Origin of the sequence: Microbacterium sp. M28 (assembly GCF_025836995.1) — a bacterium.
Taxonomy (GTDB): Bacteria; Actinomycetota; Actinomycetes; order Actinomycetales; family Microbacteriaceae; genus Microbacterium.
The window spans coordinates 1747800-1977610 of sequence record NZ_CP107546.1 but is presented as its reverse complement, the minus strand read 5'-3'; the positions used below and the strand labels follow the sequence as shown (position 1 = coordinate 1977610).

Here is a 229811-nt window from a genome sequence, read left to right as displayed (position 1 = left end):
TCTTTGGACAGCGTTGCGGTGCTCAATGACGCTCCCAGAAGCTCGGGCCGACGGGTTCGGTGAAGTCGCTCTTCGCGACGAGGTAGCCCTCGTCATCGACGGTGATCGGCAGCTGCGGCAGCGGGCGGGCTGCCGGGCCGAAGATGACCTTGGCGTGGTCGGTCACGTCGAACTGCGACTGGTGGCAGGGGCAGAGCAGGTGGTGCGTCTGCTGCTCGTACAGGGCGACGGGGCATCCGACGTGCGTGCAGACCTTGGAGTACGCGACGATGCCGTCGTACGACCAGTCCTTGCGGTCCTCGGCCTCGATGAGCTGCTCAGGCCGAAGGCGCATCATCAGCACGATGGCCTTCGCCTTCTCCTCGAGGTAGCCGTCGTGGTGCGACAGGGTGGCGAGATCCTCGGGGATGACGTGGAACGCCGAGCCGAGGGTCACGTCCGCTGCGCGGATCGGGGTGCCGTCGGGGTCGCGCACGAGGCGCTGGCCCTTGTCCCACATGGTGTGCTTGAGCAGCGCCACCGGGTCGCCCTTGGTGGGGTCCTCTGCGGTGCTGTGCGGTGCCAGCCCGCGGAACAGCGTGACACCGGGGATGATCGAGGCGACGAGCGCCGCGAACAGCGAGTTGCGGATCATCGCGCGTCGTCCGAAGCCGGACTCCTCGTTCGCGTCGGCGAACGCCTTGATGGATGCCTCGCGCGTCGAGTCCTTGCCACGGGTGGGGTGGCGGTACTCGGTGAACTCCTTGTCGCTCATCAGCGCCTTGGACCAGTGGATCGCTCCCAGACCAAGTGCGAGCAGGGCGAGACCGATGCCCAGACCGATGAACAGGTTGTTGTAACGGATCGAGACCAGCGACTGGTCCTCGATCGGGAACAGCATGTAGGCGGCGACCGCCCAGATGGAGCCGGCCAGCGACAGGTAGAAGAGCGTGTAGACCGTTCGGACCGCTCGCTTCTCGGCGCGCGGGTCCTTGTCGGTCATCCGCTCGCGGTGCGGCGGCAGCCCCGGGTTCTGCACGGGATCGCTGACTGCGACACCCAGCCCAGGAGAGGGCTGGTAGGCCCTGTCAAGAGCCTGCGAGTCGTCGTCGTGTGCCATGGTGCTCCTCGTACGTTCCTCTTCGATGAAAATGCGTCAGTTGGACTTCGCCGTGATCCACACGGTGATGGCGACAAGAGCGCCGATGCCGAAGATCCAGACGAACAGGCCCTCGGAGACGGGGCCAAGGGATCCGAGCGAGAACCCGCCCGGCTGCACGGACTCCTGCTGGAAGACCAGCGCCGCGATGATGTCGCGCTTGTCCTCGTCGGACAGGTTCATGTTGCCGAACACGGGCATGTTCTGCGGACCCGTGACCATGGCCGCGTAGATGTGCAGCGCGCTGGTCTCGGTCAGAGCCGGAGCGTACTTGCCCTCGGTGAGCGCTCCACCGGCGGCGGCGACGTTGTGGCACATCGCGCAGTTCACGCGGAACAGCTCGGCACCGTGCGAGACGCTCGCTTCGTCGTCGGCGTTGTCGGGGTTCGCCTCACCGGAGGTGATCCAGTCGGCGGGGTAGGTCGGGCCGGGGGCGACCTCCTGGACGTAGGACGAGATCGCCTGGATCTGATCCTCCGTGAACTGCACCGGCTTCTGCGGCGCCTGCGGTCCCTGCATCTGCAGGGGCATACGGCCGGTCGACAGCTGGAACTCGGTGGCGAGTTCTCCGACGCCGATGAGGCTCGGGCCGTTGTCGGTGCCCTGCATGTCGAGGCCGTGGCAGGTGGCGCAGTTCGCCTGGAACAGCTTCTCGCCGTCCTCAGCGGTCAGCGACGCAGATGCGACGGTCGGGGTTTCGGTCGCGGCGATCGCCGCGGATGCACCGGCGTACACGCCGCCGGTGATGAGGAGTCCTGCTCCGATCAGTGCCGCTGCCGCGAAGGGGCTGCGGCGACCGTTCGAACGGCGCTTCTTCTCTCGTGCCATCTCAGGGATCAGCTCCGCTCTTATTTCAGGAAGTAGATGACGAAGAACAGCACGATCCAGACGACGTCGACGAAGTGCCAGTAGTAGGACACAACGATCGAGGAGGTCGCCTCCTTGTGCGTGAAGTTCTTGACGGCGAACGCGCGGCCCATGACGAGCAGGAACGCGATGAGACCACCGGTGACGTGCAGGGCGTGGAAGCCCGTGGTGAGGTAGAACGCCGATGCGTAGGAGTCGGCCTGGATCGGCATCCCCTCGGCGACCAGCTGGGCGTACTCCCAGACCTGACCGGAGACGAACACCGCGCCGAGTGCGAAGGTGAGCCAGAACCACTCGACCATGCCCCAGCCGAACAGGCGGCGGCGGCCGGCCGGGTTCAGCTGGCCCTTGGCGATGCGGTACGGCTGCAGGTCCTCAGCGGCGAAGACACCCATCTGGCACGTCACGGAGGACAGCACCAGGATGGCGGTGTTGATCGCGGCGAAGGGAACGTTGAGCAGTTCCGTTCGGTCGGCCCACAGCTCCGGTGAGGTGCTGCGGAGGGTGAAGTAGATCGCGAACAGTCCCGCGAAGAACATCACCTCGCTGCCGAGCCACACGATGGTGCCGACAGCTACCGGATTGGGCCGCTTGATGGTTCGGGCTGCCGGGGCATACGTCGCTGAGGTCGTCACCCCTCCATTATGGCCGATCCGAGCGGGCGATTCTTGCATCACGGGGGTCCGATTCGCTGGTCCGTCACTTAGGGGAACCTAAGAAACGCCTGCGAATCCTCGGTGAATACAGGGGAAACGACGCTTGCCGGGGTTCATGTCGACGTCGAGATGAAATTCTGCGCGCCGATAGGATCGCACACATGGCTGAATCCCTGACCTGGTCCGATGTGCTCACCACGCTCCTGGAGCGGCGCGATCTGAGCGTGTGGGAATCGACGTGGGCCATGCGTCAGGTGATGCAGGGGAAGGTCTCCGACGCCCAGCTGGCCGGATTCCTCGTGGCCCTGCGTGCCAAAGGGGAGACGATCGACGAGATCGTCGGCTTCCGCGACGCCATCCTCGAGGCCGCGGTGCCGCTGCCGGTCTCGCCGGACGTGCTCGACATCGTCGGCACCGGCGGCGACCGCGTCGGCACGGTGAACATCTCGACGACAGCTGCGGTGATCATCGGCGCGACCGGGATCCCCGTGGTCAAGCACGGCAACCGCGCCGCGAGCTCGGCATCCGGAGCCTCCGACGTCCTGGGCGCGCTGGGTCTCGAGCTGTCGCTCTCGCCCGACCACGTGGCGTCGGTGCTGGACCGCACGGGCATCACCTTCGCGTGGGCGGCCGCGTTCCACCCGGGTTTCAAGCATGCCGGCGCCGCCAGGGCCGAACTCGGCATCCCGACCGTGTTCAACATGCTCGGTCCGCTCTGCAACCCGGCCCGCGCCGAGGCCAACGCGGTCGGAGTCGCCCAGCTCGAGCGCGTGCCGCTCATCACCGGCGTGTTCCGCACGCGCGGGGCGACGGCACTCGTCTTCCGCGGCGACGACGGCCTGGACGAGCTCACCACCACCGGTCACAGTCGGATCTGGGAGGTGTCGCGCGGTGACATCCACGAGCACGACCTCGATCCGCGCGATCTCGGCATCCCACTGGCGGATCTGTCCGATCTGATCGGCGGCTCTCCCGAGCACAACGCCGAGGTGCTGCGACGCACCCTGGCGGGGGAGCAGGGGCCGGTGCGAGACGTCGTCCTCCTCAACGCCGCCGCCGGCATCGTCGCGTTCGAGCTGTCGCAGGACGCGACGCAGGTGCAGCGCCCGATCCTGGATCGACTGCGCGAGGGCTTCGCCAAGGCAGCGGATGCCGTGGATGACGGCCGCGCGTCGGCCAAGCTCGACGAATGGGTGTCGGTGTCCCGCGAGCTGGCCAAGGCCTGACCATGGATCCGGCAGCCGCTCTCCTCGAGATCGCCGCGCTGCTGGAGCGCGAGCGTGCTTCTCGTTACCGCGCCAAGGCGTTCCGTCAGGCGGCGGCCACCTGGGAGTCGCTGCCGGAAGAGGTGCGCGCGGATCCCGTGCGGCTGCGGGCGTCCAAGGGGATCGGCGATTCGACGTTCGAGGTGATCACGCAGGCGCAGGCGGGTGAGACGCCTCGTTACCTCGTCGAGCTGCGCGGCGAGGTCGAGCCCGAACTGTCCTCGGAGCTGCGGGGGCTGCTCCGCGGCGACCTGCACGCGCATACGGAATGGTCGGACGGCACGACGTCGATACGGACCATGACGGACGCGGCGCGCGCTCTCGGTCACGACTACCTGGCCATCACCGATCATTCGCCGCGGCTGCGCGTGGCCCGTGGGCTGAGCGCCGAGCGCCTGCGCGAGCAGATCCCACTGGTGCGTGCCGAGTCGGATGCCGCCCTGCGCGTGCTCGCCGGGATCGAGGTGGACATCCTCGAGGACGGGGCGCTGGATCAGGAGCCGGAGCTTCTGGCCGAACTCGACATCGTGGTGGCATCGGTGCATTCCAAACTGCGTATGGATGCAGCGGCGATGACCGCGCGCATGCTCACGGCGGTGAGGTCGGGTCGAGTCGACGTGCTCGGTCACTGCACCGGCCGGCTCGTCGAGGGATCACGGGGGACTCGTCCGCCGTCCGAGTTCGACGCCCGCGCGGTGTTCGCCGCGTGCGCCGAGCACGGCGTCGCCGTCGAGATCAACTCCCGACCCGAGCGCCAGGATCCGCCCGATGCGCTGATCGCGATCGCACTCGAGGAGGGCTGCCTTTTCTCGATCGATTCGGATGCGCACGCGCCGGGCCAGCTGTCGCTGCTCGATCACGGCGCCGTGCGCGCGGAACGCGCCGGCGTACCTGCTGCCCGGATCATCACGACCTGGGGCATCGACCGACTGCTCGACTGGGCCGACTGATCGGGCTGGCCCGGTTGATCAACCGGGGAGTGCGGCGAGAGCCCTCGTCATCGATGTGCCGAGGTTCCACGTCTCGGCCAGTGCCGTCGCGGCATCCTTTGCGGCGTCGTCCAGGTGTCCGAGCGGTGTTGTCGGCACGGTGATGTCGAGGTCGCGGGCCACGAGCACGACGGTCGGGGCGACGTCCAGATAGTCCGAGGCAGCGAGGACCTTCGCACGGATGCCGGCGGACATGCCTTCTCCTGCGAGGGCGGCGGCGCGGATGCCGTCCAGGTCGCCGTGCGTCTGGAGCAGCGTCGCCGCGGTCTTCTCGCCCACGCCCGCCACGCCGGGGAGTCCGTCGGATGCGTCGCCGCGCATGGTGGCGAAGTCGGCGTACTGGGAGGGGAGTACGCCGTACCTGGCGACGACGCTCGCCTCGGTCAGGGTGTCGAGATTGCTCATGCCGCGCGCCGTGTAGATGACACGGACGTCGCGGGCGTCGTCGACGAGCTGGAACAGGTCGCGATCGCCTGTGACGATGTCGACCGGCATGGTCGCGACGGTTGCGAGAGTTCCGATGACGTCATCGGCCTCGTGCTGGGCGACGCCGATGATCGGGATGCCGAGTGCGCCGAGCTCGGCGCGGATCAGGGGGATCTGCGCTTCGAGCGGATCCGGCACCTCTTCGATGTCGGCCGCGTTCGGGACGAACTCGACGACGCGATGCGCCTTGTAGCTGGGGATGAGATCGACGCGCCACTGCGGACGCCAGTCGTCGTCCCAGCAGGCGACGAGATGCGTGGGCTGGTAGGTCGACACGAGCTTCGCGATCATGTCGAGCAGACCGCGGGCGGCGTTGATGGGGGAGCCGTCCGGCGCCTTCACCTTGTCCGGCACACCATAGAAGGCCCGGAAGTAGAGGCTCGCGGTGTCCAGCAGCATCAGCCTGTCGCTCATGGGATCAGCATGGCACAGCGGTCGGTCCTCGGCCGGGTCAGCACCCGGGCGAGGACGGCGCCTGTTCGCACGTGTGCGCGACGAGCGCGGTGTGCGCCTCGAAGATGCGGATCCGCTGGGCGGGGCCGGCGCTGGTGACTTCGCCGTCGACCGGGAACCAGCCGATTCCGAGGTCGATCTCGGCGGTGTATCGGACGTCTACGCTCGCGTCGTACTCGCCGCGTTCGCTGTACACGTGGCTCGTCGTGGTCGGGGTGAACTGTGCCTGCCCCAACGCGGACCAGCTCCGGCCGCCGTCGCTCGTCGTGGCCGCCGTGCCGTCGCCGTAGTCGAAATCGAACCCGGCGGGAGTGAAGCGGACCGTGATCGGATAGCCGAACAGCTCGCCGGAGACCGTATGCGCGGAGGCCGATGCGACGAAGTTGGTCGGCAGACCTGCGACGCCGACGTTGTCGGGCTCGCCCGCGACCACGGCGCCGGCCGGCGCGAACCGGGCGAGGTCCGTGATCGTGACCGCGGGGATCGCCGGCGCCGGCGCGGAAGGGGCCGCCGGGTCAGCGGGATCCGCGCGCTGGAAGCAGCCGATGTAGCGGTTCCAATCGTCGAGGCACTGCTCGAACTCCGACTTCACCGGAGGTTGTGGTGGGCCGGCGCTTGAGTGCCAACTGTCCTCGGTCTTGCGGCCGGGCGCTCCGTCTGAATGATCGTTCGCTCGGGAACCATCAACGACTATCTGGTTGCCGGTATTCGTCGCGTTGCATACACCCGCGAGCTGGAGCTCCTTCGGGCACGCTATTCCTGATTTCCAAGCCAGGGGCGTGGTGACAGGCACGCCGAGTAAAGCGATCAATGTCGGAATGGCGACAAGTGTTTGTGTCATCGACATTGACTCGAGTCCTCTGCCGACTCTGATGAGATGAGCAACCGACTTGGCGAGCCCGCGAACTCGACCAACTGTGCGATCGTGTCCTCGCGATCGCCCGGGGTGAGGTCAACCCCGTCAGCATCCACAACGCGTGCCTGTGAAGCGTCGAGACAGACGAGGGCGACTATTGAGCTGTCGGATTGACCGATCTGCGCGGCTTGTCCGGTGAAGGACAGAAGCCCGACCGAACCTTCGAGAGTTAGATTCTGGGCGTCCAATAGCTGTAGCGCTTCAATATCGCCTTCGAGTGCGGTGCCGGTCAGGAAGTCTTGTGGATTGGGTGTCGATTGTCCCGAGCGTCGAGCGTTCCCGGCGTCGTTGTACGCCCGGTAGACCTCTTCCGCTGCGGCGAAGGCTTCCTCCTCGGACGCGAAGGCGGCGGTCGGCGTGGGGGTGGGATCCGCCTCGGGGGCGCACGCGATCAGAGAACCCGCGGCCAGAGCGACGATGCCGATGGCCGAGAAGCAGAGGAGGTGACGAGGGCGCGAGATGATCACCCGATCACGGTAACGCCAACGGCTCGGCATCCGTCGGAGTTATCCACAGCAGACAGATGCCGCCGAACCTGGTAATCTGAAGTGTCACTTGTGGCGCGCTGGCGCGTGCCTTCGTGGCAGCAATCCAATCCATTCGCTTTCCAGCCTTCAGATACGTGTGCGCACGTCGGCCGGAAGCCCGAGCCCCCATTCAACAAGGACAACCCACTACATGACTACCGCAACGACCGCCCCGGCCACCAAGCAGGTCGCGATCAACGACATCGGATCTGCCGAGGACTTCCTGGCCGCGGTCGAGAAGACCCTGAAGTTCTTCAACGACGGCGACATCATCGAGGGCACGATCGTCAAGATCGACCGCGACGAGGTTCTGCTGGACGTCGGTTACAAGACCGAGGGCGTCATCCCCTCGCGCGAACTTTCCATCAAGCACGACGTCGACCCCAACGAGGTCGTCGCCGTCGGCGACCAGGTCGAGGCCCTCGTTCTCCAGAAGGAGGACAAGGAAGGCCGACTGATCCTCTCCAAGAAGCGTGCGCAGTACGAGCGCGCCTGGGGCGACGTCGAGAAGATCAAGGAGAACGACGGAGTCGTCACCGGCACCGTCATCGAGGTCGTCAAGGGTGGCCTCATCGTCGACATCGGCCTCCGTGGCTTCCTGCCGGCGTCGCTGATCGAGCTGCGCCGCGTCCGCGACCTGACGCCGTACCTCGGCCAGGAGATCGAGGCCAAGATCCTCGAGCTCGACAAGAACCGCAACAACGTGGTGCTCTCGCGCCGCGCTCTGCTGGAGCAGACGCAGTCCGAGTCGCGCACGACCTTCCTCAACAACCTGCACAAGGGTCAGGTCCGCAAGGGTGTCGTGTCCTCGATCGTCAACTTCGGTGCGTTCGTCGACCTGGGTGGCGTTGACGGCCTCGTGCACGTCTCCGAGCTGTCCTGGAAGCACATCGAGCACGCTTCCGAGGTCGTCGAGGTCGGCCAGGAGGTCACCGTCGAGATCCTCGAGGTGGACCTCGACCGCGAGCGCGTCTCCCTGTCGCTGAAGGCGACGCAGGAGGACCCGTGGCAGGTCTTCGCTCGCACCCACGCGATCGGCCAGATCGCACCGGGCAAGGTCACGAAGCTGGTTCCGTTCGGTGCGTTCGTGCGCGTCGCGGACGGCATCGAGGGCCTCGTGCACATCTCCGAGCTCTCCAGCAAGCACGTCGAGCTGGCTGAGCAGGTCGTGTCCGTCGGCGAAGAGGTCTTCGTCAAGGTCATCGACATCGACCTCGAGCGTCGTCGCATCTCGCTGTCGCTGAAGCAGGCCAACGAGTCGGTCGACCCCAACGGCACCGAGTTCGACCCGGCCCTGTACGGCATGCTCGCCGAGTACGACGAGAACGGCGAGTACAAGTACCCGGAGGGCTTCGACCCCGAGACCGGTGCGTGGAAGGAAGGCTTCGACGCAGCCCGCGAGGCATGGGAGCAGGAGTACGCTGCAGCCCAGACCCGCTGGGAGGCTCACAAGGTCGCCGTGGCCAAGGCCGCCGAGGCCGAGGCTGCTGCCGGCGACGACTTCGCCGCCGGTCAGTCCTTCACGAGCGACTCGGCCGGTGCCGGCACGCTCGCGGACGACGAGGCGCTCGCGGCTCTGCGCGAGAAGCTCTCGGGCGGCAACGCGTAAGCATCGCTTCAACGCAACGGGTCGTCACCTTCGGGTGGCGGCCCGTTCCGCGTATGCGGTGCACGCGCGGACTTGGTCGTGCGCCGGTCAGGACACCGAGCGCCGCACGGTGACCGCGTCGACGACGAATCGTGCGGCATCGCCGACCCGAGGCAACGGCCTCGCGTCGACCGTGCTCACCGGGGTCATCGCCGCCAGGCCGGAGCGATGCTCCAGCCGCAGCATGCCCGCCCGCGCCGACACCGCCGCCAACGGCGCGATGATGGCTCCCGCGTCCGTCGTCCCGCTTGAGAGCACGCGCACGGCCTGCGGGGCGATCACGGCGAATGCGGCATCCCCCGGATAGAGCTCGCCCTCCGGGTGTGCGGGGAGGAGGATGCCGTCGCCGATGTCGAGCGTCGACCCCGTCCAGCATCCTTCGACCACGGCGAAGCCGGCCAGGCGAGCCGTGAAAGGATGCTGCGGGCGCGCCGCCAGATCGGCAGGGGTGCCCTCCTCGACCACGCGGCCGTCGCGCAGCACCAGGCAGTGCCCTGCGAGCTGCCAGGCATCAGCCAGATCGTGTGTGACGAGCACGGCTGCGGTGCCGGTGCGCGTCAGCTCGTCCGAAAGCAGTCGTCTCACGAGGGGCGCGCTTTCGGCATCCAGCGCGGCGAACGGCTCGTCCAGCAGGAGGAGCGCGGGGTCAGCGGCGAACGCGCGGGCGATCGCGATCCGCTGCTGCTGACCGCCGGACAGCTCGTGCGGCATGGCGTCCGCGCGGTCGGAGAGTGCGAGCCTGTCCAGCCAGTTGCGCGCCGTGTCACGCGCGGTCGCGCGATCGACGCCGCGGGAGCGCGGGCCGAAGGCGATGTTCTGCACCACGCTCAGATGCGGGAACAGCCGCGGCTTCTGATCGAGGAGCCCGATGTGTCGCTCTTCGGGCCGCCGGTGCATCCGTCCCGCCTGCTCGAGGATGCGTCCGTCGAGCACCACCTCGCCCCGCGCGACCGGGATGAGCCCGGCCAGCGCGCTCAGCAGCGTCGATTTTCCCGAGCCGTTCGGACCCAGCAGGGCGAGCCGCCCGCCCGCGTCGAGCTCGATCGACGCGGATGCCGTGAAGCCGCCGCGATCCACGGCGATGTCGGCGCTCAGACGCCCTGTCGGCACGGCGGTCATCGCACGGCATCCTCTCGCCATGAGCGCAGCGCGCTGACGATCACTGCGGCGCTGACGAGCAGCAGCAGCGACAGCGCGACAGCCGAATCCTGCGTGACTCCGACGCCGTTGAACGCGGTGTAGATCGCCAGCGGCATCGTGCGTGTGATGCCTTCCGCGTTGCCGGCGAACAGCGCCGTCGCTCCGAACTCGCCGAGCGCCCGTGCGAAGCACAGGACGGTTCCCGCGACGAGGCCCGGAAGGACGAGCGGCAGCGTGATCCGGGTGAGCACTCGCCAACGTCCGGCGCCCAGCGTCGCGGCGACCTGCTCATGGCCGATTCCCGACGTGCGCAGCGCCCCCTCCAACGCGATCACGAGGAACGGCAGGGCGACGAACGCCTGCGCCACCACGACCGCCGCCGTCGTGTACGGGAGGCTGAACCCGGTGACCTCGAACAGGGGCTTGCCGACGAGTCCGCTGCGTCCGAGCAGCGCGAGCAGAGCGAGCCCACCGACCATCGGCGGCAGCACGAGCGGGACGAGCACGATCGTGCGCAGCACGGCTGCGGTGCGACGAGGCGCCCTCGCGATGACGATCGCGAGGGGCCCGCCCAGCAGCAGGCACAGCACGGTCGCGCAGGCGGCAGTGCCCAGCGACAGGCCGAGGGCGTTGAGCGCCGCCGGGGACAGCAGATCGTCGCCCAGTTGCTCCCAGCGCACCCGCGAGATCAGGCCGACGATGGGCAGGACGAGCAGGGCGATCGCGACGGTCGCCGCGACGTAGAGCCCGCGGGGGAGTGTCACGGTGCCTCGAATCCGTGCGCGGCGAGGATGGCCTGGCCCTGATCCGACAGGATGAAGTCGACGAAAGCCCGCGCGCCTCGCGGCGACGGCGCGTCCTCGGCGATGGCGATGGGATACCGGTTGACGACGTCTCCCGCCCCCGCCGGGCGGATGCCTTCCACCCGCTCCTCGGCGGCGATGTCGGTGGCGTACACGATCCCGGCATCCGCCTCGCCATCGGCTACACGGGTGAGGACCGCCGTGACGTTCGTCTCCTCGCTCACGGCTGTCACGGCTACACCGGCGGAGCTCAGGAGTTTACGGGTCGCCGATCCGCACGGCACCTCGGGTGCACACAGGACGACGGCGAGCGACGGGTCGGCGAGATCGTCCAGGTCTGCGATGCCACCCGGGTTCCCCGCCGGCACCGCGATCCGCAGCGTGTTCGTCGCGAAGATCTCCCCGTCGCCGCTGCGGCCGGCCTCGACCAGCGGCTGAAAAGTCTCCTCGTTCGCGAAGGCGACCACGTCGACGTCAGCGCCGTCGAGCGCCTGTGTCGACAGCGCCTGCGATCCGTCGTACCGGATCGGCGCGACGGAGTACGAGGGATGCTCGTCCGCGAAGGCCGTTGCGAGCTCGTCGAAGGATCCGTGCAGGGACGCCGCGGCGAACACGGTGACCGGCGGTTCGGTACCGGCCTCCCCGGCGGGTGCGGTGCAGCCCGTCAGCGCGAGCGCGAGCAGCAGCACGGGTCCGAGCACGCCGGTTGCGCGTCTCATCGCGACGCCTCGGAGGCTGGTGCCGTCTCCACGATCACGGTCGTCGCCTTCACCATCGCCGTGGCGAGGCTGCCGACCTCGAGCCCGAGCTCCCTGACGGCCTCGGTGGACATGAGTGAGACGATGCGATGCGGGCCGCTCTGCATCTCGACCTGCGACATGACCGTGTCCGAGACGACCTCGGTCACGATTCCGACGAACCGATTGCGCGCGCTGGAGGCGCGTTCGAGGGGATCCGCGTCCGCGCCGCGTGCCCGAGTGAGGTGGGCGGCGAGATCGGTGCCTGCGACGACGAGTCGACCTGCGGCATCCGTTCCGGCCGGCAGCTGCCCGCTGTCGATCCAGCGACGCACAGTGTCATCGCTGACGGACAGGAGGCGGGCGGCATCACGGATCCGGAAATCGGTCATGTTCGCCATCCTACGTTCGTGTCTGCGGATGCAGTGCGGATTCTCTTCCGCATCTGCGGATCGTAAGAACTGCGCTCTGGCGGTAACGCTGCGCGATACTCACGGGCAACCGAGCGGCCCCGGTCCGTGCAGAGCGGTACCGTTGGGGGCATGCGCTTCCCCCCGCTCGTCGCCCCGGCATCCGCGCTGCCCGACGGCGAGACCGAGCGGGCCGCACGCCAGATCCGGCTGCCGGAGATCGGCGCGGACGGCCAGCGCCGGTTGTTCGCCGCCAGGATCTGCGTGATCGGGGCCGGCGGCCTGGGTTCGCCGGTGCTTCTCTATCTGGCCTCCGCCGGCATCGGCACCATCTGCATCGTCGACGATGACGTCGTCGACACGTCGAACCTGCAACGCCAGGTGCTGTTCGGGGTCGCGGACGTCGGCCGCCCGAAGGCGCGCGTCGCCGCCGAGCGCATCCGTTCGCTGTCGCCGCACACGACGGTGATCCGGGCGCACGAGCGTCTCACGTCCGACAATGCGGAGCGGATGCTGGCGGGATACGACCTCGTGATCGACGGGAGCGACACGTTCGACACGCGATACGCAGTCGCGGACGCCTGCGATGCGCTGGGCGTTCCGCTGGTCTGGGGGTCGGTGCTGCGATTCGACGCGCAGGCGACGCTGTTCTGGTCGCGTCCGCCCGTAGGCGATCCCGTCCGTCTGCGTGACGTCTTCCCCTCCGCGCCCCCGGCCGAGGACGTGCCGTCCTGCGCGGACGCCGGCGTGCTCGGCGCCCTGTGCGGCCAGCTCGGTGCGCTCCTCGCGGCAGAGGCGGTCAAGCTCATCTGCGGTCTGGGGGACCCCATCCTGGGGCGGATGCTGGTGATCGACGCGCTCTCGGCTCGCACGCGCGAGGTCCCGCTGATACCGGCTCGCGGCGTGGCACCGACCCCTCCCGCTGCCGACCGCGTCCCCGCGAGCACGGGGGACCGGACCATCGCACCGGACGAGCTCGACGGCCTCGGTGACGTCCTGCTGCTCGACGTGCGCGAGGAGGACGAGTTCCGCGCCGGGAGCATCCCCGGCGCGCTCTCGGTCCCGCTGAGTCGGCTGCGAGAAGACCCGTCCATGATCGCGGGTGAGGGCACTGTCGTGGTGTTCTGCCAGGTCGGTCCTCGGGCCAGAGCCGCGGCGGCGTTCCTCCGCACGGCGGTTCCCGAGACCGAGATCGTCCTGCTCGACGGCGGCTACGAGGCGTGGTCCACGCGTGCGCGCGACGCGGCGGCGACGGCATGATCCCGATCGAGGAGCACCGCAGCCGCATCCTCGCGGTGGCCACCCCGTTGCCGCCCCGTGCACACGCACTCCTATCCGCGAACGGACTGGTGCTCGCGGACGCCGTCTCGACGCGCTGGCCCGTGCCGCTGTTCGACAATTCCGCCATGGACGGCTACGCGGTGCGCACTGCCGACGCGGTCGAGGGCGCGCGTCTGCGCGTCGTCGCCGACGTCCCGGCCGGCTCCGCCGACGATCCGCGCTTCGGGAGGGGCGAGGCCGTGCGGATCATGACGGGCGCCGCCGTTCCCACGGATGCCGATGCCATCGTCCCCGTCGAGCACACGGATCTCGGGGTGGTCACCGGTGCGGTCCCACCCGAGCACATCACGATCACGCGTGCGCCTCGAGAGGCCGCGCACATCCGGCGCCGCGGGGAGGATGCCGCGGCCGGCACCGTGGTCGTCGACGCGGGAACAGCGCTCGGGCCCTGGCAGCTGGCCACGATCGCTTCGGCGGGCCATGATCGCGTACGCGCGCACCCCGCGCCACGAGCCGCCGTGATCTCCACCGGCTCGGAGCTGGTGCCCGCCGGCGCCGAGCCGCGACGAGGGCAGATCCCCGAATCGAACTCGCTCCTCATCGCGGCGGCGCTGCAGGATGCCGGAGCCGTCGTCGTGCACGTCGGCACCGTGCCCGACGACGAGGCGGCCCTCCGCTCCGAGCTCGCGGCGGTCGACGCCGACCTCGTCGTGCTGTCCGGCGGGGCCAGCGTCGGCGCGTTCGACGTCGTGAAGGCGGTGCTGGACATTGCGGGTCCCGGCCGCGGAACCGTGCGCTTCGATGCGGTCGCCATGCAGCCAGGCAAGCCCCAGGGATTCGGCGTCGCGCCGGACGGGACGCTGCTGTTCTGCCTGCCGGGAAATCCGGTGAGCGTCGCCGTCTCGTTCGAGATGTTCGTGCGGCCCGCCGTGCGGTCGATGGCGGGGCGACAGGACCTCGATCGCCCGCGCACGAGCGCCACGGTGGGCCAGGGCTGGCGCTGCCCACCCGGGCGCGTGCAGGTGCTTCCCGTCGTCTTCCGGGACGGCCGGGTCGTCCCGGCATCCGCCGGCGGCAGCGGATCGCATCTGGTGGCGTCGCTCGCCCAGGCGACCGACTTCGCCATCGTTCCCGCCGAGACCGAGCGGGTGGAGACCGGCGACCTCGTCGACGTCATGCTGGTCGCGACAGAGAGGGAGATATCGTGAGCTTCACGCACCTGGATGAACGAGGACACGCCCGCATGGTCGATGTCACCGAGAAGCAGCCGACGGTCCGCAGCGCGACGGCCGCGGGCCTCGTGCGCTGCCCCGAGCACGTCATCGCAGCCCTCCGGGACGGATCCACTCCCAAAGGCGATGTCCTCGCGGTGGCCCGCATCGCCGGGATCCAAGGGGCCAAACGGACCGCCGAGCTGATCCCGCTCGCGCACATCATCGGAGTGCACGGAGCGACGGTCGACCTCGAGGTGGTCGACCGCGGCGTGGAGATCACCGCGACCGTGCGCACGGCGGACCGCACCGGCGTGGAGATGGAGGCGCTCACCGCGGTCAGCGTCGCGGCGCTCACGATCATCGACATGGTCAAAGGTCTCGACAAGGACGTCGAGATCGAGAACGTGCGCCTCGTGCGCAAGACCGGCGGGAAGAGCGGGGAGTGGGTGCGATGACCGCTGATCCGCGTCGTGCGGCGATCGTCCTCGCGGGCGGTCGTGCGACGCGGTTGGGCGGCGTGGACAAGGCCGAGGTCGAGGTCGACGGGCGGATGCTGATCGACGGCGTCCTGCAGGCGGTCGCCGCGTGCGAGCCGATCGTCCTGGTCGGCCCGGATCACCTCACCCGGCCCGGTGTACGCGTGGTGCGCGAGCGTCCGGCCTTCGGCGGACCCGTCGCCGCGCTCGAGGCGGCGTTGCACGATTTGTCGGATGCCGTAGCAGAGACGTGGGTCCTCGCGTGCGATCTGCCCCGTGCGGGGGGAATCGTCGACGCGCTGTCGGAGCACTCGATGACCGATGACGTGGACGCGCTGATGCTGCGCGATTCCGGCGGCCGCGCGCAGCCGCTCGCCGGGCGCTACCGCGTGGCCGCGTTGCGAGCAGCCATCGGCGCTCTGCCGACCGCGGAGGGCGCGGCGATGAGGCGGATCACGGGGGCCCTTCGCGTGCAGGAGATCGACGACGAACGCGGTGCGTCGATGGATCTGGACACCTGGGAAGACGTGTCCGCGTATCGTGCGGAACAGAGCGAAGGGCGACGCGATCGCCGCGTGCGACGAAGGGAGACGGCATGACCGATACACCGGATGGACTGAGGGACTGGACCAGCGACCTGGCCGCGGCGCTCGGCGTGCAGGAGGACGTCCCGATCACGGAACTGCTGAACGTGACGCGGGATGTCGCGCACGGGGTGACCCGGCCGGCGGGGCCTGTCACGACCTACCTGATCGGCCGTGCCGTGGCGCAGGGGCTGCCGCTCGAGCAGGCGATCGCCGTCGTGCAGGCCCGTATCGCGGAGCAGCCGTGAGAGTGCGCTTCTTCGCCGCCGCCGCGGAGGCCGCCGGGCGCGAGGAGCAGCAGATCACCACGGATCTCACGCTCGGCGACCTGCTGGCACAGCTGCGCGTGGAACACGGTGCCGAGTTCGCACGGGTGCTCGATCGCTGCGCCATCCGGGTGGACGGTGCGACGGTCGATCAGCGGCACCCGATCGCCGCGACCGCCACGGTCGACGTGTTGCCGCCGTTCGCCGGCGGGTGAGGCGCCGACGGCACGCCGGCCTCAGCCGCCGATCGCGGACATCGGACGCTGCGGCTGCAGGAATCCGGGGTCGTCGATGCCGTGACCGGCGCGTTTGCCCTCGATGTTCTGCCGCAGCATCCGCGCGATGGCCTCGTCATCAGCACCGCCGCGCAGCAGCGTCGTCAGGTCGGACTCCTCACGGGCGAAGAGACAGTTGCGGACCTGGCCGTCGGCGGTGATGCGCACGCGATCGCAGGAGCCGCAGAACGGCGCCGAGACCGAGGCGATCACGCCCACCGTCGTCGACCCGCCGGCGACCGCGTAGATCTCGGCCGGACTCGACCCGCGATCGCCCACCGGTGTCAGAGTGAACTCCGCGGCGAGCTTCTCCAGGATCTCCTCGGCGGGCACCATGGTCTGACGCGACCAGATGTGACCGGCATCCAGCGGCATCTGCTCGATGAAGCGCAGTTCCGCGTCGTGCTCCTGCGCGAAGTGCAGCAGCTCGCAGAACTCGTCGTCGTTGACCCCGCGCATCGCGACGGTGTTGAGCTTGAGCGGCGACAGCGGGCTGGCCTGAGCCGCGCGGATGCCCAGAAGGACGTCCTCGAACCTGTCCCGCCGCGTGAGCTCGGCGAACCGATCCGGCCGAACGGTGTCGATGCTGATGTTGAGCCGCTCGAGGCCCGCCTCGACCAGGTCGTCGATGACGCGCTCGAGTCGGATGCCGTTCGTCGTCATCGACACCTGCAGCGGCCCGTTCTCCCCTTCGATCAGGGCGAGGCGGCGGACCACGTCGACGAGGTCGGGACGCAGCAGCGGCTCGCCGCCCGTCAGCCGCACTTCGACGATGCCCAGGCGCGCGAGGATGCCTGCCACGCGCTCGATCTCGTCCGTGCTGAGGATGTTCTGTTTCGCCAGCCACGGCACGCCGTCGGCCGGCATGCAGTATGTGCAGCGCAGATTGCAGCGGTCGGTCAGCGAGATCCGCAGGTCGCGGTGCACGCGCCCGTACGAATCGACGAGGGGTCCGTCGAACGCCGTCACAGCCCGACCCAGTACGTCGAGCCGTCGACCGTGATCTGGCGCTTCCAGATCGGCACCTCGGCCTTCACCTTCTCGACCAGTGCGCGGGCGATGTCGAACGCCTCCGCCCGGTGCGCACTGGAGACCGCGCAGACGATCGCGATCTCGCCGACGCTGAGTGCTCCGATGCGATGCGTGATCGCGATGCGCAGGTCCTCGGCGTCGACCGCTGCGGCGAGATCGCGCAGAGTCTCAGCGGCATCCGGGTGCGCACTGTACTCGAGACGCGTGACTTCCCCGTCCGCGCCGGGGTCGTGGTCGCGGACGGTGCCGACGAAGAGCGCCGTCGCGCCAGCGGCGTCGTGGGCGACGGCGTCCAGATGAGTCGTGGCGTCGAGGTCTTCCTCGGTGATCGCGGTGAGCACGATCATGCGTGGTCGCCTCCTGCGCGCTGCGAGAGCACGTGATCGACGAGGCTCAGGATCACCGGGATGCCGTCCCGCACCGCGCCGGGCGAGCCGGCCAGGTTGACGACCAGAGCGCCCTCGTAGATGCCGGCGACCCCGCGCGAGAGGAGTGCGGTGGGGATCTTGACGGCGCCGACCCGGCGCAGCTCCTCCGCGATGCCGGGGAGGACGGGATCGAGCAGCGGGAGCGTCGCCTCGGGGGTGACGTCCCGCGGACCGACGCCGGTGCCACCGGTGGTGACGACGAGACGGGCGCCGTCGGCGACCGAGGAGCGGATCGCCGAACCGATGAGAGCGGCCTCGTCCGGGACGATCGAGGTCCGGGTGAGCCAGCCCGCTGCCGCCAGCAGGTCGGCGCCGGCCGGGCCGGACAGATCCTCCCTGACGCCCGAGGCCGCGCGGTCGGAGACGGTGATCACGTGTGCGGTTCTGCTCACTGGAGGCTCCTGTCGTCGCGCCGTCCGTGCGCTGGGGCCAGTCTAGGCCGGTGCATGTTACAGCCGGATCTCACAGCTTGCGCAACTTCTCGGGGTCCGGCGTCGACACCGGATCCCAGCCGCGCTTGGTCGCGCGCGAACCCCGGACGTCGTCGCGGGAGCGGTAGACGATGTAGGGGCGGAAGAGGTATCCCACCGGCGCCGAGAACACGTGCACGAGTCGCGTGAACGGCCACAGCGCGAACAGCAGGCTGGCGGTGATGACGTGCAGCTGGAACAGCAGCGGGATGTCGATCATGAGCTCCGGTTGCGGCTGCAGCAGGATGAGGCTGCGCAGCCAGGGCGACACGGTCTCGCGGTAGTGGAAGCCGCCGCCGAACACCTGGTGCACGACGGTCGCCAGCGTCCCGAACAGCAATGTCGCGCCCAGCATGACGTACATGAACTTGTCCATCCGGGTGGTCGCGAGGAACACCGGCCCGGTGACGCGGCGACGGTAGATGAGGATCGCCAGTCCCGCCAGGGTGAGTACGGCTGCGGCCGTCCCGAGCACCGTCGCGCCGATGTGGTACATCTCCTCGGTGATGCCGATCGCGTACAGCCACTCGCGGGGGATCAGCAGACCGACGGCGTGCCCGGCGATGACCATCAGGATCCCGAGGTGGAACATCGGCGACCCCCAGCGCAGCAGCCGACTCTCGTACACCTGGCTCGAGCGCGTGGTCCAGCCGAACTTGTCGTACCGATAGCGCCAGATGTGGCCGAGCACGAACACGGCGAAGCACACGTACGGCAACGCCACCCACACCAGAACGTCCATCGTGCTCATGACAGCTCCTTCGTGCGTGCGGCCGTCGTGGGGGAGAACGGGGCGAGGTTGCCCAGGAAGCTCAGCCCCACCGTCTCGACGGGCGGGCCCTCCGTGACGAGGTCGAGGACCCGCTCGCGGGTGGCCGCGGAGATCGGCGGCAGCGACAGCGTCACCGTGCGGACGACATCGGCCCATGGGCTGTCCATGCCCTCCAGAGCCGCGCGCAGCACCTCGATGCCCTCGATGTGCGCGGACAGCAGAGCCTCGGCGACTTCGGAGTCCGACCGTGCCGAGAACTCCAGAACGGCCGGCAGATAGTCCGGCAGATCCGCCGCGTTGAACTCCCATCCGGCGGCGCGGTACGCCTCCAGGAACGTGACGAGCGCCGTCCCGCGCTTGCGCGTGTCGCCGGTCGCGTAATAGCTCAGGTACAGGCTGCACTTGCGCTTCAGATCGAAGGTCTCGACGTAGGCGCGGGCGAAGGCATCCGGCCCCGCATCCTCGGCGGTCGCGATGAACCGCAGCAGCGGATCGCGCACAGCCGCGGGCAGCGCCGTGATGTGCGCCGGCAGCCGGTCGAGCCTGGCGAACCACACGGCATCCGGATAGTCCAGCAGAAGAGAGGCGAGCATGTGCGTGCTCACCCGCTGGGCACGGCTGAGCGCCACCGGCGCGAGGGCGTCCGGCAGTGCCTTGCGCGGCGTCACGCGGGCGTTCAGCAGGGAGGGCATCACTTCCCTCCGCCCATGGAGGGCGGGAACAGACCGGCCGGAGAGCCGTTGCCGTCCCAGTTGAGCAGGTTCACCCGGCCGGGCGATGACGGCTGATCGGCCGTCTGCCGGTTCTTCAGCGCGTGGAAGTTCTCCACGGCCACCGGGACGGGCTGTCCGCTCGACGAGCCGAAGGGACCTGCCCCGCCCATTCCGGGGCCGTCCTCGTAGTCCAACGAGCAGGCCATCTCCTCCAGCTCGTGCGCGCGTTCGGTGTGAGCCGCGGGGATGACGTAGCGCTCCTCGTACTTCGCGATCGCGAGCAGCCGGTACATCTCCTCGACCTCGGTGCCGGTCATCCCGACGGCGGTCGCGATGCGCTCGTCGCGTTCGTCGTCGAGGTTGATGCCGCGCATGTACGAGCGCATCGCCGCCAGCCGGCGCAGGGCGTGATCGACCGGACGCGGATCGCCCGCGGTGAACATCTCCGCGAGATAGCCGACGGGGATGCGCAGCTTGTCGATCGCGGCGAAAAGGGTGCGGGCGTCCTCGCCGTCGTTGCCCGACCCGGTGACGACGTCGACGACGGGGGAGAGCGGCGGGATGTACCAGACCATCGGCATGGTGCGGTACTCGGGGTGCAGCGGCAGTGCGACCTCGTACTGCTGGATGAGGCGCCAGATCGGGCTGCGGCGAGCCGCCTCGAGCCAATCCTCGGGGATGCCGTCCGCACGCGCCTGCTCGATGACGGCGGGGTCGTGCGGGTCGAGGATGATCGAGCGCTGAGCGGCGAGGAGCGCGTGCTCGTCCTCCACGGACGCAGCCTCGGCGACGCGATCGGCGTCGTACAGCACCAGCCCGAGGTACCGCAGCCGTCCGACGCACGTCTCGGAGCACACGGTGGGCAGACCCACCTCGATGCGCGGATAGCACATCGTGCACTTCTCCGCCTTGCCGGTCTTGTGGTTGAAGTACACCTTCTTGTACGGGCAGCCGCTCACGCACATGCGCCAGCCGCGGCAGGCGTCCTGGTCGACGAGCACGATGCCGTCCTCGGCGCGCTTGTACATCGCCCCGGACGGGCAGGAGGCCACGCAGGAGGGGTTGAGGCAGTGCTCGCAGATGCGGGGCAGGTAGAACATGAACGCCTTCTCGAACTCGGCCGAGACGTCCTCGCTCATCTTCTTCAGGATCGGATCCTGCTGCATGGTCTCCTGCGACCCGCCGAGGTCGTCGTCCCAGTTCGCCGACCACGAGATCTTCATGTCCTCACCGGTGAGCAGGCTCTTCGGCTTCGCGACGGGTGTGTGCGCTCCGGCGGGCGCGTTGATCAGCATGTCGTAGTCGTACGTCCACGGTTCGTAGTAGTCGTGGATCTCCGGCAGATTCGGATTCGAGAAGATCCGCATCAGTTTCGCCAGCCGCCCGCCGCTGCGCAGCTTCAGCCGGCCGCGGCGGTTGCGGACCCAGCCGCCCTGCCAGCGGTCCTGATCCTCGTATCCGCGCGGGTACCCGACGCCTGGCCGGGTCTCGACGTTGTTGAACCAGACGTACTCGACGCCGGTGCGGTTCGTCCAGGCCTGCTTGCATGTCACGGAGCAGGTGTGGCATCCGATGCACTTGTCGAGGTTCATCACCATCGACATCTGAGCCATGACCTTCATCGGTGCGCCCGCTCCGTCGGTCGGTCCGGGGCGGTGGTGGCGTTCTTCATCAGTACTCCACTTCCTGGTTGCGGCGGCGGATCGTGGTGATCTCGTCGCGCTGGTTTCCGGTCGGCCCCAGATAGTTGAACGCCCATGCCAGTTGCGCGTAGCCCCCGATGAGATGGCTGGGCTTGAGCAGGATGCGGGTCAGGGAGTTGTGGATGCCGCCGCGCAGCCCGCTCGTCTCGGCGATCGGCACATCCACGGTGCGGTCCTTCGCGTGGTACATGAACACGGTGCCCTCCGGCATCCGATGCGACACGATCGCCCTCGCGACGACGACGCCGTTGCGGTTGTACGACTCGATCCAGTCGTTGTCGCGGATGCCGGCTTTTGCGGCATCCTGCACGCTCATCCAGATCGTGGGGCCGCCCCGGGACAGCGCCAGCATGAAGAGGTTGTCCTGGTACTCGGAGTGGATCGACCACTTCGAGTGCGGTGTCAGGTAGCGCACCGAGACCTCGGTCCCGTGGCCCTCGTCGCGCACGTCGCCCACCGGACGGGAATCGAACAATCGGGCCATGTCGAGCGGCGGGCGGTAGATCGGCAGGTTCTCGCCGAGGTCCTCCATCCAGTCGTGATCCAGATAGAAGTGCTGCCGGCCGGTCAGCGTGTGCCAGGGCTTCAGATGTTCGATGTTGATCGCGAACGCGGTGTAGCGCCGGCCGCCGTGCTCGGATCCCGACCACTCCGGGGACGTGATGACGCTGCGCGGCTGCACCTGCACGTCGGCGAACGAGATGTGCGAACCCTCGTGCTCCTCCGCCAGGAACGCCATCCGCTGCCCGGTGTGCTCCTCGAGCTGGCGGAAGCCCTGCGTGGCGAGGCGGCCGTTCGACGTGCCGGACAGCGCGAGGATCATCTCGCACACGCGCTTGTCCGTGTCGAGGCGCACCGCACCGCGATACGGTCCGGACGGCACGGTGCCGTTCTCGCGTGCGAGCCGCTCGAGTTCCGGTTCGGGGCGATAGGTGATGCCCTTCGTGGTCATGCCGAGCTCGGCCGTGAGCGGGCCGAGCGAACGCCACTTCTCGGCCAGATTCGGGTAGTCGCGCTCGACGACGACGAGCTTGGGCATCGTCACGCCGGGCTTCAGCGGCAGATCCTCGACCCGCCCGTGCGGCGTGGCCATCACATCGGGGGTGTCGTGCTGGAGAGGCACGGCGACCAGATCCCTGCGCACGCCGAGATGCGCGCGGGCGAGCTCGGAGAACTTCTCCGCCAGCAGCCCGAACGTGTCGTAGTCGGTCTTCGTCTGCCACGGCGGTTGGATCGCGGGATTGAACGAGTGGATGAAGGGGTGCATGTCCGTCGAGGACAGGTCGTACTTCTCGTACCACGTCGCGGTCGGCAGCACGATGTCACTGAACAGGGTCGTGCTCGTCATCCGGAAATCGCTCGTGATCAGCAGGTCGAGCTTCCCCTCCGGAGCGTTCTCGTGCCAGCGCATGTCCCGGGGACGCGCGTCCGGCGCGCTCTCCTGTGCGCGCACGGCGGAGTCGGTGCCCAGCAGATGCTTGAGGAAGTACTCGTTGCCCTTGCCGGAGGAGCCGAGGATGTTCGCACGCCACACCAGGACGATGCGCGGGAAGTTCGCCGGGTCGTCCGGGTCCTCGACCGCGTACTCCAGCGACCCGTCCTCCAGCGAGTCGATGACGTGCTGCGCCGGTTCCTTGCCGACGGCCTCCGCCTCGTCGCAGAGATCGAGCGGGTTACGGGAGTACGTCGGGAAGGCCGGCATCCATCCGCGCTTGACGGACTCGACCATGCAGTCGGCCGTCGTCCGATCGGCGAAGACGCCGCGGGCGAGCGGCGAGGCGAGTTGGTCGGCCGGCAACCCGTCGTACCGCCACTGATCGGTGGCGAGGTACCAGAAGCCCGTTCCGATGGCGAGCCGTGGCGGACGGTTCCAGTCGGCGGCCGTCGCGTACTGCGAATACCCGGTGATCGGGCGCACCTTCTCCTGACCGACGTAGTGCGCCCAGCCTCCGCCGTTGACGCCCTGACATCCGGTCATGGTCGTCAGCGCCAGGAACGTGCGGTAGATCGTGTCCGAGTGGAACCAGTGGTTCGTGCCGGCGCCCATCAGGATCATCGACCGGCCGCCGCTGCGCTCGGCGTTGTCGGCGAACTCACGGCCGATGCGAGCGGCCTGCTCGGCGGGGACGGAGGTGAGCTCCTCCTGCCACGCCGGCGTGCCCGGGCTGGACGCATCGTCGTAGCCGGTCGGCCAGGTGCCCGGCAGACCGTCGCGGCCGACGCCGTACTGCGCCAGCATCAGGTCGAAGACCGTCGTCACGGTCTTGCCGGCGACCGTCATCACCGGAACGCCGCGCGCGACCGTCGCCGAGCCTCCCGCGTGCTCCTGGCCCTCGGCGGGAGCGACGTCGAAGCGCGGCAGGACGATCTCGGCCGCTGCGGCGTCCCATCCGTCGAGATCGGCGATCGAGAGCGGCGGGATGACATCGCCGAGATCGAGATTCCATCGGCCGCGGTCCTCGGGACTGAACCGGTGCCCGAGCGAGCCGTTGGGCACCACAGGAGTCCCGTCGGCATCGAGGAGGACGGGCTTGAAGTCGGCATGCGCTGCTGCCGAGGCATCCGTGTCCAGATCGCTCGCGGTGACGAACTTGCCGGGGACGAGCACGTCCCCGTTGCGCTCGAGGCTCACCAGGAAGGGCGCGTCGGTGTACCGGCGCATGTAGTCCTCGAACCGGGCGGTCCTGGTGCGCACGAAGTGCTCGGTGAGGATGACGTGACCCATGGCGAGGGCCAGCGCGGCGTCCGTGCCCGGATGCGGCGAGACCCATTCGTCCGCGAACTTCGTGTTGTCGGTGTAGTCCGGGGAGACGGTGATGACCTTCTGCCCCCGGTACCGCGCTTCGGTCATGAAATGCGCGTCGGGGGTGCGGGTGACGGGCACGTTCGAGCCCCACATGATCAGGTAGCCGGCGTTGAACCAGTCGGCCGACTCCGGCACGTCTGTCTGGTCGCCGAACACCTGCGGACTGGCCACCGGAAGATCGGCGTACCAGTCGTAGAACGACAGCATCGTGCCGCCGAGAAGATTGAGGAATCGCGAGCCGGCACCGTGCGACACCATGGACATGGCGGGGATCGGCGAGAAGCCGGCGATGCGATCAGGCCCGTATCTCTTGACCGTGTGCACGTGGGCGGCCGCCGCGATCTCCATCGCCTCGTCCCAGGAGGTGCGGATCAGTCCGCCCTTGCCTCGCGCACGCTTGTACTGCGCCGCGACGTCCGGGTCGTCGACGATGCTCGCCCACGCATCCACGGGATCGGGATGCCGCGACTTCGCGTCGCGGTACAGGGCGGCGAGCACGGAGCGGATGTAGGGGTAGCGGACGCGCGTGGGCGAGTACGTGTACCAGCTGAACGCCGCACCTCTGGGACACCCGCGCGGCTCGTACTCGGGGGAGTCGGGGCCGACGCTGGGATAGTCGGTCTGCTGCGCCTCCCACGTGATGATGCCGTCCTTGACGTACACCTTCCACGAGCACGAGCCCGTGCAGTTCACCCCGTGCGTCGACCGCACGACCTTGTCGTGCGACCAGCGATCGCGATAGAAGGAATCGCCGGACCGCCCGCCCTCGAGGAACAGTGATCGCAGGTCCTCGCTGGTCTCGCCGGGGCGGAGGAACCTGCCCATCGACAGCAGCGCATCGGCCAGCGGACCATCGGTCGCAGCCGTGCTGCGGGTGCGGATCTCGGGGGTCATGGGGGTGCCTCCTCGGTCGATAGTGCTTAGCATGCCGTCTCGGACATGGGATCGGCCACCCCTTCTGCCGTTTTTAATCCGGGCGCGCCAGAACCCGCACGAGGCAGGGCGAACGGATGATTAATGACGGCCGACCTGCTCTTCCCTGCAGGAGCTCGGGTGGCTACGCTCGCGGACATGACAACCGATGCCGGTACGGATACGCCCGCACTGCGCGGCCAGCTTCCGCAGGTGCTGCTGGCGACGCTGGCGTCGACCGTCGGCTTCTGGGCGTGGATGTGCATCGCGCCGCTGCAGGGGACGTATGCGGCGGAGATGGGCCTGGACGAGGGGCAGATCTCCCTCATGCTCGCCACGCCGGTACTCGTCGGCGCGCTCGGACGCATCGTCGTGGGCGCGATGACCGACCGCTTCGGCGGACGCGTGATGTTCACCATCGTGCTGCTGGGATCCGTCCCGGCTGTCCTGCTGGTGGCGCTCGCCGGAAGCATCCGGAGCTTCCCCCTGCTGCTCATCGCCGGCTTCTACCTCGGCGTCGCCGGCACGATCTTCGCAGCAGGCGTGCCGTTCTCGAGCGCCTGGTATCCGCCGAACCGCCGGGGCTACGCGAACGGCGTCTTCGGCATGGGCATGATCGGCACGGCGGTCTCGGCCTTTCTCACCCCGCGGCTGGTGGAGTGGATCGGCTACCTGCCGACGCACTTCGTGATCGCCGGGATCATGGTCCTGTTCGCCCTGCTCAGCTGGTTCTTCCTGCGCGATTCTCCGGCCTGGGCGCCCAGCCGCATGCCGTTGATCCCGAAGGTGATGGGCGCGCTGCGGCTCACGATCACCTGGAAGATGTCCTTCCTGTACGGCATCGTCTTCGGCGGCTTCGTCGCGTTCTCCACCTTCCTGCCGAAGTACCTCACGACGATCTATGCCGGCGATGTGGATGCTGTCGGGGCAGGCACGAGAGCCGCGATGTTCGCCGTCGCCGCCGTGATCGCGCGGCCGATCGGCGGCGTCCTCGCTGACCGGTTCGGTCCGAAGGTCGTGTCGCTGATCTCGTTGGCGGGGATTGTGACGCTGGCCTACATCGTCGGGCAGCAGCCACCGGAGGGCGTCCTCACCGGTGCGACGTTCCTGGGGATGGCGGCGGCCATGGGCCTCGGCATGGGGGCGGTGTTCGCCTGGATCGGACCGTCGACGCCGAAGGACAAGGTCGGTGCGGTCAGTGGCGTCGTCGCCGCCGCGGGTGGTCTGGGCGGCTACTTCCCGCCGCTCGTGATGGGTGCGACCTACAACGCCGAGACGAACTCGTACTGGCTCGGACTGTGGCTGCTCGTCCTGGTGGGCGCGGGTGCGCTCGTCGTCGCGGGCATGATGAAGGACGCCCCGCGATCGAGCTGACCCCTCCGAAGCGGGTCGCGCTCGGCATGCCAGGATGGGACGCATGCCCCTCATCGCGCTCACCGGCGGGATCGCCTCCGGCAAGTCGACGATCGCCGCGCGCCTCGCCGAGCACGGCGCCGTCGTCGTCGACGCGGATCGGATCGTCCGGGATGTCCAGGAGATCGGTTCGCCGGTCCTGCTCGAGATCGGACGCGAGTTCGGCGAGACGGTCATCGCGGAGGATGGGTCGCTGGATCGGGCGGGCCTCGGTGCGCGGGTCTTCGGCGACGCTGATGCTCTCGCGCGGCTCAACGCCATCGTGCACCCTGCCGTGCGTGCCGAATCCCAGCGCCGCTTCGATGCGGCGTTCGCCGTGGACCGGGACGCCGTGGTCGTGTACGACGTGCCCCTGCTCGTGGAGGCGCGCGTGGACGATCCGTGGGATCTGATCGTCGTCGCGCATGCGCCGGTCGACGTCCGTCTGCGGCGGCTGGTGGAGCTGCGCGGCATGACGGCTGACGCCGCTCAGGCGCGGATCGACGCGCAGGTGCCGGACGAACAACGGCTCGCGATCGCAGACGTCGTCATCGACACGGCGGGGACGCAGGAGCACACGCGCCGGCAGGTCGACGCGCTGTGGACTCGTCTGCGCTCGGCCTGACCGTCAGGATGCCGGAGCGGGCTGCGGTGCCGCATCCTTCGTGCGCCGTCTGCGCCGTCGGAAGAACAGCACGACCAGAACGACCAGACCGATCAGCAGCACAGCGGCGATGATCGGGACGAGGATCGCCAGCGCCGCCAGGGCGAAGGACGCACCGTCCTCCGCCGTGCTCAGCACCGGAGCGGCGAGTCCTCCCGTCATCGTGTTGGCCGCGATGCGTGCCGTCGCCTTCGTGACGTGCACGACGAGCGCGATCACGATTCCGGAGACGATCGGGATCCAGGTGTGCTCGTCGAAGAAGACCGAAGGGTCGTCCACGGCGACCGTCTGGGCGCTCGCACCCGCGCCGAACACGATGCCGCCGGATGCCGGGCGCAGCACGCTCTGGATCACATCGTTGATCGAGTCCAATGCGGGGATCTTGTCGGCGATGATCTCGAGGACCAGCAGTGCGCCGAGGATCCACAGCGTGATGTCGCCGGACAGCCAGGACCAGCTGGCGGGAAGCTCGACCGCCGGCAGGAACCGATCCGCCAGCCCCAGCAAGAACAGCGGCATCCAGGCGTTGAGTCCTGCCGATGCCGCGAGGCTGGTGCCGATCAGGAATTCGATCACGGCTCCACTCTAAGATGCGGTCCAGACATCAGCGGGGACTCGGATGCCCGCAGCCGCCCACGATGTCCGAGGGTCGTCCTACGCTGGAGACATGCAACCAACGCGCAGCGTCCGTCCGTTCGAGGTCGTCAGCGAATACGTGCCGGCCGGCGATCAGCCGCAGGCGATCGCCGAGCTCGCGGCGCGCATCAACGCCGGCGAGACGGACGTCGTGCTTCTCGGTGCGACCGGTACCGGAAAGTCGGCGACGACCGCGTGGCTCATCGAGCAGGTGCAGCGGCCCACCCTCGTCCTCGCGCACAACAAGACGCTCGCCGCTCAGCTGGCCAACGAGTTCCGCGACCTCATGCCGAATAACGCGGTCGAGTACTTCGTCTCGTACTACGACTATTACCAACCCGAGGCGTACGTTCCGCAGACGGATACCTTCATCGAGAAGGACTCGTCGATCAACGCCGAGGTCGAGCGACTCCGGCACTCCACGACGAACTCGCTGCTGTCGCGGCGCGACGTGGTCGTGGTGTCCACGGTCTCGTGCATCTACGGCCTCGGTGCACCGGAGGAGTACCTGCGGGCGATGGTCGCGCTCCAGGTGGGGGAGCGCTACGACCGAGACGCGCTGATCCGCCAGTTCATCGCGATGCAGTACAACCGCAACGACGTGGATTTCTCCCGCGGCAACTTCCGGGTGCGAGGCGACACGATCGAGATCATCCCGGTCTACGAGGAACATGCGATCCGCATCGAGCTCTTCGGCGACGAGATCGAGGCGCTCTACTCGTTGCATCCGCTCACCGGTGAGGTGATCGAACGGCTCGACTCGGTGCCGATCTTCCCCGCCTCCCATTACGTCGCCGGCACCGACGTCATCCAGCGCTCGATCGGCACGATCGAGAAGGAGCTGGAGGAGCGCCTGGTCGAGTTCGAGCGACAGGGCAAGCTTCTCGAGGCCCAGCGTCTGCGGATGCGTACGACGTTCGACCTGGAGATGCTCCAGCAGCTCGGGTTCTGCTCCGGCATCGAGAACTACTCCCGCCATATGGACGGCCGAGGGCCGGGCGAGCCGCCGCACACGCTGCTGGACTTCTTCCCCGACGACTTCCTCATGGTCATCGACGAGTCGCACGTCACGGTGCCGCAGATCGGCGCCATGTACGAGGGTGACGCCTCGCGCAAGCGCACTCTCGTCGAGCACGGGTTCCGCCTTCCCAGCGCGATGGACAACCGACCGCTGCGGTGGGACGAGTTCAAGAACCGCATCGGTCAGACGGTCTACCTCTCGGCGACCCCGGGAAAGTACGAGATGGGCATCGCCGACGGCATCGTCGAGCAGATCATCCGTCCGACCGGTCTCATCGACCCCGAGATCGTCGTGAAGCCGTCCAAGGGGCAGATCGACGACCTGCTCGAAGAGATCCGTCTGCGTGTCGAACGCGATGAGCGCGTGCTCGTCACGACGCTGACGAAGAAGATGGCGGAGGAGCTGACCGACTTCCTCGGCGAGCACGGCGTACGGGTGCGCTACCTGCATTCGGATGTCGACACCCTCCGACGCGTGGAACTCCTCAGCGAGCTGCGTTCGGGCGTGTACGACGTGCTCGTCGGCATCAACCTGCTCCGCGAGGGCCTCGACCTCCCCGAGGTCTCGCTGGTGGCGATCCTGGATGCCGACAAAGAAGGGTTCCTCCGTTCGGGGACCTCGCTCATCCAGACGATCGGTCGCGCCGCGCGAAACGTGTCCGGCCAGGTGCACATGTACGCCGACCGCATCACGGACTCGATGGCCAAGGCGATCGAGGAGACCGACCGCCGGCGTGAGAAGCAGATCGCATACAACACCGCGAACGGCATCGACCCTCAGCCGCTGCGCAAGCGCATCGCCGACATCACCGAAGTGCTCGCGCGCGAAGCGGCCGACACCGCTGACATGCGATCCGGTCGCGGCAAGGCGGGCAAGAGCGGCCGGGGCAAAGCACCGACCCCGAACCTCCGCCGCGAGGGCATCGCCGCCGAGGGCGCCGAGCAGCTCGAGGCGATGATCGAGGATCTCTCGAGCCAGATGCTGGCCGCTGCCGAAGAGCTGAAGTTCGAATTGGCTGCGCGGCTGCGTGACGAGGTGCAGGACCTGAAGAAGGAGCTGCGGGCCATGGAGAACGCCGGCCACGCCTGACACGCGGTGCGGACGTGGGGCGCGCTCCGCGTGCTACGGGCAGTGCACCAGAGGCTTCGGACCGGATCGATCGATCTCGTGCTGCGTCATGGGCGCGCCGCACAGCGGGCACGCGCGTTCGGCGCGTTCGGCCGCGGTCGGCGGCGGAGTGGACTCATAGGGACCGACGGACGCCGGGCCGGCGTAACGGATGAGGTTCGTGTTGACCCATGCGTAGAGTCCGCCGGCGTCGCGGATGCGCGTGCGCAGGGGGAGGCGTTCCGGATCCTTTGGCATAGTCATTAGTGTACTAACTATTAGCGCCCTCGTATAATCGAGGGATGACCGACGCGGATGACCTCCTCATGCTCGACAACCAGCTGTGCTTCGCGCTGGTCACCGCCGCACGCAACGTCGTCGCGATCTACCGTCCGATCCTCGAACCGCTCGGACTCACGCATCCGCAGTACCTCGTCATGCTGGCGCTCTGGGAACGCTCGCCGCGCGCCCTCAACGATCTGGCCACCGATCTGGCCCTGGACCCGGCGACGGCCTCACCCCTGGTCAAGCGGCTGGAGGCCGACGGGCTCGTCATCCGTCGCCGCAGCGCCGAGGATGAACGCCGCCTGGACATCGACCTCACCGAAGCGGGAAGCGCGCTGCGCGAGCAGGCGCTCGAGGTGCCGGCGCGGGTCATGGCTGCGGTGGGGATGGACGTCACGCGGGTGGCCGCCCTGCGCGACGCCCTCCAGCCGTTCGCCGGCAGGCGCGCCTGACGAAACGGCGACCGCCACGGCATCCGATCTGTCCACAGGCGCGTCCGCTGCCATCGAGTTCTCCTAGGGTGGAGGCATGCACCGCCGCCGTACGCACATCGATCGCGCATGAGGCGTCTGCTCGGAGTCGGCGCGGTGGTGGCACTGCTGCTCACCGTCATGGTCGTCGCATCGGTGCAGGGGCCAGCGCGATTCGAGCCGCCCGTGTTCGAAGCCTCGCCGGCTCCCATGCCGGTGCCCACCGACACGCAGGCGCCGATGCCCATGCCGACCCCGACGAAGCTTCCGACGAATGAGGCGGCGGCGACAGTCGTCTCGTTGATCCTCATGGTCATCAGCGCCGTCGTCGTCGCGATCCTGTTGTTCTTCCTGATCAGAGCGCTGCTTCGTGCCTGGGCGGCGAGGGTCCCTCGGCGCGAGGTCGACGAGGCCGGCGACGAGAGCTTCACCGTGTCAGCCGAGCCCGATCCGGAGACGGCCGCTCCGACCATCCGACGCGGGATCGCGGCCGCATTGCGCGTGATCGACGAGCATGACGTGCCCTCCGACGCCATCATCGCGGCGTGGGTCGGTCTGGAGGAGAGCGCCGCGGAGGCCGGCATCACGCGCGCCAGGACGGAGACGCCGGCGGAGTTCACGCTCCGGGTCATCGCGCATCGTTCCGACGTGGCAGGCGACGCCACGACCCTGCTGCGACTGTACGAACGCGTCCGTTTCGCGGGATACACGGCCGACGAGGCCGACCGCACCGCGGCGAGACGGACGCTCGAGGCGATCCAGAGGGGATGGCGATGACACTGCGACGAGGGATCGTGGCCGTGCTCGTGCTCGTCGCGGCCACGATCGCCCTGATGCTCTTCGGTCTGGAACCGATGTTCGCCTTGAGCGGCGGGGTGCTCGCCGGCGCCGTCGTGCTGCTGTCCGCTCTGCGCGGGGCGGAGGCGGTCGTCGAGGACGGCCCGCGCGACGAGGACGATCTGATCACCAGAGGCACCGAGATCTCGCGACTGGCGTGGGCGTTCAACCCGCGCACCGGAGTCGCGGGAGAGATCGTGAGCCGTCGGGTGCGCGCTCTGCTGCGCCGCCGCCTGACGCGGCTGAGGATCGATGTCGACGACCCGTCCCAGCTCGGGCGCATCGACGCTCTCCTCGGGGTGGGCCTCTGGCAGCGCCTGAACGGACGCCAGGTCGAGAACATCGACATCCGACGAGCACTGGATGCCGCCGACCGCCTGGTGGCGGAGCCGGCCGTATCCCACGAACCGACACCGACCACGAGGTCGGCCATCAGGAAGCAGGAGCGCGCATGACGAACACCACCGAGATCGCCGAGACCGGACGCCGCATCCTCGACGCTGTCCGTACGGTCGTCGTCGGGATGGACGACACGCTGGAGATCGCGCTCTCGACGATCCTCGCGGGCGGGCATGTGCTGTTCGAAGACGTTCCGGGTCTCGGGAAGACCCTCGCCGCGCGCAGTCTCGCGGCGGCGCTGGGGCTCGACTTCCGACGTCTGCAGTGCACACCGGACATGCTCCCCGGCGACGTGACCGGCTCCTACGTGTATGCGCCGGATTCCGGCGACTTCGTCTTCCGCCCCGGGCCGATCTTCACCGGTCTGCTGCTCGCCGACGAGATCAACCGCACGACGCCGAAGACGCAGTCCGCGATGCTCGAGGCCATGGCCGAGCGTCAGGTCACCGTCGAGGGCAACAGCTACCAACTGGACCGGCCGTTCCACGTCATCGCGACCGCGAATCCGATCGAGTACGAAGGCACCTACGCTCTGCCGGAGGCGCAGCTGGACCGCTTCATGGTGCGACTGTCGGTCGGCTACCCCGAGCCGGAGGGAGAGACCGAGATCCTGCTCGGTCGCGTGCGTCGCCAGCGCGAGGAGACGAGCGTGGATGCCGTGATCGATGCCGCTCGGCTGCGCGAGGTGCAGGCCGCCGTCGAAGCCATCCACGTGGATCCGGACGTCGCCCGGTACTGCGTCGACCTCGCCAGAGGCACACGGGCCGCCCAGAACGTGTCCGTCGGAGCCTCTCCGCGTGGATCGCAGTCGCTGCTGCTGCTCGGCCGCGCGCTCGCGGCGCTCGACGGTCGCGACTACGTGCGCCCCGACGACATCAAGCGCATCGCCGTCCCCGTGCTCGCCCACCGGCTGACGCTCACCCCGCAGGCCTGGGCGCAGGGCATCGACCCGGCTCGGATCGTGGCAGGGGTGCTCTCGGAGGTCGCCGTTCCCCCGACGGTCGGCGCCGCACGGTGACGTGGGAACGCAGCGCCTCGCGTCGCTGGAGTCGAACGCCGGCGCTCCTGATCGCGTTCGGCGCCGCGATCGTGCTCGCGGGACTCGGGCTGGCGCTGTCGCGCCCGGATGTCGTGGCTCTCGCCGCACCGCTCGCGATCTGGGCGCTGCTCGTCGTGGATGCCGAGCGCATCCGGCCCAGTGCCGTCGAGGATGCCGCGATCACCGTCGAGGCGGCGTCGGAGACGGCCGCCGGTGCACTGGACGACGTCATCTCGGTCGACACGGATGCGGAGATGGCGGAACTGCTGATCGTGCAGTCCGCGCGGCGGACGCGACGCGTGTTCGTGCCGGGACGCTCGACCGTTCGCGCGCACAGCAGGAGCCGGCATTCCGGCCCGATCGTGTCGGTGCGGATCAAGGGTCGCAGCCTGGGCGGTGACGCCGCTCTGACGGGCGAGCCGCTGGGTGTCTTCCTGCAGCGCAGGGCGGTGGCGCCGGCATCCGTCCACCTGCAGGCGCTCCCACTGGCGCCGCGGCTCACCGGCCTGCACGGCGCCCACGAGGGTTCGCGACCGGGGCAGGGCGGGGACTTCCGCGACATCCACCCGTTCGCGCCCGGCGATGAGCTGCGCCGCGTCGACTGGCGTGCGACGGCCCGCGCCGCCCGCAGACCCGGTGAGCTGTTCGTGCGCCGCACCAATTCGCTGAGCGATGCCTCCGTCGTGATCGCGGTGGACGCGGTCGACGACCTCGGAGAAGTGGTCGCGACGTGGGGGAGCGGCGACCTCGAGCGCAGCGGCACGACGTCCCTGGACAATGCGCGCGAGGCCGCGCGGTCGCTCGCCACCGCTGCGGTCGCCGCCGGCGACCGCGTGGCGTATCACGTGCTCGTGCAGAGCGGTCGCTCGCTGCGCGGCGGTACGGGCGCGCGTCACCTCGCCCGCGTCGTGGCGGCCATCGCAGCGACCGGCCAGGCCGGCGACGACAGCCGTTATCGGCGCACGCCGCCCGTGCCGCACGGCTCGGTCATCGCCGTGCTGTCGACGTTCTTCGATGGTGCCGCGGCCGAGCTGGCACTGATGTGGCGCGCATCGGGGCACCGGGTGATCGCACTGGACACCCTGCCGCAGCTGGACAGCTCGCGGTTGTCGGCGGAGCAGGGGCTGGCTCTGCGCATCGTGCTCGCCGAGCGCGACGACATGTTCCACGATCTCGCGGCCGCGGGCGTCGAGATCGTGCGGTGGGATGCCGCAGCGGCGGGCGCCATCGGCGCGCTCGCCCGATCAGGAGCCGGGGGCGCAAGGTGAGGGACGACGCGCTCGACATCGGAACCGCCCTACCGGGGGTGTTCATCCGGATCGCCCTGTTCGCGGTCGTCGGCGGAGGGGCATGGCTGCTGCACCCGGGGATCGGCTGGCAGGTCATCGCGGTCGCAGCCGTCGCCGGTGGTGCTGCCTGGCCGCAGACCGGGCTGGCGTGGTTCGCCACGATCGTCGTGCCGTTCGCGCTCATCACGCAGCCCGTCGACCTCGGGCGCACATGCCTCGCCGTGCTGGTGGTCCACCTCGGGCACGTGCTGGCGACGCTGAGCCTCACCGTGCCGATCCGATCGCGCATCGCGCTGAGAGCGCTGCGGCCGACGGCGTTGCGGTTGCTGCTCGTGCAGTCGATCGCGCAGATCGTCGCTGTCGTCGCGGTGCTGCTGCCCTCGGCGGAGGGCCGCGGGATCGCCTGGCTCGCGCCGATCGGTGCCCTGGCCGTGGTCGGGGTCGCCGTGGTCCTGCTGCGGCACGTACGGCGCTGACCGTTCGGCGAACCCCGGAGTCTGAGAGCGCTTTCGGGGCCGATGTCCGTGGCCCCTCGTAGACTTGTTCGGTGCCCATCGTCCCCGTCTCCGGTCCAGGAAAACTCAGTGTTCGCGGTGCCCGCGTGCACAATCTCAAGAACGTCGATCTCGACATCCCGCGCGACTCGCTCGTCGTCTTCACGGGGTTGTCCGGCTCCGGCAAGTCGAGCCTCGCGTTCGACACGATCTTCGCCGAGGGTCAGCGCCGCTACGTCGAGTCGCTGAGCGCGTACGCGCGCCAGTTCCTCGGTCAGGTCGACCGGCCGGACGTGGACTTCATCGAGGGGCTGAGCCCCGCGGTGTCGATCGATCAGAAGTCGACCAACCGAAACCCGCGCTCGACGGTCGGGACGATCACCGAGATCTACGACTACATGCGTCTGCTGTGGGCGCGCATCGGCATCCCGCACTGCCCCGAGTGCGGTGAGCGCATCCAGCGTCAGACCGTGCAGCAGATCGCCGATCAGCTCATGGAGCTCCCCGAGCGCACCCGCTACCAGATCGTGGCCCCGGTGGTGTCGCAGAAGAAAGGCGAGTTCGTCGACCTGTTCCGCGAGCTCGGCGCCAAGGGCTACTCCCGCGCGATCGTCGACGGCGAGCTCATCCAGCTCGCCGAGCCGCCGACGCTGAAGAAGAGCTACAAGCACGACATCGCCGTCGTGGTCGACCGTCTGGTCGCCTCCGACGACATCCTCGGACGCGTCACCGACTCGGTCGAGACCGCGCTGGGGCTGGCCGGCGGCGTGATGCAGATCAACTTCGTGGACGAGGAGGGCGATGCCGCGTGGCAGTCCTTCTCCGAGAAGCTCGCGTGCCCCAACGGCCATGCGATCACGCTCACCGAGATCGAACCCCGGACGTTCTCGTTCAATGCGCCGTTCGGCGCCTGCCCTTCGTGCTCCGGACTCGGCACGCGGATGTCCGTGGACGTCGATCTCATGCTCGGTGACGAGGACCTCTCGATCCGCGAGGGCGCGATCATCCCGTGGACGACGCAGGGCAAGGGGCTGTTCCAGTACTACGAGCGGCTTCTCGAAGGGCTCGCGCGCGACCTGAACTTCGACCTCGACACCCCGTGGCGCGACTTGCGCGTCGACGTGCAGGACGCGATCCTGCGCGGCGACAACTACAAGGTCACCGTGAAGTGGAAGAACCGCTACGGCCGCGAGATGCGCTACGCATCCGGCTTCGAGGGCGTCGTGCCGTACATCGAACGGCAGTACGCGCAGGCCGAGAGCGACACCCAGCGCGCACGCTGGGGCGAGTACCTGCGCGAGGTGCCGTGCCCGGTCTGCGACGGCAACCGGCTCAAGCCCGAAGTGCTCGCGGTCAAGGTGCACGGTCACTCGATCGCCGAGGTCTCGCACCTGAGCCTCGCCGACGCGCGCTCCTTCATGGAGAAGCTGACGCTGACCGACCGTGAGGCGAAGATCGCGGCACAGGTGCTGCGGGAGATCCGTCTCCGTCTGGACTTCCTGCTGCAGGTCGGCCTGGCGTACCTGAACCTGAGCCGGTCGGCCGGTTCGCTGTCCGGCGGCGAGGCGCAGCGCATCCGCCTGGCGACCCAGATCGGCTCCGGACTCACGGGCGTGCTGTACGTGCTCGACGAGCCGTCGATCGGACTGCATCAGCGCGACAACCGACGCCTCATCGACACCCTGCTCAAACTGCGCGACCTCGGGAACACGCTCATCGTCGTCGAGCACGACGAGGAGACGATCGAGGCGTCCGACTGGGTGGTCGACATCGGCCCAGGGGCGGGGGTGAACGGCGGCGACGTCGTGCACTCCGGTCCGTACACGGCGCTGCTCGGCGAGAAGAAGTCGCTCACCGGCGATTATCTCGCCGGTCGCCGCGAGATCCCGACTCCGCACAAGCGGCGCAAGCTCGACAAGCGACGCATGCTCAAGGTCGTCGGCGCGCGGGAGAACAACCTCAAGAACGTCGACGCCGAGTTCCCGCTCGGCGTGCTCACCGCCGTGACCGGTGTGAGCGGCTCCGGCAAGTCGTCGCTGGTCAACGACATCCTGTACCGGGTGCTGGCCTCGAAGCTCAACGGCGCACGCTCGCTCGCGGGCAAGCACACGCGCGTGACCGGACTGGACAACCTCGACAAGGTGATCCACGTCGATCAGGCACCGATCGGCCGTACACCGCGCTCGAACCCCGCCACCTACACGGGTGTCTTCGACCGCATTCGCACGCTCTTCAGTGAGACGCCCGAGGCGAAGGTTCGCGGCTACCAGCCCGGCCGGTTCAGCTTCAACGTCAAGGGCGGCCGGTGCGAGGCCTGTTCGGGTGACGGCACGATCAAGATCGAGATGAACTTCCTGCCCGACGTGTACGTCGACTGCGAGGTGTGCCACGGCAAGCGCTACAACCGCGACACGCTCGCCGTCCACTACAAGGGCAAGAACATCGCCGAGGTCCTCGAGATGCCGATCGAGGAGGCCGCGGAGTTCTTCGAGCCGATCCAGGCCATCCACCGCTACATGAAGACGCTCGTCGACGTGGGGCTCGGATACGTCCGGCTCGGTCAGTCCGCGACGACGCTCTCCGGCGGCGAGGCTCAGCGCGTCAAGCTCGCGACCGAACTCCAGCGCCGCAGCAACGGCCGCAGCATCTACGTGCTCGACGAGCCCACCACGGGTCTGCACTTCGAGGACGTGCGCAAGCTGCTCGAGGTGCTGAACGGCCTGGTCGACAAGGGCAACACCGTGATCGTCATCGAGCACAACCTCGACGTGATCAAGTCCGCGGATTGGGTGATCGACCTCGGACCGGAGGGCGGCTCCGGCGGTGGTGAGATCCTGGCGACAGGAACGCCGGAGCACATCGCCGCGATCGAGGACAGCCACACCGGCCAGTTCCTCGCCGAGATCCTCGGTGGAGGGCGCCAGGCGCGGAAGGCCGGCTGATGGCGGACGTGCTGCCGTACAAGCCGAAGCAGGGCGAGATCCCGACCGACCCCGGTGTGTATCGCTTCCGCGACGCTCAGGGCCGAGTGCTCTACGTCGGCAAGGCGAAGAACCTGCGCCAGCGGCTGTCGAACTACTTCGCGCCGCTGCGGACGCTGCACGAGCGCACGCGTCGGATGGTGACGACGGCATCGTCCGTCGAATGGACCGTGGTCCGCACGGATGTGGACTCGCTTCAGCTCGAGTACATGTGGATCAAGGAGTTCGATCCGCCGTTCAACGTGCGCTACAAGGACGACAAGTCCTACCCGTTCATGGCGATCACGCTGGCCGACGAGGCTCCGCGCGTCATCGTGACGCGCAACCGCAGGATTCCAGGAGCTCGGTACTTCGGTCCCTATCCCAAGGTGTGGGCGGTGCACGAGACCATCGACCTGATGGTGAAGGCTTTCCCGATCCGCACCTGCAGCGACGCCAGCTACAAGCGCGCGATGCAGACGGGGCGACCGTGCTTCCCCGGTCAGATCGGCAAGTGCGGCGGACCGTGCTCGATGACCTGCACGATCGAGGAGCACCGCGCCATGGTCGACGACTTCGTCGCCTTCATGGCGGGCGGCGATGAGCGCTTCCTGCGCGAGCTGACGCGTCGCATGCGGGAGGCGTCGGCGGCGATGGACTACGAGGCCGCGGCCAAGTACCGCGACAAGCTCTCCGCCATCGAGGCCGTTCTGGGCAAGAGCGCGCTCGTGCTCCCCGCCGACGAGGACGCCGACCTGTTCGGGATCGCCGAGGACGAGCTGTCCGCCGCTGTGCAGCAGTTCGTGATCCGCGGCGGGCGCGTCCGAGGTGTCCGAGCTTCGACGATCGAGAAGGAGATCGATGTCTCCTCCGGCGACCTCGTCGATCAGGTGCTGCAGCGCGTGTACGGGGAGGCCGCCGACGGTGAGATCCCGCGACGCATCCTCGTTCCGACGCTCCCGGACGACACCGCTGAGCTGGAGGAGTGGCTCCGAGGCCGACGAGGACGCAAGGTCGAGATCGCCGTCGCCCAACGAGGCCAGCGCGCCGAGCTCATGCGCACGGCGACGCTGAACGCGCAGCAGGCGCTCATCCGGCACAAGACGAAGCGCACTAGCGATTACGTCGCACGGACGCAGGCGCTCACCGATCTGCAGGAGGCCCTCGGCCTCGATGAGGCGCCGCTGCGCATCGAGTGCTTCGACATCTCGCATCTGCAGGGTACGAATGTCGTGGCCTCGATGGTCGTGTTCGAGGACGGCCTGCCGCGCAAGGATCAGTACCGATCGTTCAACATCGCCGAGACGACCGACGACACCGACTCGATGTATCAGGTGCTGCGGCGACGACTGGCGCACCTGGACGCGCCGGACGAGCAGGACGATGCGCCAGTGGATCCCCTCGCGGACGGCGAGGTCGCCACGACGCGTCGTCGGCCGCGCTTCTCCTACCCGCCCCAGCTGCTGCTCGTCGACGGCGGCCAGCCGCAGGTCGCGGCCGCCGCGCGTGCGCTTCAGGATGCCGGCCACACGGAGATCGCGCTGTGCGGAATCGCCAAGCGGCTGGAGGAGATCTGGCTTCCCGGCGACGACTTCCCGGTGATCCTGCCCCGCACGAGCGAGGCGCTGTACCTGCTGCAGCGCCTGCGTGACGAGGCGCACCGGTTCGCGATCTCGCATCAGCGCCGCAGGCGCAAGCGCGACATCTCGACGGTCCTCGCCGAGATCCCCGGCCTCGGCGCCGCGCGCATCAAGGTGCTTCTCAAGCACTTCGGCTCCGTGTCGCGTCTTCGCACCGCGACGCCGGCCGAGATCGAAGAGGTGCCGGGCATCGGACCCGCACTCGCCCAGGGGATCCATTCGCACCTCTCCAGTCGATAGGGTTGGACGACGGGAGGGAGAACCGATGACAGGCGAGGACGAAGGACAGTTCCTCATCGTCACCGGCATGTCCGGTGCCGGACGCACGACGGTCGGCAACGCGCTGGAGGACCTCGGCTGGTACGTCGTCGACAACCTGCCACCGCAGATGCTGCGCCCGTTGCTGGATCTGACGGATCTCGGTGGGGGAGCGCTGCCCAAGGTCGCCGCGGTCGTCGATGTGCGGGGTCGCAATCTCTTCGATGATCTTCCGGACGTGGCGCGGGCGCTGAGGTCACGCGGCTCGGTGCAGGTGCTCTTCCTCGATGCCTCGGACGACGTGCTCGTCCGCCGCTTCGAGGCCGTGCGTCGCCCGCATCCGCTGCAGGAGGACGGCACCCTGCTCGACGGCATCCGGCTGGAGCGGTCCCGACTGATGCTGGTGCGCGAGTCGGCCGACATCGTCATCGACACGTCGAACCTCAACATCCATCAGCTCGCCACGAAGACGACCGAGCTGTTCTCGGAGGAGGGGGCGGCACGCCACCGCCTCACCCTGCTGAGCTTCGGCTTCAAGTACGGACTGCCCACCGACGTCGACCTCGTCGCAGACATGCGATTCCTGCCCAACCCGTTCTGGAACGACGAGTTGCGCGGGTTGACGGGCAAGGACGAGGCCGTGCGCGATTACGTGCTCACGCGCGAGGGTGCGCAGGAGTTCCTGGACGCGTATGCCAAGGCGCTCGTCCCAGTGCTCGAGGGGTATCAGCGCGAGAACAAGAGCCACTCCACGGTGGCGATCGGCTGCACCGGGGGCAAGCATCGCTCCGTGGCGATGTCCGAGGAGCTCGCCAGGCGGCTCGCTCAGATGCCCGGCGTGGCCGTGAACGTACGACACCGGGACCTCGGCCGCGAGTAGACAGCGGCGGAGCCGAGTAGGCTAGTCCTTCGCGCCGCGATCCGGCGCGAGGAGCAAGAAGGAGTGTCGTGGCACTAACCACCGACGTCAAGGCTGAGCTGGTCAGCATCCGGAACGCACCGCCCACGGTGCGCGTCGCGGAGGTCACGGCGATCCTCCGGTTCGCCGGCGGACTGCACTCGATCGCGGGCCGCGTGGCCGTCGAGGCAGAGGTGGATGCCGAGCTGCTGGCGCGTCGCGTCGCTCGCGACCTCGCCGAGATCTACGGTGTGCGCCCCGAGATCGCCCAGGTGCAGTCGTCGAGCTCCAGCGACGGAGCGCGCTGGGCCGTCCGCGTCATCGGCGCGGGGGAGACCCTGGCGCGTCAGACCGGACTGCTGGACCAGCGCCGTCGCCCGGTCCGTGGCCTGCCCAATCGTCTCACCACCGGATCCCGCGAGGAGATCGCCGGCCTGTGGCGCGGGGCGTTCCTCGCCGCAGGGTCGCTGTCCGAGCCAGGACGCTCCGCGATGCTCGAAGTCGCCTGCCCGTCGTCGGAGGCCGCCATGGCGCTGGTCGGGGCCGCGCACCGTCTCGGCGTCGCCGCCAAGGCTCGCGAGGTCCGTGGGATGCCGCGTGTCGTCGTCCGCGAGGGCGAGGCCATCCGTTCGGTCCTGACCCAGATGGGCGCCGCCGGAACCGCCGCCGCCTGGGAGGAGATGCGCCAGCGCCGCGAGGTGCGCGCCGGCGTCAACCGCCTGGTCAACTTCGACGACGCCAACCTCCGCCGCTCGGCGCAGGCCGCCGTCGCCGCATGCGCTCGTGTGGAGCGTGCACTGGAGATCCTCGGCGAGGACGTCCCGGACCACCTGAAGGTCGCCGGCGAGCTGCGTCTGTCGCACCGCGACGCGAGCCTGGACGAACTCGGTCACCACGCGGACCCGCCGCTGACGAAGGATGCCGTCGCCGGACGCATCCGCCGGCTCCTCGCGATGGCCGACAAGCGCGCACAGGTCGAAGGCATCCCCGGCACCGAGGCAGCGGTCCCCGCGGGGCTGGACGTCTAGGAAATCTTCGTCATCTGCGGAAGGTTCCCCTGACGGCTCGCGTTGTCGTCAGTAGGATGGAAATCGTCTGCTTCGCGCCGCATCTCGGCGACGCGGAGGACCGGCAAGCGCCGCGGCGCGGCGCGGATTGGATGAAAATCGACATGGCGACCTACACGCTCCCCGACCTTCCGTACGACTTCGCGGCACTCGAGCCGCACATCAGCGGCAAGATCATGGAACTGCACCATGACAAGCACCACGCGACCTACGTCGCCGGCGCCAACGCCGCGCTGGACGGCCTCGCCGAGGCTCGCGAGACCGGCAACCTGGCCAACGTCAACAAGCTGGAGAAGGACCTCGCGTTCAACCTCGGCGGTCACGTCAACCACTCGATCTTCTGGACCAACCTGTCGCCGAACGGCGGAGGACAGCCCGAGGGCGAGCTCAAGGCGGCCATCGACGAGTTCTTCGGCTCGTTCGAGAAGTTCCAGGCGCACTTCACCGCCAACGCCCTCGGCATCCAGGGCTCCGGCTGGTCGGTGCTCAGCTGGGACTCGATCGGTCAGCGCCTGATCATCCAGCAGCTGTTCGACCAGCAGTCCAACACCGCTCAGGGCACCATCCCGCTGTTCCAGCTCGACATGTGGGAGCACGCGTTCTACCTCGACTACCTCAACGTCAAGGCGGACTACGTCAAGGCGGCCTGGAACATCGCCAACTGGGAGAACGTCGCGCAGCGCTTCGACGTCGCCCGCCAGCAGACGAACGGCCTGCTGGTACTGTCGTAAGCAAGACGGGTGTCCCGACGGACAATCTGCCCGTCGGGACGCCGCCGTCCACGAACTTCTCCATCAATACAGCGCGCGAGCGCACGAGAAACAGGGAGACCTGAGTGTCTGTCAAGATCGGCATCAACGGCTTCGGCCGTATCGGACGCAACTACTTCCGCGCGGCCCTCGCGCAGGGCGCAGACATCGAGATCGTCGCTGTCAACGACCTCACCGACAACAAGACTCTGGCGCACCTGCTGAAGTACGACTCCGTCGGAGGCGTCCTGGATGCAGACATCAGCTACGACGACGAGAGCATCACGGTCAACGGCAAGACCATCAAGGCCTTTGCCGAGCGCGACCCCGCCGGTCTCCCGTGGGGCGAGCTGGGCGTCGACATCGTCATCGAATCGACCGGCTTCTTCACCAAGGCCGACCTCGCCAAGAAGCACATCGAGGCGGGCGCCAAGAAGGTCCTCATCTCGGCACCGGGTGCGGGCGTCGACGGCACCTTCGTCATGGGCGTGAACGAGGACAGCTACGACCCGGCTGCGCACCACATCATCTCCAACGCCTCCTGCACCACCAACTGCCTCGCGCCGCTGGCGCAGGTCTTCAACGAGGCGTTCGGCATCGAGCGCGGTTTCATGATGACGGCGCACGCGTACACCGCCGACCAGAACCTGCAGGACGGCCCGCACGGCGACCTGCGTCGCGCACGCGCTGCGGCGATCAACATCACCCCCGCGTCCACCGGTGCCGCCAAGGCGATCGGCGAGGTCCTGCCGGAGCTCAACGGCAAGCTGTCCGGCTCGTCGTACCGCGTTCCGGTTCCCACCGGCTCGATCGTCGACCTGACGCTGATCACGACGCGTGAGGACCTCACCGTCGACGAGGTCAACGCCGCATACCAGAAGGCCGCGGCCGAGGGCCGCCTGAAGGGCTTCCTGCAGTACAACGAGGACCAGATCGTCTCGAGCGACATCGTGCACAACGCGCACTCGTCGATCTTCGACTCGACGCTGACCAACGTCAGCGGCAACCTGGTCAAGGTCTCGAGCTGGTACGACAACGAGTGGGGTTACTCCAACCGTCTCGTCGACCTGACCGAGTACGTCGCAGAGCGTCTCTGAGAACCGAACATGTCTCTGCGCACCCTGGAATCACTGGGGTCGCTCGAGGGCAAGCGCGTCATCGTCCGTTGTGACCTCAACGTCCCCCTTCGGGACGGTGTCATAACGGACGATGGCCGTGTTCGCGCCTCGTTGCCGACCTTGAACGCGCTGCTCAATGCCGGCGCCCGCGTGATCGTCTGCTCGCACCTCGGACGCCCCGAGGGTGCGCCGGACGAGAAGTACAGCCTGGCGCCCGTCGCCCAGCGGCTGTCCGAACTGCTCGGCAAGCCCGTCGCATTCGCCCGGGACACCGTCGGCGAGTCGGCGTCGGAAGCCGTCGCCGCGCTCGAGGACGGCGGGATCGCCGTGATCGAGAACCTGCGGTTCAACCCGGGGGAGACCTCGAAGGACGAGACCGAGCGTCAAGCGTTCGCGCAGCAGCTCGCCGGCCTCGGCGACGTGCTCGTCTCGGACGGCTTCGGTGTCGTGCACCGCAAGCAGGCCAGCGTCTACGAACTGGCGCAGATCCTCCCATCGGCGGCCGGACTGCTGATCGCCACCGAGCTCGGCGTCCTCGACCGGCTCACCGAGAACCCCGAGCGGCCGTACACGGTCGTCCTCGGCGGCTCCAAGGTGAGTGACAAGCTCGGTGTGATCTCGCACCTGCTTCCACGGGTCGATCGTCTGCTCATCGGCGGCGGCATGCTCTTCACCTTCCTGAGGGCGCAGGGCTATGCGGTCGGTTCGAGCCTCCTCGAAGAGGATCAGCTCGAGACCGTTCGCGGCTACATCGCCGAGGCCGCCGAGCGCGGTGTCGAGATCGTCCTGCCCACGGATGTCGTGGTGGCGGCGTCGTTCGCAGCGGATGCTGCGCACGAGACCGTCGCGATCGACGCGATCGAGAACACGGCCGCCGGTGCCTCCGGCTTGGGCCTCGACATCGGTCCCGACACGGCTGCGGTTTTCGCCGAGGCGATCCGCGGCTCGAAGACGGTGTTCTGGAACGGTCCGATGGGCGTGTTCGAGTTCCCCGCGTTCGCGAACGGCACGAAGGCGGTCGCACAGGCGCTCACCGATGTCGACGGCCTCGGTGTCGTCGGCGGTGGCGACTCGGCTGCGGCCGTCCGTCAGCTGGGCTTCGCGGATGACCAGTTCGGCCACATCTCCACCGGCGGTGGGGCCAGCCTCGAGTTCCTCGAGGGCAAGAAACTCCCCGGCCTGGAGGTGCTCGGATGGGCGTGAACATTCGTACCCCGCTGATCGCGGGCAACTGGAAGATGAACCTCGACCACCTGCAGGCGGTCGCGACGGTGCAGAAGCTGCACTGGACGCTGAAGGATGCCGGACACGAAGGCGACTCGGTCGAGGTGGCCGTGTTCCCGCCGTTCACCGACATCCGCAGCGTGCAGACGTTGATCGACGCCGACAAGATCCCGTTCGCCCTCGGCGCGCAGGACGTCTCGGCGCACGACGCCGGCGCGTACACCGGCGAGGTGTCCGGTGCGTTCCTCGCGAAGCTGGACGCCAAGTACGTCATCATCGGTCACTCCGAGCGGCGCGAGTACCACGCCGAGTCGGATGACGTCGTGGCGGCGAAGGTCACGGCGGCGGTCAAGCACGGGCTGGTCCCGGTGATCTGCGTGGGCGAGACCGCGGAGGACCTGGAGAAGTTCGGCGCGAGCGCCGTCCCGGCAGGCCAGCTCAAGGCGGCGCTCGATGGTGTTCCGGCATCCGCCGACATCGTCGTGGCGTACGAGCCGGTCTGGGCCATCGGTTCCGGTCAGGCCGCGACGCCGCAGCAGGCGCAGGACGTCTGCGCCGCGCTGCGCGGCGTGCTCGCCGAGGTGCTCGACGCGGATGCCGCGGCGCGCACGCGCATCCTCTACGGCGGATCGGTCAAGTCCTCCAACATCGCGAGCTTCATGCGTGAGCCCGATGTCGACGGCGCTCTCGTCGGAGGCGCGAGCCTCGTCGTCGACGAGTTCGCGGCGATCATCCGGTTCCAGAAGCACGTCGGCGTATGAGTGTGTGCGGCGGGGCTGCGGCCCCGCCGCACCGTATACTTGACCCTTACGCGGGCATTTCGGCCCGAGCGAAAGGCTTTTCACGTGCAAGTTCTTGAGTTCGTCCTGCAGGTCGTGCTGGGCATCACCAGCGTCCTGCTGACTCTCCTCATCCTTCTTCACAAGGGTCGTGGCGGCGGCCTGTCCGACATGTTCGGCGGCGGGATGTCGTCGGCTGTCGGCTCGTCCGGGCTCGCTGAACGAAACCTGAACCGCTTCACGGTGGTTCTCGCTCTGGCCTGGTTCGTCTCCATCGTCGCACTGGGCCTCATCACGAAGTTCGAGGTGATCTGATGGCTACCGGCGGCAATGCGATCCGCGGAACCCGAGTCGGTTCCGGCCCGATGGGCGAACAGGACCACGGTTACCACGCCGACCGCATCGCGGTGTCCTACTGGGACGGTCTCGGCAACGAGACGGTGCGGTACTTCGCCGCGGGTCTTCCCGAAGAGGAGATCCCCGACACGATCGACCACCCGCACTCCGGTCTGCCGGCGGGGCGCGACAGGCAGAACCCGCCTGCGCTCTCCAAGACGGAGCCGTACAAGACGCACCTCGCCTATGTGAAGGAGCGTCGTACCGACGACGAGGCCGAGCAGCTTCTCGAGGATGCTCTCACGCAGCTGCGGGAGCGCCGCGGGCAGTAACCTCGCAAAGACACCACGGACAGACCGTCGCGACTTCTCAGTCGCGGCGGTCTTTGCGTGTCAGGCGGCGCGCGTGCAGGTCGAGCCGAGGCCGAGCAGCACGACGTCCAGGTTGTATGTCACCGGAGCAGACCTCCACGAGGTTCCGGGGTATCCGTTGAAGATTCGGACCACGTATCTGCCCCCGAGAAGCGACGAAAGGTTGAGGAGTCCGAGCAGCCTTTCCTGCGTGACGACCGCACGGTATTGATAGGTCGTTCCCGTGCTCCCGGTCTGGGCGATGACGCTTCCCTGCGTGCCCTGGACATCGGTGCCCGTGTTGGCGCCTTGCGTGACCTGAATCATCTGAGCGCCAGGCTGAGTGGATGTCCAAGTGAGCGTGAAGTCCTGCAACCCGAGAACCAGGACGCTGCGCGGTGCGCAGGTCGATGCCGTCGGCACGGCGAGTGTCGCCGCCGTCACCGCAGCGCTGCTGGCCAGCTCTGCATCCACCCAAGCCGCCTCCGTGGGCGCAGCCTTCAACGAACCCGCCAGGATCAGCGCGCCGATGCCTATCGCGGCGACGCCGAGGCGGAAGCGCTGCCGGCGGCCGTTCATGAAGCCCTCCCGCGGTGGGCGCGGACACTCATGGCGACGCCGAGCCCGATGAGCACGGCGGCGGGCGCTGCGTAGATCGCCCAGGAAGTTCCACCGGTACCCGCCAGCGCATCTTCCCCGTTCAGCTCTGCCTCCACCGTCTCACCCGCCGCATGGGCCCTGACCGTGAGCGACGCTGACGCCGGTTCGGGCCCCGTCGTGGTCTCGGCAGCGGTGAGCGCGACGCGCAGGTGAACGCCGCTCGGCGTCGGAACCGCAAGGAGCTGCTCCCAGGTGCCGTCCAAGGCGACGGGTGATGCTGCTCGCAGCAGCTTCTCCCCGTGCGCGCACCCGGACCCTGTCCACGTGGATGCGCAGGAGCGGGCTTCCGCGATGATCTCGAAACCCGTTGTCGCATCCGCCCCGGAGAGCGCGATCGTCAGGGAGCCGTCGGCTGGCGCACCGGACGCGTCGACGTCGAGGTGCCAGTTCAGCGGGTCGACCGCGTGCAGGATGTGCGTACCGGACAGATCCGACGACAGGTGCAGCGTGCCGGCCGCGTGGGCCGGAGGCGGAGTCGCGAGCGGCGATCCCGCCACGGCGATGAATGCCGCGATCGCGAAGATCCCTGCGGCGCGACGCTCGCGCCGCGTCAGCGGCACAGCCGCGAGGTCTGCATCTTCGAGCGCGTTCTGGGCGCCGGCGTCGTCGTCCTTCTGCTGGCGTCGCTGCTTCGGCCAGAACGCCCAGGTGACGAGCGCGGCCGCGCCGACCGTGATCCCACCCAGGACGACGGGATTGCCGAACCAGACGATGACGTCGGCGAGGTGGGGAAGTGAACCGTGCACGATTCTCGCCTCCGTCACCGTGTACGGTGCAGGATCCTCGCTCTCGTTCGCGTCGCCCTTCATCGTGACGATCCGTTCGCCGACGTTCGCTCCCACGGACACGCCGGTGACGCGATGGGTCACCGGCAGGGCGCCCGGTCGGTCGATGGTCGCGATGTCTCCGAGTTCCAGTTCGGATGCCGGAACGCGTTGCACCAAGGCCACCGATCCGGCGGGGATCGTCGGCGACATCGACCCCGTCTTGAACATGATCAGCGTGTAGCCGCCCGCGAAAGCCAGCGCGGCGAGCGCGATGCACACGACTCCGCCGAGCGCGGCGACCGTGAGGAGCGCTTCCCTCAGAAACCTCCCCGCTCGTACGGCGACGGAATCCATCCGCGTCACCCGGTCGTCCCGGTGAACGTCCACGTCGGGATGGCGGATCCGCCCTGGGCGCCGCTCGGCGCCGTGCTCGGAAGTGTCAGCACCATGCAGTATCCGACCGTCGCTCCCGCCGCGACGGTGATCGGCGTCAGACTCGGGAGGCTCGCGAGGCCGGTCACCAAGGTTCCGCCCGCGGTGTTCGTCGTGCACGTGCTCATGTCGCCGGGCGCCGCGACGGGAACGTAACGGACCTGGATCGCTTCGCTGAGCGTCGTGCTCGCTGTACCTGAAGCGGCCACATTCACCGCGGTCAGGTTGACGGAGCCCGGCACTGAGCCCGTGTTCTGGATCTGTATCCAGGCGGATCGGATCTGACCCGGATACAGTCCGGTCGCGTTGAAGCTCATGGATGCGGTTCCCTCGGAACCGCCTCCATGCGAGAGGAACGGGTCGGACGTCGCCGTGCGGGAGGCGAGCGAGAACGTCCCTGCCGTCACCGCCGTCGACGCGAGCTCCTGGTCGGTCCAGGCTGCGAGGGTCGCTGAGCCTCCCACGCCCAGCACGAGCGCCCCAGCAAGCATCGCGCGGATCCGCAGCGACTGCAGACGACGACGCGCGGTACGCGTTCGGCGTCGGCTCTGCTCCATCCGACTTACTGCGAGACGGCGTTCCACTGCCATACGGCGGTGCCCGTCCCACCCTGCTCGATGTCGGGACCGGCGGTCACCTGGAGGCAGAGGTTGACGGTCTCGCCACCGGTGATCGTCGTAGGCACGGCCGTGCCCGCGGCGAAGGAGGTCGCATCGCAGCCGAAGGCCGTGGTCTCGACGGCTGCGAACGCCAGGTCCCCGCTGAGCGTGCCCGTCACCACGGGAGCGATCGACGTGAGATCCGCAGGGGTCGATGCTTCGAGTCGCAACGCGAACGGTGCGTAGACGACGTCGTCCGGGCTGAGGTTGTCGAAAGGCGCGGTGAACGTGAGCTCGGCGGCGCCCGCCTCGGACGCGTGGTCCGCGAACGTGGTGCCGTCGGTCGAACCTTGGAAGACGAAGGAGCCCGCTGCGAAATCGACGCTGGCGAACTCCGAATCGTTCCAGGCGGCGAGCGTCACGGCGGTGCCGACACCGAGGACGAGTCCTCCCGCCAGGACCGCGTAGATCTTCGTTCGCCGTGAATGGGCTGACCGGACAACGGTGGTGTTCATGAGTGACCCTCTCCGTCGGACGCCTGGGGCGCGCCCGTCCTCTTCCGCGCAAGCGTAATCCGCTTCGGGCGAATTGGATACCGGAATATCGCCAGTCAGCGGCAGCCGGCTGCCGCGTCGATCATCGCCTGAGACGGCGCGCCGTAGACGTCCGTGCCGTTCGCGCGATCGGTGAATCCCATGCTGATGGCCCAGGCGGTGGCCCACGCCTCGATCGTGTCCTGATCGGAGGAGTCGTACAGCGCCTCGCATTTGACGCTGATGGCGTGCCCGACCTCGTGCGCGACGAGTGCCTTCGCCCACTCAGCAGGCCACGACTCCGCGATGTAGTCCGACAGCGCGATCGTGGAGTAGCCGGGGTCGCCGTACCACCAGGTCGTCCAGCCGCCGTACGACGGTCCGTCATACCCGGGGACCGTCGGGGCCCAGTCGAAGTCGAGCAGCACGCCGGGTGCCAGGCTGCGAGCGAAGGCCTCGATCTCCACGCGGGCACCGTTGAGCGGGCCGGCCTTCTCTGCCAGTTCCGCCGCTTCGCTCTCGAGCAGGTCGGCGGCCGCGGATTCCAGCAGCGTGTAGCGCGCCGCCGCTTCGTCATCGAGCCGCTCGACGCCTGCGGCGTGCTCGGCCGCGCGGCGCAGGGCGACGATCTCGGGATTGCGTGCGTTGACGTGGGCGGCTTCGAGGTCGGGTGCCGCGTCCGCCGCTGCACGCACCGCCGCGAGGGCGGATTCCTCGACGGACGCGGAGGCGGCCGTCACGTCCTGATTGACGCTCGCGAAATCGTCCGCGCGACCCTCCAGAGTCGCCGTCTCCTCGTCCAGGCGTGCGCGTTCGGCGAACAGCTCCCACGGCCACGTCGGCTTCGACCCCGGGTCGGGGAAGCGCTCAGCGGATGCCGCGGCGACCTCATCCGTGACCGGCTGCACAGCCGCCAGCGATTCGTCCAGCTCCGCCCGTACGTCGGCGGCCATCAGCGTTCCGCTGTCGGAAGCGACGACGGTGTTCGCGGCATCCGCGTCGGCAGCGAGTTCGTCGGCGGCGACGGCGAGTTCGTCGCGCTGTTCCTCGGCGATGACCTCGGCATCCTCGAATGCATCGAGCGCGTCGTCGTACTGAAGGTTCGCCAGGATGTGGACTGCCGCGCACCCGGCGACGATCAGGACTCCGCCGAGGAGGCCCCACAGGACCCGTCGGCGCACACGAGAACGCGCCCGAACAGGCGGCGGTGGACTCGAGAACGTCGAGGGGAGCTCGTGGTCGCCATCGTGGGGCTGCCCGGTCACAGCTACCCCTAACGACGAGTGGAGGAGTGGAGGGGCTGACGAGAATCGAACTCGCGTCATCTGTTTGGAAGACAGAGGCTTTACCATTAAGCTACAGCCCCGGATCCGGCCCGGCTGGCGGGTCGTGAACCGACTCGTCAAGCATAGCGGACAGTTCGGACCGCTCTTGTCCGTTAGACTTCCTAGGGCTGAATCTGCGTGCGGATTCCCCGGGGCGTAGCTCAGCTTGGTAGAGCGCCCGCTTTGGGAGCGGGAGGTCGCAGGTTCAAATCCTGTCGCCCCGACTCTGTCCCACACGCTTCACGCCGCGCTCCCGCGCGGGAACCACAAGGAGAACACACCAGCATGGCGAACAGCACCGTCGAGAAGCTGACCCCGACCCGGGTCAAGCTCAGCATCACGGTCACCCCCGAGGACCTCAAGCCCAGCATCGCGCACGCGTACGAGCACATCGCTCAGGACGTGCAGATCCCCGGCTTCCGCAAGGGCAAGGTCCCCGCGCCGATCATCGACCAGCGCGTCGGCCGCGGCGCCGTCATCGAGCACGCCGTGAACGAGGGCCTGGACGGCTTCTTCCGCGCCGCAGCCACCGAGCACAAGATCCGCATCGTCGGACGCCCGTCCGCCGAGATCATCGAGTGGCCGAGCGACAAGGACTTCTCGGGCGACCTGCTCGTCGACATCGAGGTCGACGTCCGCCCAGAGATCGAGATCCCGTCCTTCGACGGCATCACCCTGACCGTCGACGCCGTCGAGACCGATGAGGCCGCCGTCGACGAGGAGCTCGACCGTCTGCGTGCCCGCTTCGGCACGCTGATCCCGGTCGACCGTCCGGCAGCCAAGGGCGACTTCGTCGAGCTGGACCTCGTCGCCACGATCGACGGCGCCGAGATCGACCGCGCAGAGGGCGTGTCGTACGAGGTCGGCTCCGGTGAGCTGCTCGAGGGCATCGACGACGCGATCGAGTCGCTCACGGCCGGCGAGGACACCACGTTCCGTTCCAAGCTCGTCGGCGGCGACCACGCCGGCAGCGAAGCCGAGGTCTCCGTGACGGTGAAGGCCGTCAAGGAGCGCGAGCTCCCCGAGGCCGACGACGACTTCGCGCAGATCGCGAGCGAGTTCGACACCATCGCCGAGCTCCGCGAGAGCGTCGCCGAGCGCGTCAACCAGCAGGGCGTCTTCACGCAGGGCTCGGCCGCGCGCGACAAGCTCGTCGAGGCGCTGCTCGAGAAGATCGAGATCCCCGTCCCGCCGCAGCTCATCGAGGACGAGGTGCACAACCACCTCGAGTCCGAGAACCGTCTCGAGGACGACGAGCACCGCGCCGAGGTCACCGAGGCGAGCGAGAAGCAGTTCCGCACGCAGGTCCTGCTCGACACCATCGCCGAGCAGGCGGACGTGCAGGTCTCGCAGGACGAGCTCACCCAGTACCTGATCCAGTCGGCAGCGCAGTACGGCATGGCTCCGCAGGAGTTCGTCGAGGCTCTGCAGTCGTCGAACCAGATCCCCGCGCTCGTCGGCGAGGTCGCCCGCAACAAGGCGCTCGCCATCGCACTCGGCAAGGTCTCGGTCGTCGACACCAACGGCAAGGCGGTCGATCTGAGCGACTTCATCGCCGTCGACGACGAGGACGAGGCAGAGGCCGAGGCTCCCGCCGAGGAGAAGTCGGCCAAGAAGGCTCCCGCCAAGAAGCCGGCCGCCAAGAAGGCTCCGGCCAAGAAGGCGGACAAGGCCGAGTCGGACGAGGCCGAGGCTGAGAAGCCGGCCGCCAAGAAGCCGGCCGCCAAGAAGGCTCCGGCAAAGAAGCCCGCCGCCAAGAAGGACGAGGCCGAGAAGGCCGAGTGATCGCGGCGCGATACTGACGAGAAGGCGGATGCTTCGGCATCCGCCTTCTCGCGTGAGAGGAGATCTGTGGACACCTGGGAGGAACGCATCGACGCGGTCTGGGCTGCGGCGAGCGGTGAGATCGTCGACGGCGACGTCGTGGCTCGCATCGATGCCCTCGCCGCCGAACGCGGGCCGGACGACGGCAGGGCCGAGTTCGAGCGTGCAGGTGCCAGGGACTCGGCAGGACGCGAGGCGGAGGCCGTCGCGCTGTACCGACGTGCGCTCGCGCTCGGCCTCGACGAGGAGCATCGGCCGCAGGCCGTGATCCAGCTGGCCAGTTCGCTGCGCAACATCGGCGCGTTCGACGAGGCGCTGGCCCTGATCGAAGCAGAGACGCAGGAGCATCCCGACTCGTCGTACCGCGAGGCCGTCGCGGTCGTGCACGCCCTCGTGCTCGCCAGTGCCGGTGCACCGGCACGCGGCTTGTCGGTCGCCCTGCTGGCGTTGATCCCGCATCTGCCGAGATATCACCGTTCGATGACCGCGTACGCGCAGGAGATCGCCGACCGCGACACCTGATATGCCGACGGCGAACACGACCTGAGTGCCGCGTTGTCGCCGGTAGATTCGAAATCACCGAACACGGAAACAGGAGCTGAAATGGCTGCAGAACCCCTTGTCGCGACGAGCGTCTTCGACAGGCTGCTGAAGGACCGCATCATCTGGCTCGGATCAGAGGTGCGCGACGAGAACGCCAACGAGATCTGCGCGAAGATCCTTCTTCTCGCCGCGGAGGACTCTGAGAAGGACATCTACCTCTACGTCAACTCGCCCGGTGGCTCGATCACCGCTGGCATGGCGATCTACGACACGATGCAGTTCGTGCCGAACGACATCGTCACGGTCGGCATCGGCATGGCGGCATCGATGGGACAGCTCCTGCTGACCGCCGGCACCAAGGGCAAGCGGTACATCACCCCCAACGCCCGTGTGCTGCTGCACCAGCCGCACGGCGGCTTCGGCGGCACCGCGAGCGACATCCAGACCCAGGCGCAGCTCATTCTGTCGATGAAGAAGCGCCTCGCCGAGATCACCGCCGCGCAGACGGGCAAGTCCGTCGAGCAGATCAACGCCGACGGTGACCGCGACCGCTGGTTCACGGCCGAAGAGGCGCTCGAGTACGGTTTCGTGGACCACATCCGCGAGTCCGCGACCGACGTCGTCGGCGGCGGCGGAACCGACCAGGACACCAAGTAAGCGGAAAGCGAAGGATCACCATGTACACCCCCACCTTCCAGTCCGCAGGCAACCTGCCCTCCAGCCGCTACGTCCTCCCGCAATTCGAGGAGCGCACCGCCTATGGCTTCAAGCGTCAGGACCCGTACAACAAGCTGTTCGAAGACCGTGTGATCTTCCTCGGCGTGCAGGTCGACGACGCCTCGGCCGACGACGTCATGGCTCAGCTCCTGGTGCTCGAGAGCCAGGACGCCGAGCGCGACATCACGATGTACATCAACTCGCCCGGTGGCTCGTTCACCGCCATGACGGCGATCTACGACACGATGCAGTACGTCGCGCCGCAGATCCAGACCGTGGTGCTCGGCCAGGCGGCATCGGCGGCATCCGTGCTGCTCGCCGCCGGTGCGCCGGGCAAGCGTCTCGCGCTGCCCAACGCCCGCGTGCTCATGCACCAGCCGGCGATGGGCGAGGCCGGGCACGGTCAGGCATCCGACATCGAGATCCAGGCGGCGGAGATCCTCCGCATGCGCACCTGGCTCGAGGAGACCATGGCCAGGCACACCGGCCAGCCGGTCGAGAAGGTGAACCGCGACATCGATCGCGACAACATCCTTTCGGCGAGCGAGGCTCTCGCGTACGGCATCGTCGACCAGGTGCTCACGACGCGCAAGCGCGTCTGAGCATCCGTTCATCCGAAGAGGGCGACCCGGCATCCCGCCGGGTCGCCCTCTTCGTCGTCGGTGGACTGCGGATGCGCGGCCGGACCTCCTGCTCCTGCTCATATGCGCACTCGAGTGCGCATGCGTCGTTCGCTCGCTACGCTGGAGACGAAGGGAGGATGCCGTGGACGACGATCTGCTCACCGTGCGAGTCGCCGAGCTCTACTACGACGAGAGCAAGACCCAGGACGAGATCGGCGGCATCCTGAAGATCTCGCGCTGGAAGGTCGGCCGGTTGCTGACGCAGGCGCGTGAACGCGGCATCGTCCGCATCGAGATCGTGCATCCTCGAGCGAGGCGTCTGGGCATCGAGCGCCAGCTGACCGAGCGCTTCGGACTGGCTGACGCCGTCGTGGTACCCGCCGCAGACGACGACGCGACCACGCTCGAGCGCGTCGCCCAGGGCGCCGCCGATCACCTGGCCGCGCTTCGGCCGGTGCCGCGGATCCTCGGGGTCAGTTGGGGGCGCACGCTCACGGCTGTGGCCGAAGCGCTTGTCGACGGGTGGGCGCACGGCGTCACCGTCGTGCAGCTCAACGGGGGCGTGAGCCTGAGCCGCCGATCCGGGGGAGCCGCCCAGCTGGCGGCGACGATCGCCCAGCGCGCCGCCGGACAGGTAGCGCTGCTGCCGAGCCCCGCGATCCTGGAGCGCCTCGAGACCAAACGTGCGATCGAATCCGACCGCACCGTCGCGGGTGTGCTGGAGCAGGCCGCGAACGCGAACGCATTCCTGTTCAGCGCCGGCCCGTGCGACCGCACGTCCGCGCACGTCGAGAACGGGTACCTCGACGTCGACGACGTCGCCGAGCTCGCACGCCGCGGCGCCGTGGGCGACGTACTGGGACGATACGTCGACGCGGACGGCAACGTCGTCGACCCCGAACTCGACGCGCGCACGGTCGGCGTGTCGCTCGAGCGGCTGCGCGCCGCGGACCGAACCGTCTTCGTCACCGCCGGTGCCGCCAAGCACGACATCGCGCGTACAGTCGTGACCAGCGGCCTGTGCCGCGTCCTGGTGACCGACGAGCCCACAGCCAGAGCATTGTTGGAGGAACAGTGACCACGAAGGAACTCACCCGCAGGTCTGCGGTGGACGTGCTGGGCGGTGACCCGGACGATGCGACGCTGCGCCGCTTCCTGCACGGGCTGCCCGGCGTCGACGCCGTCGGACTCGAGCAGCGGGCCGCCGGACTCGGCACCCGTTCGATCAAGACCACGTCCAAGGCGTGGGCGCTCGACAAGATCATCTCGCTGATCGACCTCACCACGCTCGAGGGGGCGGACACCCCGGGCAAGGTGCGATCACTGGTCGCCAAGGCCAAGACGCCCGATGCCGCCGACCCGTCGACCCCGCTGGTCGCCGCGGTCTGCGTGTACGGCGACATGGTTCCGTACGCGGTCGAGGCTCTCGGCGGCCTGCACGGCGATCCGGACGACGGGAAGATCTCGGTCGCGGCCGTCGCCACCGCGTTCCCCAGCGGCCGCTCGTCGCTGGAGATCAAGCTCGCGGACACCGCCGAGGCCGTGGCGGCCGGCGCTGACGAGATCGACATGGTCATCGACCGCGGGGCTTTCCTGTCCGGGCGGTACGGGCTCGTCTTCGAGCAGATCGCCCGTGTCAAGGAGGCCTGTCGTCGAGAGGACGGCACGTACGCCTCGCTCAAGGTCATCCTCGAGACGGGCGAGCTGAACACGTACGACAACATCAAGCGCGCATCGTGGCTCGGCATCCTCGCCGGAGGCGACTTCATCAAGACCTCTACCGGCAAGGTGCAGCCGGCCGCGACGCTGCCGACGACGCTGCTGATGCTCGAGACCGTCCGTGACTGGCACCGCGCAACGGGGGAGAAGATCGGTGTCAAGCCTGCCGGCGGCATCCGTTCGTCGAAGGATGCCGTCAAGTACGTCGTCACGGTCGCCGAGACGGCGGGGGAGGAGTGGCTGCAGCCGCATCTGTTCCGTTTCGGGGCGTCCAGCCTGCTCAACGATGTGCTGCTGCAGCGTCAGAAACTCGCCACCGGCCACTACTCCGGCCCCGACTACGTCACGATCGACTGAGAAGGAGCGCACACATGTCATTCCTGGAATACGCTCCGGCTCCGGAGTCGAAGGCCGTTCTGAACCTCAAGGACAGCTACGGTCTGTTCATCGACGGCGAGTTCGTCGACGGGACAGGTCCCGGCTTCACCACCATCTCGCCCGCTGACGAATCGCGCATCGCGGAGATCTCCGGCGCCAGCGACGAGGACGTCGATCGCGCGGTCGCGGCCGCGCGTCGTGCGTACGAGAAGACCTGGTCGAGGATGAGCGGACGGGATCGCGGCAAGTACCTGTTCCGCATCGCACGGCTCGTCCAGGAGCGCGCCCGTGAGCTCGCGGTGGCCGAGAGCCTCGACAACGGCAAGCCGATCAAGGAGAGCCGCGACGTCGACGTGCCCCTGGTCGCCGCGTGGTTCTTCTACTACGCGGGCTGGGCCGACAAGCTCGATCACGCGGGCCTCGGTGCGAACCCTCGGTCACTGGGCGTCGCCGGTCAGGTCATCCCGTGGAACTTCCCCCTGCTGATGCTGGCGTGGAAGATCGCCCCCGCTCTCGCGGCGGGAAACACGGTCGTGCTCAAACCCGCCGAGACCACACCTCTCACCGCGTTGATCTTCGCCGAGATCCTCCAGCAGGCCGATCTCCCGGCCGGCGTCGTGAACATCATCACCGGAGCCGGATCGACCGGGGCGCGACTGGTCCGGCATCCGGACGTCGACAAGGTGGCGTTCACCGGCTCGACCGGAGTCGGCCGCGACATCGCGCGTGCGGTGGCGGGCAGCGGCAAGAAGCTCACGCTCGAACTCGGCGGCAAGGCCGCGAACATCGTCTTCGACGACGCGCCGATCGATCAGGCCGTGGAAGGCATCGTCAACGGCATCTTCTTCAACCAGGGGCATGTGTGCTGCGCCGGCAGCCGTCTGCTCGTGCAGGAATCGATCCACGACGAGGTCATCGACCGGCTCAAGAACCGCCTGTCGACGCTCCGTCTGGGCGACCCGCTGGACAAGAACACCGACATCGGGGCGATCAACTCCGCAGCGCAGCTGGCGCGCATCCGTGAGCTCAGCGACATCGGCGAGGCCGAAGGCGCCGAGCGGTGGACCGCCGACTGCGCCATCCCGGAGAAGGGCTTCTGGTTCGCCCCGACGATCTTCACCGGTGTCGAGGCATCCCACCGCATCGCCAGGGACGAGGTCTTCGGACCAGTGCTGTCGGTGCTGACGTTCCGCACCCCGGCTGAGGCGATCGCGAAGGCCAACAACACCCCGTACGGGCTCTCCGCCGGTATCTGGAGCGACAAGGGCTCGCGCATCCTGGCGGTCGCCGACCGTCTGCGTGCCGGCGTCGTCTGGGCGAACACGTTCAATCGGTTCGACCCGTCCAGCCCGTTCGGCGGCTACAAGGAGTCCGGGTACGGTCGCGAGGGCGGCCGCCACGGTCTCACCGCCTACCTGAAGGGAGCTTCCGCATGAGCAAGCGTCTTTCCGTTCCCAAGACCTACAAACTCGCGATCGGCGGAGCGTTCCCCCGCAGCGAGTCCGGCCGCACCTACGAGGTCGTCTCGCCCAAGGGTGCCTTCCTCGCGAATGCGGCCAAGGCGTCGCGCAAGGATGCTCGGGATGCCGTCGTCGCCGCACGCGCGGCCGTGAAGGGCTGGTCCGGCGCGACCGCATACAACCGCGGCCAGGTCCTGTACCGCGTGGCCGAGGTGCTGGAAGGGCGTCGAGCCCAGTTCATCGACGAGATCGTCGCGCAGGAGGGCGTGTCGGCCGGAGCGGCCGCGACCCAGGTCGACGAGGCGATCGATCTGTGGGTCTGGTACGCGGGCTGGTGCGACAAGTACGCGCAGGTCGCGGGAGGCGCCAATCCCGTCGCCGGCCCCTACTTCAACATCTCGGTGCCCGAGCCGACCGGCGTCGTCGCGATCGTCGCTCCACAGGATTCCGCCCTGCTCGGCCTCGTCTCGGTCGTGGCACCGGCACTGGTCGCCGGAAATGCCGTCGTCGTGCTCGCGAGCGAGCGCTTCCCGCTCTCGGCGATCAGCCTCGCCGAGGTGCTCGCGACCAGCGACCTTCCCGGTGGTGTGGTGAACGTGCTCACCGGTTCGTCGGCCGAAGTCGCTCCGTGGCTCGCATCGCACGCGGATGTCAACGCGCTCGATCTCGCGGGCGCGGGGGAGCTGGAGTGGGTCGATCTGGAGATCGCCGCTGCGGACACGCTCAAGCGCGTGCTGCCTCCCGGCGTCGTGGAGGCGTCGCCCGCGAGGATCGCGGCGTTCACCGAGACGAAGACGGTGTGGCACACCAAGAGCATGGTGTGACGCGCATCTCAGGACACCGAGTCGTGCCAATGCGGCTCGGTGTCCGATGCACGGGTTAGGCTCGTCAGGAAGATCTCAGGATCCTGAGGAGGATGCGCATGGCTCGTATCGGTGAAAGCGCCGACCTGTTCAAGTGCTCGTTCTGCGGAAAGAGCCAGAAGCAGGTCCAGCAGCTCATCGCCGGCCCCGGCGTGTACATCTGCGACGAGTGCGTCGAGTTGTGCAACGAGATCATCGAAGAGCGCATGGCGGAGTCCGAAGCCTCGGGTGTCGCCGAGTTCGATCTGCCGAAGCCGCGCGAGATCTTCTCGTTCCTCGAGGAGTACGTCGTCGGGCAGGAGCCCGCGAAGAAGGCGCTCTCCGTCGCTGTCTACAACCATTACAAGCGCGTGCGTGCACGCAGCACGCTGCAGCCGGCCGAGCAGAAGGCCGACGAGATCGAGATCGCCAAGAGCAACATCCTGATGATCGGTCCGACGGGGTGCGGGAAGACGTATCTCGCGCAGACCCTCGCCAAGCGGCTCAACGTGCCGTTCGCCGTCGCCGACGCGACGGCGCTGACGGAGGCCGGCTATGTCGGCGAGGACGTCGAGAACATCCTGCTCAAGCTGATCCAGGCAGCCGACTACGACGTCAAACGTGCCGAACAGGGCATCATCTACATCGACGAGATCGACAAGATCGCCCGAAAGGCGGAGAACCCGTCGATCACGAGGGATGTCTCCGGCGAGGGTGTGCAGCAGGCGCTGCTGAAGATCCTCGAGGGCACGGTCGCATCGGTGCCGCCGCAGGGCGGCCGCAAGCACCCGCACCAGGAATTCCTGCAGATCGACACGACCAACGTCCTGTTCATCGTCGCCGGAGCCTTCGCCGGACTCGAGGACATCGTCTCGTCGCGCGTCGGCAAGCACGGAGTCGGCTTCGGCGCCCCGCTGCACGACAAGTCCAAGGACCTCGATCTGTTCAGCGAGGTGCTGCCGGAGGACCTGCACAAGTTCGGACTGATCCCCGAGTTCATCGGCCGTCTTCCTGTCGTCGCATCCGTCTCGCCGCTCGATCAGGATGCGCTGATCGACATCCTGACCGGTCCTCGCAACGCGCTGGTGAAGCAGTACCAGCGCATGTTCGAGCTCGACGGCGTGCAGCTCGAGTTCGAGGAGGACGCGCTGCGCTCGATCGCGGATCTGGCAGTGGAGCGCAAGACCGGCGCCCGTGGCCTTCGGGCCATCCTTGAGGACGTGCTCGGCCCGATCATGTTCGAGATCCCCTCCGCCGAAGACGTGGCGAAGGTCATCGTGACCCGCGCCGCGGTCGACGAGGGAGCACCGCCGACGGTGATCATGGAGCGCAAGCGCAAGAGCGCCTGAGAGCAGACCTCCGATGTCGGAGGCCTGCTCTAGGTTCGCGTCATGCGACCCTTCGAGATCTCCGTATCGGATGCCGTCCTCGCCGACCTGAACGCACGGCTCAGGGGAGCCCGCATGCTTCCCGACTCGCCGCGACGACCGCCCGGTGGTCTTTCCTCCGCCTATCTGGCCGAGCTCGTCGACACGTGGCGCGCATTCGACTGGCGCCGTCGCGAGAGTGACCTCAATCGCCATCCGCAATTCACGGCCGACGTCCATGGGACCCGACTGCATTTCGTCCACCGTCGCTCACAGGACCCGAATGCGCCGGTGCTGCTGATCATGCACGGCTGGCCGCACACCTTCGCCCTGCAACTGGACTTCGCCGACCGGCTGCAGGACTTCCACGTCGTCGTGCCCAGCTTCCCCGGTTTCGCGTTCTCGGATCCGTACGACGGCACGATGACCGAGAACGTCATGGCCGATCTGATGCACGCGCTGATGACGGACGTGCTGGGCTATCAGCGCTATCTGGTCTACGGGGAGGACATCTCGGCGAACGTCAGCGACCTGATCGCCTCCGAGCATCCGGAGCACGTCGCCGGCATCCTCGTGACGCACGCGCACTTCGGTACGGACGCCGAGCGGGAAGCGCTCGACGATGCAGAAGCGCGGGCGTTCTTCGATCGGCTCGCAGCGACCGGCGGCCCGGACGGTGCTTATGGACATGTCCAGGCCACCAGACCGGATACGTTGGCGGTCGCTCTGAACGACTCGCCCGTCGGACTACTGGCGTGGTTGGCGGAGAAGCTGGTCGAATGGAGCGACACACCGGCGGACGAGCCCGCTGCCGTCGAGCGGCGGGTGTCCCGCGAGCGGATCCTGACGGAGGCGACGATCTACTGGGCCACGCAGACCATCGCTTCGTCGTTCCGGCCGTACTTCGATCGTGGGGCCGATGCGTCCATCGCACCTGTCGACGTGCCGGCCGTCGTGGCGATCCAACGGCACGAGCACGACTATCCCGAAGTGCTGGCGCGACGGTTCTACCGCGACCTCCGCTCGTTCGAGCGGCTGGACGAGGGCGGGCACTTCGCGGCAGCCGAGGTCCCGGAGGCGCTGGCGGCACGAGCGCGCGTTCTCGCGCGGCAAGCCGGGCTCGTGAAGAGCAGCTGATCCGCGGAGAATCAGTTCAACGGCAGGATGAGATCCGTGCGCAACCGCTCGGGTGCCTCGGTCGGGTCCGAGACGTAGACCTCGATCGAGATGCCGCGCGGGGAGAGCCCGGCGGCATCCGCGCTCTCCACCAGAGCGGACCATGCACTGCCGAGGTGGTCGTAGGACCCGTGCGTCGTCGTGGCCAGCGCACGCCCGGCGGGCAGAACCGCGGGGGACACGGTGGTGCCGTTCGCTTCGACCGGCCCGGTCAGGGTGACCGCGACGGGAAAGCCGAGCTCGAGGTCGAACTGCTCCATCGGGTTGCCGCGGTAGATCGCGAGCGCAGGGCCTGCCGGCTGGAGCGTGCCGTCGGCGAACAGGCGGCCGATCGCCGCGTAACCCGTGTCGAACGCGGCGCGCACGTCATCGATGCGGATGCTCTCGTGCCGGACCACAGCGAGTGGATGCGGCTCGAGTTCGATCCGATCAGCACTGCCGAACGGGGTTGCGGGGAAAGCGGTCATGCGAGGCTCCTTCGCGGACGGGCGATGCTGGGGACAGCTTAGACGGAGCCGTCTGCCGCCCGCGATACAGCCGCGATCGGGGTCCACTTCGCGATGAGGAGCTCGTCGTCCCCGTCGATCCAGTTCGTGCTGCGCGCGATGGCGAAGCCCGCAGTCTCTGCCGTTCGCTGCAGCCGCTCGAGCGACGAGAACGGGACATGATCGCTGGGATACGGGATGCGCTGCGGTGCGGGAGCAGCCCCCCGATACTCGACGAACGTCGCAGTCAGCGCGTACCCGCCGGGCCTGAGCACCCGCCGCCATTCGGCGAGGGCCGCCGGAGCGTCGGGGATCGCATGCAACGCCGTCACGCACGTGATGAGATCGACGGAGCGGTCCGCGATCGGCAGTGCAGCCGCGTCGGCCTCGACCCACGTCGCGTCCGGCAGGCTGTCGCGCGCGACCTCCAGCATCCCGGGGGAGATATCGGTGCCTGTCAGACGCAGCTCCTCGCGGCGTTCGCGCAGCGCCCGAAGGACGAGCCCCGTGCCCGTCGCGACGTCCAGCACGTCGCGCACGGCGCTCAGATCCGCGTACGCCGCGACGGCCACGGCCAGATCGCGATGCATGCGACTGCCGTCGTACGTCGCAGCGCGAGCATCGAACGCCCGTCTGACCGCCTCGAGCCGGTCGGACCGGCTCACGCCTCCAGCCCGCGGCGTTTCAGCAGCGGCTCGATCTCGGCATCCCGCCCGCGGAAATCGCGGTACGCCTCGAGCGGATCCTTCGACCCGCCGACGCCCAGCAGGCGCTCGCGGAACCGATCGCCGGTCTCGCGCGTCAGGCCCCCGTTCTCACGGAACCACTCGACGGTGTCGGCGTCGAGCACCTCGCTCCAGATGTACGAGTAGTACCCCGCGCTGTATCCGCCGGCGAACACGTGGGCGAAGTACGTCGACGAATAGCGGGTCGGAACGGCCGGGTTGTTCAGGCCGATGGCCGCGAGCGCGGCCGCTTCGAACTCGGCGACGTCTGCGACGGCATCTTCGACGCCGATGCGGTGCCACGCCTGATCGAGCCAGGCCGCTGCCAGGTACTCGCTCGTGGCGTGCCCCTGATCGAAGGTCTCGGTCGCCTTGAGACGCTGCACGATCCCCGCATCCAGGGGCTCGTCCGAGTCGACGTGGCGGGCGTAGTTGTCGAGGACCTCACGCCACATGATCCACATCTCGTTGACCTGGCTGGGGAACTCGACGAAGTCGCGGAAGACGTTCGTCCCGGCGAAATGCGGGTACGTGACCGTGGCGAACAGTCCGTGCAGTGCGTGACCGAACTCGTGGAAGAGGGTCGTCACCTCATCCAGCGTGAGGAGGGTCGGCTGTCCGTCCGCCGGCTGCGAGACGTTGAGATTGTTGACGACGACGGGTGCCGTGCCGCGCAGCCGGGACTGGCTGACGATCGGATTCATCCACGCACCGCCGCGCTTGGAGTCGCGCGTGTACAGATCCAGGACGTACAACCCGAGCGCGCTGCCGTCGGCGTTGAACACCTCGAACACGCGTGCGCCGGGGTGGTACGCGACCAGATCGGTACGCTCGACGAACGTGATCCCGTACAGGCGGGTGGCGGCGAAGAACACGCCGTCGCGCAGGACCCGCTCGGCCTCGAACCACGGGCGCAGAGCCGCCGTGTCGATGTCGAACTCGGCCTTGCGGACCTTCTCGGTGTAGAACGCCCAGTCGTGCGCCTCGAGCGCGAACGGCTCTGTTTCTGTCGTATCGATGATCTGCTGCAGAGCGGCCTGCTCCCGTCGTGCGTTCGCGGCGGCAGGAGCTGCCAGACGGTGCAGCAGATCGGAGACAGCTTCGGGGTCGCGTGCCGTCTCGTCCGAGGTCACGTATGCGGCATGCGAGTCGTGGCCGAGCAGAGCGGCGCGCTCCGCACGGAGGCGGACGATCTCGATCAGCACGGCGCCGTTGTCGTTCGCGTTGCCGCGGGATCCCCGCGATCGCGACGCATCCATGATGCGGCGGCGCGTGTCCCTGTTCGTCAACGAGGCCAGGTACGGATGCCCGGTGAACAGAGGGAGCGCGACCAAATACCCCGCCAGCCCGCGCTCGGACGCGGCGCGGGATGCCGCGGACAGTTCACCGGGTGCCAGACCGTCGAGTTCCGCAGGGTCGTGGAAGAGCACCGCGAGGTCGTTCGTGTCGGCGAGAAGGTTCTTCTCGAACGTCGTCGTGAGCGTCGACAACTGCTGGTTGAGCACGGTGAGCCGCGACTTGGCGGCATCATCCAGTGCCGCGCCGGCGTGCGTCATCTCGCGGTGGTGGCGCTCGACCAGGTAGCGGTCCTCGCCCTCGAGGCCCAGCTCGTCCCGTCGCTCGTGGAGGCTGCGGATTCGTGTATAGAGGGCGGCGTCCAGACTGACGGCATCCTGATGCGCGGCCATGAGAGGGGCGAGTTCCTCGTCGATGGCTTGGATCTCGGCTGTCGCATCCGCCGAGCTGACCGTGTAGAAGGCGTGCGCGACGTTCTCGAGCAGAGCGCCGGCCCGCTCGAGCGGCACCATCGTGTTCTCGAAGGTCGGCTCGGCGTCGGATGCCGTGATCTCCCGGATCTCGTCGAGATGTGCGGTGAACGCGGCGGCGAATGCGGGCAGGTAGTGGTCGGGTCGGATCGCGGCGTAATCCGGCAATCCGTAGGGGAGGGCGGACGGCGAGAGCAGCGGATTGGCGTCGTCGGTCATGACACGAGCCTATGCCGTCGGGTCGGATGGTTGACAGCGGACGTCTCGGCCCGCACAATAATGAAAGTTGTTTCAAAACGGCTATGAAAGTCGATTAGAAATTGAGGTTCGAGGATGTCCGCCATCGACGTGAAGCTCGTCGCACAGTGCTTGTCGAGTCTGCGCGCACAGGATCGGGTGACCATCTCCGACCTTGCGGAGAGCACCGGGCTGTCGCGGCCGACCGTCACGGCGGCGCTGACCGCGCTGATGGATTCCGGTCTCGTCATCGAACACGAGGCGCGAGGTGCGGCCGGTCGCCCGGCCAGGACGTTCTCGCCGATCGCCGGATCCCCGATCGTCGTCGGACTCGATCTGACGCGCAGCACGGTGCGCATCGTGGTCGCAGACCGCACCGGACGTCTGCTGCACCGTCGGGATGCCGAGATCGCTCCCCCCGCGACGGCGCGCCCGAGCCTCGCGCCCGTGCGCTCTCTTCTGCAGCAGACGATCGAGCGGATCGGACGCCGGCCGTCCGACGTCGTCGCCATCGGTGTCGCCGTCGCAGGACTCATCGACGAGGACGGGCTGCTGGTCTCGGCGCCGCAGGTCGCCGAGTGGTCGGGGAAGAACCTCTCCACGATGTTCTCGGACTACTTCGGCGCTCCGGTGGTCGTCGACAACGACCTTTCGCTCGCGGCGGAAGCGGAGTCCAGAGGGGGAGCGCTGTCGGACGCGGAGGCGGGCGTCTACGCCCTGACCTGGCACCATGTCTCGGCGCGCGTCACGGCGGCGGGGCACGTTCTGCGCGGCCGGCGCGGCCGCGCAGGTGAGGTCGGGCTGCTCCGCGCCTTCAGTGACGTTGCAGTACCGCAAGGACCGTTCCTCGAAGCGGTGTCGCGCATCGCTGCGGAACTCAGCCGGTTGCGCGACGATCCCGCGGATTCACGCGGGAAGGCTGCGCTGGAAGCGCTGAGCGCGGCGATGACCCCTGCGATGGCGGCGTTGCTGCTCACCGTCGACCCGGACGTGATCGTCCTGGGCGGCGAACTCGGTGAGTTCGCGGATCTGGTCGCCGAGCCGCTTGCCGAAGGCATCCGCACCGCTGTGACGGGAATCGATGCCGGCCCTTGGGTCATCCGTGGAGGAGCCCTGGGCGCCGACGCGGCAGCGCTGGGAGCACTCGGTCTGGCATTCGAGAAGCACTCCTCCCGCATCTACGGGTTTCCCGGCGTGCCTGCGCCCACCCTCACCACCGATCTGGAGCACGAAGAGATGACCGCTGACACGCCGGCCGATGAGACGACCGAGTTCCGAGCCGCCGTCATCGGCGTCGGGGCCAGGGCAGGAGTGGCGCTGCATGTCAAGGCGGCCGGGGGCGTCGTCGTCGCCGCGGTCGACCCGGACCCGAGCACGCACGAGCGGGCATCCCGACTCTTCGGCGATGTGCCGGTGTTCGCTTCGGTCGCTGATCTGATCGCGTCGGGCATCGACGTGGACGGCGCGTTCGTCACGACCCCCGACTTCACCCACGCCGATGTGGCCGTCGAGCTCTTGGAGGCGGGCATCGCGACCTACATCGAGAAGCCTCTGGCGATCTCGATCGACGATGCGGATCGGATCCTCGAAACCGGGTACCGCACCGGTACGAAGGTGTACGTCGGGCACAACATGCGGCACATGCAGGTCGTGAAGATGATGAAGGACATCGTCGATCGGGGCGAGATCGGCGAGGTGAAGGCCATCTGGTGCCGTCATTTCGTCGGTCACGGCGGCGACTACTACTTCAAGGACTGGCACGCGGAGCGCGACAAGGCGATGAGCCTGCTGCTGCAGAAGGGCGCGCACGACATCGACGTGATGCACTGGATCGCCGGGACCTCGACCCGTTCGGTCGTCGGCGTCGGCGACCTGGCGGTCTACGGCGACGTCGAGTCCCGTCGGGACAACTCCGACCGCCGCATGGGGGACTGGTTCTCCATGAGCAACTACCCGCCGCTCGCGCAGCAGGATCTGAACCCGGTCATCGACGTCGAGGACATCTCGATGATCATGATGCGCACGGACTCCGGGGTGCTGATGAGCTACCAGCAGTGCCATTTCACCCCGGACTACTGGCGCAATTACACCGTGATCGGAACCGAGGGGCGGATCGAGAACTTCGATGACGATGCCGGCGGGGAGATCCGGTTGTGGAACGCGCGCAGCGACTACCTCGAGAAAGGCCATGTGCGCTACCCGATCGAGGACGGCGGCGACGGAGGACATGGCGGGGCGGACCCGCTCACCGTCGCCGAGTTCGTGGAGTTCGTCCGCAACGGCAGCGCGACCCAGACGAGTCCCGTCGCCGCGCGCGATGCCGTGGCAGCAGGGGTGGGTGGCGCCCTGTCCATCCGCTCCGGATCGCAGCCGTTCGAGATCCCCGCGCTGCCGGAGGGCCTGCTGAACTACTACGCCGCGCACCAGCCGACGAGGCACTGATGCTGCGGTACGCCCTGCGCCGCATCCTGATGATGGTTCCGACCCTCATCGGATCGACCTTCCTCGTCTACCTCCTGGTGTTCCTCATCCCGGGTGATCCTGTCGCGCGTCTCGCCGGCGGGGAGAAGCGACTGTCCGATTCCACGATCGCGGCGATCCGCGACCAGTACAACCTGGACGACCCGTTCTTCGTGCAGTACGCCAAGTACCTGTGGAACGTGCTGCAGGGGGACTTCGGGCACGACTTCAACGGGAACTCGGTGTCGACCCTGATCGCCACCGCGCTGCCCTACACCGTGGTGCTCGCGCTGTCGGCCTTCGTCCTGAAGCTCATCATCGGAATCTGCCTCGGTGTCTGGGCCGGATTGCGCCAGGGCAAGCTCCCCGACAAGCTCAATCTGGTCTTCACGATCTTCTTCCTGGCCGTGCCGGGCTTCATCATCGCCTACTTCTGCCAGTACGTCTTCGGCATCGAGCTGCACTGGCTGCCGATCTCCGGCGTTCAGGCAGGGTTCCCGCTCGCGTTCATCATGCCTGCGATGGTGCTCGCGCTTGAGACGGCATCTCCACTCGCGCGTCTCAGTCGGACGAGTCTGGTCGACGTGCTGCGCTCCGATTTCATCGTGACGGCGACCGCGAAGGGACTCGCACCCAGGCGCATCATGTGGGTGCATGCGCTGCGCAACGCCTTCATGCCCGTCGTCACCTATCTCGGGCTGAGCCTGGCAGCGCTGCTCGGCGGCTCCGTGCTCATCGAGACGATCTTCAACCTGCCGGGGCTTGGTGGCACCCTGGCCCGCGCGATCGACACGCAGAACGGCCCTGTCGTCGTCGGCGTGTCCATCTTCCTGCTGCTGTTCTACCTGGTCGCTGCGCTCGTCGTCGACCTCCTGTATCCGATCATCGATCCGCGGGTGCGCCATGTCTGAATCCACCACGACCCTCATCGCCGCGCGGGTACGACGATCGCGCCCACGAAGCGGTCTGCGCGGCCTGTGGAAGAGCCCCTTCTTCGACATCGCGGCGCTGATCATCGTGACCGTGACTCTGATGGCCGTCTTCCCGATGCTGTTCACGCAGATCGATCCCCGGGACTGCGACCTCACCAAGTCACGCGTCGGTCCGGAGCCCGGACACATCATGGGATACGACATCCAGGGATGCGATTACTGGTCGAACATCGTGCACGGCGCCCGCACCTCGCTCGAGGTCGGGGTCTTCACGGCTCTCATCACGTTCGTCGTCGCGCTGATCGCCGGCGCTCTCGCCGGGTATTTCGGGGGAGTCGTGGACTCGGTGATCTCGTGGACATCGAACGTCATCCTGGGCATCCCGGTCGGGATCGCGAGCCTCGTGATCCTCTACCAGTTCCAGTCCAGAACCGTGTGGACGATCGTGTTCGTCCTGGTGCTCTTCAGCTGGGCGGGAACCATGCGCTACATGCGCAGCTCGGTGATGCAGGTGCGCAACCTGGAGTACATCCAGGCAGCCAGGGGGCTGGGCGTCGGTCCGTGGCGGATCCTCGGCTCGCACGTCATTCCGAATGCGGTGACACCGCTGATCGTCATGACGACGCTCTCCGTGGGTGCGGGGATGGCTGCGGAGGCGGGGTTCTCGATCCTCGGAGTCGGACTGAAGCTGCCCGCCTATTCCTGGGGGATCCAGATCGCGTTGGCGAGCCAGGACGGCAATTGGCAGATCGCCCCGCTCCTGATGTTCTTCCCCGCGCTGATGCTCGGCCTGACCACGCTCGCCTTCGTCGTGCTCGGCGAGAGCCTGCGTGACGCCCTCGACCCGAAAGCCCGCCGATGACCGCGCTGCTGGAGGTTCAGAACCTCTCCCTCGAGTTCCGATCACCCGGCAATCCGCCGATCCCTGCCCTGGAGGACGTGAGCTTCCATCTCGACCGCGGGGAGACTCTCGCTGTCCTCGGCGAGTCCGGCTCGGGCAAGAGCATCACTGCCAAGGCCATCATGGGGATTCTGCCGAAGCCGGCGTCGCGTGTGACCTCTGGTCGGATCCTGTTCGACGGCGACGACCTGCTCACCGTGTCGCCGGCCCGACTGCGGAGCGTGCAGGGAGCGCGCATCGCCATGGTCTTCCAGGACGCGCTGAGCGCGCTCAACCCGGTGCAGACGGTCTCCACGCAGATCGCCGAACTGTACCGAGTGCACCGTGGGATGTCGAAGAAGCAGGCGCATGACGCGGCGGTCGAGATGATGCGGGCCGTGCGCATACCGGATGCTGCGAAACGGGCACAGGACTATCCGTTCCAGTTCTCCGGCGGAATGCGTCAGCGCATCATGATCGCGATGGCGCTCGCGCTGGACCCGGACGTCCTCATCGCGGACGAGCCGACCACCGCTCTGGATGCCACAGTGCAGGCGCAGATCCTGGAACTGCTCGCGGAGATCACCCGCGAGCGCCGGATGGCACTGCTCATGATCACGCATGACCTCGGGGTGGCAGGCCAGCTCGCCGACCGCGCCCTCATCATGTACGCCGGTCGCGTCGCCGAGGCCGGCCCGATCGGCTCCCTGTTCGCCAGCCCGGCCCATCCGTACACCAAGGGCCTGCTCGGGTCGATTCCGAGCGCCGCCCACCGCGGCGGTGACCTGCCGACGATCCAGGGCATGCCGCCGGACATCGCCCACCGCCCACCAGGATGCAGCTTCAACCCCCGCTGCGCGTATGCGACGGCCGAATGCCGAAGCGTCGTTCCCGCGCTCGAGATCGTCGCACCGGAGCGTGCCGCCGCGTGTCACCACAAGGAGGAGGTGATCGCCGATGCCGTTGTTGGAGCTTGAATCGGTACGCCGCTACTACAAGCAGAAGCACACGATGTTCTCCAGGGCATCCCACGCACCCGTGCGCGCGATCGACGGGGTGGACTTCACGGTCGAGCAGGGCGAGACCGTCGGCCTCGTCGGCGAATCCGGATGCGGGAAGTCGACGCTCGCGCGCATCATCTGCGGCCTCGAGGACCCGGATGAAGGCACGGTGCGCTGGAGCGGCGCCGACGTCGGCGCCATGACGAGGGCTGAGCGCAAGACTCTGCTGCACCGCGAAGTGCAGATGGTGTTCCAGGACCCGCATGCCTCGCTCGACCCTCGGCGGTCGATCGGCCAGTCGATCGCCGAGGGCATCACCACTCACGCACTACTGCCCGCGTCGCAGGTGGAGCAGCGGGTGCAGGAGCTGCTTGCTCAGGTCGGACTGAATCCGGACCACGCTCATCGCTACCCGCACGAGTTCTCCGGAGGGCAGCTGCAGCGCATCGGCATCGCGAGAGCCCTGGCCGTCGAGCCGAAACTGCTGGTCTGCGACGAGCCGGTGTCCGCCTTGGACATCTCGGTGCGGGCCCAGGTCCTCAACCTCCTGAACCGGCTCAAGCGCGAGCTCGGGCTGTCGATCATCTTCATCGCGCACGACCTCGACGTGGTTCAGCACATGTCGGACCGCATCGTGACCATGTATCTCGGCAAGGTCGTCGAGCAGGGGTCCTGCGACGACGTGTACGGTGCGACCGCACATCCTTACACGCGCGCTCTGCTCTCGGCGATCCCCCGCACGCTGGCGCCGGACGAGCGACTGGAGCGCGTCGTTCTCGAGGGCGACCCGCCGTCACCGATCGATCCGCCTCCCGGGTGCCCCTTCCACACCCGCTGCTACACCGCGATCGAGCGCTGCGCCATGGACACACCAGGACTGCTTCCTGTTCCCGGCGGTGCCGACACGCACCGAGCATCCTGTCACCTCGCCGACCAGGTCACCGTGTCGCTGATCGGCATGATCACGACCGTCGGATCCTCCCCAACCCCCTCCGAAAGGAACCACTGATGAATCGAATGAGGAGTCGCCTCGCGGTCGGCATCGTCGCCGCCGCAGCGACCACCACCCTGCTGACGGGCTGTCTCGGACAGCCTGCAGGAGGCACGGCAGACGGAGAGACCTCGCTGGTCGCCGTGAACAACGGCGAGATCGGTCGGATCACCGGAGCGCAGAATCCGGGCTCGCAGATCGCGATGGCGCTGTGCGAGCCTTTGACAGGCATCGAGGAGGACGGCACGGTCTTCATGCGCGGCGCGGAGTCTGTCGAGAGCGAGGACCAGATCACGTGGACGGTCACGGTGGCCGACGGGCACACCTTCTCGGACGGCACGGAGATCACCGCCCAGACCTATGTGGACACGTTCAACTTCGTGGGCGCCGGCGCGAACGCGATGCCGTCGAACTACGCCTACGGCCCGATCAAGGGATACGACGAGCTGAACCCGGCAGAAGGTGAGCCGACCGCGACGGAGTTCTCCGGCATCACGCTCATCGACGAGAGCACCTTCACCATCGAGATGAAGTCGCCGAACAACGACGTGCCGTACATCCTGTCGCAGCTCGCGTTCTGCCCGATGCCCGAGAGCGCGTTCGCGGATCCGATCGCCTACGACAAGAAGCCGATCGGAAACGGTGTGTACACGCTGGAGAAGCTCGACCCGCAGGTGGAAGCGGTGCTGAAGAAGGACCCGGACTATCAGGGCTGGGTACCGGACGGCGCCGCGGATGAGATCACCTTCCGCGTCTACACGGACACGAACACCGCCTACCAGGACGTCGTCGCGGGCAACGCCGACGTGCTGCGCAGCCTCCCGCCCGGCCTGATCGCCCAGGGGCGGAACGCACTCGGCGAGGAGGGGCTGACGGCGATCGACCGCAACACGCTGCAGACGTACTTCACCTGGCCGACGTATCTGGACGCGACGTTCCCGATCGAGGTGCGCCAGGCGTTCTCCATGATCGTCGACCGGGCGAGCATCTCGACCGACCTCTTCAAGGACGCGACCGTACCAGCGCCGTCGCTGATGCCGAACTCGGTCTCGGCATTCCGTGAGGACGCCTGCGGGCAGTACTGCACGTTCGATCCCGACGCGGCGAAGGACCTCATCGCGAAGTCCGGATTCACCGGCACCATCCCGCTGAACTACTCCTCCGAGAACACGACGGATGCCGCGACGGCGCTGGCCGTGTCGAACTCGGCGAAGGAGATCGGGCTGACCGTCGAACCGAAGCCCGTCCCGGCGGCCGCACTGTCGGAGACCATCAACAGCTACGCCCTCGACGGTCCCGTCATCCAGCTCTGGGGATCATCGTTCCCCGCGCCATCCGAGTGGGTCGCCTCGGTGTACGTCGACGCGAACTACCGCCTGCAGTACGAGGACCCCGAGGGACAGGCGCTCGTCGCTCAGGCGCTCGCCGCCGCCACCCCGGAGGAGGCGGACGAGCTGTGGCAGCAGGCCGAGGACCGCATCCTCGCGGACCAGGTCATCCAGCCGCTGTACCAGCAGGTGATGTACATCGCTCACACGGCTTGCATGACGCCTCATGCCGCAGGCGGCGACATGCAGATCTACCGCACCGAAGTCACCTGTTCCTGAGCAGAGCCCGATGGGGGCCGGGACGGGGTGCTGCTCCGTCCCGGCCCCTCTCAATGCGTCGGCGCCGCCGATTGCTGTCGCTGCTGTGCGCGCGAGATCGAAGGAGATATCGAGACATGAAGGCGCTGTACAAGGAAGGACCGAGCGCCGGGCTCGCGCTCGTCGAACGCCCGGATCCGATCGCGGGAGCGGATGAGGTCGTGATCCGGGTGCTGAGGACCGGGATCTGCGGCACCGATCTGCACATCCGACGCTGGGATGACTGGGCCGCGTCGGAGGTGCGTTCGCCCCTGATCCCGGGCCATGAGTTCTACGGCGAAGTGGTCGAGGTGGGAGATCTCGCGCACGACATCAAGGTCGGCGATCGCGTATCCGGTGAGGGGCACATCGTCTGCGGCATGTGCCGGAACTGTCGCGCCGGTCGACGTCAGATGTGCATCCGGACGGTCGGCCTCGGCGTGCACAGAGACGGTGCGTTCGCCGAGTACCTTTCGCTGCCGGCCGCGAACGTATGGGTGCACCACGCCGATGTCGAACCGGAGATCGGGGCGATCTTCGACCCGTTGGGCAACGCTGTGCACACGGCGCTCGCGTTCCCTCTTGTCGGCGAGGATGTGCTGGTCACCGGCTGCGGGCCGATCGGGCTCATGGCCATCGCGGTCGCACGCCACGCGGGTGCGCGTTACATCGCCGCCACCGATGCGAGCGCTCCGAGACTGGAGCTGGCCGCACGCATGGGAGCCGACCGCGTGATCGACGTCTCGGCGGACGACGTCCGAGAGGCGCAGACGGCGCTCGGCATGAAGGAGGGCTTCGACGTCGGCTTCGAGATGAGCGGTGCAGCATCCGCTCTGCCCACCATGATCGACAACATGAACCACGGCGGACGGATCGCGATGCTCGGGCTGCCCAGCGCGCCGTTCGGCGTCGACTGGGGGAAGATCGTCACGCACATGCTCACGATCAAGGGCATCTACGGCCGCGAGATGTTCGAGACGTGGAACGCGATGGGCGCGATGCTGCAGACCAGCCCTGCGTTGCGATCGGCGATCGGGCACATCGTCGCCGATGTGATGCCCGCATCGGACTGGGAGCAGGCATTCGACGCGGCGGCATCCGCGGGCACAGGGAAGATCATCCTCGATTGGACGCGGCTCTGAGGCCGCACGAACGGAGAACGACATGTACGGTGCGTTTCACGAACATCTCGCCGCTGAACTCGAGCAGATCGAGCGGGCCGGTCTGACCAAGCGCGAACGCGGCATCACCGGTCCGCAGCGGACGGGGATCGTCGCCGACGGCGCTGAAGTGCTGAACTTCTGCGCCAACAACTACCTCGGACTCGCCGACGATCCGCGGATCCTGCACGCGGCGCGGACGGCACTGGACGAGTGGGGCTATGGCCTGGCCAGCGTGCGGTTCATCTGCGGCACGCAGGAGCAGCATCTCGAACTCGAGCGGCGAGTGGCGGGCTTTCTCGGTACCGAGGACGCCATCCTGTTCTCGTCCTGCTTCGACGCGAACGGCGGCGTGTTCGAGACGCTGTTCTCCGCCGAGGACGCGATCATCTCGGATGAACTGAATCACGCGTCGATCATCGACGGCATCCGGCTCTCGAAGGCGCGTCGGCTGCGGTACCGCAACCGTGACATGGCCGATCTGGAGGCGCAGCTGCAGGCGGCACAGGATGCCCGCTTCCGCGTCATCGTCACGGATGGCGTGTTCTCGATGGACGGCTACATCGCTCCGCTCGCGGAGATCTGCGATCTCGCCGAACGATACGAAGCACTCGTGTTCGTGGACGATTCCCATGCGATCGGATTCGTCGGGGAGAACGGGCGGGGGACACCGGAGCTCTGCGGCGTCGAGGGGCGCGTGGACATCTACACGGGCACCTTCGGAAAGGCATTGGGCGGGGCATCCGGCGGATACGTCGCCGCACACCGAGACATCGTCGCGCTGCTGCGCCAGCGGGCGCGGCCGTATCTGTTCTCGAACACGCTCGCTCCTTCGATCGTGGCAGGCACACTCCAGGCGCTCGATCTGGTCGAGCAGTCGGATGACCTGCGTGCGCGGCTGCGTGGGAACGCCGCGCTCTTCCGCGATCTGATGACGGACGCCGGGTTCGATCTGCTCCCGGGAGAACATCCGATCGTGCCGGTCATGTTCGGCGATGCCGCGCTTACCGCTCGCATCGCCATCGAGATGCAGCGACGCGGCGTGTTCGTCACGGCGTTCAGTTTTCCTGTCGTGCCGCGTGAGATGGCGCGCATCCGTGTGCAGCTGTCGGCGGCGCACACGCGCGAACAGATCGAACAGTGCGTGGACGCATTCGTCGCGGCTCGGAGAGCGGCGGTCTGACCATCGATTGATGCAAAGAAATCCTTGCAAAACTCTACTTGCAAAGGTATCTTTGCATGCATGACGGAAAACGATCAGGGAAGAACCCTCGACGCAGGAGCGCTGAAGGCGCTGGCGCATCCGCTGCGCGTGCGGATCTACGACATCCTGAGCGAGCGAGGCCCGCAGACGGCCAGCACGCTCGCGAAGCTGATCGGGGAGACCTCCGGCGCGACGAGCTATCACCTGCGTGCTCTCGCCGCGCACGATCTCATCCAGGAGGTCTCGGACCGCGGCACGACGCGCGAGCGCTGGTGGGAACGCCCGAAGGGGCGCATCAGCCTGCCCGGTCCTGATCAGGCCGCCACGCCGTCGGGGCGCGCCGCCGCGCAGATCGTCACGTCCGAGTTCTTCCTGCTGCGCCACCGGGCGCTCATGGACTACCTGAACAGGCCGGCCTCCGAGACCCCGGCGGGATGGGAGGACGCTGGGCTCGTCGCGACGACGATGCTCGATCTCACCCCCGAGCAGATGGCCGAGCTCAAGGACGACATCAGCGCGTTCGTGGATGCCGTCGTCGCACGCTACAGCGGCCAGGAGAACCTGGCCGGCACGAGGCGCGTCTCGATGCGCACCGACGTCTTCGACGTCGCGACGCGATCCGACGCCATCACCGAGGAGGAATCATGACTGCTGTCAGCCTGCACCACGCCGGGCCGACTCGACTCGAGACCGCGCTGCTGACGATGGCAGATGCTTTGACGGCGTACGTCGCGCACCGCCGCGATCTGCGTTCCCGCCGCCGCGCGCGTGAACTGGCATCGCTGAGCGAGCGCCGGAGCGCACGCGACCCGCGTGAACTCGACATCGCACTGCTGGCGCTCGGCTCCCGCCCTCGGTGAACCGCTCTCGCGTGCCCCGCGACGCCTCAGTCCTGGAACGGTCGGACGACAACCTCGCCGGATGCCGTGGCGAGCACTTCCCACCCGGCATCCAGCTCCGCGATCGGACGGCCTTCGAGCCAGGTCAGAGTCCAGGAGCCGGTGTGCCCGTCCGCTTCGACCGCGGCGATGCCGGGCCGCAGGGATGCGGGAACCGACGCAGGAGGCTCGGTCCTGGCAGCCCAGCGTGTGCCCAGCTGCATCAGCTCTCCTCCACCGGCGCCAGCTCGATCTCCGTGACGGCGAGCTCCTCGCCTTCGACGAGCGACAGCTCGGCGATGCGGCCGACCGCCTGAAGGTCTCCGGCGGCCGCACGCAATGCCTCCAGGGTCGAGGCCGGCGCCGCGATCAGCGCGCGTGCCACCGGCGTCTTCTGCGATGCCTTCGCCTCGGTCTTGGCGCGACGGATGCCGATGAGCGCCGCGCTGGCAGCGGCGAGCACGGCGGGGTCACCGCCGGCCTCGCGGGCCTCCGGCCAGGCGGCGGTGTGGATCGAGCCCTCTTCGAACCAGCTCCATGCCTCCTCGGTCGCGAACGACACGACCGGTGCCAGCAGGCGCAGCAGCGTGGAGAGTGCGATCCGCAGCGCCAGAGCCGCGGACGGCTGCCCGACGTCGGCCTGGTTATAGGCGCGCTCCTTGACGAGCTCCAGGTAGTCGTCGCAGAACGTCCAGAAGAAGGCCTCGGTGACCTCCAGCGCGCGTGCATGGTCGAAGGCGTCGAACGCCTTCGTCGCGTCGCGCACGACGTCGTCGAGTGCGGCGAGCATCGACGCGTCCAGCGCATGCGTGACCTCGGCGTCCTCCGGCACCGGGAAGCCGAGCACGAACTTCGCGGCGTTGAGGATCTTGATCGCCAGGCGGCGGCCGATCTTCATCTGGGTCGGGTTCTGCGGGTCGAATGCCGCGTCGACACCGAGACGGCTGGAAGCCGCCCAGTACCGCACGGCATCCGAACCGTGCTTCTCGAGGATGTCGGCGGGCGTGACCACATTGCCCTTGGACTTGGACATCTTCTTGCGGTCGGGGTCGACGATGAAGCCGGAGATCGACGCGTTGGCCCAGGGGGAGCGCGCGTCCTCGAGCGTCGAGCGCAGCATCGTGGAGAACAGCCAGGTGCGGATGATGTCCTGACCCTGCGGGCGCACGTCGAACGGCGCCACCAGGTTCCACAGCTCCTCGTCGCGCTGCCAGCCACCGGCGAGTTGCGGGGTCAGCGACGACGTCGCCCACGTGTCGAGGATGTCGACCTCCGCCTCGAAGCCGCCGGGCACGCCGCGCTGCTCGGCCGTGTAGCCCGCCGGCACGTCCGTGGTCGGGTCGATCGGCAGGGATGCCGCGTCCGGGACGAGCACGCGACCGAAGTCGCGTTCCCCGTTCTCGTCGAGGCCGTACCAGACCGGGATCGGCACGCCGAAGAAGCGCTGCCGTGAGATCAGCCAGTCGCCGGTGAGACCGCCGACCCAGTTCTCGTAGCGGACGCGCATGAAGTCCGGGTGCCAGGTCAGCTCCCGGCCGTTGGCGATGAGCTGGTCGCGGAGCTCACTGTCGCGCGCGCCGTTGCGGATGTACCACTGGCGCGTCGAGACGATCTCGAGCGGGCGGTCGCCCTTCTCGAAGAATTTCACGGCATGGTTGAACGGCTTGGAGACGTTCAGCAGCTCGCCGGATGCCTCGAGCATCTCGACGATCTGCTTGCGCGCGCTGAACACGGTCTTGCCCGCGAGCTCGGCGTACGCGGCCTTACCGGTCTCGGTCGTGATCGCTTCGGGGGCCTCGGCGATCACGCGACCGTCCTGACCGAGGATGGTGCGGTTGGGCAGGTCCAGCTCGCGCCACCAGATGATGTCGGTCACGTCACCGAAGGTGCAGACCATCGCGATGCCGGATCCCTTGTCCTGCTGCGCGAGGTGATGCGCGAGCACGGGCACCTCGACGTCGAAGACCGGGGTGCGGACGGTCTTGCCGAAGAAGGGCTGGTAGCGCTCGTCATCGGGGTGCGCGACGAGAGCGACGCACGCGGCCAGCAGCTCGGGGCGGGTCGTCTCGATCTCGATGTCGCCGGAGCCGTCGGTCTTGTGGAAGGCCAGGCGGTGGAAGGATGCCGGCTGCTCGCGGTCTTCGAGCTCGGCCTGGGCGATCGCGGACCGGAAGTCCACATCCCACAGGGTCGGCGCCAGTGCCTGGTACGCCTCGCCTCGTTCGACGTTGCGGAGGAACCCGAGCTGGCTCTGGCGGATCGTCTCATCCGAGATCGTCCGGTAGGTCTGGGTCCAGTCCACGCTGAGGCCCATCTGGCGGAAGACGTCCTCGAACTGCTTCTCGTCCTCGACCGTGAGCTTCTCGCAGAGCTCGATGAAATTGCGGCGGCTCACCGGAAGCTGGTCCGCGGCCTTGAGGCTCTTCGCGTCCCCCTGGAACGGAGGGACGAACGCGGCGTCGTAGGGCAGCGACGGGTCGCAACGGACTCCGTAGTAGTTCTGCACGCGGCGCTCGGTGGGCAGTCCGTTGTCGTCCCACCCGATCGGGTAGAACACGGCCTTGCCGCGCATGCGCTCGTAGCGGGCCTTCACATCGGTGTGCGTGTACGAGAACACATGGCCGATGTGCAGGGAACCGGATGCCGTCGGGGGAGGGGTGTCGATCGAGTACACGCCCGCGCGGCCGAGTTCGGCGGCGCGCAGACGGTCGAACAGGTAGGTCCCCTGCTCGGCCCAGACGCCGTCCCACTTCGCTTCGAGACCTTCGAGTGCTGGCTTGTCGGGAATCACGGACATAGGAGGTCTCCTCGAGCGATGTATACGGCACGGTGTGTGCGTGCCTGAGTGTGGGTGGGTGCAGACAGTCTACCGACTGCCCGCGCACGGTGCGTATCGGCGTAGATCGACCCGGTCCAAGAATCGGACGTAGACTGGAACGTCCCCCTTCGCTCGTTCTGAGGATCCGCATGCCTGCCGCTCTCACCCGCCGAATCCTGCCCGTGGTCGCGCTCGCGGCCGCAACCGCTCTGGCACTGAGCGCCTGCGCCGCCCCCGGCGAGGAGAGCGCGGATGGCGGAGAGGTGGTGTGGGCGATCGAGGGTGCGAATCTCTCGGCCGGGCACATGGACCCGCAGACGAGCCAGCTCGACGTCGCCAGCATGGTGCAGCGCGTCGTCCTCGACTCCCTCGTGTTCCAGGAGTCCGACGGCACGTTCTCGCCGTGGCTGGCCACGGACTGGACCGTGTCGGAGGACGCCACCAGCTACACGTTCCAGCTCCGCGACGACGTCACCTTCCACGACGGCGAGCCGTTCGACGCCGAGGCAGTCAAGGCGAACTTCGACCGCATCGCAGACCCCGAGACGGCGTCGGCGCAGGCGGCGAGCATGCTCGGCGGCGAGTGGTACGCCGGCACCGAGGTCCTGGGTGAGTATGAGGTCCAGGTGAACTTCTCGCAGCCGTACGCGCCGTTCCTGCAGGCGGCGAGCACTCCGCTGCTCGGTTTCTACTCACCCGCGGTGCTGGAGACCTCGGCCGACCAGCTCAAGGCCGGCGGCCCGGACATCACGGTCGGCACGGGGCCCTTCGTGCTCACCGACTACACGCCGGACCAGGAGATCGTCTACACCCGCAATGAGGACTATGCCTGGGGGCCGGACGACGCCGGTGCCGCGCAGTTCGAGACGCTGCGCGTCGAGATCCTCCCCGAGGCATCAGTCCGAGCGGGCGTCGTGGAAAGCGGCGAGGCTGATCTCGCCAGCCAGCTGCCGCCGAACATCGCGTCCGATCTGTCCGACGCGCTGACGGTCGAGTCCCTCGAATACCCGGGGCTGCCGTACTCGCTGTACCTCAACGAGAAGTACGGTGTGTTCGCGGACGAGAAGGTGCGCCAGGCGTTCGCGCGGGGCATCGATGTCGACGCGGCGGTCGAGGAGATCTTCTTCGGCCAGTTCCCGCGGGCATGGAGCATCCTGGGCTCGACGACGCCGACGTACGACGCCTCCGTCGAGGGCAGTTGGCCATTCGACCAGGACGAGGCGAACCGACTCCTGGACGAAGCCGGATGGGTCGCACGCGACAGCGACGGCATCCGTATGAAGGACGGCCAGCGCCTGTCCGTGCGATGGATCGCCTGGACGCCGGTGCCGGACGACAAGGCCGCCCTCGGCAACGCCATCCAGTCCGACCTCGCGGAGATCGGATTCGAGGTGAAGCGCGAGGTTCTCGAACCCGGCGCCTACAACGAGCAGTACGGGCCGAAGACGTTCGATCTGACCGACTGGGGCTTCTCGGGCGTCGACCCCGACCTGCTGCGCAGTCACCTGCACACCGATGGCTTCCAGAACGCGTCGCAGGTGTCCGATCCGGAGATCGACGGCCTGCTCGAGCAGGGGGTCGCCACGACCGATCAGGACGCCCGCACGGACGTGTACCAGCAGCTGCAGCAGTGGAACGCCGAGTACACGGCGATCGTCCCGCTCTACAGCCCCTCGCTGATCACCGCGGTGAACGACACCGTGCACGGCCTCGCGTACGACCTGTACGGGCGACCGCTCTTCTACGGCACGACCGTCGACTGACCGGACCGGTCGTTGAAGGAGAAGGCGGCACGGCGCGACCCGCTGGTGCGGAGCATCATCGGCGTCGCGCTATCCGCGATCCTGGTGCTCTGGGGCGCGGCCACGCTCGCCTTCCTCGCGTTCCGCGTGATCCCCGGTGACCCGGTGTCCGTCATGCTCGGGCCTCAGGCGCAGGTCAGCGAGAGCGTCAAGGACTCGATCCGGAACGAACTCGGACTCGACCGTCCGCCCTGGGAGCAGTACTTCGGCTACCTCGCCGGCCTGCTCCGCGGCGACCTGGGGGAGTCGTATCAGCTGCGGATGCCGGTGACAGAGGTGATCGGCCGCCAGCTGGGAGCGACGCTGCAGCTCTCGGCCGCCGCTCTGGTCATCGCCGTCTTCCTCGCGCTCGCCGTCGCGCTACTCGCGCGAGGACGCATCGCCGGCGCGATCGCGACGGGCGTCGAACTGATCATCCTGTCGTCGCCCGTGTTCTGGATCGGGATCGTGCTCCTGAGCGTCTTCGCCTTCGGTCTCGGCTGGTTCCCCGTGACGGGTTCGCGCAATCCGGCGACCCTCGTGCTGCCGGCCGTCACGCTGGCGCTTCCGGTCGCAGCGCTGCTCGGACAGGTGCTCCGGGACGGCATCTCGGAGGCGGAGCGGCAGCCTTTCGCCGAGACCGTCCGCGCCCGCGGCGCGGGACCCGTGTGGCTCACCCTGCGGCACAGCCTCCGCCACGGGGCGGCCGGTGCTCTCACCCTCGCCGCGTATCTGACCGGCTCGCTGCTCGGAGGCGCCGTGCTCGTCGAGACGGTGTTCGCGCGCCCCGGGCTCGGCCGTGTGACGCTCGCGGCCATCACCGATCGGGACCTCCCGGTGATCACGGGGATCATCCTGCTGAGCGCCCTGGTGTTCGTGATCGTGAGCATCATCGTCGAGCTGCTGCATCCGCTCCTGGATCCGCGGCTGCGTCGCGCGCGGAGCGCACGATGAACGCCGCGCGTAGGGTGCTCCTGTCGGTCGCCGTCGCTGTGCTCGTGTGCGTCGCGCTCGCCGCTCTCGTGCCAGGGGTGCTCGCGACGCATGACCCGCTGCAGGTGGATGTGCGCTCGACGCTGCTGCCACCGAGCGCCGAGCATCTGTTCGGCACGGATCAGAGCGGCCGGGACGTGTACTCGCGGGTCGTGCACGGTGCGGCGCGCTCGGTCGGAATCGGTCTGCTGGCGACCGCCGTCGCTCTCGCGGTGGGACTCCTGATCGGATCGCTCTCCGGCGCGTCCCCACGGGTCGTCGATTCCGGACTCATGCGGCTCAACGACGTGCTGATGGCGTTCCCCGAGTTCCTCATCGCGCTGGTGGTGGTGGCGATACTCGGACCCGGGCCCATCAACGTCGCCATCGCGGTCACGCTCGCGGCGATCCCCGTGTACGTGCGGCTGGCCAGGGTGCAGACGCGGACGCTGCGCCTGGCCGAGCACGTCGAAGCCGCGCGCATCCTCGGAGTGCCCCCTTTGCGCGCGTTCACCCGACATGTCGTTCCGGGGGTCCTCGGTTCGCTGAGCGTGCTCGCGACGATCGGCGTCGGCTCCAGCATCCTCGCCGCCGCCGGGCTCAGCTTCCTCGGACTCGGTCCGACCGAGCCGACGCCGGAGTGGGGACTCATGCTCGCCGGCGGGCGCAATGTGCTCGGCCAGGCCTGGTGGATCTCGGTGTTCCCTGGCATCGCGATCACGCTCACCGTGATCGCGGTGACCATCGTGGGGCGCACCCTGCGTGCGAGCGCCGAAGGGCGGCGGGCATGACGGTGCTGGAGGTACGCGGGCTGCGGGTCGCGTTCGGAGCGCGGACGGTCGTCGACGGCGTCTCGTTCGCCGTGGAGTCGGGCCAGTGCGTCGCGATCGTCGGGGAATCCGGGGCGGGCAAGACGCTCACCGCGCGGGCGATGCTCGGCCTGACGCCGTCCGACGCCGTCGTGACCGCGGAGAAGCTGGACGTGGCGGGGACCGACGCGCGCCGACTCGACGAGCGCGCCTGGCGGCGGTTGCGCGGGGACACGATCGCCCTGGTCTCGCAGGACGCGCTCGTGTCGCTGGACCCGCTGCAGAGGATCCGTGCCGAGATCGCAGAACCGCTGCGCCTGCACGAGCCGGCCTTGCGTGGCGAGGCCACGCGCGAGAGGGTCCGCAGCCTTCTGGAGCGGGTGTGGATGCCGGATGCCGAGCGCCGAGCCGAGCAGTACCCCCATGAGCTCTCCGGTGGGCTGCGCCAGCGAGCGCTGATCGCATCGGCGCTCGCCGGATCCCCGACCGTCCTGGTGGCCGATGAGCCGACGACCGCGCTGGATGCGACCGTCCAGGCGCGTGTGCTCGATCTGCTGCGCGACATCGCCGACTCCGGCACGGCCGTGCTGTTCATCAGTCACGACTTCGCGGCCGTGCGACGGGTCGCCGATCGGGTCATCGTGATGCGCGCCGGCCGTGTCGTGGAGGAGGGTTCCGTCGAGCAGATCCTCGACGCTCCTCGCGAGGACTACACGAAGGCGCTCGTCGCCGCGACGCAGCACCGGCCGCGGGTGGCGTCCGGTGCAGCGGATGAGGCGGTGCTCTCCGCTCTGGGAGTCTCGAAGCAGTTCGACGACATCCCGGCTGTGGCGGATGCCTCGTTCTCGGTGGGCCGAGGACGCACGCTCGGCATCGTCGGCGAATCCGGATCCGGAAAGACGACGCTCGCCCGCATGATCCTCGGTGTCGAGCGCCCGGATGCGGGAACCCTGGTGTGGCACGGCGAGCATCGTGTCCAGTTCGTGCACCAGAATCCGCTGGGAGCGTTCGACCCGCGCTGGAGCGTCGGCCGGTCGCTGCGCGAAGCCCTGGAGGCGGCAGGCGTGCCGCGGAATCGACGCGGCGATCGGGTCGCTCGGCTGCTCGAGGAGGTGGATCTCGACCCGCAGCTGGCTGCGCGTCGCCCCGCGGCTCTGTCCGGTGGCCAGCGGCAGCGCGCGGCGATCGCGCGAGCCCTGGCGGCTGAACCGGATGTCCTCGTCCTGGACGAGCCGGTGTCCGCGCTCGATCCGACGGTCCGAGAGCGCGTGCTCGCGCTGCTGCTGCGCCTTCAGCGCGAACGGGGGCTCACGATGGTGTTCATCTCGCACGACCTCGACGTGATCGCCGCGGTCGCGGACGACGTGCTCGTGATGAAGGACGGCGTCGTGGTGGAGCAGGGCGCCGTCGCCGACGTGTTCGTGGCGCCGCAGCATCCGTTCACGCGGGAGCTGCTGGCCGCGTCGGTGCAGCCCTGACCGTGCGGCCTGCTCAGTCCCGCACGTCGATGCCGACACCCGCGGCCAGGGCCGGGGCCAGTTGCTGCACCTGGAACGTGGAGAGGGTCGCACCGCGCAGGCTGTTCGTGTCCATGTAGGCGAGCGCGTCGAGACCGCGGAGGTCGACGTCGGTCGCTCGCAGACCGCGCGGGTCGACCTCGTCGCTGCGGCAGCCGTCGAATCGCAGTCTCGTGAGCTGCGCCTGCGGCATGTCCAGGGCGCGGATGGTGCAGTCGGCGATGAGGATGTCGGCGCCTTTCGCCGCGCCGAGGTTGAGGAAATCGATGCGCAGATCCCGCAGCTCGAGCTCACCGATCCGCGTCGTGCTCAGATCGAGCGTGCCGATGCGCCCGCCGGTGATCCGCAGGCGCCGGATGCCGGCATCCCGCAGCTTCAGCGACGCCGCGCGGATGCCGGTCACATCGACGTCCATGACGTCGGCGCCGGTCATGTCGATGGTGTCCGCGTCGGCGGTCACCACGCACTGCTCGAGCGTCGAGTGGGCCAGGTCCACGTCTCCGGACAGGGCGAGCCGCGAGGCGAGCAGATCTGCGCGGCGTGCGGGCTCGGCCGGTGTCAGGGCGTCGGGGAGATCCGGCGGCGAGACGCGCGGCGCGGCGGGGGTTTCGGAGGAGCGGGCCATGCGTCGAGCGTATGCGCCGCCACGGACAGGCGTGAGCGTCTGCATGCTAAGTTACTAGCATGCAAGCATCCGAACCGAAAGTGCAGTTCAACGTGTACCTGCCGCAGGACCTCGTGCGGAGCGTGAAGCACCGGGCGATCGACGAGTCCACCAGCCTGTCCGCACTCGTCGAGACGGCGTTGCGGGCGTATCTCGAGGGGAAGACGCGATGACCGTCGTGCAGCAGATCCTCTACACCCGCGAACCCGAGCGGTGGTGGGCGCTCGCCGGGGCGCTCGGCTTCGCGGCGCCGTTCGCTCCGTCGCCTGTGTGGGGCGAGTTCCACGCCGACGGGGTGCTCGCCGTGCACGAGGTCACCGACCAGCACGCACCAGGGCGGGTCGACCTCCACCTGTTGGTCGAGGATCTGGATGCTGCGGCATCCGAGCTCTCCGCCTTCGACGTCTCCCGGAGCACGATGGACGGAGTCGGGGAGATGCTGACCGTCCGAGCATCGTCCGGGATCGCGGTGACCGTGTCGGCCGGGGCGGTCGAGAGCACCGGAGAGGTCAGCGTGCAGCCGATCTGGTTCCAGGACGATCTCGCCGAACCGCGGGCGATGCTCACGGCCCTCGGTCTGCGGCCCGTACTGGCGGCCGATCGGGGCGGTTGGGTCGATCTGCGAGGCCGTGCAGGTGCCGTCGGACTGCACACGGGGACGCCGGGCATGGGGCTGAGCTTCGAGGTACGCGGCGACATCGATGCGCTGGCGGCGCGGCTGCGGGACGCCGGATTCGATGCTGCCGTGATCGACGAGGCGTATACGCGCACCGTCCGCATCCCCGATCCGGACGGCGGCGCGGAGATCTGGGTCAACGGCGTGCAGGACGACCTGCACGGCTACCACCGCGAGGGCTGAGGCCGGGCCGCGGCCAGGGCGTACGCCAGAATCGGAGTTGTACGCCAACCGAGGAGCGATTCAACTCACGCCTCCGCCGTTGGCGTATTTCTCCGCGTGAAGCGCCCGCGCGACCCGCCCTGCACAGGGTGGTCTTCGTGGAGGTTATCCACGGTCGCCGTGTTCTCGCGGCTTCTCCGCTCTGCGCTGGTGCCCACAATGGGCACATGAGAGCCCGCACTGACCTCGAGGTCGCCGCCATGGCGACGCGTCTGGGTGGAGTCATCCGAGTCGCCCGGCTCGCCGAGCGAGGAGTGGGACGGCGCGCCATCGAAGCTGCGGTCGCCTCGGGGGTGCTCACACGGGTACGACGAGGATGGGTCGCCGTGCCCGGGGCGGATCCGGTGCTGGTCGCCGCTGCGCGCGCCGGGGTGGTCGTCACCTGCGTCTCGCAGGCCAAGCGGCTGCGCCTGTGGGTCCACGAGGATCCGGTTCGCTTCCATGTGGGAGTGGATCCACGCAGATCGGGCGAGAGACCGGACCGTGCGCACATCCACTGGTCGGCGCCGCTGATACCGCGTTCGCCCGACGCTCTCGAGGATCCGATCGAGAACGTCCTCGCGATCGTCGCGGAGTGCGAGCCGTACGAACAGGCGCTGGCGACGTGGGAATCCGCGTTGAATCAGAGTCTCGTGACGCTCGATGGTCTCGCGCGCTACCCATGGAGACCGTCCGCGCGCAGACTGCTGGCGGATGCGACTCCGTTCGCGGACGCCGGGATCGAGACGTACCTCCGGCCGCGTTTGCGATGGCTGCGCCTGCCGATCCGGGCACAGATCTGGATCGCAGGGCACCGCGTGGACGCGCTCATCGGCGATCGTCTCGTCTTGCAGATCGACGGCGCGAGTCATGTCGGAGATCAACGCAGTGAGGACATCCGCCACGACGCCAAGCTGCGACTCATGGGGTACCACGTGATCCGCATCAGTTACACGCAGATGATGTTCGAGTGGGCGACGGTCCAAGACCTCATCATGCGCGCGGTGGCTCAAGGTCTGCACCTCGCGGCTTGACGGTACAAGCCCAGTCCGGTACGGCGGGCGCCAGCGACGGACGTGTACGCCAACTCCGGAGCGATTCGCCTCGATCGTCCGAAGTTCGCGCACATCTCCGCGCGAAGCGCTCGATCGTCGCATCGCCGTCGCGGCGCCGCGTCGCAGCGCACGACCACGTCCGTCCCGATCCCGCGTAGAATGGAACCAAAGCATCGATCCGGCCATCACCGGGGAGCTCTCGGAAGAACGCTTCTGCACGCTCAGCGCGTGCAGGCGCAAGTAGAACCGAGCGGGGCAGGCCCGTCATCGCCGCAGTGAGAGTGGCCCCGCCGTGAGGCGGCGCACGCGGGGTGGTACCGCGGTCCTTCGCACGACGGGATCGTCCTCGCAGCAGCATCCGCCACCACGAGCACTGCGAGACACGATGACCTATCCACGCCCTTCCGCCTTCGGCCCCGCCGCAGATTCCGTCACGCCCAGCCCCCGGCTGCCCGCGATCGAGCAGGAGATCCTGGAGTTCTGGAAGACGGACGACACCTTCCGTGCCTCGATCGCGCAGCGCGAAGGCGCGGATGAGTGGGTGTTCTACGACGGTCCGCCGTTCGCCAACGGCCTGCCGCACTACGGGCATCTGCTGACCGGCTACGCCAAGGACCTGTTCCCTCGTTTCCAGACCATGCTCGGCAAGAAGGTCGATCGCGTGTTCGGATGGGACACCCACGGTCTTCCGGCCGAGCTCGAGGCGATGAAGCAGCTCGGCATCACCGAGAAGAGCGAGATCGAGGACATGGGCATCGACGTCTTCAACGCGAAGGCGAAGAACTCGGTGCTGACGTACACCCGCGAGTGGCAGGACTACGTCACCCGTCAGGCGCGCTGGGTCGACTTCGACCGAGGGTACAAGACGCTCGACCTGAACTACATGGAGAGCGTCCTGTGGGCGTTCAAGACCCTGTACGACAAGGGCCTCGCCTACGAGGGCTATCGCGTCCTGCCGTACTGCTGGCGCGACGAAACGCCGCTGAGCGCGCACGAGCTGCGCATGGATGACGACGTCTACCAGATGCGTCAGGACCCGTCGGTCACGGTCGCGTTCCCCCTGACGGGTCCGGATGCCGAGGCGAAGGGCCTCGACGGCGTCCGCGTCCTCGCGTGGACCACCACGCCCTGGACCCTCCCGACGAACATGGCGCTCGCCGTCGGACCCGAGATCGCGTACGCGGTCGTGCCCGCGGGGCCGAACGGCGCCGCCGACGGCAGCACGGGCCGCTTCCTGCTCGCCACCGGTCTGCTCGCCGGTTATGCGAAGGACCTCGGCTACGAGGACGCGGCCGCGGCATCCGAGGCCGTCGAGCGCACGGTCGTGGGCAGCGAGCTGTCCGGGCTGGCGTACGAACCGCCCTTCGACTACTACACCGACACCGCGACCTACGGCACCGAGAACGCCTGGCGCGTGCTCGCGGACGACTACGTCACGACCTCGGACGGCACGGGAGTCGTCCACCAGGCGCCCGCCTACGGTGAGGACGACCAGCGCGTCACCAACGCGGCCGGCATCCCGACGATCCTGTCGCTGGACGACGGCGGACGATTCCTCCCTAACGTGACCGACGTCGCGGGCCAGCTCTGGATGGACGCGAACACGCCGCTCGTGCGACTGCTGCGCGAGAGCGGCAAGCTGCTGCGCCTGCAGAGCTACGAGCACTCCTACCCGCACTGCTGGCGATGCCGGAACCCCCTGATCTACAAGGCCGTGTCGAGCTGGTTCATCCGGGTCACGGACATCAAGGACGACATGCTCGCGAACAACGAGCAGATCACGTGGGTCCCCGAGAACGTCAAGCACGGGCAGTTCGGCAAGTGGCTCGAGGGTGCGCGCGACTGGTCGATCAGCCGCAACCGGTACTGGGGTTCGCCGATCCCGATCTGGAAGAGCGACGACCCGGAGTACCCGCGCGTCGACGCCTACGGCTCGCTGGAGGATCTCGAGCGCGACTTCGGCACGCTGCCGCGCAACCCCGAGGGTGAGATCGACCTGCACCGCCCGTACATCGACGACCTGACCCGTCCGAACCCTGATGACCCCACGGGTAAGAGCACGATGCGCCGCATCGAGGACGTCTTCGACGTGTGGTTCGACTCGGGTTCGATGCCGTACGCCCAGGTGCACTACCCGTTCGAGAACCAGGAGTGGTTCGACTCGCACGCGCCGGCGGACTTCATCGTCGAGTACATCGGGCAGACGCGCGGCTGGTTCTACGTCATGCACGTCCTGTCGACCGCGCTGTTCGACCGCCCCGCCTTCACGGGCGTGAGCTGCCACGGCATCGTGCTCGGCAGCGACGGGTACAAGATGTCGAAGTCGCTGCGCAACTACCCGGACGTCTCCGAGGTGCTCGACCGCGACGGCTCCGACGCGATGCGCTGGTTCCTCATGGCGAGTTCCGTGCTCCGCGGCGGCAACCTCGCCGTGACGGAGGAGGGCATCCGCGCCGGCGTGCGCGAGTTCCTGCTCCCGCTGTGGAACTCCTGGTACTTCTTCGCGACGTACGCGAACGCCTCGGGCGACGGCTACGAGGCATCCTGGCGCACGGATTCCACCGACGTCCTGGACCGTTACATCCTCGCCCGGCTCGGCGACCTCGTGCGCGAGGTCCAGGCCGATCTCGAGGGACTCGACTCCACGACGGCGGCTGGACGCCTGCGCGACTTCGCCGAGACGCTCACGAACTGGTACATCCGCCGTTCGCGCGACCGCTTCTGGACCGGCGTGACCGAGGACCCGAAGAGCCGTGAGGCCTTCGACACCCTCTACACGGTCCTCGAGACGCTGTCCCGCGTCGCAGCTCCGCTGGTGCCGCTGATCAGCGAACGCGTGTGGCAGGGCCTGACCGGCGGTCGCAGCGTGCACCTGCAGGACTGGCCGGATGCCTCGGCCTTCCCGGCCGCGGACGAGATCCGCGACGCCATGGATGCCGTACGCGAGCTGTCCAGTGTCGGCAACGCCCTCCGCAAGAAGGAGAAGTTGCGCGTACGCCTGCCGCTGGCACGTCTGACCGTGGTGACCCCGCTGGCCGACTCGCTCGGGCAGTTCGAGGACATCCTGCGCGAGGAGCTCAACGTCAAGTGCGTCGAGCTCGTGCAGCTCACCGCCACCGCCGCGAGCGAGTACGGCATCAGCCACCGGCTGAGCGTCAACGCTCGCGCTGCCGGACCCCGCCTCGGCAAGGAGGTGCAGCGCGTCATCCGTGCGGCCAAGGACGGCTTCTGGACCGAGTCCGACGGCGTCGTGACCGCTGACGGGGTCGTCCTGGAGCCCCACGAGTACGAACTCGCTCTCGAGACCATAGGCCGTCCGGAGGGCGAGGCCCTCGCGATCGTCCCGACCGGCGGGTTCGTCCTGCTGGACACGGCGACCACGCCAGAGCTGGAGGCCGAGGGACTGGCCCGCGACGTCATCCGTGCGGTGCAGGAGACGCGCAAGAACGCCGGCTTCGACGTCAGCGACCGGATCCGCCTTGGCCTGCTCTTCACGGATGCCGACGACGCGGATGCCGTCGAATCGGCGTTCGAGGCGGCGGATGTCGCGGGGGAGACCCTCGCGGTGGAGCACCGCCTGGTACGCGCAGGCGACAGCCTGGACGATGCCGAGTTCACCGCCGAGATCGAGAAGGGCACGTACGCCAACCGCGGCGCCTTCACGATCGCCGTCTCCCGGATCGGAGCCTGACGATGACTGATCGCGACCGCGCCGACGCCGTGTACGAGACCCTGCTGGCCAGAGCGGGGGAGCGCTGGGTGCAGCCCCGCAAGGAGCGCACGGCGCGCATCCTGACGCTGCTCGACGACCCGCAGCGGACCTACCGCGTCGTGCACATCACCGGCACGAACGGGAAGACGTCCACGGCGCGGATGATCGAGAGTCTGCTCCGAGCGCACGGCCTGCGCACGGGACTGTTCACCAGCCCGCACCTGGAGCGCTTCACCGAGCGCGTGATGATCGACGGCGAACCCGTCGACGACGGCGCGATCGCCGACGCGTGGGACGAGGTCGAACCGTTCGTCGCGATCGTGGATGCCGAGCTCGAGGCCGCCGGCGACGCCGCTCTGACGTTCTTCGAGCTGCTCACGGTGCTCGCCTTCGTCGCGGCGGCCGATGCACCGGTCGACGTGCTCGTGCTGGAGGTCGGCATGGGTGGTGCGTGGGATTCCACCAACACCGCCGATGGCGACGTCGCGGTCTTCGCGCCGATCGACATCGATCACGCCGATCGGCTCGGCGACACGATCGCGGAGATCGCCGAGGTGAAGGCCGGGATCATCAAGGAGGGCGCGGCTGTCGTGTCCGCCCAGCAGTCGGAGGAAGCGGCGGAGGTCCTCCGCCGCGTCGCCGCGGAGAAGAATGCGACGATCGCGTTCGAGGGCGCGGACTTCGGTCTCGCCGAGCAGAAGCTCGCCGTCGGAGGTCAACTGCTCACCGTCCGCGGCATCGCCGGCCAGTATGTCGAGGAGTACCTGCCCCTCTACGGCGCGCACCAGGGTCACAACGCGGCTCTGGCCGTCGCGGCCGTCGAGTCGCTGATCGGCGGCGGATCCCAGGCGATCGCCGGCGACATCATCACGGAAGGGCTCCAGGGTGCCACGTCGCCTGGTCGCCTGCAGCTGCTCGGCATCGCACCCACCGTGATCGTCGACGCCGCGCACAACCCGCACGGCGCCGCAGCGCTTGCGCAGGCGCTCGAGGACAGCTTCGACTTCGACGAGTGGGGCGTCGTCCTCGGCATCCTGTCCGACAAGGATGCCGCAGGCATCGTCTCCGTGCTGGCACCGGCGGCCGCGCATGTGTTCGTGACCGCACCGGAGTCCGACCGCGCGAGCGATGCCGATGCGATCGCCGACCTGGTCGAGCAGGCCGGTCACCGCGCGACCGTGCACCCGTCCCTCGCGGAAGCCGCCGATGCGGCGCGCGAGTGGGCGGCATCGTCCGACCGCCGTGCGGTGGTGATCGCCGGTTCCGTCGTGCTCGCCGGTGAGGCGATCGCGCTGGCGGAGGAAGAGGACTGGAAGTCCGGGTGGCGCGCATGAGCGATGCTCAGCCTGCTGCACGGCGAGCCCGCGCACAGCGGACGCTCGTGCAGAAGCTCGCGCCGATCGTGCTCGGCTTCGAAGCGATCGTCGTGTTCCTCGCCGGTCTGACGATCTTCGGCCTGCGCGCGCTCCCCGAAGGCGTCCCCGCCTGGTGGGCGATCGTCGGCGGCGCCGTCGTGGCGCTCGCGTGCATCGCGATCGCCGGACTCATCACGAAGCCGTGGGCGATCACCGCGGGCTGGGTGATCCAGGCGCTCATCGCGCTCTCCGCGATCCTCGTGCCGGCGATCCTCATGGTCGTGCTGGTTTTCGGCGGCATGTGGGGATATGCGACGATCATGGGGGCCAAGTTGGATGCACGACGTCCGACGGGTCCCGAAACAGATTCTTCGACAGAGAGTGAATGACATGGCCACCGAAGAAACCCTCGTCCTCGTCAAGCCGGACGGTGTCGCACGCGGCCTCACGGGTGCGATCCTCGCCCGCATCGAGGCGAAGGGCTACGCACTCGTCGACATCCGCCTGGTCGAGCCCGACCGTGATCTGCTCGCCGAGCACTACGCCGAGCACGAGGGCAAGCCGTTCTACGAGCCGCTGCTCGAGTTCATGCTCTCCGGCCCCTCGGTCGCGATCCGCCTCGCGGGCAACCGCGTGATCGAGGGCTTCCGCTCGCTCGCCGGGACCACCGACCCGACCACGGCTGCGCCGGGGACGATCCGTGGCGACTTCGGACGCGACTGGGGCCTCGCCGTGCAGCAGAACCTCGTCCACGGCTCGGACAGCCCCGAGTCCGCCGCACGCGAGCTCGCCATCTGGTTCTGACACCGCGTGAATGATGAATGCCCGCTCCTCCATCGGAGGAGCGGGCATTGCGCGTCCGGCGTCAGAACAGGATGCGCGCCAGCTCGCCCAGGAAATCGAGGTGATTCAGCTGCGCCATGGCGATGATGATGGCATAGGCCACGATCGTCGCGAGCGGCACCCAGATCATCAGCCGGCCGGCGGTCTGCTGGGCCTTCTCCGAGCGAGTGAGGGTGCCGTTGCGCACGAGATGCAGCATGGTCGCGAAGAACGTCGGGATCGTGACCGCCCAGGTCACCATGCACCACGGGCACAGCACGAACAGGTCGTAGATGCTCTGCGAGATCAGCCAGCACACGAACAGGAACGCGAACATGATGCCGGCCCCGAACGTCGCCCAGAACCAGCGCGGGAACCGTGCGCCCGCGATCAGGGCGACGCCGACGACGAGAGGCGCCATCCATCCGGTCAGACCGAGGATCGGGTTGGGGAATCCGAACACGGACCCCTGCCACGACTCCAGGTTCGTGCTGCACTTGATGAACGGGCTGATGTCGCAGGCGAGGGCCTCCTGCGGATTCTCCAGCAGCGCGAACTTCTCCACCGTGAGCTGGAAGGCGGCCCACCATCCGACCACGCTCGCGATGATCAACCAGATTCCGTACCCGATGTAGCGGGGGCGCTGCTCCGTCATAGCGCCAGTATCTCAGCGATTGCTATGGGTCGTGCGTGAGCCCGGCCGGGACAATCGGAGCGTCGGATGCCGCGATATCTCGCGCATGATGCGATAATGGCGTGTGATGCTTCTCGCGGCGCCGCCGCAGACAGGCATCGACGAAGACTTCGGGGCACACGCCCCACGCGATCAGAGCACACGAGCCGATCGCACGCCGAGTGAGTTCGCGGCCCGTGCCGCATGAGATTTCGCGGAGCACACAGTGCCCGTGCAGGGAGTTCGCCAGAGATGGCCGATGACAACAATGACAACAACAACCCGACCCTCGACGAGAATGCAGAGCCCGCGTTAGACGCGACGCTGCAGCACTCTGACGCCGCAGAGGATGCCGCGCCAGACGCATCAGAGCAGGCGCCGATCGAGGCCGACACTGTGAGCGAGCCTGCGGCCGCTCCAGCCGAGACGGCTGACGTCCCTGCGGACACGGCTGATGCCGCGACGGCATCGACCGAGCCGGCGGCTGTCTCTGAGGCCACCGAGGATGCTCCTGCGGCCGCCCCGGAGGCAGCTGCGTCCGACGCTGTCGCTTCCGACGCGCCGGTCGCCTCGGAAGCCCCGTCCGCCGCCGTGCCGAGCGAACCCGTCTCCGAGGCGACCGACGCTCCCACCGAGTCCGTCGAGGCCACTGAATCCGTCGAGGCCGCGAAGCCGGAGGTGGATTCGGCCCCCGAAGCCGCCTCTACGGAAGCAGCCGAGGATGCGGCGCCCAAGACCGAGCCGGCCAAGACCGAAGCATCCAAGCCCGAGCCGGCCAAGCCGGAGCCGCTCACGGCGGTGTCGCTCGGACTGATCCCGGAGACGTTCGTCTCCCGCGTCTCCACGCAGCTGCACTTCTACGCGCCGGAGATCGTGCCGCTGCCGGCGCGCCCCGGCCGTGATCGCGACCGAGATCGTGATCGTGATCGCGACCGCGAGCAGGAATCCGACGAGTCCGGTGCCTCTGCGCGACGCGGCCGTCGCCGACGCGGAGGCGACGGAGACGACGACCAGCGTTCTGAGCCGCGTCAGCGGCAGCGCGTCGTCGAGTACATCACCGAGCCGAAGGCGATCAAGGGCTCCACGCGCCTCGAGGCGAAGAAGCAGCGCCGCCGCGACGGTCGCGATGCCGGCCGTCGTCGCCCTGTCGTCACCGAGGCCGAGTTCCTCGCGCGCCGGGAGTCCGTCGATCGGATGATGGTCGTCCGCTCGAAGAACGGTCGCACGCAGATCGCCGTCCTCGAGGACAACGTCCTCGTCGAGCACTACGTGGCGCGCAACCAGGACGCTTCGCTGATCGGCAACGTGTACCTCGGTCGCGTCCAGAACGTCCTGCCCAGCATGGAGGCCGCGTTCGTCGACATCGGCCGCGGCCGCAATGCCGTGCTGTACTCCGGCGAGGTCGACTGGGACGGCGTCGAGACGGGTAACCAGCCGCGGCGCATCGAGCTCGCGCTCAAGCCGGGCGACCGTGTCCTCGTCCAGGTCACCAAGGACCCGGTCGGACACAAGGGCGCTCGCCTGACCAGCCAGATCTCGCTGCCGGGACGCTACCTGGTGTACGTGCCGGGCGGATCGATGAACGGCATCTCGCGCAAGCTCCCCGACAACGAGCGTGCCCGTCTCAAGCGCATCCTCAAGGAGGTGCTGCCCGAGTCCAGCGGCGTCATCGTCCGCACGGCAGCGGAAGGCGCCACCGAGGACCAGCTCACGCGTGACGTGCAGCGTCTCACGAACCAGTGGGAGCACGTCCAGAAGCAGGTCGAGAGCCAGCAGGCTCCGGCACTGCTGCACGCCGAGCCTGACCTGCTCGTGAAGATCGTCCGCGACGTCTTCAACGAGGACTTCACGAAGATGCTCATCCAGGGCGAAGAGGCGCAGCGCACGATCCGCGCCTACCTCGAGAGCGTCGCACCCGACCTGCTCGAGCGCGTCGAGGAGTACGAGGACGAGTCGGACCCGTTCGACGCGTTCCGCGTCACGGAGCAGATCGAGAAGGCGCTGGACCGCAAGGTCTGGCTGCCCTCCGGCGGTTCGCTCGTGATCGACCGCACCGAGGCCATGACCGTCGTCGACGTCAACACCGGCAAGTTCGTCGGCTCGGGCGGAAACCTCGAGGAGACGGTCACCAAGAACAACCTCGAGGCGGCTGAGGAGATCGTCCGTCAGCTGCGTCTGCGCGACATCGGCGGCATCATCGTCGTCGACTTCATCGACATGGTGCTCGAGTCCAACCGCGATCTCGTGCTGCGCCGCCTGGTGGAGTGCCTGAGCCGTGACCGGACCAAGCACCAGGTCGCCGAGGTCACCTCGCTCGGCCTGGTGCAGATGACCCGCAAGAAGCTGGGCCTCGGCCTGCTGGAGACCTTCAGCGAGGCGTGCGAGGTCTGCGCCGGCCGTGGAGTCATCGTTCACCACGACCCCGTCGTCAAGCATCGCTCGAACGGCAACGGCAGCACGTCGAACCGACGCCAGCGCGGCGGCGGCAACCAGGCCAGCGCGCCTGCCCCGGCCGGTGGCGTGACCCACAGCATCCCCGAGGGGGCCAAGACCGCCCTCGCGCAGATCGCGGCATCCACGCGGGTCGTCCCGCCCGAGACCGTCGAGGTCGCGCCCGAGGTGCCGGCGGCTGCGGCGGAGCGTCCCAAGAAGGCGCGCAAGAAGCGCTCGGAGCGCGCGAAGCCCGCACCGCGCAGCGAGGCCGAGCAGCTGCTCGACTCCGTGCTTGATGCGCTGCCGGAGCCGAAGGCTCCCGGTCAGGGACGCAACCGCCGACGCGTGACCACGGCGGCGCTCACGGGCACTCCGGTGTCGGTGAACGCCGACTCAGTGGCCGCCGCGCCGGTCGCGAGCGGGGACGCGCAGTCCTGACGCGATCAGCCGTCGCGTGAGCTCTTTGCCGCCCACAGGGGCGGCGCCCGCTGCGACAAGCCGGGGGATCATCTCCTCCGGCACGTCGTAGTGGTCCAGATCGAACGCGCGGGCAGGCACGTCGTTGAGCCGTGCGAACGCGTGCAGCTCCTCGAGGTCCGCATCGCTGACCAGGTGCGCCCAGAGCCGCCCGTGGGCAGGCCAGATCGGGTCGTCGACGAGTACGGTCACCGTGCGATCCTACGGCCCGGCGACTTTCCCGCGACACGGCATCGGCTCGCTTTGCCACATCGTCTCCGATCCGGTAAAGTGGACCCTTGGTGCGCGAGCTGAACCGTCCCCAGGGCGGTCCGGATGAGCCCCGGTGCTCGCACCCGTCAGACCTGCGACGAACGCAGGCACAGTCTTCCCGTGAGATTTCCGGAGCCTTGAGCTCCCCGATGAAACAGGTATCAAGTGGTTTACGCAGTAGTGCGCGCCGGCGGACGGCAGGAGAAGGTCGAGGTCGGCACGATCGTTCAGCTCGACCGTGTTCAGGCTGCCCAGGGTGAGAAGATCGAGCTGGCCGCCGTGCTGCTCGTCGACGGCGCCACGGTGACCACCGACGCCGACAAGCTGGCGAAGGTCAAGGTCACCGCTGAGGTTCTCGGCAACCTCCGCGGCCCGAAGATCGTCATCCAGAAGTTCAAGAACAAGACCGGTTACAAGAAGCGTCAGGGCCACCGCCAGGAGCTCACGCGCGTCAAGATCACCGGCATCAAGTAAGCACGAAGGGGAGCTGAGAAATGGCACACAAAAAGGGCGCGAGCTCGACCCGCAACGGTCGTGACTCCAACGCACAGCGACTCGGCGTGAAGCGCTTCGGCGGTCAGACCGTCAACGCCGGCGAGATCCTCGTCCGCCAGCGCGGCACGCACTTCCACCCCGGCGTGAACGTCGGCCGTGGCGGCGACGACACGCTGTTCGCTCTCGCAGCCGGCTCGGTCGAGTTCGGCGCGAAGGGCGGCCGCAAGGTCGTCAACATCGTCGCAGCTGCCGAGTAACACGCAGCACAGCAACCATCCGAACGGGGCGGGCATTTGCCCGTCCCGTTCGTGCATTCCGCCTTTGATCAGCTCAGGAACCGAGGACATCACATGGTCACGTTCGTCGACACGGTGACGCTCCACCTGCGCGCAGGCAAGGGCGGCAACGGCTGCGTGTCGGTGCACCGCGAGAAGTTCAAGCCGCTCGGCGGACCCGACGGCGGCAACGGCGGTGACGGCGGCGACATCGTCCTCGTCGCCGATCCGCAGACCGGCACCCTGCTGTCGTACCACCACTCGCCGCACCGCTCCAGCGGCAACGGCGGGTTCGGCATGGGCGATCACCGTTCCGGTTTCGCCGGCGAGACTCTCGAGCTGCCGGTCCCGGTCGGGACGGTCGTCAAGAACACCGACGGCGAAGTCCTCATCGACATGGTCGTCCCCGGTGAGCGCTTCGTCGTCGCCCAGGGCGGCCGAGGCGGTCTCGGCAACGCGGCCCTCGCATCCCCGAAGCGCAAGGCGCCCGGTTTCGCGCTGCTCGGCACGCCGGGGTTCGAAGGCGACGTCGTCCTCGAGCTCAAGACCGTCGCCGACGTCGCGCTGGTGGGATACCCGTCCGCGGGCAAGTCGAGCCTGATCGCCGCGATCTCGGCGGCTCGCCCCAAGATCGCGGACTACCCGTTCACGACGCTGCATCCGAACCTCGGCGTCGTGCAGGCCGGCGACGCGCGCTACACCGTCGCGGATGTGCCGGGACTCATCGAGGGTGCCAGCGAAGGACGAGGACTCGGACTCGAGTTCCTCCGCCACGTCGAGCGCTGCTCCGCACTGCTGCACGTGCTCGACTGCGCGACCCTCGAGCCCGGTCGCGACCCGATCAGCGACCTCGACGTCATCATCGCGGAGCTGGCTGCCTACGAGGTCCCCGAGGGGCAGGTGCCACTGCTGGAGCGTCCGCAGCTGGTCGCTCTGAACAAGATCGACGTTCCCGAAGCGCGTGAGCTCGCCGAGATGGTGCGCCCCGACCTCGAGGCGCGCGGATTCCGCGTGTTCGAGATCTCCACCGTCTCGCACGAGGGACTGCGTCCGCTGACGTTCGCGCTCGGCGACATCGTGGAGAAGCACCGGGCCGAAGCGGCCGTCGTGGTCCCGCAGGAGCGTGTCGTGATCCGACCCAAGGGCTCCCAGAAGGAGTTCACGGTGCGGGTCGAAGGCGGCACGTACGGCAACGTGTACCGCGTGCTCGGCGAGAAGCCGGTGCGCTGGGTGCAGCAGACCGACTTCCAGAACGAAGAGGCCGTCGGCTACCTCGCCGATCGCCTCGAGCGTCTCGGGGTCGAGGACGAGCTGTTCCGCCTGGGTGCGACGCCCGGCGCCACCGTGGTCATCGGCGAGGGCGACGGACTGGTCTTCGACTGGGAGCCGTCGATGTCGTCGGCGGCGGAGCTCATGGTCGCTCCCCGAGGCACGGACCCGCGTTTCGCGGCGACGAACCCCCGTCGGACCACGACCCAGCGGCGCGAGCAGTACTACGAGCGGATGGATGCCAAGGCGGCGCTGCGCGCCGAAGCCGAGCAGCGCCGGATCGTCACCGAGGAGGACCTCGACGGAGACGAGGCATGACGACCCGCACACGGGAGGAACTGGCCACGGCCGCCCGTATCGTGGTGAAGGTCGGGTCATCCTCGATCAGCGGCGAGTCGTCCTGGCGGATCCCGATGATCGTGCACGCGCTGCAGAAGGCGCACGGTCGGGGTTGCGAGATCGTCCTCGTCTCTTCGGGTGCGATCGCCACCGGCATCCCGTTCCTGAACCTGGAAGCCAGGCCGACGGATCTCGCCACGCAGCAGGCGGCCGCAGCGGTCGGTCAGAACATCCTCGTCTACCGCTACCAGGAGGCGCTTCGCCCGTTCGGCATCGTCGCCGGCCAGGTGCTGCTGACGACCGGAGACCTCGAGCACCCCACCTCGCGCAGCAACGCGCGGCGCGCGATGGAACGGCTGCTCGGCCTGCGCATCCTGCCGATCGTGAACGAGAACGACACCGTCGCGACGCAGGAGATCCGCTTCGGCGACAACGACCGGCTCGCGGCCCTGGTCGCCCAGCTGATCCAGGCCGATGCCCTCGTGCTGCTCAGCGATGTCGAGGCGCTCTACACCAAGCCGCCGACGGATCCGGATGCCCAGCCGCTCGACGTGATCGCGGCCGATGAGGATCTGTCGGCGCTCGAGTTCGGATCGACCGTCGTCAACAGCGTCGGCACTGGGGGAGCGGCGACCAAGGTGTCGGCCGCTCGGCTGGCCGCGGCATCCGGTATCGGCGTGCTCGTCACGGGTGCGGACCTCATCGACCGCGCCCTGTCGGGCGATCGCATCGGCACCTGGTTCGAGCCGGCCATCCCGGCCTGACCGGGCGCGCTGGCCGGCCGTAATCCCGGCCCCTGGTCGATCCCCGCTCGATAGGCTGGGCGGATGAGCGCCGACACCCTCTCCGTACCCGTCGATTCCGCCACCGCGGACGTCGAGGGCCCGCAGCAGCGACTCGCCCTGGCGAAGGACGCGTCGCGCATCACCGCGCAGCTGACGAGCGACGCCAAGGCGCACGCACTCGAGGCGATCGCACGCGCGCTGGAGGCGGGAGCGGATCGGATCATCGCCGCGAACGGCCGTGACGTCGCCCGTGGCGAAGCGGACGGCATCAGCACCGCGCTCGTCGACCGTCTGCGCCTGGATCGGAAGCGGGTCGCCGCGCTGGCCTCCGCGGTCCGGGAGGTCGCCGCGCTGGCCGACCCCGTCGGTCAGGTCGTCGGCGGACATCGGATGCCCAACGGCGTGGCGCTCGAACAGGTCCGCGTGCCGTTCGGTGTGGTCGGAGCGATCTACGAAGCACGGCCGAATGTGACCGTCGACATCGCGTCGCTCGCGCTGCGGTCGGGGAACGCGGTCGTGCTGCGCGGTGGCAGCGCGGCACGGGAATCCAACACCGTCCTCGTCGAGATCATGCGCGACGCCCTCGCGGGCATCGGCGTCACGCCCGAGGCGATCCAGACGGTCGACGACTTCGGCCGCGACGGTGCGAAGGCGCTCATGCACGGTCGCGGGTTCGTCGACGTGCTCGTACCGCGCGGCAGCGCTTCGCTGATCGAGACGGTCGTGACCGAATCCACCGTCCCCGTGATCGAGACGGGTGCCGGCAACGTGCACATCGTGCTGGACGAGACGGCACCGGACGACTGGGCGACCGACATCGTCGTGAACGCGAAGGTTCAGCGGCCCAGCGTGTGCAACGCGGTCGAGACCGTCCTCGTGCACCGTCAGGCCGCGCCGAGGCTGATCCCGCTGGTGGCCAGCGCGTTGCAGAGCGAAGGCGTCGCCGTCCACGGCGATGACATCGTCGCCGGGCTCGTGAGCAACGTGATCCCCGCCACGGAGGAGGACTGGGAGACGGAGTATCTCAGCCTCGACATCGCCATCAAGGTCGTCGACTCGCTCGACGATGCGCTCGATCACATCCGCCGGTACAGCACGGGGCACACCGAGGCGATCATTACGACCGATTCGCGCAGCGCCGAGCGGTTCCTCGCCGAGGTCGACTCGGCCGTGGTGGTCGTGAACGCGTCCACCCGGTTCACCGACGGCGCGGAGTTCGGCTTCGGCGCCGAGGTCGGCATCTCGACCCAGAAGCTGCATGCCCGGGGCCCGATGGGCCTGTCGGAGCTGACCAGCACGAAATGGCTCGCGCGTGGGGCAGGGCAGACGCGCGGCTGACCGATAGGATGGGGGAGCGCGTTCGCGCCCCCGGTCACGAAACGGAGTAAGGATGAATCTCGTCGCACAGTTCGCGATGGCAGCCGCAGAGACCGAGCACCACGGAAACGTCGCGCTCGAGACGCTGATCTTCGGGGTCATCGCCGCGATCGTGTTCGCACTGCTCGGCCTGGTGACCTTCTCGTACCGCCACGTCGCCAACCGCCACTCGGCCAAGGCCGACGCCTGGGCGGCACAGCACGGCAAGGACGGCCACGGGGCAGGGCACGGCCACTGAGCCGCGGATGGAGCACACGACGTCGCGGGCGCCGCGTATCGGGGTGATGGGCGGGACGTTTGATCCCATCCATCACGGTCACCTCGTCGCTGCGAGCGAGGTCGCGCACGAGTTCGATCTCGACGAGGTCGTCTTCGTTCCGACCGGACGACCGTGGCAGAAGCGCACCGTGACGCCCAGCGAGCACCGGTACCTGATGACCGTGATCGCCACGGCATCCAACCCCCGATTCACCGTCAGTCGCGTCGACATCGATCGTGAGGGCGACACCTTCACGATCGACACCCTGCGGGATCTGAAGGCGGAACGTCCGGAGGCCGAGCTCTTCTTCATCAGCGGTGCGGATGCCGTGGCGCAGATTCTCAGCTGGAGGGACCATGATGAGTTGTGGGATCTGGCCCACTTCGTCGCGGTCTCGCGTCCAGGACACGTTCTGAGCATCGACGGCCTCCCGAGCGACGACGTCAGCCAGCTGGAGGTGCCGGCGCTGTCGATCTCGTCGACGGATTGCAGGCAGCGCGTCCACGAGGGCGAGCCGGTGTGGTACCTCGTCCCTGACGGAGTCGTTCAATACATCGCGAAGCATCATCTGTATCGGAGCAAGGCATGAGTACATCGGACAGCGAGGGGAAGGAACCGCTGACGCGCAAGCAGCTGCGGGAGATCCGTCTGACTGGCGCGACACCGGTGATCACCGAGGAGGAAGCGAGCCCGCCCGCCCCGGCGCCGCAACCGCCTCTGCCTCGTGCGGCAGAGCCCACGCCAGTGCCGCCGGCCCCGACGGCAGATGAGGCCGTCGACCTCGGCGCGCTGCCGCTGACGCGCCGTCAGGCACGCGAACAGGAGCGCATCCGCACCGCTTCGGTGCCGGTGATCGGCGCCGACGAAGCAGCCGCGCACGCCGCAGCGCAGGAGGATGCCGCGCAGGAGGACACCGACGTCCGCGAAGACGCCGATGGGCCGGACGAGACCGGTTCGGACGACGTGCCGGTGATCGTGTCGGCGGTTCCCGCGTTCGCGCCCGTCGCCGCGTCAGCCCCGCAGACCGCAGCTGAGGACGACGCCGGTGACGAGACGGATGACGACACCGACCCTGCCGACGACGTCGACGAGTCCGACGAGACCGTGGAATCCGATGAGCCGGAGGACGCGGATGAGCCCGAGGACGCCGACGAGCCCGAGGACGAGGACGCCGACGCGCCCGAGGACGAGGATGCCGACGAGGACGTCGAAGCGGACCTGGTCGACCTGGGCGTCGACGCCGACGCGATCGAGGACCTCGACGAAGGCGCGGCACCGGATGAGCGTCCGACTGTGAACCCGGCTTTCGGCCAGAGTGTGCTCTCCGACGAGAAGACGACACCGTCGTTCGCCCCGTCTTTCGATGAGCTCATCACGGTCAGCGACTCGACCGGGTCGCAGCACATCGCGCCCAGCGCACTGATCTTCAACCCGCCCCCAGGGGAGGGATCGCTTTCCGGACCGGTCGCCTCGACCGGCGAGGTGCTGATCACCGGATCCTATGATCTCCCGGAGGGCCTCGGCTCTCGGGGACACGCGAAGGGGACGACCGACGGCAAGGACGTCGACGCTGTCCTCATCGACGGTGAGCTGCCGCCGGCATCCTCTCCGACGCCGATCGCGGCGAGTTCCGCGGTCAGCACCATCAAACCCGCAGGCGAGGTCATCCGTCCACCGGCTCCCGAGAAGGGCAACAAGCTGATGCTGATCCTCGCGATCACCGCCGGCGGTCTCGCTCTCGCGCTGGCGGCCGCGCTGATCATCGCCTTCTCGACGAATGTGCTGTGATGCAATCACCTGAATCCGCGGAGCAGATGCTCCAGATCGCCGCTGCCGCGGCGGTTTCCAAGGGCGGCGAGGATCTCCTCGCGCTCAACGTCTCCGAGCCGCTGCCGCTCGTGGACATCTTCCTCCTCGTCACCGGAAACAGCGAGCGCAATGTCGCCGCGATCGCCGACGAGATCGAGGACAAGCTCATCGAGGCCGGGCACAAGCGTGTCCGCCGTGAAGGCCGCGCCGAGGCGCGCTGGGTCCTGATGGATTTCGGCGATCTGATCGTGCACGTGTTCCACTCCGAGGAGCGCGTCTACTACGGACTCGAGCGCCTCTGGAAGGACTGCCCCGTGGTCCCGATCGAGCTGGCGGAGTCCGCCGACCGCGCCTGACATGGCTGTTCATCTGCTCACCGGAGCCGGGTCGGGAATCGGCGCCGCGCTCGCGCGGCGCCTCCTGGCCCGAGGTGACGACGTCATCGTGGTCGCGCGCGATGTCGGACGAGCACGCGAGATCGCAGAGGCGCTGCCCGGTGCCGGCACCCTGGTCGGCGACCTTTCGCAACCGGGGAGACTGTCGTGGGCGCTGTCCAAGCAGCATCTGCCCGACCGGATCGACGCGCTCGTGCACGTGGCCGGCGTCGTCGATCTCGGCCCGGTCGCCGACCTGCCCGCGACGCTGTGGGAGCAGCAGCTCGCCGTGAACCTCGTGTCGCCGGCGGAGCTCACACGACTCCTGCTTCCCGTGCTGCGCGTCTCCCGGGGACAGGTCGTGTTCGTCAACTCCGGCGCAGGGCTGCACGCGCACGCAGGGTGGTCCGCGTATGCGGCATCCAAGCACGGGCTCAAGGCGCTGGCCGACGCGCTGCGTGCGGAGGAGGCCGAGCACGGCGTCCGCGTGACCTCGGTGTACCCGGGCCGCACGGCGACGCCGATGCAGGCGCGTGTGCACCAGCAGGAGGGTCGCGAGTACGAACCGGAGCGGTTCATCGATCCGGATTCCGTCGCGACCACGATCCTCACGGCGCTCGATCTGCCTCGGGATGCCGACATCACCGATCTGACGGTGCGCCCGGGCGCCTGACGCCGTCGCTGGCCTGGGAACCGCCAGGCTCGTCGTGTCAACCCTCGTGCGCGCGGTGCGTCCGTCGACCAGCATGGTCGTCATCCGTCGAGACAGGAGGACCGCATGCCCGTTCGTCCATGGACGCCTGCGTGAACCGGACGCGGGTTTCCCTCACCGAGCGCTCTCGGAGGGCAGGCACGTCCGCGCGCGAGGCGGTGACCGGCGCCCGACTGCTCCTGGCGGTCAAGACGGCGCTGGCGGTCGGCATCGCGTGGACGCTGGCGCACTTCACCCCCGGGGTCACGGACGAGTACCCCTACTACGCGCCGCTCGGAGCGCTCATCAGCATGCACCCCACGCTGATGGACTCCGTCAAATCCAGCGTGCAGACGCTCGCCGCCCTCGCGACGGGGATGCTCCTCGCGCTCCTCATCGTGTTCACGGTCGGTCCGAACATCTGGACGCTCGCGCTCGTCGCAGGTGTCGGGGTGCTGCTGTCCGGCACAGGGTGGTTCGGCGTAGGGCGCGAGTACGTCGCCGTCGCCGCGGTGTTCGTGCTCGTCATCGGAGGGCAGGACGCCGAGATGTACTCGCTCGGCTACCTCGTGCAGATGGCGGTCGGTCTCGGCGTCGGCCTGGCCGTGAACCTTCTCATCGCACCCGGGACGTTCTCGGCCACGGCGAAGGCCAAGGTGAGCGCCTACCAGAGCGCGGTGGCCGAGCACCTCGCGGGGATCGGCGACGCGCTCGAGGGGCCATGGCCACCGGAGCGGATCGAGTGGACCAGAGGCGCCGACGCGCTCGAGACCACCGCGCGAGAACTCCGCACCGCGCTGGCCGAGGCGGACCGGAGCCGGCGGGGCAATCCCCGCGCGGTGGGCGGCCGCCACGAGACGCAGTCCGCGCACCGGCAGCTGGAGATGCTCGAGACGATCGCGGTCAGGGTGCGCGACATCTCGGACGCGCTGGAGGACGTGGTGCGCGAGCGGCCCGGTGCGTTCCCGCTCGACCGGGAACTCATCCCCGCCATCGCGGCCGGCTGCTCGTCGACGGCCCGTGCGATCGCGACCATCGGCGAGGACGACCCCGAAGCGCATCGCGCACGGTCGGAAGCTGCGCGCGCCGTGCGCCTGCTCGTCGAGGCGCTCGAGGCGGGAAGCGAATCGGCGCGGAGTATCCTCGGGCCAGGTGTCCTGGTGGCCACGCACCTGCGGCGCATCGTCGTCCTCGTGCATGTCCAGGCCGGGGAGGAGTGACCATGGCATCGCGTTCTCGGGGCGAGAGATTCGCCTCGCCGCCCCCTTGGCGCCTCGGCCGCGAGGCCTGGGCGCTGGCCGGGCGTCGGGCGATCCGCAAGTTCGGAACCGATCGGTGCCCGGACGGTGCGGCGGCGCTGACGTTCTACGCGGTGCTCGCGGCGGTGCCCGCCGCCATCGCCGTCATCTCGACGATCGGGCTGCTCGGTCGCGACGGTTCGCGGTTGGAGAACCTGATGCGCGCAGCGGACGCCATGCTGCCCGAGGGCACCGCGGCCGCGTCGCGGCAGTTGCTGCCCGAGCTCGCCGAGGCGACGGCAACCGGCTGGGTGCTCGTGTTCGCCCTCGCCGTCACCGTCTGGTCGGCCGGGCGGTACGTGACATCGTTCAGCCGTGCCGTGAACGGCATCTACGGAGTCGAGGAGGGACGCCCGTTCTGGAAGTCGAAGCCCGCGCACCTCCTGCTCACCACCGTCATGATCGTGCTGGTCGCGATCGCCGTGCTGATCGCGGTGACGGGTCAGCGCGTCTCGCGCGGCATCGGAGAGGTGTGGGGCGTCGGGGAAGCGGGCCTGCTCGTGTGGTCCATCGTGCGCTGGCCCGCGCTGGTCGTGGTCACGGTCCTGCTGATCGCGATCCTGTACTACTTCGCGCCCAATGTGGCGCCGCGGAGTTTCCGGTGGATGAGTCTGGGCGCGGCTGCGGCGCTCATCGTCTTCGGCATCGCGTCGGCCGGCTTCGGCTTCTATCTAACATCCATCACGGACTACGAACGGCTCTACGGCCCGTTCGCCGGCATCCTCATCTTCCTGCTGTGGCTGTGGATCGCGAACATGGCGCTGCTGCTGGGCGTCGAGATCGATGTGGAGCTGGAGCGCGTACGCGAACTGCGCGCCGGCGTGCCTGCGGAGCGGCAGGTGCAGGTCGAGCTGCGCGACACCCGCGCCATCGCAGCCGCGGTTCGCCGGGACGGGCATGAGGAGCGCAGCGCGGCACGGATTCGGCGGCGGCGTGGCGACGACGACGCTCACGCGAGCGAGCGATAGCGCAGCTCCGGCCGCCCGACGCTGCCGTAGGTCGGGCTGCTCTCGGCGATCCCGGACTCCACCAGCCGCTCCAGATACCGCCGGGCGCTCACTCGGGACATGCCGAGGGCGTCGGCGACCTCCGTCGCCGACATCGGCGCCTTCTGCCCATCCAGAGCTGAGGCGACGCGCTGCAGCGTCGCGGGGGAGACGCCCTTGCGCTGCGCGGCGATCGTCACCGCGTCATGACGCATCAGGGCGTCCACCGTCACCTGGTCCAGTTCGCCGGTCCCGGTGAGCTCGGCATCCCGTGCGATCACGCGCCAGATGTCATCCAGCCGCTCGTGGAGGGTCTGCATCGGGAACGGCTTCACCACGTAGTGGTGAACACCGTGCGCTCTGGCCCGGCGAACCGTCTCGAGGTCTCGAGCCGCGGTGACCGCGATGACCTCGACGTGCGCACCCGCGGCTCGGGCCCGGCGGAGCACCTCGATTCCGGACATATCAGGGAGGTAGACGTCCAGCAGCATCACCTGCGGCTCCAGTTCGTGGACGGCGCGCAGCGCGTCCGCACCGGTCGATGCGACGCCGACGACCTCGAAGCGCGGATGCCGCTCGACGAAGCCGCGTGTCACATGCGCGACCGCGAAGTCATCCTCGACGATCAGCGTGCGCAGCCGTGTCATCGTGCCGCTCCCGCGTGCTGCACGGCCGGTAGGCGCACCGCGAAGCGCGCCCCGCCCGTCACGGACGGTCCGAGATCGATGGATCCGCCCCGGCGCTCGACGATGCGCGCGACGATCGTCAGACCGTAGCCGCGCTGCCGATCGCCCGGTTTGGTGGAGAAACCGAGACGGAACACGTCACCGCGTCGCTCGATCGGCACACCGGGACCGTCATCCTCGACCACGATGCGGATGTCGCGGCCCTGCTCCTGCGTGAGCGCGATGCTCACATGCCCGCCCTGCCCCGCGGCATCCAGAGCGTTGTCCAGGAGGTTCCCGACCACGATGCTCAGATCGTCGCCGCCGCAGTACGCCGGCAGTCGGGAGTCGTCAGTCACCGTCAGCACGATGCCCAGCTCGCGTGCGCGGGCGCGCTTGGCGAGTAGGATCGCCGCGAGCTCGATGTCCTGCACGCCGGTGGGTGCGTCCAGACGATTGAGGGCACCGCCGTCACCGGCCCGCTCGACCACGCGACGAGCGGCCTCGACCTCGCCCAGCTCGATGAGCCCGCCGATCGTGTGGAGAGTGTTCGAGAACTCGTGCTGCTGAGCGCGCAGCCCCTCGGTGAGGCTCTGCGCGCCGGCGAGCTCGCGCAGCGCGTGGTCGATCTCGGTCCGATCCATGAGCGTGACCACGGTTCCCACGCGCTGTCCCTTGACCTGCACGGAGGCGGCACGGGCCAGCAGAACGCGTTCACCCGACAGCACCAGCCGTTGCGCCGGGTCGTCGTCGGCATCCGCTTCGGCGATGACCTGCGTCAGATCGTCCAGCAGCTCTGATGCCGCGCGCCCGGTCGCGTCGGCGGGTGATGACAGTCCCAGCAGACGCGCGGCCGAGTCGTTGCACAGCGAGACGCGTCCTTCCTCGTCGAGGGCGAGCATGCCCTCCCGGATACCGTGCAGAGTGGCCTCGCGCGTCTCGAGAAGGCCGCGGATCTCTTCGGGCTCCAACCCGAAGATGCGCCGACGCACGATGCGCGCGACGCCGGTCGCGGCGATGACTCCGACCACGGTCGCGGCGCCGAGAGCCAGCAGGAAGCCGGTGATGTCGCCCAGGAAGTCCGCGCGCAGATCCGACTCCAGGATGCCGACCGAGACCTGACCGATGACCTCTCCGTCCTCGTCGAACACGGGCACCTTCACGCGCCAGGACTCGCCGAGGGTGCCGGTCTGCGTGCCGGTGTACATCTCGCCCGACAGGGCGACGCTCGGGTCGGTCGACACCGGCTCGCCGATGCGATCGGGATTCGGATGCGAGAAGCGGATGCCTTCGCCATCGGTGACGACCACGTACGCGACGTTCGACGAGTCCCTGATCAGTTCGGCGATCGGCTGGATCACGGCCGCCGGGTCCTCGTCGTCGAACGCGTCGACGACTGTCGGCAGCTGCGCGACCGACTGCGCCACGGCGATCATGCGCTCCTGGGACGCCTCGCGGATCTGACGCTCCTGCATGAGCATCGCTGCGAGGCCGACCGTCAGGACGATCGCGAGCACGATGACGACCTGCAGCAGCACCAGCTGCGTGCGGAGCGTCATCGCCTTCACCACAGCTCCCATGCTATGCGTGCGCAGACGGAGCGACCGCATGACCGAAATGACCACAATCGCTCGTTACGAACACAACCCGTGCTCGGATGACGCGCGGATCTAGGTTGGCCGGACACGCACCCGGCGCCGTCGCCGGGTTGAGGACTCGAGGAGGAGTTCATGACACAGCACACCCGCATCCGCACCCGATTCGTCTGGGGCGCCGCCATCGGCGTCGCAGCGCTCAGCCTCGCGGCCTGCTCCGGCGAGACCCCCTCCGGCGGCGACGGAGGAGGCGGCGGCGACGCCGTCACGATCGACAGCGTCGCGGTGATCGCGCCGGCCGACCCGGGTGGCGGCTGGGACCAGACCGCGCGTGCGTTCGCCCAGTCGCTCACGGCCGACAAGCTCGTCTCGTCCGCCCCGGTGAGCAACATCGGCGGTGCCGGCGGAACGGTCGGCCTCGCGTCGCTCGCCACCGAGACCGACCCGAACACGCTGATGATCACCGGAAGCGTCATGGTCGGAGCCGTCGAGACCAACGCCTCGGACGTGCGCATCGAGGACACCACGCCGATCGCCAAGCTCACCGAGGAGCCGCTCGTCGTGGTCGTCCCCAAGGACAGCCCGTACGACACGATCGAGGACTTCGTGGATGCCTGGGTCGACGAAGGCGCCGACATGGCCGTCACCGGTGGCTCGGCGGGAGGGATCGACCACATCCTGGCCGGACAGCTGCTCACGGAGGCGGGCGTCGAGGCCGCCGATGTCCCCACCACTCTCAACTACATCGCCAACTCCGGTGGCGGCGAGGCGCTCACCCTGCTGCTGGGCGGTCAGGTGCAGGCGGGGATCTCGGGTGTCGGCGAGTTCGCCCAGCAGGTCGAGGCGGGAGAGCTCAAGGCGTTGGCCGTGTCATCCGACGAGCCCGCCGCACTCCTGCCCGATGTGCCCACCCTGACGGACGAGGGCATCGACATCGTGGTCACGAACTGGCGCGGCCTCATCGCGCCGGGGGACATCTCCGATGAGGAGAAGGCGGCGCTTGAGGAACTCGTCACGACGACGCACGACGGGGATGCCTGGGCAGAGGTGCTGGAGACCAACGGCTGGACCGACGCTTTCCTGGTGGGGGAGGAGTTCTCCTCGTTCCTCGATGAGGACATCACCACCACGCAGGAGACGCTCAAGACCATCGGGCTCATCGAATGACCGAGCCCCTCACGACGGGGGCGCAGACGGTCGTCGGCGCTGCCCGCTCCCGACGGATCGGGGAACTCGTCTTCCTCGCGGTGATCGCGGCGTTCTCGGTCGTGGTCCTCGTGATGACGGGTTTCATCCGCGAGCCGATGGGGTCGTCGAACGTCCTCGGTGCGCGCGTCGTCCCGTATGCGGTGACCGGGCTGATGCTGCTCGCCTCGCTGGGTGCGATCATCGCCGTGCTGCGGGGCGACGTCGGTCAGCCGGATGAGGCGGAGGACATCGACGAGGAAGCCCGCACCTCGTGGAAGACGGTGCTGCTGCTGGTGGTCTCGTTCGCCTCGCTGATGGTCGTGATCCCCCTGCTCGGCTGGCCGGCGGCGGTGACGGTGCTCTTCACCGGTGCGGCGCTGGCCCTGGGGGCCGCGCGCTGGTGGATGGCGCTGATCATCGGTGCGAGCCTCGGCATCCTCACGCAGCTGCTGTTCGGCACCCTGCTGGGGCTGTCGCTTCCGCCGTTCGGCACCGTTCTGCCGGGGGTGTTCGGTGGATAGCTGGCAGCTTCTCATGGAGGGCTTCGCGACGGCCCTGCAACCTCAGTACCTGCTCTTCGCGTTCATCGGGGTGCTGCTGGGGACGGCGATCGGTGTCCTGCCCGGTATCGGGCCGGCGATGACCGTTGCGCTCCTGCTGCCCCTGACGTACACGCTGGACGTCACCAGTGCGATCATCATGTTCGCCGGCATCTACTACGGGGGCATGTACGGCGGATCGACCACATCGATACTGCTGAACACCCCGGGGGAGTCGGCCTCCATCGTCACCGCGATGGAGGGCAACAAGATGGCCAGGATGGGCCGCGCGACCGCCGCCCTGGCGACCGCCGCGATCGGCTCGTTCATCGCGGGGACGATCGCCACGGCACTGCTCACGCTGTTCGCACCGTTCATCGCGGACTTCGCGGTCACGCTGGGCCCGGCTGACTACTTCGCGCTCATGATCGTGGCGTTCCTCACCGTCGGCGCCCTGCTTGGTTCGAGCCCCGTCCGCGGCATCGTGTCGCTGTCGATCGGGCTGTTCCTGGGACTCGTCGGCACCGACACGCTGACCGGCCAGGCGCGGTTCACCTTCGGCATCCCGAACCTCGGCGACGGCATCGACGTCGTCATCATCGCGGTGGGCCTGTTCGCCGTCGGCGAGGCACTGTACGTGGGGTCGCGGCTGCGGCACGGGACCCTGCCGATCATCCCGGTGTCGGGGAGCTGGCGGACGTGGATGTCGAAGTCCGACTGGAAGCGGTCGTGGAAGCCCTGGCTGCGCGGCACGGCGATCGGGTTCCCGATCGGATCGATCCCGGCGGGCGGAGCGGACGTCGCGACCTTCCTGTCCTATGCGACCGAGAAGCGGCTGGCGAAGGATCCGTATCGCAGACAGTTCGGCAAGGGCGCGATCGAGGGCGTGGCAGGTCCGGAGGCGGCGAACAACGCCGCGGCCGCCGGCGTGCTCGTACCTTTGCTGACCCTCGGGCTGCCGACCACGGCGACCGCCGCGATCATCATCTCGGCCTTCCAGACCTATGGGATCCGTCCCGGTCCGCTGCTGTTCGACAGCCAGCCCGCACTGGTGTGGGCACTGATCGCGAGCCTGTACATCGGCAACGTCGTGCTGATCATCCTGAACCTGCCCCTGGTGGGCATGTGGGCGAAGCTGCTGCGCATCCCGCGGCCGTACCTGTACTCGGGAATCCTGGTGTTCGCAGGGCTCGGAGCCTACGCCGCGAACTTCACGGTCTTCGACATCGGTGTGCTGCTGCTGCTCGGTGTCATCGGATTCTTCATGCGCCGGCACGGGTACCCGGTGTCGCCCATGGTCGTCGGCGCGATCCTCGGCCCGATGGCGGAGGAGCAGCTGCGCAAGGCGATGGCCATCAGCCAAGGCGACCCGCTGTACCTGGTCCAGAGCCCTGGTTCGATCGTCATCTACTCGGTCATGATCGTGCTGATCGTGCTCGGGCTATGGCTCAAGCGCCGTCAGGCGCGCTTCGAAGCGGCACTCCCGGACATCGACACGGCGACCATCCGAACTGTGGATGCCGAGATCGCGGAGCAGCTGCGGGAGAGGTGATGCCGAGCCGGGTCAGTGCACGAGTGCCTTCAGGACCACGAAGACGATGCCGAAGCAGGCGGTGCCGATCGCGCCGACGATGCGCACGATCAGCGAACTGCCGCGACGCAGAAAGGCGATGTAGCCGAGCAGCGCGAGGATGACGGTCCCCGACCATAGCGCGAGATCATTCGCGAAGTCGTCGGGGATCACCCGCGTCACGCCGGCGAGCAGGATCGCTCCCGGCACAGCGGCGGAACTCAGCATCCCGAACGAGTGACCGAGCGAGCTGCGCAAGGCGGTGCCCACCCCGATCACGTGACCTGACTCATCTTCGTCCCCGACGCGGGCGACCGTGCCCGCATAGACGTGCGCCGACCAGAACACCACCACCGTGATGCCGACCGTGAGGAGGACGACCGCTGAGGTCTCGCCGTGCGCGGAGGAGACCGCGATCAATCCACTCATGAGGATCGTGCCGTACACGGCCGCCTCGGTTCCGAACCCCGGTCGGAGGACCCGGTGGATCTTGAGCAGGCCGTGTTCGCGCTGAGGAGGAGACGACGACATGCCGTCAGTTTAGAGCGATCCGCACGAACGCTTCCGGCGTGACCCGTCCTCCGTGCAGAGCATGGGCCAGCAGCGCGCCTCCGGCACCCAGGACGCGTGGGATGCCGTGACCAATCCGGATCGCATCGCGCGTTGGTTCCTCCGGGTCGCGGGGGATTTCCGCGTCGGTGGACGCTACCAGCTCGAGTGCGACGCCGGCGCGGAGATCCTCGAGTGCTGCCCGGGCTCATGCAGGCATCCTCGCAGGTGCACCACCGGCGGGCGGGCGCGCTGAGCACCGGCCGGCAGCAGGCGGGAGCAGAATGGACAGATGACCGCAACGCTCGAGGAGATCGCCGCGGAGCTGTACGCTCTTCCGCTCGAAGAGTTCACCGAGGCTCGCAACGAGCGGGTCAAGACGGTCGCCGACCGCGATCTGGCCGCAGCGGTCATGAGGCTGCGCAAGCCCCTCGCGCCGGCGTGGATCGTGAACCTGTTCGCACGCGAGCGACCCGATCAGCTCGCGCAGGCGCTGGAGCTGGGGGAGTCCCTCCGGGAGGCGCAGGAGGAGCTGGACGCGAAGACGTTGACGGCGCTCACCCGCCAGCGGCGCACGCTGGTGAGAGAACTCGCCCGAGCGGCGACCGACCTGGCCGAGCACGCCGGCGCGCGCGTGACCGCGGCGACGACCGAGGCGGTCGAGCAGACGCTCAATGCCGCGATGCTGGACGCCGGAGCGGCCGATGCCGTGGCGTCAGGGCGGCTCATCCGTCCGCTGGAACCATCCGGTGGCGACACGATCGACGTGTCGGACGCTGTGGCCGGCGTCCTGGCGTCGCGTCCGGTGCGGGAGACGCCGCCCGACGAGCTCTCGCAGCGGCGGGCGCGCAAGGATGCCGAGAAGGCTGTGCGGTCTGCGGAGCAGCAGGTCGAGCGTGCGGAACGGGAGCTGCGGGATGCGGAGCGCGAGTACGAGGCGGCGTCGACACGCCTGGACGGGCTTCGACAGCGCGAGGTCGAGCTCGAGGCGGAGCTCGAGCGGGCGCGTGGTGAGGTCGAGCAGGCGGCGGAGGCGCTCGCGGGTAGGGAGAAGCGCCGCGACCGGGCGCGTCACGAGCTGAACCCCGCGCGGCAGGCGCTCGACCAAGCGCGCGCGACGCTCGAGAAGTGACTCGGCGGAACCGGAGCATGGTGCCGCCCGGCCACGGTTGTCAAGGACCCCGCCGATCCTTCGGAACGTCGCTACCGTCGACGGCACGCGCGCACCGACCGTGCGCAGCGCCTGCCGAAAGAGGACGGAGAACCGCCATGGACACGGACCGCAACGACATCAGCACCGAACCATCCCCCGGGCCGGAGGAGCACGACAACCTCGGTGCCGAGGATGGCAAGGGAACGCCTCCGACGGTGCCGCCCACCGATCGCTCGGACTCCGATGAGGCCGAGGAGCCGGAGGTCGACGCTGCCGAGTGAGACGCTCGTCGCGCAGAGGCGGGGCGCATCGGGTTGACCCTCACGCGACGTGAGGCGCGAGGGTTTCTGTCATGACAGATCACTTCAATGCGTTCGAGATGAGCCCGGTGCCCGACGGTCCGGATGCGGTCGCGCCGGGGCCGTTCCTGGGCGTCTACGCGATGCCGATGTTCGTGAGGGTCGCGACGAAGGACATGGCTGCGTCGACCGAGTTCTGGGTCCGCGGGCTCGGGTTCGTGGACTTCTTCAGCATCCCGGGCCAGATCGTGCACCTGCGACGGTGGGCGTTCCAGGACGTCCTGCTCGTGCCGGCGGACGACGATCCGACGACACCTGCGCCGTCGACCGTGCAGATCTTCGTCTCGTGCGCGCTCGGCGAGATCGAGTCCGTCGCGGCCGCCTGCGCGGAGCTGGCACCCGGATCCGTGACGGGACCGTATGACACGGCGTGGCGGACGCGCGACATCGCGGTCGTCACTCCGGAGGGCACGCACGTCACCTTCACCGCGGCGACGCCGTTCGTACCGGACAGCGAGGTGGGACGGGATCTCGCATCGGTCGGAATCGTCGCGCCGGAGTCCGGTCGGGGTGGACAATGACTTCGATGATCGACGACGAGCTGGATGAGGATGCGACGGTCGGTGTGGCAGCGGACCTCCTCGGGCTGACCGTGCGCACTCTGCACCACTGGGACGAGATCGGTCTCGCGTCGCCATCCCGGCGGACGTCGGCGGGCTACCGCCTGTACACGTGGGACGATCTCGAGAGACTGAGCCGGGTCGTGTCCTACCGGGAAGCGGGCCTCACCCTCGACGCGATCCGCGAGGTGCTCGACGACGCGACCTCGGACATCGGGCAGACGCTGCGCGCGCAGCGCGCTCAACTGACCGAGCGGATCCATGATCTGCAGCAGCTCGATGAGCGACTCGAGCGCATGACGGAGGCGCACGAGCGCGGCATCCTGTTGAGCGATGACGAGCAGCGCGAGCTCTTCGGCGAGCAGTGGAATCCTCAGCGGTCGCGCGCGGCACGTTTCGCGTGGGGCGGCTCGAGGCAGTGGGCGCAGTTCGCGGAGCGCTCGGCATCGCGGTCGCCGGGGCAGTGGCGCGTGCTGTCCGAGGCCATGGCCGCCCTCCAGGACGACCTGGCCGACGCGGTGAGACGCGCCGTCGAACCGGGAAGTGCCGAGGCCGATGGGCTCGTCGAACGGCATCGGGAGCTGTTCTCGAACTTCTTCCCGCTGACGCGACAGATGCAGGTGTGTCTGGGGCGGATGTTCGAGGCGGATCCTGGGTTCTCGGCGTACTACGACGGGATCGGCGACGGGCTGGCGACATGGTTCCGTCGGAGCATCGACGAATCCGCGCGCCATCACGGCATCGACCCGGACGCGGCAGCCTGGGAATAGCCGTTCGGATCGACGTCACCGGCTCTTCATGCGTCCGAAGGTCGCGTCGATGTCGGCCATCTCCATCGCGGCCGTCGCCTCGATCAGCGCGCGCAGTTCGGCATCCGCGCCCGGTGAGAACTCCTCGAGGCGCTCCGGGGCGATCGTCATCGGTGACCCCACCGGGGCCTGCTCGCTCGCATCCAGCTCGGTTCCGTCGCCCGAGGGCGAGGCGCCCTGGAAGATCTTGCCCGCCTCGGACTGCGCGGTGAGGTCGAACGAGTACTGCTTGCTCTGAAGTCCCAGATCGAGGAGTCGCTTGACTTCGGGGAACTGCTCGGCATTGGTCTTAGGGATCGGCAGCGACGTGCGCCAGTTCACTCCGAGGGTTTCCAGCGCCTTCGCGTAGGCGTTCTCGTGCGCCTGATCTCGGACGATCAGGTACGAGATCGTGCTGCGCGCCGTCTTGTTGTCCGTCATCTCGTACAGCCGGCATTTCTGCAGTCGTCCGGTGGATTCGAGCATCAGGTTGTAGAGCAGATCGAGCACGAGGTTGCCCGAGTTGTACACGTAACTGCCCATCCACGGGTTTCCGGCGGCGTCCACCGGGAGGGCGCCCTGAGCGCCGACGAGATAGTGGTGGATGTTGCTCGTGTCCACCGCGATGCGCAACGGCGTCGCGCCGCCCGCCCCTGGCTCGTCGACCGGATCGGTCGGCTTGCCCTGATACTGCGGCGAGCCGTCGAGCAGACGCGAGATCGTCGTGCCGATCAGTTCGACGTGACTGATCTCCTCCGTGCCGATGCCCTGGATCAGGTCCTTGTACGGCTTGCCCGCTGGCCCTCGGAAGTTGATGCTCTGGAAGAGATACTGCATCATCGTGCGCATCTCGCCGAACTGTCCGCCCAGCCCCTCCTGGAGCGCGTTCGCCGCTGCCGGGTCCGGCTCGTCCTGTGCGATCTCGTTGATGAATTCCTGTACGTGGAAGTACATGCGTCGCCTCCGTCGGTTGTTCGAGAATGTGCGCCCAGCGTGCGCGTGAGTGCGACATCCCTGCAGGCCCTCGACGAAGCGGCTGCGGCGCCGTACCATTGCGCCTTCATGCGGCATCCGGTGTCAGACGGGTGAGTCTCAGTCGTAGGAGGTCCAGGGGTCGGCGCGGACCCGCTCGTCGACGGCGGTTGCGTCGTCTCCGATGACGACGCGCCAGTCGCCGCGCTCGATCGCGCCCAGGATGACTTCGGCGGCCGATGTGCTCGAGGCCGGCTCGTAGTCCGCGAACAGCGAGCCGAGCGCGCGGCGCCAGCTGCGCGGGGGAGCGGGCATCGCTGTGCGCACGTGACCGGGGAGCACGAGGACGGCGGAGAGATGCCGGGCGTTGCGCTGGAAGTCGACCAGGAGCGACTCCGTAAAGCCTCGTACGGCGAACTTCGCGGTCGAGTATGCCGAGTGCGGGGTCTTCGTCCCGAGGGCGGCCCAGAGCGCATTCACGGATGCCGTGTTGATGACGGCGCCCTGATCGGCCGACATCAGCATCGGCAGGAACTCCCTGGTGCAGTTGTATGTGCCGTTCCAGGACACCGCGAACGCGCGCTCCCACTCCTCCTCCGGCGAGGTCACGAACGACATCCCGCCGACGGCGCCGGCGTTGTTGAACAGGAGGTGCAGGACGTCCGTGTCGTGAGTACGGGCGACCTCGCGCCGCAGCCGCCGTACCGCGTCACGATCGGCGACGTCGCAGACGTGGCTGCTGACGACGACGGCGGGATCGAACTGCTGGGCCTCGTGCACCGCGGCATCCAGCGCCGTGGCGTTCACATCGACCGCGGCGACGTGGACGCCCCTGCGCACCAGTTCGAGCATCAGCGCTCGTCCGATACCCGATGCAGCGCCGGTGATGACTGCGCGGCGGCCGGAGAAGTCGTCGAAGGGCGGCATGCGGCTCACGTTAGCCGGTGAGGGCGAAGGGCGGCAGGGGGAAGCGGACGACGTCTCGAGAGATGCGCGTGCTCAGGAGCCCCCGCCCGTGTCGTCCAGGTAGGCGAGGGCGGCGAGAACACGTCGGTTGTAGCCGTTGCCCGGGGCGATCTCGAGCTTCGTGAAGATGGTGTTGATGTGCTTCTCTATGCCGCTGAGGCTGATGAAGAGCCGTTCGGCGATCCTGGCGTTGCTCTGGCCCTGGGCGATGAGTTCGAGCACGGATCGTTCGCGGTCCGTGAGTGTCGAGAGGCGCGCGTCGGGTGCGGAGCGTGCGGCGATGAGCTGCCGGATCACTTCGGGATCGAAGGCGGTACCGCCGTCGGCGACGCGTTGGATCGCGTCGAGGAAGCCCGAGATGTCGGAGACGCGATCCTTGAGCAGGTATCCGACCCCGCCGCGTCCGTCGAGCAGTTCGCGCGCATGTCGCCGCTCCACGTGCTGGGAGAGCACCAGGACGGCGATGCTCGGGTAGGTCTCGCGTATCTCGAGGGCGGCGCGGATGCCTTCGTCGATGTAGTCCGGCGGCATCCGGACGTCGACGATCACGAGATCCGGCACAGTGACGGCGAGCGCGGCCAGAAGGTCTTCGGCCGTTCCGACCGCAGCGGTGATCGTGTGGCCCTCGGCGCCGACGAGCTGGGCGATGCCCTCGCGCAGCAACGTGGAGTCCTCGGCCAGCGCTATCCGCACGGGATCACCGCCTCGATCCTCGTCGGGCCTCCCACGGGACTGTCGACGAGCAGTCGACCTCCCTGTGCTGCGACGCGCGAGGAGATGCCCGACAATCCAGGGCCGCTCGGGTCCGCCCCGCCGACGCCGTCGTCGATGATGGTGATGACGAGCCGCCGGTCGTCGATTCCGGAGCGGATGTCGACCCGGGATGCACCGGCATGCTTCACCACGTTCGTCACGGACTCGCTGGCCACGAAGTACGCAGCGGTCTCCGCCGCACGATCCGGGATGCGGTCGTGGTCCACCTCGAGCAGCACCGGGATGGAGGTGCGGTCGCGGAGGGCTTCGAGCGCGGCGGCGAGTCCGTCCCGGGTGAGCATGGCGGGGTAGGTGCGCCAGGCGACGTCCCGGAGATCGTCGAGGACGTGCTGCACCTCTTCTCGGGCCCGGCACTGGAGCTCGATCCGCTCGTCCGGATCGGGAGCGCGCTCGGCCCGCGCCAGCAGGATGGACAGCGCCACCACGCGCTGCTGGACGCCGTCGTGGATGTCTCGCTCGATGCGCCGTCGTTCGGCGTCGACGGCGGCGACGACCTCGTCGAGCGTCGCGCTCAGTCGGGTCACCTCCTGCGCGAGCTCGTCGGCACCGGGGCGGGTGAAGGTCTTCCACGTCTGCCGTTCGAGCCAGGCGATGCCGGCGATCCCGGACACGGCGAGGAAGAGCAGGACGAGGCCGGGGAGCGCGAAGATCGCGACGGTCGACCAGGTCACCCGTCCAGGCTCCGCGTCGAACGCGTCGACGGGGCCGCCCGTGATCGCCGCGATCGTGATCTGCGTCGTGACCACGACACCGAGCACGATGAGCGCGACGATGCAGGCCGTGAGGATTCCGAGGAGCGCCGAGATGGCGAGCAACCCGAACCGGCGTCCTCCCCGGGGCAGCTCGGTGCGCGCTTCGCCGTCGATCCAGGTGAGGCGCCGCCCGATCCAGCCGGTCACAGTTCCCGCGGGCTCGATCGGCAGCACGGCCAGCGCCACGAGGAGCACCGGCACGAACACGATGCCGGCGACCGTGCCGACCGCGGTGCGAGCGACCCGAGCCACCGGCGCCCGCTCGCGAAGGCCGGTCGCGGCAGCCGAGGGGGACGTCATGACACCATTGTGCCTCGCGCGCGCTGTCGCAGCCGGAGTACGACGAAGGCCGCCAGTGCGGCGACGACGGCGACCACGACGACGAGTTGAAACACGTCCGCGTAGCGCTCGACGCTCGACCAGTTCTCGCCCAGGAAGTACCCGGCGAACACGAACACACAGTTCCAGATCCCGCTGCCCGCTGTGGTCAGCACGGCGAATCGGAGCAGCGGCATCCGCTCGATCCCGGCCGGGATCGAGATGAGACTGCGCACGATCGGGATCATGCGACCGAAGAACACGGCCTTCTCGCCGTGCCGGGCGAACCACGCCTCGGCACGGTCGACATCCGACACCTTCATGAGCGGCACCCGCGCCACGATGCGGCGCAGACGATCCGCTCCCAGCCAAGCGCCGAGACCGTAGAGAGCGAGTGCGCCGACGAGCGAGCCGAGCGTCGTCCACACCAGCACTTCCCAGAGCGCGAAGGTGCCGCGGCTGGCGGTGAAGCCGGCCAGAGGCAGAATGATCTCGCTCGGGATCGGCGGGAAGAGGTTCTCGATCGCGACGGCGACGCCTGCGCCGACGCTGCCCAGCGCCTCCATGAGGGAGATCGCCCACTGCGCGAACAGGTTGAGGTTCTCGGATTCGTCCATGCTCACCACGCTAGGAACCGATGCGCGGCACGTCACTGCGGGAAGCCCTCCTCACGGGTGCGGAAAACCCCACCATGGAGATCGCGGCCGCCGTCGGCGGGCCCTCCGGCGGCTCGAGGCCTGATCCGTGCTCAGGTGGATTGCCTGGGAACAAGAAAGCAGTCGACGGTGCGGATGCCGCCGGAGAGGCTTTCGCCCTGGATCATCCGGGTGAGCAGGTCGGCCGCCTTTCGGCCGACCTCTCGCAGATTCAGGTCGACCGACGTGATGCTCGGGCGCGCTGCATCCGTGATCACTCTCCAGTTGTCGACGCCGACGACGCCCACTTCGCTCGGTACGCCGACGCCGTTGTCGCGGAAGCAGTCGATGACGCCACGAGCGATCTGGTCGCTCGCGCAGAACACGCCGTCGACGCCGGTGCCCAGCAGTCGCGTCGCGGCCTCGTAACCCCACCGCTCGCTCCACTCTCCGTAGAGCGCATCGCCGCCGGACAGGGTCGCTCCCGCAGCGACGATTGCTCGCCGTGCGGCATCGACGCGGTGCGCGGCCGCGGTGTGGCGACGCGCGCCGGCGATGACCGCGATGGAGCGACGGCCGGTGCCGATGAGATGGTCGATCGCGCGGACGGCGCCGCCCTCGTCGTCAGGGACGACGGACACATCGCGCGTGTCGTTCGAGGGGGAGAGCGCATACACTGCGGGAACTCTCAGCAGGTCTGAGATCGACCCTCGCGGATCGCTCGATCGGCCGGTGACGACGATGCCGTCGACCCGCTGATTGAGGAATGTGGTGATGTAGTGCTGCTCGCGGATCGCGTCGCCGCGACTCTCGGCCAGGAGCATCGACATCTCGCCCGGTCCGAACGTGTCCTCCGCGCCCGTGAGGATCGGGATCGTGAATCTTCCATATTCATCCGTCGAGAGCACACCGATCAGATACGAACGGCCGGGATGTGAGGCGGGCGCCTTGATGCGCGCGTTCAACCCCAGCTCGGCTGCGGCTGCAGCCACGCGTTGGCGGGTGCCCTCCGCGATCTGTCCGCGCCCGTTGAGCACTTTCGACACGGTGCCGACGGACACACCGGTCCGTTCAGCGACATCCGCCAAGGTCACCTCTCGTCGCATCACCATGGGTTTCCCCCTCGTGGTAATGCGACGTTCAACACGTCTTCCATAAAGCAAACTTTGCCGCACTCATTCCGGTTTGTCGAGTCTTGACACGCTGATTACCAGCGGATATCGTCGGCAACTGCAGCAAAGATTGCCGCAAGGATGCGGCAAAAGAAGCGTCAAGGGAGACAGCAATGAAGATATGGACGACGCGCCGGGCATCCGTCGCGGCAGCAGGTCTGACCATCGCCGCGTTGGCGCTCACCGGGTGCTCATCGGACGGTGCGGCGGACAGCGGGTCCGCGGACGGCACACTCACGCTCTGGCAGCGCGACGGCGGTGTGGACCTCACAGAGCAGGTCGCGGCGTACGAGGACGCGAACCCTGGAGTCGAGGTCAAGGTCTCGACGATCCAGGCCGACCAGTACCTGACGAAGCTTGCGAACTCCGCGCGCGCAGGTTCGGTGCCCGACCTTGTGAGTTTCGACATCGTCAACACGCCACTGCTGTCGACCCAGGGCCTGCTCGCCGATATCAGCGACAATGTCGACGCCCTCTCCAACAAGGGCGACCTTGCACCGGCCGGTGTGGAAATCGGAACCCTGGACGGCAAGAACTACGGCTTGCCTGTCGCGTTGACCGGCTCGCAGATGTTCTGGAACAAGGATCTGTTCACCCGAGCCGGGCTCGACCCCGAGGCGCCGCCGACGTCGCTCGCCGAGGTGAAGGTCGCGGCGGAGAAGATCTCAGCCCTCGGCGATGAGATCACCGGCTTCTCCACCCTCGCAGGCGTAGGGCAGGCCTGGACGGGGTTCCCGAGTGCGTGGGCGAACGGTGGCAGCGTCCTCACCGAGCCCGGCCCTGATCAGAAGGCCGCGTTCACGTCGCCTGAACTCGAAGGCATGGTCACGTGGTACCAGGACATGTGGGAGTCCGGCCTGATGCAGAAGACCGACCAGCCGAACCAGGATCCCGGCAACGTGGGGCAGGAGAATGCGCTGAACGGCAACGTCGGCATCATCTTCACCGGGGCGAACACGCTGACGGCGAAGAAGGACCAGTTCGGCAGCGGCATCGGCATCCCGGGCGTCGAGGGCGGCTCCGGATCGTTCCTCGGCGGAGATGAGATCGGAATCACTGCAGGCGCGAAGAACCCCGACGAGGCTTGGGATCTCATGGAATGGCTGCTCAGTTCCGAGGAAGCGGCGGAGATCACGCTGTCGCAGGGCTGGATCGCGCCGGACCTCGTGATCGCCGAGAGCCTGGCCACCGACAAGTGGTCGCAGGACATCGTCGCTTCTCTGGGCATCGGGCAGCTCCCGAAGAGCATCGCCTACAACGCGGTCATCAACGACCCGAACGGGCCGTGGGCGCAGCAGTCGCAGAAGGTGATCTTCGAGGGTGCTGACGCGTCGATCGCCCTCGCCGATGCGCAGGAGCAGGCGAACGGTCTCATCGAGCAGGCATACAGTCAGGTCGGACAGTGACAACCGTCACCTCGCCGGCAACTCTTCGTGGCGCGAGCGAGGGAGCACGCCTGCGCCCCCGACGCGGGTCGAGCCGCCGCCAGATCCTCGCCTGGTCTCTCATCGCGCCAGCGCTCGTGCTCGCGCTCATGTTCTTCGTCGTACCGATGGTCCTGCTCGTGGGCATGTCGTTCGCGAACTGGCCGTTGCTCGGCGACGTGTCGGCGGCGGGTGTCGCGAACTACGCTCGGGTCTTCCGCGATGCGGCTTTCTGGCAATCCCTCGGGTTCTCGCTGCTGTTCACCATCGTCTCCGTTCCCCTCGGGATAGCGGTCAGCTATGCCGCCGCCGTCATGGTCCGCGGGGAGGGGCGTTTCGTCTCGTTCGTCCGGACCTGCTTGTTCATGCCGGTGGTGATCGGGTTCACCGCTGCCGCCTACATGGCGAACGTCATGCTCGTGCCCGACACCGGCGTCATCAACACGCTGCTCCGCGCGGTGGGGATGAGCGACGGACAGACCGCATGGTTCACCGCACCAGGGACGGCGTTCTGGGCCGTGATCGTCCTCACGGTGTGGAAGTCGATGGGAGTCGCGATGATTCTGCTCATGGCCGGTATGCAGGCCGTACCCACCGAGGTGATCGAGGCGGCGAAGATCGATGGCGCGGGGTGGTGGCGTCGCGAGGGGTCCGTGGTCTTCCCTCTCGTGCGCCGCCAGTTCGCGCTGTGCATGCTGCTCGCCGTATCCGGTGCGATCCTCGTGTTCGATCAGTTCTACGTCCTCACGAAGGGCGGACCGAGTGGCTCCACGACGACCGCCGTCATGTACACATATCAGCAATCGTTCGTGCGGTACGACCTCGGGTACGGTGCCGCGCTTTCGATGGTGCTGACCGTGATCATCCTGGCCGTCGCCGTCGTGCAGCTGAGGGCTTTGAGATCGACCGGCGCGGAGGATCAGAGATGAGTGCCATGACCGCATCCCGACACGAGACCGACACGAGAACGGCGATCCGTGCCATCACGACGCGGCCACGGCGGACCGGCGTCTCCGGCGTGATCTATGTCGCAGTCGGCACTGTTCTCGCCATGCTGTTCGTCGCTCCGGTGCTCTACATCGTGCTGCGGTCGTTTCTGCCTGCCGCAGCGGATGCGGACGGCATCGGCTGGAACTCGCTCGCGACGCTGACGCTCAGCAATTACGACAAGGTCTTCGATCCTTCGGTGGATCTGCGGCAGAACATCGTCAATTCGCTCATCGTCGCAGTTTCGGTGGCGGTCATGGTGGCGATCGTCTCGACGCTCGCCGCGTATGCGCTCTCCAAGATCCGGTTCCGCGGTTCGAGCGTCGTCTTCGTGCTTCTGCTTGCGCCGCTCGTCGTTCCGTTCCAGGGACTCCTGACGCCGCTGTCGATCGTGCTCGGCAAGACGGGTCTGCTCGATTCCTTGGTCGGCGTCGTGCTCGTTCTGGTCACGCTGCAGTTGCCGTTCTCGGTGTTCGTCATGCGCAACACGCTCGACGCGATTCCGCCCGAGTTGGAGGATGCCGCCGCGATCGATGGAGCCGGTATCTGGCGCATCCTGCGCTCAGTCATGCTGCCGTTGTCCTGGCCAGGGCTCGTCACCACCGCTCTGTTCGGTTTCATGGCCGGCTGGAACGATCTGCTCAGTTCGGTCACGTTCCTGTCGACCGACAGCAAGTACACGCTCCCGCTCGCTCTGGCGAGCATCAGCACCTCTCTCAAGATCCCCGGCGTGCCGGTGATCGATCCCGGACTCCTGACCGCTGTCGCGTGCGTCGCGACCGTGCCCGTCGTCGTACTGTTCCTGGCGCTGCAGCGCTATTACACCAAAGGCTTGATCGGAGGATCAATCAAATGATCGAAACTACTGCTCGCACCACCGCCGCGTCTTCGCTCGGGCGTCGCCACCGGCCCATCCGCCTCGGCGAGATCACCCCTCGCGGCTGGCTGCTCGACCAGCTCCGGCTGCAGGCGGACGGGATCACCGGAAAGCTCGAGGAGATCTGGGCGGACGTCGGGCTCGACAGCGGATGGCTGGGTGGTGCTGGCGAGAACTGGGAGCGGGGTCCGTACTACCTCGATGGACTCGTTCCGCTCGCTCACGTGCTCCACGATGAGCGTCTGCTCGGCCTCGCATCCAAATGGATCGAGTGGATCCTCGGATCTCAGCGCGACGACGGATTCTTCGGTCCCGCAGGCAACGACGATTGGTGGCCGCGCATGGTCGCGCTCAAGGTCCTGACCCAGCACGCGGACGCGACGCGCGACGAACGCGTGGAGCCGTTCCTTCAGAGGTACTTCCGACACCAGCTCGACGCCCTTCCCGCACGACCGCTGTCATCCTGGGGGCGTGCTCGTGGGGCCGACAACGCTCTCTCGGTCTGGTGGTTGTACGAGCGGACCGCGGAAGCCTGGCTGCTGGAGCTGATCGACCTGCTCGCCGCGCAGACCACGAGATGGGATGACTACCTCGAAGGGGACCTCATCACCGGGCCGGCCCGAACGTTCTCACACCGTACACACGGTCCGAACGTCGCGATGGGGCTGAAGGCCGGTGCTGTCCAAGCGCTGCGGGACGGCGACGTCGCCGGACATCGGGCGCGCACCGAGCGGTCGTTCGCGAACCTGCTTCGCTGGCACGGGCAGGCCCACGGCTGGTTCTCCGGCGACGAATGGCTCGGCGGACGCGAGGCGACGGCGGGCATCGAGACCTGTCAGGTCGTCGAGATGATGTTCACCGAGGCAGTGCACGCGCAGGTGTACGGGCGTGGTGTCGACGGCGACCGGCTCGAGTCCCTCGCCTACAATCTGCTGCCTGCCTCGAGCGACCCTCGGATGCTCGGGCACCAGTACCACCAGCAGGCGAATCAGGTCGAAGTGTCGGTCGCGCGGCGCGAGTGGTCCTTCTCCTCGGACGATGCCGGCGTCTTCGGACTCGAGCCGCACTTCGGCTGCTGCACGGCGAACCTGCATCAGGGCTGGCCGAAATTCGTGATGCATTCCTGGCTCCGAGACGATGACGGCCTGAGGGTCGTCGCCTACGCGCCGGTCGAATTGGAGACGGAGGTCTCTGGTGACCCTGTGAGGATCATTGTGGAGACCGCCTACCCCTTCGATGAGACGATCACGATGCGGGTGGCGACCGGGCGCACGGCGCCTTTCGCGCTGCGCTTGCGCATCCCGGAGTGGGCGTTCGGATCGGCGCAACTCAGTGTGGGAGGCGTGACGGTGGAGGACGCAGAGATCGTCGACGGCTACATCACACTCGTGCGCGACTGGTCCACGGCGGGTGACGTCGTGCTCGTGCTGCCGATGAAGGCGCGGGTCGTGCGTCGTGAGCGCCAGGCTGCCAGCGTGTTCCTGGGGCCGCTTTCGATGGTCTACTCGCCCGGTGAACGCTGGATCGAACAGGAGGGGAATCCTGGGCTCGGTCAGTGGGAGATCCACCCCCGCGGATCGTGGAACTGGGCGCTCGACAGCGTGCGAACGGCATCCACCTGGGACGTCACCCGGTCGCCCGTCGACGCGGTGCCGTGGTCGCTGCAGGGCTACCGGGGCGCGCCGACGACGCTGCACGCGCCGGGAGCACGTGCCACGCAGTGGCGCATGGCGGGTGCCCAGGCCGACGTTCCACCGCCGAGCCCCGTGCTCGACTACGGCCCGGACGAGGATCTCCGCCTTGTGCCGTACGGAAGTGCCCGCCTGCGTGTAACGGAGTTCCCCGTGATCGGCACCTGGTTCGACGTCGACGATCAGGACGAGCCGCGGCGCGGCTGACGTGCAAGCAGGGCCGGTGGCGCGGAGTTCTCGCGTCGCCGGCCCGAAGTCGTTCCGACGTGGGCGGCCTCACCCGCTCCGAAATCGATAAGGTGTGCAAGATGCGCGACCAGACGCCACGGTTCTCCCATGAGCAACCCGCGGAGCCGGTGCTGTTGCGCACGCTCGAAGCGGCCGGGCTGCCGACGAACGGGAGCTTCACGCCCAAGGCCGGCTGGGTCAGTCGTGCCTGGATCGGCGACGACATCATCGTCCGGGTCAACAACCGTGAACAGTTCCGTGATGCCTATCGCCACGAGGCCAGGGTGGTCGACCTGCTCGACGGAACCGAGGTGCCCCACGCACGGCACATCGCTGACGGCGATGGTCCGGACGGGACCTGGTACGTCTCCGAGCGACTGCCAGGACGGACCCTGCACGAAGCATGGCCCTCGATGGACTCGGGGACACGTCGATCGACCATCGAGAGCCTTGGCGCCGCTCTGCACGCGCTGCATCGCGTTCCAGCGCCGGAGGGCCTTCGTCCGCCGTGGATGATCGACGCGCTCGCCGGAGATCCGTGGCCCGCGTTTCATCCGCCGACGGTGGATGCCGCGCTGCACCACCTCGACGCGGCGCAGCAACGACCTGATCGGGACGAACAACTGCTTGCGATCGTTTCCGACTGGATACATGACAGGCTCGTGCTGTTCGCCAGGGATGAACCCGTGCTCGTACACGGTGATGTACACGGCTCGAATGTGATGGTCGACCAGGGCCGGGTCACCGGGCTGATCGACTTCGCCGAAGCGTTGGCCCAGGCCGCAGACGCCGAACTCGACACGATCCTGCGTTGGTGCGCCTTGGCATCTGCGTACCCGCCCACTCCCGCCGGGCAGGGTCTGAGCCCGTCCTCCCTCGCACAGGTCCCCGAGTGGTTGCGCGGTGCGTACCCTGATCTGTTCGCGAGCGGGCACCTGCGAGAACGCCTGAACTTCTACGACATGAATCGGGAACTGGCGCTGTACGCTCAGCTTCCTCTGCCTGACGGACGCTCAGCTGCACGTGAGCGCATCCTTCGTGTGCTCGACGGTCGAAACCACCTGACCGAGCTGTTCGAGTCAGGCCCGTCAGCTGGATCATGAAGCACGAAAAACCCTTGGTCACCCAAGGGTTTTCACGTGGACCTGAGGGGACTCGAACCCCTGACCCCCTGCATGCCATGCAGGTGCGCTACCAGCTGCGCCACAGGCCCAGATGCTGTCCCGTACCAGCCGGGGCAACTCGAAAAGAATACAACAGGATCGGCGCTCGGCGCGAATCCGAGCCGGATCCCGGGTGTTTCGCCGAGGACGCCGGGAACAGCCGGGTCGTCAGCGGCGTTGGATCTCGACGTGGACATCCTCGACAGCATCGTGATCGGCGCCGGCCAGGCCGGGCTGTCGACCTCGTACCACCTTCAGCGGCTCGGCATCCGTCACATCGTCCTCGACGCCGACAGTGCCCCGGGCGGAGCGTGGCAGCACCGGTGGGACGCGCTGACGATGCGTGACGTGCACGGGGTCGCCGAGCTCCCAGGATCGACGCCTCCGGTGCGCGACGGGAAGCGTGCGAATCAGGCCGTGCCGGCATCCTTCGACGTCTACGAACGCGAACACGGCCTGCCGGTCGTCCGACCTGTCAGCGTCGATCGCGTGACGGACGATGCGGGAACCCTCGTCGTCCATGCGGGCGAGCGCGAGTGGCGCACACGCACGATCGTGAACGCGACCGGGACGTGGACGCACCCGTTCCTGCCTCACTACCCGGGGATGGAGACGTTCCTGGGTGAGCAGCTGCACACCGTTGACTATCCCGGCCCTGAGCACTTCCGCGGAAAGCGCGTCCTCGTGGTCGGCGGGGGAGCGTCGGCCGTGCAGTTCCTCGGCGCGCTCGCACCGATCACCGACACGCTCTGGGTCACTCGGCGCGAGCCGGTCTGGCGCACCGACGACTTCACCCCCGAGGCCGGAGCCGCGGCGGTCGCGCTCGTCGAGCAGCGCGTCGCGCAGGGTCTGCCGCCGCAGAGCGTGGTGAGCGTCACCGGCCTCATGCTGCGCCCGCAGGAGCGCGAGGCCGAACGGCTCGGCGCCTACGCTGCCCGCCGTCCGATGTTCGCGCGCATCGAGCCGGACGGAGTGCGCTGGGCGGACGGCTCGTTCGAACGCGTCGACGTCATCCTCTGGGCCACGGGCTTCCGACCGGCCATCGCCCATCTCGCACCTCTGCACCTGCGCGGTCCCGCCGGGGGCATCCAGCTGGATCGCAACGGTCGCGGCACGACCGCCGTCGCGGATCCTCGCGTTCAGATGGTCGGGTACGGGCCCTCGGCGAGCACGATCGGCGCGAACCGCGCCGGCCGGACGGCGGCGAAGGGCGTGCAGCGCGCGCTGGCGTCGCTCGCCGCGCCGGTCACCACCGGTTGAGGACGTCCTCGGCGAAACCCTCGAGGCCGTCGACCGAGACCCTGCCGCCGCCGTCGTCCAGCACCCATCCCGACCATGTGCCGAACAGCTGGTCCGTGCGCGTCGCGATGAGCAGCACGTTCGTGCGAGACCTCTTGTCGTGGAACGGCGTGAACGTGAGGTCGGCGCTGCGTCCGTGGATGCGCCACGGCCGCAGCCAGTCGGCGGGCGTGTAATCCCAGACGAGTTCCTCGCTGATCTTCGACAGATGTCCATCGACGACGACTGCGTTCTCTGTCGCCCCTGAGCCGTCGGTCCATTTCGAACCGAGCTGCAGACCGACCGCACGTCCGTCGACGGTGCCGCTGCCTGCGGCCCAGTTCCAGTGCACGCGGTAGGGCCACCGTCCTCGTCCGTGATCGAGAACGGCCCAACTGCCCTCGGGCACCGCGTGCAGCGCGCCGTCGATCGTCACGGTCCCCACCGCAGGACGCGCGACATCCTTGACCGTGTACTGGAAGTGCCGGATGCGGCCCGCTCGCCGCCACGGGACCACGACGCCCAGCGATTCATGACCCTCCGGACGTTCTGCCACGACGTCGATCGCCACACGAGGCGCCGAGCCGACGAGCCGGGTGCCGCCGTCGATCTCGTCGATGTCGAGCGTGACCGTCCGTGTGCGGGCGCGGGTCGGCCCGTCGCCGAGAGATGCCGGCAGTGTCGTGCCGCTCCCGCCGGGCGAGAGCGCGGTGGCGTCGATCGACTCGCCGGTCGTTCTGTCGTAGACCCACAGCGAGTGCAGCGACAGGTAGTCGATGCAGGAGACTGTGAGCGAAACGATGTGCGTCGGAGTGATGACGTTCCAGTACTCCCAGCGCTTGTTGCGCCCCCAGCGACCGCGTCCGGGGATCCCGGACGTGTCGTGCATCGGCATGCGGGTGAAACCGAGCGCCGCCGGGTTCAGTCCACCGGCCGCGGTCGTCAGCGAGACGTGCTGACGGATCTCTCGTTCCTGCATGACGGCCTCTCTGACGTCCGTCCACTCTAGCGATCGGCACCCTGGACCCCGATCGTCGGCGCACCGTGCCGATAGCCTGGGGACCGTGGTTCGGATCATCGTTCTCATCGTTTGGCTCCTGCTGTCCGCCTGGCTTCTCGTATGGGTCGGGGAAGGGCTCTTCGGCGTCGACCAGAGCGCGTCGATCCTGCCGTTCGCCGCCGCGGCCGACGGTCTGGCCGCACCCATCATGATCGGCGTCGCCTGGGGGCTCATCCTCACCTTCGGCGGGTTCATGGGCGCTGCGACCGGCCGAGCCAAGCCACGCGGCGAGACGGCGATCGGCGTCGGCCGGATCGTGGAGACCTCGCGCACCGGCCTCACCGTGAACGACGTCCCGCAGTACGACCTGTACCTGCGCGTCGCCCCCGTAGGAGGCGGCGAGTTCATCAGCAGGCTCCGCACGCTCGTCCCGCATTCGGATGCCGCGGCCATGCAGCCGGGCGCACCGCTGCCCGTGCGCTACAGCGCCACCGATCACGACGCCGTGGAACTCGCCGACATCACCGACCCGAAGGTCCGTGAGGCGATGCTCGACTGGCGGATCGCCCGTGGACTCATCGACCCGCACCAGGTCCGGGCTCGACGCCACGGTGTGCAGTCTCCGGCATCCGTGCTGTCGATCCGTCCGACGGGAACGCGGCGGGACGGACAGAGCGAGCTCGCCGTGCGACTGCTCATCACACCGGAGGGGCGTCCGAGCTGGGAGACCGACACCACCGTCTTCGTGTATCCGGAAGCGCTCTCGCGCGTTCAGGTCGGCTCGCCCGTGTGGGCGCACTACATGCGCGAGGATCCGCACACCGTGGCCCTCACGATCGAGGAGGACCTCGGGCGATGAACATCATGGACACGATCATCTGGCTCGCCAACTTCCCGGTGACCCACGGGTATGCGATGGTCTTCATCGCTGCCTTCTCGCTGATGGGACTGTTCGCGCAGTCCTTCCGCGCGGTCGGCAGGAGCTCGCAGCTGTCCGTGATCCGACAGCGCGAGGGGCTTCCGGAGCCGTCTCCCGCCGGGTCGGGTCGCATCGTGTTCGCGCATGCGCAGCGGATCTTCTTCCGCGTGCTCACCGCGGTGATGGCGGCGAGTCTGGTTCTCGGCATCCTCGGACTGATCGGGGTGCCCGTCACGTCCGCGTACATCTTCGCCAACGGTGAATCCGCCGCCGCGACGCTGGAGGACGACTGGGTGACGTTCACCACCTCGACGGGCGAGACCTACACGCTGCCGAACGATTTCTTCACCCCGTCGATGTACCCCGATCGGACGGCGTGGGTGTCCACCGGAGCCGACATCGCCGTGCGGTACCTGCCCTCGCACCCGCAGGCCTATGTGATCGACACGACGCAGCTGGCAGACTGAACTCACACCGAATCTCGGAGGCAGCATGTCGCGCATCATCGTGTTCGGCGGCCACGGCCGCATCGCCCTTCTGCTCGCTCCGCTTCTGGTCGAGCGCGGCGACGAGGTCACGGCGGTGATCCGCAATCCGCAGCACGCGGACGAGGTCGCGGCGACAGGAGCGCACCCCGTCGTCGCGGATATCGAGAACGCGGATGCCGAGGAGCTCACGGATCTCATCTCCGGTCACGATGCCGTCGTGTGGTCCGCCGGAGCGGGTGGTGGCGATCCGCACCGGACGTACGCGGTCGACCGGGACGCCGCGATCCGCACGATGGATGCCGCGGCGACCGCCGGCGTGCGTCGCTACGTCATGGTGTCGTGGACCGGCTCCCGTGCCGATCACGGCGTCGACCCCGATAACAGCTTCTTCGCCTATGCCGACGCGAAATGGCAGGCGGACGCGCACCTCGCGGGCACGGACCTGGACTGGACGATCCTCGGCCCGGGCACACTCACCTTCGACGCACCGACCGGACTGATCCAGCTCGACGAGCCAGGGCGCGCCGCAGTCGCGAGGGCGGACGTCGCAGCGGTCATCGCCCGAGCACTCCTCGAGCCGGCCACAATCCGTCGCACGATCCGGTTCGGCAACGGTCTGGACGGCTCACCGCAGCCGATCGAGGCGGCACTGCGCGACTGACGGTCAGGCCGCGGCGTCCAGCCACGATTCGAGGATCCGCGCCCGGAGCCCGTTGCCCCGCTCGGCGAATCCGCGTTGCCGGCGCACGTACTCGGCCTTGCCGTCCGCCGTCTCGATCGGCACAGGGACGACGCCCCATGCGCTCAGGTCGTACGGCGCGGCCTGCATGTCGAGCTCGCGGATGTCGCGGGCGAGTTCGAAGCAGTCCAGCAGCAGTTCACCTGGTACGAGCGGCCCGAGCTTCATGGCCCACTTGTAGACGTCCATGCCCGCGTGCAGGCACCCTGGCTGCTCCATCGCCGGCTGACCCGCTCGCGTCAGTGGCGACCGATTGCGGGGCACGGCATCCGGAGTGAAGAAGCGGAAGGCGTCGAAGTGCGTGCAGCGCAGCTCGTGCGTCTCCACCACGGCATCCGTTCCGGCCTGGCCGAGTCGCAGCGGCGCCGGATGCCGGTGCTCCTGCTCGCGGTACACCATCGCCCATTCGTGCAGGCCGAAGCATCCGAACTGCCCTGGACGCGCCGCCGTGCGCCGCAGCATCCGCTCGACGAGCGCGGCGAGCTCAGGCTTCGCAGCGGCGAACGCCTCGGCGTCCGGCGCGGCCGAGTCGACGGACGGGCCGGGGGAGTACCACCGCCACTCGAGCCGCTCCGGAGCATCCTCGAGCACGACGCCGGCGCCCGGGTGCCACCGCCGCAGCCGGGCCGGCTTGTAGCTGTAGTAGGTGAACAGGAAGTCCTGCACCGGGTGCTTCTCTGCGCGCAGCGCACGCTCGCGGTGAGCCGCGGTCAGAGCATCCGCGCGGTCGTGATGCGCCTGTTCGCGTGCGCGCCACTCGGTCGAGCTGAGCGCGGTCGCCATCAGCGCAGGATCCCCACTTCGCCGAGGCGCTCGCGCAATCCTGCGCCGTCCGAGGCGGTCACCCACGGCGCCGCGTCGTCGGAGTGGTCGTCCGAGGGGGCGCGCCCACCGGCGAGCATGGCCTCGGTCGTGGACAGCTGACGGATCGCGACACCGGCGACGGACTGCGGATGCTCCTGCTGGAACGCGGTGTAGATCGCCTCGTCGTGTTGACCGTCGTCCCCGATCAGCAGCCACTTCACGTGCGGGAACTCCGCCGCCAGACGGCGCAGGTTCGTCAGCTTGTGCTCACGTCCGCTGCGGAACCACCGATCGTGCGTCGGACCCCAGTCGGTCAGCAGCATCGAGCCGGACGGGAAGAGGTGGCGGCTCAGGAACCGGCTCAGCGTCGGTGCGATGTTCCACGCGCCGGTGGAGAGGTAGATCATCGGGCATCCGGGATTCTGGCGCATGATCTGCTCCAGCAGCACGGCCATCCCAGGGACGGGGAGCCTGGCGTGCTCGTCGACGACGAACGAGTTCCACGCTGCGATGAACGGACGGGGGAGCGCCGTGACCATGACGGTGTCGTCGACGTCGCACACGACGCCGAAGTCAACGGACTCATCGACGATGAAGACGGTGCCTTCGACAGGCGGCTGTCCGTCGACCGACATCGTGACCGACTGCCAGCCGGGCTCGAGATCCGCCTTGACGACCGTGTCGACGACCCCGCCGCGGTCGGCGGGGACGACCTGGGTCCGTCCGCCGATGGTGACCTCGACGTTCGCGAATCCGACAGGGATGCCGACGAAGCTGCGCCAGCCGCGGATGCTCGCGTACTGGCCGTTGGCGTCCTGCCGCTGCGGTGGGACGATCAGTACACGGCCGACCACACGCACCCAGCCCGCGCCGCCGTACCCGGGGAACGGAAGGATCGTCGCCGTCCGGCCGCGCCGACGGGCACGGCCCTCGCGCCAGACATGGAGTCGGTGCTCCAGTCGGGCGAACCAGTGGATCCTGGCCGGATGGGCGGGCTGATCGGGCATCCTGATCAGTCTTTCATGCCCTGGCCGGTGCCCTCGCCCCCGTTCGAAGGAATCCTGTCGGTGGCATCGGGGCTCGGGTGCTCGTGCATGTGCCGGCTCTCCCAGGCCGAGAGCGCCTTCTTGCCGATGAGCAGCACCACGAGGAAGAGCACGATCACGCCGACGAAGATGTACCCGGCGAAGTGCACGCGGTCGACGAGTTCGCGGAAGCTGCCGGCGGCGAGCGAGGTCACGCTCACGTAGGCGGCGGCCCACAGAATGCACGCCGGGGCTGTCCAGGCCAGGAACCGACGGTAGGAGTAGCCGCTCATCCCGACCGTGAGCGGCACCAGCGAGTGCAGCACGGGCAGGAAGCGCGAGAGGAAGATCGCGAGTCCGCCACGGCGCCGCAGATAGATCTCGGCGCGTGCCCAGTGAGCCTCGCCGATGCGGCGTCCGAGCCAGGAGTGGCGGATGTGCGGACCGAGCCAGCGGCCGAGCGCGAATCCGATACTCTCGCCGATGAGCGCCCCGATGACGACGGCGACGCCGAGCGCGATGCCCTCGGTGAGGCTCGTCACCCCCATCGCGGCGATGATGACGATGGTGTCGCCCGGCACGACGAGTCCGATCAGGATGCTGGTCTCCAGCAGCACGGCGACACCGGCGATGAGCGTGCGCGCGACCGGATCGACCGACTGCACGGCATCCAGCAGCCAGAGCAGGAAGTCGTCCACGATCACGAGAATACGCTGAGCCGGTCGGCCCTACGCTGGGAGCGTGCCGCACATCTTCGCCCTCTGCGCCAGAGCGCTGACGGTCAGCGCCGCCCCGGAGCAGTTGTTCCTGCGCGAGGAGGCTGCGCAGGCGGCCGTGTTCTGGCTCGACGCCGGCGCACGAGCGCGTGACGGATGGAGCATCATCGGCTCCGGCGAGGTGGAATCGGATGCCGAGGCACCGCACGCCGTCAGGATCGACGACGTGCCGCACCGGGACGCGACCCGTCCGCCGTTCACCGGCGGCTGGGTCGGCTGGCACGATTACGAATCCGGTGCCGAGGCCGCCGGCGCTCCGATCGCGGTCGACGGACGGGCGGATGCGGCGTGGCTGCGGGTGCGTCGTGCCGTCGCGATCGATCACGCCACCGGAGTGCTGTGGGCCCTGGCCGCCGACGGGGAGCTGGACGACTGGGCCGCGGAGATCGAGCGGTGGTGCGCCGCGGCATCCGGCCAGGAGGCCTCCCCGGACCTGCCGAACTCCGTCGCTCTCGGGCGGCACGCGCCGGCGGAGTACGCCGCACTCATCGAGCGCTGCCGCGACGCGATCCGCGCCGGCGAGGCCTACCAGCTCTGCCTCACGACGCGGTTCGACGTGCCCGGCGAGCACGACCCAGTCGCGGCGTACCGGCGCTTGCGGGAGCAGACGCCCGCGCATCACGGCGGGTTCATCAGGATCGCCGGCCGCGCACTGCTCAGCGCGAGTCCGGAGCAGTTCCTGTTCACCGATCGCGGAAGGGTGGTCACGCGCCCGATCAAGGGCACCCGACCGCGCGCCGCCGATCCCGCGCACGATGCCGCTCTCGCAGCCGAGCTGCTCGCCAGTGCCAAGGAGCGCGCGGAGAACGTCATGATCGTCGACCTCATGCGCAACGACCTGTCGCAGGTCTGCACGCCGGGGACCATTCGCGTCGACGGCCTCTGGCAGGTGGAGAGCTACCCGGCCGTGCACCAGCTGGTGAGCACGGTGAGCGGGGTGCCCGCGGGCGCGACGACCGTCGCCGACCTGTTCACCGCCGCCTTCCCCGCCGGGAGCATGACCGGTGCGCCGAAGCTGTCGGCGATGACGATCCTGCACGCGCTCGAGCGCGGCCCACGCGGCGTCTACAGCGGATGCTTCGGATACGTCGGCGTCGACGGATCGATCGATCTCGCGATGGTGATCCGCAGCATCCTGATCGACGACCACGGTGCGCATGTCGGCGCCGGGGGAGGGATCACCTGGGGGTCGATGGTGGATGCCGAGGTCGCCGAGGTCGCGATCAAGGCGCGGGCCCCGTTGGCGGCGCTCGGAGCCCGTCTGCCGGACGCCTGGAGCGCGGAATGATCCGATAACCTGGAACTTCGCGATCTCCGCGATCCCCTGCGTTCCAGATTGGCCGTTGCTCTTGTCCGAGACCACGTTTGAAGAAGCATCCGCTCTGCCCTCTCCGCACGCCCTGCAGGCGAAGTGGCAGAAGTACTGGGCCGAGAACGAGACCTTCCTCACGGGCGGTGCCGACGACACGCGCCCGCGCAAGTACGTGCTGGCGATGTTCCCCTACCCGTCCGGCGACCTGCACATGGGCCACGCCGAGAACTACCTCTACTCCGACATCGTGGCGCGCTTCTGGCGTCACCGCGGTCACAACGTGCTCAACCCGATCGGCTGGGACTCGTTCGGTCTGCCCGCCGAGAACGCAGCGATCCGTCGCGGTGCCGACCCGCGTGAGTGGACGTACGCGAACATCGCGCAGCAGAAGGCCGCGTTCCAGTCCTACGGGGTGTCGTTCGACTGGTCCCGGGTGCTGCACACGTCTGACCCGGACTACTACCGCTGGAACCAGTGGCTGTTCCTGAAGCTGCACGAGCGCGGTCTCGCGTACCGCAAGAAGAGCGCCGTGAACTGGTGCCCGAACGACCAGACGGTGCTCGCGAACGAGCAGGTCGTCGACGGGCGCTGCGAGCGGTGCGGCGCCGAGGTCGTGAAGAAGAAGCTCACGCAGTGGTACTTCAAGATCACCGAGTACGCCGACCGTCTGCTGGACGACCTGAACCAGCTGGAGGGCTCCTGGCCGCACAAGGTTCTGCAGATGCAGCGCAACTGGATCGGCCGCTCGGTCGGTGCCGACATCGACTTCGTGATCGAGGGTCGGGACGAGCCCGTCACCGTCTTCTCGACGCGCCCTGACACGCTCCACGGTGCGACGTTCTTCGTCGTCGCCCCCGACTCCGACCTGGCGTCCGAGCTGGTCGCCGATGCTCCTGAGCAGGTGCGGGAGCGCTTCGCGGCATACCTCGCCGACGTGCAGAAGACCACGGACATCGACCGGCAGTCGACCGACCGCCCGAAGACGGGCGTGTTCCTGGAGCGCTTCGCGATCAATCCGGTCAACGGCGAGAAGCTGCCGATCTGGGCGGCGGACTACGTGCTGGCCGACTACGGCCACGGCGCCGTCATGGCGGTGCCCGCTCACGATCAGCGCGACCTCGATTTCGCCCGGGCGTTCGACCTGCCCGTCAAGGTCGTCGTCGACACGACGGCACCGATCACAGGTGCGATGCCGGTGATCGAGGTCGACGAGGACGGCGTCCCCGTCGACACGCTGCCGGGCTTGGACGACCAGCACCCCTCCGTCACGGGAACCGCGCTGACCGGCGAGGGGCGTCTCATCAACTCGGGCGAGCTGAACGGCCTGTCCAAGCGGCACGCGATCGCCCGCACCATCGAGAAGCTCGAGGCCGCAGGCACCGGACGTGCGGCGAAGAACTACCGCCTGCGCGACTGGCTGATCTCGCGTCAGCGCTTCTGGGGTACACCGATCCCGATGCTGCACGCCGAAGACGGCCGGATCATTCCGGTGTCCGAGGACCAGCTGCCGGTGAAGCTGCCCAGCGTCGAAGGTCTCGACCTGGCGCCCAAGGGCGCTTCCCCGTTGGGCGCGGCCGAGAGCTGGGTACGCACGACCGACCCGCAGACGGGCGAGCCGGTGCTGCGCGACCCCGACACGATGGACACGTTCGTGGACAGCTCGTGGTACTTCCTGCGCTTCCTGTCGCCCGGCAACGAGCAGGTGGCGTTCGAGCCGGCGCAGGCGGACCGCTGGGCTCCCGTCGACAACTACATCGGCGGTGTCGAGCACGCCATCCTGCACCTGCTGTACGCGCGCTTCATCACGAAGGTGCTGTTCGACATGGGGTTGATCGACTTCACCGAGCCGTTCAGCAGCCTGATCAACCAGGGCATGGTGATCCTGAACGGCCAGAAGATGTCCAAGAGCAAGGGCAACCTGGTGCTGTTCGAACAGGAACTGTCCGCCCACGGCGCCGACGCGCTGCGCGTCGGCATGGCGTTCGCCGGGCCCGCGGAGGACGACAAGGACTGGGCCGATGTCTCGATGACCGGCGCCCAGAAGTTCCTCGCGAGGGTCCTGCGGGTCGCGCACGACGTGTCGAGCCCCGTCGACGTGATCTTCGCCGGTGGCGATGCCGCGCTGCGTCGCGCCACCCACCGCCTGCTGGCCGATGCGCCGGCGCTGGTCGAGCAGACCAAGTTCAACGTTCTGGTCGCGCGACTGATGGAGCTGGTGAACCTGACGCGCAAGACGATCGACACGGGTGCCGGCGCTGCCGATCCCGCTGTGCGCGAGGCGGCCGAGACCGTCGCCGTCATGCTCGACCTGATCGCCCCGCACACCGCCGAGGAGATGTGGGAGGTCCTCGGACACGAGCCGTCCGTCGGGCTGGCCCAGTGGCGCTCGCCCGACCCGGCACTGCTGGTGGAGGACTCCATCACCGCAGTCGTGCAGGTCGGCGGCAAGGTGCGCGCTCAGCTCGAGGTGTCGGCCAAGATCGGCGCGGAGGAGCTCGAGAAGCTCGCTCGCGCCGACGAGCGGGTCATTCGCGCCATCGGCGACAAGGAGATCCTGAAGGTCGTCGTGCGCGCGCCGAAGATCGTCAGCATCGTCGTCAAGGGCTGAGACCACTCGTCCTGCACCGATCCCGGCATCCGTCGAACTCTCCACGGATGCCGGGATCGCTGCGTTCCGGCGGCGCTCGCGTGCATAGCGTGGCGGAGTGCCAGCGGAATCCGAGACACCCCAGCCGCGCCCACGCGCACGGCTGAAGCTCGGCGTCGGCGCCGCCGTGGTGCTCGGGCTCGTCGTGCTCTCCGCCGCCGTGGGGCTGGGCATCCTGCGCGGTCAGACGTCCGGGTCGCAGGTCGTCGACATCGCGGATGCCGGGACCGCGACCGTGGCACCGGCCGAGGTGTACGTGCATGTGCTCGGACAGGTGACGCGTCCTGGCCTGTACCTGCTGGCGCAGGGCACGCGCGTCGCGGACGCGTTGGCCGCGGCCGGCGGCACGCTGGAGGACGCTGATCTGCAGGCCGTGAACCTGGCGCGGCTGATTTCCGACGGTGAGCAGATCGTGGTGCCGCAGATCGGCGCGGCGCCGGCGCCGGGGGCCGGATCCGCTGCCGCGCCCAGCGGCGACGGCGTGATCGATCTCAATGCCGCAGATCAGGCCGCACTGGAGACGCTGCCGCGGATCGGACCCGCTCTGGCGGAGCGGATCATCCAGTGGAGGGACGAGAACGGCCGGTTCGCTTCGGTGGACGATCTGCTCGCGGTGCCCGGGATCGGTGAGAAGCTGCTGGAAGGTCTGCGGGACAAGGTGCGGGTGTGAGTCGCTGGTCACCAACCGGCAGCGCGTTTGACAGCCTCTGCCGCGGCCTGGAGGGGGAGATCTCGCGTGTCGACGCTGAGCTCGCCTTCGCGCTCGGGCAAAGTCGACTGCGAGTCGGCGGCCAGGAGGATCTGCTCGAGCTCAGATTCGGTGGCGTCTGCGACATCGTCGCCGGCGAGGGATGGACCATCGCCGCTCCTGCGCAGCCGCGCATGCCTCCGGATATCGGAGGCGGACGGCGCGAGCCGGACGAATGACAGGTCCGACGCCGGGAGTGCGGCGCGTACCGCCGCGGGCTCGACGTCAAACGGAGCGACGACGACGAACCGGTCGGTGCCGACCTCACGGAACGCCCGTTGCAGTCGCGCGAGGTTCGCCAACCCCACGAGCGTGCTGTCGACGTTCCAGGCGAACGACAGTTGCGCGAGATCGATGAAGCCGGCACGCCGGCCTTCCGTCCATTCCCGGCTCACGATCTCCCAGCCGATTCGCGATGCGCCCGCCAGGCGAGGTCCGGTGATCCACAGCATCCGATCCGTCGCGGGAGCGGCCGGTCCGGTATGCGGCTGCACCGCGTCGGATTCCGCATTCGGGTCGGCCGGCTGCCCGAACTCGAGAACCTTCTCGACGGCGTCGGCTTCCGAAAGGCCGTCCGTGGCGATCCGCCCCCAGGCGGAATTCACCCGCCCCGCCTCAGCGGTGCCGGCGGAGAGGAACTGAAGAAGCTGCTCACCCGTGTCGCCCCGCATCGTCAAGCGCCTGCGCCGTGTCTGCTCTGTGGCGTCCAACCAGAGCGACTGCACGGTGATCCCCGGGATCTGCGGCGGCGGGTCGTCGGGCCACGCGACTCCGGAGACGACCAGGCGGTCGATTCCCGCGAGGGCGAACTGTCGAGCGACGCCGGCGAGGGCGCGTTCTTTGAGGGCCCATCGGTCCGGGTCGTCGTCGGGTGCGGGATAGCACATGCCGAGCTGATCGATGTCGACGTATCCCGTGGCGACGCCGGCGCCGGCGAGTCTGTTCGCGACAGCCCACGCCGTTGTGGATTTGCCGACGCCAGGGGCTCCGGCGAGTCGCAAAAGGTGCATGGGTGGAGCGTAACCTCGTATCTCCGCAGGCGAGTGTTCCGCCACCGGCCCGGCGTCCGAGACGTAGAGCGCGGTCAACGCAGACGTTCGGCGCTCTTGACCGCCGCCTCCGTGAGCGTGCAGAACGGCCGCCTATCGAGCTGCAGGCTGCGCGAGGGAGGGGAGCTCTCGGACCGACGGGAGAGCGGATGTCAGGACGACGAGCAGCTGCAGGGCGAAGACGACGACCGCTGCGGCGATGCACCAGGCCATTCCGACCGTTGCGGCTATGACGACGCCGAGTCCGGCGCCGATCGGACGGGCGCCATACGTGGAGACCACGACCAGAGAAGACACCCGGCCGATCATCGCGGCGGGCGTGACGGCTTGGCGGAGTGAGGTGGTGGATATCGTCCAGAGGACAGGCCCGAGACCGAAGAGGAAGAACGACGCGAGCGCGAAAGCCGGGGCCGGGATCCAGAGGGTGGCGACCATCAGGGCGGCAGCGATGAACCCGCCGGCCGGGCCGAGCACGGTCAGCAGGCCGAACCGGAGGCGGCGTGACAGGGGGCCGGAGAGGGCGGCGCCGATGACCATTCCGGCTCCGTAGGCGCCCAGGGTGATTCCGACCGTGGTGGGTGTCATCGTCAGGTGTTCGAGTGCGTAGACGACGAAGACGGATTGGATGAGAAACCAGCCGATGTTGAAGACGGTCGAGGTGAGGATCATCGGTCGGAGCAGCTGATGTCCCAGCGCGTAGCGGATGCCGTGGGCGGCGTCGCTCCACGGCGATGTGTGGGGCGACGTTGTGGTTCGGGGGATGTCGAGTCGGATCAGCAAGGCGGCAGCGGCGGCGCAGGCGATGGTGGCGAGAACGAGTGCGGTGCTCGCGTTGGTCGCTGAGACGATGGCGCCGGCGAGGATCGGGCCGGAGATGAAGGCGGCGCTTCGTCCGAGCTCTAGCCATCGGTTGGCGTCCATCAGGCGCTCGGACGTCACGAGCCGGGGGACCGCGGAGGGGACCGCGACGCTGACGCCCACGGTGCCGATCGCTCCGATGAGGCCGAGGGCGAGGAGCGCGCCGAGGGAGAGAGCATCGAATGCGATCAACACGACGATGCTGCCCAGCGTGATCATGCGCAGAAGCTCCGAGGCGAGGAGGACTCGCCGCGGGGACGTGCGATCGATGATGAGCCCGAATGGGAGTGCGAGGACGAGGAACGGGAGCGTCTGCGCGACCTGCAGCAGTGCCGTCTCCGTTGCTCCGGCGCCGAGCAGGAGAACGGCGGCGAGGGGCACAGCGACCAGCGCGATCTGCTCTGCCATCTGGGTGGTCACGCTCGACCATGCGATGCGCGTGAACGTGCGCGGGAGCGGCGCACGGCGGGATGATCTCATGGTTCGAGTCCATCAGTGACGAGCCTCCAGTTCCGGCGGAAATCGGACGTCGCTATCCAGGTCCAGATGCGGACCGATGAATCGTGCGCTTCCCTCGATGCTCGAAGAATCGGACCGGCCAGCGCGAGTGCGCGAAGAACGCGACGGCGCCGCTTTCGAGCTCTTCTAGCTCGTGGATCAGTCAGCGGGGCTGTCGGGTAGTAGCTCACCTTCGAGGCAGACTTTAGAACCCCAATTTCGTGCGGGATCACATGGCGATGGCGGATCTGGAGGACGCGGAAGTTGTCGTCGGAGTGGCAACCATGGTCTTCGGACTCCTGCTCTTGGTTTTTCGGCGAGCGCTTATGCGAGCGATTCGCTGGGGTCGTCGTTCCCATCGGTTTCATCGCGATCGGCCTGTTGACCGCCCTGGACGGATGGCTTTGGCGAATCTGATTTCGTGGTGTGATCGGAGAACCACGCGCGACGTTAGGGACTGCAGTCGGTTTGGTTGATTCTTGATCTGTGCGGATTCCGGTTCTCGCGGAGGATGGTCAACATGCCCGACGTCTCCGAGCGGTACCTGCAACAGTGGTCGAAGATCGAGGACGTCGACGACGGCATGAAACCCGGTGTGACCCAGGCCGACACGGCCGAGCTGCGTGAAGCGAAGAAACGCATCCGACTGCTCGAGCAAGAGAACGAGAGTCTGCGGAGAGCGGCCGCCGATCTGTCGCAGGCGTCACTCCCCAAATGATGTTCCCGCTGGTCCTCGACCTTGCCGCAGATCAGATCCCTGCGCCTCGGCGAAACAGGCGGTTCTGAGCGCCCTAACCGAGCCGATTCGCTCTCAACGCCGGAAAAAACGGGCTGGGCTCCGATAGCGCGGACAATGGTGAATTTCGGCGGTGAGAAGCACACCCCTTGAAGTGAGATGGGGCTGAGCACGAGTTCAACAACCCGGGCGCTCGAAAACGAGTGGATGAGCCGTTTCCACTCGTCACTGGCGGTGAATGCGGCCACACCAGTAATGTCGTGAACGCTGCGCACCCCACCGCGCGATCCCTCTCTGACCGGAGAATCATGAAACTCAGATCCCGTCATGCACTGGCTCTTGCGACGGCGATCGCGCTGGGCTCCGCAGGTCTATCCCCGGCCGCCGCAGCCGCTGCTGTGCCTGTCGCTGCGCCCGTCTCTGGGATACAGACTGCCGTACCCGCGGCGACGACCTTCGTGTTGCCTCTCGCGTCGAAGTCATACGACGTTTCCGCGTGGCAGGGTCCGCGCTGCATGCCGATGCCAGGAGCCACCACGTCGCACGGCGGCGTCGACCTCGCGACCAAGAACGGTTCGCCGATCTATGCCGTCGCCGCAGGCGTCGTCACGGCGACCGTATCGGGAACCAGCTCGGTCGCCGGGCACATCGACATCCGTCACACCGTTGGCAAGACCACGTACACGACGAAGTACCTGCATGTCTGGTCGGCGACGACCCACGTGAAGGTCGGTCAAATCGTCAAGGCCGGGCAGCGGATCAGCTCGGTGGGCATGAGCGGAAACACCAACGGCCCGCATCTGCACCTGGAGCTCTGGGAGCACGCTGCGTCGGGCGGGTACAAGCAGCTCGATCCAGTCCCTTGGCTGAAGAGCCGCGGCATCGACGTGGCGGGGAAGGCTACCCGGATCACGGCCAAGACGGCACCCAGCACCTGCACGTATTACACGACCGGAGCGGTGAACCTGCGCGCAGGGGCATCGACTTCAACGGCCGTCGTCGTGAAGCTCGCCGCCGGCACCATGGTCACGGCGGTACCGGGCCAAGTCTCCACCTCGTTCCTGCCGGTCAAGGCGGGTGCACGCAGCGGATGGATCGCGAACTGGCTGCTCAGCCCGACTCGCCCCGCCGTCACGACGCCGAAGCCTCCGGCGCAGGCGCCGGCGCCGGCGCCTGCGCCGGTTCCGTCCAAGGTGACGTACAAGACAACGGCGGCGTTGAACCTGCGGCCCACGGCATCGACGAGCCAGAAGCCACTGCTGACGATCCCGAAGGGCAAGGACGTGGGCCAGATCCTCGCGTCGAGTGGTTCGTGGCGCAAGGTCGCCTACGCCGGGAAGACCGGCTGGGTGCAGAGCGACTATCTCGCGAAGTCGACCGCGACGTCCCCGGCGCCGAAACCCGCGCCTGCCCAGCAGCCGGCCACCTACAAGACCACGGCGGCGCTGAGCCTGAGGCCCACGGCATCGACGAGCCAGAAGCCACTGCTGACGATCCCCAAGGGCAAGAGCGTCGGCCAGATCCTGGCGTCGAACGGTTCCTGGCGCAAGGTCACTTACGCCGGAAAGACCGGCTGGGTGCATAAGGACTTCCTCACGAAGCAGTGAGAAGCCGGTACGTCAGTCCCGCTGAGGAAACTCGCCCAGGTGCCATTCCCACAGTGAGCGCCAGTTGCGGCGAAGTTGTCTCCTGCGCGGTGAGCGCGATCGATGCCACCGGGAGGCGGATCGGCAAGCGGCCGCGCCGCTGGTGCGCGCCTATCGCGTCCCCGAAGGCGGCGACGAGCTGCGGCACCTCCAGCAGTTCGGCCCTGATGCTCGCGACGAATCCGCCGGCTGCTGCGGCGATGGTGGTCGGGAGGTACGCGATGGAGTCATGTTCGTCGGCGTCGCGCTCGGCTGCCGTGCGGGACTCGTACGGGCGTCGGCGTCGGATCTGCCACTTGAAGCGCTGGCGTACTGGCGGGCTGGTTGTGTGCGCCCTGCGAGCGTGGCCACGGCGAGGGAGACGCCAGCGAAAGCGAACGAAGTTCTTCGCCTTCACGGCATGATTCAGCATCGCTCCGATGCTGAATCGACGTGTCGAGACGGGCGACCGCTGACGCAGAAGTTTCCGTCGGATCAGGAGAGCAGCGTTACCCGAACCACTCGTCCTGCACTGCTCCCGGCATCCCTGGAGCTGTCCACGGATGCCGGAATCGCCGGATCGCTGGCCCGAACGTGTGCGTACCGTGGCGGAGTGCCAGCCGATTCCGAGACGCCCCAACCGCGCCCGCGGGTAGCGGCGAGGTCGCGGGTGCGGGTGTGAGCCGGCGCGACCTGCGCCTCGTACCCGTGGCTGCTGCGGCATGGGCGGTCGCGCTCACGTGCGCGTTCCTGCCCGCAGCAGGCTGGTGGTTGGTGGCAGGCGCGTTTGTCGTCGGCACGGTACTCGTCGTGGTGGCGTGGAAGTCGTATCGGCATGGGTGGGCGCCACTGGCGGCTCTGGCCTGTGCCGGCGCCGCGGCGGTCGCGTTGACCTGCGCTCTCGCCGCGCCGGTGCGCGCGGATGCGGCCGCGCTCGACGGCCGGATCGTCAGTGTGGAGGCGGAGGTCACGTCTTCGAGCACGATCGGATCGGACGGGCGCAGCTGGTTCGACGCGCAGACCGTGCTGATCGGGCCGACCGGATCGGAGCGCGCTCTGTCGATCCCGGTGCGAGTCGGCATCGACGGGCTGGACGGCGCCGATCTCGGCGCGCGGATACGGGTGCTCGGGCAGGTGATGGCCAGCGAGCCGTCCGAGCGCGCCGCTCTCGTGGTGTTCGCGAGCTCGGCCGAGGTGCCCGCGCCTGCTCGCGGCCTCTTCGCCGTCGCCGCAACGACCCGGGCCGAGTTCGTGGAACGCGCTGCACGGCTCCCAGAGCCCGGCGCCGCCCTGCTGCCGGGGCTCGCCGTGGGCGACACGACCGCGGTGTCCGCCGAGCTGAACGATGCCATGCTCACCAGCGGTCTCTCGCACCTGACCGCTGTCAGCGGCGCGAACTGCGCGATCGTCGTGGCGGCGGCGTTCTGGCTCGTCGCGCTGTGCGGTGGTGGGCGCCGCCTGCGTGTGCTCGTGGCACTGGGCGCGCTGGCGTCCTTCGTGGTCCTCGTGACTCCGGAGCCGAGTGTGATCCGGGCGGGAACGATGGCGGCGCTGGGCATGCTGTCCATCCTGCTGGGGAAGCCCACGGCCGGTGTGAGCGTGCTGTGCCTCGCGATCGTCGGCATCCTCGTCGCCGATCCATGGCTCGCCGCGACGCCGGGTTTCGCCCTGTCGGCGGCGGCGACAGGAGCGCTCATCCTGCTCGCGCCGTCGATCGCGCGAGGGCTGGGACGCTGGCTGCCGCAGGTCCTGGCGCTCGGCATCGCGGTCCCGATCGCGGCACAACTGGTGTGCGGGCCGATCATCGCGCTGTTCGCCGAGCAGCAGTCACTGATCGGCGTCGCGGCGAACATGCTCGCCGCGCCGGCCGCACCGATCGCCACGGTCGTCGGACTGCTCGCGTGCCTGGCCGCACCGGTTCCTGCTGTCGCTGATGCCTTGGCTGCGGCCGCCTGGCTCCCCGCCGCGTGGATCGCGACGACGGCCACCACCACCGCACAGATCCCCGGAGCCGAACTGCTCGTGGTCCCTGGCCTGGCGACGTCGGCCATCGTCCTCGTGCTCAGCGCGGCCTGCGCGATCGTGCTGTGCCGTGGTCGATCTGGCTCGGTGCCGCCTCGCAGCCTGCTGCGCTCCGCGAGCGCCGTGCTCGTCATCGCCCTGGCGCTGGGCGGCGCCCGAGTCGTGCTGGACGGACCGCTCGCGGTCGTCGCGGTTCCTGAGCACTGGTCCATCGCGGCGTGCGATGTGGGTCAGGGCGACGCACTGGTCATCCGCTCGGACGCGCGCATCGCCGTGATCGACACCGGGCCCGAACCCGAACCGCTGTCGCGGTGCCTCGGCTCCCTCGGCGTCGACCACGTCGACCTGCTCGTCCTGACGCACTTCGATCTCGATCATGCCGGGGGCGCTGCTGCGCTGATCGGGCGCGTCGACACGGTGCTGCACGGACCCGTAGGCGAGCCGGAGGACAGGCACCTGCTGAGCGAGCTCATGACCGGCGGTGCAGCCCTGGTCGAGGCATCGGTAGGGCAGAGCGGGCAGCTCGGTACGGCTCAGTGGCGGGTGCTCTGGCCGCGGGCGCAGCAGGCGGCGTTCCCGTCCGGCAACGATGCGAGCGTCGTGATGGAGTTCGAGGGCGCGGACCTGCCGCGGTCGCTGTTCCTCGGCGATCTCTCGGCGACACCGCAACGGCTGCTCGCCGCATCGGGCATGCTCCGCCCGCCGTATCCGGTGGTCAAGGTCGCCCACCACGGCAGCGCGGATCAGGATGCCGGACTGTACGCGCTCCTGGATCCTGCCATCGCGATCGTGAACGTCGGGATCGACAACGACTACGGGCATCCACGGGAGGAGACTCTGGACCTCGTCGCGGCCGCTGGAGCGATCACGCTGCGCACCGACCTGCAGGGGCGCGTCCTGGTGGGCAGGCGCGACGACGAACTGGTCGTCTGGTCGGAGCGTTCGGATGCCGGTGACGCACCGGCCGAGGTCGGTGGCCCCGGGTAGGCTGGAATCTATGGCAGCCGCTCGCACCCCCGCACGCAAAGCGGCGGCGAAGATCCCGCAGGTATCCTGGCGAGAGCCGCGTCCGGCGCCTCTGGTGCTCGTCTCCGGACCCGAAGAGGTATGCGCTGAGCGCGCCATCGCCGGCATCCGCGAGTATCTGCGCGCCGAGGATCCGGCACTCGAGGTGAGCGACATCCGTGCCGACGACTACGCCGCAGGAACGCTGCTGGCCGTCACCTCGCCGTCGCTGTTCGGAGAGCCGCGGTTGGTCCGCGTCTCCGGCGTCGAGAAGTGCTCCGACGCCTTCCTGCAGGAGGCCGTGTCCTACCTCGACAACCCACAGGAGGGGGCGACCGTCGTCCTGCGCCACACCGGCGCGAGCGTCCGCGGGAAGAAGCTCCTCGACGCTCTCAGAGCCGGCACCGGCGGGGGCATCGAGATCGCGTGCCCGGCCGTCAAGCGGGACGGCGACCGCTTCGACTTCGCCGCCGGCGAGTTCAAGGCCGCTGGCAAGCGCATCCACCCGCAGGCGCTGCGTGCGCTGGTCTCCGCCTTCTCCGACGATCTCACCGAGCTCGCCTCCGCGTGCCAGCAGCTGATCAACGACGTCGAGGGCGATGTCTCCGAAGACGTGGTCACGAAGTACTACGGCGGACGCGTCGAAGTCTCCGCCTTCGTGGTCGCCGACACGGCGATCGCCGGACGCTACGGCGAGGCGCTCGTCTCGCTCCGGCATGCCCTGGCCTCCGGCGCCGATCCGGTGCCGATGGTCGCCGCGTTCGCTATGAAGCTGCGCACCATGGCCAAGGTCGCCGGCATCCGCGGTTCGAGCCGCGAGATCGCGACCCGCCTGGGCATGAAGGACTGGCAGATCGACCGGGCCCGGCGCGACCTGGCCGGATGGAACGAGCGATCGCTCGGACTCGCGATCCAGGCGACCGCGCGGGCGGATGCCGAGGTGAAGGGCGCCGCGCGCGACCCGATCTTCGCGCTGGAGCGCATGGTGACGGTCATCGCCACGCGCGCGCCGTTCGCCGAGTAGCGCAGCGATCCCGGGGCGAGCGAAGCAGGCGGAACGACGAAAGCCCGCCCCGCGAACGGGACGGGCTTTCGGATGATGCGGCTCAGAGAGCGGCGACCTGCTTCGCGATCGACGACTTGCGGTTCGCGGCCTGGTTCTCGTGGATGACGCCCTTGCTGACGGCCTTGTCGAGCTTCTTGGTCGCCTTCTTCAGCGCGGCCTCGGCTGCGGCCTTGTCGCCGGCGGCGATGGCCGTGCGGGTCTGGCGGACGGCGGTCTTGAGCTCGGACTTGACAGCCTTGTTGCGGGCCGTCGCCTTCTCGTTGGTCTTGATGCGCTTGATCTGCGACTTGATGTTTGCCACGCGTGGAAGCTTTCGTTCAGAGATGGGATTGGGAATGCCGGGAGCAGTAGAGGGGCTGCTGTCCAGCGGTCGTGAGGGGTTCACCCACACGCAAGCCAAGAAGCAAGCTTACCAGGTTTGTCGCGAAGAGCTGTCCGCAGCGTCCCGCTCGAGGGTCGCGACGGCCAGATCCAGCAGCGCGTTGAACACTACAGGTCGCATCGCCGTGACGAGGTGCGTGGTGCGCGGCACGACGATGAGCTCGGAATGCGGGGCCAACTGCTGGAAGAGCCGCTCGTGCATGCGCAGCTGATCGAACTGTCCGTTGATCCACCACACCGGGATGCGGATGCGGGGGAGCGAGGTCGTGAGGTCGAGGTCGGCCAGGCTGGCGAGCGCCACCCCCTGGGTGTCGAGAGCGTAACCACCGGCCTCGAAGTCGGCGCGCGTATCCTCGGGCAGCGTGGCGTACAGCACCCGCTTGGTCAGCCACATCCCGCGATCGGGAAGAGCGTCGAACTGCTGGGCGAGGAAGCGATAGGTCGTCAGTGCGACACCCCGGGGGAGCGCCGTGCAGGACGCCCCGATCAGCCCGGCGAGAGGCGGGGCATCCTCCTGCCCGCTGTACGCGACCGAGAGCAGGCCGCCCATCGAATGGCCGACTAGGAGGACCGGCCCGTGCGCCGCGGCATCCCGCACCGCCGTGTCGATCGTCGCGAACGCCTCCGCCAGAGTGAACGGCTCAGCCATCCGGCTGCCGTGACCCGGAAGATCGACCGCGACGCTCTCGATCTCGCGCTGCGCCAGGTGCTCGAGCTGACTGCGCCACATCGTGCGAGAGGTGCGGATGCCGTGGACGAAGACGACGCGGGGCTTCACGATCATCAGCTTAGGAACTCGCCGGCTCGAGCGCACGAAAACGGGGCCGGTGGATAAACCACCGGCCCCGTTTCAGGGCGCCTCGACCGAGCGCGGCGTCCTGGAGGGATTACTCCTTCTCGTAGCCGACGTTCTCGACCGGCGTGATGCCGAAGAGGTCGAGGCCGACGTAGGGCTCAGGCGTGAGGTTCGCCAGGCCCGCCTTGACGGTCCAGATCTCCGGGCCGTTGAGGACGGGGATGATGCCCCAGGTCTTGGAGAAGATCTCTGCTTCCATCTCCATGGCCTTCTTGGTCTGCTCCACCGGGTCCGAGATCGTCTCGAGCTCCTCGTGGATCATCTTGTCGATCTCTTCCGTGCCGGTGCCCGACAGGTTCAGACCGCTGTCCGAGCAGTACAGCTGGCAGAACCAGGCGGCACCGAACGGGTCGGACGAGGTGAAGTTGAGGAAGAACAGGTCACCGTTCTGGGTGTTGTAGTCCTCAGCGAACTCCGCCGACGGGCGCTGGTCGATCTGCACGTCGACGCCGACAGCCTTGAGCTGCGACTGCACTGCGAGCGAACGCGCACGAGCGGTCTCGGTGTCGGAGTGGACCGGGAAGACGATCGAGAGCTTCTGACCGTCCTTCTCGCGGATGCCGTCCTCGCCCAGGGTCCAGCCGGCCTCGTCGAGGAGCTTGTTGGCACCCTCCGTGTCGCCGTCCTTGCGTCCGGCCTCTTCCAGCGCGTTGCTGTAGTCGGGCTGGAACGAGAACAGGGTGAGCGAGCCGGCGGGCTCCTCGGTGTAGTTGAGACCGTTGAAGACGATCTCCTTGACCTGCTCGATGTTGATCGCCTCGAAGATCGCCTTGCGGACGTCGAGCTCGGCGAGCACAGGGTTCGCAGCGTTCAGCGTGAAGATCGCGTTCGCGGTGGCCTGACCCTTGTAGGTCTCGACGCCCTCGAGGTCTTCGACCTGGGCGAGCAGCTCGGCGCTGCCGGTCTCGGCCATGTCGACCTCGCCGTTGCGCAGCGCGTTCACGGCAGCGGTCGGCTCCATCTGGATGAAGGTGACCTTGTCGAGGAGGGGCTCCTCGCCCCACCACTTCGGGTTCGGCGTGAGCGTGACGACGCCACCGGTCTTGTCGTAGTCCTCGACCGTGTAGGGACCTGCGCCCCACTCCGGGTGCCAGTCACCGAGGAACGCGGTGTTGAAAAGCTCCGGCGTGTTGACGGCCGGGTGCAGCAGCTGCGAGTAGACCATCTCCGGCCAGGCGAACTCGCCCTTGAAGGTGACGATGACGTCGCGGTCGTTCTCGCCGGCCTCGACGGACTCGATTTCCTTCCAGCCGTCGGTCGCGTTCGGCAGGTAAGCCTCGTTCGTGCCGTTCTGGGCCTCCCACGTCGCCTTGAACGCGGTGACGTCGATCGGCGTGCCGTCGTTCCAGACAGCCTTCTCGTTGACCTTGAAGTGCAGAACGGTCTTGCCGTCCTCGACACCGAAGGAGTAGTCGTCGAGGTACGCCGGGTTCGGCTTGACCGTGCCGTCCGGGTCCATCAGCAGGACCTGCGGGCGGAACCACGTGCCGATCTGCGTGACGCGTGCGTCACCGTCGCCGTGGAAGTAGTTCAGCTGCTCAGCGATGTTCGAGACGGGGATGCGCAGTTCACCGCCGGCCTCGAGGTTCTCGCGGGGCTGGGGGTTGTAGTCTGCGCCTTCGACGGTCTGGGGGCCTTCGCCCTCGCCTTCGTTGCCGCCGCCATTGCCCGCTGGTGCACATGCGCTCATGGCGAGTGCAAGGGCGCCGCCGAGAGCGGCGATGCCCATCAGCTTCTGATGCCGTTTCATGGTACTCCTTAGTGCCTGTCGGCCTTACTTGGGATAGGGGCAGACTATTCCGCCCCCGGGGAGCAGATCGCATCGCACGACGTTTCGTTATCGGACTGTGCAGAAAGCGTCACATGACTGTTTCACAAGCGTCATCCGATCGTGTGCGATGCATCCGCAGCTCAGCCGGCGGCGACCGCCGTCGCGTCGAATCCTTCGACCGGAAGGATGATCCGCTCGCGCGTCCGTTCGATGTCCGGGTCCGGAATCGGGATGGCCGAGAGCAGGGCCTTGGTGTACGGATGCTGCGGGTTGTCGAAGACCTGGTCGACGTCGCCGTGCTCGACGAACGAACCGCGATACATGACCGCGACGCGATCCGCGATGTGCCGGATGACCGCGAGGTCGTGCGCGACGAACAGGTAGGACAGTCCGAGCTTCGACTTGAGCTCATCGAGCAGGTTGATGACACCCGCCTGGATCGACACGTCCAGCGCCGAAACCGGCTCGTCGAGGACGACGACCTTCGGGTTCGTCGAGAGAGCGCGTGCAATGCCGATGCGCTGACGCTGGCCGCCGGAGAACGCCTGTGGGAAGCGGTCGCTGTGGGCCGGGTCGAGCCCCACGAGCGCCATGAGCTCCTCGACGCGGTCGAAGACCTCGTCCTTGCCCATCCCGATCGCGAACATCGGCTCGGCGATGATGTCCCACACCGTCATGCGAGGGTCGAGGGCGCCCATCGGGTCCTGGAAGACGATCTGCAGGTCGCGCCGCAGCTGACGCTCCTCCGCGCGGGACTTGATGTCCGCGACGCTCTTCCCGCCGATGCGGATATCGCCGTCCTCCTGCTTGACCAGATCCATGATCTGCAGCAGTGTCGTGGTCTTGCCGCTGCCGGACTCGCCGACGATCGCCAGCGTCTCGCCCTGCCGCACGTCGAAGCTGATGCCCTTGACGGCGTGGACCTCGCCCACCTTCCGCTTGAACAGCGCGCCCTTCATGAGTGGGAACGTCTTGCTCAGGTTGACGGCTTCGAGCGTGATCGGACGCTGCTCGCGCGGCGTCTGCACGAGTGCGCTCTCGGGGATGTCCGGTACCGGGAACACCGGCATTCCGCCGATGTTGCCGTCGTCGTCGATGTCCTCGGCACGGATGCACGCGACCGTGTGGTCGTCGCCGCCGCCCGTGTGGATGGGCCGCAGCGCCGGTTCGCCGTCGCGGCACGCGTCGATCGCGATCGGGCAGCGGTCGGCGAACGGGCAGGCATCCGGCAGATCGATCAGCAGGGGAGGGTTGCCCTTGATCGGGATCAGCGGAACCTTCTCCGCCTTGTCGACGCGGGGGATCGCACCGAGCAGGCCGATCGAGTACGGCATCCGGGTCCGGTAGAAGAGCTCGCGGACGGCCGCGTGCTCGACGGGCTTGCCCGCGTACATGACGAGCACGTCATCGGCGGTCTTCGCGACCACGCCCATGTCGTGCGTGATCATGATCATCGCGGCGCCGGTCTCCTCCTGCGCCTTCCCCATGAGCTCGAGGATCTGCGCCTGGATGGTCACGTCCAGAGCCGTGGTCGGCTCGTCGGCGATGATGAGCTTCGGGTTGTTCGCCATCGCGATCGCGATGACGACGCGCTGACGCATTCCGCCGGAGAACTCGTGGGGGAACGCCTTCATGCGCCGTTCCGGCTCGGGGATGCCCACGAGCGAGAGGAGCTCGACCGAACGCTCCCACGCATCCTTCTTCGACAGACTGCGGTGGACGGTGAGCGCCTCGATCAGCTGGTCGCCGATCGTGAAGACCGGGGTCAGCGAGGTCAACGGGTCCTGGAAGACCATCGCCATGCCGTTGCCGCGGATGACCGAGAGCTGCTTGTCGGTCTTGCCGATGAGCTCCTGGCCGTCGTAGACGATGGAGCCGGTGACCTTGGCGTTCTCATCCAGCAGGCCCATGATCGCGAGCGACGTGACGGACTTGCCCGAGCCGGACTCGCCGACGATCCCGAGCGTCTTGCCGGATTCGAGGTCGAACGAGACGCCTCGGACGGCGTCGACTCGTCCGGCCTCAGAGGGGAAGCTGACCTTGAGGTCGCGGACGGACAGAACTGTACTCATGCGCGACCTCCAGCCGCCGAAGTCGGATCGAGGGCATCGCGCAGACCATCGGCGATGAGCGCCATCGAGACGGTCAGCAGCGTCAAGGCGAGCGCGGGGAAGTAGAACAGCCACGGAGCACTGACGAGCGTGCTCGAGCCGTAGCCGATCAGCGCGCCGAGCGAGACGTCAGGCAGCTTCACGCCGAAGCCGAGGAACGACAACGCCGTCTCGGTCAGCACCGCGGTGACGACGCCGAGCGTGAAGTTGATCACCAGCAGCGAGCCGATGTTCGGCAGCATGTGCCGCGTGACGATCTTGAGCCCCGGGAGGCCTGCGTAGCGGGCCGCGTGGATGTACTCGCGCTCGCGCAGCGAGAGCGACAGGGTCCAGATGATGCGCGCCGGCATGAACCAGCCGACGACGAAGACCATGACCAGCGAGATCACGATCCAGTTTCCACCGGCGTCGTTCGAGATCATCGCGAGGATCAGGAAGTTCGGGACCACCATCATGAAGTGGATGACGGCGAGCATGATGCGCTCGTACGGTCCGCGGAAGTAGGCCGCGGTCGCACCGACGATGGCCGAGACGGCCGTCGTGCCGAACGCGACGACGACGGCGATCATCATGGATCGCTGCAGGCCGGTCGCGACCTGCGCGAAGTTGTCGTTGCCCGAGCCGTTGGTGCCGAACCAGTGCTCGGCCGACGGTCCCTGGCGGAGCGCCAGGAAGTCCAGATCGGACGGGCTGTACGGCGAGATGAGCGGACCGACGATCGCGAAGAGAACGAGCAGCGCGAGGACCACGATGCCGATCATCGCGCCGCGGTTGCGCATGAAGCGGCGTGTGTACAGCGTCATGAGCGACGTGCGCTTGCGCGACTTCAGCTTGTTCTCGATCTCCGTGGAGACTTCGATTGCTTCCAGAGACATCAGCTCACCCGCACTCTCGGATCGAGGACGACAACGGTGATGTCGGCAAGGATGGCGCCGATCGCCGTCATGAGGGCACCGAACGCGGCGACCGCGACGACGCCGTGGATGTCGTTGCCGTTCAGGGTCTGGATGAAGTACCGCCCCATGCCGTTCCAGTTGAAGATGGTCTCGGTCAGCACCGCGCCGGTGAAGACCGCCGGGATGGTGAACGCGACCTGCGTCGTGACGGGGATCAGCGACGTGCGCAGCGCGTGCTTGCGGATGGCCTGCTGCTTCGTCAGACCCTTCGCGCGGGCGGTGCGGACATAATCCGCCTTGATGTTGTCCAGCAGGAGCGAACGCTGCAGGAAGTGGATCGACGCGTAGCCGGTGATGACGAGCGCGAGAGTCGGCAGCGTCAGATGCTGCAGCACGTCGACCAGAACAGGGAAGAACCCTTCGACACCGGGGCTCGAGGAGCCGACGACGTAGAAGACCGTCGTGCCGACGGCGTTGTTGAAGCCGATCGCGAGCAGCACGAGCGCGAACCCGGCCACGACGGTCGGGATGTTCATCGTGATGATGCTCGTGCCCTGGCCGATGCGGTCGGCGAGCTTGTACTGCCGCGACGCGGTGTACACGCCGAGCGCGATGCCGATGACGGTGGTGATGATGGTCGCACCGAGGACGAGCTCCGCACTGATCCAGACGCGGTAGGCGACCTGCTCGTTGACGGATTCGCCGGTCGGGCCCATGCCCCAGTCCCAGCGGAAGATGATGCCGGAGAGCCAGGTCCACCACCGCTCGAACAGCGGCACGGAATCGCTGAGATTCCGCGGGAGGAGGAGGGCGTCGATCTGCTCCTGCGAGAGCGGGGGACGCCGCCCGACGTAGTTGTTCGCCGGGTCCAGGTAATTCCACGCCAGGAAATAGGTGATGTTCGTCGCGATGACGATCATCAGCACCCACCCGAGTAGGCGGCGCACGAGATACTTGATCAAGGTGATGAGTCTTTCTCTATACAGACGCGCGCGGGATCTGCCGACGCAACGCTGGGTCGGGATGATATTCAAGCACCATCCGCAGTCTTGCGCGATGCAACACCGTCACGGTGTCTGTTACGGAGTCGTATCACCTGTGGAACTCAGTGTCACTGAGAGAGCCAAGGCAACTTCGCGAGACTATCACTGGTTCGGGCGAATCGGGGATTAGGGACTGCTGACCGTAGAATCGTCGAGACATGTCACCACGCGCTCACACCCCGCTCTCGCCTGCCGCGACGCCGCCCTCGCAGATCCGGAACTTCTGCATCATCGCTCACATCGATCACGGCAAGTCGACCCTTGCCGACCGGATGCTGCAGATCACCGGCGTCGTCTCCGACCGCGACATGCGCGCACAGTATCTCGATCGGATGGACATCGAGCGCGAGCGCGGCATCACGATCAAGAGCCAGGCCGTGCGGATGCCGTGGGAGATCGCCGGCGAGACGTTCGCGCTGAACATGATCGACACACCGGGTCACGTCGACTTCACCTACGAGGTGTCCCGGTCGCTCGCCGCCTGCGAGGGGGCGATCCTGCTCGTCGACGCCGCCCAGGGCATCGAGGCCCAGACGCTGGCGAACCTGTATCTCGCGCTCGAGAACGACCTGCACATCATTCCGGTGCTCAACAAGATCGACCTCCCCGCCGCCGATCCGGAGAAGTACGCCAAGGAACTGGCGTCGCTCATCGGAGGCAAGCCGGAGGACGTGCTGCGCGTGTCGGGCAAGACCGGTGTCGGCGTCGAGGATCTCCTCGACCGGCTCGTCCAGGAGATCCCCGCGCCGACCGGTGACGCGGAGGCCCCGGCCAGGGCGATGATCTTCGACTCCGTCTACGACGCGTACCGCGGGGTCGTCACGTACGTCCGCATGGTCGACGGCAGCCTGAGCCCGCGCGAGCGCATCCAGATGATGTCCACGGGTGCGACGCACGAGGCGCTCGAAGTCGGCGTGTCGAGCCCGGAGCCTGTGCCCTCCAAGGGCCTCGGTGTGGGCGAGGTCGGTTACCTGATCACGGGCGTGAAGGACGTGCGGCTGTCGAAGGTCGGCGACACGATCACCACCGCGCGCAAGCCCTCCACCCAGGCGCTGCCCGGGTACACGGACCCGAAGCCGATGGTGTTCTCGGGGATCTACCCGATCGACGGCAGCGACTACGCCGAGCTGCGCGAGGCGCTGGACAAGCTGAAGCTCTCGGATGCGTCGCTGCAGTACGAGCCGGAGACCTCCGTCGCGCTCGGCTTCGGTTTCCGTTGCGGCTTCCTCGGTCTGCTGCATCTCGAGATCATCACCGAACGCCTCGAGCGGGAGTTCGGTCTGGACCTCATCACCACGGCGCCGAGCGTGATCTACGAGGTGCTCACGAGCGACACGGGCGAGACCGTGACGGTGACGAACCCGAGCGAATACCCGGACGGCCGCATCGGCTCGGTGTCGGAGCCCGTGGTGAAGACCGCGATCCTGCTGCCCAAGGACTACGTCGGCACCGTCATGGAGCTGTGCCAGTCGCGCCGCGGTTCGCTGCTCGGGATGGAGTACTTCTCGGAGGAGCGCGTCGAGCTGCGCTACAACATGCCGCTCGGCGAGATCGTGTTCGACTTCTTCGATCAGCTCAAGTCCAAGACGCAGGGGTATGCGTCGCTGGACTACGAGCCCGCCGGACAGCAGGAGGCCGACCTCGTGAAGGTCGACATCCTGCTCCAGGGCGAGAAGGTCGACGCGTTCAGCTCGATCGTGCACCGTGACAAGGCCTACGCCTACGGCACGATGATGGCCGAGCGCCTGCGCAAGCTCATCCCTCGCCAGCAGTTCGAGGTGCCGATCCAGGCGGCCATCGGCGCCCGCATCATCGCGCGCGAGACGATCCGCGCGATCCGCAAGGACGTGCTCGCCAAGTGCTACGGCGGTGACATCACCCGCAAGCGCAAACTCCTCGAGAAGCAGAAGGAGGGCAAGAAGCGCATGAAGATGGTCGGTCGCGTCGAGGTCCCCCAGGAGGCGTTCATCGCCGCGCTCTCGGGAGACGTCGAAGGCAAGGACAAGAAGTAGGGATGCCGCTGCCGCCGTATCCGCGCGGGATCACGCGGCATCCGGTGGTCGACGTTCCGCAGGGGCTGCGTCTCGAGGAGAACTCGGTCATCGTGCCGACCGGTGCCCGCGCCGCAGTGGCGGAGTTGATCGGCGGCTGGGAACTCAAACGGCGGGCAGGATTCGAGACGCCGGAGGCACCTCCGTCTTCGGATGCAGAGGGCGTGCTGGCCAAGCGCGTGCTCGGCATCCGTTTCGCGGAGCCGGTGCGCGTGGTCTGGGCCGACGCATCGGGGTTCGGCTATGAGACGCGACCCGGGCATCCACTGCACGGGGAGGAATCGTTCGTGCTGGATCCCGACGGCGTGTTCACCGCACGTTCGGTGTCGTGCCCGTCGTCGCTGCGATGGCGGATGGTCGCGCCGGCATTGCGGATCCTGCAGCGATCCACGCACCGTCGCTACATACGGATCGTGCAGGACGCCGTGCGTCGCCAGGGCGCTCCCAGGCAGGATGGGTAGGCTGGAGAACATGCGGCGCGGTACCTTCCGAGACGACACGGTGGACTATGCGGCCGTGGGGGCGACGCATGCCCCCGACCTCATGCAGTACCCGCCGGAGAACAGCATCCCGGCCGAGGAATCCTGGCGGATCGGCAGCGGAGTCGAGCGGTTCCGCACCGCCGGTGACGCTCTGCTGTCGTGGACGGCGCAGCGCGCGGCCGGGCTCTCCGTCGAGGATGTGCGACCGGCATCCGGTCCCTCCTACGCGGGCGTCAGCTTCGATGCCGAGGGCAACGCCATCGCCCCCAGCCGGCGCGACGTCGAGCAGCGGTTCGACTCGGAGGGCCTGCCCTACGCCGGCGCGGGCATGACCGTGCATCTGCGCGGGCGCGTCGCCGGCATGCGAGCGGATGCCGAACTGCGCGTGATCTCGGTCACCGAGGAGGCGCGACGGGTGGGCTTCGTGCTCGGCACGGTGGGCGGCTCCGTCGTCCGCGGCGAGGAGTCGTTCGACGTCGAATGGCGCGAGGACAACGACGAGGTGTGGTTCACGGTCCGGGCGTTCGACGCGCCGAACGGTCTGCTCTACCGCACGCTGCCGACGCTGGTGAAGCGCCGTCGCCGCGAGCTGTTCGCCCGGTACCTGCGGGCGATCTCGCCGCTGTACGCGACGCCGCTCTGATGGCCGGACCTCTTCCGATCGGCGACCCCGCGCCGGTGGACGGGCGTTTGCCCGCCGATCTGACGATCGATCCGCAGACCCCGTTCTCCGCGTATCTGCATGTGCCGTTCTGCCGGGTCCGTTGCGGCTACTGCGATTTCAACACGTACACCTCGAGCGAGCTCCGCGGCGCCAAGCAGGAGGACTACGCCTCGACGCTGATCGCCGAGATCGATCTCGCGCGCCGTGTGCTCGCCGAGGCCGGTGCGCTGCGCCCCATGGACACGGTCTTCTTCGGGGGAGGAACCCCCACGCTGCTGCCGCCCGGGGACCTGGCACGGATGCTGACCGCAGCGACCGACGCCTTCGGCCTGCGTGACGGAGCCGAGGTCACCGTGGAGGCGAATCCGGACACGGTCACCCCGCAGGTCGCTCGGACGCTGGCGGATGCCGGCGTGACGCGCCTGTCGATCGGCATGCAGTCCGCCGTGCCGCACGTGCTCACGGCGCTCGACCGCACGCACGAACCGTCGAACGTGCGGACCGCGGTGGACGCGGCGCGCGGGGCCGGGCTCGCGGTGAGCGTCGACCTCATCTACGGCGCGCCGGGGGAGTCGCTGGAGGACTGGGAGCGATCGTTGGACGCCGCCCTCGGGCTGGACCCTGACCATATCTCGGCGTACGCCCTCATCATCGAGGACGGCACGAAGCTCGCACGCCAGATCCGCCGCGGCGAGGTGCCGACGCCGGACGACGACCTGCAGGCCGACATGTACGAGCTCGCCGATCGACGCCTGGCGGACGCCGGATTCGACTGGTACGAAGTGAGCAACTGGTCTCGGACCCCTGACCAGCGCTCCCGCCACAACCTCGCCTACTGGCGCGGCACCGACTGGTGGGGCTTCGGGCCAGGGGCGCACAGCCACGTCGCGGGGCTGCGGTGGTGGAACGTCAAGCATCCGGCGGCCTATGCGCAGCGGCTCGCGGCATCCGAGTCGCCCGCCGCCGGAACCGAGCGCCCCGACGACGAATCCCGGATGCTGGAGCGTGTGCTGCTGCTCAGTAGGATCCGCGAGGGGATCGCGATCGCCGAACTGCCGGAGGGCAATCGATCCCGTGTCGCCGGCCTCATCGCCGATGGACTCGTCGAGGCGGCGCCCGCTCTGCGCGGCCGGGTGCAGCTGACGCTCAGGGGCCGCCTCCTGGCCGACGCCGTGGTGCGCGAGCTCACCGACGAATCCGGTCGGTGAGCGACGTCGCGCGCGCTGTCACGCCACCGAGGGATAGAATTGGCACTCTGAAGCCGTGAGTGCCAGCGGGAGGGAGACGGGTCATGGTCAGTGAGCGCGGTCTGCAGGTCCTGCGGGCGATCGTGCAGGATTACGTCGCCACCCACGAGCCGGTCGGCAGCAAGTCCATCGTCGATCGCTACTCGTTCGGCGTGTCGGCGGCGACGATCCGCAACGACATGGCACTGCTCGAGGACGAGGAGCTCATCACCGCTCCGCACACGTCGTCCGGCCGCGTGCCGACCGACAAGGGCTACCGCGTGTTCGTCAACCACCTCGCCCAGCTCCGGCCCCTCTCGACGGCGCAGCGCAGCGCGATCGAGACATTCCTCGCGGACCCGGCCGACCTGGATGATCTGATGGCGCGCACGGTGCGCGTGCTGACCCAGCTCACCGGCCAGGTCGCCCTGGCGCAGTACCCCTCCTTCGCGCGCGCGCATCTGACACATCTCGAACTCGTCGCGCTCGCGCCGAACCGGCTGCTGGTCGTGCTGGTGACCGACGCTGGTGGGGTCTCGCAGCGCATCGCCGGGCTCCCGGTCGATCTCGACGAGGCCGAGGTCGCCGTGCTCCGCGCCCGGCTGTCCGCCTCGATCACGGGGCGCGCCGTGAGCGAAGCACGCGAACTGGTCGGCGGCCTTGCCGCGACCGTGAAACCTGGGCGGTCGGACATCGCCCAGAGCGTTCTGGCCGGCGTCATCGCGGAAGAGCTGGACGAGTTCCGGCAGGAGAAGCTCGTCATGGCAGGCGCCGCGACGTTGGCGCGGCGCGGACAGGACTTCCGCGGCAGCATCCATCCCCTCCTCGAAGCGATCGAGGAGCAGGTGACGCTGCTGCGGCTGATGAGCGAGATGGTGACCGACGAGCAGGGGCTCGCGGCCAGCATCGGCACCGAGAACGAGCCGTTCGGTCTGGGTGAGGCATCCATCGTGGCCAGCAACTACGCCACCCCCGGTGGGATGGCGCGCGTCGGCGTGATGGGTCCGACCCGGATGGACTATCCGAGCAATCTGGCAGCAGCGCGGGCCGTGGCCCGTTACCTGTCCCGGCTGCTCGACGAAGACGAGAGGTGACTGTGGCGGACCACTATGAGGTCCTCGGGGTGGCGCGCGACGCGTCCCAGGACGAGATCAAGAAGGCGTATCGGCGGCTCGCTCGGCAGCTGCACCCGGACGTCAACCCGGGTGAGGATGCATCCGAGCGGTTCAAACTCGTCACGCACGCCTACGACGTGCTCAGCGACGAGGAGTCCCGCCGTCGCTACGACATGGGCGGCGATGAGAACGGCGGGTTCGGCGGCGGCTTCGGCGGGTTCGGCGACATCTTCGAGACGTTCTTCGGGGCGGCCGGCGGCGGACGCAGCGCCCGTCCGAGATCGCGTCGAGAGCGCGGTCAGGACGCGCTGGTGCGCGTCAACCTGGACCTCGGTGACGTGGTCTTCGGCGCGCACCGTGACATCGAGGTCGACACGGCGGTGTTGTGTGAGACCTGCAACGGCTCCTGCTGCCAGGAGGGCACCTCTCCGGTGACGTGCGACATCTGCGGCGGCTCCGGTCACGTGCAGCGTCAGGTGCGCAGCCTTCTCGGCAACGTCGTCACCTCTCAGCCCTGCGGGACCTGCGAGGGCTACGGCACGACGATCCCGTACCCGTGCGCGACGTGCGGCGGTCAGGGACGCGTCCGGTCGCGCCGCACGGTGTCGCTCGACATCCCGGCCGGTGTCGAGACGGGCCTGCGTCTGCAGCTGCCCGGCTCCGGCGAGGTCGGCAAGGCGGGTGGCCCCAACGGTGACCTGTACGTCGAGGTGACCGTGGCCCCGCATCCGACCTACAGCCGTGAGGGCGACGACCTGCTTGCGACGCTCGAAGTCGCGATGACGGATGCGGTGCTGGGCACCGAGACGACGATCGATGGCCTTGACGGTCCTGTCGAGCTCGAGATCCGTCCCGGCGTGCAATCCGGTGACGTCCTGACAATCAAGGGCCGCGGCATCACGCCGCTGCGCGGCACGCAACGCGGCGACCTGCGCGTCGGCGTCCAGGTGCTGACGCCCACCAAGCTGGACTCCGCTCAGCGGCGGCTGATCGAGGACTTCGCCAAGAAGGCCAAGGCGCCGGAGCCGCAGCTCGCGCAGTTCCAGCAGGGACTGTTCTCGAAGCTGCGCGACCGGTTCCGCGGACACTGAGCCATGGCGCTGCATTTCGTCGTCGAGTCGGCATCGGACGTCGCTGAGGGCGGCATCGTCTCCCTCACCGGGGCAGAGGCGAAGCATGCCGCTGTCGTGCGTCGCGTCCGCGTCGGCGAGGCGATCACCATCGGCGACGGCGGCGGCGTCTGGCTCGACGGGAGGGCGGTCGATGTGTCGGCATCGCGTGTCGACGTCCAGGTCACGCGTCGTACCGTGATCGACGCACCAGCGCCGCGACTCGTGCTGGTGCAGGCGCTCGCGAAGGGCGACAGGGACGAACTCGCCGTGCAGGCGTCGTGCGAGCTCGGCGTGGATGAGATCGTGCCGTGGCAGGCGGCTCGGAGCATCTCCCGTTGGGAGGGACCCAAGGCTGCGAAGGGTCGAGAGCGCTGGGCGACGATCGTCCGCGAGGCGGCCAAGCAGGCGCACCGAGCATGGATCCCGGAGGTGACGACCGTCGTCTCGACCGGACAGCTCGCGCAGCGCGCCGCCGATGAGTGCGTGCTCGTGCTCGATCCGACCGCCGAACTGCGTCTGTCCGCGATCGACCCGGACGGACGGGACCTCGTTCTCGTCGTCGGGCCGGAGGGCGGCATCGCCCCGGACGAACTCGAACGGCTGTCGGCTGCCGGCGCCGAGCGCGTGCGCCTGGGGGACACCGTGCTGCGGACGTCCACGGCCGGTCCAGCGGCGATCGCAGTGCTGTCCGCGCGTCTCGGACGCTGGTGATCTGAGCTCTTCGCCGCGCCGCTGGTGATCTGAGCTCTGCGTCTCGGACGCTGCGCTGCCCAGGCGCAACCGCAGCATCTGCTGCATCCACCGGAGCAGCCGTGTGTCGTCGGTCCCGGTTGTCAGACGAACATGACCCGCGCGGGCGGGCGGTCGACGTAGGAACGGCCGAGAGGGCTCGTCCACTCGATGAGTCCGCCCGCGAGCTGCCTGGCCGTCCATCGGGTGTCGTCGTCGAGGTCCGGATGCTTGAGCGGATGGTGTCCGGTGCAGAACAGGGCGAGGTTCGCGGTGTCCGTCGGACCGCCTTTCGCATGGTCGAGATTGTGGTCATGCTGGCAGACGTGTGCGGGGCGGCGGCAGCCGGGGAACCGGCAGTGCTGGTCGCGGGCGCGCAGGAATCGCTTCATGTTCATCGTGGGCGTGTAACTGTCGGTCGCGGTGACATGCCGGCGTGGTCCAGGAACAGCCGGTCCAGGCTCGGGGCGCAGCCGGCCAGCTGACGCACCCATTCCGGGTCGATCGGACCGATGCCGTCGAGCTCAGCGGCGCGGTCGTCCTGCCCGAGCAGGGTCGTCGCTTTGATGGTGACCTGCACGGTCGCGCGGATCGCTTCGAGTCCGCTGCGTGTGCACAGCGAAGGGTCGGCTGTGAGAAGCATGTCGGCGAACACATCGGCGCGGATCTGGTCCATGGTCCGATCGTCGTGTTCGAGGATGCCGAGCGGAGCCTGTGGAAGCGAGTGATCCCCCGTGTACAGGCGCTCTGGTGGCGGAGGGAACGGATCGACAGGAATTCCATCCTGCAACGCAGCGACGAGCGCTTCGAACTCTGCGTCCAGAGCAGGGATATCCGGGTCGCCGCCGATCCAGACGGCGTCTGCGGGCGGACAGATGCGAGCGCACGGGTCCCATGGCGCCGGCTCGGAATCCGACAGGCGCCTCTCGAACGCTTCCGCCTCTACGGAGAAGAGTCCGAGATCGACGATGTCGATCACTCCGGGTGGCGCTTCGTCAGAGCGAATACTTGATTCGGCTGCCGGATCGCGCCCATAGGCCGAGGAGATCGTGCTCGAGGCGTGCGTTGGGGCGGCATCCGCCTCCCGCGCCGACTTCGCGACCCGCCGCGCCAGCGCATCCAGACGGTCCTTGATCGCATAAGCCTCGATTTCCGGCAGCAATGCGGTCAACAGTGCCATGCCGTCGCCGTCCGGCGTAACCGAGACCATTCGGCGTGCCCGGCCCCGCCGATGCGACGCGGTGATCCGATCGGGTGCCAGCGCGGTCGCCACACCGCGGGCGTGGGCTCGCGTCCGTGCAGCGGTGTCGTGCTCGGCGAACGGCACTACCTGGGCCTCATAATCCTGTCTCAGCAAGCTCGCGTCCTGGTCCGTCGCCGGCTCGGGCGACTCCGTCAGGATCACGTCCACGTGGCGTCGGCTGATCCTTCCGTCGGCGAACGCCGCGAGAGTCGCCGGAAAACGGTGCGTCAGAACCCAGGCATCCGTCAGTCGTGCTGCTGCCGTCGACGGCGGGATGTGCGCCGCCGCACCGTACTCGGCTGCCAGTGAACGCAGACACACGTCACCGCCCTGCAGGCCGATGTCCGGATCGTCGGCGAGCGCATCCATCCGCTCAGCCAGCAGTACTGCCTGCCGGGCCTGCAACCGCGCGATCTCGCCCTCGAGCGCAACCCATTCGTCCAGCAGTGCACGACGCCGCGCGAGTTCCGTCTCGCGGGTTTCAGCTGCGGTGATGGTCATGACGCGATATTAGAACAAAACTACGAAAGAAGCAAGAGTCTCTTGCTCGTTCGAGGTGCGTGATCAGAGGCGACGGCGCCAGGGCCGTCGTCGCGGCCCGCCGGATAGACTGAAAGCATGACGGAACCCTCCATCTTCACGCGCGTCCTCAATCGAGAGATCCCGGGGGAGTTCCTGCTCGACACCGAGCGGGTGTTCGCGATCCGGGACATCAACCCGCAGGCGCCGCTGCACGCGCTCGTGATCCCCAAGACCGAGCAGTACCGTGACGTCACGGAGCTCGCAGCCGGCGACCCGGCGCTGCTCGCCGAGATCGTCGCCGCGGCGAAGTCGATCGCCGATGAGCACGCGAACGGCGAGTACCGACTGATCTTCAACAACGGCGCCAGTGCCGCGCAATCCGTCTTCCACGTGCACGCCCATGTGCTCGGCAACCTCGAAGAGAGTGACCTCGTTGGCTTCTGACGACTCGAACGGCGCCATCGAGCGCATCTACGCCGACGGCGTCGCCATGGTGCAGCTGCTCGGCCCGCAGGATCGACTGCTCCGGATGCTGGAGAAGGAGCATCCAGACGTGCAGGTCCTGGTGCGCGGCAACGAGATCACCTTGACCGGCGACGCGGACCGCGTGGCCGCGGCCAAGTCCCTCGTGGAGGAGCTGCTCACCATGACCAGGCAAGGGCATGACCTCGCCCCGAGCGATGTCACCAGCTCCGCCCGCATGCTCAGGCAGGAGGGCGGTCCTCGGCCCAGCGAAGTGCTCGGCGAGGCGATCCTCTCCACTCGCGGCAAGGTGATCCGCCCCAAGACGCTCGGTCAGAAGGAGTACGTCGACGCGATCGAGGAGAGCACGATCGTCTTCGGCATCGGCCCTGCCGGAACAGGCAAGACCTATCTCGCGATGGCCAAGGCCGTCCAGGCTCTGCAGCGCAAAGAGGTCACGCGCATCATCCTGACCCGCCCGGCCGTCGAAGCGGGGGAGCGGCTCGGATTCCTGCCGGGGACCCTGACGGACAAGATCGATCCATACCTGCGTCCGCTCTACGACGCGCTCAACGAGATGATGGACCCCGAGATCGTCCCCCGGCTGATGGCCACGGGAACGATCGAGGTCGCACCTCTCGCCTACATGCGCGGCCGCACGCTCAACGACTCCTTCGTCGTGCTCGACGAGGCGCAGAACACGACGCCGGAGCAGATGAAGATGTTCCTGACCCGTCTCGGGTTCGGGACGAAGATGGTGGTCACTGGCGACATCACGCAGGTGGACCTCCCGCAGGGCGCCTCCGGCCTGCGCCTGGTGACGCGCGTGCTCAAGGACATCGAGGACATCCACTTCTCGCGGCTCACGAGCGCCGACGTCGTCCGCCATTCGCTGGTGGGCCGCATCGTCGACGCTTACAGCGAGTACGACGAGCAGCGCACCGCCGCGAAGGTCGAGCGCGATCAGGCGCACGAGTTCGCGAACCGCGCCGAGCGACGAACGGGTCTGCGACCCGGACCCAGAGACCGGATGCCGAAGCGAGGATTGTCATGATCGAGATCAACGGGCCCGGAAAGGGCCCGATCCGTTCGGGACTGGGCGCAATGGAGCCGAAGCGAGGATTGTCATGATCGAGATCAACGGGCCCGGAAAGGGCCCGATCCGTTCGGGACTGGGCGCAATGGAGCCGAAGCGAGGATTGTCATGATCGAGATCAACAACGAGTCGGCGATTCAGGTCGATGAGACCGTGCTGCAGCGCCTCACGGACTTCAACCTCGCCCAACTGCACGTGAGCCCGGACGCCGAGGTCGCCATCGTGCTCGTGGACGAGGGGGCGATGGAGGCTCTGCACGTGCAGTGGATGGACGAACCGGGTCCGACCGACGTGCTGAGCTTCCCGATGGATGAACTGCGCCCCGGAACCGAGGATCGCCCCACCGCCCCCGGTCTCCTGGGCGATATCGTGCTGTGCCCGCAGGTCGCCGAGACCCAGGCGCAGGCGGCAGGTCACACGCTGATGGACGAGCTGATCCTGCTCACCACCCACGGGCTGCTGCACCTGCTCGGATACGACCACGCGGAGCCGGACGAGGAGCGTGAGATGTTCGGGCTTCAGAAGGAGCTGATCGCCGGGTTCGCCCGCGCCGAACGCGGCCGATGACCGAGACCCTGCTGCTGATCGCCGCCGTTCTCCTGGTGGCGTTCGGCGGCCTCATGTCGGCGATCGACGCGGCGTTCGGCGTCACCTCGCGATCGGATCTCGAGGAACTCGGTGAACAGGGCCGCAACGCGCCTTCGCTGCGTCTGATCGCCGAGGACCCCGACGTCCACGTGAATGCCGTCGCGTTCATCCGAGTCCTGGCGGAGACGACCGCCGCCGTGCTCGTCACCGTCGCGTTCACGAACATCATCGGCAGCATCTGGTGGGCCATGCTCGCCGCTGCCGTCCTCATGACCGGCATCACGTTCGTGCTGGTCGGCGCGAGTCCGCGTTCGGTCGGGAGGCACCGGGCTCCGGGGCTGCTGCGCGCGTGCGCGCCGATCGTCCGCGGGCTGCGGATCATCCTCGGACCGCTCGCCCAGGGGCTCGTCGCGCTCGGCAATCGCGTCGCTCCGGGAGCGGGGCGCAGCTCGTTCACGAGCGAGGACCAGCTGCTGAGCATGGTCGACGAGGCGGCGTCGAACGATCTCATCGAGGAAGACGACCGCGACCTCATCCACTCGGTGTTCGATTTCACAGACCAGTTCGTCCGGGCGGTCATGGTGCCACGGACCGAGATGCTCGCGGTCGACGCGGCGGCCACGACGAGCGACGCGATGGAGCTCTTCCTCAGCCGCGGCGTCTCGCGGATGCCCGTCGTCGACGACGACGCGGACGATGTCGTCGGCGTGCTGTATCTGAAGGACCTCGTCCAGTTCGCCTACCGCGACGAGAACGCATGGCGCGGGGTCCCTGTCCGCCCGATCGCCAGACCGGCGACGTTCGTCCCCGAGTCGATGCGCGCCGAGACGCTGCTGCAGAAGATGAAGCGCGAAGCCGTGCACGTCTGCATCGTCATCGACGAGCACGGCGGCATCTCGGGCCTCGTGACCCTCGAGGATCTCATCGAGGAGCTCGTCGGCGAGATCGCTGACGAGTACGACCACGGGCCGGCCGAGGTCGTTCCGCTCGGCGATGGGCGGTATCGTGTGAGCGCCCGCCTTCCTCTCGAGGACGTCGGCGATCTGTTCGGCATCGAGCTCGAGGACGACGATGTCGACTCGATCGGCGGACTGCTCGGCAAAGCTCTCGGTCAGATCCCGCAGCCGGGAGCGACGGCCGCCCTCGACGGCCTCGTGCTGACCGGCGGCGCGTCGCGAGGGCGCGGACGCGGCATCGCGACCGTGTTCGTGGAACGGTCTGCAGAACCCGATGAAGGAGACAACGATGACTGACAACTCTCGAAGCGGGTTCGCGACCTTCGTCGGGCGCCCGAACGTGGGCAAGTCCACGCTCACCAACGCGCTGGTCGGAGAGAAGATCGCCATCACGAGCGAGAAGCCTCAGACGACGCGGCGCGCGATCCGCGGCATCCTCAATCGTCCGGACGGCCAGCTGGTGATCGTCGACACCCCCGGCATCCACAAGCCGCGCACCCTCCTCGGCGAGCGGCTCAACGACCTGGTCGAGCAGGTGCTCGGCGATGTCGATGTGATCGGCTTCTGCGTGCCGGCGACCGAGAAGGTCGGGCCAGGCGATCGGCGCATCGCTGCCTCGCTCGACGGCTATCCGCGTGCGAAGAAGATCGCGATCGTGACGAAGACGGATGCGGCAGGCCGCGACGAGATCACGGAACGTCTCATCGAGGTGGACGCGCTGCGCGAGGACTGGGCGGCCGTCATCCCGCTCTCCGCCTTCACCCGTGAGCAGCTCGACGTGCTGTCGGACGAGATCCTGCAGCTCATGCCGGAAGGCCCGGCGCTCTACCCCGAGGGCGTCACGACCGACGAGTCGACGTCCGACCGCATCGCGGAGATCATCCGCGAGGCGGCACTGGAAGGCGTCCGCGACGAGCTGCCGCACTCGATCGCCGTGGTGGTGGAGGACATCGCGCCGCGCGAGAACAGCGACCTGACGGACGTGCATGCGCAGATCGTCGTCGAGCGCGACAGCCAGAAGGCCATCATCATCGGGCACAAGGGTTCGCGCCTGAAGGATGTGGGTGCACGCTCGCGCGCCGGGATCCAGGACCTGCTGGGCACGAGGGTGTTCCTCGGGCTGCACGTCAAGGTCGCGAAGGAGTGGCAGCGCGACCCGAAGCAGTTGGGACGGCTGGGATTCTGAGCGCCAGGTCGGAGCAGCGTCAGGCGGAGAAGCGACGCGTTTTCGACCAGCTCTTCGCCGAGCACTGGCTGTCTGTGAAACGCCACGTCGAGTGCTACCTCGAGGTTGATGCCGACGTGCACGAGGTCGTGGCCGAGGTGTTCCAGCTCGCCTGGGAGGGACTGCGCGTCGCGCACCCCCGCGGGCTGACCTGGCTGCTGCGTATCGCGGACGGAGTGCTCCGCAGTCGCACCCGTTCCGGCGCCGTCCGAGGCACCGTTGTGGAGGCTGTCCACAGGAATGTCGTGACGGAATCGGTCGAGAGGAGTACTCTCGACCGTCGGGACGTCTTCCGTGCAATGGCGCAGTTGAGTCAGCGCGAGCGCAGGGTCGTCGTTCTGACCTATTGGGACGATCTCTCCGTCGGGGAGGTCGGGGAAGTGATGCGCAGCCGACCGGGGGCGGTGCGCGCCACGCTTCGGCGGGCGCGAGACAAGCTGCGTGATGCACTGGAGGGTGAGTCATCGTGGTGACAGTTCTGGATGATGATGCGTTGGCGCGTCTGCTGACCGAGGCGAATCCGGCGAGGACGCCGAGGGACGCCGAACCCGACGCCGCCGCGCTCCGACTGCGCGACAGCATCACCAGGACCGGTCGTGCCTCGTCTCAGCGCGTGCGCACAGGGAAGACCCGCGTCGCGTGGGCTACGGCTCTGGCATCGGCTGTGGCCGTGGGGGCGGTCGTATTCGGTCTGGTCGCACCGGCCGGCCAGGCCGTGGCCGTCACCCCGGAGCCCTTGACCTTCACCGACGTGGGGAGCACGCAGTTGATCGTGGAGCGATCGACCGCGCTGCTGGCGGCAGGATCGGGGCCGGCCGACCCGCAGCGGATGGTCGAGTCCGCCATCTGGGCGCTGTCGGTCGACGTCGACGAGCAGCAGATGGCCGTGACCCCGCAGTTCTCGACGCTGACCTGGAACGAGGATCTCTCCGGACGCCTCGTCACCGTGGAGGGCGAGTCCTACTGGCCGGGTGCCACCGGTGCGAGCGAGGCCGAGGCAGTGCCCGGCGACACCGTGCTCGTCGACCTCGTGATGGAGCCAGGGCAGTTCAACACGCCCGTCGTCCTGCCCCCAGGGGACAGCGCCGCCGACGTGGAGGCGATGCTGATGGCCTTCGGAATGCCGGCGGACCCGGATGCCTCGCAACTCGTCGATGCCGTCGTGACCGCGCTCGACCAGTGGACGCTGACCGACGCGCAGCACGCTGTTCTGCTCGAGATGCTCCAGGCCGAGGAAGGCATCCATGTCCTCGGTGCCAGCACCGACCGCCTCGGCCGGCCGGTATACGCGCTGAGCGTTCCTGCCGCGGGTGACGGCACAGACGAGACGGTGCTGATCAGCTCGGATTCCGGCAGGATCGTAGGAGTCGAGTCCGAGCAGGCCTCGTCGGACGGCATCATCCCGGCGGGTGCTGTGGTCATGTACACGCTGTGGGTCTGAACATTAGAGGAGTTCTCGATGAAGCGAACGATCACGACCGCCATGATCGGCGCGGCCCTTCTGATCGCCGGCGCATTCGCCGCTCCGGCGGCCGCGGCAGCCGACGGTTCGGTGCAACCCGATCCGCAGATCGCAGCCATGCTCGAGTCGATTCCCGGCGGCACCGCCGTGGACGCGTACCACGCGGTGTGGCCGGAGTTGGACATGGAGATGAGCGTCGCGACGCCGAAGCGAGATGCGGCCGCAACCCGTTCGTCGGCGTCGATCGCCTCGGTCGGGGCGTGCGCCACGGGGAAGGTCTGCGCCTTCTCCCTGTCGGGGACGAACGGCGCCAAGCTCAGCTGGGGCACGTGCAACACCTCGTTCCCGGTGGGAACGTTCACGGTCCGCTCGATCGCCGACGCGCGTTCGACCGGTTACGTCCAGGCCAAGTACGGCACGACGGTGCGGGCGACCGCGTACGCCGGCAGCTGGACGAACGTGTACGGCTCGGTGAGCCGCATCACCTGCGTGTCCTGACCTCACTCGACTTCGCGCAGTGCGGGGCGGATGACCACGGCATCCGCTCCGTATCGCTCATCGGCCGCCTGCTGCAGCGTGCCGTCGTCCCAGACGACGTCGACGACGAGCACGCCGTCGATCGGGACGGATCCCAGCAACGTGCCGGGTGCGTTCGCGAACAACGACGCGATGTCGCCCTGGATCCGTGTCAGCTCGTCCGTCGTCTTCAACCCGGCGACGGGTTGCTCGTCGTGCGGGAGCGAATCGTAGAGCGCGAGCAGGACGGGCGTCTCCGTCACGGCGAAGATCGTGCCGTCGTACTGTCCTGTCACGGCATAGGCTCCCCATCGCACCCGGTCGACCTGCTCACTGCCGTCCACGCCATCCCAGGTCCATCCCGACATGGGGATGCCGGAGCACTGCGGCGGATACGACTCCGCGATCGGGCCGAGGCAGAGTTCGACCGCGCCGTCGACGTCCATCACAGTGCCCGTGGCGATGACCGCGGCATCCGGCGGCGCCGGCAGATGCGAGCCATGGCCAGCCGGCGCGTCCGAACTCGTCGGAGCCGGGGAAGCCGGTGCGGCGACGCACGCGCTGACAGTGAGCATTCCGATCAGGATGAGCCCGGCTGCGCACGGGCGGTTGTGCATTCTGCGCATACTTCTGAGTGTCGACACGCAGAGGATCGTCTCAGGTCCCGTTAGAACCCGGCGCACGATCCTGCTAGCATGACGACATGCCTTTCGGCGGTCTGCTTCTTCTTAGCTGCCGCGACGAGTCCTGAAAATAGGGCCTTCCTCGTCGCGGCGCTTGTGTTGGCCCGATCACATCGACGAAGAGAAGAAGCCCATCATGCAGAACACTCAGCGCCCGTCTTCGATGCCGGTCCACAAGTACCGGCCGTTCCACGAGCAGATCCGTGTCGACCTTCCGGACCGCACCTGGCCGGATGCTCGCATCACGAAAGCACCCCGGTGGTGCGCCGTCGACCTCCGTGACGGCAACCAGGCCCTCATCGATCCGATGTCGCCCGAGCGCAAGCGCGTCATGTTCGAGCTGCTCGTGCAGATGGGCTACAAGGAGATCGAGGTCGGGTTCCCGTCGGCCAGCCAGACCGACTTCGACTTCGTGCGGCAGCTGATCGAGGAGGATCTCATCCCCGATGACGTCACCATCCAGGTCCTGACGCAGTGCCGCGAGCACCTGATCGCCCGCACGTACGAGGCGATCGCCGGCGCCAAGCAGGCCATCGTGCACTTCTACAACTCCACCAGCGTGCTCCAGCGCGAGGTCGTGTTCCGTTCCGACCGCGAGGGCGTCAAGCAGATCGCGCTCGAGGGCGCACGGCTGTGCCGGGAGTTCGAGAAGCGCATCCCGGAGACGCAGGTCTACTACGAGTACTCGCCGGAGAGCTACACCGGCACGGAACTGGAATACGCGGTCGACGTCTGCAACGCCGTCATCGAAGTGCTCCAGCCGAGCCCCGACCGCAAGGTCATCATCAACCTCCCGGCGACCGTCGAGATGGCGACCCCCAACGTGTACGCCGACTCGATCGAGTGGATGAACCGCCACCTCGCGCACCGCGAGAACGTCATCCTGTCGCTGCATCCGCACAACGACCGCGGCACCGCAGTGGCAGCGGCCGAACTCGGCTACATGGCCGGTGCCGACCGCATCGAGGGGTGCCTGTTCGGGAACGGCGAGCGCACCGGCAACGTCGACCTGATCACCCTCGGTGTGAATCTGTTCACGCAGGGCATCGACCCGCAGATCGACTTCAGCGACATCGACCAGGTCAAGCGCACGGTCGAGTACTGCAACCAGCTGCCGGTGCCCGAGCGCAGCCCGTGGGGAGGCGACCTCGTGTTCACGGCGTTCAGCGGTTCGCACCAGGACGCCATCAAGAAGGGCTTCGAGGCCATGGCTGCCCGCGCCGAAGAGCAGGGCGTGACCGTCGACGAAATCGAATGGGCCGTTCCGTATCTGCCGATCGACCCGAAGGACCTCGGCCGCTCGTACGAAGCCGTGATCCGGGTGAACTCGCAGTCCGGCAAGGGCGGCGTCGCGTACCTGCTGAAGGCCGACCACTCGCTGGATCTGCCGCGCAAGCTGCAGATCGAGTTCTCCGGTGTCGTGCAGGCGAAGACGGATGCCGAGGGCGGCGAGGTCACCAGCGACGCGATCTGGTCGATCTTCAGCGACGAGTACCTTCCCTCCGCGGACATCGCCGACAAGTGGGGCCGGTTCGAGCTGCTCGCGACGCGCACCGCGAGCGAGATGACCGGCGATGTCGAGCTGAACGTTCGTCTGCGCGACGGCGAGGAGGCGAGCGACGAGGTCGGACACGGCAACGGTCCGATCGCGGCGTTCCTCGAGATCATCCGCTCGCGCGGGTTCGACATCTCGCTGTACGACTACGTCGAGCACACCCTCTCCACGGGTGGGGATGCGCAGGCAGCGGCTTACGTCGAGCTGCAGGTCGAGGGCGATCGCCTGTGGGGCGTCGGCATCGACGGCGACATCTCCACGGCATCCCTCAAGGCGATCGTGTCGGCGGTCAACCGCTCGATCCGGGCGCGTGAGGGCGTGCAGGAGCTCGCCGCAGTCTGACCGTCCTCAGGGCTTCACGATCGGGATCGTGCCGGTCTCCGCTGCGACCTTGCGGCGGTAGATCCGGCGCTGCTCCGGCAGCGACAGATCGAAGATCACCGCGAGCACGCGGATGATCGCCGTGACCACGATCCCGATCACCCCTGCGGTGACGATGTCGACGCCGACGACGTGCAGGAGCACGATCGCCGTGCATCCGACGCCGGCGGCGACCGCGTAGAGCGAGCCGACGTGCATGATCGCCACGGGCAGCCCCATGATCACGTCGCGCAGGATGCTGCCGCCCACGGCGGCGCACACCCCGATGAAGACCGCAGGCACTGGCGGAACCCCCAGACCCAGTGCCTTGCTCGTGCCAAAAGCACCGAACATGCCGATGACCACGGCATCGAGACCCACGATGATCGCGTTCGCCCGGTTCAGCAGGCCTGCCAAGAGCATGCCGATGATGGCGGCCCCGGCGGCGGTGACCAGATACCAGTTGTTCTGGAGCGTCGCCGGGGGCTGCCCCAGCAGCAGGTCGCGGATGAGACCACCGCCCATCCCGATCAGTATTCCGATGATGGTGACGCCCAGCAGATCCAGGCGTCGTTGACCCTGGAAGCCGGAGGCGAACATCGCCCCCTGGATGCCGCCGAGGCCGACTCCGAGCAGATCGGCCCAGAGCGGAATGGTGAAGAGCGGTTCGGTCACGCGTCCATTCTCCCGTGAGCGGAGGATAATCGGACAGTGCCCACCTATCGAGACGAAGCGGTGATCCTGCGCACCCACAAACTCGGTGAGGCGGATCGCATCGTCACGATGCTGTCCCGACGGCACGGGAAGATCCGTGCGGTGGCCAAGGGCGTCCGGCGGACCTCGTCGAAGTTCGGCGCACGGCTGGAACCCTTCATGGTCGCCGATGTGCAGCTGTACCAGGGGCGAACGCTCGACATCGTGCAGCAGGCCGAATCCCTCGGCTCCTACGGCACCGACATCGCCGTGCACTACGACCGGTTCACCTCGGCGAGCGCGATGGTCGAGACGGCCGATCGGCTGAGCGACTCCGAGGCGACAGGTGATCAGTACCTGCTGCTGGTCGGCGGCCTGCGCGCGCTGTCGCGCGGAGAGCACGCGCCCCGCAGCATTCTGGACTCGTACCTGCTGCGCGTGATGGCGCTGTCCGGCTGGGCGCCCTCGCTGACGGACTGCGCCCGATGCTCGAAGCCGGGCCCCCATCCGTCGTTCGTCGGCCAGCTCGGCGGCGTGGTCTGCGCGGACTGCGCACCGGCCGGAAGTCCGCGTATCGCCACGTCGACGTTGGGTCTGCTCAGAGCGCTGATGGCGGGCGAGTGGGACGTGATCGACGCGGCGCCCTCGCCGGACGGTGCCGCGGCATCCGGTGTGATCGCGGCGTACGCGCAGTGGCACCTCGAGCGCGGGATCCGCTCGCTCGCCCACGTGAGCAGCACGACAGGAGAAGGAGCACGGTGACCCCGAAGCCCTACACGCACAAGGATGCGGTCGCGTATCGTCCGCTGGACTGGACCGGGATCCACCCGCCCGCCTTCGCCAAGGTGCCCGAGCACGTCGCGATCGTGATGGACGGCAACGGCCGCTGGGCCAATCGCCGTGGCCTCAACCGCATCGAGGGGCACAAGGCGGGCGAGGAGGTGCTGCTGGACGTCGTCGCCGGCGCGATCCAGGCCGGCGTGAAGCACCTGTCGGTGTACGCGTTCTCGACGGAGAACTGGGCGCGTTCGCCCGAAGAGGTCCGCTTCCTGATGGGCTACAACCGGGACGTGCTGCACCGTCGGCGCGACCAGCTCAACGAGTGGGGCGTGCGCGTCCGGTGGGCCGGGCGCAAGCCGCGGCTGTGGGGCTCGGTCATCAAGGAGCTGCAGTACGCCGAGGAGCTCACGCGAGGCAATGACGTGCTGACGCTCACGATGTGCGTGAACTACGGCGGACGGATCGAACTCGTCGACGCCATGCGGGCACTGGCCGAGGACGTGAAGGCCGGACGCGTGAAGCCGAGCGCGATCAGCGAGAAGACGATCCGGCGGCACCTCTACGTGCCCGACATGCCGGACGTCGACCTGTTCCTGCGCAGCTCCGGGGAGCAGCGCACCTCGAACTTCCTGCTCTGGCAGTCGGCCTACGCCGAGATGGTGTTCCTCGACACTCTCTGGCCCGACTTCTCGCGAGCGGAGCTGTGGCGGGCGATCGAGGTCTACCTGTCGCGGGATCGGCGCTTCGGCGGGGCTGTGGACGCGCCGACCGAGTCTCAGTGATGCGCTGACGCACGCATCTCGTAGAACAGCACGCATATCGCATGTTTCGCCGCGATCCCTGCGAGATCCGTGCGGTTCTGCGAAGTGCCTGTCGTGGATCAGGGACCGACGTGAGCCAGCCAGGCATCCGCCTCGCGAGGATGCCGCAGGCGCACGATCCTCAGATGCGGGAAGCGGTTCGTGATCTCCGGCATCCGTTCGTCCCACTTGTGCCGCGTTTCGGATTGCCAGCGCAGGATGTCGTTCTCGCCGGTCCAGGCGGTGAGCTTCCACATGGGCGGCTCGACGTTGCCGTTCCACAGCGGGGTGCGCAGCATCCGGCGCTTCACCGTGCGGCGAAGCAGCCGTCCGCGCACGAGCCGCCACGGGTAGTCGAGCCAGATCAGCAGGTCGGCCCGCGGGGCGAGGATCTCGTCGGTCCCCTTGCTCGTGTACTGCCACTCGGTGACCCACCGCTCCTCTGCCGCGAAGGCGCGCACGTCGTCGAGGAACTCCGGTCGCGGCGTCCAGTTCGGGCCGTGGAAGAGGGCATCGATCTCGACGTGGCGCAGGCCCCATGCCGATGCGAGACGCCGTGCGAGCGTCGTCTTCCCCGATCCCGTGACACCGGCGATCAGCACCCGATCGACGTCTGCGGGAACCGGGTCGTCGAACGAGAGCATCCGAAGATCGTAGCAACGGAGACCGCTCGGGACGGATGACGGATGCACTGACGAATCACGGACGTCTCGGCCCGATCGTTCCGTGATCCGTCATGGGATCCGCGAAACGTCACATGCGGCCCGTGGAATACGTGCCGCCAGCGGCGGGTTGACCTCTGGTGTGACTGAACCCATCTCCATCGACATCTGGTCCGACATCGCCTGCCCCTGGTGCTACATCGGCAAGCGCAATCTCGAGAAAGGGCTCGAAGCCGTCTCCGCAGACGCCGACGCCCCCGCGGTGACGGTCACCTTCCACTCCTTCGAACTGTCTCCCGATACCCCGGTCGACTTCGACGGCGACGAGATCGACTTCCTCGCCGGTCACAAGGGGATGCCGCGCGAGCAGGTCGAGCAGATGCTCGCGAACGTCACGGGCGTCGCGCAGAAGGCCGGGCTGGAGTACCGCTTCGACCTCCTGCAGCACACCAATACGGTCAAGGCGCACGAACTGCTCCACCACGCCAAGGCTCACGGCCTGCAGCACGAGATGGAGGAGCGGCTCATGTCCGCGTACTTCACCGAGGGCAAGCACGTCGGTCGCATCGACGACCTCGTCGAGCTCGCGGTCGAGGTCGGGCTGGACGCCGCCGAGACCCGCCAGGCACTGGAAGCGGCGACCCACCTCCCCGCTGTGCGTCAGGACCAGGCGCAGGCCCAGGCCTACGGTATCCAGGGCGTGCCGTTCTTCGTGCTCGACGGCCAATACGGCATCTCGGGGGCTCAGCCGCCGAGCACCTTCGAGAGCGTGCTGCGCGACCTCTGGGCCAAGCGCGGCCAGAGCGAGCCCGAGACCGCCGCGGCGGTCTGAGGCCGAACGCGGTCAGCGGGTCAGGGCGGCCTCGATCGCGGAGACGATCTCGGGGTCGTCCGGCTTCTGCTTGGGACGGAACCTCTGGACGGACCCGTCCGGGCGGACGAGGAACTTCTCGAAATTCCACTCGACGCGTCCGGCCTTGCCGCCGGCGTCCGGCGTCTGTTTCAGCCGCTGGTACAGGTCATCGGCGCTCCGGCCGTTGACCTTCACCTTGTCGTTGATCGGGAAGCTGACGCCGTACGTCGTGGAGCAGAACTCGAGGATCTTCTCGATCGACCCGGGCTCCTGACCCATGAACTGGTTGCACGGGAAGCCGACCACGCTGAATCCGCGATCGCCGTACGTGCGCTGGAGCTGCTCCAGCTGCTCGTATTGCGGAGTCAGACCGCACTTCGAGGCGACATTGACGACGAGGAGCACATCGGCCGCGTAGTCATCGAGAGTCTTGACGACCCCCTCGGCATCCGAGAAGGGGATCTGGCGCACGCTCTGATCGGTCATATCCACAGCCTAGGACGCCTGTGCCTCACCGGCCGCGGAGGATGGGAGAATAGAGGAGATATGAGTCTCGCCACCGCACCAGCGCGTTCCCTGCGCATCGGCCCGATCGACATCGACGTGCCCGTCGTCCTCGCCCCCATGGCCGGGATCACGAACACCGCGTTCCGTCGACTCTGCCGCGAGTACGGTGCCGGTCTGTACGTCAGCGAGATGATCACCTCGCGCGCACTGGTCGAGCGCAACGACGTCACGATGCGCCTGATCCGACACCACGAGTCGGAGACGCCGCGTTCGATCCAGCTCTACGGCGTCGACCCGAAGACGATCGCCGAAGCCGTGCGCATCATCGTCGCCGAGGATCACGCCGATCACATCGATCTCAACTTCGGCTGCCCTGTTCCCAAGGTGACCCGCAAGGGCGGGGGAGCGGCGCTGCCGTGGAAGACGAGGCTCTTCTCCGACATCGTCGACCAGGCGGTCAAGGCCGCCGGTCCCATCCCGCTGACGGTCAAGATGCGCAAGGGCATCGACCGCGATCACCTCACGTTCCTGGACGCCGGTCGCGCCGCGGAGGATGCCGGAGCCGCCGCCGTCGCCCTGCACGCCCGCACCGCGAGCGAGTTCTACTCCGGGCACGCCGACTGGAATGCCATCGGCGAGCTGAAGCAGGCCGTCACCAGCATCCCCGTCCTCGGCAACGGCGACATCTGGAGTGCGGATGATGCCGTGCGCATGATGGCCGAGACCGACTGCGACGGCGTCGTGGTCGGCCGCGGCTGTCTCGGCCGCCCCTGGCTGTTCGGCGATCTGGCGGCCGCGTTCGGTGCCGAGTCGCGCCCCGTCGATGCGACGCTCGGCTTCGTCGCCGACGCTTTCCGTCGTCACGCCGACCTGCTCGTGGAGTTCTTCGAGGACGAGGACCGCGGATGCCGTGACATCCGCAAGCACGTGTCCTGGTATTTCAAGGGCTACCCGGTCGGCGGGGAGCTTCGGACGGCTCTGGCCAAGGTGGAGAGCCTCGCGCAGATGGACGACCTGCTCGGTCAGCTCGACCGCGATGCCCCGTATCCCGGTGCGGATGCCGAGGGCCAGCGCGGTCGCGCGGGCCACCCGAAGCGTCCGGCGCTTCCGGACAAGTGGCTGGACTCGCGCGACGTCGCCGAGGACACCCGGCAGATGCTGCGCGGAGCGGAGATCGAGAACAGTGGCGGGTGACCTGCCGGGCGACGCGCAACCGGATCGACTGGGCCGCGTCGACGGCTACGACGCGCACGACACCGAACGCTTCTTCGCCGAGACGCACCGCTCGGAACGCGATCACTTCGCCAGGGACCGCGCCCGCGTGCTGCATTCGGCCGCGCTGCGGCGCCTGGCCGCCAAGACCCAGGTCCTGAGTCCGGCGAGCACGGCCGACTTCGCGCGCAACCGCCTCACGCATTCCCTCGAGGTCGCTCAGGTCGGGCGCGAACTCGCGATCGCGCTCGGCGTCTCCGCTGACGTCGTCGACACCGCCTGCCTCAGCCACGACCTCGGCCATCCGCCGTTCGGCCACAACGGCGAGAGAGCTCTCAACGAATGGGCCGAACCCATCGGCGGCTTCGAGGGCAACGCGCAGTCGTTGCGCATCCTCACCCGTCTCGAGGCGAAGGTCCTCGACGATGACGATCGGTCGGTGGGGCTCAACCTGACCAGGGCGAGCCTGGACGCCACGTGCAAGTACCCGTGGACCGTCGACAGCCCGCTCCCGGACCCGGGCGGCCGGCTCAAGTTCGGCGTCTATCCCGAGGACGAGGACGTTTTCCGCTGGATGCGCGACGGTGCCCCTGGTCGCCTACGCTGCATCGAAGCCGAGATCATGGACCTGTCCGATGACATCGGATACTCGGTGCACGATTTCGAGGACGCGATCGTCAACGGCTACCTCGACGTCGCGCAGCTCTCGGACCCGGCCGAGCATCATGCGCTCGTCTCGCGGATCCAGCAGTGGGTCGGATACGACTACACGCGCGAGGAACTGGCCGACGGGTTGTACCGCCTGACCCGGCAGCCGATGTGGCTGCGGTCCTTCGACCGCTCGCGCCGCGATCTCGCCCGCCTGAAGAACCTCACGAGCGACATGATCGGGCGCTTCGCGCGCGCCGCGGTCGCCGCCACGCGAGAGGCGTACGCCGGACCTGCGCTGGCGCGCTACAACGCGCACGTCGTCGTGCCGCGCGTCATCGAGGTCGAGATCGCTGTGCTCAAGGGCATCATGGGGCAGGCCATCGTCACGATCGACGCGCGCCGCGGCGTCTACAAAGAGCAGCGCCGGGTGCTGAAGCGTCTCGCTGATGCGCTGTGGTCGACGGACACGCTCTGGACCGCTGGGGCGGACGTCCTCGAGCCGGCTTTCGCCGCCGACTTCCTGGATGCACCGACGGATGCCGCTCGTGCCAGGGTCGTGGTCGATCAGATCGCGAGCCTCACCGACCAGACCGCGCTGGACTGGCACTCCCGGCTCGTCGGCGACATCGACCCCGCCGAGGTGGGGATCTGGTCGCCGCGTCACGCGCGGGCCCGCGCGCACACCGCGACGCCGATGGTCGCCGAAAAGGCGCGCTGATGCCGCGCATCCGTCAGGCCGACGTCGACGAGGTCAAAGCCAGGATCAACATCGCGGACATCGTGGGGGAGCGCGTTGCACTGAAGTCCGCAGGCGTGGGGTCGTTGAAGGGGCTGTGCCCGTTCCACGATGAGAAGAGCCCGAGCTTCCACGTGCGTCCGCAGGTCGGCTACTACCACTGCTTCGGCTGCGGTGCGTCCGGCGACGTGTACTCGTTCCTGCGGGAGATGGACCACGTCAGCTTCACCGAGGCAGTCGAGCGTCTGGCGGGCCGCGTCGGATACACGCTGCATTACGAGGACGGCGGTGCAGCCCCGGAGACGAGCGGTCGCAGCCGGTTGTACGCGGCGAACACGGCGGCGGCGGAGTTCTTCCGTTCGCAACTGCTCACCGCGGATGCCGAGGCCGGACGCCGCTTCCTCGGCGAGCGCGGATTCGACGCTGGGGCCGCCGCGCATTTCGGTGTCGGTTTCGCGCCGCGCGGATGGGACGGTCTGCTCAAGGCCATGACGGCGCAGGGCTTCAGCCGCGAGGAGCTGCTCTCGGCCGGCCTGCTGTCGCAGGGTCAGCGCGGTGTCTACGACCGCTTCCGCGGACGCCTCGTGTGGCCCATCAGGGACGTGACCGGTCAGACGATCGGATTCGGTGCGCGGAAGCTGTTCGACGACGATCAGGGGCCGAAGTACCTGAACACCCCGGAGACGCCGATCTACAAGAAGGCGCAGGTGCTCTACGGCCTCGATCTCGCCAAACGGGACATCTCCCGTGGCGACCCCCGCCGCGTCGTCGTGGTCGAGGGATACACGGATGTCATGGCCTGCCATCTCGCCGGACTCACCACGGCGATCGCGACGTGTGGCACGGCATTCGGAACCGAGCACATCAAGGTGCTGCGTCGCGTCATGGGCGACGACTCCGGAGCAGGCGAGGTCGTGTTCACGTTCGACGGCGATGAGGCCGGTCAGAAGGCGGCTCTGCGCGCCTTCACCGAGGACGACCGCTTCAACGCGCAGACCTTCGTCGCGGTCGCACCAGACGGACTCGACCCGTGCGACCTGCGGCTGCAGCGCGGTGACGCGGCGGTGCGCGGTCTCATGGACGCCAAGCAGCCGATGTTCGAGTTCGCGATCGACCGCAAGCTCGCCGGCTACGACCTCTCGACGGTCGAAGGACGCGTCGGTGCTCTTCGTGCCGCCGCACCGATCGTGGCCGAGATCCGCGACCGTCTGCTGCGGCCCGGTTACGAGCGCGTGCTGGCACGCCGGCTCGGCATGGACCCCACGGACGTGCACGCCGAGGTCGAGCGCGCCGCGCGCGGCATCTCGCACGCGCCCGCTCGGCGCGAGACGCAGGCCCCGGCATCCGACGCGCCGGCGGGGGCACCCGTGGTCGCTGCCGTGACACTCGCGAGTCTGCCGAGGACCGCCGATGTCGCGCTGGAGCGCGATGCTCTGATCGGCACCCTGCAGTACGGGCATCAGGTCGATGCCGCCCTGCTCACCAGGGCGCTGACACCGGCGTTCCGCCACCCTGCGCTCAACGCCGTCCGCGAAGCGGTCGTCGACGCAGACCGCGCCAGACCGGGCTGGGTCATGGATGCCGTGAACTCGGTGCGCGAGCCGTATCGCTCGCTCGCGGGCGAGCTGCTCATGACGGCTTTCCCGGCTCGAGACGAAGAGGGAGCCGTCGCTTCGACGACCGACCTCGCGAGACGACTGATCGTCCGCGGCCTCGAACAGGAGAAGCAGGAGCTGCTGGGCGCAGTGCAGCGGGTTCCGGCGGAATCCGACGGAGGCCGGGCGCTGCGGGTGCGTCTGCGGGACATCGACGTCGAACGTCGTCGTTTCACCGAGTCGTAACGGCACGGCATACCGAAGCCGGGGGAGGATGGGGTCATGTCTCGCAGGTCTCCCTCTCCGAACGTGATCGACTGCTCGGATCTGGTGATCGACCGGATCGGGCACGGCGGTGCCACCAGAGCCGTCGACGGTGTGACGTTCCAGATCGCCCCCGGCGGTCTGCTCTGCGTCGCCGGTCCCACCGGGTCGGGCAAATCGACGCTCGTCGCCGCGCTGGCCGGCTCCACCGATCCGTCAGTGCGGATCGTCGGAGGCAGCGCTGAGGTGTGCGGCGTCAATGTGCGAAAGCCTGGGCGGCGGCACCGTGAATTGACGTACCTCAGCGGTTTCGTGCCGCAGGGAGCGGGGGCATCCCTGCCGCCGAGCCTGACGGTCACCGAGGTGATCGCCGAGCCGATTCTCATCCGGGAGAAGAAGGTCAACACCCGCGCGCTGTCGATCCGCATCGCGACGCTGCTGGACGAGTTGCACCTGCCGCTCGGGACGGCCGACAAGTTCCCGTACGAGCTGAGCGCGGGGATGCGGCAGCGCGTCGCGATAGCGCGCGCCTTCGTGCTGGAGCCCAAGGTGCTCGTCGCCGACGAGGTGCTCGCCAATCTCGATCTCGAAGTGCGGCCGGTCGTGTTCGATGCGATCACCCGGCGTCGCACCGAGCAGGGCATGGGAGCGCTGCTCGTCACGAACGATGCCGCTTTCATCCGCGAGCTGAAGGCCGAGACGCTCATGCTGCGCGGCGGTCACGTCGTCGCCCGCGGCGTCGGCGACGATCTGCTGTGGGTGCCGAACGCCGAGGCGGACTCCCAGCGATGAGCGCGACACACCCGGCGTCACGGAAACGCCCGCCGATGTCATTCGCACACCTGGACCTTTGCTAAGCTAGTGGAGTTGCTTCGGCAGCATGCCTGATCCTCGATAGCTCAATTGGCAGAGCAGCCGGCTGTTAACCGGCAGGTTGTTGGTTCGAGTCCAACTCGGGGAGCAAGAAAGGCCCGGAATCCTGGTCCGGTCGAGAAATCGACCGGGGGTTTCCGGGCCTTTTGCTGTGTCGTCGGTCCGTGGTCGGCGTCTCGCCGTGAATCCGATCACGCGCCGGCGTCGACGATGCGGACCCTTTCGCTCAGTGCACGCACGACATCGGAGCGCCGGTCGGCATCGGTGATCAGACCGGCGGCGTCCTCGAACCCGATGACGCCGTACGGAGATGCCGCCCCGACCTTCTCGGCGGACCCGAGCACGTAGGTCTCCGCGGCACGCGAAGCCAGCACGCGCTTCATCGCAGCCTCGTCCGGATCCCCCGTGGTCAGCCCGTTGTCGGGATGGATGCCGGTGACGCCGAGGAAGAACATGTCTGCGGAGATGCGCTCCGCGGCTTCGACGGCGGCCGCGCCGGACGCGACGGCCGAGTGCTTGAAGAGACGTCCTCCGATGATGAACACGTCGACGCTCGGATGCTCGACGAGCGCGGACGCGACCGTCGGGCTGTGAGTGACGACCGTGCACTGCAAAGACGACGGCAGAAGCCGCGCGAGAGCCAGGGCGGTCGTACCGCCGTCGATGATGATCGTGCTGCCGTGATCGATCAGTTCGAGGGCCTTGGCCGCGACGCGTTGCTTGCCCTCGACCGAGACCAGCTTGCGCTGGTCGTATCCGACCACCGCAGGCGAGAGGGGAAGCGCGCCGCCGTAGACCCGTTGGCAGAGTCCCTCTGCGGCCATCTCCCGCAGATCACGGCGGATGCTGTCCTCGGAGAGACCCAGTTCGGCGGCGATATCCTTCGCGACGACCTTTCCGTCGCGACGGAGCGTCTCGAGAAGGTAGGCGCGCCGTTGTGCACTGAGCATTCGTTCCCGTTTCGTCGTGTTCCTGCATGTCCAGCGTAGTCACGTGGTCACCCGGCCACGGCACACGGCGGTCCGCCGGGACGAACGTCACACGGCCCCATCGGTCGGAGACTCTGCGACGATGGAGCGATGACTGCGCATCACCTCGGTCGTTCGCTGCACTGGCGAGGACGCCGCGTCGCCTGGGATCGTTTCGGTGCGGGGGAGCCGCTGGTCTTCCTGCACGGCACACCGTGGTCATCGGCGCTGTGGCGCCGGATCGCGGACGCCCTGTCCGCGCGCTTCACCGTCCACCTGTGGGACATGCCGGGCTACGGTGCGTCCTCGAAGGACGCAGATCACAGGGTGGATCTCGGATTCCAGGGCGAACTGTTCGCGTTCCTGCTCGAGCAGTGGGGTCTCGACCGGCCGCACATCGTCGCGCACGACATCGGCGGCGCGGTCGCACTGCGCGCGCGTCTGCTGCACGGCGCGAGGTATGCGTCGCTCTGCCTGGTCGATGTGGTCGCGCTGTCGCCATGGGGCTCGCCGTTCTTCCGCCTCGTTCAGGAGCACGCGGACGTCTTCGCACAGCTGCCCGCCGCCGTGCACCGCGGGGCGGTCGAGGCCTACATCCGCGGCGCCAGCCACACCGGCGTGAGCGGCAGCGACTCGGCGATGCTGATGTTGCCGTGGAGCGACGCGCAGGGGCAGGCGGCCTTCTACCGTCAGATCGCGCAGGCGGATGAGGGCTTCACCGACGAGATCGAGCCACGGTACGGCGAGATCGACGAACCCGTGCACATCGTCTGGGGCGCGGAGGACACCTGGATACCGGCGGATCGAGCCTCACGTCTCCAGACGCGGATCGCGGGGGCCTCGCTCGCCGTCGTCCCGGACGCGGGCCACCTGATCCAGCTCGACGCACCCGAGGCGCTCACCGCGGAACTCGCACGCTGGCTCGACGGACGCTGAGGGGCTCAGGTCTGAGCCGGTGCGTCGCGCTGGTCGCGGATGAACGCGACCGCGAGAAGTCCAACGATGATGACCGCGATGTTGCCGAGGCCGGCGATCGCCGTGAGCGACCCCGCGGTCGGAGCGAGCCCGAGCATCGAGATGCTGGGATCGGTGGTGGCATGCAGCAGGATCGGCCAGACGATGCTGCCCGTCACGCGCAGCGCGAGGTACATGCAGATGCCGAAAGCGAAGGTGTAGGCCAGCTGGATCAGCGTGGGCACCAGTGCCTGGCCCGTCAGCAGGTTGCCGGCGTGCAGTGCGGCGAAGATCGCGGCCGAGACGACCGCCACGACGATCTCACGGTGACCAGCCGCGCGCATGATGCGGACCACATAGCCGCGGGTGAGCAGCTCCTCGGCGAAGCCGATCAGCAGGCCGGTGAGCAGCCAAGCGATGACCACACCCGCGCCGAGCTCCGCATAGTCGGTCGCCAGAACTGCTTCCAGGCGTTGGTGCTCTCAGGGGCGTCGACGTCGGGACGGGTCACGATGCTTCCTCTCGGGCCGCATCTCTCACGCGAACCCCGTCTCCGAGAGTACCGCTCGCGATCCGTCAGGCCTGTCCCTCGCCGCGTGACGCCCCCAGCGCTCACGGCTGAGGAACGCCAGCTGGCCCGTCTTGTGCTCGAGCTCGACCTGCTGCCCGAGCTCGAACCCGCTCTTCACCGCTCGCGCGATCGCCCGCTCGTTGCGGACATCCGGTTCGATCACCAGCCGGTCGACCCCCGGACTCGAGAAAAGGAACGCGGCGAGCACATCGGCCACACGGGAGGAGAACTGCGGCGTGGGCGCCCCGCGTGCGCCCAGCAGGAAGTGCAGACCCGCGTCGCCGGGAAGAGCGTCGTACGCCTCTCCGAGCGGATCGTTCTCGGGCTCGTATGTCTGCAGCAGGACGATGGGCAACCCGTCCCGACGCACGAGAAAGGCATGGTGACTGGGCAGCGAGTCGACGAACAGGTAGGTGTCCCGCAGCTCGTCGCGCGACTTGTCTCCGAGACCCCAGAACCGCGAGGTCGGTCGCGCCGTCCATTCGTGCAGCACGTCGAGATCCGCGACCGGGTCGAGCACTGTGAAGTCGATGCGTCCGAGGACGGGGGAGTCGATGACGTGGACGAGCGCCCCTGCGGGACCGCTCAGCAGACGGGGCGCTGGTAGGGCGGTCATGCGGCTCCTGCCGGATCATCGATGGCGAGAGCACTCCAGTCGGTGATGATCCGCGTAGGGCGCACGTCCACCCACGCCGGATGCTGGTCGCCGAAGTGCGGCGAGGTCGGATCACCGGACGCGCCGAACGGCACGCTCCACAGGCTCTCCTCGCGGTCGGCGAGATCCCACGCCCATCGCGCCACGGATCCGCGCCAGCTCCGGTCTGTCACGCCAGGGGAGGAGCCGGTGCAGCGTACGGTGTCGTCGTCGCCGGACAGCGGCACGTCGAACTGCGCACCCGGTGGATCGATCCCGGGGATGCCGTCGAGCACATGCAGCGGCAGCATCCGATGCGTCGTGCCCCATGTCGGCGCATCCGCGCCCTCCGTCAGGGCCTCGACGACGAACGCGCCGATCGCGGATCGCAGTGCAGGATGCGCGAGGAGTCGGGGGAGCGCACCGGCGATCCGGCTCTCGACGCCCATCCACGGGTCGAAGACGGATCCGAAGCCGTGCGGGGTGCGCAGCGGCGCGATCGCCGGATGCGCGCAGACCGCTCGGACGAGTGCCGCGCGGACGGCGGCGTAGACGCCGGCGCCGGTCGAGTCCGCGTCCATCCGGCCGTCCCAGTCGAGGAGCGCGTCGCGGGCCGCCGAAGCCGCCGGCGGGAGGTCTCCCGTGGGCAGGGCCGCCCGGATCGCCGCCGGCACGCTGCCATCCGTGTCACCCCAGACGGCGACGAGGTCCGTCGGCTGCGGGGGACGCAGGGAATCGATGAGGTGGCGGATGCGGCGCGCGCGATGCGACGAGGGATAGGCCCACCCCAGGTCGATGCCGGAGACGGAGGGGCGCTCGTTGGCGTCGACGGCGACGTCGGCCACGGACCGTGCCTCGCCGGGGGCGCGGTCGGGTGCCGGGGTGACGACCTCGGCGGCGAGCGCACGTCGACGCTGCGACCTCGGCCGCTCCGGAACCGTGCCGACGGTCGCCGAGAGCACCTGACCGTCGCGGTCCGCGGCGAGCACGCGGTTCACCGGATCGACCCACGAGCCGAACGCCGTCACCACGTCACGGGCCGTGCGTGCGCGCAGCAGCGGAAGCAGCGCGCGTGCGCCGAGGTCGGAATCTGCGCGCGCCGGGTGCCGGATGCTCCAGCCGCGCAGCTCGTCGCCGTGCGACTGCAGATCGGTGACCACGCATCCGCGGGACGTCTCGAGCGCCTCGACCTCGACATCCGCGCCGCCGCGCACCCGCACGACGGATCTCTGCACGTCCACGGGCTCCCACCCGTCGAGGCCGAGCGCCTCGTAACCGCCGCCACGGCGGCGCAGGCGCTCGGCGAACACGTCGACGTTGTGCGCGATCGCGTTCGTGATGCCCCACGCCGCCTGCCCGGTGTGGCCGAAATGCGGCACCCCCGGTACTCCGGGGAACGCGAAACCCACGACGTCGAACTCGTCGCATGCGAGTCGGATCTGCTGGTACACACCGGGGAGTTCGAACATCCGGTGCGGGTCGCCGGCCAGCAGGGGCCGTCCGCTCGCCGTTCGGGAACCGTGCAGCGCCCAGGCGTTGCTGCCCGAGGTGGGGACGGCAGCCTCGCCCGAGAACACATCCACCCATTCGTCGCCGATGGTCTGCGCGACGTGCTCGCGCCACAGCACCGCCGGGAACGTGGAGAACAGGGCGTGCGCGACATGGAGCACGCCGAGCGGATCGTGATCCTCCCACGGCGTCAGCGGAACGGCATCCCCGAAACGCTCGTCGAGTGCGGCGAACTCGGCGGCCCGTCGCCCGAGCGCCATGCCCCTGCGCACACCGGACGCGTAGTCCGCGACGAAGTCCCGCGTCTCTCCCTCGAGCAGAGCGAATGCCCGGCGTGCGGTGTCGTCCAGCCGCGCACGGCGGGCGAACACATCCCATGCGCAGCCGGTCTCGCCGATCAGCTCGGACAGCCGGCCTGCCGTGCGCAACCGGTCCACCTCGACCTGCCAGCCGCGGTCCCGTGCCGTCACCTCGCCCTGCGCGCGCGCGAGGTCGCGGATGTCCGTGGCACGGATGTGCGGGATGCCGTGGGGATCGCGGAAGACCTCAGCCATCGGATCAGCTTCCCACGCCGAGCAACGGTGCGAAGGCCGACCGTCCGGCCGGGTTGCGCAGCGTTCCCGCGTACATCAGCGATGCCGACTGATCCGCGAGGTCCACCATGCGCAGGGTGTTGCGCAGCTGCAGGCGGTTCAGGCACGAGTGCGCGAAGGTGTCGGCGCGCAGGTCGACGCTCGAGTCGAGGTCCGGGTGATCGGCCGCGTGCGCGTCGACGGTCTCCGCGACGAGGCGCCAGAACTCCGTCTCGGGCAGAGTGCCGTCGACATGCAGGATGCCGGCGAGATGCCGCAGCACGCCGTCGAACACATCGGTGAACACCGCGAGTGCCTTCTCCGCGTCGTCGACCGGCGACAGGGTGCGCCGCACCTCGTCGGGCACCGAGCGCTCCGCGAGGATCGCGATCTCCTCGCCGATGTCCTTCATGAAGGCGCCGGTGGGGACGTGGCCGTCGAGGACGAGGATGACGTTCTCGCCGTGCGGCATGAACGCGAGGTCGTGCGCGAGCAGGCAGTGCACGACCGGACGCAGGTAGGCGTCGAGGTAGGCGCGCACCCACTCGGTCGCCGGGATGCCGGAGGCGCGGATCAGCGCGGTCACGAGCGCCGCACCGTCGCTGTCGCGGTGCAGGAGCGCGGCCATCGTCGCCAGGTGCTGGGTTCCGGAGACGAGCGGCGTCGGGCTCTCCCGCCAGAGGGCGGCGAGCATCTTGCGGTGAGCCGACGGTTCCGTCGTGCGGTGGTAGGCGTCACCGGTGTAGCCGATCGATGCCCGCTCACGCAGCACGCGGAACCCGGATGCCCGCAGCGTGTCATCGCGCGCGACGAGATCGGCGACCCAGTCGTTGATGGCCGGGGTGACCCGCATGTAGGCAGGGGACAGTCCGCGCAGGAAGCCCATGTTCTGCACCGCGAGCGCGGTCTTCACATAGTGGCGATGCGGATTGGTGATGTTGTACATGGTCCTGACCGACTGCTGCGCGCGGTACTCGTCGACGCTCTCGCCGACCAGGACGAGATCGCGACGGGCCAGGTCAGGGGCGAACGTGATCGTGACGCGGTTCTCCCATTGCCAGGGGTGCACGGGGAGCAGGTGGAACTCCGACGGATCCTCACCGAGATCGCGCAACCGCGAGTCGAATCGCTCGTGCTCGAGGTCGCTCAGTTCGCCCGCGAGCAGGGTCTCCTCGTCGAGCCCTGCGCCGAGCGCGAGGTGCGAGGCCGAGCGCCGTGCGGCGACCCAGAGCAGACGGAACGGGCGACCGCTCTCGGGCGCGTACGCCGCGTGGTCGACGATGCCGAAGCCGATGCGTCCGTTGTTCGCGACGAAACCCGGGTGTCCCTCGGTCATCGCGGACTCGATCGTCTGGAAGTCGGCGCTCGCGAGCGCGTTCGCCGTCGGGCCCTTCTCCGCGATCTTGAACATCGCACCGGCCAGCGTCGACGCGATCTCCTCGAGGTAGAGCGGGAGGAGCCCGTCGGACAGTCCGAGCGCGGGCTGCAGCTCGAGGATCAGGGCCTGCGCGTCCAGCGCGGCATCGTGCCCTCCGATGATCCGGCGGAGGCCGGCCTCGTCGATGATCCAGTGCTCGAGCTCGGTGCGCACCGCGGTGAACCGGTACTCGGCATCGCCCCGCGGCGGGACGAGACGCCATCCGCCGTCGAAGGGTTCCGGTGCGATCAGCCGCTCGTGGCTGAACTCGGCGATCGCCTTCGCGACCAGGTGCCGCTGGGCCGTGTCGAGCGTGTCCGGCGCCAGGTGGTCGGCGGGGGGCGGAGTGGTCATGCGTGTCCTTCGATCGAAGAGCGGGAGAGGGCGGTCTCGGACTGCGACGTGGTGTCCGGTGCCAGGGCGGATGCCGCGAATCCTGCACGGGTGCACACCGACAGCATCGCGGTCTTGATGCCGCCGCCGTCGGCGACGGCGACCTCGCGCAGCTCGGTGAAACCGGCTCGCATGTTCTTGCGGCGGACGCGATCGTTGCGCACATCCGGTTCGACGACCACGCGCCGTGCTCCGCGTTCGTCGAAGCACCACGCCATGACGGTGGCGAAGACGGCGTCGGTGAACCCGTGCCTCGGCTCATCGGTCGGAGCTGAGATGAGCACGTGCATGCCGAGGTCGCCGGGCGACACGTCGTGGATGCCGTCGAGCAGGACACGCGCCGGATCGTAGGTCTCGACGTAGAACGCCGGTGCACCGTCGATCAGCCCGAGCCAGGCATCCTGCCACGGGTCGGCGGTGATGTCACCGATGTATCCGGCCACAGTCTGGACGTCGAGGTCGGCCATGCCCCAGAACGCGGCATGGGGATCGGCCAGCCACCGTTGCAGGACGGCGGAGTCGCGGTGCGCGTCTGCGGCGATCAGTGCGATCTCGAGGGCGGCCGTCGTCACGGAGTCACCCCGGCGCTCGTGAGAACCGCATCCTGAGGCACTCCGAAGTCCTGGAATGCGATCCGACGCTCGATCGGATAGACCTCGCGACCGATGATCGAGGCGAGGATCGACGAGTTGCGCCACGCACCGAAACCGAGGTCTGGGGCGGTGAGACCGTGCGTGTGCTCCTCGCCGTTCTGCACGAACACGCGTCCACGGCCGCCGTCGACGCTGTAGTCGCGGGCGACGGCGAGCCGGCCGAGTGCGTCCCACTCGAGACGGTCGGCGATGCCGGCGAGGAACGGCGGGGTCTCGGCGGAGTATCCGGTCGCCAGGATGAGCGACTCCGTCTCGCGTTCGTGCTCGGCGCCGAGCTGGCCGTGGCGAAGGCGCAGCCGGTGCCTCGCGCCGTCCCACTCCGCCGACGTCACCTCGGTGTCGGTGAGCAGCATGGTCGACACCGGTCCGTCCGCGCTGAGGCGATACAGCGTGTCGTAGATGTCATCGATCAGATCAGCGGATATCCCCTTGTACAGCGAGCGCTGCTGCCTGCCCAGAGTCTGACGCAGATCGAGCGGAAGGGCGTGGAAGTGATCCGTGTACTCCGGGGAGGTCATCTCCAGCGTCAGCTTCGTGTACTCCATCGGGAAGAACCGCGGCGACCGCGTGATCCAGTCCAGCCGATAATTCCGAGCGCCGGCGCCGTCCAGCAGGTCTCGATAGATCTCCGCGGCGGACTGGCCGCTGCCCACGACGGTGATCGACTCCGATGAGCGCAGTCGATCCCGGTTCTGCAGGTAATCGGAGCTGTGCACCGCCGTGCCGGCGACCGCGCGGAGGGAGTCCGGGACGGTGGGCCGGGTGCCGACGCCGACGACCACGTGGCGTGCACGGAGGGTGCGCTCCTCGCCGGTGTCGGAGCGCATCGCCCGCACGACGTGCACATCGGCAACGTCATCGTGGTCGATCGCGACGACCTCGTGGTTCCAGTGCAGGTTCGGCAGGCGGTTCGCCGCCCAGCGGCAGTAGGCGTCGTACTCGGCGCGCAGCGCGTAGAAGCTCTCCCGGATGTAGAAGGGATACAGGCGGCCGGCCTGCTTCAGCCAGTTCAGGAACGAGAACTCGGACGTCGGATCCGCCATGGTCACGAGGTCGGCGAGGAACGGCACCTGGATCGTCGCGCCCTCGATCATCATGCCGTGGTGCCAGCGGAATCCGTCCTCCCGGTCGAGGAAGACGGCGTCGAGACCGGTCGGCTGGGCGAGACAGGCGAGACCGAGATTGAACGGGCCGATCCCGATGCCGATGACGTCGTGGACGTGCGCGCTCATGCCTTCGCTCCGACCACTCCGAGTTCGTCGTCGATGCCGGCCAGCGTCGTGGCGGCATCCTTGACGGTACCCAGGATGATCCGCACATCGTCGAGGGTGGTCTGCGGATTGAGCAGTGTGAGCTTGAGGCAGGGGCGGCCGTCGACCACGGTCTTCGCGACGAGCGCGCGACCAGACTCGAACAGCACACGGCGAACGGCGGCGACCAGCCGGTCCTGCTCCTCGGTGCCCACGCCCTCCGGACGAACGCGGAACAGCACGGTGCTGAGCTGCGTGCGGCCGACGAGCTCGAGCTCGGGATCCTCCTCGACGAGATCGCTCGCTTCCGCAGCGAGGTCGATCACCGCGTCGAACATGTCGCCCACGCCGTGCGGTCCGATCGCCCGGAGCGTGGACCACAGCTTGAGCGCGTCGAAGCGCCGCGTGGTCTGCAACGACTTGTCGACCTGGTTCGGCTCCTCGTTCTCGAGCGGGTTGAGATAGTCGGCGTGCCAGGCGCCGGCCGCGAGGTCGCGGGGCTCGCGGACGAGGAGGGCGCTCGAGGACACCGGTTGGAAGAAGCTCTTGTGGAAATCGACCGTGACCGAGCTCGCGCGGTCGATGCCGGCGAGGAGGTGTCGATAACGCCGTGACACGAGCAGCCCGCAGCCGTACGCCGCGTCGACGTGCAGCCAGAGGCCACGCTGGACGGTCACCTCGGCGATGGACGCGAGGGGGTCGATCACGCCGCGGTCGGTCGTTCCCGCTGTCGCGACGACGGCCATGGGCACCCGACCATCCGCGGATGCTGCGGCGATGGCCGCGTCCAGCGCCTCCGGCAGCATCCGGCCCTCGCCGTCGTCGCCGACTTCGATCACCGCGTCCTCGGCCAGTCCCAGCAGAAACGCGGACTTGCCCACGCTGAAGTGGCTGGATGCCGTGGCGAAGAGCACCAGACGCGGGAGCGCTTCGGCGCGGGTGAGGTCGCTTGTGGCGATCGCAGCCTCTCGGGCGAGGAACAGCGCGTGCAGGTTCGACTGGCTGCCACCCGAGGTGAACACGCCGTCGCCCGATTCGAACCCGACCCAACCGGCGGCTGTCTCGATCAGGCGGCGCTCCATCAGCGTGCCGACGGTCGACTGATCGTAGGTGTCGACCGACGGGTTCACCGCGGCGAGGATGCTCTCCGCCGCGACGGCGGGGAGGACCACCGGGCAGTTCAGGTGCGCGGCGTATCCCGGGTGGTGGAACCAGACCGCGTGCTCGAGGAACAGCTCGTCGATCTCACGGATCGCGTGCGAGGCCCCCACCCCTGGTCCGGCGAGATCGACCGCCGCGACGAGCGTCTGCAGCTCGGCGCGCGAGGCGCCGGATGACGGTCTGCCGACCTCGGCGAATCGGGTGGCGATGCGGGACGCGGACTGCGAGATCAGGGCGCGGTACAGATCGACAGTGGACGAGGTGAGCAGCTCAGACACCGGATCGACTCCTTCAGGTTAGGTTTGCCTATCCTATCCATGGGTCGAAGAGAGCGCTGTAACAGTCGGTCTCCGGCATTCCTCGGCGCGTCGAGCGAGGGGCCGACTCAGAGCGTGCCTGGCGATGCCAGCGGGGGAGCGACCGGGCTGTCGGTCACGACGGACGGGATCCCGGCATCCTCCAGTGCAGCGGCGACCACCGTGACGACCGCCGAGGTCACCGCGACCGCGTGCAGCGGGTGGTGCCAGAACCGCACCCGCAGGATCCAGCGCTCGTCCGAGACCTCTCGCACGAGCGCGGTCACGGACTCCCTCGCATGCACGCCCTCCGCGCGCGAGGCGGCATCTCTGACGAGCGCGAGCACCGAAGACAGCTCGCGCCCGTCACCGCGGCCTACGCGGACCTGGACCTCGCTGCGCCGCGCGCCGTGACGCGAGTCGTTGACGAGGATGTCAGAGAGCAGCTTGATGTTCGGCACGTGCACGGTGCGGCCGTCGGCTGTCGTGACGATGACGGAGCGGCCGTTGAGATCCTTGACGACGCCCGAGAGGGGACCATCGGGTCCCTCGAACAGGATCTCCTCACCGAGCTTGACCGGTTGACGCGACTGCACCAGGACGCCGGCCGCGAAGTTGTCCGCGACGCCGCGCAGGACGAGGACGATGACGACCGCGGCGATGATCGTGACGGCCAGCACCGGCTGGATGCTGGCGCCGAGGAATCCGAGAGCGATGCCGACACCCAGGAAGACCAGCACGTACTGGACGAGACGGGCGGCGATGTCGACCATCGTGTCGGAGACACCCGGGGCCCTGCGCCCGAGCGTGAGCACCCCTTTGCGCGCGTAGTGGGCGGCGATCCAGCCGCCGATCACCGCCAGAATCGCGAAGACGACGTCCCACGCGGTGACGTTCGTCGGGATGAGTTGCGTCAGATCCACTGCGGCTCCGGTTCTGGGCGCCACGGCGTGCGGCTGCCCGGGGTTGCGCTTCATGGTAACGGCGCATGCGCCACACTGGTGGTATGTCAGGACTCCGCTCCGCGTCGGAACGATCGATCGAGACGCTCGGCCTGTGGGCCGCCATCATGGCGTTCGTCCTGAGCGCCGGAGTCGCGATCCCGGTGTTCGGGCTGGGGTCCGCGCCGATCGCCGGCGGGGGCTCGGTCGGACAGTACGCCGCCATCGCCTCCGCCGTTACGGCCGTGGTCGTCTTCGTCTGCGGACGCCTGGTGGTCGACGACGCGCTGCGTGCAGGGCGCGTCGGAGTGCTGGATGTCGTCGACCTCGCCGCATTCGCCTTCGCACACGCCGTGATCGCGCTGCTGGGCTGGACGCTCGTGGCGACGATCCTCGAACTCGGGTTCATCGATGCCGTGGTCTACCCGCTGCCGGTGCTGCTGCTCGCCGGTGCTGCGACCTCGCTGACCGCCTATGCGGTGTTCCTCTCCGCGACGCATCTCGACCTGCAGCTGCTGGCGATCGTGCTGGCGACGTTCCTCGCCTTCGGCATCATCGCGAGCACGCTCACGGCGAGCGACCCCCACTGGTGGCAGGACAACCTCAGCGCGCTCGGTATGACGGATGATCTGTCCGCCAGGACGTTCAACCTGACGCTCATCGTCGGAGGCATCCTCGTCACCACACTGGCGCGGTATGCGACCCATCAGTTGCCGACGCCGCACCCGCACGGTGTCGTGCGCGTGCGCACCTGCCTGGTGATCGTGGGGATCTTCCTGGGGCTCGTCGGCGTGTTCCCGGTCGACCAGTTCTTCGGCATCCACACCGGGGTCGCCAGCGGCATGGTGGTGGCGTTCGGCGTGCTCGTGATCGCGCTTCGGCGCTGGGTGCCGCGGATGCCGAGCACGTTCCTGCTGCTCGGATACCTGTTCCTCGCCGTCATCGTGACGCTGGCCGTGCTGTTCGCGATCGGGTACTACACGCTCACGGCCGTCGAGCTCGTCGCCGGTCTGCTCGTGTTCACCTGGATCATCCTCTTCATCCGCAACGCGGACGCCCTGCGCAGGGACGCCGAGAACGGTTCACCCGTCCGGGATTAGGGGCTTCCAGCCAACGTTCAGGTCTGCAAGACTCGCCGGGAGCGGGCGTGGAGGCTGACACCCGTGACGAACGGAGCGGGTGGGATGAGAACGACGAAGGCACACGGTTGGCGACGTCGGATGGCTGCGGGGCTCACCGCCGTCGTCCTCGGATTCAGCACGGCGCTCGTGGGCATCGCACCGGCCGCGTTCGCGGCCGACGGCGACGTCGAGGTCGACAAGACCGCGAGTGTCGATACGGTCGCGCCGGGGGAGTCGTTCAGCTACACCATCACGGTCTCGTGCACGTCGATCACGACCGGCTGCGTGAACGCGGTCCTCGACGATGTCGTGCCCAGTGAGTTCGAAGTCCTCGACGCCGCCGTGGGGACCGGCCTCCAGGGAGACGTGACGATCGACGGGCAGAGCGTGCACGTCGACTTCACCATGCCGATCCTTGCCGGCGGACAAGGCCTGCCGGGCGGAACGACCGGTACGGTGACGATCCAGGTCCGACTGCCGGAGAACGCGCCGTACGAGCTGAACGGCATCCCGATCACGAACACGGCGACGACGAACGCCGACACGCAGACCTCCGGTCCGCTGAGCGATTCCGACGAGGTCACGCCGGTCATTCCGCTCGAGCTCGACCCCGTCGTGACGAAGACGATGGATCCGCCGAGCGCTGTGGCCGCTGCAGGAACGCCCGTGACGGCGACTGTCACGACGGAGAACGCCTCCAACGCCCAGCTCGACCAGATGGTGATCACGGACCCCGCCGATCCGACAGCACCGGGCAACCCCTTCGAGACGCTGCCGTTCACCGGTCTCGGCACCGTCACCTATCCCGAGGGCGCCGAGCAGGCGCAGGTCGAGGTCTGGAACGGGACCGAGTGGGTGGCCGGCCCGGTGGCGACCGCCCCCGACCAGCCCACGACCCCGGAGTCCGTGCCGAACGACGACGTGCTCGGCGTCCGGATCACGTTCACGGACACCGACGGGAGTCGCATTCCCGTCGGTGCATCCGGAGGTGCCGAGATCGGCATGGAGCAACCGGAGGACGTGGGAGAGCTCGGTGACGTGACCGTCACCAACACCGTCGACGGGGCCATCTCACGCGACGGCACCACCGAGAACGCGACGGCATCGGCGACGCACCAGATCGTCGCGGAGGACATCGAGATCGCCACGACCAAGGCGTTCGAGCCGGCCGAGGTCGCCGCCGGCGACACGAGCACCGCGACTATCACGTCCACGAACAACAGCGCATTCGCCCTGCCCGAGATGACCGTCACGGAGCCGGCGCTGACCGGCGATGACCCGTCGGCCGGCGGCTTCGACGAGTCGATGCAGTTCGCCGGCTTCGCTGGCCCCGTGACGTATCCCGCCGGTGCCACCGGCGCCACGATCACGTACTATTACGCGGACGGCTCGACGGAGGGACCGACGGCGTTCGACGACGGGGCGAGCCCGCCCGCCCCCGCCGGGGATCCGGTCCGGTTCCAGATCACGTTCACGGGTGAGATCTCGCCCGGCGCACAGTTGAGCATCCCGTTCGACGTCCAGACCGACGAGGATCAGGCGGGATACCCGGCCACCATCACGAACGTCGCCACGACGACCGGCGTCGGGCCGGCCGGCGGCGTCGTCGACGTCGACGCCGAGGCCGATCTGCTCGTCTACGAGAAGCACCTCGAGACGACCACGACCAAGTCCATCTACCCGGGGACGATCATCGACCGCCCTGGCGAGTGGGTGCTCGTGACCCTGAACGGTTCCGTCGATCCGTTCCCGCAGTCCACGACCGATGCGACCGAGATCGTCGTCCAGGAACCGGCGACCGTTCCATTCGGAGTCGACGGCAGCTTCTGGGATCTGTTCGATGCGACGGAGATCACCGAGACGGCGGTCCCGGCGAACGCGACGCTGACGATCAACTACTGGAACGGCGAGGACTGGGTGCCTCTGCTCGACGCCGACGGAGAGCCCGTGGTCGTCGAGGGGCCGACGGTGTTCAGCATGGACATCCCGGCATCCGAGCAGGACGACATCCTCGGTCTGCAGTTCGTCTACACCGCCGAGGACGGCACCTCCTTCCCTCCGGGGACGACGCTCGCACCGCACTTCACGGCGGAGATCCGTGAAACCGAGCGAGAACCGGCCACCGAGACGACCGCTCCGGTCGACGTCCAGAACTGCGGAGTGACGGATGCGTCGGGCGCCGAGGGACTGCAGGCGACGCCGAGTGCCGACTCCGTGGGCTGCGCGCAGGTCCATCTCGACCCGTTCGACCCCGACGAGGGACCGGACGTCCTGGACAAGGCGATCGACCCGAACATCGTCACCTCTCGGTCCGGCGCCGAGGTGACCAGCCGTCTGCAGTGGTCCACCGGTGGCTACAGCGGGATCGATCAGGTCGTCATCCAGGATGAGGCGACCCCGCCCAGCACGGACCCCGCGTCGCTCGCCGGCTCCTTCTACGACGCGTTCGATCTCGTCGGAGTCGCTGAGATCACGTCCGCCATGGATCCCTACCTCCAGTACGACCAGATCACCGCGGTCCAGCTGTGGGACGGCGAGTCCTGGCGCGCACTGTCGAACGACCCGTGCGCGGATACCTGCGTCGGGGGCTTCCCCGGCGTCACGCTCACCGACGAGGATCGGGCTGATGCGCTCGGCATCCGCCTCCTGGTCGAAGAGAGCGAAGATCGCGAGGCGGCCTCCGCCGGTGATCCGACGGCCCCGCCGGTGGGAAGCGGCGTCGCCCGCTCCACGGGCAACGACCGCACGGTGAACCTGGTGTTCGAGTTGCGTGACGAGCGTCGCTCGGACGGTCAGCCCGCCATGGGCGACCTCGACTACAACTTCGTCGAGGATCCGGACGACCCCGCTGTCGGAACGGTGCTGAACGTCGCGAGTGTCACAGGGACGACCGACGGAGAGCAGATCATCCAGTCCGACGACGCCGACACGATCGGAATCGTCGACGTGCCGCTGAACGTCGACATCACCAAGACCTGGTCGAACAGCCCCTTCGGCATCCCACCGGACGGCACGCCGGCGGAGCAGTTCCCGACCGGACGCGTGACCCTCGAGGCGACCAACCTGACCGCCACGCGCGTCGACACGATGTCGATCACCGATCCTGCGCCGGGCAGCGCCCAGAATCCCTTCCTGTACTTCACCCTCGACGACGTCATCTCGATCTCGGAGCCGAACGGTGCCGAGAGCGCCGAAGTGGTGCTCTCGCACGACGAGGACGGTGACGGCGCGGCGGACGCGGGCGGCGACACCACGCACACGATCGATGAGGTGCTCGCGATGTCCTCCGCGGATCTGCTCGACGTCGTCGGGATCGTCGTCACGTACGACGGGCGGATCGAGCCCGAAGCCACGGGCAGCATCCAGATGGACCTCCGCATGCGCGAGTTCGTGCGCGGTGAGCCGGACAACCGCGTCGACGACGAGGCCGGCAGCAACGAGAGCCCCGTCACCAACGTGGCGGAGGCGGCCGTGGCCGACGCCGGTGGCGGTACCGCCGAAAACACGCCGACAGCGCAGGACCAGGCCACCGTCGTGTTCGAAGACCTGTCGCTCGAGGTGGAGGCCGGCAAGTCGTTCTCCGTGCCGTCGCAGACCGAACCGGATGACGCGCCGGTCGTCATGACCCTGACCGGCCAGCCCACCGGCTCCGCCCGTGTGCAGGGGATGCAGATCGTCGACGACGAGGCCACGTTCTGGAACGCCTTCGACTACGTCGGCATCGACCCGGCCTTCGCCCTCGCGACGCCGATCAACATGGTCAAGATGGACGTGCTCACCGGTGGCACGTTCACGCCCTCGGCGGACGGGACGTCGGTCGACAACGTCGGGGGAACGTGGGTCGAGGGGGAGTACCGCACGCAGGCGGACTTCCTGGCGCAGCCCCTGCCCGACGGCACCACCGCCGACCAGGTGCAGGGCGTGCGATTCACCTTCGCGAACATCGTCGACGGCGAGTTCCAGCAGTGGGAGAACCCGATCACGCCGCTGCAGGAGGTGCCGATCTCCGTTCAGCGACGAGCGGACCTGCGCAGCGGAGGCGAGGTCCCCAGCGACCGCTCCGACCTCGCACCCGCCCCGGGGGAGACCGCGGCCGGCGTGTTCAGCAACAGCACGACGGCGACGGCCTGCGCGAATCTGCAGTCCGCGTGCGAGGAGGGCGAGGTCGGCGTGGTGTCGGACTCCGCCGACGCGCAGATCGCCTATCTGCACGCGATCTCGGCTGTCGAGATCACGAAGACCCCGACCGAGGGCAGCCAGTTCGCCCCGGGCGAGGTGATCCCGTACGAGCTCACGGTCACCAACACGGGGGCCTGGCCGATCGAGAACCCCGTGATCGTCGATGATCCGGCGGCGGACGGTCAGCTCATGCTCGATCCCGAAGCCGGGGTCGAAGGACCATACGCGTACGCGTCCACGACCGCATCCATGCCGACGGATCCGTCGGACGTCACGGTCGCCGACGCGGACGGCACCTGGACGTTCACGTTCCCGGAGGGAAGCCAGATCGAGCCTGGTCAGAGCTACACGATCACGATCGACATGGTGATCGTGCCCGGCGTCCCAGGCGGCACCCAGATCGCGAACACCGCGACCGTCGGCGGGGATCGTCCCTTCGACACCTGCAACGAGGCCGCCGGTCCCGTCGACGAGTGCTCGACCGACACCTTCATCACGGTGCTCGCCGCAGGCGCGGTCCGCTCCGCGAAGGCCGTTCGGGCCGTCGACGACGAGCTCGGTGCGTTCGACACCGGCAGCGGCGAAGCCTGCGAACCCAACGTGCCGGCGGAGTTCGACCCCGCCGACGAGGGCTTCTACGCACTCTCCTGCATCCCGATCGCGAAGCCCGGCGGGGAGCTCGAGTGGCGGTTCGCGATCGCCAACACCGGCAACATCCCGATGGACCGGATCGTGCTGACCGACCGGCTGCCGGTCCCCGGTGACACGGGCGTGCTGAGCGAGCTGGCGCGCGGCAGTGAGTGGATCCCGGTCTTCGCCGAGGGCGTCGAGCTCGTGCAGGCGCCCGCCGGTGCCACGATGAGCTACGAGGTCACGACCGGCGCGGTCTGTGCGGACGATCTCGCCGACACGCTCGCCCCGGCCTGCGCCGAGGGGGACTGGGTCGACCCCGGATCCGTCGACCCGGCCGACGTGACCGGCATCCAGCTCACGATCGAGCTGCCGACTCCTCTCGAGCCCCTGGGCGTGATCCTCGCGGACTTCGCCACTCTCGCCGCGCCGTACGCGCCCGGCGAAGGCCCCGTGCTCGTGAAGGAGAACCCGATCGCGTGGAACACGGTCGCCACCGGGGCGCACCTCACGGCGGACCAGTCCAGCGGCTCCGACGACATGGTCCCGACCGAGGGTGTGCGCGTCGGCGCGGCACTCGCGACCGGATCGCTCACGGTCGAGAAGACCGTGAGCGGGGATGGCGCCGCCTTCGCTCCGGAGACGTTCTCGGTGCAACTGATGTGCGTCTCGGCCGAGGGCACCCCGGTCGAGACCGAGTTGCCACCCATCGACCTCACGCTCTCCGCCGGTGAGGCGCAGACGATCGACGGCCTCCCGTGGGGCGCGTCGTGCGAGCTGCTCGAGGGCGACAACGGCCAGGTCAGCGCCTCGGGCACGGGCGGGGTCGTGACGGATGTGGAACCGTACGGCACCGCGACGCTCGACAATGTGTACGAGCTGGCGTCGCTCGAGATCACGAAGGACGTGACGACAGATGCCGTGGACCAGAACGGCGAGGCCGTCCCGTACGGCCCGTTCGAGGTCACGGTGGTATGCACTTTCCTCGGGGAAGAGGTCTTCGCCGAGGGCTACGGACCCGACGCGCCGATGGTGATCGAGATCTCCGACGGCGAGACGGTCGAACTGACCGGCCTCCCGGCCGGCGCCGAGTGCACGGTCTCGGAGACGGACACCGCGGGTGCCGTGACGGTCACCACGACCGGATCCACTGCGGACGGTGCCGTGCCGGACGGCGACGCCGCCGGCATCACCGTGGTCCTGACCCCCGACGAGGACGGAGCGGCGACCAACGAATCCGGCGTCGAGAACGCCTTCGGTGTCGGACAGCTGCAGGTGCTCAAGGTGCTGGAGCCCGCCGACTCGCCGTTCGCCGGCGGACCCTACGTGGTCGCCGTCGAGTGCGTGCTCGGCGAGGTGACGACGTGGTCGGGTGAGCTCGTCTTCGACGCCGAGGCGGACGATCCGGCGACGCCGGACGACGACACCGACCTCGAGGCCGTCGTCGAGAACATCGCCGCCGGCAGCGTCTGCACCCTCGCCGAGACCGACGACGGTGTCGCGACCGGTTCGGAGATCTCGCCGAACCCCGTGACGATCCCGCTCGGCGACACGGTGACGGCGACGGTGACGAACACCTTCGCCGAGGGCAGCGCGACCGTCACGAAGGAGCTCGCCGGAGACATCCAGTGGGCCGACAGCTCGTTCGACGTCTCGCTGACCTGCATCGACACGGACGGCGTCACGCTCATCGTCGACATCCCCGGTGGCGCGGATCGCACGCTCGACGAAGCGGGCGACTTCACCACGACCTATGACCCGCTTCCGGCTGGTGCGCTCTGCATCCTGCAGGAGACGGATGCCGGCTCCGCGGCCAGCACCCAGATCCTGGATGCGAACGGCGAACCGGTCGGATTCTGGCGGGTCCAGGCGGGTGTCGAACTCGAGTTCACCGTGGTGAACACCTTCGAGGTCGGCAGCATCGAGGTCACCAAGACGACGTCGGGTGACGGAGCCGAGCTCTGGGGCACGGGGGAATTCGCCGCGAACCTGCAGTGCACGGCCGTGATCGATGGCGTCGAGGTGCCGATCGACATCCCCGGTGGCGCCGACCGCACCCTCCAGGTCACCGACGACCCGACCACGGCGACCACCGTGTACGACGGACTCCCGATGGGAGCGGACTGCCAGGTCACCGAGACGGATGCGGCGGGCGCGAGCGCCGCGACCATCACGCCCGACGACGGCGCTGTGACGGTCGGCGGCCCCGAAGAGCCCGTCGAGGTGACGATCGACAACACCTTCGACATCGGCGAGATCGTCGTGTCGAAGGAGATCACCGGTGACGGTGCCCGGTGGGCGACCGGCGAGTTCGAGATCACGCTGAGCTGCACATGGAACGGCGAGAGCATCGAGATCCCCGGCGGCGCGGTGCGGACGCTCTCCACGGCGACGGAACTCGCCACCACGTACTCGGATCTGCCTGACGGAGCCGAGTGCCAGGTGACCGAGACCGATGCGGCCAACGCCTCGGCGGTCACGATCACGCCGGATGACGGCGCGGTCGTCGTCGAGCCGGGGGCATCGGTCGCCGTCGAGGTCGAGAACCGTTACGACGTCGGATCCATCGTCGTCGACAAGATCGTCACCGGGGCCGGGGCGGACCTCGGCGGCGACACGACGTTCCGAGTGAGCCTGAGCTGCGAGTGGATGCTGCAGGGCGAGCTGGTCTCGCTGGACATCCCCGGCACGGCGATCCGCCTGCTCTCCGAGCGCAACGACTACCGGACCGTGTACGAGGGTCTGCCGAATGGCGCCGAATGCACGCTGACCGAGACGTACGATGGCGGCGCCGGCACGACCACGCTCGTCCCTCAGGACGGCATGGTGACGGTCGAGGAGAATGCCGAGGTGCGCATCGAGGTCGTGAACCACTTCGACGCCGGCTCGCTCGAGCTGCTCAAGGTGATCGAGGGCCCCGGTGCCGAGTACTTCGGTGGCGGCCCGTTCACCCTGAACGTCGTCTGCGTCCTCGACGACGGGACGGCCGATGGTCGGATCGTGTACGAGAACGACGTCATCCTGGGCACCGAGGACGGTATGGACGCCACGATCGACGGCATCCCGACCGGCTCGGTCTGCACCGTCACCGAGACGGATGACTCGGTCGCCGATGCCCAGGCGATCGAGGGGTCGCCGGCGACGATCGGCGACGGCGACACCGTGACCGTGACCGCGACCAACACGTTCCTGGCCGGAAGCGTCGCCGTCACCAAGACGGTCACCGGCGACGGCGCGGCAGACAGGGGCACCGGGCCCTTCGAGGTCACCGTCCAGTGCATCGACCCGGCGAACGGGCGGGAGCTGGTGGACATCCCCGGTGGAGCCGTCCGCGAGCTGAACGCCCAGAACGATTACCGCACGGAGTACGAGGTGCTGCCCGCCGGCGCACTGTGCGGCATCGCGGAGACCGAGGACGGCGGTGCGGACAGCAAGCAGCTGTACGACGAGAGCGGTGAGGAGATCGGCCTGATCGAGCTCGCCAGCGGCAGCCGGCTCGGATTCTTCATCGTGCGCGCGGACGTCGAGCGCAGCTTCGAGCTGGTCAACACGTTCGACGGCGAACCGCCGCTTCCCGCGACCGGCATGGACCCGTGGGCGACGCTCGGCATCGTGGCGCTCGGTCTCCTGTTGCTGGGCGGCGGAGCGTTCCTGGTGATCGCCGTCAGGCGTCGCTCGTAGCCCGCTCCGAGGGTGCTTCCGATCAGCGATCGGAAGCACCCTTCGCCCGATCCGGAGGTCATCTGCCATGGGTGAGTCGCGACGGCCCCGGCACGGGTGAAAGGTAGCGTGCACAGCGTGAGTGATTCCGACCCGGTGCCTTCGGTCGTCGACGCCCCCGCCCCGGCGTCGCGGCGCGCTGGGCTGCTTCGCCTGGTGCCGGCGCATCCGCTCGTGTCCGGCTTCACCGTCGCGCTGGGCGTGATCCTCGCGATCGCACTGTCCGCGACCGTCGCTTCGCTGTCGACCGTGCTGATCTCGGTGTTCCTCGGCATGTTCCTGGCGCTCGGTCTCGACCCTGCCGTGCAGGCGCTCGAACGTCGTGGCCTCCGGCGTGCCTTGGGCATCGCCATCGTCGCGGTCGCGTTCCTCGCGCTCATGCTCGTGATCCTGTTCGTGGTGATCCCCGCCACCGTGCGGCAGTTCATCACGGCTCTCGAAGCGGCCCCCGAGGCGATCGCCGCGATGCAGGGCGCGGAGTGGTACCTCGCCCTGGAGCAGAATCTCGGAGTCGATCTCGGTGCGGTGATCGCGGAGGGCGTGAAGTCGGTCGCCAACATCTCCTCGTTCCTGGCGATCTCCGGCGGAGTCCTGCGCGCCGGGTTCGGCATCGTCGGAGCGATCTCCAGCTTCGTGATGGTCGTGGTACTGACGCTGTACTTCGTCTCGTCGCTGTCCGCGATGAAGCAGACGGTCGCGAACCTGGTGCCCGCCTACCAGCGCAAGCGCTTCTCCGAGCTGCTCGAGCAGATCACGGGATCCGTCGGCGCCGTCGTCGCCGGCGGCGTCACGCTGTCGACGTTCAACGCCCTGGTGGTGCTCGTCATCCAGCTCCTCATCGGATCCTCGGTTCCTGCGGTCATGGCGATCGCGGCGTTCTTCATCACGTTGGTCCCGCTCATCGGTTCGCTGATCTTCCTGCTCATCGGAACCGTCGGCGCGCTCTTCATCAGCCCGGGGGCCGCGGTCGTATTCCTGGTGCTGTACTTCATCTACATCCAGCTCGAGGCGTACTTCGTCACGCCGCGGGTCATGGGCAGAGCCGTCGCCGTGCCGGCCGTGCTCGTGATCATCGGCGCGATGGTCGGGGCCACGCTCATGGGCCTTCTCGGTGCGCTGGTGGCGATTCCCATCACGGCATCGATCCTCATCATCATCCGTCAGGTGGTCATCCCGCGTCAGAACGCGATCACCCGCGCGCCAGACGCCTGATCTCCTGATCCACACCAACCGCATCATCGAAGAAAGGAACCACATGGCCGACTTCCGTTTCGGTCCCGTCGAGTTGTACCTCGTCGGGTTCGAAGGAGAGCGTCCCGATCCGGCGACGCTCTCCGCTCTCACCGACCTGCTCGCCAGCGGGCTCGTCCGCCTTCTCGACTTCGTGCTCGTGTCGAAGTCGGAGGACGGCGACCTCGAGGTCATCGAGGTGGATGCCGAGGCAGACGCCCTCGGACTCGGTGGCGTCGAGATCCACGCGGCAGGAATCGCCGGCGGCGAGGACATCGACGAGTTCGCCGACCTGATCCCGCCGGGCGGATCCGCGGCGCTCGTCGTGCTCGAGCTGAGCTACGCCCGCACCCTCGCCGAACGCTTCAACGCATCGGGCGGCGTCCTGCTGCGCAGCGAGCGCGTACCAGCCCCCATCGTCAACGCGATGGTCGACATCCTCGAGAACGAAGGAGAATGACATGCCGCTTCGCAGAATGGGGCGCCCCGGACTGATCGGTCTGGCCGCACGCACCGCGGTCGTCGCGGGGACGGCCTCCGCCGTCTCCGGTGGTATGGCGCGCAACCAGCAGGCCAAGGCGCAGGCGCAGTACGAACAGCAGCAGTACGAGGCTGCGCAGCAGCAGGCTCAGCTCGACGCCGCTGCGCAGGCAGCGGCAGCGCAGTACGCGCAGCCAACACCTGCCGTTCCGACTGCTCCCGCGCCGGCCGGCAACGACATGCTGGCCCAGCTTCAGCAGCTCGCCGCGCTCAAGGAGTCCGGCGTGCTCTCGGAGGAGGAGTTCGCCGCTGCCAAGGCGAAGCTGCTCTCCTGACGCGCTGATATGAAGAAAGGCCCCGCCGGACGGCGGGGCCTTTCTTCATATCAGCGCTGTGACTCAGCGCGCGGCGCCCTTGAGGGTGCCCTCGACGTCACCGGCCGCGTCGTACACGAGGCACTGGACGAGACGATCGTCGGCCTCGGTCCAGCTGTCCTCCGTGGGCTCATACCACGTGATGTCCAGCGCGGACTCCTCGAACGTGAGACCGATGAAGCTGTCGAACGCGGGGAGGCACTGCGCCTCGACCTCGGCCTGGATGGCGTCCGCTCCGGGGAACTCGCCGTCGGCGAGCTCGAACTCGTGGTAGACCTCGTATCCGTGCGGCTCGGAGCAGGGCACCACGTCCGCGTCGCTCTGCTCGGCGCCCGACATGGCGTCGCCCGGCATGCAGTCGCCGACCTTGAGCGAGAAGATGTCGATGTTCGACTCCTCGGTGACCTCTCCGGTCTCCTCATCGCGCGGCGCATCGCCCGAGATCAGGTTCGTGATCGTGCTGCACCCCGTCAGCGCGATGCTCAGCGCGACCGCCGAGCCCGCCAGCGCCAACGCGCGGCGCGTACGAAGCTTCATCATTGTTTCCCCCTCCAGAGATTCGACGCGCGGAAAATCTCCCCCGCCTCTGAACGCTATCCAGCGCGAAGGCTGTGACGCAACTCGGAGAAGCCGATGAAACTGCTGAACGGCTCGGCGCTCACGCCGCCTTACGCCTCCAGGTCGTCGACCCCCGGGGTCCAGCTGCGACCCGGCTTGCCCCACCCGCGTTTGCGCGCGATCTTCTGCACCGTCTTCCAGTCGCCGTCCGAGAGCCGGTCGACGTACAGGATGCCGTCCAGGTGATCGAACTCGTGCTGCATGATCCGCGCCCGCCATCCGTCGACCTCGATCCGCACGGTCGCGCCGTCGAGATCGATCCCGGTCACCAGTACGCGGTCGGCCCGGCGGAGCGGGAACCGCTCGCCGGGGAAGGACAGGCATCCTTCGGACTCCTCATCGGGGTCCGGGGAGCCGGGCTCGGGTGGGCTCATCCACAGCACCGGATTGATGATGACGCCTCGCCACGGACGGTCATCGTCGTCCACGTACGCGTACGTGTAGATCCGCAGCGCGACACCCACCTGGGGGGCGGCGAGCCCGACACCGGGTGCGGCATCCATGGTCTCGAACATGTCGGCGACGAGGGCACGGATCTCGTCCGTGATCTCATCGACGTCGACGGCAGGGGAGTGCAGGACGGGGTCGCCCATGATGCGAATCGGAAGAACAGCCACGCCACAACCCTAATGCGCGTGGCCCGCCCGGTAAGGTCGTACTGTGAGCGCGGGGGTGTGGATGGCGGAGATCGACGTCAGCGACCAGTTGGTCGGCGTGTTCGCGAACCCCGGCCTGCTGCTGGGCATCCCGCTGGCCCTGGCCGGCGCCGTGTTCATGTCGCTGGGCGCGCAGTATCAGCACCGCGGCGTCGAGAAGGTCGAACGCCTCAGTGGCGCCGACGGCACCACGGGCCTCAGCATGAACCAGATCAAGCGTCTGCTGACGCGGCCGTCGTGGCTGATCGGCACGCTGATGCTGGGCCTCGCCGTGATCTGCCAGCTCGCAGCGCTGGCGGTCGCGCCGCTGATCGTGGTGCAGCCGCTGGGCGCGATCGCGCTCGTGATCACGACGCTGCTCAACGCCCGCATCTCGGGCCATGCCCCGACCAGGCAATCGCTCACGGCGATCTTCGCCTGCGTCGGCGGCATCTTCATCTTCGTGTTCTTCGCCGCGATCTACGCCGTCGAGAAGGAGATCACGAACACCGAGCTCTTCACGATCCTCGCGATCCTGCTCGTCGTGATCATCCTGCTCGGCGGCTGCTGGCTGATCCTGCGACACCGCATGCGCGCGCTGTTCTACGTGGTCGGCGCCGGCATCCTCTACGGATTCGTCGCGACGCTCGCCAAGGCCGTCATCACGCGGGTGCAGCAGGGCGCGTTCGACTGGATCACTCTCGTGTGCGTGATCGCGTTGATCGCCGCAGCGGCCGTCGGCGCCTACTTCGTGCAGACCGCGTACAGCTCCGGCCCGCCGGATCTCGTGATCGCGGGCCTCACTGTGGTGGATCCGCTGGTCGCCGTCCTGATCGGCGTCATCGTGCTCGGCGAGGCGGACGCCGCTCCGACCTGGGTGATGTTCGCGTTCCTGATCTCCGGCGCCATCGCCGTCTGGGGAGTGATCGGACTCGCCCGCTTCCATCCGCAGCTGCTCAGCGAGAGCCAGGAGCTGGGCATCAAACGCGGCAGCGACGGCGGGACGGCGGCGGATGCCGCACCGGACGCAGGGGACGAGCCGCCGGCACCGCAGCGCGATCAGTAGCTCTGATCGAAGAGGTCAGGGGAGACCTCGGAGGCCGCCGCCTCGTCGACGAAGAACACGGTGCGCTTTCGGCCCTTGGCGCCCGCCACGGGGACGTTCGTGTAGCTGGCGCCGGCAAGGGCCAGACCGAGCGCCGAGGCCTTGTCCGCACCCGTCAGGACGAGCCAGACCCGCTTGGAGGCGTTCAGCACGGGACGCGTGAGCGTGACGCGCTCCGGCGGGGGCTTGGGGGAGTCGCGCACCGCCAGGGCGGCGGCATCCGTGACCGTGACCTCAGGGCGGTCGGGGAACAGCGAGGCGATATGGCCGTCGGGGCCCACACCGAGGAAGCACACCGCGAACGACGGCCACGGCTGGTCGTCAGAGCCGTAACGTGCGAGTTCGGTGGCATAGGCCGCCGCCGCGTCGTCCAGGCTCAGGCCGCTGTCGGATGCGGCGACCTCGTGCACGTTCCCCGCGGGGACCGCGATGTGGTCCAGCAGCGCTTCACGCGACTGCAGGGCGTTGCGATCGGCATCCGCTCGGGCGACGAAGCGCTCGTCGCCCCACCAGAAGTGCACGAGCGACCAGTCGATCTCGTCGAGGCGGGGATGCGCGCGAGCGGCGCGGAGCACGGCGGCTCCCATCGAGCCGCCGGTCAGCGCGATGTGCGCGATCCGACCGTTCCTCGTCCGGGCGCGGACCCGGGCGAGGAAGCGGTCGGCCACGCGGTCGGCCAGTGCCTGCGGTGTCGCCTCGACGACGACGGTCTTCTCCACGGCAGCAGCCTCCATGTCATTGCTCACGCTGCGGTCTCGGGCGGACCCAGCTTCTCCCAGCCCTCGGTGATGACTCGACCGTACAGCACGTCGGGGTCGAGGCGACGCAGCTCCTCCGCGAGGCATTCGCGCAGCGTGCGCCTCGGCAGGTGCAGGTCGTGGTCGGGCTGACCCGGCTGCGTCAGGACGGCCGTACCCGGCTCAGGGCGCTCGAGCAGGATGTCACCGGACGCACGGCTCAGCCGCACGGACTTGATGCCTTCGGACCACTCGTTCGGGTCCTCGTAGGCCCACGTCACGGGGAGGTCGAGCGCGAGGCCGAGCCAGCCGGCGAGCAGAGCGGTGGACGGAGACGCGGCAGCGCCGCGCACCTCCACGGCGGTGACGGACTCGAACGGCGGCTGATCCAGCACCGCGGCGAGCTGCTCGCGCCAGTGGGTCAGACGCGTCCATGCGAGATCGGTGTCGCCGGGGGAGTGCGTGGATCCGAGCTGCGCCAGGCGGTCGCGGACGTCAGGAGCGGTCGCGGCATCCGTGATCCTGCGCTGGGCGATGCGCCCGAGCGGCGAGGATGCCGGGTCGGCCGGCGCTTCCTCCGGCCACCACGCCACGACGGGCGCGTCCGGGAGCAGGAGACCCGTGACGAGGCTCTCCGCGTTGCTGGCAGCGTCGCCGTAGGCGCGGAGCACGACGACCTCGCTGGCACCGGCGTCTCCGCCGACGCGGATCTGCGCATCCAGGTGCGCGTCGCCGTCTCCGGTGGTGAGCACGATGACGCGCATCGGGTGTTCGCGCGACGCGTCGTTGGCGGCGTCGATCGCGGCTTCGGCGACGCCGTTGCGCGCGGCGATCACGAGCGTCAGCACGCGGCCGAGGGCGACGGCGCCGCCCTCCTCGCGCACGCTGACGAGCTTCTTGGCGACCTGGCTGACGGTCGTGTCGGGAAGGTCGATGATCACGGTCGTCTCCAGACTCGTCCGTCGCGTTCCAGCAGGGCGTCGGCGGATGCCGGACCCCACGAGCCGGGAGCGTACTGCTCCACGGCGCCGCTCTGCGCGGCCCAGTACTTCTCGAACGGGTCGAGGATCTTCCAGCTGAGCTCGACCTCCTCGTGGCGAGGGAACAGCGGCGGGTCGCCGAGCAGGACATCGAGGATGAGGCGTTCGTACGCCTCGGGGCTCGCCTCGGTGAACGCGTGCCCGTAGCCGAAGTCCATCGTGACGTCGCGGACGTTCGTCCCGTTGCCGGGGACCTTCGAGCCGAATCGAATCGTGACGCCCTCGTCGGGCTGCACGCGGATGACCAGCGCGTTCTGTCCGAGTTCGGCGGCGTTCGACCGGCCGAACAGATGCTCGGGTGCGCGCTTGAACACGACGGCGACCTCGGTCACGCGGCGTCCGAGGCGCTTGCCCGTGCGCAGGTAGAACGGAACGCCCGCCCAGCGGCGCGTCGCGATCTCGAGCTTGATCGCGGCGTACGTCTCCGTGGTGGACTGCGGGTGCATGCCCTCCTCGCCGAGGAAGGAGTTCACCTGCTCGCCGCCCTGCCAACCGCCGTCGTACTGACCGCGCGCCTGGGCGAGGGACAGATCATCCGGAAGGTGCACGGCCGCGAGGACCTTCTCCTTCTCCGCCCGCAGATGCTCGGCGGACAGGCTGATCGGCTCCTCCATGGCAGTGAGCGCGAGCAGCTGAAGGAGGTGGTTCTGGATCACGTCGCGCGCCGCACCGACGCCGTCGTAGTACCCCGCACGGCCGCCGACGCCGATGTCCTCGGCCATCGTGATCTGCACGTGGTCGACGTAGTTGCGGTTCCAGATCGGCTCGTAGAGCTCGTTCGCGAAGCGCAGCGCCAGGATGTTCTGGACCGTCTCCTTGCCGAGGTAGTGGTCGATCCGGAAGATCGAGTCGGCGGAGAACGCCACTTCGAGCGCCTGGTTCAGCTCACGGGCCGACTCGAGGTCGTGGCCGAACGGCTTCTCGATCACCACGCGCCGCCAGTGGTCCTCGCTCTCCTCGTCGCCGACGAGACCGGAGTCCTTCAACTGACGCGCCACCACGGGGAACGCCTTCGGCGGGATGGAGAGGTAGAACGCGTGGTTGCCCATCGTGCCCCGCTCGACGTCGAGCTTCTCGACGGTCTCGCGCAGGCGGGCGAACGCGGCGGGGTCGTCGAACTCGCCCGACACGAACCGGATGCCCTGCAGCAGCTGCTGCCAGGTCTCCTCCCGGAACGGGGTGCGCGCATGCTGCTTGACGGCGTCGTACACGACCTTCGCGAAGTCCTGATCCTCCCAGTCGCGGCGCGCGAAGCCGACCAGGGCGAACCCGGGCGGCAGCAGGCCGCGATTGGCCAGATCGTAGACGGCGGGCATGAGCTTCTTGCGCGACAGGTCACCGGTCACACCGAAGATCACGAGGGCGCTGGGCCCCGCGATCCGGTTGAGACGGCGATCGTCGGGATCGCGCAACGGGTTTTGCCCGCGCGTAACAGGGACAGACATCGGTGGGGGATTCTCCTGTGAGCTACTTCTGAGCGGCTTCGAAAAGGGAGAGCACGTCGGCGGAGGAGTCCGTGATCGTCAGGGACACCACCGGTCGACCGTGCTCGGCGAGGACGGCGGCATCGCCGGCGGCCTGCGCCTCGATGAGCTGTCCAAACGTGAAGGGACGCTCGGGGATCTCCAGATCCACATCCGTGCGCTCCAGGATCTGCAGGAACACGCCCTGCGTCGGTCCGCCCTTGTGATACTGACCCGTCGAGTGCAGGAAGCGGGGTCCCCAGCCGAACGTGGTCGGCCGGCCGGAATCGGCGGCGACCAGCTCGCGGAGTCCCTGCAGCTGCGCGAGCTCGAGACGGTTCACGTAGGCCTGGATCGACACGTAGCCGTCCTCGGGCAGCTGAGCCCACAGGGCGTCCAGGACGCCTTCGACGGTTCCGGAGGATGCGAGCGCCGGATCGGTCACCCGGACCTCGACGCCGTTCTCGACGAACGCCGGCGCGGCCGGCTCCGGACGCGCGTCCAGCAGGCCGCGCGCGGCGATCTTGGCGGATTCCACGTCAGGCTGGTCGAACGGGTTGATGCCGAGCAGATGGCCGGCGATCGCGGTGGCGTACTCCCAGACGATGAAGTTCGCGCCCAGCGTTCCGCTGACGAGGATCTCACCGGGGTGGCGTTCGTGCAGGTGGAACTCGTTCGCGTCATCGACCAGGCGCACGATCTGCACGTCGGCCGGCACCGGGTCCAGCTCGGGCGATACGGGCAGCAGCACGACGGGCAGGATGCCGGTGCCCTCTTTGCCCGTGGACTCGGCGATCAGCTGCTCGATCCAGTCGGGCAGGCCGTCGATGTGCGTGCCGTCCGTGATCAGGCCCAGCTTGTCGCGGCGCGGTGACGTGCCGGCGATCGCGGCGGCCAGACGCAGTGCCGGGTTGGAAGCCTCGTCGACCGCGACCTCCAGCAGCGAGGCCTCGGCCTCGCCCAGGAGTTCGGCGATGTCCACACCGGCGAGGCCGGACGGCACGAGACCGAACGCGGTGAGGGCCGAGTAGCGGCCGCCCACGTTCGGGTCGGCGTTGAAGACGCGGTAGCCGGCCTCGCGGGCCGACACGTCCAGAGGCGATCCTGGGTCGGTGACGACGACGATGCGCTCGGTGGGATCGATGCCGAGGTCGCGGAACGCGGCTTCGAACGTGCGGCGCTGCGAGTCGGTCTCGACGGTCGAGCCGGACTTCGACGAGACCACGAGGACGGTGCGCTCGAGTCCCTCGTCGAGTGCCGCGAGCACCTGGCCCGGCGCCGTGGAATCCAGGATCGTGAGCGGCACGCCGGCGGTCTGCGCGATGACCTCCGGGGCGAGCGAGGAACCGCCCATGCCCGCGAGGACGACGCGGTCGACGCCCTTGGCGTTCAGCTCGGCACGCAGCGCCGTGATCTCGGCGACGAGCGGGCGGGAGACCGAGACGGCCTCGACCCAACCGAGGCGGACCGAAGCCTCCGCCTCCGCGGCCGGGCCCCAGAGCGTCGCGTCGCCGGAGGTGATGCGGGAGGCGACGAGGTCGCCGACGAGGCCGGGGACGACCTCGTCGATCGCGACCTTCGGCGCGCCGGTGGCGTGCAGCGAGAACGTCATCGCTGGGCCTCGAGACCGGCGGCGACCTGGGTCAGCAGGTCGTGCCACGAGTCGATGAACTTCGACACGCCCTCGTCCTCCAGGACCTGGGTGACGTCGTCGAAGTCGACGCCGACCTCCGCGAGACCGGCGAAGACGGCCTTGGCCTCTTCGTAGCCGCCCGTGATCGTGTCGCCCGTGATGACGCCGTGGTCGAAGGTCGCCTCGAGCGTCTTCTCCGGCATCGTGTTGACGACGCCCGGAGCCACCAGCTCGGTGACGTAGAGCGTGTCGGGGAGAGCAGGATCCTTCACCCCGGTGGAGGCCCACAGCGGACGCTGCAGGTTCGCCCCGGCATCCAGCAGGGCCTTGGCGCGGTCGCCGGCGAACGTCTGCTCGTAGAGCTCGTAGGCCAGGCGGGCGTTGGCGAGCCCGGCCTTGCTCTTGAGCGCGAGAGCCTGCTCGGTGCCGATCTCGACGAGACGCTTGTCGGTCTCGGTGTCGACGCGCGAGACGAAGAACGACGCGACCGACTGGATCGTCGACAGGTCGATGCCGGCGGCCTTCGCGGTCTCGAGACCCGTGAGGTACGCGTCGATGACCGCCGCGTAGCGCTCCAGGCTGAAGATCAGGGTCACGTTGACGCTGATGCCGGCGCCGATGGCCTGGGCGATGGCGGGGAGGCCGGCCTTCGTCGCGGGGATCTTCACGAGCAGGTTCGGGCGGTCGATCTTCGCCCACAGCTCCTTGGCCTGCGCCACAGTCCCGTCGGTGTCGTGCGCGAGGTCGGGGGAGACCTCGATCGAGACGCGGCCGTCCACGTGGCCTGAGGCCTCCCAGACCGGGCGGAACACGTCCAGTGCCGCGGCGACGTCCTGGGTGGTCGCCGCGAACACGGCCTCCTCGGCGGTCGCGCCGGATGCGGCCAGCTCGGTGACCTGCGCGTCGTAGGACGTGTCGTCGGGGTTCGTGATGGCGTTCGCGAAGATCGTCGGGTTCGTGGTGACACCGGTGACGTTGCGCGAGTCGATCAGCTCGGCGAGGTTGCCGGAGTTGATGCGGGTGCGCGAGAGGTCGTCCAGCCAGATGCTGACGCCGGCGTCGTGAAGCTGTGCCGTGGGGGTGCTCATGCGTTCTCCTTGATGGTCTCGCGAGCCGCCTCGACGACGGCCTCGGCGGTGATGCCGAACTTCTGGAAAAGGGTCTTGTAGTCGGCGGAGGCGCCGAAGTGGTCGATGCCGATGGAGCGGCCCCGGTCGCCGACGATGCCGCGCCAGCTGAGCACGGACCCGGCCTCGACGGACACGCGGGCGGTGACGGATGCCGGCAGCACCGACTCGCGGTACTCGGCGTCCTGCTCGGCGAACCACTCGAGCGACGGAGCCGACACGACGCGCGCGTTCACACCATCGGCGGCCAGCGTCTCGCGGGCGGCGACCGCCAACTGGACCTCGGAGCCGGTCGCGATGAGGATCACGTCCGGGGTGCCGCTCGGCGCCTCGGCGAGCACGTACGCGCCCTTGGCGGTGTTGTCGGCCGAGGCGAAGACATCACCGGAAGCCGCGCCCTCACCGCGTGCCACGTTCGGCACGTTCTGGCGGGTCAGCGCGATTCCGACCGGGCCGCCGTGGCGGCGCAGGATCTCCAGCCAGGCGGCGGCGGTCTCATTGCCGTCGGCCGGGCGGACCACCGTGAAGTTCGGGATCGCGCGCAGGGTCGCGAGCTGCTCGATCGGCTGGTGGGTCGGGCCGTCCTCGCCGAGCGCGACGGAGTCGTGCGTCCAGACGAAGATGCTCGGGATGTCCATCAGTGCGGCCAGACGCACGGCGGGGCGCATGTAGTCGCTGAAGATCAGGAACGTGCCGCCGAAGGCCCGCGTCTTCCCGTGCAGCGTGATGCCGTTGAGGATCGACCCCATGGCGTGCTCGCGGATGCCGAAGTGCAGGACGCGGCCGTACGGGCTTCCCGACCAGTCGTGCGTCGACCACTCGGCGGGGATGAACGACGCCGCCGGTGCGATCGTGGTGTTGTTCGAGCCGGCGAGGTCGGCCGAACCGCCCCACAGCTCGGGCAGCTCGGGGGCGAGGGCGTTGATGACCTTCCCGGATGCGGCGCGGGTGGACACCTCGGTACCGCCCTCGAACACGGGCAGCGCGTTCTCGATGCCCTCGGGGAGCGCGTCCGCCTCGAGTCGGTCGAGCAGAGCCTTGCGCTCCGGGTTGGCGGCGGCCCAGGCGTCGAAGTCGGCCTGCCATGCGGCGCGCGCCTCGGCGGCGCGGCCGGCGAGCTCGCGGGTGTGCGCGATCACCGCATCCTCGACCACGAAGCTCTTCTCCGGGTCGAAGCCGAGGACCTCCTTGGTGGCGGCGACCTCGTCAGCTCCCAGCGCGTTGCCATGGACGGACTCGGTGCCCTTCTTGTTGGGCGCCGGGTAGCCGATGATCGTCTTGAGGATGATGAGCGTGGGCTTGCCGGTCTCGGCCTTGCCCTCCTCGATCGCGTTCAGCAGCTCCTGGGTGTCTTCGACGTACTCGCCGGTGCGGGTCCAGTCGACCTCGAGCACCTGCCAGCCGTAGGAGCGGTAGCGGGCGGCGACGTCCTCGGTGAACGAGACGTTCGTGTCGCCCTCGATCGAGATCCGGTTGGAGTCGTAGATGGCGATCAGGTTGCCCAGCTGCTGGTGGCCGGCCAGCGAGGACGCCTCGCTGGTGACGCCCTCCTGCAGGTCGCCGTCGCCGGCGACGACGTACACGTAGTGATCGAACGGGCTGGTGCCGGCTGCGGCTTCGGGGTCGAACAGGCCGCGCTCGTAGCGGGCGGCGTAGGCGAAGCCGACAGCCGAGGCGAGGCCCTGACCGAGCGGACCGGTGGTGATCTCGACACCCTTGGTGTGGCCGTACTCCGGGTGACCAGGCGTGAGGGAGCCCCACGTGCGCAGCGCCTCGAGGTCTTCGAGCTCGAGGCCGAAGCCGCCCAGGTAGAGCTGAACGTACTGGGTGAGCGACGAGTGGCCCACGGAGAGGATGAAGCGGTCCCGTCCGAGCCAGTCGGTGTCGGTCGGGTCGTGGCGCAGGACGCGCTGGTAGAGGAGGTAGGCCACGGGCGCGAGGCTCATGGCGGTGCCGGGGTGACCGTTGCCGACCTTCTGAACGGCATCAGCCGCCAGAATTCGCGCGGTGTCCACCGCGCGTCGATCGATCTCATCCCACTGCAGTTGCGACACGGTCATGCCCTTTCCGACAATTTCGAGGGCGCCCGAATTCCCTGGCGCATCCGCATCGTCACGGAGAGGTGCACAGCGCCGGGCGCGCGAGTGGTTTTCAGCATAGCGGTGATGATTCGCTCACAATGCGTGTCTTACGGAGTGAGGTAACAAAGAGGTTCGCGGCCCGGAACACGGCGCGGAAACGGCGTGGCGGCACGGTTGACGTAGACTGGATCCGGTATGGCGCTTTCGCGCGGAGGAGGGGATCGAGATCTCGACGCACACGCAGTCGGTCGCACCTGAGCGGTCGCTCGGACGCACGGTGAAGGCGTATGTCGCCCTCACGAAGCCCCGCGTCCTCGAGCTTCTGCTCGTGTCCACCGTCCCGGTGATGTTCCTGGCAGAGGGCGGCCTCCCCGATCTCTGGCTCGTGCTGGCGACGGTGATCGGCGGCGCGATGAGCGCCGGCTCGGCCGCCGCGTTCAACATGTACCTCGATCGCGACATCGACGCACACATGCACCGGACCGAGAACCGGCCGCTCGTCACCGGCGAGGTCACGCCGCGAGGCGCGCTCATCTTCTCCTGGACCCTCGCGGTCGTCTCGACAGTGTGGCTCCTGCTCACGACCAACTGGCTCGCGGCGACGCTGTCGGCGGTCGCGATCTTCTTCTACGTCGTGATCTACACGATGATCCTGAAGCGACGGACAGAGCAGAACATCGTCTGGGGCGGCATCGCCGGCTGCTTCCCGGTGCTCATCGGCTGGTCTGCGGTGACCGGCTCGCTGGACTGGCCCGCCTTCATCCTCTTCGTCCTCGTGTTCCTGTGGACGCCGCCGCACTACTGGCCGCTGTCGATGAAGTACAAGGACGACTACAACGACGTCGACGTGCCCATGCTCGGCGTGACCCGGCGCGCGTCGCAGGTCGGCCTGCAGGTCATCCTGTATGCATGGGCGACGGTCGCGTGCTCGCTGCTGCTGATCCCAGTCGCGGACATGGGCCTGGTCTACTCGGTGTCGGCTCTGGTCTTCGGCGGCTGGTTCATTTACGAATCGCACCGTCTCTACAACCGCGCCGTCCGGGGGACCGAGCCGCGTCCGATGCGCGTGTTCCACGCGTCGATCACGTACCTCACACTGATCTTCGTCGCCGTCGCGGTCGATCCGCTGCTGCCCTTCTGACTCACACGCAGACGCGCCCGCATCCGATCGGATGCGGGCGCGTCTGCGTGTTCGGCGGATCGCCGTGATCAGCGGGTGGCGTGCGCCGGCTCGTCGACGTCCGCGGCCGTCGACGCACGAGGGTCGACGGCCGATTCGACCGTGTCCTCGCTGTCGGTGTCTGCGCTGGTCCAGTCGATGGTCTCGACGACCTCGACGCTCGGACGCGGGAGGAGAGCCTTGGCCGCGGCGAGGGCGAGGGCGAGGAACAGTCCGATGATCCCGCCTGCGACGAGCGCGCCGCCGAAGACGACCCATGCCTGGCCGGCGTACACCTCGACCCCGGTGGCCGTGCCGTCCAGGAGCGTCGTGGTCATCACCCCGATTTGATCCGTGGTGATCCATGCGCCGAGTCCCAGTGCGGCGAGGGAGAGCACCAGCAGAAGCCAGTACGGGATGCTGCGGGTGAGTGCGGTGTTCTTCATGTCAGCCACTGTGGGCGACGCGACCATGAGCGGGTTATGTCCCCGCTATGAGCCAGGTGTGCGTCCGGCGCTCAGGCCGCGTCGGCGACGGGACGCTTGAGGTTCAGCACGACGACGGTGTAGGCCGCGGCGGAGAGCGACGCCAGCACCATGTGGATGCCCACGAGGATCTCGGGAAGCCCGTCCCGCGCCTGCCACACGCCGACGGCGATCTGCACGACGATCGCGCCGGCGAGCACGAGCAGCCAGCCGCGGACGGGGAGCCTGCGCAGCCACGCCCACGCGGTGAGCACCACGACGAGCGCGGCGAGGATGTACCCCGGCCAGGAGTGCACGTGCGCGAGGACGGTCGCGTCGAAGCCGGTGCGGATGATGCTCGCATCGCCCGAGTGCGGGCCGGATCCCGTCGTCAGGACGCCGAAGAAGATCGTCGCCGCCAGCGCGAGCCCCGTGACGTGCGTGACGACCGCGAACGGCCGGGGCACCGCGAGCGTCCGTGGTCCGGGGGCCGCATACAGGCGGACGAGGTAGGCCGCGGTGACGCAGACCAGCAGGAGAGAGGAGACGTAGTGGAAGCCGACGACGAAGGCGTTCAGGTCGGTCACGACGGCGAGTCCGCCGACGACGGCCTGAGCCATGACCCCGGCCAGCACGACCCACGCGAGCGTCACCAGGTCACGTCGTCGCGTGGTGCGGCGCAGCGAGTCGAACATCGCGATGACCACCGCGATCAGCAACGCGCCCGAGAAGAATCCGAACGCCGGCAGTCCGAACGGCGCTGTCACGGCGAAAGCGATGACGGCAGCGACGATGCCTCCGCCCGCGAACCAGAGTGCGCGCTTGACGAGCGCCGCGCCGCCGATCGCCGCGAGAGTGAGCAGGAGCACGGCCAGCGCGAGCAGACCCACCACGCCGGTCATGGTCCGGTTGCCGAACTCGATGATGCCGTGGATGCCCTGTTCCGGCAGCGGCACGAGGGATTCGGGGGTGCACAGCGGCCATTCCGAGCATCCGAGGCCCGAGCCGGTCAGCCGCACGGCGCCGCCGGTGCCGATGATGATGACCTCGGCCAGGAACGAGAGCCAGGCGAGCACGCGCAGCGGCCTGCCGATCACGATCCGGGTGTCGGCGGACGGCGTGGCGGAACTCGTGAGCATGGTGCCTCCGGCTCGCGCTCTGTCACCGGCGGCCCGGAGGACAGGGGGAACCTGTAGAATCGGATTGTTGCGATGCGCGCATACCGCGCGAGATGCATCACCAACAGTTTAGGCGCGATGAACGCGTCGTGATGAGGGCCCCGCAGCGGCATCCAACCCCCGGTCACTCGACGGGGCTACGGCATGCCGGAGCGGATGACACCGCCAGGGCCCGACAAGGAGAGTGTGAGATGTCGGATGTGCTGATCGACCGCCCGGAGCTGGATGGCCTGGGGGTGTACGAATTCGGCTGGCACGATGAGGACGCCGCCGGTGCCGTGGCCAAGCGCGGTATCTCCGAAGAGGTGGTCCGCGGGATCTCGGCTCTCAAGAGCGAACCCGAATGGATGCTGAAGACCCGTCTCAAGGGGTATCAGCTCTTCGGGCGCAAGCCGATGCCGACCTGGGGCGCCGACCTCAGCGACATCGACTTCGACAACATCAAGTACTTCGTCCGCTCCACCGAGAAGCAGGCGCAGACCTGGGAGGACCTCCCGGCCGAGATCCGCGAGACGTACGAGCGCCTCGGGATCCCCGAGGCCGAGCGCCAGCGCCTGGTCGCCGGCGTCGCGGCGCAGTACGAATCCGAGGTCGTCTACCACCAGATCCGCGAGGACCTGGAGGAGCAGGGCGTCATCTTCATGGACACCGACACGGCGCTGCGCGAGCACCCCGAGTTCTTCGAGGAGTACTTCGGCACCGTCATCCCGGCCGGTGACAACAAGTTCGCGGCTCTGAACACGGCCGTCTGGTCAGGCGGATCGTTCGTGTACGTCCCCAAGGGCGTGCACGTGGAGATCCCGCTGCAGGCCTACTTCCGCATCAACACCGAGAACATGGGTCAGTTCGAGCGGACCCTGATCATCGCCGACGAGGACAGCTACGTCCACTACATCGAGGGTTGCACGGCGCCGATCTACAAGTCGGACTCGCTGCACTCGGCGGTCGTCGAGATCATCGTGAAGAAGAACGCCCGCGTCCGTTACACGACGATCCAGAACTGGTCGAACAACGTCTACAACCTCGTCACCAAGCGTGCCGTGGCCCACGAGGGCGCGACGATGGAGTGGGTCGACGGCAACATCGGCTCCAAGGTGACGATGAAGTACCCGTCCATCTACCTGATGGGCGAGCACGCCAAGGGCGAGACGCTCTCCGTCGCCTTCGCCGGCCCCGGCCAGCACCAGGATGCCGGCGCGAAGATGATCCACATGGCGCCGTACACGCAGTCCTCGATCGTCTCCAAGTCGATCGCCCGCGGCGGCGGCCGCGCCGGTTATCGCGGCGAAGTCCGCGTCGACGCGAACGCGCACCACTCCGCGAACACGGTGCGCTGCGACGCACTGCTCGTGGACACCAAGTCCCGCTCCGACACGTACCCCGCGATCGACATCCGCGTGGACGACGTGCAGCTCGGCCACGAGGCCACGGTCTCCAAGGTCAGCGAGGAGCAGCTGTTCTACCTGCAGTCCCGCGGCATGCCGGAGGACGAGGCGATGGCGATGATCGTGCGCGGCTTCATCGAGCCGATCGCGCGCGAGCTGCCGATGGAGTACGCGATGGAACTCAACAAGCTCATCGAGATGGGCATGGAAGGATCGGTCGGCTGAATGGCGGCCCAGGCGACAGCGCCCGCTGAGGCGCAGGACACGAACGCGCACATCGACCCCGCCGCACAGGTCGCGGACGCCGGATTCGTCCCGGTCCAGACCCGCTCGGAGCGACCGCGGTCATTCGAACCCGACGACTTCGGCATCCCCAGCGGCCGCGAGGTCAACTGGAAGCACACGCCGACCGCGCGTCTGAAGCCGCTGTTCGCGGTGGCGGCGCAGAACGACGGCGTCACCTACGAGACCCTCAGCGGTGCCGAGTTCATCTCGACCCCGTTGGCGGCGGGCACCGCACCGCGCGGGGAGTTCTTCACCCCGGAGGACGTCGTCTCGGCCATCGCGTGGCAGGGCTCGGCCGAGGGCCTGCACGTGCGGATCCCGCGCGAGCAGGAGGTCGCGGAGCCTGTGGTCATCTCGATCACCGGTCAGGGCGCCGAGCGCCGCGCCGACGCGCACATCGTGATCGAGGCGCTCGAGCACAGCTCTGCCACCGTCGTGCTGCGCCACTCCGGTTCGGCGCAGTACGCGCAGAACGTCGAGATCATCGCCAGGGCGGGTTCCCGCCTTTCGGTCATCACGGTGCAGCAGTGGGAGGACGACGCGGTGCACGCGGCATCCCACCAGGCTCGTGTGGACGCCGATGCGCAGCTCAAGCACTTCGTCGTCACCTTCGGCGGCGGCGTCGTCCGAGTGAACCCGAACCTCGAGCTGAGCGGCAACGGCTCTGAGGGCCGGATGTACGGTCTCTCCTATGCGGACGCCGGGCAGCACTTCGAAAGCCAGGTGTACCTGCATCACAAGGGCGCGCACACCGCCGGCGACGTGCTCTACAAGGGCGCGCTGCAGGGCGAGAGTGCGCACAGCGTGTGGATCGGCGACGTGCTCATCGGACCGGATGCCACCGGGACCGACTCCTACGAGGCCAACCGCAACCTGGTGCTCACCGAGGGCGCCCGCGCCGACTCGATCCCGAACCTCGAGATCCAGACCGGCGACATCCTCGGCGCCGGCCACGCGAGCGCGACGGGTCGCTTCGACGACGAGCAGCTGTTCTACCTGCAGGCGCGGGGGATCACCGAGGAGGAGGCGCGGCGGCTCGTCGTGCTCGGCTTCCTCAGCGACATCGTCCAGCGCCTCGGCATCCCCGCCCTGGAGGCGGAGCTGCTCGTGGCCGTCGAGGCCGAGCTCGCGGCGGTGAACGCATGAGCGCGCAGCGTGCGTGCGGTCTGAGCGAACTCGAGCCGGACGCCCCGAGGCGCGTCGAACTGGACGGCGTGCCGATCGCGATCGTCCTGGACTCGGAGGGCACGGTGCATGCCATCGGCGACACCTGTACGCACGGCGACATCTCGCTGTCCGAGGGCTTCGTCGAGGGCGACACGCTGGAGTGCTGGGCCCACGGCTCCGCGTTCTCGCTGTGCACCGGCAAGCCGCTCAATCTCCCCGCCTTCGAGCCCGTTCCGGTCTACGTCGTCGAGATCGACGGCGACGACGTGCTCATCGACCCCACTGTCATTAAGGAAGTCTGAATGTCTGTTCTCGAGATCCGCGACCTGCACGTGACGGTCGAGACCGATGCCGGGACCACCCCGATCCTCAACGGCATCACGCTCACGATGCGCACGGGCGAGACCCACGCGATCATGGGGCCCAACGGCTCCGGCAAGTCCACGCTGGCGTACACGATCGCCGGCCACCCGAAGTACACGGTGACCTCTGGCTCCATCACCTTCGACGACCAGGACGTCCTGGCCATGAGCGTCGACGAGCGTGCGCGCGCCGGCCTCTTCCTCGCCATGCAGTACCCGGTGGAGATCCCCGGCGTGACGGTCACCAACTTCCTTCGCACGGCCAAGACCGCGCTGGACGGCGAGGCGCCGTCGATCCGCTCCTGGACCAAGGACGTCAAGGCCGCGATGGGCAACCTGCGCATGGACCCGAAGTTCGCGCAGCGCAACGTCAACGAGGGTTTCTCCGGTGGCGAGAAGAAGCGTCACGAGATCCTGCAGCTCGAGGTCCTCAAGCCCAAGTTCGCCGTGCTCGACGAGACCGACTCCGGTCTGGACGTCGACGCGCTCAAGATCGTCTCCGAGGGCGTCAACCGCGCCAAGGAGTCCACGGGCCTGGGCGTGCTGCTGATCACGCACTACACCCGCATCCTCCGCTACATCCGCCCGGATTACGTGCATGTGGTCGTCGCCGGCAAGATCGTCGAAGAGGGTGGCCCAGAGCTCGCCGACCGTCTCGAGGACGAGGGCTACGACCGCTTCCTCGACCCCGCGGCACCCATCGAGGCGTAGGCTGAGGGCATGACCGCGACGCTTGCCCCAGAGAAGTACGACGAGGTCACCGAGGCTCTCAAGGACGTCATGGACCCCGAGCTCGGGATCAACGTCGTCGACCTGGGCCTGATCTACGATCTCGCCTGGGATGACGAGAACGATGCTCTCGTGATCCACATGACGCTCACCAGCGCCGGCTGCCCGCTGACCGATGTGCTCGAAGAGCAGACCGCGCAGGCGCTGGACGACGTCGTCGAACGGTTCCGCATCAACTGGGTCTGGATGCCGCCGTGGGGCCCGGAGCGGATCACGGACGACGGCCGCGACATGATGCGCGCCCTCGGCTTCGCCATCTGACATGGTGCGGGTGACCGCGCTCTCCCTGGAACAGCTGCGCGAGCGCTCCAGCGAGAAGTGGCGGGAGTACCCCGCAGACGTCCTGCCGCTGTTCGTGGCGGAGACGGACTTCCCGCTGGCGCCGGAGATCACGCGCGCTCTCGAGCGCGCGGTGGCCATCGGAGACACCGGCTACATCGCCTCGCACACCCCGCTGCCCGACGCGTTCGCGGGTTTCGCATCGCGGCGCTTCGGGTGGGCCCCCGACCCATCGCGGATGCGGCCGACCGCTGATGTCAGCATGGGGATCGTCGAGATCCTGAGACGGGTGACTTCCCCCGGCGACCGCGTGATCGTGAATCCGCCGGTGTATCCGCCCTTCTACGAGCTGGTGACCGAGGCGGGCGCCATCGTCGAACGCGTTCCGCTGAAGGACACGGGCTCCGCCTGGGAACTCGATTTCGACGGCATCCGGGATGCTCTGGTCGCCGGTGCACGCGCGATCCTGCTCTGCAATCCGCACAATCCGACCGGAACCGTGCACAGTGCCGCCTCGCTCGCCGCCCTCGCGGAGCTGGCCGCGGAACACGGCGCCGCGATCGTGTCCGACGAGATCCACGCGCCGCTGGCGCAGCCCGGCACCGGGTTCACGCCGTTGCTGTCGGTGTCGGACGCCGCGCGGCAGATCGGCTACGCCGTGGTCAGCGCGAGCAAGGCGTTCAACCTCGCGGGCCTCAAGTGCGCGCTGATGGTCACGGCATCCGATCCGACGACGCGCGTGATACGGACTCTGCCCGTCGAGGTCGAGTGGCGCACCGGGCAGTTCGGCCTGCTCGCCGCGGTGGCGGCGTTCTCCCCGGCCAGCGATGACTGGCTCGACGGCCTCCTGGTCACACTCGATCAGAACCGGCGGCTGCTGGCTGATCTGCTCGCCGATCGTCTTCCCCGAGCCCGCTATCGGATCCCGGATGCCGGGTACCTGGCGTGGATCGATCTTACCGACCTCGGCTGGGGCGAGAACCCCTCCCGTCGGATCCTGCGCGAGGCCAAGGTGGCGCTGCACTTCGGACCGGCCTTCGGCGCAGAGGGGGCCGGGTATGTGCGGCTGAACTTCGGCACCGGTCCCGAGATACTCACCGAGGCGATCGAACGGATCGCGGCGCTGACATGAGCGGTCCGGAGGCAGCTGCGGACGTGGAGGCGTCCATCTGGGATCGGCATCGCCGCTGGGTGACCCTCGGCGCCGTCGCACTCATCTTCCTGGCGGCGATCGAGGCGCTGGCGGTCACGACCGTCATGCCCGTCGTCAGTGCTGCCCTCGACGGCGAGTCGTTGTACGCCGTCGCGTTCGCCGGCACCCTGGCGACCAGCGTGATCGGCATGGTCGCCAGTGGTGCGGCCTCCGATGCCAAAGGTCCGCGCGGCGCGCTCTACGTCTCCGTCGCGCTGTTCCTCGTCGGGCTCGTCGTCTCCGGGGCCGCCGTGACGATGCACCAGTTCCTGATCGGGCGGCTCATCCAGGGCCTCGGTGCCGGTGGGCAGACCGTTGCGTTGTACGTGGTGGTCGCGCGGCTGTATCCCGCGCATCTGCACGGACGCGTCTTCGCCGCCTTCGCCGCGGCCTGGGTCGTGCCGTCGATGATCGGGCCGTTCCTGGCCGGCGCGATCGCCGACTACCTGGACTGGCGCTGGGCGTTCCTCGGGGTCGCCGTGCTCACCGCCGGCGCCTTCGCGATGATCGCGTTCCGGCTGCGCGGCGTCGAACTGGGCGGCGGCGAGCCGTTCCGGCGGAGCGTCGTCGCGGTCCGGCTGGCGCTGTCGGTCCTGGTGGCCGTGGCGGCAGTCGTCGTCGCGTTCTCGGCGGATGCGCCGCCGTCGGTCGGATGGCCGGCGGCACTGGTCGCCGTCGTCGTGATCGGGTTCGCGATCCGTCCGCTCGTCCCACCGGGAACGCTGCGAGCGAAGCGCGGCCTCGCGAGCGTGGTGCTCCTGCGGGGCGTCGTCGCCGGTGCATTCTTCGCCGCGGAGGCGTATATCCCGTACCTGCTCATGGAGCGGTTCGGGTTCTCCGCGACGCTCGCCGGCATCGCCCTGACGTTCGCGGCGTTCGCCTGGGCCGGAGCGTCCGCCCTGCAGGGGCGGTACGGCGATCGGCTCGGCAACACCAGGATCACGGCCATCAGCCTCGGGCTGATCCTCGTCGCGCTCGTGGTCGTGCTGGCGACGGCGGTGCTCGGCCTCTCACCGATCATCGTGGTGATCGGCTGGGCGTTCGGCGGGGGAGGGATGGGCCTGCTGTACCCTCGCCTGACCGTGCTGACGCTGGCGTACTCCGACGCGGGCAACCAGGGCTTCAACTCCTCGGCACTGTCGATCTCGGACGCCGGCGGCTCGGCGGTCGTGATCGCACTCGCCGGCCTCGGCGTGGCGACGCTGGGCGGTGGTGCGGACGCGTTCTGGATCGTCTTCGTGTTCGCCATCGTGCTCGTGGTGCTCAGCGCCATCCCCGGATTCCGCCTCGGGCATGCCGCGGAGCAGCCGTGACCCGACCGGTGGTGCTCGGTGCCGTCGTCGACGCGCAGACGCGCTGCGTGCACTACCGCGGCCCCCTCGACATCGTCGCGATCCGCTTCGCCTGCTGCGGCGGATGGTACCCGTGCCTGCACTGCCACGATGAGGTCGCCGACCACGCCATCCGCCCGTGGCCGCTCGACGCCCGCGACGAGCAGGCCGTGCTCTGCGGTGCCTGCGGGGCCACCCTCGCGATCGGCACGTACCTGCGTGTCGAGCAGTGTCCGTACTGCGCCGCGCCGTTCAACCCCGGATGCGCGCTGCATCATTGCGTGTACTTCCGGATGTGACCGACGCGCGCGCCGTCCGCAGCGCGAGCAGGATGAGCAGCACGGCGATCAGCGCTGTCAGGGGATTCGTCCCGACGACGAGCAGCAGGACGACGGCGTTCAGTCCGATCAGCGTCGCCACGGTCAGGCGCCTGCCGGAAGCTGCCGCAGGGGTGCGCCTGGTCTCGAGCACGGCGAGCGGGACGGAGACGAGCGCGGTGATGCCCAGGACGGTCGCCAGCCACAGCGGGCGGGTCAGCCACCATTCGGAGCCGCTCGGTTCCGGCAGTGCCGTCTGGGAGGCGATCGCGAACAGCGCGGCGCCGCCGGCCATCGCCAGCAGCACCGGCATGTGCCAGAGGTAGACCGTCATCGCGCGCGCGTTCACGAACCGCTGGAACGCCGCGAGGCCGGGACGACGGCTCCACGCCGACAGGCGATCGCGGAACAGCGACAGCAGCATCGTGTGCGCGATTCCGACGAGCAGCAGCGCGGTCGTCGGCGGATTGATGTTCGCGATGAGATCGGGGGAGTGGATGCCAGCGGCCATGGTCGTCGCCAGGACGACGACGCCGGTTGCCGCGACCACGATCCGGGTGCGGCGGTCGAGCGCGTCGATCCGGCCGTCGGCGAGGAAGAAGCCGAGTTGCTGCAGCGCCAGCCACGCGAACGCCAGGTTCAGGAAGCCGAACCCGTCGACTCCCGTCGACAGCCGCAACGCATCGACGGCGATGGCCGCAAGTGTCAGCGTGCCGATGGTGACCAGGGGGAATCGTTCATGGGCGGCGGCGAGAGCCGGCAGCAGCGCCTGGCAGAGCAGGAACACGCCCAGGAACCACAGCGGCTGGCCGTAGCGGTACCCCGCGATGTGCAGCAGATCGGCAGGGACGCCGACCGCGGCCAGCACGAGGAGCGCCGCGCCCACGGTCGCGATCACGGCGAGGGCGGGGATCAGCAGCCGCTGCAGCCGCCCGGCGACGAATGAAGAGGCCGTGCCGCCCTGTGCTCGCGCCCTCCGGTACGCGGTCCACCCCGCGAAACCGCCGATCACGAAGAAGAGCGGCATCACCTGCATCAGCCAGCTCAGCGGACTGATCCACCACGTCCCCTCCGAAGCGTTGGCGAACAGCGGGCCGTCGTCGGTGACGGTCACACCGACCATGAGGGCGTGCAGGACGACGACAGCGACCACGCAGAGGGCGCGCACGAGATCGATTCCGGTGTCGCGCACCGAGGGGAACGACGGGGCGGGTGCGGCAGCGGTGCGCTGCTCGACGGTGGTCACAGGGGGCCTCCTCAGGTCTGTCCCAGGAGGCTATGGAGCCGGTGACCGGCTGCACATCACCCCGTGGTGTCGACGGACGCCCTACGGAGGGGTGAGGTTCTCAGGCAGGTTCCACCAGGCCCGCGTCGTACGCGAAGATCACGGCCTGCACGCGGTCGCGGGCGCCGATCTTCGCGAGCACCTTGCCGACGTGCGTCTTGACGGTCTGCTCCGCGATGAACAGCTCCCGCCCGATCTCGACGTTGGACAGCCCCTGCCCGATGTGAACGAGGACTTCGCGTTCGCGCTCGGTGAGATCGGCGAGCTGCGCGCTCGCGCGGGAGGCACGCGGCTTCTGGGCCGCGAACTGCGCGATCATCCGCCGGGTCACGCTCGGGGCCAGCAGGGCGTCACCGGCGGCGACGACGCGGACGGCCTGAACGAGCTCCTCCGGCAGGGCGTCCTTGAGCAGGAACCCGCTGGCGCCGGCCTGCAGCGCGTCGTACACGTAGTCGTCGATGTCGAACGTCGTCAGCATCACGATCCGCGGGATCTTCGCCGCGGGGTACGACGCGCCGAGGATCCGTCTGGTGGCCTGGATGCCGTCGAGCTCCGGCATCCGGACATCCATGAGGATGACATCGGGATCGAGGCGGGCGGAGAGCGCGACGGCTTCAGCGCCGTTCGCGGCCTGCCCCGTCACGCGGATGCCCTCGTGCGCGTCGAGGAGCGCGGCGAAGCCCGCCCGCACCATGGCCTGGTCGTCGGCGATGAGGACCTCGATCGTCACGCGGAGCCTTTCTGCGGGGGAGAGGAAGGATGACGGGGGAGCGCGGCGGTCACGGTCCAGCCGCCCTGGGCATCCGGCCCGGCTTCCACGCTACCGCCGAGCAGCGCTGTGCGCTCGCGCATGCCGCGCAGCCCGTGGCCGCTCGATGACGGCGCCGTTTCGGCGACAGGGCTGTTGCGGACCGCGACCGTCACAATGTCCTCATCCGCTGTCACGACGACGGTGACGGTCGAGCCCGGCGCATGCCGGACGGCGTTGCTCAGCGACTCCTGGGTGATGCGGTACGCCGCGATCTGCGTCGCGGCGGCGATGTCGCCGCTGATCGCCATCGACAGGCCCACTTCGGCCCCGGCACGTCTGGTGGTCTCCACGAGACCGGGGATGTCGTCGATCCCGCGCTGCGGGGTCAGCTCGGCGGTGTGGTCGTCCGTGCGCAGGATGCCCAGGATACGGCGCATCTCGACGAGTGCGGAGCGTGCGGTGCCGGCGATGTCGTCGAACTCCTCCACCGCCTGCGGGGCGAGGTCGGGCACGCGATAGCGCGCCGTGGAGGCCTGCACCTGGATGAGGGACATGCTGTGCGCGACGACGTCGTGCAGTTCCCTGGCGATCCTGGTCCGCTCTTCGACGAGCTCGCGCTTCGCCTGCTCCTGAGCGGTGAGCGCCCGCTCACGGGTGAGCTCGTGTCCGACGCGGAGCCGCCCGGTGATGAGCACGGCGATCAGGTACAGGCCGCCGACGACCGAGGTCGTCACGATGAGCGAGTTCCCGCTCGTGAAGCCGGGAAGCATGAGCGCGGCAGTCAGCCCTGCGGCTGTCCCGGAGGCGAACATCACCAGTCCGGTGCGCCAGCCGTGCTGGAACGTGGGGGCGACGACCGCGACGACGAACGCGAGCAGCATCGGCACCGACCACGGCCACGGCAGGGCGAGCGAGACGTCCCGCGGCACCATCAGCGCCATCAGCAGCGCCGAGGCCGCGAACAGGATGATCGCCAGGGTCGGCTGACGCGTCGAGACCAGCGGGGCTGCGACCAGCGGCGCGGCGAGAAGCATCGTGAAAGCGACGGGACTGCCGTACTCGGCGGCATGCACAGGGACGAGCACCGCGTACAGGGTGACGGCGATCACCGACAGGATGACGAGCATCACCGTCTGGCGGTCGCGCATCCAGGCGGGGAGCCTGGCGAGACGCTTCTCCCGCCGGCGTGCGCGCGCCTGCTTCCGGGCCTCGGCCTTCTCCTGCGCGGCGAGTGCCTTGCGCTGGGCCCTGTCGTGAGCTGCCTGAGCGCGGCGCGCCCGCCGCTCCTCCGCGGCATCGCCGGACGACGGGCGGTCGCCCGTCGTCCGGTCCTGGTTGCGCTTCACCGCCATGGGAGTCATCCTCCCACCTCGGTGAGCGCGGGCGCTGACGCGTCAGCGGCGGAGCGGGAGTTCGTGGGGGCGGGCAGAGCGTTCCCGCGGCGACGACGCCGGTACGCCGAGATGCGATCGATCGTGAAGCCGATGATCAGGGCGAACGCCACGCCGAACACGGCGCTCAGCAGCGGCTGGTCCTCGAGCCAGTGCCCGGCGAGGAGCCCGATGCCCGCACTGTACGCCGCCCAGCTCAGACCGCCGAGGGCGGAGAGCGGGAGGAACCGCCGCCACGGGTACTGCAGTGCGCCGGCGGACATGTTGACGGCGACGCGCCCCACCGGGATGTAGCGGGCTCCGAGGATGAGGCCGGCGCCGTTCGTCGTGAGGGTGCGCTGCGCGCGGTCGAACGCGGCGGCCACCCGAGGGCGCCGCATCCATGCGAAGCGCTTGGTTCCCAGTCCGCGTCCGATCGCGTAGGCGATGTTGTCGCCGATCATCGCACCGATCGCGGCGACGCCGGCCAGGAGCAGGATGTTCGTGCCGCCCGTGGATGCCGCAGCCGCAGCCGCGGCGACCAGGACGGTCTCGCTCGGGATGGGAGGGAAGAACCCGTCGATGACCGCAGTCGCGAACATGACCAGCAGCAGCCAGGGGGAAGCCGCGGCGGCGAGAATGAGATCGTTGACCAGGTCCATGCCACTGACGGTATGGAACGGGCGCCCTCCGACACATCACTCCCTGGTATCGACCGTGTCATACCTCAGAGGGGTCTTCGGATGCGTCGGTGCCGCGTCGATGCCACGCAGGAAGAGCATCACCCCGTCGTCGAACCTCGCGGAGACGTCGCCGGTGGTGTCATCGCCGTCGAGCCGGGTGGCGCCGAGGCTCTCGGCGTGCAGCCGCTGCTGGACGAGCAGCGCGTGTCCGATGACGAACTGCAGCAGCGTGGCCGCGGCGGTGTCCGGGTCGAGCGAGGCCCTTCGTCGCAGGACGGCACGCAGGTGGGCCTGCGTCCTGCCCACGCCGAACCCGAGCGCGTACGAGCTCAGCACGACCTCGGCGCCGTCTCGGAACGCGAGCAGCGCGTCGCGGATGCCGCGGGCGGCGTCCAGCACGTCGGCATCCGTGGCCCCGGTCTCGTCAGGCGCGGATGGGATGCGGGCGAGGATGCGCTCTGCGATCGCGCCGAGCATCTCCTGCTTGCTGTCGAAGTGCCAGTACAGGGCGCTCGGCTGGATGCCGAGCTCACTCGCGAGCCGGCGCATGCTGAGGTCGGGGAGTCCGACCTCATCGAGCAGCCGCAGCGCGGTTGCGGTGACGCTGTC

219 protein-coding genes and 4 tRNA genes (2 of these 223 cut by a window edge) are annotated in these 229811 nt (G+C 68.4%); 136 read left to right on the top strand and 87 right to left on the bottom strand.

What is annotated here, in order from left to right; genetic code table 11:
• The 4 genes in view from qcrB to ctaE are tightly spaced (at most 36 nt apart) and all read right to left on the bottom strand, a layout consistent with a single transcriptional unit that may run on beyond the window.
• Positions 1-26, bottom strand: partial view of a cytochrome bc1 complex cytochrome b subunit gene (qcrB, locus tag OED01_RS09790; RefSeq protein WP_264155094.1) — the 5' portion only. Its footprint begins 1798 nt before the window's first position; only the first 26 of its 1824 coding nucleotides appear in the window; its start codon is at positions 24-26; the stop codon falls past the left edge of the window.
• Positions 23-1099, bottom strand: a complete 1077-nt coding sequence (gene qcrA / locus OED01_RS09785; protein ID WP_264155093.1) for a cytochrome bc1 complex Rieske iron-sulfur subunit — start codon at positions 1097-1099, stop codon at positions 23-25. Before qcrA ends, qcrB begins: the two co-directional genes overlap by 4 nt.
• Before the next feature lie 36 nt (positions 1100-1135).
• Positions 1136-1966, bottom strand: coding sequence for a cytochrome bc1 complex diheme cytochrome c subunit (gene qcrC / locus OED01_RS09780; protein WP_264155091.1), 831 nt, complete (start codon positions 1964-1966; stop codon positions 1136-1138).
• Between the two features lie 20 nt (positions 1967-1986).
• Positions 1987-2679, bottom strand: coding sequence for an aa3-type cytochrome oxidase subunit III (gene ctaE / locus OED01_RS09775; RefSeq protein WP_264155090.1), 693 nt, complete (start codon positions 2677-2679; stop codon positions 1987-1989).
• Between the two features lie 143 nt (positions 2680-2822).
• Between ctaE and trpD the strand changes: the two genes are divergently transcribed.
• Both trpD and OED01_RS09765 read left to right on the top strand, forming a co-directional pair.
• Positions 2823-3887: an anthranilate phosphoribosyltransferase gene (gene trpD / locus OED01_RS09770; RefSeq protein ID WP_264155089.1), complete on the top strand. Its 1065-nt coding sequence runs from the start codon at positions 2823-2825 to the stop codon at positions 3885-3887.
• Between the two features lie 2 nt (positions 3888-3889).
• Entirely contained in the window at positions 3890-4876 is a 987-nt protein-coding gene (locus OED01_RS09765) for a PHP domain-containing protein (RefSeq protein ID WP_264155088.1), read from the top strand.
• An 18-nt stretch (positions 4877-4894) separates the two neighbouring features.
• On the opposite strand, the gene OED01_RS09760 is transcribed toward OED01_RS09765, so the two are convergent.
• From OED01_RS09760 to OED01_RS09750, 3 genes are all read right to left on the bottom strand, one after another.
• Complete coding sequence (locus OED01_RS09760) at positions 4895-5815, bottom strand: 5'-3' exonuclease (RefSeq protein WP_264155087.1); 921 nt, start codon at positions 5813-5815, stop codon at positions 4895-4897.
• A 37-nt stretch (positions 5816-5852) separates the two neighbouring features.
• Positions 5853-6446, bottom strand: coding sequence for a hypothetical protein (locus tag OED01_RS09755; RefSeq protein ID WP_264155086.1), 594 nt, complete (start codon positions 6444-6446; stop codon positions 5853-5855).
• 245 nt (positions 6447-6691) lie between these two features.
• On the bottom strand, positions 6692-7237 hold the full coding sequence (locus OED01_RS09750) for a hypothetical protein (RefSeq protein WP_264155085.1): 546 nt from the start codon (positions 7235-7237) through the stop codon (positions 6692-6694).
• A 211-nt stretch (positions 7238-7448) separates the two neighbouring features.
• On the opposite strand from OED01_RS09750, the gene rpsA reads away from it, so the two are divergent.
• Entirely contained in the window at positions 7449-8906 is a 1458-nt protein-coding gene (gene rpsA / locus OED01_RS09745) for a 30S ribosomal protein S1 (protein ID WP_264155084.1), read from the top strand.
• Positions 8907-8993: 87 nt separating this feature from the next.
• Here the strand turns inward: rpsA and OED01_RS09740 are convergent, their stop codons facing one another.
• The 4 genes from OED01_RS09740 to OED01_RS09725 are packed head-to-tail and all read right to left on the bottom strand — an operon-like array spanning position 8994 to position 12017.
• Positions 8994-10064: a sulfate/molybdate ABC transporter ATP-binding protein gene (locus OED01_RS09740; protein ID WP_264155083.1), complete on the bottom strand. Its 1071-nt coding sequence runs from the start codon at positions 10062-10064 to the stop codon at positions 8994-8996.
• The gene (gene modB / locus OED01_RS09735) at positions 10061-10849 is read right to left on the bottom strand and encodes a molybdate ABC transporter permease subunit (protein WP_264155082.1); all 789 of its coding nucleotides are present in this window, start codon (positions 10847-10849) and stop codon (positions 10061-10063) included. Before modB ends, OED01_RS09740 begins: the two co-directional genes overlap by 4 nt.
• Positions 10846-11607, bottom strand: a complete 762-nt coding sequence (gene modA, locus OED01_RS09730) for a molybdate ABC transporter substrate-binding protein (protein ID WP_264155081.1) — start codon at positions 11605-11607, stop codon at positions 10846-10848. The genes modB and modA overlap by 4 nt, the downstream gene beginning before the upstream one ends.
• On the bottom strand, positions 11604-12017 hold the full coding sequence (locus tag OED01_RS09725) for a TOBE domain-containing protein (RefSeq protein WP_264155080.1): 414 nt from the start codon (positions 12015-12017) through the stop codon (positions 11604-11606). The genes modA and OED01_RS09725 overlap by 4 nt, the downstream gene beginning before the upstream one ends.
• Positions 12018-12167: 150 nt before the next feature.
• On the opposite strand from OED01_RS09725, the gene OED01_RS09720 reads away from it, so the two are divergent.
• From OED01_RS09720 to OED01_RS09695, 6 genes are read left to right on the top strand one after another with little or no spacing between them, the layout of a single operon-like run.
• Positions 12168-13295, top strand: coding sequence for a HesA/MoeB/ThiF family protein (locus OED01_RS09720; protein ID WP_264155079.1), 1128 nt, complete (start codon positions 12168-12170; stop codon positions 13293-13295).
• Positions 13292-14524, top strand: a complete 1233-nt coding sequence (locus OED01_RS09715; RefSeq protein ID WP_264155078.1) for a molybdopterin molybdotransferase MoeA — start codon at positions 13292-13294, stop codon at positions 14522-14524. Before OED01_RS09720 ends, OED01_RS09715 begins: the two co-directional genes overlap by 4 nt.
• Complete coding sequence (gene moaC, locus OED01_RS09710; protein WP_264155077.1) at positions 14521-14985, top strand: cyclic pyranopterin monophosphate synthase MoaC; 465 nt, start codon at positions 14521-14523, stop codon at positions 14983-14985. The genes OED01_RS09715 and moaC overlap by 4 nt, the downstream gene beginning before the upstream one ends.
• Positions 14982-15605, top strand: a complete 624-nt coding sequence (mobA, locus tag OED01_RS09705) for a molybdenum cofactor guanylyltransferase (protein ID WP_264155076.1) — start codon at positions 14982-14984, stop codon at positions 15603-15605. The genes moaC and mobA overlap by 4 nt, the downstream gene beginning before the upstream one ends.
• Positions 15602-15838, top strand: coding sequence for a DUF6457 domain-containing protein (locus OED01_RS09700; protein WP_264155075.1), 237 nt, complete (start codon positions 15602-15604; stop codon positions 15836-15838). Before mobA ends, OED01_RS09700 begins: the two co-directional genes overlap by 4 nt.
• Positions 15835-16071 (top strand): MoaD/ThiS family protein, encoded by a 237-nt coding sequence (locus tag OED01_RS09695; RefSeq protein ID WP_264155074.1) that lies wholly within the window; start codon positions 15835-15837, stop codon positions 16069-16071. The genes OED01_RS09700 and OED01_RS09695 overlap by 4 nt, the downstream gene beginning before the upstream one ends.
• 21 nt (positions 16072-16092) lie before the next feature.
• Here the strand turns inward: OED01_RS09695 and moaA are convergent, their stop codons facing one another.
• The 7 genes from moaA to OED01_RS09660 form a co-directional block, all read right to left on the bottom strand.
• Complete coding sequence (gene moaA, locus OED01_RS09690; protein ID WP_264155073.1) at positions 16093-17100, bottom strand: GTP 3',8-cyclase MoaA; 1008 nt, start codon at positions 17098-17100, stop codon at positions 16093-16095.
• Complete coding sequence (locus OED01_RS09685) at positions 17097-17510, bottom strand: molybdenum cofactor biosynthesis protein MoaE (RefSeq protein ID WP_264155072.1); 414 nt, start codon at positions 17508-17510, stop codon at positions 17097-17099. Before OED01_RS09685 ends, moaA begins: the two co-directional genes overlap by 4 nt.
• Positions 17507-17983 (bottom strand): MogA/MoaB family molybdenum cofactor biosynthesis protein, encoded by a 477-nt coding sequence (locus OED01_RS09680; RefSeq protein WP_264155071.1) that lies wholly within the window; start codon positions 17981-17983, stop codon positions 17507-17509. Before OED01_RS09680 ends, OED01_RS09685 begins: the two co-directional genes overlap by 4 nt.
• A 70-nt stretch (positions 17984-18053) precedes the next feature.
• Positions 18054-18812, bottom strand: a complete 759-nt coding sequence (narI, locus tag OED01_RS09675) for a respiratory nitrate reductase subunit gamma (protein ID WP_264155070.1) — start codon at positions 18810-18812, stop codon at positions 18054-18056.
• A complete protein-coding gene (gene narJ / locus OED01_RS09670; protein ID WP_264155069.1) occupies positions 18809-19525 on the bottom strand; it encodes a nitrate reductase molybdenum cofactor assembly chaperone in 717 nt (238 codons plus the stop codon). Before narJ ends, narI begins: the two co-directional genes overlap by 4 nt.
• Positions 19525-21168, bottom strand: coding sequence for a nitrate reductase subunit beta (gene narH, locus OED01_RS09665; RefSeq protein WP_264155068.1), 1644 nt, complete (start codon positions 21166-21168; stop codon positions 19525-19527). The genes narJ and narH overlap by 1 nt, the downstream gene beginning before the upstream one ends.
• Positions 21169-21217: 49 nt before the next feature.
• A complete protein-coding gene (locus tag OED01_RS09660) occupies positions 21218-24949 on the bottom strand; it encodes a nitrate reductase subunit alpha (RefSeq protein WP_264155067.1) in 3732 nt (1243 codons plus the stop codon).
• 177 nt (positions 24950-25126) lie between these two features.
• On the opposite strand from OED01_RS09660, the gene OED01_RS09655 reads away from it, so the two are divergent.
• Together OED01_RS09655 and coaE are read left to right on the top strand one after the other, a co-directional pair.
• Positions 25127-26341 (top strand): MFS transporter, encoded by a 1215-nt coding sequence (locus tag OED01_RS09655; protein WP_264155066.1) that lies wholly within the window; start codon positions 25127-25129, stop codon positions 26339-26341.
• 43 nt (positions 26342-26384) lie between these two features.
• Complete coding sequence (gene coaE / locus OED01_RS09650) at positions 26385-26984, top strand: dephospho-CoA kinase (protein WP_264155065.1); 600 nt, start codon at positions 26385-26387, stop codon at positions 26982-26984.
• 3 nt (positions 26985-26987) lie between these two features.
• On the opposite strand, the gene OED01_RS09645 is transcribed toward coaE, so the two are convergent.
• On the bottom strand, positions 26988-27599 hold the full coding sequence (locus tag OED01_RS09645) for a DUF4126 domain-containing protein (RefSeq protein WP_264155064.1): 612 nt from the start codon (positions 27597-27599) through the stop codon (positions 26988-26990).
• Positions 27600-27690: 91 nt separating this feature from the next.
• Between OED01_RS09645 and uvrB the strand changes: the two genes are divergently transcribed.
• Positions 27691-29769: an excinuclease ABC subunit UvrB gene (uvrB, locus tag OED01_RS09640; protein WP_264155063.1), complete on the top strand. Its 2079-nt coding sequence runs from the start codon at positions 27691-27693 to the stop codon at positions 29767-29769.
• A gap of 33 nt (positions 29770-29802) precedes the next feature.
• On the opposite strand, the gene OED01_RS09635 is transcribed toward uvrB, so the two are convergent.
• Entirely contained in the window at positions 29803-30045 is a 243-nt protein-coding gene (locus OED01_RS09635; protein ID WP_264155062.1) for a hypothetical protein, read from the bottom strand.
• Between the two features lie 44 nt (positions 30046-30089).
• On the opposite strand from OED01_RS09635, the gene OED01_RS09630 reads away from it, so the two are divergent.
• From OED01_RS09630 to OED01_RS09555, 16 genes are all read left to right on the top strand, one after another.
• The gene (locus OED01_RS09630) at positions 30090-30524 is read left to right on the top strand and encodes a MarR family winged helix-turn-helix transcriptional regulator (RefSeq protein ID WP_264155061.1); all 435 of its coding nucleotides are present in this window, start codon (positions 30090-30092) and stop codon (positions 30522-30524) included.
• 108 nt (positions 30525-30632) lie between these two features.
• Positions 30633-31319: a DUF4129 domain-containing protein gene (locus OED01_RS09625; RefSeq protein ID WP_264155060.1), complete on the top strand. Its 687-nt coding sequence runs from the start codon at positions 30633-30635 to the stop codon at positions 31317-31319.
• On the top strand, positions 31316-31834 hold the full coding sequence (locus OED01_RS09620) for a hypothetical protein (RefSeq protein WP_264155059.1): 519 nt from the start codon (positions 31316-31318) through the stop codon (positions 31832-31834). Before OED01_RS09625 ends, OED01_RS09620 begins: the two co-directional genes overlap by 4 nt.
• Entirely contained in the window at positions 31831-32796 is a 966-nt protein-coding gene (locus OED01_RS09615; RefSeq protein ID WP_264155058.1) for an AAA family ATPase, read from the top strand. Before OED01_RS09620 ends, OED01_RS09615 begins: the two co-directional genes overlap by 4 nt.
• On the top strand, positions 32793-34085 hold the full coding sequence (locus OED01_RS09610) for a DUF58 domain-containing protein (RefSeq protein ID WP_264155057.1): 1293 nt from the start codon (positions 32793-32795) through the stop codon (positions 34083-34085). Before OED01_RS09615 ends, OED01_RS09610 begins: the two co-directional genes overlap by 4 nt.
• Positions 34082-34582 (top strand): hypothetical protein, encoded by a 501-nt coding sequence (locus tag OED01_RS09605; protein WP_264155056.1) that lies wholly within the window; start codon positions 34082-34084, stop codon positions 34580-34582. Before OED01_RS09610 ends, OED01_RS09605 begins: the two co-directional genes overlap by 4 nt.
• 71 nt (positions 34583-34653) lie before the next feature.
• Positions 34654-37542 carry an excinuclease ABC subunit UvrA gene (uvrA, locus tag OED01_RS09600; RefSeq protein ID WP_264155055.1) on the top strand — a complete coding sequence of 963 codons (2889 nt, stop codon included), beginning with the start codon at positions 34654-34656 and terminating at the stop codon, positions 37540-37542.
• Entirely contained in the window at positions 37542-39440 is a 1899-nt protein-coding gene (gene uvrC, locus OED01_RS09595) for an excinuclease ABC subunit UvrC (RefSeq protein WP_264155054.1), read from the top strand. Before uvrA ends, uvrC begins: the two co-directional genes overlap by 1 nt.
• 25 nt (positions 39441-39465) lie before the next feature.
• Positions 39466-40338: an RNase adapter RapZ gene (gene rapZ / locus OED01_RS09590; RefSeq protein ID WP_264155053.1), complete on the top strand. Its 873-nt coding sequence runs from the start codon at positions 39466-39468 to the stop codon at positions 40336-40338.
• Between the two features lie 68 nt (positions 40339-40406).
• Positions 40407-41384 (top strand): DNA-binding protein WhiA, encoded by a 978-nt coding sequence (gene whiA / locus OED01_RS09585; RefSeq protein WP_264155052.1) that lies wholly within the window; start codon positions 40407-40409, stop codon positions 41382-41384.
• Between the two features lie 143 nt (positions 41385-41527).
• On the top strand, positions 41528-42154 hold the full coding sequence (locus OED01_RS09580) for a superoxide dismutase (RefSeq protein ID WP_264155051.1): 627 nt from the start codon (positions 41528-41530) through the stop codon (positions 42152-42154).
• A 104-nt stretch (positions 42155-42258) separates the two neighbouring features.
• The gene (gap, locus tag OED01_RS09575; RefSeq protein WP_264155050.1) at positions 42259-43269 is read left to right on the top strand and encodes a type I glyceraldehyde-3-phosphate dehydrogenase; all 1011 of its coding nucleotides are present in this window, start codon (positions 42259-42261) and stop codon (positions 43267-43269) included.
• A gap of 9 nt (positions 43270-43278) precedes the next feature.
• Positions 43279-44493, top strand: a complete 1215-nt coding sequence (locus OED01_RS09570; protein ID WP_264155049.1) for a phosphoglycerate kinase — start codon at positions 43279-43281, stop codon at positions 44491-44493.
• Complete coding sequence (gene tpiA / locus OED01_RS09565; protein ID WP_264155048.1) at positions 44484-45275, top strand: triose-phosphate isomerase; 792 nt, start codon at positions 44484-44486, stop codon at positions 45273-45275. The genes OED01_RS09570 and tpiA overlap by 10 nt, the downstream gene beginning before the upstream one ends.
• Positions 45276-45359: 84 nt before the next feature.
• Entirely contained in the window at positions 45360-45608 is a 249-nt protein-coding gene (gene secG / locus OED01_RS09560; protein ID WP_264155047.1) for a preprotein translocase subunit SecG, read from the top strand.
• Positions 45608-45961 carry an RNA polymerase-binding protein RbpA gene (locus tag OED01_RS09555; protein WP_264155046.1) on the top strand — a complete coding sequence of 118 codons (354 nt, stop codon included), beginning with the start codon at positions 45608-45610 and terminating at the stop codon, positions 45959-45961. Before secG ends, OED01_RS09555 begins: the two co-directional genes overlap by 1 nt.
• Positions 45962-46021: 60 nt before the next feature.
• On the opposite strand, the gene OED01_RS09550 is transcribed toward OED01_RS09555, so the two are convergent.
• The 6 genes from OED01_RS09550 to OED01_RS09525 all read right to left on the bottom strand — a co-directional run bounded on the left by OED01_RS09550 (position 46022) and on the right by OED01_RS09525 (position 50336).
• Positions 46022-46558: a hypothetical protein gene (locus OED01_RS09550; RefSeq protein ID WP_264155045.1), complete on the bottom strand. Its 537-nt coding sequence runs from the start codon at positions 46556-46558 to the stop codon at positions 46022-46024.
• Entirely contained in the window at positions 46555-47793 is a 1239-nt protein-coding gene (locus OED01_RS09545; protein WP_264155044.1) for a S26 family signal peptidase, read from the bottom strand. Before OED01_RS09545 ends, OED01_RS09550 begins: the two co-directional genes overlap by 4 nt.
• On the bottom strand, positions 47766-48329 hold the full coding sequence (locus OED01_RS09540) for a SipW-dependent-type signal peptide-containing protein (protein WP_264155043.1): 564 nt from the start codon (positions 48327-48329) through the stop codon (positions 47766-47768). The genes OED01_RS09545 and OED01_RS09540 overlap by 28 nt, the downstream gene beginning before the upstream one ends.
• A 71-nt stretch (positions 48330-48400) precedes the next feature.
• Positions 48401-48952 carry a SipW-dependent-type signal peptide-containing protein gene (locus OED01_RS09535; protein ID WP_264155042.1) on the bottom strand — a complete coding sequence of 184 codons (552 nt, stop codon included), beginning with the start codon at positions 48950-48952 and terminating at the stop codon, positions 48401-48403.
• 95 nt (positions 48953-49047) lie between these two features.
• Complete coding sequence (locus tag OED01_RS09530) at positions 49048-50235, bottom strand: hypothetical protein (RefSeq protein ID WP_264155041.1); 1188 nt, start codon at positions 50233-50235, stop codon at positions 49048-49050.
• 27 nt (positions 50236-50262) lie between these two features.
• Positions 50263-50336: transfer RNA gene (locus OED01_RS09525), tRNA-Gly, on the bottom strand.
• 109 nt (positions 50337-50445) lie between these two features.
• Between OED01_RS09525 and OED01_RS09520 the strand changes: the two genes are divergently transcribed.
• The 11 genes from OED01_RS09520 (at position 50446) to OED01_RS09470 (ending at position 60905) form a co-directional block, all read left to right on the top strand.
• A tRNA-Pro gene (locus OED01_RS09520) sits at positions 50446-50519 on the top strand.
• Between the two features lie 61 nt (positions 50520-50580).
• Positions 50581-52080 (top strand): trigger factor, encoded by a 1500-nt coding sequence (tig, locus tag OED01_RS09515; protein WP_264155040.1) that lies wholly within the window; start codon positions 50581-50583, stop codon positions 52078-52080.
• Between the two features lie 66 nt (positions 52081-52146).
• The gene (locus OED01_RS09510; protein ID WP_264155039.1) at positions 52147-52641 is read left to right on the top strand and encodes a tetratricopeptide repeat protein; all 495 of its coding nucleotides are present in this window, start codon (positions 52147-52149) and stop codon (positions 52639-52641) included.
• Positions 52642-52722: 81 nt separating this feature from the next.
• A complete protein-coding gene (locus OED01_RS09505) occupies positions 52723-53319 on the top strand; it encodes an ATP-dependent Clp protease proteolytic subunit (protein WP_264155038.1) in 597 nt (198 codons plus the stop codon).
• A 20-nt stretch (positions 53320-53339) separates the two neighbouring features.
• Positions 53340-53981, top strand: coding sequence for an ATP-dependent Clp protease proteolytic subunit (locus OED01_RS09500; protein ID WP_264155037.1), 642 nt, complete (start codon positions 53340-53342; stop codon positions 53979-53981).
• A 163-nt stretch (positions 53982-54144) separates the two neighbouring features.
• Complete coding sequence (locus OED01_RS09495) at positions 54145-55080, top strand: sugar-binding transcriptional regulator (RefSeq protein ID WP_264155036.1); 936 nt, start codon at positions 54145-54147, stop codon at positions 55078-55080.
• A gap of 29 nt (positions 55081-55109) precedes the next feature.
• On the top strand, positions 55110-56078 hold the full coding sequence (deoC, locus tag OED01_RS09490; protein ID WP_462937630.1) for a deoxyribose-phosphate aldolase: 969 nt from the start codon (positions 55110-55112) through the stop codon (positions 56076-56078).
• A 14-nt stretch (positions 56079-56092) separates the two neighbouring features.
• Positions 56093-57535, top strand: a complete 1443-nt coding sequence (locus OED01_RS09485; RefSeq protein ID WP_264155034.1) for an aldehyde dehydrogenase family protein — start codon at positions 56093-56095, stop codon at positions 57533-57535.
• On the top strand, positions 57532-58383 hold the full coding sequence (locus OED01_RS09480) for an aldehyde dehydrogenase family protein (RefSeq protein ID WP_264155033.1): 852 nt from the start codon (positions 57532-57534) through the stop codon (positions 58381-58383). Before OED01_RS09485 ends, OED01_RS09480 begins: the two co-directional genes overlap by 4 nt.
• A gap of 98 nt (positions 58384-58481) precedes the next feature.
• Positions 58482-59750 (top strand): ATP-dependent Clp protease ATP-binding subunit ClpX, encoded by a 1269-nt coding sequence (gene clpX, locus OED01_RS09475; RefSeq protein ID WP_264155032.1) that lies wholly within the window; start codon positions 58482-58484, stop codon positions 59748-59750.
• A 42-nt stretch (positions 59751-59792) separates the two neighbouring features.
• Positions 59793-60905 (top strand): epoxide hydrolase family protein, encoded by a 1113-nt coding sequence (locus OED01_RS09470; RefSeq protein ID WP_264155031.1) that lies wholly within the window; start codon positions 59793-59795, stop codon positions 60903-60905.
• A gap of 11 nt (positions 60906-60916) precedes the next feature.
• Here the strand turns inward: OED01_RS09470 and OED01_RS09465 are convergent, their stop codons facing one another.
• From OED01_RS09465 to OED01_RS09455, 3 genes are read right to left on the bottom strand one after another with little or no spacing between them, the layout of a single operon-like run.
• The gene (locus OED01_RS09465) at positions 60917-61411 is read right to left on the bottom strand and encodes a GyrI-like domain-containing protein (protein ID WP_264155030.1); all 495 of its coding nucleotides are present in this window, start codon (positions 61409-61411) and stop codon (positions 60917-60919) included.
• Positions 61412-61449: 38 nt separating this feature from the next.
• Complete coding sequence (locus OED01_RS09460; protein WP_264155029.1) at positions 61450-62094, bottom strand: class I SAM-dependent methyltransferase; 645 nt, start codon at positions 62092-62094, stop codon at positions 61450-61452.
• Positions 62091-64139, bottom strand: a complete 2049-nt coding sequence (locus tag OED01_RS09455) for a M3 family metallopeptidase (RefSeq protein ID WP_264155028.1) — start codon at positions 64137-64139, stop codon at positions 62091-62093. The genes OED01_RS09460 and OED01_RS09455 overlap by 4 nt, the downstream gene beginning before the upstream one ends.
• Before the next feature lie 114 nt (positions 64140-64253).
• On the opposite strand from OED01_RS09455, the gene OED01_RS16435 reads away from it, so the two are divergent.
• From OED01_RS16435 to OED01_RS09400, 10 genes are all read left to right on the top strand, one after another.
• Positions 64254-66599, top strand: coding sequence for an ROK family protein (locus OED01_RS16435; RefSeq protein WP_318841098.1), 2346 nt, complete (start codon positions 64254-64256; stop codon positions 66597-66599).
• The gene (locus OED01_RS09440; protein WP_264155027.1) at positions 66599-67528 is read left to right on the top strand and encodes an ABC transporter permease; all 930 of its coding nucleotides are present in this window, start codon (positions 66599-66601) and stop codon (positions 67526-67528) included. Before OED01_RS16435 ends, OED01_RS09440 begins: the two co-directional genes overlap by 1 nt.
• A complete protein-coding gene (locus OED01_RS09435; RefSeq protein ID WP_264155026.1) occupies positions 67521-68411 on the top strand; it encodes an ABC transporter permease in 891 nt (296 codons plus the stop codon). The genes OED01_RS09440 and OED01_RS09435 overlap by 8 nt, the downstream gene beginning before the upstream one ends.
• The gene (locus OED01_RS09430) at positions 68408-69406 is read left to right on the top strand and encodes an ABC transporter ATP-binding protein (RefSeq protein ID WP_264155025.1); all 999 of its coding nucleotides are present in this window, start codon (positions 68408-68410) and stop codon (positions 69404-69406) included. Before OED01_RS09435 ends, OED01_RS09430 begins: the two co-directional genes overlap by 4 nt.
• Entirely contained in the window at positions 69387-70439 is a 1053-nt protein-coding gene (locus tag OED01_RS09425) for an ABC transporter ATP-binding protein (protein WP_264155024.1), read from the top strand. The genes OED01_RS09430 and OED01_RS09425 overlap by 20 nt, the downstream gene beginning before the upstream one ends.
• Entirely contained in the window at positions 70439-72028 is a 1590-nt protein-coding gene (locus OED01_RS09420; protein WP_264155023.1) for an ABC transporter substrate-binding protein, read from the top strand. The genes OED01_RS09425 and OED01_RS09420 overlap by 1 nt, the downstream gene beginning before the upstream one ends.
• 116 nt (positions 72029-72144) lie before the next feature.
• Positions 72145-73188, top strand: a complete 1044-nt coding sequence (tdh, locus tag OED01_RS09415) for an L-threonine 3-dehydrogenase (protein WP_264155022.1) — start codon at positions 72145-72147, stop codon at positions 73186-73188.
• A gap of 22 nt (positions 73189-73210) precedes the next feature.
• Positions 73211-74389 carry a glycine C-acetyltransferase gene (locus OED01_RS09410; protein WP_264155021.1) on the top strand — a complete coding sequence of 393 codons (1179 nt, stop codon included), beginning with the start codon at positions 73211-73213 and terminating at the stop codon, positions 74387-74389.
• A gap of 60 nt (positions 74390-74449) precedes the next feature.
• Positions 74450-75058: an ArsR/SmtB family transcription factor gene (locus tag OED01_RS09405; RefSeq protein WP_264155020.1), complete on the top strand. Its 609-nt coding sequence runs from the start codon at positions 74450-74452 to the stop codon at positions 75056-75058.
• The gene (locus OED01_RS09400) at positions 75055-75270 is read left to right on the top strand and encodes a hypothetical protein (protein ID WP_264155019.1); all 216 of its coding nucleotides are present in this window, start codon (positions 75055-75057) and stop codon (positions 75268-75270) included. Before OED01_RS09405 ends, OED01_RS09400 begins: the two co-directional genes overlap by 4 nt.
• A 26-nt stretch (positions 75271-75296) precedes the next feature.
• On the opposite strand, the gene OED01_RS09395 is transcribed toward OED01_RS09400, so the two are convergent.
• Complete coding sequence (locus OED01_RS09395; protein WP_264155018.1) at positions 75297-75512, bottom strand: hypothetical protein; 216 nt, start codon at positions 75510-75512, stop codon at positions 75297-75299.
• The gene (gene valS, locus OED01_RS09390) at positions 75512-78085 is read right to left on the bottom strand and encodes a valine--tRNA ligase (RefSeq protein ID WP_264155017.1); all 2574 of its coding nucleotides are present in this window, start codon (positions 78083-78085) and stop codon (positions 75512-75514) included. The genes OED01_RS09395 and valS overlap by 1 nt, the downstream gene beginning before the upstream one ends.
• A gap of 170 nt (positions 78086-78255) precedes the next feature.
• Here valS and OED01_RS09385 point away from each other — a divergent pair, with 170 nt between their 5' ends.
• From OED01_RS09385 to OED01_RS09370, 4 genes are read left to right on the top strand one after another with little or no spacing between them, the layout of a single operon-like run.
• Entirely contained in the window at positions 78256-79869 is a 1614-nt protein-coding gene (locus OED01_RS09385; RefSeq protein ID WP_264155016.1) for an ABC transporter substrate-binding protein, read from the top strand.
• A gap of 12 nt (positions 79870-79881) precedes the next feature.
• Complete coding sequence (locus OED01_RS09380) at positions 79882-80841, top strand: ABC transporter permease (RefSeq protein WP_264155015.1); 960 nt, start codon at positions 79882-79884, stop codon at positions 80839-80841.
• Positions 80838-81650 (top strand): ABC transporter permease, encoded by an 813-nt coding sequence (locus tag OED01_RS09375; protein WP_264155014.1) that lies wholly within the window; start codon positions 80838-80840, stop codon positions 81648-81650. The genes OED01_RS09380 and OED01_RS09375 overlap by 4 nt, the downstream gene beginning before the upstream one ends.
• Positions 81647-83146 carry a dipeptide ABC transporter ATP-binding protein gene (locus OED01_RS09370; protein WP_264155013.1) on the top strand — a complete coding sequence of 500 codons (1500 nt, stop codon included), beginning with the start codon at positions 81647-81649 and terminating at the stop codon, positions 83144-83146. The genes OED01_RS09375 and OED01_RS09370 overlap by 4 nt, the downstream gene beginning before the upstream one ends.
• A gap of 13 nt (positions 83147-83159) precedes the next feature.
• On the opposite strand, the gene OED01_RS09365 is transcribed toward OED01_RS09370, so the two are convergent.
• Positions 83160-83810, bottom strand: coding sequence for a pentapeptide repeat-containing protein (locus OED01_RS09365; protein WP_264155012.1), 651 nt, complete (start codon positions 83808-83810; stop codon positions 83160-83162).
• Between the two features lie 59 nt (positions 83811-83869).
• Here OED01_RS09365 and OED01_RS09360 point away from each other — a divergent pair, with 59 nt between their 5' ends.
• From OED01_RS09360 to ndk, 7 genes are all read left to right on the top strand, one after another.
• Complete coding sequence (locus OED01_RS09360; protein WP_264155011.1) at positions 83870-84022, top strand: ribbon-helix-helix domain-containing protein; 153 nt, start codon at positions 83870-83872, stop codon at positions 84020-84022.
• The gene (locus tag OED01_RS09355) at positions 84019-84708 is read left to right on the top strand and encodes a VOC family protein (protein ID WP_264155010.1); all 690 of its coding nucleotides are present in this window, start codon (positions 84019-84021) and stop codon (positions 84706-84708) included. The genes OED01_RS09360 and OED01_RS09355 overlap by 4 nt, the downstream gene beginning before the upstream one ends.
• Positions 84709-84914: 206 nt before the next feature.
• Positions 84915-85760 carry a type IV toxin-antitoxin system AbiEi family antitoxin domain-containing protein gene (locus OED01_RS09350; RefSeq protein ID WP_264155009.1) on the top strand — a complete coding sequence of 282 codons (846 nt, stop codon included), beginning with the start codon at positions 84915-84917 and terminating at the stop codon, positions 85758-85760.
• A gap of 406 nt (positions 85761-86166) precedes the next feature.
• Complete coding sequence (ileS, locus tag OED01_RS09345) at positions 86167-89472, top strand: isoleucine--tRNA ligase (RefSeq protein WP_264155008.1); 3306 nt, start codon at positions 86167-86169, stop codon at positions 89470-89472.
• Between the two features lie 2 nt (positions 89473-89474).
• On the top strand, positions 89475-90827 hold the full coding sequence (locus OED01_RS09340) for a bifunctional folylpolyglutamate synthase/dihydrofolate synthase (protein WP_264155007.1): 1353 nt from the start codon (positions 89475-89477) through the stop codon (positions 90825-90827).
• Positions 90824-91237 carry a DUF4233 domain-containing protein gene (locus OED01_RS09335; RefSeq protein ID WP_264155006.1) on the top strand — a complete coding sequence of 138 codons (414 nt, stop codon included), beginning with the start codon at positions 90824-90826 and terminating at the stop codon, positions 91235-91237. Before OED01_RS09340 ends, OED01_RS09335 begins: the two co-directional genes overlap by 4 nt.
• Position 91238: 1 nt before the next feature.
• Positions 91239-91652: a nucleoside-diphosphate kinase gene (ndk, locus tag OED01_RS09330; protein ID WP_264155005.1), complete on the top strand. Its 414-nt coding sequence runs from the start codon at positions 91239-91241 to the stop codon at positions 91650-91652.
• Between the two features lie 61 nt (positions 91653-91713).
• On the opposite strand, the gene OED01_RS09325 is transcribed toward ndk, so the two are convergent.
• On the bottom strand, positions 91714-92325 hold the full coding sequence (locus OED01_RS09325) for a vitamin K epoxide reductase family protein (RefSeq protein WP_264155004.1): 612 nt from the start codon (positions 92323-92325) through the stop codon (positions 91714-91716).
• Positions 92326-92595: 270 nt separating this feature from the next.
• Here OED01_RS09325 and OED01_RS09320 point away from each other — a divergent pair, with 270 nt between their 5' ends.
• The gene (locus OED01_RS09320; RefSeq protein ID WP_264155003.1) at positions 92596-95214 is read left to right on the top strand and encodes an Rne/Rng family ribonuclease; all 2619 of its coding nucleotides are present in this window, start codon (positions 92596-92598) and stop codon (positions 95212-95214) included.
• On the opposite strand, the gene OED01_RS09315 is transcribed toward OED01_RS09320, so the two are convergent.
• On the bottom strand, positions 95170-95445 hold the full coding sequence (locus OED01_RS09315; protein WP_264155002.1) for a DUF4031 domain-containing protein: 276 nt from the start codon (positions 95443-95445) through the stop codon (positions 95170-95172). The two genes, OED01_RS09320 and OED01_RS09315, sit on opposite strands and share 45 nt — an antisense overlap.
• 225 nt (positions 95446-95670) lie before the next feature.
• Between OED01_RS09315 and rplU the strand changes: the two genes are divergently transcribed.
• From rplU to OED01_RS09255, 12 genes are all read left to right on the top strand, one after another.
• Positions 95671-95979, top strand: coding sequence for a 50S ribosomal protein L21 (rplU, locus tag OED01_RS09310; protein ID WP_264155001.1), 309 nt, complete (start codon positions 95671-95673; stop codon positions 95977-95979).
• A gap of 20 nt (positions 95980-95999) precedes the next feature.
• Complete coding sequence (gene rpmA / locus OED01_RS09305; protein ID WP_243225898.1) at positions 96000-96257, top strand: 50S ribosomal protein L27; 258 nt, start codon at positions 96000-96002, stop codon at positions 96255-96257.
• 93 nt (positions 96258-96350) lie between these two features.
• The gene (obgE, locus tag OED01_RS09300; protein WP_264155000.1) at positions 96351-97862 is read left to right on the top strand and encodes a GTPase ObgE; all 1512 of its coding nucleotides are present in this window, start codon (positions 96351-96353) and stop codon (positions 97860-97862) included.
• A complete protein-coding gene (gene proB, locus OED01_RS09295) occupies positions 97859-98647 on the top strand; it encodes a glutamate 5-kinase (protein ID WP_264154999.1) in 789 nt (262 codons plus the stop codon). Before obgE ends, proB begins: the two co-directional genes overlap by 4 nt.
• A gap of 63 nt (positions 98648-98710) precedes the next feature.
• Positions 98711-100006, top strand: coding sequence for a glutamate-5-semialdehyde dehydrogenase (locus OED01_RS09290; protein ID WP_264154997.1), 1296 nt, complete (start codon positions 98711-98713; stop codon positions 100004-100006).
• Positions 100007-100058: 52 nt separating this feature from the next.
• Positions 100059-100283 carry a hypothetical protein gene (locus OED01_RS09285; protein WP_264154996.1) on the top strand — a complete coding sequence of 75 codons (225 nt, stop codon included), beginning with the start codon at positions 100059-100061 and terminating at the stop codon, positions 100281-100283.
• Positions 100284-100290: 7 nt separating this feature from the next.
• Positions 100291-100893 carry a nicotinate-nucleotide adenylyltransferase gene (nadD, locus tag OED01_RS09280; protein WP_264154995.1) on the top strand — a complete coding sequence of 201 codons (603 nt, stop codon included), beginning with the start codon at positions 100291-100293 and terminating at the stop codon, positions 100891-100893.
• A complete protein-coding gene (locus tag OED01_RS09275) occupies positions 100890-102092 on the top strand; it encodes a hypothetical protein (RefSeq protein WP_264154993.1) in 1203 nt (400 codons plus the stop codon). Before nadD ends, OED01_RS09275 begins: the two co-directional genes overlap by 4 nt.
• Positions 102092-102469 carry a ribosome silencing factor gene (gene rsfS / locus OED01_RS09270; protein WP_264157950.1) on the top strand — a complete coding sequence of 126 codons (378 nt, stop codon included), beginning with the start codon at positions 102092-102094 and terminating at the stop codon, positions 102467-102469. The genes OED01_RS09275 and rsfS overlap by 1 nt, the downstream gene beginning before the upstream one ends.
• Position 102470: 1 nt before the next feature.
• Entirely contained in the window at positions 102471-103160 is a 690-nt protein-coding gene (locus OED01_RS09265) for an SDR family oxidoreductase (RefSeq protein ID WP_264154992.1), read from the top strand.
• 131 nt (positions 103161-103291) lie between these two features.
• A complete protein-coding gene (locus OED01_RS09260; protein ID WP_264154991.1) occupies positions 103292-104398 on the top strand; it encodes an FUSC family protein in 1107 nt (368 codons plus the stop codon).
• A gap of 2 nt (positions 104399-104400) precedes the next feature.
• Positions 104401-105444 (top strand): YihY/virulence factor BrkB family protein, encoded by a 1044-nt coding sequence (locus OED01_RS09255; RefSeq protein ID WP_264154990.1) that lies wholly within the window; start codon positions 104401-104403, stop codon positions 105442-105444.
• On the opposite strand, the gene OED01_RS09250 is transcribed toward OED01_RS09255, so the two are convergent.
• Both OED01_RS09250 and OED01_RS09245 read right to left on the bottom strand, forming a co-directional pair.
• Positions 105426-106109: a response regulator gene (locus OED01_RS09250; protein WP_264154989.1), complete on the bottom strand. Its 684-nt coding sequence runs from the start codon at positions 106107-106109 to the stop codon at positions 105426-105428. The genes OED01_RS09255 and OED01_RS09250 overlap by 19 nt on opposite strands.
• Positions 106106-107707: an ATP-binding protein gene (locus OED01_RS09245; protein ID WP_413231576.1), complete on the bottom strand. Its 1602-nt coding sequence runs from the start codon at positions 107705-107707 to the stop codon at positions 106106-106108. Before OED01_RS09245 ends, OED01_RS09250 begins: the two co-directional genes overlap by 4 nt.
• A gap of 150 nt (positions 107708-107857) precedes the next feature.
• On the opposite strand from OED01_RS09245, the gene OED01_RS09240 reads away from it, so the two are divergent.
• Genes OED01_RS09240 through OED01_RS09230 form a run of 3 tightly spaced genes read left to right on the top strand, consistent with a single transcriptional unit; the run spans position 107858 to position 111001 of the window.
• The gene (locus OED01_RS09240) at positions 107858-108889 is read left to right on the top strand and encodes a Bug family tripartite tricarboxylate transporter substrate binding protein (RefSeq protein WP_264154987.1); all 1032 of its coding nucleotides are present in this window, start codon (positions 107858-107860) and stop codon (positions 108887-108889) included.
• The gene (locus tag OED01_RS09235) at positions 108886-109431 is read left to right on the top strand and encodes a tripartite tricarboxylate transporter TctB family protein (protein ID WP_264154986.1); all 546 of its coding nucleotides are present in this window, start codon (positions 108886-108888) and stop codon (positions 109429-109431) included. Before OED01_RS09240 ends, OED01_RS09235 begins: the two co-directional genes overlap by 4 nt.
• A complete protein-coding gene (locus tag OED01_RS09230) occupies positions 109424-111001 on the top strand; it encodes a tripartite tricarboxylate transporter permease (RefSeq protein ID WP_264154985.1) in 1578 nt (525 codons plus the stop codon). Before OED01_RS09235 ends, OED01_RS09230 begins: the two co-directional genes overlap by 8 nt.
• A gap of 12 nt (positions 111002-111013) precedes the next feature.
• On the opposite strand, the gene OED01_RS09225 is transcribed toward OED01_RS09230, so the two are convergent.
• Complete coding sequence (locus OED01_RS09225; protein ID WP_264154984.1) at positions 111014-111550, bottom strand: hypothetical protein; 537 nt, start codon at positions 111548-111550, stop codon at positions 111014-111016.
• A 310-nt stretch (positions 111551-111860) separates the two neighbouring features.
• Here OED01_RS09225 and OED01_RS09220 point away from each other — a divergent pair, with 310 nt between their 5' ends.
• From OED01_RS09220 to OED01_RS09205, 4 genes are all read left to right on the top strand, one after another.
• Positions 111861-112700, top strand: coding sequence for a coiled-coil domain-containing protein (locus OED01_RS09220; RefSeq protein WP_264154983.1), 840 nt, complete (start codon positions 111861-111863; stop codon positions 112698-112700).
• A 137-nt stretch (positions 112701-112837) separates the two neighbouring features.
• Positions 112838-113002 carry a hypothetical protein gene (locus OED01_RS09215; RefSeq protein WP_264154982.1) on the top strand — a complete coding sequence of 55 codons (165 nt, stop codon included), beginning with the start codon at positions 112838-112840 and terminating at the stop codon, positions 113000-113002.
• A gap of 71 nt (positions 113003-113073) precedes the next feature.
• Positions 113074-113601: a VOC family protein gene (locus OED01_RS09210; protein WP_264154981.1), complete on the top strand. Its 528-nt coding sequence runs from the start codon at positions 113074-113076 to the stop codon at positions 113599-113601.
• A 5-nt stretch (positions 113602-113606) separates the two neighbouring features.
• Complete coding sequence (locus OED01_RS09205; RefSeq protein WP_264154980.1) at positions 113607-114410, top strand: MerR family transcriptional regulator; 804 nt, start codon at positions 113607-113609, stop codon at positions 114408-114410.
• A 15-nt stretch (positions 114411-114425) separates the two neighbouring features.
• Here OED01_RS09205 and OED01_RS09200 read toward each other — a convergent pair whose 3' ends face one another.
• The 6 genes from OED01_RS09200 to OED01_RS09175 all read right to left on the bottom strand — a co-directional run bounded on the left by OED01_RS09200 (position 114426) and on the right by OED01_RS09175 (position 119957).
• Positions 114426-115382, bottom strand: coding sequence for a manganese catalase family protein (locus tag OED01_RS09200; RefSeq protein WP_264154979.1), 957 nt, complete (start codon positions 115380-115382; stop codon positions 114426-114428).
• Between the two features lie 138 nt (positions 115383-115520).
• Positions 115521-116327: an SDR family NAD(P)-dependent oxidoreductase gene (locus tag OED01_RS09195; protein WP_264154978.1), complete on the bottom strand. Its 807-nt coding sequence runs from the start codon at positions 116325-116327 to the stop codon at positions 115521-115523.
• Positions 116328-116399: 72 nt separating this feature from the next.
• Positions 116400-117059, bottom strand: a complete 660-nt coding sequence (locus tag OED01_RS09190; protein WP_264154977.1) for a LuxR C-terminal-related transcriptional regulator — start codon at positions 117057-117059, stop codon at positions 116400-116402.
• A complete protein-coding gene (locus tag OED01_RS09185; protein WP_264154976.1) occupies positions 117050-118192 on the bottom strand; it encodes a sensor histidine kinase in 1143 nt (380 codons plus the stop codon). Before OED01_RS09185 ends, OED01_RS09190 begins: the two co-directional genes overlap by 10 nt.
• Positions 118189-118827 carry a DedA family protein gene (locus OED01_RS09180; protein WP_264154975.1) on the bottom strand — a complete coding sequence of 213 codons (639 nt, stop codon included), beginning with the start codon at positions 118825-118827 and terminating at the stop codon, positions 118189-118191. The genes OED01_RS09185 and OED01_RS09180 overlap by 4 nt, the downstream gene beginning before the upstream one ends.
• Positions 118828-118958: 131 nt before the next feature.
• Positions 118959-119957, bottom strand: coding sequence for a LacI family DNA-binding transcriptional regulator (locus tag OED01_RS09175; RefSeq protein ID WP_264154974.1), 999 nt, complete (start codon positions 119955-119957; stop codon positions 118959-118961).
• 173 nt (positions 119958-120130) lie between these two features.
• Here OED01_RS09175 and OED01_RS09170 point away from each other — a divergent pair, with 173 nt between their 5' ends.
• Genes OED01_RS09170 through OED01_RS09150 form a run of 5 tightly spaced genes read left to right on the top strand, consistent with a single transcriptional unit; the run spans position 120131 to position 126327 of the window.
• Positions 120131-121423 carry an ABC transporter substrate-binding protein gene (locus OED01_RS09170; RefSeq protein ID WP_264154973.1) on the top strand — a complete coding sequence of 431 codons (1293 nt, stop codon included), beginning with the start codon at positions 120131-120133 and terminating at the stop codon, positions 121421-121423.
• Entirely contained in the window at positions 121420-122370 is a 951-nt protein-coding gene (locus tag OED01_RS09165; protein ID WP_264154972.1) for a carbohydrate ABC transporter permease, read from the top strand. Before OED01_RS09170 ends, OED01_RS09165 begins: the two co-directional genes overlap by 4 nt.
• Positions 122367-123284, top strand: a complete 918-nt coding sequence (locus OED01_RS09160; RefSeq protein WP_264154971.1) for a carbohydrate ABC transporter permease — start codon at positions 122367-122369, stop codon at positions 123282-123284. Before OED01_RS09165 ends, OED01_RS09160 begins: the two co-directional genes overlap by 4 nt.
• Positions 123281-125203 (top strand): glycoside hydrolase family 127 protein, encoded by a 1923-nt coding sequence (locus tag OED01_RS09155; protein WP_264154970.1) that lies wholly within the window; start codon positions 123281-123283, stop codon positions 125201-125203. The genes OED01_RS09160 and OED01_RS09155 overlap by 4 nt, the downstream gene beginning before the upstream one ends.
• A 59-nt stretch (positions 125204-125262) precedes the next feature.
• A complete protein-coding gene (locus OED01_RS09150; protein ID WP_264154969.1) occupies positions 125263-126327 on the top strand; it encodes a phosphotransferase family protein in 1065 nt (354 codons plus the stop codon).
• 37 nt (positions 126328-126364) lie between these two features.
• On the opposite strand, the gene OED01_RS09145 is transcribed toward OED01_RS09150, so the two are convergent.
• Positions 126365-126437, bottom strand: a tRNA-Ala gene (locus tag OED01_RS09145).
• Positions 126438-126576: 139 nt separating this feature from the next.
• On the opposite strand from OED01_RS09145, the gene OED01_RS09140 reads away from it, so the two are divergent.
• Positions 126577-127647 carry an NAD(P)/FAD-dependent oxidoreductase gene (locus OED01_RS09140; RefSeq protein WP_264154968.1) on the top strand — a complete coding sequence of 357 codons (1071 nt, stop codon included), beginning with the start codon at positions 126577-126579 and terminating at the stop codon, positions 127645-127647.
• Here OED01_RS09140 and OED01_RS09135 read toward each other — a convergent pair.
• Entirely contained in the window at positions 127634-128644 is a 1011-nt protein-coding gene (locus tag OED01_RS09135) for a DUF2804 domain-containing protein (protein ID WP_264154967.1), read from the bottom strand. The genes OED01_RS09140 and OED01_RS09135 overlap by 14 nt on opposite strands.
• An 85-nt stretch (positions 128645-128729) precedes the next feature.
• On the opposite strand from OED01_RS09135, the gene OED01_RS09130 reads away from it, so the two are divergent.
• The 3 genes from OED01_RS09130 to OED01_RS09120 are packed head-to-tail and all read left to right on the top strand — an operon-like array spanning position 128730 to position 130733.
• Complete coding sequence (locus OED01_RS09130) at positions 128730-129524, top strand: hypothetical protein (protein WP_264154966.1); 795 nt, start codon at positions 128730-128732, stop codon at positions 129522-129524.
• A complete protein-coding gene (locus OED01_RS09125; protein WP_264154965.1) occupies positions 129521-130051 on the top strand; it encodes a hypothetical protein in 531 nt (176 codons plus the stop codon). The genes OED01_RS09130 and OED01_RS09125 overlap by 4 nt, the downstream gene beginning before the upstream one ends.
• 25 nt (positions 130052-130076) lie before the next feature.
• Entirely contained in the window at positions 130077-130733 is a 657-nt protein-coding gene (locus OED01_RS09120) for an SDR family oxidoreductase (RefSeq protein ID WP_264154964.1), read from the top strand.
• A gap of 3 nt (positions 130734-130736) precedes the next feature.
• Here the strand turns inward: OED01_RS09120 and OED01_RS09115 are convergent, their stop codons facing one another.
• The 3 genes from OED01_RS09115 to OED01_RS09105 are packed head-to-tail and all read right to left on the bottom strand — an operon-like array spanning position 130737 to position 133338.
• The gene (locus OED01_RS09115; protein ID WP_264154963.1) at positions 130737-131594 is read right to left on the bottom strand and encodes a 3-methyladenine DNA glycosylase; all 858 of its coding nucleotides are present in this window, start codon (positions 131592-131594) and stop codon (positions 130737-130739) included.
• On the bottom strand, positions 131594-132622 hold the full coding sequence (locus OED01_RS09110) for an App1 family protein (protein ID WP_264154962.1): 1029 nt from the start codon (positions 132620-132622) through the stop codon (positions 131594-131596). Before OED01_RS09110 ends, OED01_RS09115 begins: the two co-directional genes overlap by 1 nt.
• Before the next feature lie 5 nt (positions 132623-132627).
• A complete protein-coding gene (locus OED01_RS09105; protein ID WP_264157949.1) occupies positions 132628-133338 on the bottom strand; it encodes a DedA family protein in 711 nt (236 codons plus the stop codon).
• Positions 133339-133381: 43 nt separating this feature from the next.
• Here OED01_RS09105 and OED01_RS09100 point away from each other — a divergent pair, with 43 nt between their 5' ends.
• The 3 genes from OED01_RS09100 to OED01_RS09090 all read left to right on the top strand — a co-directional run bounded on the left by OED01_RS09100 (position 133382) and on the right by OED01_RS09090 (position 138045).
• Entirely contained in the window at positions 133382-134704 is a 1323-nt protein-coding gene (locus tag OED01_RS09100; protein ID WP_264154961.1) for an anthranilate synthase component I family protein, read from the top strand.
• Between the two features lie 61 nt (positions 134705-134765).
• Complete coding sequence (leuS, locus tag OED01_RS09095; RefSeq protein WP_264154960.1) at positions 134766-137336, top strand: leucine--tRNA ligase; 2571 nt, start codon at positions 134766-134768, stop codon at positions 137334-137336.
• A 97-nt stretch (positions 137337-137433) separates the two neighbouring features.
• Positions 137434-138045, top strand: coding sequence for a ComEA family DNA-binding protein (locus OED01_RS09090; RefSeq protein ID WP_264154959.1), 612 nt, complete (start codon positions 137434-137436; stop codon positions 138043-138045).
• An 8-nt stretch (positions 138046-138053) separates the two neighbouring features.
• Here the strand turns inward: OED01_RS09090 and OED01_RS09085 are convergent, their stop codons facing one another.
• Together OED01_RS09085 and OED01_RS09080 are read right to left on the bottom strand one after the other, a co-directional pair.
• Positions 138054-139211: an AAA family ATPase gene (locus OED01_RS09085; protein WP_264154958.1), complete on the bottom strand. Its 1158-nt coding sequence runs from the start codon at positions 139209-139211 to the stop codon at positions 138054-138056.
• Between the two features lie 54 nt (positions 139212-139265).
• The gene (locus tag OED01_RS09080) at positions 139266-140510 is read right to left on the bottom strand and encodes an MFS transporter (RefSeq protein ID WP_264154957.1); all 1245 of its coding nucleotides are present in this window, start codon (positions 140508-140510) and stop codon (positions 139266-139268) included.
• Positions 140511-141048: 538 nt separating this feature from the next.
• Between OED01_RS09080 and OED01_RS16470 the strand changes: the two genes are divergently transcribed.
• Both OED01_RS16470 and OED01_RS09070 read left to right on the top strand, forming a co-directional pair.
• Positions 141049-141246, top strand: a complete 198-nt coding sequence (locus tag OED01_RS16470) for a hypothetical protein (RefSeq protein WP_413231575.1) — start codon at positions 141049-141051, stop codon at positions 141244-141246.
• 533 nt (positions 141247-141779) lie between these two features.
• Positions 141780-142871 (top strand): SH3 domain-containing protein, encoded by a 1092-nt coding sequence (locus tag OED01_RS09070; RefSeq protein ID WP_264154956.1) that lies wholly within the window; start codon positions 141780-141782, stop codon positions 142869-142871.
• Here OED01_RS09070 and OED01_RS09065 read toward each other — a convergent pair.
• Entirely contained in the window at positions 142858-143322 is a 465-nt protein-coding gene (locus OED01_RS09065; RefSeq protein WP_264154955.1) for a hypothetical protein, read from the bottom strand. The genes OED01_RS09070 and OED01_RS09065 overlap by 14 nt on opposite strands.
• 245 nt (positions 143323-143567) lie before the next feature.
• Here OED01_RS09065 and OED01_RS09060 point away from each other — a divergent pair, with 245 nt between their 5' ends.
• Positions 143568-145898 (top strand): ComEC/Rec2 family competence protein, encoded by a 2331-nt coding sequence (locus OED01_RS09060; RefSeq protein ID WP_264154954.1) that lies wholly within the window; start codon positions 143568-143570, stop codon positions 145896-145898.
• Between the two features lie 10 nt (positions 145899-145908).
• Entirely contained in the window at positions 145909-146940 is a 1032-nt protein-coding gene (gene holA, locus OED01_RS09055) for a DNA polymerase III subunit delta (RefSeq protein ID WP_264154953.1), read from the top strand.
• Positions 146941-147022: 82 nt separating this feature from the next.
• Here holA and rpsT read toward each other — a convergent pair whose 3' ends face one another.
• From rpsT to OED01_RS09025, 6 genes are all read right to left on the bottom strand, one after another.
• On the bottom strand, positions 147023-147283 hold the full coding sequence (gene rpsT, locus OED01_RS09050; RefSeq protein WP_264154952.1) for a 30S ribosomal protein S20: 261 nt from the start codon (positions 147281-147283) through the stop codon (positions 147023-147025).
• 108 nt (positions 147284-147391) lie between these two features.
• Positions 147392-148141, bottom strand: coding sequence for an alpha/beta fold hydrolase (locus OED01_RS09045; protein ID WP_264154951.1), 750 nt, complete (start codon positions 148139-148141; stop codon positions 147392-147394).
• Positions 148142-148250: 109 nt separating this feature from the next.
• Positions 148251-149969, bottom strand: a complete 1719-nt coding sequence (locus OED01_RS09040; RefSeq protein WP_264154950.1) for an ABC transporter family substrate-binding protein — start codon at positions 149967-149969, stop codon at positions 148251-148253.
• Positions 149970-150130: 161 nt separating this feature from the next.
• The gene (locus OED01_RS09035) at positions 150131-152062 is read right to left on the bottom strand and encodes an ABC transporter ATP-binding protein (protein ID WP_264154949.1); all 1932 of its coding nucleotides are present in this window, start codon (positions 152060-152062) and stop codon (positions 150131-150133) included.
• Positions 152059-152976: an ABC transporter permease gene (locus tag OED01_RS09030; protein WP_264154948.1), complete on the bottom strand. Its 918-nt coding sequence runs from the start codon at positions 152974-152976 to the stop codon at positions 152059-152061. Before OED01_RS09030 ends, OED01_RS09035 begins: the two co-directional genes overlap by 4 nt.
• Complete coding sequence (locus OED01_RS09025; protein ID WP_264154947.1) at positions 152976-153959, bottom strand: ABC transporter permease; 984 nt, start codon at positions 153957-153959, stop codon at positions 152976-152978. Before OED01_RS09025 ends, OED01_RS09030 begins: the two co-directional genes overlap by 1 nt.
• A gap of 239 nt (positions 153960-154198) precedes the next feature.
• Between OED01_RS09025 and lepA the strand changes: the two genes are divergently transcribed.
• The 7 genes from lepA (at position 154199) to OED01_RS08990 (ending at position 161401) form a co-directional block, all read left to right on the top strand.
• The gene (gene lepA / locus OED01_RS09020) at positions 154199-156052 is read left to right on the top strand and encodes a translation elongation factor 4 (protein ID WP_264154946.1); all 1854 of its coding nucleotides are present in this window, start codon (positions 154199-154201) and stop codon (positions 156050-156052) included.
• Positions 156053-156054: 2 nt separating this feature from the next.
• Entirely contained in the window at positions 156055-156552 is a 498-nt protein-coding gene (locus OED01_RS09015; protein WP_264154945.1) for a DUF1990 domain-containing protein, read from the top strand.
• Positions 156553-156562: 10 nt separating this feature from the next.
• Positions 156563-157216 carry a DUF1990 family protein gene (locus OED01_RS09010; RefSeq protein ID WP_264154944.1) on the top strand — a complete coding sequence of 218 codons (654 nt, stop codon included), beginning with the start codon at positions 156563-156565 and terminating at the stop codon, positions 157214-157216.
• The gene (gene hemW / locus OED01_RS09005; protein ID WP_264154943.1) at positions 157216-158445 is read left to right on the top strand and encodes a radical SAM family heme chaperone HemW; all 1230 of its coding nucleotides are present in this window, start codon (positions 157216-157218) and stop codon (positions 158443-158445) included. The genes OED01_RS09010 and hemW overlap by 1 nt, the downstream gene beginning before the upstream one ends.
• 83 nt (positions 158446-158528) lie before the next feature.
• Complete coding sequence (gene hrcA, locus OED01_RS09000; RefSeq protein WP_264154942.1) at positions 158529-159557, top strand: heat-inducible transcriptional repressor HrcA; 1029 nt, start codon at positions 158529-158531, stop codon at positions 159555-159557.
• A 2-nt stretch (positions 159558-159559) separates the two neighbouring features.
• On the top strand, positions 159560-160669 hold the full coding sequence (dnaJ, locus tag OED01_RS08995) for a molecular chaperone DnaJ (RefSeq protein WP_264157948.1): 1110 nt from the start codon (positions 159560-159562) through the stop codon (positions 160667-160669).
• A gap of 3 nt (positions 160670-160672) precedes the next feature.
• Positions 160673-161401 carry a 16S rRNA (uracil(1498)-N(3))-methyltransferase gene (locus OED01_RS08990; protein WP_264154941.1) on the top strand — a complete coding sequence of 243 codons (729 nt, stop codon included), beginning with the start codon at positions 160673-160675 and terminating at the stop codon, positions 161399-161401.
• Between the two features lie 122 nt (positions 161402-161523).
• Here the strand turns inward: OED01_RS08990 and OED01_RS08985 are convergent, their stop codons facing one another.
• On the bottom strand, positions 161524-161817 hold the full coding sequence (locus tag OED01_RS08985; protein ID WP_264154940.1) for an HNH endonuclease signature motif containing protein: 294 nt from the start codon (positions 161815-161817) through the stop codon (positions 161524-161526).
• A complete protein-coding gene (locus OED01_RS08980; protein ID WP_264154939.1) occupies positions 161814-163163 on the bottom strand; it encodes a 13E12 repeat family protein in 1350 nt (449 codons plus the stop codon). Before OED01_RS08980 ends, OED01_RS08985 begins: the two co-directional genes overlap by 4 nt.
• Before the next feature lie 117 nt (positions 163164-163280).
• Here OED01_RS08980 and OED01_RS08975 point away from each other — a divergent pair, with 117 nt between their 5' ends.
• The 8 genes from OED01_RS08975 (at position 163281) to OED01_RS08940 (ending at position 169471) form a co-directional block, all read left to right on the top strand.
• Complete coding sequence (locus OED01_RS08975) at positions 163281-163628, top strand: HIT domain-containing protein (protein ID WP_264154938.1); 348 nt, start codon at positions 163281-163283, stop codon at positions 163626-163628.
• Between the two features lie 46 nt (positions 163629-163674).
• Positions 163675-164700 (top strand): PhoH family protein, encoded by a 1026-nt coding sequence (locus OED01_RS08970; protein ID WP_264157947.1) that lies wholly within the window; start codon positions 163675-163677, stop codon positions 164698-164700.
• A 150-nt stretch (positions 164701-164850) separates the two neighbouring features.
• Positions 164851-165309, top strand: coding sequence for an rRNA maturation RNase YbeY (gene ybeY, locus OED01_RS08965; protein WP_264154937.1), 459 nt, complete (start codon positions 164851-164853; stop codon positions 165307-165309).
• The gene (locus tag OED01_RS08960; protein ID WP_264154936.1) at positions 165306-166583 is read left to right on the top strand and encodes a hemolysin family protein; all 1278 of its coding nucleotides are present in this window, start codon (positions 165306-165308) and stop codon (positions 166581-166583) included. The genes ybeY and OED01_RS08960 overlap by 4 nt, the downstream gene beginning before the upstream one ends.
• Positions 166576-167472 (top strand): GTPase Era, encoded by an 897-nt coding sequence (gene era, locus OED01_RS08955; RefSeq protein ID WP_264154935.1) that lies wholly within the window; start codon positions 166576-166578, stop codon positions 167470-167472. Before OED01_RS08960 ends, era begins: the two co-directional genes overlap by 8 nt.
• Positions 167430-167984 (top strand): RNA polymerase sigma factor, encoded by a 555-nt coding sequence (locus OED01_RS08950; RefSeq protein ID WP_264154934.1) that lies wholly within the window; start codon positions 167430-167432, stop codon positions 167982-167984. Before era ends, OED01_RS08950 begins: the two co-directional genes overlap by 43 nt.
• Positions 167981-168952, top strand: a complete 972-nt coding sequence (locus OED01_RS08945) for a hypothetical protein (protein WP_264154933.1) — start codon at positions 167981-167983, stop codon at positions 168950-168952. The genes OED01_RS08950 and OED01_RS08945 overlap by 4 nt, the downstream gene beginning before the upstream one ends.
• An 18-nt stretch (positions 168953-168970) precedes the next feature.
• Complete coding sequence (locus OED01_RS08940; RefSeq protein WP_264154932.1) at positions 168971-169471, top strand: hypothetical protein; 501 nt, start codon at positions 168971-168973, stop codon at positions 169469-169471.
• A 2-nt stretch (positions 169472-169473) separates the two neighbouring features.
• Here OED01_RS08940 and OED01_RS08935 read toward each other — a convergent pair whose 3' ends face one another.
• The gene (locus OED01_RS08935; RefSeq protein WP_264154931.1) at positions 169474-170064 is read right to left on the bottom strand and encodes a hypothetical protein; all 591 of its coding nucleotides are present in this window, start codon (positions 170062-170064) and stop codon (positions 169474-169476) included.
• A 244-nt stretch (positions 170065-170308) separates the two neighbouring features.
• Here OED01_RS08935 and leuA point away from each other — a divergent pair, with 244 nt between their 5' ends.
• Positions 170309-172069 (top strand): 2-isopropylmalate synthase, encoded by a 1761-nt coding sequence (gene leuA, locus OED01_RS08930; protein WP_264154930.1) that lies wholly within the window; start codon positions 170309-170311, stop codon positions 172067-172069.
• 6 nt (positions 172070-172075) lie between these two features.
• Here leuA and OED01_RS08925 read toward each other — a convergent pair whose 3' ends face one another.
• Entirely contained in the window at positions 172076-172762 is a 687-nt protein-coding gene (locus tag OED01_RS08925; protein WP_264154929.1) for a trimeric intracellular cation channel family protein, read from the bottom strand.
• A 36-nt stretch (positions 172763-172798) separates the two neighbouring features.
• On the opposite strand from OED01_RS08925, the gene recO reads away from it, so the two are divergent.
• Together recO and OED01_RS08915 are read left to right on the top strand one after the other, a co-directional pair.
• Complete coding sequence (gene recO, locus OED01_RS08920; RefSeq protein ID WP_264154928.1) at positions 172799-173542, top strand: DNA repair protein RecO; 744 nt, start codon at positions 172799-172801, stop codon at positions 173540-173542.
• Positions 173539-174342: an isoprenyl transferase gene (locus tag OED01_RS08915; protein ID WP_264154927.1), complete on the top strand. Its 804-nt coding sequence runs from the start codon at positions 173539-173541 to the stop codon at positions 174340-174342. Before recO ends, OED01_RS08915 begins: the two co-directional genes overlap by 4 nt.
• Before the next feature lie 98 nt (positions 174343-174440).
• Here OED01_RS08915 and OED01_RS08910 read toward each other — a convergent pair whose 3' ends face one another.
• On the bottom strand, positions 174441-175004 hold the full coding sequence (locus tag OED01_RS08910; RefSeq protein ID WP_264154926.1) for a P-loop NTPase family protein: 564 nt from the start codon (positions 175002-175004) through the stop codon (positions 174441-174443).
• A gap of 160 nt (positions 175005-175164) precedes the next feature.
• On the opposite strand from OED01_RS08910, the gene OED01_RS08905 reads away from it, so the two are divergent.
• Positions 175165-175854 (top strand): DsbA family oxidoreductase, encoded by a 690-nt coding sequence (locus tag OED01_RS08905; protein ID WP_264154925.1) that lies wholly within the window; start codon positions 175165-175167, stop codon positions 175852-175854.
• A gap of 12 nt (positions 175855-175866) precedes the next feature.
• On the opposite strand, the gene OED01_RS08900 is transcribed toward OED01_RS08905, so the two are convergent.
• Complete coding sequence (locus OED01_RS08900; protein ID WP_264154924.1) at positions 175867-176361, bottom strand: glutathione peroxidase; 495 nt, start codon at positions 176359-176361, stop codon at positions 175867-175869.
• 60 nt (positions 176362-176421) lie between these two features.
• Between OED01_RS08900 and dusB the strand changes: the two genes are divergently transcribed.
• From dusB to OED01_RS08875, 5 genes are all read left to right on the top strand, one after another.
• Positions 176422-177576 (top strand): tRNA dihydrouridine synthase DusB, encoded by a 1155-nt coding sequence (dusB, locus tag OED01_RS08895; protein WP_264154923.1) that lies wholly within the window; start codon positions 176422-176424, stop codon positions 177574-177576.
• On the top strand, positions 177566-178963 hold the full coding sequence (locus OED01_RS08890) for a deoxyguanosinetriphosphate triphosphohydrolase (RefSeq protein WP_264154922.1): 1398 nt from the start codon (positions 177566-177568) through the stop codon (positions 178961-178963). Before dusB ends, OED01_RS08890 begins: the two co-directional genes overlap by 11 nt.
• The gene (gene dnaG, locus OED01_RS08885; protein WP_264154921.1) at positions 178963-180822 is read left to right on the top strand and encodes a DNA primase; all 1860 of its coding nucleotides are present in this window, start codon (positions 178963-178965) and stop codon (positions 180820-180822) included. The genes OED01_RS08890 and dnaG overlap by 1 nt, the downstream gene beginning before the upstream one ends.
• A 36-nt stretch (positions 180823-180858) precedes the next feature.
• A complete protein-coding gene (locus OED01_RS08880; RefSeq protein WP_264154920.1) occupies positions 180859-181632 on the top strand; it encodes an ATP-binding cassette domain-containing protein in 774 nt (257 codons plus the stop codon).
• 96 nt (positions 181633-181728) lie between these two features.
• Positions 181729-181801, top strand: a tRNA-Asn gene (locus tag OED01_RS08875).
• A gap of 103 nt (positions 181802-181904) precedes the next feature.
• On the opposite strand, the gene OED01_RS08870 is transcribed toward OED01_RS08875, so the two are convergent.
• Positions 181905-182663 (bottom strand): DeoR/GlpR family DNA-binding transcription regulator, encoded by a 759-nt coding sequence (locus OED01_RS08870; protein ID WP_264154919.1) that lies wholly within the window; start codon positions 182661-182663, stop codon positions 181905-181907.
• A 129-nt stretch (positions 182664-182792) separates the two neighbouring features.
• On the opposite strand from OED01_RS08870, the gene OED01_RS08865 reads away from it, so the two are divergent.
• The gene (locus OED01_RS08865; protein WP_264154918.1) at positions 182793-183617 is read left to right on the top strand and encodes an alpha/beta fold hydrolase; all 825 of its coding nucleotides are present in this window, start codon (positions 182793-182795) and stop codon (positions 183615-183617) included.
• 5 nt (positions 183618-183622) lie between these two features.
• Here the strand turns inward: OED01_RS08865 and OED01_RS08860 are convergent, their stop codons facing one another.
• The 8 genes from OED01_RS08860 to OED01_RS08825 all read right to left on the bottom strand — a co-directional run bounded on the left by OED01_RS08860 (position 183623) and on the right by OED01_RS08825 (position 193014).
• Positions 183623-184060 (bottom strand): CPBP family intramembrane glutamic endopeptidase, encoded by a 438-nt coding sequence (locus tag OED01_RS08860; RefSeq protein WP_264154917.1) that lies wholly within the window; start codon positions 184058-184060, stop codon positions 183623-183625.
• Positions 184061-184171: 111 nt separating this feature from the next.
• Complete coding sequence (locus OED01_RS08855; RefSeq protein WP_264154916.1) at positions 184172-184822, bottom strand: GNAT family N-acetyltransferase; 651 nt, start codon at positions 184820-184822, stop codon at positions 184172-184174.
• A complete protein-coding gene (locus OED01_RS08850) occupies positions 184819-186903 on the bottom strand; it encodes a penicillin acylase family protein (RefSeq protein WP_264154915.1) in 2085 nt (694 codons plus the stop codon). The genes OED01_RS08855 and OED01_RS08850 overlap by 4 nt, the downstream gene beginning before the upstream one ends.
• A 4-nt stretch (positions 186904-186907) precedes the next feature.
• The gene (locus tag OED01_RS08845) at positions 186908-188692 is read right to left on the bottom strand and encodes an IucA/IucC family protein (RefSeq protein WP_264154914.1); all 1785 of its coding nucleotides are present in this window, start codon (positions 188690-188692) and stop codon (positions 186908-186910) included.
• Positions 188689-189303, bottom strand: a complete 615-nt coding sequence (locus OED01_RS08840) for a GNAT family N-acetyltransferase (RefSeq protein WP_264154913.1) — start codon at positions 189301-189303, stop codon at positions 188689-188691. The genes OED01_RS08845 and OED01_RS08840 overlap by 4 nt, the downstream gene beginning before the upstream one ends.
• Positions 189300-190616, bottom strand: a complete 1317-nt coding sequence (locus tag OED01_RS08835) for a lysine N(6)-hydroxylase/L-ornithine N(5)-oxygenase family protein (protein ID WP_264154912.1) — start codon at positions 190614-190616, stop codon at positions 189300-189302. The genes OED01_RS08840 and OED01_RS08835 overlap by 4 nt, the downstream gene beginning before the upstream one ends.
• Positions 190613-192073: a pyridoxal phosphate-dependent decarboxylase family protein gene (locus OED01_RS08830; protein WP_264154911.1), complete on the bottom strand. Its 1461-nt coding sequence runs from the start codon at positions 192071-192073 to the stop codon at positions 190613-190615. The genes OED01_RS08835 and OED01_RS08830 overlap by 4 nt, the downstream gene beginning before the upstream one ends.
• Positions 192074-192180: 107 nt before the next feature.
• Complete coding sequence (locus tag OED01_RS08825; RefSeq protein WP_264154910.1) at positions 192181-193014, bottom strand: mechanosensitive ion channel family protein; 834 nt, start codon at positions 193012-193014, stop codon at positions 192181-192183.
• 83 nt (positions 193015-193097) lie between these two features.
• Here OED01_RS08825 and OED01_RS08820 point away from each other — a divergent pair, with 83 nt between their 5' ends.
• From OED01_RS08820 to OED01_RS08800, 5 genes are all read left to right on the top strand, one after another.
• On the top strand, positions 193098-194132 hold the full coding sequence (locus OED01_RS08820) for a DUF998 domain-containing protein (protein WP_264154909.1): 1035 nt from the start codon (positions 193098-193100) through the stop codon (positions 194130-194132).
• Between the two features lie 84 nt (positions 194133-194216).
• A complete protein-coding gene (locus OED01_RS08815; protein ID WP_264154908.1) occupies positions 194217-202643 on the top strand; it encodes a DUF5979 domain-containing protein in 8427 nt (2808 codons plus the stop codon).
• A 117-nt stretch (positions 202644-202760) separates the two neighbouring features.
• A complete protein-coding gene (locus OED01_RS08810; RefSeq protein ID WP_264154907.1) occupies positions 202761-203894 on the top strand; it encodes an AI-2E family transporter in 1134 nt (377 codons plus the stop codon).
• 43 nt (positions 203895-203937) lie between these two features.
• On the top strand, positions 203938-204372 hold the full coding sequence (locus OED01_RS08805) for a DUF6325 family protein (RefSeq protein WP_264154906.1): 435 nt from the start codon (positions 203938-203940) through the stop codon (positions 204370-204372).
• Between the two features lies 1 nt (position 204373).
• Complete coding sequence (locus OED01_RS08800; RefSeq protein ID WP_264154905.1) at positions 204374-204727, top strand: SHOCT domain-containing protein; 354 nt, start codon at positions 204374-204376, stop codon at positions 204725-204727.
• A gap of 63 nt (positions 204728-204790) precedes the next feature.
• Here the strand turns inward: OED01_RS08800 and OED01_RS08795 are convergent, their stop codons facing one another.
• Complete coding sequence (locus tag OED01_RS08795) at positions 204791-205306, bottom strand: septum formation family protein (RefSeq protein ID WP_264154904.1); 516 nt, start codon at positions 205304-205306, stop codon at positions 204791-204793.
• A 128-nt stretch (positions 205307-205434) separates the two neighbouring features.
• Positions 205435-206001, bottom strand: a complete 567-nt coding sequence (gene def, locus OED01_RS08790; protein WP_264154903.1) for a peptide deformylase — start codon at positions 205999-206001, stop codon at positions 205435-205437.
• 61 nt (positions 206002-206062) lie between these two features.
• On the opposite strand from def, the gene OED01_RS08785 reads away from it, so the two are divergent.
• Positions 206063-207085, top strand: coding sequence for a DMT family transporter (locus OED01_RS08785; protein ID WP_264157946.1), 1023 nt, complete (start codon positions 206063-206065; stop codon positions 207083-207085).
• Here the strand turns inward: OED01_RS08785 and pgl are convergent.
• Genes pgl through tkt form a run of 6 tightly spaced genes read right to left on the bottom strand, consistent with a single transcriptional unit; the run spans position 207079 to position 215178 of the window.
• On the bottom strand, positions 207079-207858 hold the full coding sequence (gene pgl, locus OED01_RS08780) for a 6-phosphogluconolactonase (protein ID WP_264157945.1): 780 nt from the start codon (positions 207856-207858) through the stop codon (positions 207079-207081). The genes OED01_RS08785 and pgl overlap by 7 nt on opposite strands.
• 8 nt (positions 207859-207866) lie before the next feature.
• Entirely contained in the window at positions 207867-208802 is a 936-nt protein-coding gene (locus OED01_RS08775) for a glucose-6-phosphate dehydrogenase assembly protein OpcA (RefSeq protein WP_264154902.1), read from the bottom strand.
• On the bottom strand, positions 208799-210346 hold the full coding sequence (gene zwf / locus OED01_RS08770) for a glucose-6-phosphate dehydrogenase (protein ID WP_264154901.1): 1548 nt from the start codon (positions 210344-210346) through the stop codon (positions 208799-208801). The genes OED01_RS08775 and zwf overlap by 4 nt, the downstream gene beginning before the upstream one ends.
• Positions 210347-210368: 22 nt before the next feature.
• Entirely contained in the window at positions 210369-211976 is a 1608-nt protein-coding gene (locus tag OED01_RS08765) for a glucose-6-phosphate isomerase (protein ID WP_264154900.1), read from the bottom strand.
• Positions 211973-213085 (bottom strand): transaldolase, encoded by a 1113-nt coding sequence (gene tal, locus OED01_RS08760; protein ID WP_264154899.1) that lies wholly within the window; start codon positions 213083-213085, stop codon positions 211973-211975. Before tal ends, OED01_RS08765 begins: the two co-directional genes overlap by 4 nt.
• On the bottom strand, positions 213082-215178 hold the full coding sequence (tkt, locus tag OED01_RS08755; RefSeq protein ID WP_264157944.1) for a transketolase: 2097 nt from the start codon (positions 215176-215178) through the stop codon (positions 213082-213084). The genes tal and tkt overlap by 4 nt, the downstream gene beginning before the upstream one ends.
• Before the next feature lie 247 nt (positions 215179-215425).
• Between tkt and OED01_RS08750 the strand changes: the two genes are divergently transcribed.
• The gene (locus OED01_RS08750) at positions 215426-216346 is read left to right on the top strand and encodes a heme o synthase (RefSeq protein ID WP_264157943.1); all 921 of its coding nucleotides are present in this window, start codon (positions 215426-215428) and stop codon (positions 216344-216346) included.
• 68 nt (positions 216347-216414) lie between these two features.
• Here the strand turns inward: OED01_RS08750 and OED01_RS08745 are convergent, their stop codons facing one another.
• Both OED01_RS08745 and OED01_RS08740 read right to left on the bottom strand, forming a co-directional pair.
• Positions 216415-216810, bottom strand: a complete 396-nt coding sequence (locus OED01_RS08745; protein ID WP_264154898.1) for a hypothetical protein — start codon at positions 216808-216810, stop codon at positions 216415-216417.
• A 71-nt stretch (positions 216811-216881) separates the two neighbouring features.
• A complete protein-coding gene (locus OED01_RS08740) occupies positions 216882-217967 on the bottom strand; it encodes a COX15/CtaA family protein (RefSeq protein WP_264154897.1) in 1086 nt (361 codons plus the stop codon).
• 230 nt (positions 217968-218197) lie between these two features.
• Between OED01_RS08740 and sufB the strand changes: the two genes are divergently transcribed.
• From sufB to OED01_RS08700, 8 genes are read left to right on the top strand one after another with little or no spacing between them, the layout of a single operon-like run.
• Positions 218198-219616: a Fe-S cluster assembly protein SufB gene (gene sufB / locus OED01_RS08735; RefSeq protein ID WP_264154896.1), complete on the top strand. Its 1419-nt coding sequence runs from the start codon at positions 218198-218200 to the stop codon at positions 219614-219616.
• The gene (sufD, locus tag OED01_RS08730) at positions 219617-220822 is read left to right on the top strand and encodes a Fe-S cluster assembly protein SufD (RefSeq protein WP_264154895.1); all 1206 of its coding nucleotides are present in this window, start codon (positions 219617-219619) and stop codon (positions 220820-220822) included.
• A complete protein-coding gene (locus OED01_RS08725) occupies positions 220819-221145 on the top strand; it encodes a non-heme iron oxygenase ferredoxin subunit (RefSeq protein ID WP_264154894.1) in 327 nt (108 codons plus the stop codon). The genes sufD and OED01_RS08725 overlap by 4 nt, the downstream gene beginning before the upstream one ends.
• Complete coding sequence (sufC, locus tag OED01_RS08720) at positions 221146-221916, top strand: Fe-S cluster assembly ATPase SufC (RefSeq protein WP_264154893.1); 771 nt, start codon at positions 221146-221148, stop codon at positions 221914-221916.
• Positions 221917-221925: 9 nt separating this feature from the next.
• The gene (locus tag OED01_RS08715; protein ID WP_120228536.1) at positions 221926-222255 is read left to right on the top strand and encodes a metal-sulfur cluster assembly factor; all 330 of its coding nucleotides are present in this window, start codon (positions 221926-221928) and stop codon (positions 222253-222255) included.
• Between the two features lies 1 nt (position 222256).
• On the top strand, positions 222257-223405 hold the full coding sequence (locus OED01_RS08710; RefSeq protein ID WP_264154892.1) for a MalY/PatB family protein: 1149 nt from the start codon (positions 222257-222259) through the stop codon (positions 223403-223405).
• Entirely contained in the window at positions 223402-224778 is a 1377-nt protein-coding gene (locus tag OED01_RS08705) for an MFS transporter (protein WP_264154891.1), read from the top strand. Before OED01_RS08710 ends, OED01_RS08705 begins: the two co-directional genes overlap by 4 nt.
• Positions 224775-225095, top strand: a complete 321-nt coding sequence (locus OED01_RS08700) for a CHY zinc finger protein (RefSeq protein WP_264154890.1) — start codon at positions 224775-224777, stop codon at positions 225093-225095. Before OED01_RS08705 ends, OED01_RS08700 begins: the two co-directional genes overlap by 4 nt.
• Here the strand turns inward: OED01_RS08700 and OED01_RS08695 are convergent.
• The 5 genes from OED01_RS08695 to OED01_RS08675 all read right to left on the bottom strand — a co-directional run.
• On the bottom strand, positions 225049-226359 hold the full coding sequence (locus OED01_RS08695; protein WP_264154889.1) for an acyltransferase family protein: 1311 nt from the start codon (positions 226357-226359) through the stop codon (positions 225049-225051). The genes OED01_RS08700 and OED01_RS08695 overlap by 47 nt on opposite strands.
• Positions 226360-226459: 100 nt before the next feature.
• Positions 226460-227128: a response regulator gene (locus tag OED01_RS08690; protein ID WP_264154888.1), complete on the bottom strand. Its 669-nt coding sequence runs from the start codon at positions 227126-227128 to the stop codon at positions 226460-226462.
• Positions 227125-228501, bottom strand: a complete 1377-nt coding sequence (locus OED01_RS08685) for a sensor histidine kinase (RefSeq protein ID WP_264154887.1) — start codon at positions 228499-228501, stop codon at positions 227125-227127. The genes OED01_RS08690 and OED01_RS08685 overlap by 4 nt, the downstream gene beginning before the upstream one ends.
• A gap of 5 nt (positions 228502-228506) precedes the next feature.
• Positions 228507-229181 (bottom strand): DedA family protein, encoded by a 675-nt coding sequence (locus OED01_RS08680; RefSeq protein ID WP_264154886.1) that lies wholly within the window; start codon positions 229179-229181, stop codon positions 228507-228509.
• 36 nt (positions 229182-229217) lie between these two features.
• A protein-coding gene (locus OED01_RS08675) for a TetR family transcriptional regulator (protein ID WP_264154885.1) crosses the window boundary here: on the bottom strand, positions 229218-229811 show its 3' portion. The gene runs 45 nt beyond the window's last position; 594 of the gene's 639 nt are visible here — the last part of the coding sequence; its start codon lies off the right edge, out of view — the gene reads right to left on this strand; the stop codon is at positions 229218-229220.

Bases quoted from the DNA above. Each gene is read 5' to 3' on its own strand.
- qcrA (WP_264155093.1), bottom strand. From the start codon at position 1,099: ATGGCACACGACGACGACTCGCAGGCTCTTGACAGGGCCTACCAGCCC.
- qcrC (WP_264155091.1), bottom strand. From the start codon at position 1,966: ATGGCACGAGAGAAGAAGCGCCGTTCGAACGGTCGCCGCAGCCCCTTC.
- ctaE (WP_264155090.1), bottom strand. From the start codon at position 2,679: ATGCAAGAATCGCCCGCTCGGATCGGCCATAATGGAGGGGTGACGACC.
- trpD (WP_264155089.1), top strand. From the start codon at position 2,823: ATGGCTGAATCCCTGACCTGGTCCGATGTGCTCACCACGCTCCTGGAG.
- OED01_RS09765 (WP_264155088.1), top strand. From the start codon at position 3,890: ATGGATCCGGCAGCCGCTCTCCTCGAGATCGCCGCGCTGCTGGAGCGC.
- OED01_RS09760 (WP_264155087.1), bottom strand. From the start codon at position 5,815: ATGAGCGACAGGCTGATGCTGCTGGACACCGCGAGCCTCTACTTCCGG.
- rpsA (WP_264155084.1), top strand. From the start codon at position 7,449: ATGACTACCGCAACGACCGCCCCGGCCACCAAGCAGGTCGCGATCAAC.
- OED01_RS09740 (WP_264155083.1), bottom strand. From the start codon at position 10,064: ATGACCGCCGTGCCGACAGGGCGTCTGAGCGCCGACATCGCCGTGGAT.
- modA (WP_264155081.1), bottom strand. From the start codon at position 11,607: ATGAGACGCGCAACCGGCGTGCTCGGACCCGTGCTGCTGCTCGCGCTC.
- OED01_RS09725 (WP_264155080.1), bottom strand. From the start codon at position 12,017: ATGACCGATTTCCGGATCCGTGATGCCGCCCGCCTCCTGTCCGTCAGC.
- OED01_RS09720 (WP_264155079.1), top strand. From the start codon at position 12,168: ATGCGCTTCCCCCCGCTCGTCGCCCCGGCATCCGCGCTGCCCGACGGC.
- OED01_RS09715 (WP_264155078.1), top strand. From the start codon at position 13,292: ATGATCCCGATCGAGGAGCACCGCAGCCGCATCCTCGCGGTGGCCACC.
- mobA (WP_264155076.1), top strand. From the start codon at position 14,982: ATGACCGCTGATCCGCGTCGTGCGGCGATCGTCCTCGCGGGCGGTCGT.
- OED01_RS09700 (WP_264155075.1), top strand. From the start codon at position 15,602: ATGACCGATACACCGGATGGACTGAGGGACTGGACCAGCGACCTGGCC.
- OED01_RS09685 (WP_264155072.1), bottom strand. From the start codon at position 17,510: ATGATCGTGCTCACCGCGATCACCGAGGAAGACCTCGACGCCACGACT.
- narI (WP_264155070.1), bottom strand. From the start codon at position 18,812: ATGAGCACGATGGACGTTCTGGTGTGGGTGGCGTTGCCGTACGTGTGC.
- narJ (WP_264155069.1), bottom strand. From the start codon at position 19,525: ATGCCCTCCCTGCTGAACGCCCGCGTGACGCCGCGCAAGGCACTGCCG.
- narH (WP_264155068.1), bottom strand. From the start codon at position 21,168: ATGAAGGTCATGGCTCAGATGTCGATGGTGATGAACCTCGACAAGTGC.
- OED01_RS09660 (WP_264155067.1), bottom strand. From the start codon at position 24,949: ATGACCCCCGAGATCCGCACCCGCAGCACGGCTGCGACCGATGGTCCG.
- OED01_RS09655 (WP_264155066.1), top strand. From the start codon at position 25,127: ATGACAACCGATGCCGGTACGGATACGCCCGCACTGCGCGGCCAGCTT.
- coaE (WP_264155065.1), top strand. From the start codon at position 26,385: ATGCCCCTCATCGCGCTCACCGGCGGGATCGCCTCCGGCAAGTCGACG.
- uvrB (WP_264155063.1), top strand. From the start codon at position 27,691: ATGCAACCAACGCGCAGCGTCCGTCCGTTCGAGGTCGTCAGCGAATAC.
- OED01_RS09635 (WP_264155062.1), bottom strand. From the start codon at position 30,045: ATGCCAAAGGATCCGGAACGCCTCCCCCTGCGCACGCGCATCCGCGAC.
- OED01_RS09630 (WP_264155061.1), top strand. From the start codon at position 30,090: ATGACCGACGCGGATGACCTCCTCATGCTCGACAACCAGCTGTGCTTC.
- OED01_RS09625 (WP_264155060.1), top strand. From the start codon at position 30,633: ATGAGGCGTCTGCTCGGAGTCGGCGCGGTGGTGGCACTGCTGCTCACC.
- OED01_RS09620 (WP_264155059.1), top strand. From the start codon at position 31,316: ATGACACTGCGACGAGGGATCGTGGCCGTGCTCGTGCTCGTCGCGGCC.
- OED01_RS09615 (WP_264155058.1), top strand. From the start codon at position 31,831: ATGACGAACACCACCGAGATCGCCGAGACCGGACGCCGCATCCTCGAC.
- uvrC (WP_264155054.1), top strand. From the start codon at position 37,542: ATGGCGGACGTGCTGCCGTACAAGCCGAAGCAGGGCGAGATCCCGACC.
- rapZ (WP_264155053.1), top strand. From the start codon at position 39,466: ATGACAGGCGAGGACGAAGGACAGTTCCTCATCGTCACCGGCATGTCC.
- OED01_RS09580 (WP_264155051.1), top strand. From the start codon at position 41,528: ATGGCGACCTACACGCTCCCCGACCTTCCGTACGACTTCGCGGCACTC.
- OED01_RS09570 (WP_264155049.1), top strand. From the start codon at position 43,279: ATGTCTCTGCGCACCCTGGAATCACTGGGGTCGCTCGAGGGCAAGCGC.
- tpiA (WP_264155048.1), top strand. From the start codon at position 44,484: ATGGGCGTGAACATTCGTACCCCGCTGATCGCGGGCAACTGGAAGATG.
- OED01_RS09555 (WP_264155046.1), top strand. From the start codon at position 45,608: ATGGCTACCGGCGGCAATGCGATCCGCGGAACCCGAGTCGGTTCCGGC.
- OED01_RS09550 (WP_264155045.1), bottom strand. From the start codon at position 46,558: ATGAACGGCCGCCGGCAGCGCTTCCGCCTCGGCGTCGCCGCGATAGGC.
- OED01_RS09540 (WP_264155043.1), bottom strand. From the start codon at position 48,329: ATGCTTGCTGGGGCGCTCGTGCTGGGCGTGGGAGGCTCAGCGACCCTC.
- OED01_RS09535 (WP_264155042.1), bottom strand. From the start codon at position 48,952: ATGAACACCACCGTTGTCCGGTCAGCCCATTCACGGCGAACGAAGATC.
- tig (WP_264155040.1), top strand. From the start codon at position 50,581: ATGGCGAACAGCACCGTCGAGAAGCTGACCCCGACCCGGGTCAAGCTC.
- OED01_RS09505 (WP_264155038.1), top strand. From the start codon at position 52,723: ATGGCTGCAGAACCCCTTGTCGCGACGAGCGTCTTCGACAGGCTGCTG.
- OED01_RS09500 (WP_264155037.1), top strand. From the start codon at position 53,340: ATGTACACCCCCACCTTCCAGTCCGCAGGCAACCTGCCCTCCAGCCGC.
- OED01_RS09485 (WP_264155034.1), top strand. From the start codon at position 56,093: ATGTCATTCCTGGAATACGCTCCGGCTCCGGAGTCGAAGGCCGTTCTG.
- OED01_RS09480 (WP_264155033.1), top strand. From the start codon at position 57,532: ATGAGCAAGCGTCTTTCCGTTCCCAAGACCTACAAACTCGCGATCGGC.
- clpX (WP_264155032.1), top strand. From the start codon at position 58,482: ATGGCTCGTATCGGTGAAAGCGCCGACCTGTTCAAGTGCTCGTTCTGC.
- OED01_RS09470 (WP_264155031.1), top strand. From the start codon at position 59,793: ATGCGACCCTTCGAGATCTCCGTATCGGATGCCGTCCTCGCCGACCTG.
- OED01_RS09465 (WP_264155030.1), bottom strand. From the start codon at position 61,411: ATGACCGCTTTCCCCGCAACCCCGTTCGGCAGTGCTGATCGGATCGAA.
- OED01_RS09455 (WP_264155028.1), bottom strand. From the start codon at position 64,139: ATGACCGACGACGCCAATCCGCTGCTCTCGCCGTCCGCCCTCCCCTAC.
- OED01_RS16435 (WP_318841098.1), top strand. From the start codon at position 64,254: ATGTCCGCCATCGACGTGAAGCTCGTCGCACAGTGCTTGTCGAGTCTG.
- OED01_RS09440 (WP_264155027.1), top strand. From the start codon at position 66,599: ATGCTGCGGTACGCCCTGCGCCGCATCCTGATGATGGTTCCGACCCTC.
- OED01_RS09435 (WP_264155026.1), top strand. From the start codon at position 67,521: ATGTCTGAATCCACCACGACCCTCATCGCCGCGCGGGTACGACGATCG.
- OED01_RS09430 (WP_264155025.1), top strand. From the start codon at position 68,408: ATGACCGCGCTGCTGGAGGTTCAGAACCTCTCCCTCGAGTTCCGATCA.
- OED01_RS09425 (WP_264155024.1), top strand. From the start codon at position 69,387: ATGCCGTTGTTGGAGCTTGAATCGGTACGCCGCTACTACAAGCAGAAG.
- OED01_RS09420 (WP_264155023.1), top strand. From the start codon at position 70,439: ATGAATCGAATGAGGAGTCGCCTCGCGGTCGGCATCGTCGCCGCCGCA.
- tdh (WP_264155022.1), top strand. From the start codon at position 72,145: ATGAAGGCGCTGTACAAGGAAGGACCGAGCGCCGGGCTCGCGCTCGTC.
- OED01_RS09410 (WP_264155021.1), top strand. From the start codon at position 73,211: ATGTACGGTGCGTTTCACGAACATCTCGCCGCTGAACTCGAGCAGATC.
- OED01_RS09405 (WP_264155020.1), top strand. From the start codon at position 74,450: ATGACGGAAAACGATCAGGGAAGAACCCTCGACGCAGGAGCGCTGAAG.
- OED01_RS09400 (WP_264155019.1), top strand. From the start codon at position 75,055: ATGACTGCTGTCAGCCTGCACCACGCCGGGCCGACTCGACTCGAGACC.
- OED01_RS09395 (WP_264155018.1), bottom strand. From the start codon at position 75,512: ATGCAGCTGGGCACACGCTGGGCTGCCAGGACCGAGCCTCCTGCGTCG.
- valS (WP_264155017.1), bottom strand. From the start codon at position 78,085: ATGTCCGTGATTCCCGACAAGCCAGCACTCGAAGGTCTCGAAGCGAAG.
- OED01_RS09385 (WP_264155016.1), top strand. From the start codon at position 78,256: ATGCCTGCCGCTCTCACCCGCCGAATCCTGCCCGTGGTCGCGCTCGCG.
- OED01_RS09375 (WP_264155014.1), top strand. From the start codon at position 80,838: ATGAACGCCGCGCGTAGGGTGCTCCTGTCGGTCGCCGTCGCTGTGCTC.
- OED01_RS09370 (WP_264155013.1), top strand. From the start codon at position 81,647: ATGACGGTGCTGGAGGTACGCGGGCTGCGGGTCGCGTTCGGAGCGCGG.
- OED01_RS09365 (WP_264155012.1), bottom strand. From the start codon at position 83,810: ATGGCCCGCTCCTCCGAAACCCCCGCCGCGCCGCGCGTCTCGCCGCCG.
- OED01_RS09360 (WP_264155011.1), top strand. From the start codon at position 83,870: ATGCAAGCATCCGAACCGAAAGTGCAGTTCAACGTGTACCTGCCGCAG.
- OED01_RS09355 (WP_264155010.1), top strand. From the start codon at position 84,019: ATGACCGTCGTGCAGCAGATCCTCTACACCCGCGAACCCGAGCGGTGG.
- OED01_RS09350 (WP_264155009.1), top strand. From the start codon at position 84,915: ATGAGAGCCCGCACTGACCTCGAGGTCGCCGCCATGGCGACGCGTCTG.
- ileS (WP_264155008.1), top strand. From the start codon at position 86,167: ATGACCTATCCACGCCCTTCCGCCTTCGGCCCCGCCGCAGATTCCGTC.
- OED01_RS09340 (WP_264155007.1), top strand. From the start codon at position 89,475: ATGACTGATCGCGACCGCGCCGACGCCGTGTACGAGACCCTGCTGGCC.
- OED01_RS09335 (WP_264155006.1), top strand. From the start codon at position 90,824: ATGAGCGATGCTCAGCCTGCTGCACGGCGAGCCCGCGCACAGCGGACG.
- ndk (WP_264155005.1), top strand. From the start codon at position 91,239: ATGGCCACCGAAGAAACCCTCGTCCTCGTCAAGCCGGACGGTGTCGCA.
- OED01_RS09325 (WP_264155004.1), bottom strand. From the start codon at position 92,325: ATGACGGAGCAGCGCCCCCGCTACATCGGGTACGGAATCTGGTTGATC.
- OED01_RS09320 (WP_264155003.1), top strand. From the start codon at position 92,596: ATGGCCGATGACAACAATGACAACAACAACCCGACCCTCGACGAGAAT.
- rpmA (WP_243225898.1), top strand. From the start codon at position 96,000: ATGGCACACAAAAAGGGCGCGAGCTCGACCCGCAACGGTCGTGACTCC.
- obgE (WP_264155000.1), top strand. From the start codon at position 96,351: ATGGTCACGTTCGTCGACACGGTGACGCTCCACCTGCGCGCAGGCAAG.
- proB (WP_264154999.1), top strand. From the start codon at position 97,859: ATGACGACCCGCACACGGGAGGAACTGGCCACGGCCGCCCGTATCGTG.
- OED01_RS09290 (WP_264154997.1), top strand. From the start codon at position 98,711: ATGAGCGCCGACACCCTCTCCGTACCCGTCGATTCCGCCACCGCGGAC.
- OED01_RS09285 (WP_264154996.1), top strand. From the start codon at position 100,059: ATGAATCTCGTCGCACAGTTCGCGATGGCAGCCGCAGAGACCGAGCAC.
- nadD (WP_264154995.1), top strand. From the start codon at position 100,291: ATGGAGCACACGACGTCGCGGGCGCCGCGTATCGGGGTGATGGGCGGG.
- OED01_RS09275 (WP_264154993.1), top strand. From the start codon at position 100,890: ATGAGTACATCGGACAGCGAGGGGAAGGAACCGCTGACGCGCAAGCAG.
- rsfS (WP_264157950.1), top strand. From the start codon at position 102,092: ATGCAATCACCTGAATCCGCGGAGCAGATGCTCCAGATCGCCGCTGCC.
- OED01_RS09265 (WP_264154992.1), top strand. From the start codon at position 102,471: ATGGCTGTTCATCTGCTCACCGGAGCCGGGTCGGGAATCGGCGCCGCG.
- OED01_RS09255 (WP_264154990.1), top strand. From the start codon at position 104,401: ATGGCATCGCGTTCTCGGGGCGAGAGATTCGCCTCGCCGCCCCCTTGG.
- OED01_RS09250 (WP_264154989.1), bottom strand. From the start codon at position 106,109: ATGACACGGCTGCGCACGCTGATCGTCGAGGATGACTTCGCGGTCGCG.
- OED01_RS09245 (WP_413231576.1), bottom strand. From the start codon at position 107,707: ATGGGAGCTGTGGTGAAGGCGATGACGCTCCGCACGCAGCTGGTGCTG.
- OED01_RS09240 (WP_264154987.1), top strand. From the start codon at position 107,858: ATGACACAGCACACCCGCATCCGCACCCGATTCGTCTGGGGCGCCGCC.
- OED01_RS09235 (WP_264154986.1), top strand. From the start codon at position 108,886: ATGACCGAGCCCCTCACGACGGGGGCGCAGACGGTCGTCGGCGCTGCC.
- OED01_RS09225 (WP_264154984.1), bottom strand. From the start codon at position 111,550: ATGTCGTCGTCTCCTCCTCAGCGCGAACACGGCCTGCTCAAGATCCAC.
- OED01_RS09220 (WP_264154983.1), top strand. From the start codon at position 111,861: ATGACCGCAACGCTCGAGGAGATCGCCGCGGAGCTGTACGCTCTTCCG.
- OED01_RS09215 (WP_264154982.1), top strand. From the start codon at position 112,838: ATGGACACGGACCGCAACGACATCAGCACCGAACCATCCCCCGGGCCG.
- OED01_RS09210 (WP_264154981.1), top strand. From the start codon at position 113,074: ATGACAGATCACTTCAATGCGTTCGAGATGAGCCCGGTGCCCGACGGT.
- OED01_RS09205 (WP_264154980.1), top strand. From the start codon at position 113,607: ATGATCGACGACGAGCTGGATGAGGATGCGACGGTCGGTGTGGCAGCG.
- OED01_RS09200 (WP_264154979.1), bottom strand. From the start codon at position 115,382: ATGTACTTCCACGTACAGGAATTCATCAACGAGATCGCACAGGACGAG.
- OED01_RS09195 (WP_264154978.1), bottom strand. From the start codon at position 116,327: ATGCCGCCCTTCGACGACTTCTCCGGCCGCCGCGCAGTCATCACCGGC.
- OED01_RS09185 (WP_264154976.1), bottom strand. From the start codon at position 118,192: ATGACGTCCCCCTCGGCTGCCGCGACCGGCCTTCGCGAGCGGGCGCCG.
- OED01_RS09180 (WP_264154975.1), bottom strand. From the start codon at position 118,827: ATGGACGAATCCGAGAACCTCAACCTGTTCGCGCAGTGGGCGATCTCC.
- OED01_RS09175 (WP_264154974.1), bottom strand. From the start codon at position 119,957: ATGGTGATGCGACGAGAGGTGACCTTGGCGGATGTCGCTGAACGGACC.
- OED01_RS09170 (WP_264154973.1), top strand. From the start codon at position 120,131: ATGAAGATATGGACGACGCGCCGGGCATCCGTCGCGGCAGCAGGTCTG.
- OED01_RS09160 (WP_264154971.1), top strand. From the start codon at position 122,367: ATGAGTGCCATGACCGCATCCCGACACGAGACCGACACGAGAACGGCG.
- OED01_RS09155 (WP_264154970.1), top strand. From the start codon at position 123,281: ATGATCGAAACTACTGCTCGCACCACCGCCGCGTCTTCGCTCGGGCGT.
- OED01_RS09135 (WP_264154967.1), bottom strand. From the start codon at position 128,644: ATGCAGGAACGAGAGATCCGTCAGCACGTCTCGCTGACGACCGCGGCC.
- OED01_RS09125 (WP_264154965.1), top strand. From the start codon at position 129,521: ATGAACATCATGGACACGATCATCTGGCTCGCCAACTTCCCGGTGACC.
- OED01_RS09120 (WP_264154964.1), top strand. From the start codon at position 130,077: ATGTCGCGCATCATCGTGTTCGGCGGCCACGGCCGCATCGCCCTTCTG.
- OED01_RS09115 (WP_264154963.1), bottom strand. From the start codon at position 131,594: ATGGCGACCGCGCTCAGCTCGACCGAGTGGCGCGCACGCGAACAGGCG.
- OED01_RS09110 (WP_264154962.1), bottom strand. From the start codon at position 132,622: ATGCCCGATCAGCCCGCCCATCCGGCCAGGATCCACTGGTTCGCCCGA.
- OED01_RS09080 (WP_264154957.1), bottom strand. From the start codon at position 140,510: ATGAGATCATCCCGCCGTGCGCCGCTCCCGCGCACGTTCACGCGCATC.
- OED01_RS16470 (WP_413231575.1), top strand. From the start codon at position 141,049: ATGCCCGACGTCTCCGAGCGGTACCTGCAACAGTGGTCGAAGATCGAG.
- OED01_RS09070 (WP_264154956.1), top strand. From the start codon at position 141,780: ATGCCGATGCCAGGAGCCACCACGTCGCACGGCGGCGTCGACCTCGCG.
- OED01_RS09065 (WP_264154955.1), bottom strand. From the start codon at position 143,322: ATGCTGAATCATGCCGTGAAGGCGAAGAACTTCGTTCGCTTTCGCTGG.
- holA (WP_264154953.1), top strand. From the start codon at position 145,909: ATGGCAGCCGCTCGCACCCCCGCACGCAAAGCGGCGGCGAAGATCCCG.
- OED01_RS09040 (WP_264154950.1), bottom strand. From the start codon at position 149,969: ATGAAACGGCATCAGAAGCTGATGGGCATCGCCGCTCTCGGCGGCGCC.
- OED01_RS09035 (WP_264154949.1), bottom strand. From the start codon at position 152,062: ATGAGTACAGTTCTGTCCGTCCGCGACCTCAAGGTCAGCTTCCCCTCT.
- OED01_RS09030 (WP_264154948.1), bottom strand. From the start codon at position 152,976: ATGTCTCTGGAAGCAATCGAAGTCTCCACGGAGATCGAGAACAAGCTG.
- lepA (WP_264154946.1), top strand. From the start codon at position 154,199: ATGTCACCACGCGCTCACACCCCGCTCTCGCCTGCCGCGACGCCGCCC.
- OED01_RS09015 (WP_264154945.1), top strand. From the start codon at position 156,055: ATGCCGCTGCCGCCGTATCCGCGCGGGATCACGCGGCATCCGGTGGTC.
- OED01_RS09010 (WP_264154944.1), top strand. From the start codon at position 156,563: ATGCGGCGCGGTACCTTCCGAGACGACACGGTGGACTATGCGGCCGTG.
- hemW (WP_264154943.1), top strand. From the start codon at position 157,216: ATGGCCGGACCTCTTCCGATCGGCGACCCCGCGCCGGTGGACGGGCGT.
- hrcA (WP_264154942.1), top strand. From the start codon at position 158,529: ATGGTCAGTGAGCGCGGTCTGCAGGTCCTGCGGGCGATCGTGCAGGAT.
- OED01_RS08990 (WP_264154941.1), top strand. From the start codon at position 160,673: ATGGCGCTGCATTTCGTCGTCGAGTCGGCATCGGACGTCGCTGAGGGC.
- OED01_RS08985 (WP_264154940.1), bottom strand. From the start codon at position 161,817: ATGAACATGAAGCGATTCCTGCGCGCCCGCGACCAGCACTGCCGGTTC.
- OED01_RS08980 (WP_264154939.1), bottom strand. From the start codon at position 163,163: ATGACCATCACCGCAGCTGAAACCCGCGAGACGGAACTCGCGCGGCGT.
- OED01_RS08975 (WP_264154938.1), top strand. From the start codon at position 163,281: ATGACGGAACCCTCCATCTTCACGCGCGTCCTCAATCGAGAGATCCCG.
- OED01_RS08970 (WP_264157947.1), top strand. From the start codon at position 163,675: ATGGTGCAGCTGCTCGGCCCGCAGGATCGACTGCTCCGGATGCTGGAG.
- ybeY (WP_264154937.1), top strand. From the start codon at position 164,851: ATGATCGAGATCAACAACGAGTCGGCGATTCAGGTCGATGAGACCGTG.
- OED01_RS08960 (WP_264154936.1), top strand. From the start codon at position 165,306: ATGACCGAGACCCTGCTGCTGATCGCCGCCGTTCTCCTGGTGGCGTTC.
- era (WP_264154935.1), top strand. From the start codon at position 166,576: ATGACTGACAACTCTCGAAGCGGGTTCGCGACCTTCGTCGGGCGCCCG.
- OED01_RS08940 (WP_264154932.1), top strand. From the start codon at position 168,971: ATGAAGCGAACGATCACGACCGCCATGATCGGCGCGGCCCTTCTGATC.
- OED01_RS08935 (WP_264154931.1), bottom strand. From the start codon at position 170,064: ATGCTCACTGTCAGCGCGTGCGTCGCCGCACCGGCTTCCCCGGCTCCG.
- leuA (WP_264154930.1), top strand. From the start codon at position 170,309: ATGCAGAACACTCAGCGCCCGTCTTCGATGCCGGTCCACAAGTACCGG.
- OED01_RS08910 (WP_264154926.1), bottom strand. From the start codon at position 175,004: ATGCTCTCGTTCGACGACCCGGTTCCCGCAGACGTCGATCGGGTGCTG.
- OED01_RS08900 (WP_264154924.1), bottom strand. From the start codon at position 176,361: ATGACCGATCAGAGCGTGCGCCAGATCCCCTTCTCGGATGCCGAGGGG.
- dusB (WP_264154923.1), top strand. From the start codon at position 176,422: ATGAGTCTCGCCACCGCACCAGCGCGTTCCCTGCGCATCGGCCCGATC.
- dnaG (WP_264154921.1), top strand. From the start codon at position 178,963: ATGCCGCGCATCCGTCAGGCCGACGTCGACGAGGTCAAAGCCAGGATC.
- OED01_RS08880 (WP_264154920.1), top strand. From the start codon at position 180,859: ATGTCTCGCAGGTCTCCCTCTCCGAACGTGATCGACTGCTCGGATCTG.
- OED01_RS08870 (WP_264154919.1), bottom strand. From the start codon at position 182,663: ATGCTCAGTGCACAACGGCGCGCCTACCTTCTCGAGACGCTCCGTCGC.
- OED01_RS08865 (WP_264154918.1), top strand. From the start codon at position 182,793: ATGACTGCGCATCACCTCGGTCGTTCGCTGCACTGGCGAGGACGCCGC.
- OED01_RS08855 (WP_264154916.1), bottom strand. From the start codon at position 184,822: ATGACCGCCCTACCAGCGCCCCGTCTGCTGAGCGGTCCCGCAGGGGCG.
- OED01_RS08850 (WP_264154915.1), bottom strand. From the start codon at position 186,903: ATGGCTGAGGTCTTCCGCGATCCCCACGGCATCCCGCACATCCGTGCC.
- OED01_RS08845 (WP_264154914.1), bottom strand. From the start codon at position 188,692: ATGACCACTCCGCCCCCCGCCGACCACCTGGCGCCGGACACGCTCGAC.
- OED01_RS08835 (WP_264154912.1), bottom strand. From the start codon at position 190,616: ATGAGCGCGCACGTCCACGACGTCATCGGCATCGGGATCGGCCCGTTC.
- OED01_RS08820 (WP_264154909.1), top strand. From the start codon at position 193,098: ATGTCAGGACTCCGCTCCGCGTCGGAACGATCGATCGAGACGCTCGGC.
- OED01_RS08815 (WP_264154908.1), top strand. From the start codon at position 194,217: ATGAGAACGACGAAGGCACACGGTTGGCGACGTCGGATGGCTGCGGGG.
- OED01_RS08805 (WP_264154906.1), top strand. From the start codon at position 203,938: ATGGCCGACTTCCGTTTCGGTCCCGTCGAGTTGTACCTCGTCGGGTTC.
- OED01_RS08800 (WP_264154905.1), top strand. From the start codon at position 204,374: ATGCCGCTTCGCAGAATGGGGCGCCCCGGACTGATCGGTCTGGCCGCA.
- OED01_RS08795 (WP_264154904.1), bottom strand. From the start codon at position 205,306: ATGATGAAGCTTCGTACGCGCCGCGCGTTGGCGCTGGCGGGCTCGGCG.
- OED01_RS08785 (WP_264157946.1), top strand. From the start codon at position 206,063: ATGGCGGAGATCGACGTCAGCGACCAGTTGGTCGGCGTGTTCGCGAAC.
- pgl (WP_264157945.1), bottom strand. From the start codon at position 207,858: ATGGAGGCTGCTGCCGTGGAGAAGACCGTCGTCGTCGAGGCGACACCG.
- zwf (WP_264154901.1), bottom strand. From the start codon at position 210,346: ATGTCTGTCCCTGTTACGCGCGGGCAAAACCCGTTGCGCGATCCCGAC.
- OED01_RS08765 (WP_264154900.1), bottom strand. From the start codon at position 211,976: ATGACGTTCTCGCTGCACGCCACCGGCGCGCCGAAGGTCGCGATCGAC.
- tal (WP_264154899.1), bottom strand. From the start codon at position 213,085: ATGAGCACCCCCACGGCACAGCTTCACGACGCCGGCGTCAGCATCTGG.
- OED01_RS08745 (WP_264154898.1), bottom strand. From the start codon at position 216,810: ATGAAGAACACCGCACTCACCCGCAGCATCCCGTACTGGCTTCTGCTG.
- OED01_RS08740 (WP_264154897.1), bottom strand. From the start codon at position 217,967: ATGCTCACGAGTTCCGCCACGCCGTCCGCCGACACCCGGATCGTGATC.
- sufB (WP_264154896.1), top strand. From the start codon at position 218,198: ATGTCGGATGTGCTGATCGACCGCCCGGAGCTGGATGGCCTGGGGGTG.
- sufD (WP_264154895.1), top strand. From the start codon at position 219,617: ATGGCGGCCCAGGCGACAGCGCCCGCTGAGGCGCAGGACACGAACGCG.
- OED01_RS08725 (WP_264154894.1), top strand. From the start codon at position 220,819: ATGAGCGCGCAGCGTGCGTGCGGTCTGAGCGAACTCGAGCCGGACGCC.
- sufC (WP_264154893.1), top strand. From the start codon at position 221,146: ATGTCTGTTCTCGAGATCCGCGACCTGCACGTGACGGTCGAGACCGAT.
- OED01_RS08715 (WP_120228536.1), top strand. From the start codon at position 221,926: ATGACCGCGACGCTTGCCCCAGAGAAGTACGACGAGGTCACCGAGGCT.
- OED01_RS08710 (WP_264154892.1), top strand. From the start codon at position 222,257: ATGGTGCGGGTGACCGCGCTCTCCCTGGAACAGCTGCGCGAGCGCTCC.
- OED01_RS08705 (WP_264154891.1), top strand. From the start codon at position 223,402: ATGAGCGGTCCGGAGGCAGCTGCGGACGTGGAGGCGTCCATCTGGGAT.
- OED01_RS08685 (WP_264154887.1), bottom strand. From the start codon at position 228,501: ATGGCGGTGAAGCGCAACCAGGACCGGACGACGGGCGACCGCCCGTCG.
- OED01_RS08680 (WP_264154886.1), bottom strand. From the start codon at position 229,181: ATGGACCTGGTCAACGATCTCATTCTCGCCGCCGCGGCTTCCCCCTGG.